Annotated in this window: 202 protein-coding genes, 2 tRNA genes, 1 pseudogene and 1 riboswitch (1 of these 206 only partly in view); of the genes and pseudogenes, 100 read left to right on the top strand and 105 right to left on the bottom strand. The window is 39.1% G+C overall.

Translation table 11 applies throughout. From position 1 onward, the window contains the following. Positions 1-647, bottom strand: partial view of a sensor histidine kinase gene (locus ADHAQ_RS0116310; RefSeq protein WP_026463852.1) — the start only. 898 nt of this gene lie to the left of the window's left edge; 647 of the gene's 1,545 nt are visible here — the first part of the coding sequence; its start codon is at positions 645-647; its stop codon lies off the left edge, out of view. 855 nt (positions 648-1,502) lie between these two features. Between ADHAQ_RS0116310 and ADHAQ_RS0116300 the strand changes: the two genes are divergently transcribed. Continuing rightward, the gene (locus tag ADHAQ_RS0116300) at positions 1,503-1,898 is read left to right on the top strand and encodes a hypothetical protein (RefSeq protein ID WP_026463851.1); all 396 of its coding nucleotides are present in this window, start codon (positions 1,503-1,505) and stop codon (positions 1,896-1,898) included. A gap of 79 nt (positions 1,899-1,977) precedes the next feature. Here ADHAQ_RS0116300 and ADHAQ_RS0116295 read toward each other — a convergent pair whose 3' ends face one another. From ADHAQ_RS0116295 to ADHAQ_RS0116285, 3 genes are all read right to left on the bottom strand, one after another. After that, positions 1,978-2,862 carry a YitT family protein gene (locus ADHAQ_RS0116295; RefSeq protein WP_051359974.1) on the bottom strand — a complete coding sequence of 295 codons (885 nt, stop codon included), beginning with the start codon at positions 2,860-2,862 and terminating at the stop codon, positions 1,978-1,980. 100 nt (positions 2,863-2,962) lie between these two features. Beyond that, complete coding sequence (locus ADHAQ_RS0116290; RefSeq protein WP_026463849.1) at positions 2,963-3,472, bottom strand: hypothetical protein; 510 nt, start codon at positions 3,470-3,472, stop codon at positions 2,963-2,965. A 106-nt stretch (positions 3,473-3,578) separates the two neighbouring features. After that, positions 3,579-3,956, bottom strand: coding sequence for a hypothetical protein (locus ADHAQ_RS0116285; RefSeq protein ID WP_026463848.1), 378 nt, complete (start codon positions 3,954-3,956; stop codon positions 3,579-3,581). Positions 3,957-4,424: 468 nt separating this feature from the next. On the opposite strand from ADHAQ_RS0116285, the gene ADHAQ_RS0116280 reads away from it, so the two are divergent. The 4 genes from ADHAQ_RS0116280 (at position 4,425) to ADHAQ_RS0116265 (ending at position 6,725) form a co-directional block, all read left to right on the top strand. Next, positions 4,425-4,838, top strand: coding sequence for a hypothetical protein (locus ADHAQ_RS0116280; RefSeq protein ID WP_026463847.1), 414 nt, complete (start codon positions 4,425-4,427; stop codon positions 4,836-4,838). A gap of 710 nt (positions 4,839-5,548) precedes the next feature. Next, positions 5,549-5,932, top strand: coding sequence for a hypothetical protein (locus ADHAQ_RS0116275; RefSeq protein ID WP_026463846.1), 384 nt, complete (start codon positions 5,549-5,551; stop codon positions 5,930-5,932). A 157-nt stretch (positions 5,933-6,089) separates the two neighbouring features. Then, positions 6,090-6,485, top strand: coding sequence for a hypothetical protein (locus ADHAQ_RS0116270; protein WP_157433441.1), 396 nt, complete (start codon positions 6,090-6,092; stop codon positions 6,483-6,485). A 45-nt stretch (positions 6,486-6,530) separates the two neighbouring features. Next, the gene (locus tag ADHAQ_RS0116265) at positions 6,531-6,725 is read left to right on the top strand and encodes a hypothetical protein (protein WP_026463844.1); all 195 of its coding nucleotides are present in this window, start codon (positions 6,531-6,533) and stop codon (positions 6,723-6,725) included. Positions 6,726-6,727: 2 nt separating this feature from the next. On the opposite strand, the gene ADHAQ_RS0116260 is transcribed toward ADHAQ_RS0116265, so the two are convergent. Continuing rightward, a complete protein-coding gene (locus ADHAQ_RS0116260) occupies positions 6,728-6,994 on the bottom strand; it encodes a hypothetical protein (protein ID WP_026463843.1) in 267 nt (88 codons plus the stop codon). 419 nt (positions 6,995-7,413) lie between these two features. Between ADHAQ_RS0116260 and ADHAQ_RS0116255 the strand changes: the two genes are divergently transcribed. Then, positions 7,414-9,126 (top strand): ATP-binding protein, encoded by a 1,713-nt coding sequence (locus ADHAQ_RS0116255; RefSeq protein WP_169728007.1) that lies wholly within the window; start codon positions 7,414-7,416, stop codon positions 9,124-9,126. Between the two features lie 167 nt (positions 9,127-9,293). On the opposite strand, the gene ADHAQ_RS0116250 is transcribed toward ADHAQ_RS0116255, so the two are convergent. The 6 genes from ADHAQ_RS0116250 to ADHAQ_RS0116225 form a co-directional block, all read right to left on the bottom strand. Continuing rightward, on the bottom strand, positions 9,294-11,531 hold the full coding sequence (locus tag ADHAQ_RS0116250; RefSeq protein ID WP_026463841.1) for an ATP-binding protein: 2,238 nt from the start codon (positions 11,529-11,531) through the stop codon (positions 9,294-9,296). Between the two features lie 172 nt (positions 11,532-11,703). Beyond that, positions 11,704-12,084 (bottom strand): response regulator, encoded by a 381-nt coding sequence (locus ADHAQ_RS0116245; protein ID WP_026463840.1) that lies wholly within the window; start codon positions 12,082-12,084, stop codon positions 11,704-11,706. A gap of 6 nt (positions 12,085-12,090) precedes the next feature. Beyond that, complete coding sequence (locus tag ADHAQ_RS0116240) at positions 12,091-12,408, bottom strand: sensor histidine kinase (protein ID WP_071781124.1); 318 nt, start codon at positions 12,406-12,408, stop codon at positions 12,091-12,093. 15 nt (positions 12,409-12,423) lie between these two features. Beyond that, complete coding sequence (locus tag ADHAQ_RS0116235; RefSeq protein ID WP_026463838.1) at positions 12,424-12,681, bottom strand: hypothetical protein; 258 nt, start codon at positions 12,679-12,681, stop codon at positions 12,424-12,426. A 433-nt stretch (positions 12,682-13,114) separates the two neighbouring features. Next, positions 13,115-13,489 (bottom strand): hypothetical protein, encoded by a 375-nt coding sequence (locus tag ADHAQ_RS0116230; protein ID WP_026463837.1) that lies wholly within the window; start codon positions 13,487-13,489, stop codon positions 13,115-13,117. A 409-nt stretch (positions 13,490-13,898) separates the two neighbouring features. Beyond that, positions 13,899-18,935: a PAS domain S-box protein gene (locus ADHAQ_RS0116225; RefSeq protein WP_026463836.1), complete on the bottom strand. Its 5,037-nt coding sequence runs from the start codon at positions 18,933-18,935 to the stop codon at positions 13,899-13,901. Between the two features lie 239 nt (positions 18,936-19,174). Here ADHAQ_RS0116225 and ADHAQ_RS0116220 point away from each other — a divergent pair, with 239 nt between their 5' ends. Together ADHAQ_RS0116220 and ADHAQ_RS29040 are read left to right on the top strand one after the other, a co-directional pair. Further along, positions 19,175-19,417 carry a LexA family protein gene (locus ADHAQ_RS0116220; RefSeq protein WP_281172389.1) on the top strand — a complete coding sequence of 81 codons (243 nt, stop codon included), beginning with the start codon at positions 19,175-19,177 and terminating at the stop codon, positions 19,415-19,417. Between the two features lie 15 nt (positions 19,418-19,432). Beyond that, positions 19,433-19,567 carry a JAB domain-containing protein gene (locus ADHAQ_RS29040; protein ID WP_084523871.1) on the top strand — a complete coding sequence of 45 codons (135 nt, stop codon included), beginning with the start codon at positions 19,433-19,435 and terminating at the stop codon, positions 19,565-19,567. A 91-nt stretch (positions 19,568-19,658) separates the two neighbouring features. Here ADHAQ_RS29040 and ADHAQ_RS0116215 read toward each other — a convergent pair whose 3' ends face one another. The 9 genes from ADHAQ_RS0116215 to ADHAQ_RS0116175 all read right to left on the bottom strand — a co-directional run bounded on the left by ADHAQ_RS0116215 (position 19,659) and on the right by ADHAQ_RS0116175 (position 29,668). Continuing rightward, entirely contained in the window at positions 19,659-20,078 is a 420-nt protein-coding gene (locus ADHAQ_RS0116215) for a DUF1453 family protein (protein ID WP_026463834.1), read from the bottom strand. A 564-nt stretch (positions 20,079-20,642) separates the two neighbouring features. Beyond that, positions 20,643-21,824, bottom strand: coding sequence for a BamA/TamA family outer membrane protein (locus ADHAQ_RS0116210; RefSeq protein ID WP_051359973.1), 1,182 nt, complete (start codon positions 21,822-21,824; stop codon positions 20,643-20,645). Positions 21,825-21,907: 83 nt separating this feature from the next. Beyond that, the gene (locus ADHAQ_RS0116205) at positions 21,908-22,159 is read right to left on the bottom strand and encodes an acyl carrier protein (protein WP_026463832.1); all 252 of its coding nucleotides are present in this window, start codon (positions 22,157-22,159) and stop codon (positions 21,908-21,910) included. Between the two features lie 23 nt (positions 22,160-22,182). Then, the gene (locus ADHAQ_RS0116200) at positions 22,183-22,788 is read right to left on the bottom strand and encodes a TetR/AcrR family transcriptional regulator (protein WP_157433440.1); all 606 of its coding nucleotides are present in this window, start codon (positions 22,786-22,788) and stop codon (positions 22,183-22,185) included. 182 nt (positions 22,789-22,970) lie between these two features. Next, positions 22,971-23,387 (bottom strand): hypothetical protein, encoded by a 417-nt coding sequence (locus ADHAQ_RS0116195; RefSeq protein ID WP_026463830.1) that lies wholly within the window; start codon positions 23,385-23,387, stop codon positions 22,971-22,973. A 120-nt stretch (positions 23,388-23,507) separates the two neighbouring features. Further along, positions 23,508-26,681, bottom strand: a complete 3,174-nt coding sequence (locus ADHAQ_RS0116190; RefSeq protein WP_026463829.1) for an efflux RND transporter permease subunit — start codon at positions 26,679-26,681, stop codon at positions 23,508-23,510. Between the two features lie 38 nt (positions 26,682-26,719). Then, a complete protein-coding gene (locus ADHAQ_RS0116185) occupies positions 26,720-27,772 on the bottom strand; it encodes an efflux RND transporter periplasmic adaptor subunit (protein WP_026463828.1) in 1,053 nt (350 codons plus the stop codon). Between the two features lie 13 nt (positions 27,773-27,785). Further along, complete coding sequence (locus tag ADHAQ_RS0116180) at positions 27,786-29,138, bottom strand: TolC family protein (protein WP_245590624.1); 1,353 nt, start codon at positions 29,136-29,138, stop codon at positions 27,786-27,788. 68 nt (positions 29,139-29,206) lie between these two features. Beyond that, a complete protein-coding gene (locus ADHAQ_RS0116175) occupies positions 29,207-29,668 on the bottom strand; it encodes a GbsR/MarR family transcriptional regulator (protein WP_026463826.1) in 462 nt (153 codons plus the stop codon). 629 nt (positions 29,669-30,297) lie between these two features. On the opposite strand from ADHAQ_RS0116175, the gene ADHAQ_RS26000 reads away from it, so the two are divergent. The 8 genes from ADHAQ_RS26000 to ADHAQ_RS0116125 all read left to right on the top strand — a co-directional run bounded on the left by ADHAQ_RS26000 (position 30,298) and on the right by ADHAQ_RS0116125 (position 36,082). Continuing rightward, positions 30,298-30,717: a tyrosine-type recombinase/integrase gene (locus tag ADHAQ_RS26000; protein WP_051359972.1), complete on the top strand. Its 420-nt coding sequence runs from the start codon at positions 30,298-30,300 to the stop codon at positions 30,715-30,717. 165 nt (positions 30,718-30,882) lie between these two features. Beyond that, positions 30,883-31,485 carry a hypothetical protein gene (locus ADHAQ_RS0116155; protein WP_026463825.1) on the top strand — a complete coding sequence of 201 codons (603 nt, stop codon included), beginning with the start codon at positions 30,883-30,885 and terminating at the stop codon, positions 31,483-31,485. Positions 31,486-31,618: 133 nt separating this feature from the next. Then, positions 31,619-32,098 (top strand): GNAT family N-acetyltransferase, encoded by a 480-nt coding sequence (locus tag ADHAQ_RS0116150; protein WP_211240591.1) that lies wholly within the window; start codon positions 31,619-31,621, stop codon positions 32,096-32,098. Positions 32,099-32,300: 202 nt separating this feature from the next. Beyond that, complete coding sequence (locus ADHAQ_RS0116145; protein ID WP_026463823.1) at positions 32,301-32,927, top strand: FMN-binding negative transcriptional regulator; 627 nt, start codon at positions 32,301-32,303, stop codon at positions 32,925-32,927. Between the two features lie 72 nt (positions 32,928-32,999). Beyond that, positions 33,000-33,476, top strand: coding sequence for a hypothetical protein (locus ADHAQ_RS0116140; protein ID WP_026463822.1), 477 nt, complete (start codon positions 33,000-33,002; stop codon positions 33,474-33,476). Positions 33,477-33,559: 83 nt separating this feature from the next. Further along, complete coding sequence (locus ADHAQ_RS0116135) at positions 33,560-34,150, top strand: hypothetical protein (RefSeq protein WP_026463821.1); 591 nt, start codon at positions 33,560-33,562, stop codon at positions 34,148-34,150. A 160-nt stretch (positions 34,151-34,310) separates the two neighbouring features. After that, positions 34,311-35,324 (top strand): zinc-binding alcohol dehydrogenase family protein, encoded by a 1,014-nt coding sequence (locus ADHAQ_RS0116130; RefSeq protein WP_026463820.1) that lies wholly within the window; start codon positions 34,311-34,313, stop codon positions 35,322-35,324. A 230-nt stretch (positions 35,325-35,554) separates the two neighbouring features. Then, positions 35,555-36,082 carry a flavodoxin family protein gene (locus ADHAQ_RS0116125; protein WP_026463819.1) on the top strand — a complete coding sequence of 176 codons (528 nt, stop codon included), beginning with the start codon at positions 35,555-35,557 and terminating at the stop codon, positions 36,080-36,082. 138 nt (positions 36,083-36,220) lie between these two features. On the opposite strand, the gene ADHAQ_RS0116120 is transcribed toward ADHAQ_RS0116125, so the two are convergent. After that, positions 36,221-36,294: transfer RNA gene (locus tag ADHAQ_RS0116120), tRNA-Ile, on the bottom strand. A 109-nt stretch (positions 36,295-36,403) separates the two neighbouring features. Here ADHAQ_RS0116120 and ADHAQ_RS0116115 point away from each other — a divergent pair. Together ADHAQ_RS0116115 and ADHAQ_RS0116110 are read left to right on the top strand one after the other, a co-directional pair. After that, positions 36,404-37,033: an HAD family hydrolase gene (locus ADHAQ_RS0116115; protein ID WP_026463818.1), complete on the top strand. Its 630-nt coding sequence runs from the start codon at positions 36,404-36,406 to the stop codon at positions 37,031-37,033. Next, entirely contained in the window at positions 37,023-38,165 is a 1,143-nt protein-coding gene (locus ADHAQ_RS0116110; RefSeq protein WP_034256873.1) for a site-2 protease family protein, read from the top strand. Before ADHAQ_RS0116115 ends, ADHAQ_RS0116110 begins: the two co-directional genes overlap by 11 nt. 37 nt (positions 38,166-38,202) lie before the next feature. Here the strand turns inward: ADHAQ_RS0116110 and ADHAQ_RS0116105 are convergent, their stop codons facing one another. From ADHAQ_RS0116105 to ADHAQ_RS0116090, 4 genes are all read right to left on the bottom strand, one after another. Next, positions 38,203-40,068 (bottom strand): T9SS type A sorting domain-containing protein, encoded by a 1,866-nt coding sequence (locus ADHAQ_RS0116105; RefSeq protein WP_026463816.1) that lies wholly within the window; start codon positions 40,066-40,068, stop codon positions 38,203-38,205. Positions 40,069-40,165: 97 nt separating this feature from the next. Further along, a complete protein-coding gene (locus ADHAQ_RS0116100; protein ID WP_026463815.1) occupies positions 40,166-40,948 on the bottom strand; it encodes a PASTA domain-containing protein in 783 nt (260 codons plus the stop codon). A 71-nt stretch (positions 40,949-41,019) separates the two neighbouring features. Then, on the bottom strand, positions 41,020-43,743 hold the full coding sequence (locus ADHAQ_RS0116095; RefSeq protein WP_026463814.1) for a D-alanine--D-alanine ligase family protein: 2,724 nt from the start codon (positions 43,741-43,743) through the stop codon (positions 41,020-41,022). A 547-nt stretch (positions 43,744-44,290) separates the two neighbouring features. Beyond that, the gene (locus ADHAQ_RS0116090) at positions 44,291-44,776 is read right to left on the bottom strand and encodes a hypothetical protein (RefSeq protein ID WP_169728005.1); all 486 of its coding nucleotides are present in this window, start codon (positions 44,774-44,776) and stop codon (positions 44,291-44,293) included. A gap of 586 nt (positions 44,777-45,362) precedes the next feature. Here ADHAQ_RS0116090 and ADHAQ_RS0116080 point away from each other — a divergent pair. Then, entirely contained in the window at positions 45,363-46,553 is a 1,191-nt protein-coding gene (locus ADHAQ_RS0116080; protein WP_026463812.1) for a phosphoglycerate kinase, read from the top strand. 158 nt (positions 46,554-46,711) lie between these two features. On the opposite strand, the gene ADHAQ_RS28385 is transcribed toward ADHAQ_RS0116080, so the two are convergent. Both ADHAQ_RS28385 and ADHAQ_RS25995 read right to left on the bottom strand, forming a co-directional pair. Continuing rightward, positions 46,712-46,900 (bottom strand): hypothetical protein, encoded by a 189-nt coding sequence (locus ADHAQ_RS28385; protein ID WP_026463811.1) that lies wholly within the window; start codon positions 46,898-46,900, stop codon positions 46,712-46,714. 19 nt (positions 46,901-46,919) lie between these two features. Beyond that, the gene (locus ADHAQ_RS25995; protein WP_034256872.1) at positions 46,920-48,830 is read right to left on the bottom strand and encodes a RecQ family ATP-dependent DNA helicase; all 1,911 of its coding nucleotides are present in this window, start codon (positions 48,828-48,830) and stop codon (positions 46,920-46,922) included. A gap of 221 nt (positions 48,831-49,051) precedes the next feature. On the opposite strand from ADHAQ_RS25995, the gene ADHAQ_RS0116065 reads away from it, so the two are divergent. After that, on the top strand, positions 49,052-49,321 hold the full coding sequence (locus ADHAQ_RS0116065; RefSeq protein WP_026463810.1) for a hypothetical protein: 270 nt from the start codon (positions 49,052-49,054) through the stop codon (positions 49,319-49,321). A 65-nt stretch (positions 49,322-49,386) separates the two neighbouring features. Here the strand turns inward: ADHAQ_RS0116065 and ADHAQ_RS0116060 are convergent, their stop codons facing one another. Together ADHAQ_RS0116060 and ADHAQ_RS27335 are read right to left on the bottom strand one after the other, a co-directional pair. Continuing rightward, positions 49,387-50,172: a hypothetical protein gene (locus ADHAQ_RS0116060; RefSeq protein WP_026463809.1), complete on the bottom strand. Its 786-nt coding sequence runs from the start codon at positions 50,170-50,172 to the stop codon at positions 49,387-49,389. A 189-nt stretch (positions 50,173-50,361) separates the two neighbouring features. Further along, positions 50,362-51,015, bottom strand: coding sequence for an ABC transporter ATP-binding protein (locus ADHAQ_RS27335; RefSeq protein WP_026463808.1), 654 nt, complete (start codon positions 51,013-51,015; stop codon positions 50,362-50,364). A 106-nt stretch (positions 51,016-51,121) separates the two neighbouring features. Here ADHAQ_RS27335 and ADHAQ_RS25985 point away from each other — a divergent pair, with 106 nt between their 5' ends. Then, positions 51,122-52,210 carry a glycoside hydrolase family 113 gene (locus ADHAQ_RS25985; RefSeq protein ID WP_245590622.1) on the top strand — a complete coding sequence of 363 codons (1,089 nt, stop codon included), beginning with the start codon at positions 51,122-51,124 and terminating at the stop codon, positions 52,208-52,210. Between the two features lie 196 nt (positions 52,211-52,406). Next, positions 52,407-53,597, top strand: coding sequence for an ADP-forming succinate--CoA ligase subunit beta (gene sucC, locus ADHAQ_RS0116045; protein ID WP_026463807.1), 1,191 nt, complete (start codon positions 52,407-52,409; stop codon positions 53,595-53,597). A 93-nt stretch (positions 53,598-53,690) separates the two neighbouring features. Here the strand turns inward: sucC and ADHAQ_RS0116040 are convergent, their stop codons facing one another. Continuing rightward, positions 53,691-54,107, bottom strand: a complete 417-nt coding sequence (locus ADHAQ_RS0116040) for an organic hydroperoxide resistance protein (RefSeq protein WP_026463806.1) — start codon at positions 54,105-54,107, stop codon at positions 53,691-53,693. A 673-nt stretch (positions 54,108-54,780) separates the two neighbouring features. Here ADHAQ_RS0116040 and ADHAQ_RS0116035 point away from each other — a divergent pair. The 4 genes from ADHAQ_RS0116035 (at position 54,781) to ADHAQ_RS0116020 (ending at position 63,420) form a co-directional block, all read left to right on the top strand. Beyond that, on the top strand, positions 54,781-55,731 hold the full coding sequence (locus ADHAQ_RS0116035) for a UTP--glucose-1-phosphate uridylyltransferase (protein ID WP_026463805.1): 951 nt from the start codon (positions 54,781-54,783) through the stop codon (positions 55,729-55,731). 34 nt (positions 55,732-55,765) lie between these two features. Beyond that, complete coding sequence (locus ADHAQ_RS0116030) at positions 55,766-59,095, top strand: UTP--glucose-1-phosphate uridylyltransferase (protein ID WP_026463804.1); 3,330 nt, start codon at positions 55,766-55,768, stop codon at positions 59,093-59,095. 440 nt (positions 59,096-59,535) lie between these two features. Continuing rightward, positions 59,536-59,838, top strand: coding sequence for a sll1863 family stress response protein (locus ADHAQ_RS0116025; protein ID WP_026463803.1), 303 nt, complete (start codon positions 59,536-59,538; stop codon positions 59,836-59,838). 285 nt (positions 59,839-60,123) lie between these two features. Continuing rightward, positions 60,124-63,420, top strand: coding sequence for a S8 family serine peptidase (locus tag ADHAQ_RS0116020; RefSeq protein WP_051359971.1), 3,297 nt, complete (start codon positions 60,124-60,126; stop codon positions 63,418-63,420). Between the two features lie 62 nt (positions 63,421-63,482). Here the strand turns inward: ADHAQ_RS0116020 and ADHAQ_RS25980 are convergent, their stop codons facing one another. Both ADHAQ_RS25980 and ADHAQ_RS0116010 read right to left on the bottom strand, forming a co-directional pair. After that, positions 63,483-65,783 carry an aconitate hydratase gene (locus ADHAQ_RS25980; RefSeq protein WP_034256869.1) on the bottom strand — a complete coding sequence of 767 codons (2,301 nt, stop codon included), beginning with the start codon at positions 65,781-65,783 and terminating at the stop codon, positions 63,483-63,485. Between the two features lie 178 nt (positions 65,784-65,961). Beyond that, on the bottom strand, positions 65,962-66,189 hold the full coding sequence (locus ADHAQ_RS0116010) for a hypothetical protein (protein ID WP_051359970.1): 228 nt from the start codon (positions 66,187-66,189) through the stop codon (positions 65,962-65,964). 125 nt (positions 66,190-66,314) lie between these two features. On the opposite strand from ADHAQ_RS0116010, the gene ADHAQ_RS0116005 reads away from it, so the two are divergent. Then, entirely contained in the window at positions 66,315-67,562 is a 1,248-nt protein-coding gene (locus tag ADHAQ_RS0116005; RefSeq protein WP_034256868.1) for a TlpA disulfide reductase family protein, read from the top strand. A gap of 3 nt (positions 67,563-67,565) precedes the next feature. On the opposite strand, the gene ADHAQ_RS0116000 is transcribed toward ADHAQ_RS0116005, so the two are convergent. After that, positions 67,566-67,760, bottom strand: coding sequence for a hypothetical protein (locus ADHAQ_RS0116000; protein WP_026463799.1), 195 nt, complete (start codon positions 67,758-67,760; stop codon positions 67,566-67,568). 306 nt (positions 67,761-68,066) lie between these two features. Continuing rightward, positions 68,067-69,044, bottom strand: coding sequence for a polyprenyl synthetase family protein (locus tag ADHAQ_RS0115995; protein WP_026463798.1), 978 nt, complete (start codon positions 69,042-69,044; stop codon positions 68,067-68,069). Positions 69,045-69,224: 180 nt separating this feature from the next. On the opposite strand from ADHAQ_RS0115995, the gene ADHAQ_RS0115990 reads away from it, so the two are divergent. Further along, positions 69,225-70,076: an alpha/beta hydrolase family protein gene (locus ADHAQ_RS0115990; RefSeq protein ID WP_026463797.1), complete on the top strand. Its 852-nt coding sequence runs from the start codon at positions 69,225-69,227 to the stop codon at positions 70,074-70,076. Then, positions 70,076-70,573: a 2-amino-4-hydroxy-6-hydroxymethyldihydropteridine diphosphokinase gene (gene folK, locus ADHAQ_RS0115985; protein WP_026463796.1), complete on the top strand. Its 498-nt coding sequence runs from the start codon at positions 70,076-70,078 to the stop codon at positions 70,571-70,573. The genes ADHAQ_RS0115990 and folK overlap by 1 nt, the downstream gene beginning before the upstream one ends. Positions 70,574-70,610: 37 nt before the next feature. On the opposite strand, the gene fabD is transcribed toward folK, so the two are convergent. Then, positions 70,611-71,492 carry an ACP S-malonyltransferase gene (gene fabD, locus ADHAQ_RS0115980; protein WP_026463795.1) on the bottom strand — a complete coding sequence of 294 codons (882 nt, stop codon included), beginning with the start codon at positions 71,490-71,492 and terminating at the stop codon, positions 70,611-70,613. A gap of 136 nt (positions 71,493-71,628) precedes the next feature. Continuing rightward, positions 71,629-74,385, bottom strand: coding sequence for a T9SS type B sorting domain-containing protein (locus ADHAQ_RS0115975; protein ID WP_051359969.1), 2,757 nt, complete (start codon positions 74,383-74,385; stop codon positions 71,629-71,631). Between the two features lie 229 nt (positions 74,386-74,614). Here ADHAQ_RS0115975 and ADHAQ_RS0115970 point away from each other — a divergent pair, with 229 nt between their 5' ends. From ADHAQ_RS0115970 to ADHAQ_RS0115955, 4 genes are all read left to right on the top strand, one after another. Then, complete coding sequence (locus ADHAQ_RS0115970) at positions 74,615-75,286, top strand: succinate dehydrogenase cytochrome b subunit (RefSeq protein ID WP_026463793.1); 672 nt, start codon at positions 74,615-74,617, stop codon at positions 75,284-75,286. Between the two features lie 18 nt (positions 75,287-75,304). After that, positions 75,305-77,218: a fumarate reductase/succinate dehydrogenase flavoprotein subunit gene (locus ADHAQ_RS0115965; RefSeq protein WP_026463792.1), complete on the top strand. Its 1,914-nt coding sequence runs from the start codon at positions 75,305-75,307 to the stop codon at positions 77,216-77,218. A gap of 148 nt (positions 77,219-77,366) precedes the next feature. Beyond that, entirely contained in the window at positions 77,367-78,119 is a 753-nt protein-coding gene (locus ADHAQ_RS0115960) for a succinate dehydrogenase/fumarate reductase iron-sulfur subunit (RefSeq protein WP_026463791.1), read from the top strand. A 129-nt stretch (positions 78,120-78,248) separates the two neighbouring features. Then, positions 78,249-78,773, top strand: a complete 525-nt coding sequence (locus tag ADHAQ_RS0115955) for an NADPH-dependent FMN reductase (protein ID WP_026463790.1) — start codon at positions 78,249-78,251, stop codon at positions 78,771-78,773. A 73-nt stretch (positions 78,774-78,846) separates the two neighbouring features. On the opposite strand, the gene ftsZ is transcribed toward ADHAQ_RS0115955, so the two are convergent. The 25 genes from ftsZ to ADHAQ_RS25975 form a co-directional block, all read right to left on the bottom strand. Continuing rightward, complete coding sequence (ftsZ, locus tag ADHAQ_RS0115950; RefSeq protein WP_026463789.1) at positions 78,847-80,376, bottom strand: cell division protein FtsZ; 1,530 nt, start codon at positions 80,374-80,376, stop codon at positions 78,847-78,849. Between the two features lie 22 nt (positions 80,377-80,398). Continuing rightward, positions 80,399-81,724, bottom strand: a complete 1,326-nt coding sequence (gene ftsA / locus ADHAQ_RS0115945; protein WP_026463788.1) for a cell division protein FtsA — start codon at positions 81,722-81,724, stop codon at positions 80,399-80,401. A gap of 10 nt (positions 81,725-81,734) precedes the next feature. Further along, positions 81,735-82,502, bottom strand: a complete 768-nt coding sequence (locus ADHAQ_RS0115940) for a cell division protein FtsQ/DivIB (RefSeq protein WP_026463787.1) — start codon at positions 82,500-82,502, stop codon at positions 81,735-81,737. Continuing rightward, positions 82,486-83,901, bottom strand: coding sequence for a UDP-N-acetylmuramate--L-alanine ligase (gene murC, locus ADHAQ_RS0115935; protein ID WP_026463786.1), 1,416 nt, complete (start codon positions 83,899-83,901; stop codon positions 82,486-82,488). The genes ADHAQ_RS0115940 and murC overlap by 17 nt, the downstream gene beginning before the upstream one ends. Beyond that, the gene (gene murG / locus ADHAQ_RS0115930; RefSeq protein ID WP_026463785.1) at positions 83,898-85,013 is read right to left on the bottom strand and encodes an undecaprenyldiphospho-muramoylpentapeptide beta-N-acetylglucosaminyltransferase; all 1,116 of its coding nucleotides are present in this window, start codon (positions 85,011-85,013) and stop codon (positions 83,898-83,900) included. The genes murC and murG overlap by 4 nt, the downstream gene beginning before the upstream one ends. After that, positions 84,997-86,190 carry an FtsW/RodA/SpoVE family cell cycle protein gene (locus ADHAQ_RS0115925; protein ID WP_026463784.1) on the bottom strand — a complete coding sequence of 398 codons (1,194 nt, stop codon included), beginning with the start codon at positions 86,188-86,190 and terminating at the stop codon, positions 84,997-84,999. Before ADHAQ_RS0115925 ends, murG begins: the two co-directional genes overlap by 17 nt. Positions 86,191-86,304: 114 nt before the next feature. After that, the gene (gene murD, locus ADHAQ_RS0115920; protein ID WP_026463783.1) at positions 86,305-87,648 is read right to left on the bottom strand and encodes a UDP-N-acetylmuramoyl-L-alanine--D-glutamate ligase; all 1,344 of its coding nucleotides are present in this window, start codon (positions 87,646-87,648) and stop codon (positions 86,305-86,307) included. Position 87,649: 1 nt separating this feature from the next. Then, entirely contained in the window at positions 87,650-88,873 is a 1,224-nt protein-coding gene (mraY, locus tag ADHAQ_RS0115915) for a phospho-N-acetylmuramoyl-pentapeptide-transferase (protein ID WP_026463782.1), read from the bottom strand. A gap of 59 nt (positions 88,874-88,932) precedes the next feature. Further along, entirely contained in the window at positions 88,933-90,396 is a 1,464-nt protein-coding gene (locus tag ADHAQ_RS0115910; RefSeq protein ID WP_026463781.1) for a UDP-N-acetylmuramoyl-L-alanyl-D-glutamate--2,6-diaminopimelate ligase, read from the bottom strand. Beyond that, entirely contained in the window at positions 90,396-92,498 is a 2,103-nt protein-coding gene (locus ADHAQ_RS0115905) for a penicillin-binding protein (RefSeq protein WP_026463780.1), read from the bottom strand. The genes ADHAQ_RS0115910 and ADHAQ_RS0115905 overlap by 1 nt, the downstream gene beginning before the upstream one ends. Beyond that, a complete protein-coding gene (locus ADHAQ_RS0115900) occupies positions 92,482-92,913 on the bottom strand; it encodes an FtsL-like putative cell division protein (protein ID WP_026463779.1) in 432 nt (143 codons plus the stop codon). Before ADHAQ_RS0115900 ends, ADHAQ_RS0115905 begins: the two co-directional genes overlap by 17 nt. Before the next feature lie 103 nt (positions 92,914-93,016). After that, positions 93,017-93,919, bottom strand: coding sequence for a 16S rRNA (cytosine(1402)-N(4))-methyltransferase RsmH (gene rsmH, locus ADHAQ_RS0115895; RefSeq protein ID WP_026463778.1), 903 nt, complete (start codon positions 93,917-93,919; stop codon positions 93,017-93,019). Next, positions 93,919-94,386, bottom strand: coding sequence for a division/cell wall cluster transcriptional repressor MraZ (gene mraZ, locus ADHAQ_RS0115890; RefSeq protein WP_026463777.1), 468 nt, complete (start codon positions 94,384-94,386; stop codon positions 93,919-93,921). Before mraZ ends, rsmH begins: the two co-directional genes overlap by 1 nt. Before the next feature lie 433 nt (positions 94,387-94,819). Then, positions 94,820-95,503, bottom strand: a complete 684-nt coding sequence (locus ADHAQ_RS0115885) for a fatty acid desaturase (RefSeq protein WP_034256867.1) — start codon at positions 95,501-95,503, stop codon at positions 94,820-94,822. Positions 95,504-95,621: 118 nt separating this feature from the next. Next, positions 95,622-96,467: a 4-hydroxy-3-methylbut-2-enyl diphosphate reductase gene (locus ADHAQ_RS0115880; protein WP_026463775.1), complete on the bottom strand. Its 846-nt coding sequence runs from the start codon at positions 96,465-96,467 to the stop codon at positions 95,622-95,624. A 5-nt stretch (positions 96,468-96,472) separates the two neighbouring features. Further along, positions 96,473-97,168: a lycopene cyclase domain-containing protein gene (locus tag ADHAQ_RS0115875; RefSeq protein ID WP_034256865.1), complete on the bottom strand. Its 696-nt coding sequence runs from the start codon at positions 97,166-97,168 to the stop codon at positions 96,473-96,475. Beyond that, positions 97,168-97,701 (bottom strand): hypothetical protein, encoded by a 534-nt coding sequence (locus ADHAQ_RS0115870; protein ID WP_026463773.1) that lies wholly within the window; start codon positions 97,699-97,701, stop codon positions 97,168-97,170. The genes ADHAQ_RS0115875 and ADHAQ_RS0115870 overlap by 1 nt, the downstream gene beginning before the upstream one ends. Positions 97,702-97,703: 2 nt before the next feature. Continuing rightward, positions 97,704-98,540 carry a phytoene/squalene synthase family protein gene (locus tag ADHAQ_RS0115865; RefSeq protein ID WP_026463772.1) on the bottom strand — a complete coding sequence of 279 codons (837 nt, stop codon included), beginning with the start codon at positions 98,538-98,540 and terminating at the stop codon, positions 97,704-97,706. A gap of 124 nt (positions 98,541-98,664) precedes the next feature. After that, entirely contained in the window at positions 98,665-100,140 is a 1,476-nt protein-coding gene (locus ADHAQ_RS0115860) for a phytoene desaturase family protein (protein ID WP_084523869.1), read from the bottom strand. A 76-nt stretch (positions 100,141-100,216) separates the two neighbouring features. Beyond that, the gene (locus tag ADHAQ_RS0115855; RefSeq protein WP_026463770.1) at positions 100,217-100,732 is read right to left on the bottom strand and encodes a sigma-70 family RNA polymerase sigma factor; all 516 of its coding nucleotides are present in this window, start codon (positions 100,730-100,732) and stop codon (positions 100,217-100,219) included. Positions 100,733-100,954: 222 nt separating this feature from the next. Continuing rightward, positions 100,955-101,842 carry a MerR family transcriptional regulator gene (locus ADHAQ_RS0115850; protein ID WP_026463769.1) on the bottom strand — a complete coding sequence of 296 codons (888 nt, stop codon included), beginning with the start codon at positions 101,840-101,842 and terminating at the stop codon, positions 100,955-100,957. A 5-nt stretch (positions 101,843-101,847) separates the two neighbouring features. Next, the gene (locus tag ADHAQ_RS0115845) at positions 101,848-102,315 is read right to left on the bottom strand and encodes a sterol desaturase family protein (protein WP_026463768.1); all 468 of its coding nucleotides are present in this window, start codon (positions 102,313-102,315) and stop codon (positions 101,848-101,850) included. A gap of 230 nt (positions 102,316-102,545) precedes the next feature. Next, a complete protein-coding gene (locus tag ADHAQ_RS0115840) occupies positions 102,546-104,663 on the bottom strand; it encodes a ComEC/Rec2 family competence protein (protein WP_051359967.1) in 2,118 nt (705 codons plus the stop codon). Further along, the gene (locus tag ADHAQ_RS0115835) at positions 104,656-105,084 is read right to left on the bottom strand and encodes a GNAT family N-acetyltransferase (RefSeq protein ID WP_026463766.1); all 429 of its coding nucleotides are present in this window, start codon (positions 105,082-105,084) and stop codon (positions 104,656-104,658) included. The genes ADHAQ_RS0115840 and ADHAQ_RS0115835 overlap by 8 nt, the downstream gene beginning before the upstream one ends. Positions 105,085-105,207: 123 nt before the next feature. Next, the gene (locus ADHAQ_RS25975; RefSeq protein WP_034256862.1) at positions 105,208-106,197 is read right to left on the bottom strand and encodes a PhoH family protein; all 990 of its coding nucleotides are present in this window, start codon (positions 106,195-106,197) and stop codon (positions 105,208-105,210) included. 98 nt (positions 106,198-106,295) lie between these two features. On the opposite strand from ADHAQ_RS25975, the gene ADHAQ_RS0115825 reads away from it, so the two are divergent. The 3 genes from ADHAQ_RS0115825 (at position 106,296) to ADHAQ_RS0115815 (ending at position 108,147) form a co-directional block, all read left to right on the top strand. Then, positions 106,296-107,069, top strand: coding sequence for an SAM hydrolase/SAM-dependent halogenase family protein (locus tag ADHAQ_RS0115825; protein ID WP_026463765.1), 774 nt, complete (start codon positions 106,296-106,298; stop codon positions 107,067-107,069). A gap of 448 nt (positions 107,070-107,517) precedes the next feature. Then, positions 107,518-108,054 carry an iron-sulfur cluster co-chaperone HscB C-terminal domain-containing protein gene (locus tag ADHAQ_RS0115820; RefSeq protein ID WP_034256860.1) on the top strand — a complete coding sequence of 179 codons (537 nt, stop codon included), beginning with the start codon at positions 107,518-107,520 and terminating at the stop codon, positions 108,052-108,054. A gap of 9 nt (positions 108,055-108,063) precedes the next feature. Next, positions 108,064-108,147, top strand: a tRNA-Leu gene (locus ADHAQ_RS0115815). Between the two features lie 721 nt (positions 108,148-108,868). Here ADHAQ_RS0115815 and ADHAQ_RS0115810 read toward each other — a convergent pair. Next, positions 108,869-111,226 carry an ABC transporter permease gene (locus tag ADHAQ_RS0115810; RefSeq protein ID WP_026463763.1) on the bottom strand — a complete coding sequence of 786 codons (2,358 nt, stop codon included), beginning with the start codon at positions 111,224-111,226 and terminating at the stop codon, positions 108,869-108,871. A 742-nt stretch (positions 111,227-111,968) separates the two neighbouring features. On the opposite strand from ADHAQ_RS0115810, the gene ADHAQ_RS0115800 reads away from it, so the two are divergent. Together ADHAQ_RS0115800 and ADHAQ_RS0115795 are read left to right on the top strand one after the other, a co-directional pair. Beyond that, positions 111,969-113,111, top strand: a complete 1,143-nt coding sequence (locus ADHAQ_RS0115800) for an aldo/keto reductase (protein ID WP_026463762.1) — start codon at positions 111,969-111,971, stop codon at positions 113,109-113,111. Between the two features lie 82 nt (positions 113,112-113,193). Continuing rightward, positions 113,194-114,321 carry an MBL fold metallo-hydrolase gene (locus tag ADHAQ_RS0115795; RefSeq protein WP_051359966.1) on the top strand — a complete coding sequence of 376 codons (1,128 nt, stop codon included), beginning with the start codon at positions 113,194-113,196 and terminating at the stop codon, positions 114,319-114,321. Positions 114,322-115,071: 750 nt separating this feature from the next. Here ADHAQ_RS0115795 and ADHAQ_RS0115790 read toward each other — a convergent pair. After that, positions 115,072-115,512, bottom strand: coding sequence for a hypothetical protein (locus ADHAQ_RS0115790; protein WP_157433439.1), 441 nt, complete (start codon positions 115,510-115,512; stop codon positions 115,072-115,074). A gap of 686 nt (positions 115,513-116,198) precedes the next feature. Between ADHAQ_RS0115790 and ADHAQ_RS0115785 the strand changes: the two genes are divergently transcribed. The 34 genes from ADHAQ_RS0115785 to ADHAQ_RS0115620 all read left to right on the top strand — a co-directional run bounded on the left by ADHAQ_RS0115785 (position 116,199) and on the right by ADHAQ_RS0115620 (position 159,288). After that, positions 116,199-119,357 carry a TonB-dependent receptor gene (locus tag ADHAQ_RS0115785; RefSeq protein ID WP_026463759.1) on the top strand — a complete coding sequence of 1,053 codons (3,159 nt, stop codon included), beginning with the start codon at positions 116,199-116,201 and terminating at the stop codon, positions 119,355-119,357. A gap of 304 nt (positions 119,358-119,661) precedes the next feature. Then, positions 119,662-121,857: a TonB-dependent receptor gene (locus ADHAQ_RS0115780; RefSeq protein ID WP_051360201.1), complete on the top strand. Its 2,196-nt coding sequence runs from the start codon at positions 119,662-119,664 to the stop codon at positions 121,855-121,857. A 109-nt stretch (positions 121,858-121,966) separates the two neighbouring features. Next, positions 121,967-124,414, top strand: a complete 2,448-nt coding sequence (locus tag ADHAQ_RS0115775; RefSeq protein ID WP_026463757.1) for a bifunctional YncE family protein/alkaline phosphatase family protein — start codon at positions 121,967-121,969, stop codon at positions 124,412-124,414. Positions 124,415-125,197: 783 nt separating this feature from the next. Next, positions 125,198-125,842, top strand: a complete 645-nt coding sequence (locus ADHAQ_RS25970; RefSeq protein WP_051359965.1) for a trimeric intracellular cation channel family protein — start codon at positions 125,198-125,200, stop codon at positions 125,840-125,842. 1,074 nt (positions 125,843-126,916) lie between these two features. After that, positions 126,917-127,699 (top strand): polysaccharide biosynthesis/export family protein, encoded by a 783-nt coding sequence (locus ADHAQ_RS0115765; RefSeq protein ID WP_026463756.1) that lies wholly within the window; start codon positions 126,917-126,919, stop codon positions 127,697-127,699. Positions 127,700-127,710: 11 nt separating this feature from the next. Next, positions 127,711-130,143, top strand: a complete 2,433-nt coding sequence (locus ADHAQ_RS0115760; protein ID WP_026463755.1) for a GumC family protein — start codon at positions 127,711-127,713, stop codon at positions 130,141-130,143. A 283-nt stretch (positions 130,144-130,426) separates the two neighbouring features. Further along, entirely contained in the window at positions 130,427-131,740 is a 1,314-nt protein-coding gene (locus ADHAQ_RS0115755) for a lipopolysaccharide biosynthesis protein (RefSeq protein WP_026463754.1), read from the top strand. A 45-nt stretch (positions 131,741-131,785) separates the two neighbouring features. Further along, on the top strand, positions 131,786-132,682 hold the full coding sequence (locus ADHAQ_RS0115750; protein ID WP_026463753.1) for a glycosyltransferase family 2 protein: 897 nt from the start codon (positions 131,786-131,788) through the stop codon (positions 132,680-132,682). A 74-nt stretch (positions 132,683-132,756) separates the two neighbouring features. Then, positions 132,757-133,317 (top strand): acyltransferase, encoded by a 561-nt coding sequence (locus ADHAQ_RS25965; protein WP_071781123.1) that lies wholly within the window; start codon positions 132,757-132,759, stop codon positions 133,315-133,317. Positions 133,318-133,330: 13 nt separating this feature from the next. Continuing rightward, positions 133,331-134,386, top strand: a complete 1,056-nt coding sequence (locus ADHAQ_RS0115740; protein WP_026463752.1) for an acyltransferase family protein — start codon at positions 133,331-133,333, stop codon at positions 134,384-134,386. An 88-nt stretch (positions 134,387-134,474) separates the two neighbouring features. After that, entirely contained in the window at positions 134,475-135,392 is a 918-nt protein-coding gene (locus ADHAQ_RS0115735) for a hypothetical protein (RefSeq protein WP_026463751.1), read from the top strand. Between the two features lie 10 nt (positions 135,393-135,402). Further along, positions 135,403-136,317, top strand: coding sequence for an alpha-mannosyltransferase (locus ADHAQ_RS0115730; RefSeq protein ID WP_026463750.1), 915 nt, complete (start codon positions 135,403-135,405; stop codon positions 136,315-136,317). A 39-nt stretch (positions 136,318-136,356) separates the two neighbouring features. Continuing rightward, on the top strand, positions 136,357-137,325 hold the full coding sequence (locus ADHAQ_RS0115725) for a hypothetical protein (protein WP_026463749.1): 969 nt from the start codon (positions 136,357-136,359) through the stop codon (positions 137,323-137,325). 287 nt (positions 137,326-137,612) lie between these two features. Next, entirely contained in the window at positions 137,613-138,479 is an 867-nt protein-coding gene (locus ADHAQ_RS25960; protein ID WP_051359964.1) for a glycosyltransferase, read from the top strand. Between the two features lie 25 nt (positions 138,480-138,504). Beyond that, a complete protein-coding gene (locus tag ADHAQ_RS0115715; protein ID WP_026463748.1) occupies positions 138,505-139,638 on the top strand; it encodes a glycosyltransferase in 1,134 nt (377 codons plus the stop codon). 99 nt (positions 139,639-139,737) lie between these two features. Next, the gene (locus tag ADHAQ_RS28895) at positions 139,738-140,238 is read left to right on the top strand and encodes an acyltransferase (RefSeq protein ID WP_281172360.1); all 501 of its coding nucleotides are present in this window, start codon (positions 139,738-139,740) and stop codon (positions 140,236-140,238) included. A gap of 30 nt (positions 140,239-140,268) precedes the next feature. Then, positions 140,269-141,507: a glycosyltransferase family 4 protein gene (locus tag ADHAQ_RS0115705; protein ID WP_026463746.1), complete on the top strand. Its 1,239-nt coding sequence runs from the start codon at positions 140,269-140,271 to the stop codon at positions 141,505-141,507. 24 nt (positions 141,508-141,531) lie between these two features. Further along, positions 141,532-142,932, top strand: a complete 1,401-nt coding sequence (locus tag ADHAQ_RS25955; RefSeq protein ID WP_071781122.1) for a hypothetical protein — start codon at positions 141,532-141,534, stop codon at positions 142,930-142,932. A 16-nt stretch (positions 142,933-142,948) separates the two neighbouring features. Further along, a complete protein-coding gene (locus ADHAQ_RS0115695) occupies positions 142,949-144,124 on the top strand; it encodes a glycosyltransferase (protein WP_026463745.1) in 1,176 nt (391 codons plus the stop codon). 33 nt (positions 144,125-144,157) lie between these two features. Then, positions 144,158-145,186, top strand: a complete 1,029-nt coding sequence (locus ADHAQ_RS0115690; protein ID WP_026463744.1) for an acyltransferase family protein — start codon at positions 144,158-144,160, stop codon at positions 145,184-145,186. Then, the gene (locus ADHAQ_RS0115685; RefSeq protein WP_051359963.1) at positions 145,183-146,448 is read left to right on the top strand and encodes a glycosyltransferase; all 1,266 of its coding nucleotides are present in this window, start codon (positions 145,183-145,185) and stop codon (positions 146,446-146,448) included. Before ADHAQ_RS0115690 ends, ADHAQ_RS0115685 begins: the two co-directional genes overlap by 4 nt. Before the next feature lie 76 nt (positions 146,449-146,524). Further along, positions 146,525-146,989 (top strand): VanZ family protein, encoded by a 465-nt coding sequence (locus tag ADHAQ_RS27330; protein WP_051359962.1) that lies wholly within the window; start codon positions 146,525-146,527, stop codon positions 146,987-146,989. A 276-nt stretch (positions 146,990-147,265) separates the two neighbouring features. Further along, positions 147,266-148,213, top strand: a complete 948-nt coding sequence (locus tag ADHAQ_RS0115675; RefSeq protein ID WP_026463742.1) for a glycosyltransferase family 2 protein — start codon at positions 147,266-147,268, stop codon at positions 148,211-148,213. A 299-nt stretch (positions 148,214-148,512) separates the two neighbouring features. Next, the gene (locus ADHAQ_RS0115670; protein WP_026463741.1) at positions 148,513-149,400 is read left to right on the top strand and encodes a glycosyltransferase family 8 protein; all 888 of its coding nucleotides are present in this window, start codon (positions 148,513-148,515) and stop codon (positions 149,398-149,400) included. Between the two features lie 41 nt (positions 149,401-149,441). Next, positions 149,442-150,011 (top strand): LbetaH domain-containing protein, encoded by a 570-nt coding sequence (locus ADHAQ_RS0115665; RefSeq protein ID WP_026463740.1) that lies wholly within the window; start codon positions 149,442-149,444, stop codon positions 150,009-150,011. A gap of 220 nt (positions 150,012-150,231) precedes the next feature. After that, the gene (locus ADHAQ_RS0115660; protein ID WP_026463739.1) at positions 150,232-151,065 is read left to right on the top strand and encodes a glycosyltransferase family 2 protein; all 834 of its coding nucleotides are present in this window, start codon (positions 150,232-150,234) and stop codon (positions 151,063-151,065) included. A gap of 350 nt (positions 151,066-151,415) precedes the next feature. Continuing rightward, a complete protein-coding gene (locus ADHAQ_RS25945; protein ID WP_071781121.1) occupies positions 151,416-152,735 on the top strand; it encodes a WcaI family glycosyltransferase in 1,320 nt (439 codons plus the stop codon). 120 nt (positions 152,736-152,855) lie between these two features. Beyond that, positions 152,856-153,626 carry a dienelactone hydrolase family protein gene (locus tag ADHAQ_RS0115650; RefSeq protein ID WP_026463738.1) on the top strand — a complete coding sequence of 257 codons (771 nt, stop codon included), beginning with the start codon at positions 152,856-152,858 and terminating at the stop codon, positions 153,624-153,626. A 56-nt stretch (positions 153,627-153,682) separates the two neighbouring features. Then, positions 153,683-154,423 carry a hypothetical protein gene (locus ADHAQ_RS0115645; RefSeq protein ID WP_026463737.1) on the top strand — a complete coding sequence of 247 codons (741 nt, stop codon included), beginning with the start codon at positions 153,683-153,685 and terminating at the stop codon, positions 154,421-154,423. 124 nt (positions 154,424-154,547) lie between these two features. Continuing rightward, positions 154,548-155,828, top strand: a complete 1,281-nt coding sequence (locus tag ADHAQ_RS0115640) for an MFS transporter (RefSeq protein WP_026463736.1) — start codon at positions 154,548-154,550, stop codon at positions 155,826-155,828. Positions 155,829-156,039: 211 nt separating this feature from the next. Further along, on the top strand, positions 156,040-156,228 hold the full coding sequence (locus ADHAQ_RS0115635; RefSeq protein WP_026463735.1) for a hypothetical protein: 189 nt from the start codon (positions 156,040-156,042) through the stop codon (positions 156,226-156,228). A 409-nt stretch (positions 156,229-156,637) separates the two neighbouring features. Continuing rightward, positions 156,638-157,516: a cyanophycinase gene (locus ADHAQ_RS0115630; protein WP_026463734.1), complete on the top strand. Its 879-nt coding sequence runs from the start codon at positions 156,638-156,640 to the stop codon at positions 157,514-157,516. A 405-nt stretch (positions 157,517-157,921) separates the two neighbouring features. Beyond that, a complete protein-coding gene (locus tag ADHAQ_RS0115625; RefSeq protein WP_026463733.1) occupies positions 157,922-158,806 on the top strand; it encodes a cyanophycinase in 885 nt (294 codons plus the stop codon). A gap of 233 nt (positions 158,807-159,039) precedes the next feature. Continuing rightward, positions 159,040-159,288 (top strand): hypothetical protein, encoded by a 249-nt coding sequence (locus tag ADHAQ_RS0115620; RefSeq protein ID WP_026463732.1) that lies wholly within the window; start codon positions 159,040-159,042, stop codon positions 159,286-159,288. Between the two features lie 73 nt (positions 159,289-159,361). On the opposite strand, the gene ADHAQ_RS0115615 is transcribed toward ADHAQ_RS0115620, so the two are convergent. After that, positions 159,362-160,303 (bottom strand): LEA/WHy family protein, encoded by a 942-nt coding sequence (locus ADHAQ_RS0115615; protein WP_026463731.1) that lies wholly within the window; start codon positions 160,301-160,303, stop codon positions 159,362-159,364. Between the two features lie 404 nt (positions 160,304-160,707). On the opposite strand from ADHAQ_RS0115615, the gene ADHAQ_RS0115610 reads away from it, so the two are divergent. After that, positions 160,708-161,022 (top strand): putative quinol monooxygenase, encoded by a 315-nt coding sequence (locus tag ADHAQ_RS0115610; RefSeq protein ID WP_051359960.1) that lies wholly within the window; start codon positions 160,708-160,710, stop codon positions 161,020-161,022. A 156-nt stretch (positions 161,023-161,178) separates the two neighbouring features. Further along, positions 161,179-161,418, top strand: coding sequence for a heavy-metal-associated domain-containing protein (locus ADHAQ_RS0115605; protein WP_026463729.1), 240 nt, complete (start codon positions 161,179-161,181; stop codon positions 161,416-161,418). 267 nt (positions 161,419-161,685) lie between these two features. Here the strand turns inward: ADHAQ_RS0115605 and ADHAQ_RS0115600 are convergent, their stop codons facing one another. Further along, positions 161,686-162,618 (bottom strand): D-2-hydroxyacid dehydrogenase, encoded by a 933-nt coding sequence (locus ADHAQ_RS0115600; RefSeq protein WP_026463728.1) that lies wholly within the window; start codon positions 162,616-162,618, stop codon positions 161,686-161,688. Positions 162,619-162,656: 38 nt separating this feature from the next. Then, positions 162,657-162,950 (bottom strand): YciI family protein, encoded by a 294-nt coding sequence (locus ADHAQ_RS0115595; protein WP_026463727.1) that lies wholly within the window; start codon positions 162,948-162,950, stop codon positions 162,657-162,659. 620 nt (positions 162,951-163,570) lie between these two features. On the opposite strand from ADHAQ_RS0115595, the gene ADHAQ_RS0115590 reads away from it, so the two are divergent. Then, positions 163,571-165,748 carry a TonB-dependent receptor gene (locus ADHAQ_RS0115590; protein ID WP_026463726.1) on the top strand — a complete coding sequence of 726 codons (2,178 nt, stop codon included), beginning with the start codon at positions 163,571-163,573 and terminating at the stop codon, positions 165,746-165,748. 113 nt (positions 165,749-165,861) lie between these two features. Here ADHAQ_RS0115590 and ADHAQ_RS0115585 read toward each other — a convergent pair whose 3' ends face one another. Next, a complete protein-coding gene (locus ADHAQ_RS0115585) occupies positions 165,862-166,107 on the bottom strand; it encodes a hypothetical protein (protein WP_026463725.1) in 246 nt (81 codons plus the stop codon). 358 nt (positions 166,108-166,465) lie between these two features. On the opposite strand from ADHAQ_RS0115585, the gene ADHAQ_RS0115580 reads away from it, so the two are divergent. Continuing rightward, positions 166,466-166,996, top strand: a complete 531-nt coding sequence (locus tag ADHAQ_RS0115580) for a CopD family protein (protein ID WP_026463724.1) — start codon at positions 166,466-166,468, stop codon at positions 166,994-166,996. A 68-nt stretch (positions 166,997-167,064) separates the two neighbouring features. On the opposite strand, the gene metG is transcribed toward ADHAQ_RS0115580, so the two are convergent. The 4 genes from metG to msrB all read right to left on the bottom strand — a co-directional run bounded on the left by metG (position 167,065) and on the right by msrB (position 170,846). Beyond that, entirely contained in the window at positions 167,065-169,101 is a 2,037-nt protein-coding gene (gene metG, locus ADHAQ_RS0115575) for a methionine--tRNA ligase (RefSeq protein WP_026463723.1), read from the bottom strand. 448 nt (positions 169,102-169,549) lie between these two features. After that, positions 169,550-169,897 carry a hypothetical protein gene (locus ADHAQ_RS0115570; protein WP_157433438.1) on the bottom strand — a complete coding sequence of 116 codons (348 nt, stop codon included), beginning with the start codon at positions 169,895-169,897 and terminating at the stop codon, positions 169,550-169,552. Between the two features lie 46 nt (positions 169,898-169,943). Beyond that, positions 169,944-170,219: a hypothetical protein gene (locus ADHAQ_RS0115565; protein WP_051359959.1), complete on the bottom strand. Its 276-nt coding sequence runs from the start codon at positions 170,217-170,219 to the stop codon at positions 169,944-169,946. Positions 170,220-170,309: 90 nt separating this feature from the next. Continuing rightward, positions 170,310-170,846, bottom strand: a complete 537-nt coding sequence (gene msrB / locus ADHAQ_RS25940) for a peptide-methionine (R)-S-oxide reductase MsrB (RefSeq protein WP_026463720.1) — start codon at positions 170,844-170,846, stop codon at positions 170,310-170,312. A gap of 208 nt (positions 170,847-171,054) precedes the next feature. On the opposite strand from msrB, the gene typA reads away from it, so the two are divergent. The 8 genes from typA to moeB all read left to right on the top strand — a co-directional run bounded on the left by typA (position 171,055) and on the right by moeB (position 179,937). Further along, positions 171,055-172,869 carry a translational GTPase TypA gene (gene typA, locus ADHAQ_RS0115555; RefSeq protein WP_026463719.1) on the top strand — a complete coding sequence of 605 codons (1,815 nt, stop codon included), beginning with the start codon at positions 171,055-171,057 and terminating at the stop codon, positions 172,867-172,869. Between the two features lie 165 nt (positions 172,870-173,034). Further along, positions 173,035-173,124: riboswitch (TPP riboswitch) on the top strand. An 86-nt stretch (positions 173,125-173,210) separates the two neighbouring features. Then, positions 173,211-173,417: a sulfur carrier protein ThiS gene (gene thiS, locus ADHAQ_RS0115550; protein ID WP_026463718.1), complete on the top strand. Its 207-nt coding sequence runs from the start codon at positions 173,211-173,213 to the stop codon at positions 173,415-173,417. Positions 173,418-173,427: 10 nt separating this feature from the next. Then, entirely contained in the window at positions 173,428-175,299 is a 1,872-nt protein-coding gene (gene thiC, locus ADHAQ_RS0115545; protein WP_026463717.1) for a phosphomethylpyrimidine synthase ThiC, read from the top strand. A 183-nt stretch (positions 175,300-175,482) separates the two neighbouring features. Beyond that, a complete protein-coding gene (locus tag ADHAQ_RS0115540; RefSeq protein ID WP_026463716.1) occupies positions 175,483-176,238 on the top strand; it encodes a hydroxymethylpyrimidine/phosphomethylpyrimidine kinase in 756 nt (251 codons plus the stop codon). 1 nt (position 176,239) lies between these two features. Then, positions 176,240-176,887, top strand: a complete 648-nt coding sequence (locus ADHAQ_RS0115535; protein WP_051359957.1) for a thiamine phosphate synthase — start codon at positions 176,240-176,242, stop codon at positions 176,885-176,887. A gap of 4 nt (positions 176,888-176,891) precedes the next feature. Next, positions 176,892-177,671 (top strand): thiazole synthase, encoded by a 780-nt coding sequence (locus tag ADHAQ_RS0115530; protein WP_034256859.1) that lies wholly within the window; start codon positions 176,892-176,894, stop codon positions 177,669-177,671. Between the two features lies 1 nt (position 177,672). Next, positions 177,673-178,815 (top strand): 2-iminoacetate synthase ThiH, encoded by a 1,143-nt coding sequence (gene thiH / locus ADHAQ_RS0115525; RefSeq protein ID WP_034256857.1) that lies wholly within the window; start codon positions 177,673-177,675, stop codon positions 178,813-178,815. A gap of 51 nt (positions 178,816-178,866) precedes the next feature. Beyond that, positions 178,867-179,937, top strand: a complete 1,071-nt coding sequence (gene moeB / locus ADHAQ_RS0115520; protein ID WP_026463712.1) for a molybdopterin-synthase adenylyltransferase MoeB — start codon at positions 178,867-178,869, stop codon at positions 179,935-179,937. 13 nt (positions 179,938-179,950) lie between these two features. Here the strand turns inward: moeB and ADHAQ_RS25935 are convergent, their stop codons facing one another. Further along, on the bottom strand, positions 179,951-180,577 hold the full coding sequence (locus tag ADHAQ_RS25935) for a thiamine phosphate synthase (protein ID WP_051359956.1): 627 nt from the start codon (positions 180,575-180,577) through the stop codon (positions 179,951-179,953). 354 nt (positions 180,578-180,931) lie between these two features. Here ADHAQ_RS25935 and ADHAQ_RS0115510 point away from each other — a divergent pair, with 354 nt between their 5' ends. After that, complete coding sequence (locus ADHAQ_RS0115510; protein ID WP_026463711.1) at positions 180,932-184,057, top strand: PAS domain-containing sensor histidine kinase; 3,126 nt, start codon at positions 180,932-180,934, stop codon at positions 184,055-184,057. A gap of 115 nt (positions 184,058-184,172) precedes the next feature. Here ADHAQ_RS0115510 and ADHAQ_RS0115505 read toward each other — a convergent pair whose 3' ends face one another. Together ADHAQ_RS0115505 and ADHAQ_RS0115500 are read right to left on the bottom strand one after the other, a co-directional pair. Further along, positions 184,173-185,357, bottom strand: a complete 1,185-nt coding sequence (locus tag ADHAQ_RS0115505; RefSeq protein WP_026463710.1) for a class I SAM-dependent rRNA methyltransferase — start codon at positions 185,355-185,357, stop codon at positions 184,173-184,175. Between the two features lie 66 nt (positions 185,358-185,423). Continuing rightward, the gene (locus tag ADHAQ_RS0115500; RefSeq protein WP_026463709.1) at positions 185,424-186,218 is read right to left on the bottom strand and encodes an alpha/beta hydrolase; all 795 of its coding nucleotides are present in this window, start codon (positions 186,216-186,218) and stop codon (positions 185,424-185,426) included. 157 nt (positions 186,219-186,375) lie between these two features. Between ADHAQ_RS0115500 and ADHAQ_RS0115495 the strand changes: the two genes are divergently transcribed. Continuing rightward, positions 186,376-187,149 (top strand): DUF3050 domain-containing protein, encoded by a 774-nt coding sequence (locus tag ADHAQ_RS0115495; protein ID WP_051360199.1) that lies wholly within the window; start codon positions 186,376-186,378, stop codon positions 187,147-187,149. 117 nt (positions 187,150-187,266) lie between these two features. Here the strand turns inward: ADHAQ_RS0115495 and ADHAQ_RS0115490 are convergent, their stop codons facing one another. Together ADHAQ_RS0115490 and ADHAQ_RS0115485 are read right to left on the bottom strand one after the other, a co-directional pair. Continuing rightward, entirely contained in the window at positions 187,267-188,049 is a 783-nt protein-coding gene (locus tag ADHAQ_RS0115490; RefSeq protein WP_026463707.1) for a TIGR03915 family putative DNA repair protein, read from the bottom strand. 253 nt (positions 188,050-188,302) lie between these two features. Beyond that, positions 188,303-189,559, bottom strand: coding sequence for a putative DNA modification/repair radical SAM protein (locus ADHAQ_RS0115485; RefSeq protein WP_026463706.1), 1,257 nt, complete (start codon positions 189,557-189,559; stop codon positions 188,303-188,305). A gap of 246 nt (positions 189,560-189,805) precedes the next feature. On the opposite strand from ADHAQ_RS0115485, the gene ADHAQ_RS0115480 reads away from it, so the two are divergent. The 3 genes from ADHAQ_RS0115480 to ADHAQ_RS25930 all read left to right on the top strand — a co-directional run bounded on the left by ADHAQ_RS0115480 (position 189,806) and on the right by ADHAQ_RS25930 (position 193,550). Further along, positions 189,806-191,668, top strand: a complete 1,863-nt coding sequence (locus ADHAQ_RS0115480; RefSeq protein ID WP_026463705.1) for a BamA/TamA family outer membrane protein — start codon at positions 189,806-189,808, stop codon at positions 191,666-191,668. Positions 191,669-191,738: 70 nt separating this feature from the next. Next, the gene (locus ADHAQ_RS0115475; protein ID WP_342667290.1) at positions 191,739-192,590 is read left to right on the top strand and encodes a CvfB family protein; all 852 of its coding nucleotides are present in this window, start codon (positions 191,739-191,741) and stop codon (positions 192,588-192,590) included. A 180-nt stretch (positions 192,591-192,770) separates the two neighbouring features. Then, on the top strand, positions 192,771-193,550 hold the full coding sequence (locus ADHAQ_RS25930) for an SAM-dependent methyltransferase (protein WP_051359955.1): 780 nt from the start codon (positions 192,771-192,773) through the stop codon (positions 193,548-193,550). Positions 193,551-193,583: 33 nt separating this feature from the next. Here the strand turns inward: ADHAQ_RS25930 and ADHAQ_RS0115465 are convergent, their stop codons facing one another. Genes ADHAQ_RS0115465 through ADHAQ_RS0115455 form a run of 3 tightly spaced genes read right to left on the bottom strand, consistent with a single transcriptional unit; the run spans position 193,584 to position 195,925 of the window. Then, positions 193,584-194,540, bottom strand: a complete 957-nt coding sequence (locus ADHAQ_RS0115465) for a succinylglutamate desuccinylase/aspartoacylase family protein (RefSeq protein WP_026463703.1) — start codon at positions 194,538-194,540, stop codon at positions 193,584-193,586. Further along, positions 194,541-195,449, bottom strand: a complete 909-nt coding sequence (gene rimK, locus ADHAQ_RS0115460; protein WP_026463702.1) for a 30S ribosomal protein S6--L-glutamate ligase — start codon at positions 195,447-195,449, stop codon at positions 194,541-194,543. After that, positions 195,446-195,925, bottom strand: coding sequence for an ATP-dependent zinc protease family protein (locus ADHAQ_RS0115455; protein ID WP_026463701.1), 480 nt, complete (start codon positions 195,923-195,925; stop codon positions 195,446-195,448). Before ADHAQ_RS0115455 ends, rimK begins: the two co-directional genes overlap by 4 nt. A gap of 137 nt (positions 195,926-196,062) precedes the next feature. Here ADHAQ_RS0115455 and ADHAQ_RS0115450 point away from each other — a divergent pair, with 137 nt between their 5' ends. Further along, entirely contained in the window at positions 196,063-196,581 is a 519-nt protein-coding gene (locus tag ADHAQ_RS0115450) for a hypothetical protein (protein ID WP_157433437.1), read from the top strand. 9 nt (positions 196,582-196,590) lie between these two features. Here ADHAQ_RS0115450 and ADHAQ_RS0115445 read toward each other — a convergent pair whose 3' ends face one another. The 5 genes from ADHAQ_RS0115445 to ADHAQ_RS28160 form a co-directional block, all read right to left on the bottom strand. Then, positions 196,591-197,400 (bottom strand): alpha/beta fold hydrolase, encoded by an 810-nt coding sequence (locus ADHAQ_RS0115445; protein ID WP_026463699.1) that lies wholly within the window; start codon positions 197,398-197,400, stop codon positions 196,591-196,593. A 116-nt stretch (positions 197,401-197,516) separates the two neighbouring features. After that, entirely contained in the window at positions 197,517-198,059 is a 543-nt protein-coding gene (locus tag ADHAQ_RS0115440) for a DUF502 domain-containing protein (RefSeq protein WP_026463698.1), read from the bottom strand. Between the two features lie 59 nt (positions 198,060-198,118). Next, complete coding sequence (locus ADHAQ_RS0115435; RefSeq protein WP_026463697.1) at positions 198,119-199,003, bottom strand: 4-hydroxy-3-methylbut-2-enyl diphosphate reductase; 885 nt, start codon at positions 199,001-199,003, stop codon at positions 198,119-198,121. Positions 199,004-199,113: 110 nt separating this feature from the next. Beyond that, positions 199,114-199,815: a (d)CMP kinase gene (gene cmk / locus ADHAQ_RS25925; protein ID WP_034256855.1), complete on the bottom strand. Its 702-nt coding sequence runs from the start codon at positions 199,813-199,815 to the stop codon at positions 199,114-199,116. Between the two features lie 28 nt (positions 199,816-199,843). After that, positions 199,844-200,005, bottom strand: coding sequence for a hypothetical protein (locus ADHAQ_RS28160; protein WP_157433436.1), 162 nt, complete (start codon positions 200,003-200,005; stop codon positions 199,844-199,846). An 85-nt stretch (positions 200,006-200,090) separates the two neighbouring features. On the opposite strand from ADHAQ_RS28160, the gene ade reads away from it, so the two are divergent. Then, a complete protein-coding gene (ade, locus tag ADHAQ_RS0115420) occupies positions 200,091-201,743 on the top strand; it encodes an adenine deaminase (protein ID WP_026463696.1) in 1,653 nt (550 codons plus the stop codon). Between the two features lie 42 nt (positions 201,744-201,785). Here the strand turns inward: ade and ADHAQ_RS0115415 are convergent, their stop codons facing one another. The 3 genes and pseudogenes from ADHAQ_RS0115415 to ADHAQ_RS0115405 all read right to left on the bottom strand — a co-directional run. Beyond that, positions 201,786-202,202: a response regulator gene (locus tag ADHAQ_RS0115415; RefSeq protein ID WP_026463695.1), complete on the bottom strand. Its 417-nt coding sequence runs from the start codon at positions 202,200-202,202 to the stop codon at positions 201,786-201,788. 9 nt (positions 202,203-202,211) lie between these two features. After that, the gene (locus ADHAQ_RS27325; protein ID WP_051359954.1) at positions 202,212-203,489 is read right to left on the bottom strand and encodes a sensor histidine kinase; all 1,278 of its coding nucleotides are present in this window, start codon (positions 203,487-203,489) and stop codon (positions 202,212-202,214) included. 201 nt (positions 203,490-203,690) lie between these two features. Beyond that, positions 203,691-204,668: pseudogene (locus ADHAQ_RS0115405) on the bottom strand (PLP-dependent cysteine synthase family protein); the annotation flags it as partial. A 242-nt stretch (positions 204,669-204,910) separates the two neighbouring features. Here ADHAQ_RS0115405 and sucD point away from each other — a divergent pair. Together sucD and ADHAQ_RS0115390 are read left to right on the top strand one after the other, a co-directional pair. Then, a complete protein-coding gene (sucD, locus tag ADHAQ_RS0115395; RefSeq protein ID WP_026463692.1) occupies positions 204,911-205,801 on the top strand; it encodes a succinate--CoA ligase subunit alpha in 891 nt (296 codons plus the stop codon). A gap of 130 nt (positions 205,802-205,931) precedes the next feature. Continuing rightward, on the top strand, positions 205,932-206,405 hold the full coding sequence (locus ADHAQ_RS0115390; protein ID WP_026463691.1) for a Dps family protein: 474 nt from the start codon (positions 205,932-205,934) through the stop codon (positions 206,403-206,405). Positions 206,406-206,735: 330 nt separating this feature from the next. Here ADHAQ_RS0115390 and ADHAQ_RS0115385 read toward each other — a convergent pair whose 3' ends face one another. The 7 genes from ADHAQ_RS0115385 to radC form a co-directional block, all read right to left on the bottom strand. After that, the gene (locus tag ADHAQ_RS0115385) at positions 206,736-207,413 is read right to left on the bottom strand and encodes a hypothetical protein (protein ID WP_245590621.1); all 678 of its coding nucleotides are present in this window, start codon (positions 207,411-207,413) and stop codon (positions 206,736-206,738) included. 300 nt (positions 207,414-207,713) lie between these two features. Beyond that, entirely contained in the window at positions 207,714-209,279 is a 1,566-nt protein-coding gene (gene rny / locus ADHAQ_RS0115380; protein ID WP_026463689.1) for a ribonuclease Y, read from the bottom strand. Positions 209,280-209,382: 103 nt separating this feature from the next. After that, positions 209,383-209,673 (bottom strand): cell division protein ZapA, encoded by a 291-nt coding sequence (locus ADHAQ_RS0115375; protein ID WP_026463688.1) that lies wholly within the window; start codon positions 209,671-209,673, stop codon positions 209,383-209,385. 122 nt (positions 209,674-209,795) lie between these two features. Continuing rightward, complete coding sequence (locus ADHAQ_RS0115370) at positions 209,796-210,092, bottom strand: hypothetical protein (RefSeq protein ID WP_026463687.1); 297 nt, start codon at positions 210,090-210,092, stop codon at positions 209,796-209,798. A gap of 2 nt (positions 210,093-210,094) precedes the next feature. Then, a complete protein-coding gene (gene pheT, locus ADHAQ_RS0115365) occupies positions 210,095-212,509 on the bottom strand; it encodes a phenylalanine--tRNA ligase subunit beta (protein ID WP_026463686.1) in 2,415 nt (804 codons plus the stop codon). A gap of 155 nt (positions 212,510-212,664) precedes the next feature. Next, a complete protein-coding gene (locus ADHAQ_RS0115360) occupies positions 212,665-213,285 on the bottom strand; it encodes a DUF1684 domain-containing protein (protein ID WP_026463685.1) in 621 nt (206 codons plus the stop codon). An 87-nt stretch (positions 213,286-213,372) separates the two neighbouring features. Further along, positions 213,373-214,089, bottom strand: a complete 717-nt coding sequence (radC, locus tag ADHAQ_RS0115355) for a RadC family protein (RefSeq protein ID WP_034256854.1) — start codon at positions 214,087-214,089, stop codon at positions 213,373-213,375. Between the two features lie 136 nt (positions 214,090-214,225). Between radC and ADHAQ_RS0115350 the strand changes: the two genes are divergently transcribed. From ADHAQ_RS0115350 to uvsE, 5 genes are all read left to right on the top strand, one after another. Continuing rightward, the gene (locus tag ADHAQ_RS0115350) at positions 214,226-215,485 is read left to right on the top strand and encodes a metallophosphoesterase (RefSeq protein ID WP_026463683.1); all 1,260 of its coding nucleotides are present in this window, start codon (positions 214,226-214,228) and stop codon (positions 215,483-215,485) included. Positions 215,486-215,673: 188 nt separating this feature from the next. Next, positions 215,674-216,129, top strand: a complete 456-nt coding sequence (locus ADHAQ_RS0115345; protein WP_071781120.1) for a hypothetical protein — start codon at positions 215,674-215,676, stop codon at positions 216,127-216,129. Between the two features lie 212 nt (positions 216,130-216,341). Next, positions 216,342-217,058 carry a hypothetical protein gene (locus tag ADHAQ_RS0115340; RefSeq protein ID WP_026463681.1) on the top strand — a complete coding sequence of 239 codons (717 nt, stop codon included), beginning with the start codon at positions 216,342-216,344 and terminating at the stop codon, positions 217,056-217,058. 147 nt (positions 217,059-217,205) lie between these two features. After that, a complete protein-coding gene (locus ADHAQ_RS0115335) occupies positions 217,206-217,850 on the top strand; it encodes a carboxypeptidase-like regulatory domain-containing protein (protein WP_026463680.1) in 645 nt (214 codons plus the stop codon). Positions 217,851-217,920: 70 nt separating this feature from the next. Further along, positions 217,921-218,808, top strand: a complete 888-nt coding sequence (uvsE, locus tag ADHAQ_RS0115330; RefSeq protein ID WP_026463679.1) for a UV DNA damage repair endonuclease UvsE — start codon at positions 217,921-217,923, stop codon at positions 218,806-218,808. A 25-nt stretch (positions 218,809-218,833) separates the two neighbouring features. Here uvsE and ADHAQ_RS0115325 read toward each other — a convergent pair whose 3' ends face one another. The 3 genes from ADHAQ_RS0115325 to ADHAQ_RS27320 form a co-directional block, all read right to left on the bottom strand. Next, positions 218,834-219,418: a YdeI/OmpD-associated family protein gene (locus ADHAQ_RS0115325; protein ID WP_026463678.1), complete on the bottom strand. Its 585-nt coding sequence runs from the start codon at positions 219,416-219,418 to the stop codon at positions 218,834-218,836. A gap of 9 nt (positions 219,419-219,427) precedes the next feature. Beyond that, positions 219,428-220,705 carry a dicarboxylate/amino acid:cation symporter gene (locus ADHAQ_RS0115320; protein ID WP_026463677.1) on the bottom strand — a complete coding sequence of 426 codons (1,278 nt, stop codon included), beginning with the start codon at positions 220,703-220,705 and terminating at the stop codon, positions 219,428-219,430. Positions 220,706-220,840: 135 nt separating this feature from the next. After that, the gene (locus ADHAQ_RS27320) at positions 220,841-221,413 is read right to left on the bottom strand and encodes an exonuclease domain-containing protein (protein ID WP_026463676.1); all 573 of its coding nucleotides are present in this window, start codon (positions 221,411-221,413) and stop codon (positions 220,841-220,843) included. Positions 221,414-221,500: 87 nt separating this feature from the next. Between ADHAQ_RS27320 and ADHAQ_RS0115310 the strand changes: the two genes are divergently transcribed. Further along, complete coding sequence (locus tag ADHAQ_RS0115310; RefSeq protein WP_157433435.1) at positions 221,501-221,737, top strand: hypothetical protein; 237 nt, start codon at positions 221,501-221,503, stop codon at positions 221,735-221,737. A 401-nt stretch (positions 221,738-222,138) separates the two neighbouring features. Here ADHAQ_RS0115310 and ADHAQ_RS0115305 read toward each other — a convergent pair whose 3' ends face one another. Next, a complete protein-coding gene (locus ADHAQ_RS0115305; RefSeq protein WP_026463674.1) occupies positions 222,139-222,984 on the bottom strand; it encodes a hypothetical protein in 846 nt (281 codons plus the stop codon). A 916-nt stretch (positions 222,985-223,900) separates the two neighbouring features. Here ADHAQ_RS0115305 and ADHAQ_RS0115295 point away from each other — a divergent pair. Then, a complete protein-coding gene (locus tag ADHAQ_RS0115295; protein ID WP_026463673.1) occupies positions 223,901-224,308 on the top strand; it encodes a hypothetical protein in 408 nt (135 codons plus the stop codon). Positions 224,309-224,502: 194 nt separating this feature from the next. Here the strand turns inward: ADHAQ_RS0115295 and ADHAQ_RS0115290 are convergent, their stop codons facing one another. The 7 genes from ADHAQ_RS0115290 to ADHAQ_RS25910 all read right to left on the bottom strand — a co-directional run. After that, on the bottom strand, positions 224,503-225,348 hold the full coding sequence (locus ADHAQ_RS0115290) for an outer membrane beta-barrel protein (RefSeq protein WP_026463672.1): 846 nt from the start codon (positions 225,346-225,348) through the stop codon (positions 224,503-224,505). A gap of 1,486 nt (positions 225,349-226,834) precedes the next feature. Further along, positions 226,835-226,996 carry a hypothetical protein gene (locus ADHAQ_RS28155; protein WP_157433434.1) on the bottom strand — a complete coding sequence of 54 codons (162 nt, stop codon included), beginning with the start codon at positions 226,994-226,996 and terminating at the stop codon, positions 226,835-226,837. 720 nt (positions 226,997-227,716) lie between these two features. After that, positions 227,717-228,253 carry a hypothetical protein gene (locus ADHAQ_RS0115280; RefSeq protein ID WP_026463671.1) on the bottom strand — a complete coding sequence of 179 codons (537 nt, stop codon included), beginning with the start codon at positions 228,251-228,253 and terminating at the stop codon, positions 227,717-227,719. Continuing rightward, positions 228,246-228,815 carry a glycoside hydrolase family 108 protein gene (locus tag ADHAQ_RS0115275; protein WP_026463670.1) on the bottom strand — a complete coding sequence of 190 codons (570 nt, stop codon included), beginning with the start codon at positions 228,813-228,815 and terminating at the stop codon, positions 228,246-228,248. Before ADHAQ_RS0115275 ends, ADHAQ_RS0115280 begins: the two co-directional genes overlap by 8 nt. A 10-nt stretch (positions 228,816-228,825) precedes the next feature. Then, the gene (locus ADHAQ_RS0115270; RefSeq protein ID WP_026463669.1) at positions 228,826-229,149 is read right to left on the bottom strand and encodes a hypothetical protein; all 324 of its coding nucleotides are present in this window, start codon (positions 229,147-229,149) and stop codon (positions 228,826-228,828) included. A 3-nt stretch (positions 229,150-229,152) separates the two neighbouring features. Continuing rightward, positions 229,153-229,428: a hypothetical protein gene (locus ADHAQ_RS0115265; protein WP_026463668.1), complete on the bottom strand. Its 276-nt coding sequence runs from the start codon at positions 229,426-229,428 to the stop codon at positions 229,153-229,155. A gap of 62 nt (positions 229,429-229,490) precedes the next feature. Continuing rightward, a partial coding sequence (locus ADHAQ_RS25910; protein ID WP_034256852.1) for an SGNH/GDSL hydrolase family protein occupies positions 229,491-230,686 on the bottom strand: 1,196 nt, incomplete at its 5' end.

Genomic DNA, 230,686 nt, shown 5'->3' with positions numbered 1-230,686 from the left:
ATCCGTTTCTTACCGGTAGTTTGGTAATTATCCATGTAGGTATCATGTCGGCTATGATCAGGTTCTGGCATCAACATGTTTATACTCTTACCTATTAAGTCATTAGCATGATACCCGAACAATTTGGCAGCAGACGGATTTACCATTTCTATAACTCCCCGGGTATCAATTGTAATAATACCATCTACGGCAGCCTGGATTATGGAATTTATCTTGTTTTCACTTTCCCGTAAGGCTGCTTCGGCTTTCTTTAAATTGGTAATATCGTGGATAATGCCCGTAAATAATTTTTTATTGGGCAAATTCACTTCGCTGATGCTTAATAAAAATGGGAAAACGGTACCATCCTTTTTCTTTCCTAGAACTTCACGCCCCTTCCCTATTATTTGTCCAATCCCGGTTTGGTGGTAGTTTTCAATATATTGATCATGCAAGCTATGATCAGGCTCTGGCATTAAAATACTTATATTTTGCCCAATAACTTCCTCAGATTTATACCCAAAAATACGGGCCGCAGCCGGATTTACAGTTTCTATTATTCCGCTCCGGTCAATGGTAATAATACCATCAATAGCCGTATCTATAATGGCCTGCAAACGGGTTCTATCTTCTAAGCTTGAGTTCGGCTCCTTTGATGATTCTTCCAACAATATGGTGGTTTTAAGAACTTATTTATGAATATGCAAAAATACTTTTTTCAGAAATATAAATAATGACAAAAATCACCTTGCAACGTGGGCCTCGTCATAAAATAAAGTCTAGAGCATACTTATTTTTTAAAGCTCCAAATTATTTTAGATGGCTCCAGCTATAAATTACTAAAACTACCAGCTTTAATTAGATTTGGTTACTAAAAATGATACAAGCTCGATAATTATAATATACCTCTACATTTTTTAAGGAGTACTTATCGTTCTTACTCTAGTGCTCGTAGTTATTCAGCTTATATAATCTTCTCCGGTAGTATAACTATAACCTGCCAGATTTGCTTAAATACAGTTAATCTACCCTGAACTATGGTTTCGGCACTACCATTTCTGCCTGTTCCACCTTTACCATAACTACCCATTGTTACATCTAGCTTCAACTACCCATAATGACATACACTTCATTTTGGGCGCTACCTAACCAACCCTTGTTTACAGGCAGCTTACCCAGTTAGGAGTGCCCCGGTCTTTGCTGTAAGATAAAGCGTATTTGAGCTTTTTAAAAGGACAGTTATTACTGTTGTTAATTTCCGTGGTGGCATTGCTGGGATTACCTAAGGCAAGGGTGAGTATTAAGCGTTAGATTATTCGTGTTCTACGATGCCATACCCTCCTTCTTACAGGCACCTAGACCAATTAGCACCGCAAGATAGAATAGCTTTTTTACCATAAGCTTGTTCCTGTAAGTTCTACTTCAAAATTGTATAAAATGGGCTACAACCATAACTAAAAAACACTAAGTTTGCACTCCATAGTTGCAAAATGGTTTTGTTATCTGGAGATTAGCTACATCACATGATTGTTTACGAAAACCCCTTTATTAAGATGGACTATGATCCTGCAACTGATATTCTTGTGACTCAGATGCCGGACGTAGATACGCTGATATTACCAGAGATCAACCGTTTTTTAGGGATTATTGTAGAGCAGGTTAGAAACTATGATGTAAAAAAGCTGCTTGTGGATGCAAGAAAAACTCAGGTCGAAGTAAATGAAGAAACTTATTCAGCTATGATGTCAGATTTCCTGCATGCATTACTATCTACCCATCTACAAAAATTAGCTCGGATTGTCTCCTCAAGCACCGTAAGGGAATCAGCTGTGAAAAATGTGTATACCGGACCGAAGCTTCCCATCCAGCTCCAGAGCTTTACGGATATTACCTCTGCAATAGATTGGCTGAAGGAGTGATCCAGTTTCCTTCACCCCTTACAATTCAGGCATTATTGAGATTTCCACCTGCATTACACGATACTTCTCAACGTGGCTCTTAATGCAGCACTCTTTTCTTTATCATGCCGCCTTCTGTATCATCAATACTGTGTTGGATAATAAAGGCTTGCGCATCCAGGAGCTTTATTTCTCTTCGGAGCTGGGGAATTTCTAGCCGAGTGACTACTGTAAAGATAATATCAATGTCTACGTTGCGTTCACCCCGTTTACCATAACCTCGTTTGCCCTGATAAATAGTGGCCCCCCGACCTAATTTTTCAGTAATGACTTGCCGGATGCGTTCACTCTGTTCTGAAATAATAGTTACTCCAGTATATTGTTCTATACCGTGTAATAAAAAATCAATCATTTTAGCGGCGGCAAAATAAGTCAAGATAGAATATAAGGCTACTTCCATGCTTAAGAAAAAGGCAGCAGTAGCAAAAATGACAATATTCAGGATTAAGATAACATCACTAACTTTTAAAATCTGAGTACTTTTGCTGACCAGCATAGCCGCAATTTCAGTTCCATCCAAAACAGCCCCTCCCCGCATAGCCAAGCCAATTCCTACGCCAATGAATACGCCTCCAAAGATTGCTGTTAAAAGCTTATCCGGAGTAATGTCAGGGAAAGTTATACCAGCCAGGCATACAGATAAGCCTATAATGGCAAAAGCGCTTTTAAATGCAAATACCTTTCCCATGAATTTGTAACCTATAAGAATGAAAGGCAGGTTAATAATTATTAGTAGGTAAGGCAAAGGGATCCCGAAAATATGGGTAAGTAACATGGAGATGCCGGTAACACCGCCATCAATAAAATGACTGGATAATAAAAATCCTTTCAGCCCCATACTAGCTGATAGTATTCCTAAAAGAATCAGTACTGCGTTTTTGATTTCACCAACGATATTAATTGGCGTATTGAGTTTAGGGTTCATAAATAAATTTCATTAGATAAATACTGGTATTCAATCTGAAAATTTTTATTAAAAATAACAGCAGAGTTTTTACATAGCTCTACTGTTACTTTCTTATTATTTAAATTACTTGTTTTTGATAAGAAGCGATGGAATCATTAATTATTCTGGACCACTTATCTGCCAGTTGAAGCTCTCCTTTTAACATTAGCCCATCAAAATTTGAATTATAGAAAGTTAGTACTTCTTCCTTTTGGCGTTGGCCTTTATAGGAAAGTAGTAAGCCTATCTCATCTGATATTTTAGAGCTTCCTTCTTTATTATTTATTTCTCGGGAGTTATTTAACACACTTGCAGTTTGTATTTCAGATAATTCTATCTGTTTAGAAGTCTCCTTATTTTCCTCCTGACGGATAAAAAAGATTTGGCAAGTATTATTATCAATTCCGATCAATAACGTATTGCTCCACAAATCATAGTGGGTAATAGAGCCGTTGGTCTTTTCTGCCAAAAGTCTTAAGCGTTGCAGGAGCTTTGTGTCCTTTTTTTTATTGTTTATTCCCATTACTAGGAATGGGATTATGAACAGGAGCATAACTCCCGTTATTTTAACTATGTTTTCTAAAGTCATGTTCTTAATAAAATTTTTACAATAGCCATTAAGGATAGTTATAGCTCCAAATAGAGATAACCACCAAAATAAATTTCCTGAATAGACCAGGCAGTGCAAAAACTTATTACCAGAAGTAGTGGAAAGGAAAAATAAGGTTAGGGCTCAAAAAGCCTAACCAGCCATTATATGAGTAAAAATGGTATTGGATAAAAGCACAGTAAAATACATTTTCAATGGCATTTGCAAAAGGAGCATACACCTTCCCCGGATGTATCCGAAGAGTAAGCGAAAAGCCATTATTGACAGCAATAGAAACTTCCGATGGAATTGTATAGCAACTGGAGTTGGGAGCCTCTATTAATTTGAATTGCTGCTTTTGAGAAGCGGTATAGTTTACGGGGGTGGATGGTACTCGGCAGGAAACGGTATTGTTTAACCCTATGAGGGAGGTAAACAATACTGAAACAATTAATAAAAGAAAAATCTTTAATTCCCTTGCCACATTGCAAAGTTAGGTTTTATCATGAAGTATAACATTATAAATAATAAATAAGTTGTTTTACCTTAGATGTAATTTTAAGGCTAAAATATTGATTAGCCACATTAAAGCCTAATCAATTTTATCACAGCTATTTGCTCATAAGAGGCTATTTGTCGGGTTGCCTTTTCTGTTTGCCAGCATTATAGGTTTTAGCTCGTATCCAAACCTAACCTCCCTGGGCTAGTCCAAAGCGTTTAAATTTGAGCCCCACCCTATCCATATAAGTTGTATTAATGCACTTTTCAACTTTATTGAGGGCTTTATAAATTTGCCGCTCCCCCTTAGTGGAAGGAAATTTTTCTAAACAAGCTCAATAATAGGCTCCTAAAAATTAGGTAAGAAAAGTTTATATTACAGTTAAAATTGAAACAACAAAGAACTTATCTTTGTTAGCTTTAAAATTGCACTATTCATATTTTCCTATTCCAGGTGATATTATTTGACAACTCATTAATTAAATTAAATTATAGTGCGGCTACAGATATACTAGAAGTAGCTTATCCGGACCTACACGGCTACCTCTTAACCGAAATCAAGAACAGTATTGATGCTTTGGTAGAAAATGTAAGGAATTACGATGTAAAGAAACTTTTATTAGATTCTTCCAATACTATTATTTCTGTTAGTGAACAGGAAAGCAGGGAAATAGCTTCTTATTTAGCCGCTGGTTTAATACAAACGAGGTTACGGAAGCTTGCCAGGATTCAATCGCCCAGGAGTGCTGTTGAAAACACGGCTCAAAATAATATAAAGCATATAAAGAATACCGGACTACTCCCTTTTGAATTACTAAACTTTTCTAATAAAGCTGAAGCTATCGAATGGCTAAAGAACCAAAATTAAGGATAAAGCAGTTATTCTTCTTTCAGTAAGCTTTTGGTATTAATAAAGATTACTACAACACAAGAAAATAACAACATGAGCTTAACGAACAAGTCAATCATTTTTTTTGGATTTAATTTATACCTGAAATATTTTCTTAAGCGGCAAATCAAATATGGTTGGCATCACCCCAGTGCAGTAACAGCACCAACCATGCAATAAGTAAAACCACTGCCATACGATTTCTTTTAATCCGTTTTTAATAGCAAGATTCGATAAAAGCAAGTAAGCTAACAAGTAAGGCCTGATCCGGGCTTTAATTTTACCAACCTCTTACTCTATTATCTATCAAGGCGTTCAACTTGGCCAGATTATAGCCTCTTGACAACATATCTGCTGTCGGAAGGCCCGCAAATATTGCCGAGATAAACTGGGTAATTAAACAAATGAAAAAAATATAACGAAGTGATTTACCAATAGTCACAATTTATTCCAATTCCTTTTACTAATTGCCTTGCAACTAATAAGAAGATTACAAAAAAGGCAGCTAATAATCAGCTGCCTTTTTTGCACCATTACTTTTGATACAGCTTACTTGTTATACTTTTCCATGAAAATAAAAAGTATAAATTCTTAACCTGATGGGCTATTTAAGTATTGCAGATTTAGTTACCATACAATAAGGCACTGTTTTTGTTTTCAGGATACCAGGTGAATAATTTGCAGGAAAAATGAAGGAATATCAGATAGATAATAAATTGGCTGAGGTATTATCGGGAAATGGGTTAGTGGAATTAGCGCCTAAAAATGGGCACAGAAGATTTATGAATGCCTTGAATCCTTCTGATTTCGTTACTTTTCAAGATGGCTTACTGTTGTGCAATCAGCTTGGTGCAGAACCAGGACCTATTCCGGAGGAAAGATTAAAAGTAATAATTGCTTTTCACAAGCTGCACCCAAAAACACAAAAAGAACTAGTCGCTTTCGCTGGGAACAGGTTAGATGATATTATTAAATTTTTAAACCAGGCACATAAGCCCGATACTGTTCCTGCCATATTTAAGAAAGACCTGGCTGATGAAATAGACAAGATTTATAATTCGGTATTTTTGTAAAACTACTTTAATTATTTGTGCCTTCTGCTCACAATCTTTTTTGCCTCTGCAAGGTCTATTTATTTTAAAAGAGTTCAAGGATTTGAGCAACAAAATTCTATAAGGTTAAAGTATAACCTAACTATTTTTGTCCCTATTTAAAGAAAACACTTATTCTATGGTTTTATATGAAAATGGATTTATGAAATTGGATTTTGATCCAACAACCGATATCCTTACGGTTGATTTACCACCGGTTGACAATATCCTGCTACCCGAAATTGAAATGTCTTTTGGTTTAGTAATAGAATATGCCAGAAATTATGACGTAAAAAGGTTATTATTTAACGCTAAGGAAACAAAAGTGGAAGTGGAAGAAACTACCTTTTCACCTATCGTGACTAATTTTATTCAGGGTTTACAAACTACCCGGGTACAGAAAATTGCACGCATTACCTCGGCTAGTTATGCTAAGGAAAATATGATTAGCAACCTCTTCAAAGAAAATGTAATGCCTATTCAGTTCAGAATTTTTACAGAACTACACGACGCATTGGAATGGTTAATAGAGTAATGGTTAAAACCTTAAAAATCTTTAAAGCCTCCTTACACTAGATACATGTTAGAAGAAATCAAAAAAAGGTTAATGCTGCGGCAAATCCATCGGTTTACCATAGAGGAATGTGAAGACCGGTTAATGCTTATTCGGTATTTGCAACGGAGGGAGGAATTACATGCGTATCAACAGGAATTTCAGGATTATATAATAAAAATAGAGTACCGACTGGCTAATTTAAAAAAGGAGCTGGAGTAAAATTAAATTAACTTAGGTTCATTATCTTCTAAAGAAGCATTACTACCAGCAGGATCATTATTCAATTCTGGTTGATTTAGTAAAGTTTCAAAACCCTCTAACTCAGCTAACCTGGCTTCCAATAAGATTTTATAATTTTCCAACTCTTCTTTTTCAGCCTGATTTTGTACCCGAGCGAGTAAATACCTCACGTAGATGAGGATTTCTGAGGCTTTACTTTTACTTACCTGTTTTATATCTATATTAGCAAAATCTTTATTTAATCCCATCTTAGCAACCTCCTTTCTTTAGTCATAGCCTGGAATGTCTTTTTAATTCACTTAATTTAGGTGTAAAAAGACTAATATAATTAATCCTAAAAAAGCACAACACCTTCAGGGAAATCTACATTAAAGTTTTTGTTTTGTTTGTTAAAAAAACAACGCACTTAATACTGATTTGTTATCCTTTATTTGGCATTTTTAATGAATTAGTTATTTTTTAAATACAAAGTTCAATTGATATTTTATTGCCCTTTAAATTTTGGTTTTAACTGTAAAACGTAAAAATAAATTTAGTACTATATTATTTTATATATGTGCTGCTTATAAAGAACTAAAATTATAATTTTAATGTAGTTTATTTATCAGATAGTTTTCCTGTTTTAATACAAAAAGTACAAACATAGGATTTTACTTAATTATCAGTTGTGGACATAGATAACCTTAAGTCTTTTATGAATACCAGTGCTCAACCTGACCTGCTTGTTCAGTTAAAAGAAACACAGCAGAAATTAGAAGATAAAAACAAGCAATTAGAGCTGATAAACCAGGTTGGCATGATGTTAACTTCGGAATTGGCTCTAGAAAAACTGGTACAGAAAGTAACTGATCTGGCCACCCAAATCAGCAAGGCCCAATTCGGAGCCTTATTTTATAAAAAGGAGAATTCGCAAGGGGAAGAAATTACTCTTTTTACTCTTTCCGGCGCTGATAAAGAGGCTTTTTCCGGCATGCATTCGCTTCGGAATACGCCCTTACTTTCTCCCACTTTTAATGGAGAAGGCGTTATTCGTTCCGATGACATTACCCTGGATCCCAGGTATGGTCATAACAAACCACATCATGGCATGCCGAAAGGCCATCTCTTTTTAAGAAGCTACTTAGCTCTTCCTGTTATTTCCAGAACGGGGAAGGTTTTGGGTGGTTTGTTTTTCGGTCACCCAGAGGCGGGCATTTTCACGCAGTACGAAGAAGATTTAGTACAAGGAATAGCGGCCCAGGCAGCCGTAGCTATTGATAATGCCCGTTTGTTTGAGGCCAATGTAGAAGCTGAACAAAAGGCAAAAACCATCCTGGAGTCTATGCCTCACATTGCTTGGACTTCTCATGCTGACGGTAGTATCAATTACTTCAACCAACGATGGTATGAGTACACCGGGCTTTTACCTGAACAAAGTTTAGCTTCTGATTACTGGAAAACCATAGTCCATCCTGATGATTTGGAAATAACGACTCAGAAGTGGGAACAAGCCGTAAAAACAGGAGTAACTTTTGAACATGAATATCGGTTGAAACAGGCCATAGATAACAGCTACCGCTGGCATTTAGGGCGGGCAACACCAATTAAGGACAGCAGAGGCATTATTAATATGTGGATAGGGACCTGTACGGATGTACAGGAAGTAAAACAGGTGCAGCAAGGTCTATTTCAAAAGAATATGGAGCTAATGAAAAGCAATTCTGATTTAGATAGCTTTGTTTACACCGCTTCTCATGACTTGAAAGGGCCTGTTATCAATATCCGGCAAATTATTCAGGAACTACATGCGGAAGCAAATTTTAGGGCAGAAGATGCGGAACTCTTGCAAGTTTTACTTCATGATTCCTTAAATCAGCTACAGCAAACTATTCAGGATTTATCAGAGGTAGTAAAAGTACAGAAAAGTCAACAGGAAGCTGACGAAGAAATAAATTTAGAAAGGTTGTTGGAAGAAGTTAAAATCAGCTTGAAAATGCTGATTTTAGAATCGAATGCACAGATAGAAACTGATTTTAACGAAGCTCCGGTCATTGCTTTTAACCGGGGACATTTGAAAAGTATTTTATATAATTTGGTTAATAACGGCCTTAAATACCGTTCTGCGGCTCGAAATGCCAAGATAAAGATTAAGAGTAGTTTAGAGTCCGGGTACGTCAAAATAAGTGTTGCGGATAATGGCATAGGGATGAATCTGGAGAACAGACAAGAAAAGCTATTTCAAATGTTTTCTCGTTTTCATGATCATGTACCCGGTTCTGGAATAGGTTTATATTTAGTTAACCGGATTATCAAAAATAATGGAGGATATATCGAGGTACAAACAAAGCCAGAAGAAGGAAGTACTTTCCATCTTTTCTTTAAACAAGATCCAAAAGTTTAATTGTTAAGTTACCTAAGCAGTTGTTGAGCATGCAAAAAATGAAACCTGTTTTTCAGAGCGATTGGTCCCTAGGTCCAGGCAGGTACATTAAAATTACTGATATTCAGTTAAATTTTGAAGTGCACTAGTTTAGGTATTACAACTTAAATAAAATTTCAGCACCAAAGTTATGTGGTCATTGGAAAGGTAATCGTAAACGTTGTACCAACATTTAATTCACTTTGCACTGATACCTGTCCCCCCAGCGATTCTATTTGTATTTTGGTTAAGTACAACCCCAAGCCTTTAGCTTGTTTATGTTCATGAAAAGTTCGATATAACCCAAATAGCTTATCGCCAGCTTTTTCTAAATTTATGCCTAATCCGTTGTCGGTAATGGAAAGGTAAACCTTGCCTGGTTCTTTCCAGGTTTTAATTAAAATTTGGAGTTTCCGATCAGGAGAACGGTATTTGAAAGCGTTGAAAATAAAGTTGTGCAGAATACTTTCCAAATAAATTTTGGGTAAGGTAAAGGTTGGTACATCCAACTCTGTTTTTACGTCTCCTCCTGATTCTTCTAAAATAGTGCCCTGGTTTTGTATTTCCTTTTGAATCATTTGGTTCAGGTCCACTTCCTCAAAACGCAGTTGCTCATCTAACCGGCTATTTACAATAGATTCTAAATCAGTAATGGTGCCCCGCATGTTATCGGCTACTTCTTTCAAATTGTCTATTACCCAATTGGCCATAGTTTCACTGGGAGAATCTTTATAAATACTATGAAGGCCCTCTATGTTAGCTATTGGTGCTCGCAGGTTATGCGACATAATAAGCGCAATATCTTTTAACTGGCTATTCTTTACAGCCAGAAGTTTAGCCGTAGTATTCAATTGTGCATTTACCTGCTCCATACTGTTAGCCTGGTTGCGTAGCTGAATGGCTGTTAAATCTTTTACAAAAATCTGAGCGATCTCAATTTCATTTATATTCCAGGGCTGCGATTTCCCTTTTACAACTTCCTGCCATTTTTCAAATGATTTCCGGGGATGTATGCGCATATCGGAGCTAACGGTTGGCTTTTCCGGATTACCGGCCCAAATGCGGGTCTCTTTTATTTCTTGCTTGAAAAATAATAGGTACTCGCGGTCAAACTTTGAAATTTCCAAAGCTAAAAAGCCACTGGCAATTTCGGGATAAGCTGCGGCTTCCGGGAAATGCAAGGAAAGGGTACGCGTACTAAATACCTTTTCATCGGTGAATTGAGCTAACCAGCTGGTTAAATTGTTTATCTGAGAAGAGCTAGGCGTTTTTCCACACGTAAAAACTTCTTTGTTTAACACCAAGGCAACTCCTGTGCTTTGGGTAAAGTTCAGCAGACTTTGTTTTGTTTGGGTAAGTCCAAGAATTAATTCCGGGTATTGGCTTAAATCCGAGATAAGGGCTTGTTCATTTTTCTTAAACACCTCAAACTGCTTTATATCCCGTGTCTCTTGAACGGCAGCAATAACATCTGCAAAAATTTGAGTGATGAGTTCGCACAGCTGTCTTTTCCAAACGTCCAGAAAAGCAGGTTTAATATTATGACAGGAAAGTGTTCCCCAAAGCTGGCCTTTTACCACAATAGAAAATGAAATAGTTGCCGATACACCCGCATTTCTCAGGTATTCGAGGTGGATTTCGGAAGGGTTACGTAGTTCCGATTTAAGAATATTAGAAGGCTGACCGGTAGCAGGGTTGTAGTAAGGTACTATTTCAATTGCTTCGGCATTTACATCTGGAATATGGCGGATCGGCTTTTGCACGAGCAGGTTCCTGGCAGGTTCAGGTATATCTGTGGCCGGAAAATGATGCCTCAGGTAAGAATCTAAATTTTCATTGCAACGCTCGGCTATTACTTCGGTGTGCCAGTCGGTATCAAATTGCATGATATCTACCCGGTCGTAATTTATAATATTCCTTACTGCTTCGCACACGGTTGTACCCAGACTTTCAATTGTTTGTAAGGGTGCTAATTGCTTGTGTAGTTGCGATAATAGGTGGTTATGTTTTATTTTTTCTTCTTCGGGATAAGGAGTATAAGGTTCACATTCAAGTATAATATGGTTGCCTGATATATGGCTAAAACCAAAGAACTTTTTTCCGCCAAAAAATAGAATATCCGGATTTGCATGATCTGGCTCCAATAAAGAATTTAGGTTGAAAGCAGGTTCATGATCAGATAAAAGATCATGTATTTTTTTTTGCAGTAGATCTTCGGCAGAAGAAAAAGGTAGAAAATCAGGAGTGTTTCGGCTTACCTGTTCTACCACAAAGGTGTGCTTATTGATGATAAGTAAAAAACCGTGTGGCTGAATGCGGCCAATAATATGTATAGGTTCCTTATCACAATTAGAAAGGTCTACCTGAATGTTTTTATAATTTAGCATGTTCTTTTTTATCTCCGGAACCTGATTAACCCACCTATTTAAGAAACTGTTTTAAAATTAAAAAGCAGGTTGTTTCACCTCATCCCCAGCTTATGTTTAAATGCTCGCTGTTTTAACTGCATACTGCTTCTACGGTAACAAAATGATTTTTCTCCTTTTGATTCTTGTGCCCTTATAAATGCGATAGAATTTCCTGTACATCAGTTGCATCCAATGGTTTATGTTTAAACCCGCTAATCAAATCGTTAGTAGAGGCTTTATCCGTATCATCCAAACTCAAGGAAGAAGTCAGAATAAAAATTTTACAGCTGGCTTTAACTTGCGGTTTATAAGGCTCCAGCTCCTCCAGGAATTCCCAGCCGTCCATACCAGGCATATCAAGGTCTAATAAAATTAGTTCCGGCAGCTTTGTTTCATTTTCCAATACCATCATCTCCAAAGCTTCTTCGGCAGAAAGAAAAGATGAAACTGTTCCGGTAAATCCTTCTGCTTGCAGTTTATTTTTAACCAGGAATAGGCTGACTTCATTATCATCAATAATAAAAGCTTGCATGCGTTCTTACTTTAAAATAATAGTAAAACTGGTTCCACTATTTACCTGGCTATTTACCTGAATTTGCCCACCCATAGCTTCTATGTGCATCTTTACCAGAAATAAACCAATACCTTTTCCTTCTTTTGTGGCATGAAACCTTTTATAAGGTTTAAAAACATTATCCTTGGCTTTTTTCATGTCGAAACCCAATCCGTTATCCGAGAAGCTAATTGTTTTTGTTCCTGCCGCGTTTGTATGAGCCTGAATGGTAATCTGAAGCGGGCGCTCGGACGAACGGTATTTAATGGCGTTAGACAATAGGTTATTAAAGATGCTATACAAATAAGCCCGGTTTGCCTAAACCTGCAGTTCTTCTTCTATATGTAAACTAACTTCTCCCTGGCAATAATCTAAAGTAGCCTTGAAATCATATATAGTTTGCTCAATTACATCCACCAGCTTTATACTTTCCTTTTCCAGCACATGGATCTTATCCCGGATAGATAAAATGGAGTTTATATCTTTCAATATTTCATCCAGCCGAACAATGCTATTCTTTAAATAAGTTAAAGCCTGATCAAAGTTAGCGGAGTCCTTACTAACACTTTCCAACATGCTGATAAGACCTAATGCATTGGCAACGGGAGAACGAAAGTTATGAGAAATAATATAGCTCCTATTTCCTCATTTCAACTTAAACTGTTGAAGTAATAATTTTAATCATTTTATAAACAAAAAGAAAGACCCCTAAATGAAATAATATCCGAATTGGGATATATTAAATTTTTAGATATTAACAACCTTTGGACTTTTACATCTTGTCTCAGACCTAATTTTACACTTTGGATAGGCTGCAGTAATTTCTTTATACTTATGGCCATTCATAAATCCGTTGCACCTGCGTAACTTGGAATTTGCCGCTAAATTAAGTCTCCAAACCAGCTGGATTTAAATTTTCCGCTATCTTCAAACAAACTAAACCAAGCCTAAAAACAAAAGCCAGCAAAAAGCTGGCTTCAGGTAAAATAGTGGTAGGTATAGTAACAGCTTATTGAATAGCTAATAAGTTAGCTTGTGTAGCCGCTAAATAAGCAGAAAAGGCTTTCTTTTGCGAGTCGTTTAATAAAGCACTTACTTTGGCAGTATAAGCATCTCTAATTTGTTGTAATTGGATATGAAGCTCAGCAGCATCTGTATATGTTTGTTTAGCGGCTTGTAAATCTGCTAACTCAGCTGCGGTTAATTTCTTGATCTGGATGTATTCAAATTCGTTGAAACGAAGCAGCTCCTGTAACTGGCGAACTTCTACTCTTACCTGCTGATCTAAAGTAGCATCAAATCTTTTCTGATCCACAGTTCCATTAGCAAATCCTACCGTTGAAAGTACTAATGTGAAGGCTAGTAGTAGTAAGTGCTTTTTCATATCCTTTATGCTTTTTATCTCTGTTGTGCTCTTTTGATATTCAAATGTACTTTATAGAATATAGCCTGTTCTTATATTTCGTTTAACCTATATGCCCTCTAGGTAAACTCCCCTTTTTGCCCGGTAAAGCAAGTTATAAAAGGAGCGGAAATTAATTGAATAAGAAATGAATATAAAAGGAAGCCAAATGAAAGCGGTTTACTACAAGTAATAAGGATAGAAAAAGTAGTTTGTGTTTCAAGTTAACTTAATTAAAGAGGTCTTTATTACGAAAGCCAAATTTTGTGTTTGTATTAGCTATAAATAAAAATGCCTGTTTTTAAAGGACACAAATTCCCTCTCTATTTTTCTAAACTAGCTTGCCCTTTGTATCCGTTGTTAAATCCAGTATATTCTTTAACTAAAAGGTTTATTTACCCGGAATTGGAATCCTAATTGTAACCATTGTCCCTTTACCCGAAGGCGGTGTATTCATGATAAAAGTACCGTTCAACAATTTTATCCGGTCCGCAATGGAGCGCAAGCCTATTCCTTTAATTATGCCTGGTTCTACCGGAATGCCTTGGCCATTGTCGCGTACGCGTAAAATAACCTTTTCATTTTCTTGCACCAGTAACAAATTTGCTTTTGAGGCATGCGCATGTTTAATTACATTATTGAGTAACTCCTGGCTAATGCGGTAAATGGCGAGTTCTAAATAAGGTTCCAGCCGGCTTTCTATTTCTATTTCACACTTTACCCGAATCAAACTATTGGCGAACTTCTCACACATTTCTTCCACTGCTTTGGTCAGGCCGAAATCCCTGAGTACAATCGGCACCAGTTCATGGGATACTCTTCTGGTTTCCTGAATGGCCGCATCCAATAATTTGTTAGCCTTTTCTAAAGGGACAAGTGGCAAGCTATGGGTGGCTTGTTCGAGATTCAATTTAGTAGCGTATAACATCTGGCCTACGCCATTGTGCAACGATTCTGATATACGGCGGCGTTCTTCTTCCTGCGCTTCCAGAATTGCCAGTAACAAGGCTTTTTGCTGGTTTAACCGTATTTGCAGGTTTTCTTCTTCCAACCGTTTTACAGCCGAAATATCTAAATCAATGCCTAAAATCTTGGTCGGAGAACCTTGTTCGTTGCGTTGCACCACGGCCTTAATCCGGCAGGTAAGAATCTGGCCGTCTACCCGCAGGCGTAAGGTTTCTTCTATGGGCTGGGGATGATGCCGGATTACGTCTACTAGCTTCTCAGCGATTGGCCGGTCTTCTTCTATTACATATTCCAGGTACGTTTCCGGCTGGACGGGACTGCCGGCGGGCAAACCAAACAGGCGGTACATGCCCGCACTCCAGCTCATTTCGCCGCTGGCAATATCGTATTCCCAGCTGCCCATCTGCGCTACTTCTTCGGCCCGCTGCAGTTTGGCCAGGTTCTTTTGCAGTTCTTCGGTGGTTTTTATTAACTCAGAAGTTCGTTCCTGCACTTGCTGTTCCAGCAACTCATTAAATTGCTGCAACTTCTCTTCCGCCTCTTTTAATTCGGTAATATCCAATATAAACTCTACGTATTCGTTTTCGCTGAGGCGTTTTCCGGCACACAACCCCCACCAGCGGGTACCATCCGGACGGAGGTATTGCTTCTCATAAGGGGTATATTGACCTTGGGTGAGAAGCTCCTCTCTCGAATAAAGAGCAGCTTCCATGAATTCCGGTGGAATAAGTTTTGTCCAGTGGACACGGCCGCTCACAAAATTTTGTCTGGAATAGCCGCTCATGCGTTCAAAGGCGACGTTGCAGTCGTCAATACCGCCTTCCAGGTCGAAGTAAAGGACACCCACCGTTTCGATGGAAAGTGCTTTTTGCATCCGCTCTTTGCTTTCACGAAGCGCTTCTTCTGCTTTTTTACGAGGGGTAATATCGCTGGCTGCACCGAGCCACTCAACTATTTCTCCTTTTTCATCCAGTATCGGAACGGCACGTGAAAGTGCCCAGCTTAAGTTTTTATTCGCGTCAAGTATATGGTGCTCGAGTTCAAAAATGCTTTTGTTTTTGATGGCTTCTTCAATGGCCTTACTTACCCGTAATTGCTCATGGTCCGGTATGTAATTGTTCAGCCACGAATTGTTGGCAATACTTGTATTGGCAAGAAAAGTCTTTCCTTCAAGGTTATATATCACCTGCCAGTCTGCACTCATCCTATATACCGAATCAGAACTGGCTAAAACAAAAGAACGAAAACGCGTTTCGGATTCGCGCAGAGCTTCATTCATTAGGTGCAATTCGTGAATATCCGTTGCTGCGCCATACACCTTTATGGGCTGACCACTTTCATCTCTAAGCATAAATACATTAACGACAAACCAGCGATATTCTCCGTCATAACGCCGAATACGGTGTTCCTGGTGAAGTACCTCTCCATTTTCTACCGTTTCATGATAGCGCCGTGTTGATGCTTCGTAATCGTCAGGATGAATAGCGTCTACCCAGCCCCTGTCAATTGCTTCTTCCAAAGATTGTCCCGTGTATTCCAGCCACCGTTGATTATACCAGTAGGTTGACCCATCGGACTCGCTTTCCCAGAGAAGGTCGGGGACGAGGTTGGCGATAGACTGCAAGCGTTCTTCCGATTCGCGCAGGGCTTCCCCGGCACGGGCACGTTCCATCGCCAACCACGTCCGTTCGGTTACCTCTTCTATCAGGGCAATCTCGCCTTTCGTCCACTGCCGTAGGGTGGCTGAGGCAGCGACAATCACAAAGTTTGGCATGTGCTCGCTCCTTCGCAAGATGGCAGCAACGAGCGCCCGCAGGCCGAGGGCATTGATGTTGCGCCGGTCCGTGTCAGACAACCCTTCTATCTCCTCGAAGTCGTCAATCAGCAGCGTCCGGTCAGATACGACCCGAAAGGCTTCGGGAAAGTTGGAGAGGTGAATGCCGCCTTCAGGCAGCGGCGGCACCCGGTCGTTTCCTACCTGATGCGTGAAGTCAACATGGCCAGCCTCCTGCCGGTACACGGCAATGTAGCAGCGGTCGAGCCTTAACTGCTCGACGAGCATTTGGAGCGCACGGTTCGCCACGGCATCCGCGTTTAGCTCCGTCCGCAAGGCATCGGAAAATTCCAAAAGAAATTCCTGCTGTTGCTCCCGTTCTTTGCGTTCGGTGATGTCTCTAAATATCACCGCCACCTGGTTGCTTCCTTCGCCGCCAACCCGTGACGCCCGGGTTTGAAACCAGCGGTTATCCAATTCCTTTACCTGGTATTCCTGTTGCGCTGTTTCACCGGTCTTTGCCACCCGGTCATAGGTATTCAGTATAGACGGTTCGATGTGCGTAAAAAATTCGCTTCGCTTTCTGCCTTCCATTTGCAGACCGGTCTGCCTGACGAACGACGGATTGGTATCGTGATAAATAAAATCAACAGCACGGCCATTTTCATGGTGGAGTAACTCAATCACGCAAAAACCATCATCAACGGCATTAAAAATGGTTTTGTACTTATCCGTTGCTTTTTGGGCTATCTCTTCTTTCAGGTGCAGGATTTCCACTTCTGCCTTCTTGCGTTCGGTAACGTCTTCCCAGGTATGTACCAGCCGGTCGGCATCCAAGGGGGTATTGGTAATGGCAAACCAAACCTTCCGGCCCCGGAAATCTGCTTCTCTTAGGTAGCTATTTCTCTGACCAGTTTCAATTACTTCAATCAATTGTGGCAGTTGTAACCGGCCGTTTGCCCCGTGGTCAGTAAACAGTTTGCCGGTAAAATCGTCACCCAGCATCTCTACACTGGCCCGGTTGATATACTCATGCACAAAGTCCATGATTTCGCCTTTATCATTCCGAAGGGCTTTGTATACCGCCATACCGATGTTAGGCGCATCGATAACATGCTGCAGTAAGTTTTTGCTCTGCTGCAATTCCTGCTCAATTTTTTTGCGGCTGGTGATGTCTTCGGTATTAATAACAAATCCATCATCCATTTTCACCACTATTTGATGAAACCACTGCTGGTGAAACTGTTCGTGGGAGTAGTAATGTTCGTAATCCAGGGCGACGCCTGTTTCCGTTACCTGCACAAATTGGGTAAACAAGCCGGTTTCGACAACAGCCGGATTTTGCTGCAAAAGGCTTTTACCGGTTACATCCCCAAATTGCTCGTTCCAGACGTGATTGGTAAATATCCAGGTAAAGTCAATAATTTTTCCGGTTTCGTCCCGAACGGCTTTGAACGCCTGAATAAAATACAAGGAGCTATCCAGGGTGGCCTGTAAACTTTCTTTGGTGGTTTTTATTTGCTCCTCGGCTTCTTTCCGTTGGGTAATGTTGGAGGTGATGGTAGCTACGCCGTCCTGCAGCTTTACCACTGATTGATGAAACCAGCCATTAAACTGCTCGTGGACATAATACTTTTCGTATTGCTGCGGCATGCCGGTTTCGGTTACCGCTTTAAAGGCATCGAAAATTCCTTCTTTCACAACGCCGGGTTGCAATTGCAGCAAACTTTTGCCAATCGCATCACCATAAGCTTTTTCAGATTCGTGGTTGTTTAAAACCCAAATAAAGTCAATAATATTGCCTCTATCATCCCGTACCGCTTCAAACACCTGGATCATGTCCGGTAAACTGTTCAGGGTAGCCTGCTGCAACTCCTGTTTTTGCTTAAACGCCAGCTCGGCTTTTGTGCGTTCGGTAATATCCTGCACCAAACCAATAAATTTGATGGCATGTCCCGCTGCATCAACTATCACCTTGCCGTGAGCTTCCAACAAGCGCAGTTCTCTGTCTTTCCGGTAGATGCGGCGGGTATAGTAATAAGGCTTATTGTTTGCTGCTGCTTCCTCTAAAACCTGCCTGACCGGTATAATATCATCCGGATGCGAACGGCTGTCGATCCATTCCAAAGAAGGCACCAGGCTACCAGGTTCTTCCCCAAATAACCGGTACATACCGTCGGAAAAGCGGAATTGATTCGTTGTTAAATTCACTTCGTAACTGCCAACGTTGGCTGCTGCTTCGGTAGCACGCAGCAAGGCTTCATTGCTGGCCAGTCTTTGTTCCGTGGTTACCTGCTTCGTAATATCTTCTACTTTCTGAATAAGGTAAAGAATAGTTCCTTCTTCTTCTATTGGTGTATTGGATATATGCCAATAACGCTCTCCCTGGCCTTCCTTCGAATGAACCAGGTCGTAGCGGTGCCGGTGTAGGTGGTGTGGCTTTTTGGTTTTTAGTACCTGTTGCAGGGAGGCCAACAAGGCATCCGGCCCGTTTGCAGCCGAAGATGTCATAGGGAAAGCATCAAATATATACTTTCCCATCAGGGCCACTCGTTGCGTATGCGTAGCCTCCAGATAAGAATCCGAAGCCGTGAGAATAACCAGTTCCGGTGAAAGTATCAGGTAACAATCCGGTACTTTTTCATAGGCTTTCAGCACTTGTTCCAACAGCGTACCAAGATTATTCATAAGATGGGGTTAATTACAACTATAATGTTGTAATTATAAATTAAGTTACAAGGTATACATTTTATTAACGGAAATTACAACATGAGTCTAATCAAACAATTAGATTACAATAGTGATGGCTTACAGTTTCCGCTTCTGCTCGACAGCCACTGTAAAGTAAATAAGTACCTGACTTTTGGGTTGGCTCTATTTTTTTTCTTTTTTTCCTTTTTTGAGCCACTGCCGTTCAGGTTTAACCGATTCCTACCAGGACCTTCTTCGTGCGTGTACACCGCGATAGCATGCAGGATGCCCATATTGTAGACGGCCCTAATCTGGCAGTGGATCGTTCTCTAAAACCTAACTCAGGAGATATTATTGTGGCAGTGGTCAACAACGAGTTTACCGAATTTCCTACCTATCCGGGAAGAATACTGGTGCTGTACCTGAACAATGCCAACCAGGTATTAAGAGTTTACAAGGGATTAAGCGGAGGAATATAGGCAGCTGTAGTAGGCATCCGATTAATTCTGGCTGTTAGTTTGAAAGGCTTAAGTACCGGCATCATTATTTCCCATAATCATCCCTCTGGAACACTTACTCCTTCAGAAGCTGATAAGAAGCTAACAGAACAATTTAGAAGTGGTAAGTAAAGGAGTTTTAATATTCTTAAACCTATTTTTTCTTATTGAATTTCAACTTTTAAATGTTTTTATTCCCATCATCTTATTAAAGCAAATGAAACTATAATCCCTGTTCAATTAATACTTTTAACACCATTTTTCTTAATGTTACTAATCGTCCTAACATAATACCAGAACAAAGGAACAATATAAATCCAGATAACTCGTCCCCTGCCAACCATTGTCCTAATATTTTTCTTCTAACCATCACAAATAAGAGATAAGAAGCCATTATGATTAAGCCAAATACATCAAATTTGGCAAATACTTTCTTGTCCTTCTCCTGCCATTTAATATTATTTGTCCTACCTACCAGGAATCCGATTATAAGACCTGCTCCTAAAGCTAAAAAAGCCTGCATAAAGGTTATATGTCCTTCAATAAAATAATATATACCCAAGGTTGTCATACCAGTACAGGCCAATGTAAACATCCTAAATCTAGCCAGTACTAACCTATCTAAGTATCTTTTTCTTTTCATCAAATCAATGCTAAACACTCGAGTGCTACAAATAATCAACTAATTTTTAAAAATTTAATGTATATTATTATACATGGATTTATTTGGTGAAAAATTATTATTTACAAAATTGTGTTAATACGTTGGAAGATATATGCAGCTATACAACCTCCTTCTCTCCATACTTTTTACTAAAACATCAGAAGACTTAATTTCTCTTACTATTAAACTCTTAGCTACTTTTTCACTAATAAAGGATAGCGGCCCGCGGTTATTATTCCTTAATTTAAAGTACTTTGTCTCACCCGAGCCCATTTAAGTATTTAAGCCCTGATTTTCTGTTTTTATAGCGGTACTGGTGCATCAATGGCAAACTTTAAGGATTATTTTCTAATATAAAGGCTTGAATAAGAATAACATAAATTCAAGCTCAGACTCCCTAATTGAAATGGTGTTTTGATGACTTGCTGAAGGGAAGTGTTCATGGTAATTTTTTAATAATTACCCAAAATAGCTTTTGTTCGTTGATGCCAAGTTCCAAGGTGGTAATCTTTTTTTGTAAAATTTATATGGAATAAAAGAACCTTAAAAAGCCTCTCCAATAAAAATATAGAATCCAGGCTTTTCCTTTGTAAAGGCAACATCTAGCCGGGTAAAAATATCCTTCTTGGGGAATAACAAATATCTAATCCCCCCTCCTCCTGCGACTACAAAGTCTTTATAATTGAAGGATGTAAAAGTGTTAAAAACAGTGCCCGTACTGACAAAAAAAGTGGCTCCCCATCTTTTACTAAAAGGCAATGGTAATAAACGATATTCGGCTTGTGCTGCCACCTGGTTTTTATCGCGGTAACGACCCGCATAATACCCACGCATCATATTTTCGCCGCCCATGAGAGCCAGCATATTAAAAGGAGTATTTCCGGTGGTAAACTGACCTAAAACCTGGGCCGCCAAAACGTGTTTTTTATTCAGGCTCCGGTAGAACCGGTTATCCGAAATGATGGTCGAAAAATTATAATCGCCACCCCAACGGGTGTTATATTTTAAAAAAGCAAGTTCAGAAAATTGGCCATTCCGGACATTTAAAACATTGTGACGGGTATCATACAAAATTCCCAGGCCAAAGGCCAAATTTTTAGAGCCATTACCCCCAAGCGGCAGCGCAAATGGTTCGTCCGAATTAAAATCAAAATTAACCGAACTTAACCTTTGATAATCCACTTCCAAACCAAAATAAAGGTTTTTGATTGTTTGCCTTAAGGCACGTTCCCGAATTTGCAATTGCCTGGAATTAACTTCGGCCAATTGTTCGGGCGGAGATTCCGGACCAATTCCATGATATAAAACAGGAAAGCTCTGGTACCGAATCCGTCCCGGGAAGGCCCATTTGTTGTGATTAGAATACAGGTTATGATCTGCAATCAAGCCATATTGTTCTTGTAGGGTATAAAAACCAAACCCATTCATTTCACTGAGACGGTTGGTAGTATCGCCATTGGCATAATAGACATACAGTCCACTTATACCCATTTCCAGACTAGTTTCCGGTGAATAGCCCAGAGTAGGATAAAACAGGAACTGGGGCCGGGCAGTATGGGTGGTGTCGTTTACTATTTTCTTAATATACCGGGAAATAAAATTAGGACTCTGCCCCTGGGCCTCAGAAAAACTAATTTGAAGAACCAGCAGCAAAAACAAAACCCTGGGAATAATCTTAACCAATTGGTTAACCAAATATTTCCTGTTTGGTATACTTATGATCATGTTAATATTAGTAGGTAAAATAACGCTCTCTCGGGCGCTAAGTAGTTTTAATTAGATTACAAACGGATTCTATCAGACGTTATTTAAGCCTGAATTTCTAAACTTTGAGAGGCGATAAACTGGACAAAATCATCCACTTTGTGTAAAGGAACCTCATCCGGGATAAAAATTTGGTATGCTTTCTCAACTTCTAAAATGATATCTACCAGGTCAACTGAATCGAAACCAATCTGTTCAAAATTTTGAGACAGCAATCGGGAGGGTTCTATATTTTTGCGCACTTTTATTATTTGCACTAATTCGTGCCTTAGTGCCTGATGATGAACAAGTGTCATATAAGATGAGCTTTAAATTAAGTTTAAAAAATTAAATTTTCAGATCCGGGTTGTAAAAGATTAAAATATTTTAGGCCTTCCGGAGAAACCAGTCCGTTAAATAAATGGAGCAGGTTTTGATCATAAATTTCTTTAATATTAAATTTATCCTCCGGGAATAATTCCCGGTTTAATATGGTTTGCATTTGGCTGGCATATAACTGAGCCATAATTTCAGGATTAATCTCAGACCGGTAAAGCCCTTTTTTAATTCCGTTCTCCAGATTGCTTTTAAAGAAATTAACAACGGACCGCTGCCAATATCCACACCACAACTGGTAAGCCCGGAAATAATATTTTCTTAAATCATAAAAGAAAGAAGTATGAAAAGATAACAGTTCCTGCAGGATTCTATTCGAAGTATGGTACAGGGCTTCTACTTCATTTTGGGGAAGATTAAGGCAGTCAGGATCCATTTGCATCAGGTAAGCGCCTAGTGTTTCTTCTACCAATTGCTCTTTATTTTCAAACCATTTGTACAACGTTTTTTTTGAGGTTCCCAAGTCCTGAGCTAAATTATCCATGGAGATACTTCTTATGCTGTATTGTTTAAAAAGAGCCAGTGAACGGGCCATTATCCTTTCTCTCACGCTACTCAACCGTTAGAATTTTTGTCCTGGGTTCATATAGCATTAACAAAAAAGAATTCATGTAAAGAATCATGGAATTTTCAATACCTAAATTTAAAAAATAGCATTTTGTTTAGCTGGAGGAAAGCAACATTAGTAAGTATGATTTCCTATTGTTAGGACAAAACCCAAATCACAACCCGCTATTCTAAAAGCCACGCCATGGCCATTTCGTTTTCCAAAAATGTTCTATACTGTATGGTTATAGTAGCATCAGCGTTAATTTCAGCCGATAATTTTTGTTCCTCTTTATCCTGTTCTATTTCAAATGCTAATATCCTGGCTATTTTTTGTAATCGGGTGCCGCGTAAGCCTTTCAAAACCTGCCTGATATAAATTGAATTATCTTTAGTGTTATCCAAAACAGGAATAACAGATTCAGCAGTGGTCTTTATTAATAGTTGTTTTATATCATAATTCCGCACTGTTTCAATTAAGGTCAGAAATGTTTGTTTTAGGTCCGGCAGCAAAAATAACTCAGCATTAGGCCATTCAACAGTCAAAATATCAGAACTGGGTTCGTAATTTAAAACCATAAGGGAATTTTGGTATAGTATCATGCAACAATTGGGCTTAAACTGTAAAGGATATGTTTTATTCCGCTGCCAAGAAGTAAAATTCAGGAGCTGGGTATTAACAAATAAGTAAACCCAGCTCCTGAAAGTAAGAGAAAAGGGGAATTAATAAGTATGAGCCATTTTGTGTTCTTCCAAGAGCGCGGTTTCGTGCTCTAACTCTTCTAATGATTTTTCTTCCAGTTCAATTTTTGTGCTTTTATCTAAACCAAACTTGGCCAGAACGCGATCGAAGAGGTAATAAATAATCGGCACCACAATCAGGGTCAGGAACATGGAACTGCTCAAGCCACCAATCAGGGCCCAGGCCAAGCCGTTTTTAGAAGCCGCTACAGCCCCGCCGGCCAAAGCTATCGGCAACATACCAATTACCATCGCCAGGGTAGTCATCAGAATAGGACGGAAACGAATTCGAACGGCTTCTATTAGGGCGTCTTTTACCGGTACCCCTTCTGATTTAAGTTTGTTCGTAAAGTCGACCACCATAATGGCGTTCTTCGCTACCAGACCAATCATCATGATAATACCCAGAATAGAGAAGATACTCAAGGTTTCGGAAGATAAAGCCAAAGCCAGTAAGGCACCAATAATTGCCAACGGAATAGAGAACAATACCACAAATGGATACACGTAGCTGTCGTACAAGCCCACCATAATCAGGTACATAAATACAATGGAGGCTAATAAAGCAACCCCTAAGGTACCAAAACCTTCGGATTGGTTTTTCATATTCCCTTCGTAGCCAATGGTTACGCCGGTTGGCATTTTTATTTTACCCAACCGCTCCTGAATTTCGGCACCTACCGAACCGGAAGGGCGGCCTACCACAAAGGAATTTACATTCACTGAAGTAACCCGGTCGGTACGTTCCAATTTAGACGGACCCGATGATTGCCTGATGTCGGCAAACTGTCCTAACCGGATAAGCTGGCCCTTATTATTGACAAATGACAAGTTTGCAATATCAGTTACGTTCTGGCGGTTGAAAACATCCAGCCGAATATTAATATTGTAATTGTTTATTCCGTCCCGGTATTCAGCATCGGTGTTGCCGCTAAAAGCTACCTGCATACCGGCTCCCACGTTTTCAAGCGTAAGACCCAGACTTGCCATTTTATCGCGATCCACAGCTACTTCAATTTCCGGGTTACCCCCTTCTACCGAGGTTTCCACATCCGAAGTACCTTGTACCGCGATTACCTGGTCCATTACCCGCTGCGAAAAAGATAGCAGCGTATCTAGGTTGGGGCCTGATAAAACTATCTGAATAGGCGCCTGCGCACTACCCACCATCCCTACGGGTACAGGCGTTACTTTTACTCCGGGTATCAAATTTTCTACATCGGCTTTTACTATCCGGCTGAATTTTTCAGTACTGAAATCCCGTTTTTCTACGTCAACCAAAGCCACAAATACTTCCGATTCGTAGGCATTGCCCTGGCCTTGCTGCGAAGTAGAGGTTGAACCAACCGTGGTAAATATATTTTTCACCTCCGGATATTTCTGCAAATACCGTTCTACCTGCCGCGTAACCTGGTTGGTTTGTTCTACTGTGGAATTTTTAGGTAATTCTAACTGAATATTTACCTCACCCCGGTCGCCGTTGCCAATAAATTCACTACCAATAAAACCACCAGGTATTAGCATAACCGAACCAATAAAGGCTCCTATGGTAAGCAAAATAACAATGATTTTATGGTTAAAAGACCATTTCAAAGCCGTAGTAAACCCATCAATCACCCCGTCCAGGAAGCGCTCGAAGGCCATAATGAAACGGCCGAACATATTTTTATCTGAAACATGTTCCAGGCGGGAAAACCGGCTAGCCAGTAATGGAATCAAGGTAAAGGCCACGAACAAGCTTATTAAAGTAGCTACCGCTACCACCACCGCAAATTGCCGCAGAATATCCGATACCAGACCAGTAGACAAGGCCAGTGGCACAAATACGACTACAATTACCAGGGTAATAGAAGTTACGGTGGCACTGATTTCCCGAATACCATCGTAAGCCGCCTGCGCGGGCTTTTTGCCCATTTCCATGTGGCGGTGAATATTTTCAATTACCACAATCGCGTCATCTACCAGGATACCTACTACCAGCGATAAGGCCATTAACGACATTAAATTCAGAGAGAAACCGAATAACCAGATAGCGATAAACGTGGCTACCAAAGAGGCCGGAATGGAAACCATTACAATAATAGCATTCCGGATACTGTGCAAAAACAACAGCATTACCACGGCCACCAGAATAACGGCCAGCATTAAATCATGCAGCACCGAATCGGCCGCTTCTAAAGTAAAGGTAGAACTGTCGTTGGCAATATTAAATTTCAGGCCGACATTAGCATACGTTTTTTCTAACCCTGCCAGAGCGGCCCGGGCTTGTTCACTAACTTCCACGGCGTTGGCATCTGATTGCTTCTGAATGGTAATACCAACCGAAGGATTCGCATTTATCCGGCTCAGAATATCAATATCTTTCTGGGAATCCTGCACCTCGGCTAAATCGCTTAACCGCACCGCCCCATTCATATCCTGCCGGATAACCAAGTTTCTAAGCTGGTCCAAGGACTGGAATTTACCAGCCAGACGAATCTGGGTTTGTCCATTGGCATCTTTAATTTCGCCGGTAGGGAAATCGAGGTTGGAATTCCGGATTGTCTGCAATACTTGTAGAATAGGAATGCCGTAGCTCTCCAATTTATTCGCATTAATATTTACTTTGATTTCCCGCTCCTGGCCACCTAATACTTTTAAGGAAGCCACGCCCTGCACCCGGGCCAGCTGCGGCTTAATTTCCTTATCAATCAAATCGAAAAACTGGGTAGCCGGCATGTTGGCGGTTGCCCCCATTTTTATAATAGGTAAATCATCAAAGTCGAATTTACCCAGGGTTGGCGCATCAACATCGTCCGGCAGGCGCGATAATATGGCATTCACTTTTCGCTGGGCATCCTGTAAACTTAAATCTACATTGGTGCCTTGCTTTAAATTTATAACAATTACCGAAAAGCTTTCCTGCGAGGTACTTTTAATATTGTCCACGTTCTCCAGCGAAGAAATCGCATCTTCAATTTCTTTCGTAACCGAGTTTTCTACTTCTGAAGGCGAAGCTCCAGGATAAATGGTAGAAATGGTAAGTACCGGCGGACTGAACTTAGGTAAAAGCTCGTAGTTGAGCGAATTATAGGAAACAACGCCGAGTAAGGTAAGGATGGTAAATACCACCACCACAATAGTTGAGCGTTGTATGGATATTTTTGTAATATTCATTTTCTTTTTTGTTTAAATCTGAACCAGAAATTAAAAACTTACAGAGCCGTTACTTTTGAGCCTTCACGTAAGTTAATCTGCCCGCTTTGCACCACTTTCTGACCCGTTGCCAGCCCTTCGGCCACTTCAACCTGGCCTTGGGTAATGGTGCCAATTTTAATTTTCTTTAACCGGGCAATATTATTTTCTACTACATACACCGCCGGATCTTGTAAACTTCCCACAATGGCTTCGCGCGGTAACAACAAAGCATCGCGTTCTTCGGCTAATTCAAAAGCGGCCGTACCATACATACCGGCCCGTAAGCTGTTATTGCCCGGGTTTTTAAGTTCAATTTCCACGTCGTATTTCAAAGCAGCATCGGCCTGGGCCGCAATCGCTTTCACGGTTCCCTGGTATTCCTGCGTGGCATTTACATCGGCCCGCACGTCAACCTTGTCACCTTTCTTAATCAGCAATACCTGGGCTTCGTCTACTTTCACATTCAATTTCAAGCGGTCCACATTCACGATATCGTACAGTTTGGTAGCCATGCCCAAATAAGAACCTACTTCAATGTACATCTCATTTATCTCACCGTTAATAGGGGAAGTAATGCGGGTTTTGTTAACGCGTTGCCGGGCGGCTATTAATTGGGCCTGGCTGGTTTTTACAGCTAAGCGGGCTTCTTCCAACTGACGTTTGGTAATGGCTTCGCCGGCGGCCAGGTTTTCGTAACGGCCTAAATCCCGCTGGGCGCGCTCGTAATTGGCCTGGGCCGTGGCCAGGTCGGCGTTCATGGTATTGGCTTCTACTACCAGTAATAAATCTCCGGCCCGTACCCGGTCGCCTTTGCGTTTTAAGACCTGCTTTATCTGACCAGAGGTTTCCGACATTAAAGCTAAAGTTTGCACGGGTTTGAAGTTACCCTGGGCGGTAAAGGATTTATCAATTTTGCCCAATTTTGGCTCCGTTATCTGTACAGCAATAGCTTCGCTTTTTATTTCGGCTACGGCAGCTTCGGTAGCCATTTCCTTTTTGTTATCTACTAATTTATAAGCAACTAAACCAACCAGGGCAAATGCCACGATGATATAAATAATCTTTTTCATTTTAAGTTTTATGCTATTTGGTTAATGTGTTTAATTCTCCTTTGGCTTGTAAGAAGGTTAATTGGGCCAGTTGGTATTTTAATCTTTCGTTATTTAAATTGGTTTGGGCTTCCCGCAGGCTTACCTCGGTATCCAAAACATCGGTCAAAGGGGATAAACCTTCTTTGTAAAGCTCGTTGGTGTTGCGGTAAACTTCCTGCGCCAGGCTCACATTGCGTTCCTGGGCCTGAATGGAAGAAAGGCTGGTTTGCATTTGGGTAATGGCATTATCTAAGGCCATTTGGGTTTGGCGGGTTAATAAACTTAAATCCTGTTCTACTTTAGCTACCTCTACCTCGGCCTGGCGGATTTGATTTTTTCTTTGAAAACCATCGAAAATAGGTATATTCAATCTAACGCCTATACTCACGGCATTAAACCAAGGCTGGCTGGTATCCAGAAAATTAAATTCTTTTCGCATAGCATTATAGCCATAATTACCAAACCCATTTAAAGTTGGGAAATACCCGGCCTTGATATTTTTCACGTTTAGTTTATTAAGCTCCTTTTGAGTAGTTAAGACTTTAAATTCCAGCCGGGAAGCAATAATATCCGCTGCATTTTCATTTGTCGGAACCTGCGTATTTAAAACAACTACCGAATCAGTCAGCGCAATAGGTTGTTCCAGAGGCATGCCCATAAAAAACTTTAAGGCATTTTCCTGCTGCTTAAGCCCTGCGTTTAAAGAAGTCCGCTGATTTTCCAGATTAATTTTATTAACCGTTACCCGGTTTAGCTGTACTTTAGTAGCTACATCGTTTTTATATTGCAGCGTTAATATTTTTTCTAATTGTTCGAGGCGGTTAAAGTTCGCATCGATGATATTAAACTGCTGCTTGGTTTGCAATACCTGTAAATAAGCTGAGCTGACATTGTAAATAATTTCTTCCTGGCTCATTTTCGTGCGTAAACTATACAACTCACGGGTAGTACTAGCAGCTTCCAGGCCCACAAAAAATGATTTCCGGAAGAGCATTTGCTGTAACTCTAATCCTCCTTGAGCAGCATACTTAGTACCAAACTGTACCGGAATCAGCCTTCCAGGTTGCCCGGCTATTTCCCCTGGTAACAACTGGGTAGGCAGTGCCGGATTCACGGTAAGTTGTCCGCTACCGGCTACCTGAGGCAAGCCAGAACCTTTCGTTTCCCGGATTCTATACTCGGCAGTTTTTTCATCTAATAATGCCTTTCTGATGCTTTCATTATTGGCGAGCGCATATTGAAGGGTCTGAGACAGCGATAATTTGGCTTCTGGTACTGGGGATTGGGAAAAAGCCGTTCCAAACAAGGATAATCCCAGGCCTAGCATTAATATTTTCTTTTTCACGTTTAAGTTTTAATTGTTTTGATATTATTATTTAGTTCTGAAAACAAAGAACTAATTGGGCAAAAAAATTATTTGCGTTTATTCTCCCATTCTCGGAATAAGATGGGCATCTGCTCGGATACATAGTCCATGAAGTCGATGACTTCTTCTATATTTTTATTGTATTCCGGCGTTTCTTTCGTACGGATTTCTAACACCTCCCGTAAAACCACATTAAATTTGGTCATACTTTCAATTCTCCGGGTAAATGCATTCCGCCAATCAGATATTTTTAAGCGGAAATAGCGCCGTCGATCACCGGAAAAAGTAATATATTCAATGCGTTCGGTTTGCAGCAATAAGTTTACGCCGTTGCTGGTAGCGCTTTTACTGATGCGCAGGAAAGCGGTTATTTCATCAAAGGTTAATTCTGGTTTATCAGAAACATAAAGCAATCCTATAATCCGGGCTGCCACTGGCTGCAAGCCTTCGTGTTCGATGGCAATCCCGATTTTTTCGATTAAGGTTTTTTGCTTCTCAGTTAATACCATTTTAATTTTTTTGCTTTTCCAATTAACAAATTTATTTATTTTTTATTCTTTAACAAGTCAAAGGTAATAACAAGTTCCGTTAGTTCATAATTTACAGAACTAAAATTTTATTATTTTTTACTCCCTGAAAAAAGGTATCTTGATTATTTAATAATGGAAATAAATACCAATACAAAGATCTAAGCTGATTAAACCATTGCATCAGATCCTTAAAAAGATTTTAAAGTTCAAATGGGCAAAGCAAAAGATGGCTAAGAAAATGATAGCCTCTAATAGGCTTATTTAATATGTTTAAAATGGCAACCCCTGATTAAAGATTCAACTTCTCATCTCATGGCAAAACTCCAGCTAACAAGAGTAATAAAATTTCCCTTCAGGTAGAATTCCTATCTACCCAGTCTAGTTTAGGCTGTTCCAATTCAGTTTAACACCCCCACCTATATTACAGTTACTCCATACATTGGTACACCTATTGCCAAAATCCTGTAGGCATAACTTCAGTGCAATGTATTCTTATATTGGAGGAAATGCCGAAAGTGCAATGCATGTACTAGTGCGTTTTTCTATGGTTAAATTCAGGAGAAACAATCTGCATCCTGTTTAGGCATCTAACTTATTAATCTAAGGATTTGGTTAACCTAAGGATTTGGGATAGTGATCCGGACAGGAAAGTCTTAAACATCCGGAGTGGTAAGGGTAAAAAAGATCGAATCACCTTGCTTTCGGAGAAAATCCATACTTATTTAAGGCAGTATTATCGGGAGTATAGACCAAAGGTATGGCTCTTTGAAGGTCAGCAGGGAGAAGCTTACAGTTATGAGAGCGCTAGGAAGATTTTTCAACGGGCTTGTATGGCAGCGGGAATCAGAAAGCAGGTATCGCTGCAAACCCTAAGACATAGCTCTGCGACGCATTTACTGGAACAAGGAGCCGACTTAAGGTATATACAGGCTTTGTTAGGCCATTACTCCAGTAAAACAACTGAGATTTACAACCACATTATCCGGAAAGGCCTGGAAAATATTAAGAGTCCTTTTGATAATTTATAATTCGGATTATTCTAATTCGTGATTTTTACACCAATTTACAAATAGCTGAAAATTAAAGAGATTAACCTTGTAAACACCGAAATATCTGAATCTCTCAAAAACTACACTTGTATGAAAAATATCAGTACCGGTACAGGTATCTTGGCGTTCTCATTAATTTAAAAAATGATACTTATCCAAAATCAGGTGTTCAATCTAAAGAATTTTGAGGTTCCTGCATTTGCTTTAAGTAAAGGAGAAATGATTAGGTTCTGGGTTGAGGTTGTTCCACAATCCGAAACCGTCACCGATGGTTATTGGGCGCCAAGCAAATTGATAGAAAGCCTCCAATCTACTCACCCTGGTAAAGAAATAAAAAGGGTATGCCCAGCTAGGGTGAAAAGAAATTTCTTCGACTTTATCCAACCGATAACATTAGATGATTATCTGAGAACCAGATTTAACCTTAACACAAAAGCAATTAACGAGAAACTTTCCTTCTTTAGCTTAAAGCCTGAGTGGAAGGTCAAAAACTTAGGCTACGCTCACCAAAAGATATTTGCAATCATTTGTGAGTTTCCAAAAGAAAGAATCGTCAGCTTCGACTACTATGGATTTGCACCAGATAGTGAAGAACAATTGACAAAATATGTGAAGGCAGAATTAGAGAAGGGAAAATCAGCGATAAGTTTTGATAACCTTTACTATAAGCCAGAGAATCCTGATTCAGAGAGAATAAAGAATCTTGACATTAGGCAAAGAAGAAAAACTAATGAGAACAACAGCTAAACAGCAGCATCGGCCTACGGCCTCCGCCGCCGTTTAGCCCAACCGTTATCTGCCATTTTAAGACAGATCAAAAGCCGACAACCTATAATGAGTTAAATAACAAATGACAATACAAAATAGTGCACCTGAGGACATGAGCGAAATTCTCAGGCTTTACGAAATCGCTAGAAGCTTTCAAAAGACTAAGGGAGTTGTTCTTTGGCCGGAGTTTGACAAGACACAAATCGAAACAGACATCTTTGAAAAAAGACAATGGAAAATCGTCATTGATAATCAAGTTGCTTGCATTTGGTCGACAACCTTCCATGACCCACAAATATGGGAAGAAAGAAATAAGGACCCTTCAGTTTATATTCATCGAATTGCAACTAATCCAATTTTTAGAGGACAAAATCTGGTTGGCCAAATTGTTAATTGGTCGAGAAATTACGCAGAAGAAAATGGTAAAAAGTTTATCCGTATGGACACTGTAGGTGAAAACAGAGGACTTATTAACTATTATCAAAAATGTGGTTTTGTATTTTTAGGACTTTTGAAGTTAAAAAATACAGATGGTTTACCAGCACATTATAACAATGCGACTGTAAGCTTATTTCAAATTACATTAGACTAAATAACAAAAGTGAAGAAAAAAACGGCAGGTAAAAGAATGTTTAAATTATGCTCGGCTGACGTGCTTCTCGACGTTTTATGCCTTTTGTTTACTTCAGTGCAGCTCAATATGGAAGTGCTTTTAAGCGGGCACAATATAAACGCTTAACGTTACCTGCCAATTTATAATTAAATAAAATAATACCATTTATAGGTATAAAATTATGTACATTCCAAATCAGTTTGCTGTGACAGATAAGGCAGAAATTGTTGAATTTATGAAGAGGTTTAGTTTTGCCACGATTATTACTGCAAAAGACGGATTGCCAATAGCAACACACTTACCTGTTATCGTAACCACCAAAGACGATAATATTATTCTTACTTCACATATGGCCAAGGCAAACGAACAATGGAAAGACTTTGAAAACAATAAAACATTGGTAATTTTCAGTGAACCTCACGCTTATATTTCGCCTAAGCATTACGACAAAGGATTAAATGTACCTACCTGGAATTACATTGCTGTGCATGCTTATGGACAAGGTACCCTCATCACGGATGCGGACAAGGTCATTGAAATAATTGAAAGAACCATTAATACCTACGACCTTTCCTATAAACAACAATGGGATAATTTCCCAAGCGACTATAAACTAAGACTTATACAAGGTCTTGTAGCTTTTGACATTATAATAACGGACTTACAAGGAAAGAAAAAGCTGAGTCAAAACAAGAATGATAATGAACAGCAAAAAATTATTAATGCCCTTTCAAAAAGTGAAGACACAAATGAGCAATTGATCGCAGATTATATGAAAAATAATGCACAAAATAAAAACAGCAGGTAACGGTTTTTATATGCAAAACCCTTGCTGCGCTACGGCCTTTGCATATAAAAACCGTTACCTGGTATTACAATAATGAAAGAAGAACCAAAAGGGATAAAAGAATACCTGGACTACTGCTTAGAAACTTATTACGAGAAAATTTTGGAGAAGCATGGTTTTAAATTAGAAAACCAACTTATGTCGGGTATGGCTGCTTTATACTCTTTCAAGAATGACAGATTAAGAATTGACTTAGTCAATGACAGGGGATTGATTGAAACAAGAATAGCATCAATCTACAGCAATGAGAGCTACTGCGATCTTGATTTACTAAATGTACTAATTATTTTGAAGAAGGAAGGTAAAGTGAGTTTAGATAAACAAACTTTGAGCACCATTCCAATAAAGAGATTGAGCCTAAGAGACATAGCTGAATTGTTAAATTTAAATATGGAGTTAATAAGAGAGCTTTTTAGTAAGGAAAACTTTCTTCAGACAAACAAGTTTTTAAACGTTATTGGTGAAAGGCGAGCGGAGATTCTTTTTAGGAAGTGGATAAAGAAAAAATAACACCATCTAACAAGACCTAAAAATCATTGCTGCCCTGCTGGGCAGCAATGCCTTTTAGCCAAACCATTGAGAGTAATTGAATTATGAAAAATATTTTGATATTTATTCTTTCTCTATCATTCACTTATTCCTTTGGTTGTAGTTGTGCTACACCTGATACAAAGGAAGGTATTGCTAAATTAATTAGCGATGCTGACATAGTTGTTGAAGGTACTCCTTATTCAATAATAAAAAGCAACAAATACTCTGGTGACAATCAGAAAAAAGAAGGGGTAAATCTTTTATTTGATGTTACTTCTATAATCAAAGGGAACCTAAATAATAAAGTGTTAGCCATAAATCAGGAGATATTTGGAGGTTGTGCAGAGTATTACAAAATAGGTAATCGCTACCTCCTATTTGGTTATGAAATAAAAGGATTCCAGAGTAAAAAAAAGGAAAGTAACAACTCTAAAAGACCTATTGACTTGCCGCCAGGTATGGGAGAAGGAATAGATAAGAATGGAATTTTTACAAGTTTTACTTACGACAAAATAGAAATTAATTATTGGGAGAAATTATTAATAAAATATCGGGTTTTTACAACAAGCTCTTGTTCGACATTCGAACCCAATTCAGATATTGCAATATCTGTTAAAATACAACAACTCTCAACCAAAGCTAAAAAGCATTAAAAAATGCTTTTTAGCCGGGCCGTTAGCCGTCACCTTTCCAACAAGTAGAACTGAAGAATTTAAGAAAAGAAGATTTTTGACAACAACTACAGGAATTTATTTGATACAGTTTTCAGAACTATTAGTTAAAATATAAAAGAAACAAAAAACAACAGTTATTATGAAAGCAATTGGATTTAAAACGTCATTGCCCATTGATGAAGCGGATAGCTTCATTGAGTTTGAAAAGGAAATACCAACTGCGAAAGGAAAAGACATTTTGGTAAAAGTTGAAGCCATATCGGTCAATCCTGTAGATTATAAAATAAGAAGAAACAGCCTCAAAGACAAGCGGCAGGATACTCCCAAAGTCATTGGTTGGGATGCTATAGGTACAGTAGAAGCTACCGGCGATGAAGTTACCCTCTTCCAAAAAGGTGACAGGGTATTTTATGCAGGAGACTTGACAAGAGAAGGCTCTAACCAACAATATCAGTTAGTAGATGAACGCATTGTAGGGTTAGCCCCTAAAAGTCTAAACATTGAACAAGCAGCCGCCATGCCGCTTACTTCCCTTACTGCCTGGGAAATGTTCTTTGACCATTTCCAATTGAGCAAAGAGAAAGATGCAGGCAAAACTCTTCTTATTATTGGCGGTGCAGGAGGTGTTGGCTCCATTGCCATCCAACTGGCTAAAAAGCTGCTGGGGTTAACCGTGATTGCCACCGCTTCAAGAGACGTTACCATTGATTGGTGCAAAAAAATGGGGGCAGATCATGTAGTCAACCACACCAACCTTGTGAGTGAGGTAAAAAACATTGGCTTTGAACAGGTAGACTATATTGTAGACTTTGTAGACTTGAATCAATATTGGGAAGCCATAGTAGAACTCATTAAGCCGTTGGGAAAGGTAGGTTGTATCAGCGACCCGACAGAACCTGTAAAGTTACAGCAGCTAAAGAGAAAGAGTGTCAGCTTTTATTGGGAGCTGATGTTTACACGTTCTATGTATCAAACAGAAGACATGATAGACCAGCACCATATTTTAAACAAAATTGCTCAACTGCTGGATGATGGCATATTACAACCAACACTTCATACCACCATGCATGGCTTGACTGCCGAAAACATGAAGGAAGCACACCGTTTATTGGAAAGCGGCAAAACAGTTGGAAAAGTTGTCGTGAAATTTTGAAAGACAATACCGCATATTAACCATTCAGGCTGGTTCAACCAATAACGATGCTGAACAAAAGGCGAACGGCTAACATCAGTTTTGTGCAATAGCGGCTTGAAGTTCTTAATCCAAGCAGTTGAATGAAGATTTATCTATAGTAATCGTTTCGACTGAAGGTACGCTAATGCCGCTACTGCACAAAGCAGTTCAACGTTAGCAACAACCTAAATACAAGAATTTAAATCTAAATGAAGAAAGGAATCATAATCGTCGGCAGTTCTAACAGTAGTGGTACTACTCACAAAATAGCTTCTTTTATTGGTGCAAGAACTAATTTCCAAATCACAGATCTAAAAACCAAAACTATAGGAGAATTCGATTATGAATTTAAAAATAGGAATGATGATTTCCTCCCTTTGATCAGGCAGATAGTAGAAGGCTATCAGACCATCGTTTTTGCAACCCCGGTATACTGTTATGCCATGAGCGGTACTATGAAAACCTTTTTCGACCGACTTTCAGATTGCCTGAAAACAGAAAAAGAAACCGGCAGGAAATTAAGAGGAATGGAGATGGCCGTTATTTGTTGCGGTTGTGATCAGAAGTTAAAAGATGGGTTTTATATGCCCTTTATTGAAACAGCAAAGTATTTAGGCATGACGTATCTGGCAGATATCTATTGTGTGGAGGAGAATGGTCTCCCTTTGATCAATGAAGCCGAGGTGAATGTATTCTTAAAGGTCATAGAAGATGGACACTCAGTTATATCTCAATAGGATAAATTATAAAAACCAAGTTTCAGTAAGCAAGAAGAACCTTTTGAGCTACAAGCAGACATACACCAAAGCTTAATTAATGTGTCCAAATAAAAAAGCCACTTACAAGTTTTACCTCGTAAGTGGCTGATTATAAAGTGGGCCCACTTGGAATCGAACCAAGCACCTACTGATTATGAGTCAGTTGCTCTAACCGAATGAGCTATAGGCCCGTCAAAAAGAATCAAGATTCTCTTTGATTTTGGAGGTGCAATTCTACATATTTGCAGCGCATTTTCCAAACAAAATGCTAACCTTTTTATAAAAAAATTTGATTTCTATATGGATCTAACTGGTATTAAAAACATTATCTTCGATTTAGGGGGTGTTATTATTAATATAAAAATTCAGCAATCGCTGGACGCTTTTCAGAAATTAAGTAAATCCGGAAAAATAATTGAGTTTACCCAGGCAAAGCAATCCAAGTTATTTGACGACTACGAAACCGGCCGCATCGGTGACGACGAATTCCGGGCTGGCCTACGCCAATTGTACGACATTGAAGCAACCGACGAACAAATTGATGAAGCCTGGAATGCCCTGCTTTTAGATATTCCGCAAGAACGGATAGCGTTACTCCAGGAATTAGGAAAAAAATACCGGTTGTTCTTACTTAGTAATACCAATGCTATTCACCTGGTAGCCTTCTCCAAAATAGTAACCGATAATTTTACCATTCCGAGTTTAGATTCTTTGTTTGAAAAAGCGTATTATTCGCACTTAATTGGGCAACGCAAGCCAGATGCCATCGTATTTGAGCAGATACTGGCGCAACATAACCTGGAACGTTCTGAGACTTTATTTATTGATGATAGCATTCAACATATTGAAAGTGCTAACAAAGTAGGACTTAAAACAATTTTCCTGGAGCCGCCCCTCACCATCAACCAAGTTTTTAAGAATGCTTTCTAACAAAGCAAAAAATTACGCACTGCATTTATTTCTTTTTGTACTAACCCTGATTACCACTACCCTGGCCGGTGCCGAATGGATATACGGCCGGCCTTTTCTTGGTCTATCAGAAAGTTACGATTTTAAGTTTTGGCTTAACTGGGCCCAGGTAAAAAACGGATTGCAATTTTCTTTACCTTTTTTATTTGTATTAACCTGCCACGAATTTGGGCATTATTTTACAGCAAAACTGTACCGCATTCGGGTTACCTTGCCTTATTATATACCTATTTGGTTGGGGTTTACCTCTACTATTGGTACTATGGGGGCTTTTATAAAAATAAAAGATCGCATCTTCTCTAAAAAGGAGTTTTTTGATGTGGGCATTGCCGGACCAATTGCCGGATTTATAGCAGCCCTACCCTTGTTATATTATGGCTTTACCCATTTACCCCCACCCGAATATATTTTTCAAATTCATCCGGAGTACCAACTCTTTGGCTCTAATTATGCTCAGTACGTGTACCAGGACCAAGGTGGCTCTTTTGCGTTGGGCCAGAATTTATTGTTTTTATTTTTTGAAAAGTTTGTTGCTCCCGATCCAGGCCTCATTCCAAACCGGTACGAAATTATTCATTATCCTTTTCTTTTTGCCGGTTATTTATCGCTTTTCTTTACTGCCTTAAATTTATTACCTATCGGGCAGCTAGATGGAGGACATATCTTATATGGACTTATTGGCTTCCGGAACTTTAACCGCATTTCGCCAATACTTTTTGCAATTTTTATCGGCTATTCTGGTTTAGGTATTTTAACCCCGGGCTTACCTTTTGAGGTAGCACAATGGGTGTACCCCATATATGCTCTTTACCTTTATATTATATTTCGAAAGGCTGTACCTAAAGCCCTACATGCTCTCTATATAGCCGTGGGTATAATGGTTCTACAGTATGTATTGGTTTTAATTTTTCCTACCCTAAGAGGCTATCACGGCTGGCTTGTATTTGGATTGATTCTAGGCAAGTTTTTGGGCGTTTTTCACCCCCCGGCCCCTGACGAGCGTCCGCTATCTGCAGGCAGAAAGCTTTTAGGTATTTTAGCCCTTATTATATTTATTTTATGCTTTTCTCCTACTCCATTTATTATTGAATAAATGGAGTAGCCTGGACCAAGGATTAATCTTTTATTATTTAAGGGGTTATAACTACTTTTTTAGTAATAACCTTATCTTTTAAAGTAAACTGCATTAAATAAATACCACTAGCTACCCCCCTTACATTTAATACCGCACCTACCTCTTTTGCTGATTTACAAAAGAATATTTTTCCAGTCAGGTCTGATAAGCAAAGTTGCTGATAGTCGCCCTTTATAGTAAATACGCCATTACTAGGGTTTGGATAAACTAATAAAGTGGTATTAGGCTCTTTCTCTGGAGCATCTGCTGGATTGCCCGGTTCATTATGTTCGTCCTCAATACCGGTAACATTGGCCATTAGCGGTCTCATCATTAAAGCACCTTTTGCTTCTTCAAAAGTTAACCACCCGGTATTGTTGTTGTACTGGATGCGGTTATCAGCTCGTTCATTTAAATCAAATCCCATATTTACAAAATCACTGATGCCGGCATTTAAAAAGTATCCGATATAAAATTTATCCCGAACCGGCACCGGAGAGGTAAATAACACATCAAAGAACCGGTTTAAAGTATCTATTTGAGGAATGGTAAATGTTCGCTGGGACTTTACAGTAGCTGAGGGTCTGCCATTATCGTCGTCCCAAATCCTAAAAGATATGTTATTGCCCTGCCGGTTGGTTTTAGTGATATATACCCGGATCCCCCGCACAAAATCAGGAGCATTTAAATCAAACCGATAAGCTAATTGCCGGACGCCGGAAGGATTTAAAGAGAAATTTACCTCGGCGGTACCATCATCATAAGCAAAATAATCAGCTAATTCTGTTACCCTGCTTACCGTATCGTTTAACCGGGTTTGGGTATTTTTCTCTAAGGTGCTGAGAAAGATGGAATGTTTTATTAATAACTGATTACTGTTATTGGGAATAGCAGCGGCATTAAGCTGGCCAATAATTAAATATTGGGTTGCCAGCGGCGGAATAGCGGCATTCCCTCTCAGAAAAGTATCGGCGGGAGATGCCGGAGTAGTAGTTTTTACATACCCCCGCCAGGTAATAGGGGTAAATAGGTTATTCAGGTTATTTAATTTGGTATAAGCCGAATCATTAACTTCAGCAGCCGGATTAGCTAAAAACTGATTTACCGGCATGGCCGTGTAATTTTGCAAAAAAGAATTTAGCCGATGACTTATTGCTACATCTGGTAAATCAGGATTAGCAGGATTCCGGCTCTTATCTAAATAAATGTAATCCAGATTCCAGCTATCTTCCGTCCCTTTCCGAACACCCGAACTTCTGAACCGAAACTGAAAACCATTATATAAATATTCGGCCTTGGCTACCTCAATAATTTCCCGTTTAAAAGCCGTTACCTTATTTTCACCGGGCTGTTGCCATACCGGTACCCAATTACCACTTTGGTCTTTAAACTCCAACTGAAGAAAAATAGGCCTGGTATCGCTGTTGTTATCCGGAGCTCCCCCTAGGCCGCCTGCCTGCCAATAAAAACTTAAATAAACGCCCGCCGCGGCAGGATTCAGGTTCTGCAGGTTTATCGGTTTAGAGGTAAGTGAATCAGTGTAGCCATAAGCCGTAAACTCGCTATAAGGGGTGCCAGAAGCTGTAACCCCTTCAAAGGTGGCCACATTAATAGAAGGGGGATTTATGCCAAATTGATTATTTACATATACGCCTCCTCCTTTTTGCCAATGGCTGTTACTGGGAGTGCCGGTATAACCTGCAAAATCTTCAAAAAAAGGCAAGCTTAAAGTATCGCCGATAGCCATTGTTTTAGCATTACGCTTCGTAGTTTCCTTTTTACTTTGCCGAATAGGATAGGAATCCAGAGGCGAAAGCACCTGGGCAGGACTTACACTATAGAAAATCAGCAAAAAGATATAAGCGAGTAAATATTTTAGCATTCGTTCTATTAAAATATAAAACCAGAAGAATTGCTTCTTCTGGTTTTACCATTACGATTAAGTCGAAGAAAATATTGCTTTCCCGGGCGGTAAAGTTTTACTCCAACTGCGAGGCTGGCTCCGTTCCAGCCACCCAGATATCTACCAACTCCCCTACCCGAATCATAGCCCCCGGACTGGCAGTAGGTCTTTGCCGGATTACAGTACCATCGGCTTCACCATTTGGCGCTGCCATGTATCCCACGGTTCCAACTTGCAAACCGGCACCTACTAATAAAGTGGTTGCCTCATCTACCGGCATGCCTACTACATTGGGTATCTGAAACTCGGTATTACCTAACCCGTTGCCTACTTCCAAATCTACCACGGAGCCTTTAGCAACCGGAGCACCAGGCGCTATTTCTTTGCCATTTACCAATTGTTTTAAAACCGCATTCTGAGCTAAATCCGGCACAAACTTTATTTGTCCAATCTGCAGGTCGTAGCTCTTTAATATCATCTGTGCATTTTTCACGGAGCCATCTACCAATTTTGGCATTTTTATCATGGGCGCCGTTTTCATATTATAGGTAATGTAAATCTTCCGGTCTTTTTTTACTTTGGAGCCCGGAGCCGGATCTTGTTTCATTACGATGAACGGTTCCAGGTTAGAATTATAACTAGAGTCACTGATGTAATACTGCAACGAATGCTCATCCAGAAAATCTTCAATTTCCGACATTTTCATACCAGTAACTTTGGGCACCTCTATGGTTTGGCCATGATTAGTAGTGGTAGGCAAATAAACAAAGAAGAAGAAAAACAGCATTAATGCCCCAATCACTAAAATAATGATAATATGCTTTATAACGTCGGCCAGCGAATTAGCTTTCAAAAACACGCTTTTTATATTTAAGAATTTTAAAAATTTAAATGGCTAAATTTATTTACCAGCACGCGTGCTGCGAATAACTATTGCCCAACCCCCATTACCGTACCCGTTCCTTTCTTCTTCGTACGCTCCATTCCAAATTGCAAAATACGATCAATAAAATCGTAAGGCTTATACCCATTTATAGCTGTCTGGTGAAAGATACAAGTGGCCGGAGTCATACCGGGCAACGAATTTACCTCAATAATAATGGTTTCTACCTCGTCCTTCCCTTTTACCCGCACAAAAGCATCGATCCGGGCATAGCCTTCAATATTCAACGTTTGGGCTACCTTTTTCAAATCAGCTTTTACCTTATCAGAAATTGCCTGACGGGCTTCCGGATCGGTGGCATAACGAGCTGGTGTTATATTTTGTCCTTCGCCGGCTAGAAACTTCTCTTCCAAAGATAGAACTTCGCCTACGGCCAATGCTTCGGATGCTTCAAATACTTCGTAATCAACGCGGCCATCAGGTAAATACTTGGTCAGCAAACCACCTGTTACCTCCAGGAAGTGAGAAGCCTCTTCTTTTGAAATCAGGTTTTCTACCAGAAATACTTCTTTATTCGGAAATTCTTCCTTAAAGCCCAAAGACAACACTTGGGCAACTTGCGGATCTAAATCTTCGCCTTCCCGGAAAATTAAGGAGGAGAAAGCTTCTAATTCTGCCCTTGATTTTATCTTTTTCACAGCTGAGCTACAGCCATCGTCTGAAGGTTTGGCAATTAATGGGTAAGCAAAATTACTTTCTATTTTCTGATAAAAACCTTCAGCATCCGTTACCCAATCTTGCTTATACGCCAGCATGTGGTTAGCTACGTGCATGCCGTTTTGCCGCAGAATCTCGTTTGTTTCGTATTTATTAATAGTAACCTGTGAGGAGGCAATGCCCGAGCCGTTGTACGGAATATGGTACTTTTCTAGCTCGGCTTGTAGAGCCCCATCTTCTCCCGGGCGGCCATGTAAGGCAATAAATACGACATCTACCAGATTATGTAATTGCTCGAAATTTAATTGCTGTGGCTCCCGTAACATAGAACCTGCATAAGTAGCCGTAATGCCTTCGGCCTCATTCATGATCTGTTCCAGCACCGGATGATGCCCGTGGCCTTGCTCAAAATGCGTAACCTTCTCTTTAATATCATCCGCATTATCTTTCAACATAATATTTATCGGCATGATATATAATTTATGTTGCTCGGCTGAACCTGTTAAGAAAATAGGAATAGGCTGATACTTAATAGAAGATGATAATTTTTCATAAATGTTGCGGCCACTCTCCACCGAAATATGACGCTCCGAAGAATAGCCCCCCATAATTACGCCTACTTTTATTTTATCGTGGCGGGCGGCATTTTTATTCTTTATAGCAGCGTCTAACTGGTGCAATTGGTGCAGCATTTTGGTTGTATCCTTACCAGTTTTCAGGCGTTCTGCTAAAGAAGTTCTGATAATATAGGTCAGAAACTGGGATGGATTTAAACCTATTTCGGCTGCCTGGTGAAAGAAGAACGAAGACGGCAACATACCAGAAGTGGTATTCGGGTCGTTCAGGAATATTTCTCCAGCATCGGAGATGAAGCCATCTAAACGGGCATAAACATTAAACCCAATGGCCAAAAATAATCGCTGGCATTCCTGCCGGATTTGCTGAATCTTTTCCTGCGGTAAATTAATAGGTGTTATTTTCCGGCTTAAGCCTGGCAAATATTTAGACCGGTAGTCAAATACTTCGCCACCTTTAATAATTTCGGTTGGTGGTAAAGCTAATGGGTTTCCTTGCGGATCCTGAATAACGATACACGAGAATTCTCTGCCTCTAATAAAAGACTCAATTAAAACATAAGCCTCGCTTTCAATATTGGTAAGGGTAAGTTTATCGCGGCCTGTTTCACTAAACAGGCGTTTTATAACTTCCAGTAACTGCTCGGGGTGATGAATAACGGTGCCATTTTCGGTGCGCACCGGCATCCCAATCCCTTCCCGGATATCCGTTAATTGTTTAATTAAAAACAACCGCTGGTCTTCGCTCATTTGCTGCCATTTTTCTTTAGAAATGGTTTTTACAAATAAGCTTCGTTCTATGGCTTCGGAAAAAGCAGCAAAATTATCTTCTTTAATAATAGAAACCCCTATAGACGAACCCTGATGCGGTGCTTTTAAAACTAACGGCAAGCCAAGTTCTTGCTTTAACTGATTAAAAATTTCATGCCTTTTGGTTTCGTCCGCCCAACTATCGGCAGAGATAATTTGATATTGTGGCGTCGGGAAATTGTGGCTGGCCATAAACTGCTTTTGCACAATTTTATCGATACCAATAGCCGAAGGTAATATACCAGAACCGGAATATGGTATATGATACCACTCCAATAACCCCTGAATGCTGCCATCTTCGCCGTAAGGTCCGTGTAATGCCAGAAAGGCAAAATCAAAATATTGCTTAAACGCGTGGGGCTGGATTCGTTTTCCTACTTTGCCAATTACAGCATCTAATTCTTCATCTGTTAAATCACCAAGTGATTCCAGGTAGATTTGCAGTTGGTGTACCGATTCCGGAACGGCTTCTACCGGCGGGTAAAAATCCCGGATAGTACCTTTATATATATATTGCCAATCGAGCAGGATAAAATTGCCAAGGCTATCAGCAAAAACAGGTACTGCTTCAAATAAAGACTTATCTAAATTGTCGTAAACTGTTCTTCCGCCCGCAAAAGAAATCTCGCGTTCGCGCGAAGGTCCGCCAAATATGATTCCAATTTTCATTGTTGCAAAGATATTCTAAAATAATGAGGATATGAAAACAAGAAATTAATGGCTAAACTGAAATCTAAATTTGATTTCAGTTTTACCCAAAACCATTCTCCTTTTGTATTTATAAGAGGATGTTAACCCTAAAAGCCCCCTGCTCTTACACCTTAAATTTGAATTTTTATTAAAAACCAACAAAGGTGATGGTTATTTCCTATGTTACTTGAACATATGTAGCCACTACAATCGTTTCCAACTTTTAGATTTTAGCTTTTTTTAAACTTGTTTCCGGAAGATAGGTAACACCCAGCCTAACTAATAGATTATTAACTAGTAATTCTTAAAAGCGCCTGTTATTGCTGGAAGTTAAAGTGGCATCACCATTTATTCACTTATTTTATAAATGTAAATAGCTAAGTCAAAAACACTTTAATAGCATTAGCTAGAATTATAAGAAATGGAACAAGGTTAAGAAAACCCATTGGGTTGGATTGGATATTACAGCTCATCCAGATAGCTACTACTCAATCGGGAACCCCATCAAATTTAAGGATATTTAGAATTAAGATTCAAATGCCCTATTTTCAAAATAAGGCTTATTATTTTGTCGTTGCATTATTTTTTTAACTAGTAACACTAAAGCCAGGAAAACGGTTAATCCAATGGAGAAAAACAATATTCCATGTTTCATTCTGGTCATCAATTCTCCCCATGCTACATCCTGCGCAGAAAGGTGCGGATAAGTGTTTAATAATTTTATGGTATTTAGGTTTTCCAGGTAATCAAAAGCTACTCCAAAAGCAGGAATCAGGGAAAACAGAATATACTTGGAGTGGGTATTAAACAAATTCTTTAGCAAAAATGCCAATACCAAAATAAAAAACAAACCATACATTACAGGGTAGATCAAATCTATTTGAACTACCATGTATTTGTACAACTTTCTTCCTTCAAGTCCTAACTTATCAAATTCATCAAGAACTTCTTTCAGGGAATAGGAAAGTCTGATATCCAGCGGTATCACCTTCTGACCAGCAATTTCCACCATTAGGTGGTGATAATTAGGTAATATAAAAAATGTAAATTCACATAATAAAAGGAAAAGTGGCAAAATAAACCCCCACGTTGAACCTTTTGTTAAAACCTTAATCATCTTTGGTTATTGGTTTAAACTCTTATTACTTATCTGGCTAAGATATATACTAAATCAGTATATTAATATAAAATTAAAATTTTATTTTGGACTTTATTAATTTTGGTACTTGTATAAACTGCACTGAATGTATTCTTTAACTACCGTGGCCAAATCTTTAGTAGCAAAATAGCCTACCTCTACAAGCTTTGTACTAGTAACTTTGAATAGGGTTTGTTTAGTTGTTCAAAAGGCGCAATAAATTTATTGGCAGTGGTATTTAATATTTTATTTTTTCAGCTTTTACAAGGGTAGCTTTTTGATTTATATAGCAAGCCACACACGTTTTTTTTATTTCAGCAGGTTTTGCATTACTTTTATCGCTCAAACAAGTATAACCAGAATAGCTGTAAATTTTAAGACTATAGCAGCTTTAAACTTATACTTGATTTAAATAAATATAAATTAAAATAAACCCTGTTTTTCAGGTATTTATTAAACTATGAAAACCGTTGACCAGTATAATTTTTCCGGCAAACGCGCGCTCGTTCGTGTAGACTTTAACGTTCCTTTAAACGAACGGTTCGAAATTACAGACGATACCCGTATTCGGGCAGCTGTACCAACTATTAAGAAAATCTTATCAGATGGAGGTTCTGCCATTCTGATGTCGCACCTTGGCCGCCCCAAAGACGGGCCAACTGATAAATATTCTTTAAAACACATTGTTTCGCATTTAACAACCGCTTTTGGCACTGAAGTAAAATTTGCTACTGATTGCATTGGAGCAGATGCTACAGAACTAGCTCAAAGCTTAGCACCAGGCCAAATTTTATTATTGGAGAATCTTCGCTTTTATAAAGAGGAAGAGAAAGGGGACGTAGCATTTGCTGAAAAATTAAGCAAATTAGGAAATGTATATGTAAACGATGCTTTTGGTACAGCTCACCGTGCGCATGCCTCAACAGCTATTATAGCTCAGTTTTTCCCAACTGATAAAATGACAGGCTATGTAATGCAGGCTGAGATTGAAAATGCTAAAAAAGTTTTAGACAATGTGGATCGGCCTTATACAGCCATCATGGGTGGCTCTAAAATTTCGGATAAAATTTTAATAATTGAGCGCCTGTTGGATAAAGTAGACAACTTAATTATTGGAGGTGGTATGTCGCATACTTTCTCTAAAGCCCAAGGTGGTTCTATTGGAAACTCTTTGCTGGAAGCTGACAAGCAAGATTTAGCTTTAGAGCTTATTCAGAAAGCAAAAGACAAAGGAGTGAAATTATACTTGCCAATTGATAACGTAATTGCCGATAAATTTAGCCCCGATGCCAATACCGATGTAGTAACCACTGGTCAGATTCCGGATGGCTGGGAAGGCTTAGATGTAGGTCCAAAAACGATTGAATTGTTCGTTGATGTAGTAAAGAATTCCAAAACAATTTTATGGAATGGTCCATTGGGCGTATTTGAATTTGAGAAATTTGCCGGTGGTTCCAAAGCCATTGCCGAGGCCATTGTAGAAGCAACCCAGAACGGCGCCTTCTCCTTAATTGGCGGCGGCGACTCTGCTGCTGCCGTAAACCAGTTTGGCTTTGGAGAGCAGGTATCGTATGTATCTACCGGTGGTGGTGCCTTATTGGAGTACATGGAAGGCAAAACTTTGCCTGGCGTAGCTGCATTGGAGGGTTAATTTTCAAGCCTCTGGACTAGCTATAACTAGATATAAGTTTTTAAATATATAAATAATAGCTGCTACTTTTGAAATCCCTGGTCTGTAAGGACTGGGGATTTTTGTTTACTTTAAGTTACTAAACCACCGTAAAATTGCTCCCGTGCATTTAGGTAGATTTATTCTTTTAACTTTTTCAGCCCCCAACGCATGAATAAAAACCAAAATATCCCTTGTACTATTGCGAACAGAACTTTTGCCCAAATTGGAACATGTGGCTTATGGTCATAAAATAGGTTATAAAGGAGTAATAAAAAAGTAAATCCAACACTGCTTATCAAAAGCCTTTTGTCTGCTTTTTTTTTCATCACCTTACAATTAATTTAATTATTTAACCCACTTCAGCTTCCCATCCGGCTCATATTGTACTTGCCCAGCGTCCAGTAATTGCGTCAAAACAGAATAAATAATTTCAGCATCTTTGGTTGCCAATTGCAAGGCTAATTCTTTGGGATGCAAATTACCTGATTTCAGGGTTTCCCGAATCTGGTGCTGCAGATTCTCCTGAATTTCTTGGTGCCGCTGAGCTTTTCTTTTTTTTAAACAATAATCACAAATGCGGCATGGTTCATCTGAAAGTTCTCCAAAGTATTCCAGCAGTAATTGCGTACGACACCGGTTCGTTGAATTTACATAATGCAAAACCGCTTCCATTTTCTGAAAACCATTTTGCCGGAGCATATTGTAACGCTTAGTATTTATGGGCAGTTGGGCGGCATCATAACGTTGGGTAGTAAAAACAATCTGAGGCACATCGTGTTGCGGTTCGTACAGTAAAATTCCCCGCTGGTGTAAATAAGCGAAGTACTTTTTAACCATAGCCTCAGTAGCCTTTAAATTCTGGGCTAATTCTTTTTCTGAAATTTTTACAAAATTGCTGTATACGCTTCCGCCGTACAACCTTAATAGCATTTTCAGTAAAGGGTCCAGCTCTGGATTTGCCACCTGAAACTTGTAAAGTTCTTCGTGGTCGGTGGTTACTAATATTTTGGAAGGTGAAAAATAGGCCTCATTTAGTTGCAAGAACCCTTCAGTTTGAAGTTTTTGCAAAGCAAAATGCACTTGCAGTGGTTTTAGTTTATACGTGCGGGTAAAATCATCCAGATTAAAATCAAAAGATTGCAAAACACCACTACCAACTGCCACCTGATAATAATTAGCTAAGCATTGGTAAACTTTGCGTAGGCTTTCAATAGGTGGATGCGCTTCTTCAACTTTCTTGCGTAAATCAGCGGCATCATTGGGTCCTAGTAATAAAGCAGCATAAGCGTACTTTTCATCCCGACCGGCCCGGCCTGCTTCCTGGTAGTACGCTTCCAGCGTTTCCGGCATATCCAGGTGCACCACCAATCGCACATCCGGCTTATCAATTCCCATTCCAAAAGCATTGGTGGCTACCATTACCCTGGTTTTATTTTGCACCCAATCCATTTGCGCCTTATGTCTGTCGCCGTGAGTTAACCCGGCATGGTAGGCCACTGCCGGAACCTGGTAGTGCCGAAGGTACTTAGCAATCTCAACCGTCAATCTTCGGCTAGCTACATAAACGATTGCTGAACCGGCCACATTTTGCAGCATAGTAAGCAGCCGATCAAGCTTATTTTCAGCTTCTAGACAGGAATAGGAAAGGTTTTTACGGGCAAAGCTCTTCTGAAAGAGATTTGTCTTTTTAAAATGCAGCTTTTCCTGAATATCATTTTTTACTTCGGGCGTAGCAGAAGCCGTCAGGGCAATAACGGGTACCCCTGGTAACAATTCGCGCAGGTTCGCTATTTCTAAATACGAGGGGCGAAATTCATAACCCCACTGTGAAATACAATGAGCTTCGTCCACGGCAATTAAGCTAACCGGCATTCGCTTTATCCGTTCTTGCACAATGTCGCTCTGCAACCGTTCCGGAGATAGGTACAAAAACTTTATATTGCCATAAATGCAATTATCCAGGGCAATGTCTATTTCTCGCTTATGCATACCCGAATAAATAGCAACCGCCGAAATTTGGCGCTGCTGCAACTGTGCTACCTGGTCTTTCATTAAGGCAATCAAGGGCGATATAACAATGCATATTCCCTCCTTTGCTAATGCCGGTACCTGAAAACAAACTGATTTACCTCCACCTGTTGGCAAAATAGCCAGCGTATCCTGGCCCAACAGTACAGATTGAATTATTTCTGCCTGTAAAGGCCTAAACTGATCGTAGCCCCAATATTTTTTTAGTATGTGCTGAATACTTACCAAGATCTTTTGCTGATTTGAAAACGAAGTTAAGTTAGAAAAAACAGATATTTTATTTTTAAATATGCCATTACTTGTTACCTATAAATCCCCACCTTTTCGTAATTCATTACTCGCCTATGTAGCCGGCATTCCATGCTTAGTGATTTGAACTGGAACCACACAATAAAAAATTAAGCAAAGGATTATAAAACCTTAAATAGGAAGGCCATACCTTATCCTCTATGCTCAAAACAGAAAGTTTTAAGCTATTGACATCTACCACCGCTTTTAACCGGTTAAATCAAAGCTTTATTCCCAACTTTTTAAATGCCTCAACTATGAAAGAAACCTTATATGTTTGGCAAAGTTGGCCTGCTGTACAATGCTATATTAGGCAGCAACATTTTAAAGCGGAGGAAGAAAATTTTTCTGTAAAAAGTATTGTTGGCCAGCCGGAGTTTGGTGTCCGAAATAAACTTTTAATGTGCGAAAACACTTATGACTTGGAGTAAAGTAAAAACAAAAACCCGGCCGCTGACGGACCGGGTTTTACGCAATACACTTTAATTATTATAAATTAAGCAGCAGCAGCTTGCTCACCACGCTCCTCAATTACCTTTCTTAACTTAACTATAACCTGATTTGCTCTTTCTTCATCTAATTTATTAATGTTTAGGAGCATCTTGGTTTTTTCCTGCCTGGTTATTACCGGGTTATTCAATAACCGGATAATCTCCTCCTTTTGTTTGGCAGAGGCATATTTTACAGCATTTTCAACCGGTGCTGCTGCTACAGATTCAACTACTTTCACAGGTTCTGCTTTTATAGCAGGTTTTGCCGGCGCAGCTACAGGTTGCTGCTCCACCTTCACCTCCGGTGCATTACCGGTATAATCCATTTCTTCGGCAGGAGTTGGTTCGTAACCAGCAGCCCGAATAATCCAGGCCAGAATATTACGGTAAGCCTTACCTATTGCCCGAGTTTGGGCCATAGAGGCAATAGCAAATTCCTGGTAAAACTTTTTCCCTTGCTCTTTATTAGAACAAATAGCAAAACCGGCACCCACTATTTGTTCTGTTCGGAGGTTTAATAAATTAACTTTAGCCTGATATTTTAACTCTGTTTCAGAACTCATATTAACTACCTCTGCCACCACTGGTAAAATACCTAAACGGGAACCTGCATATTGCCAACCTTCTACGTTCACATATTCTTTACCCTGGATATTCTGGTACAGTTTGTTCTCTTTGATGAATTTGGCAAGGTCAATAGCTAAGTGCATTGTCTCATCAGATTTGGCAATATCATAGCTCTCAATCTTGTTCTTTCTCACCAACTTATTATCCTTATTTTCCTCGTTCATTTCTCTTTTTCTTGTTTAAATAATAAACAGAAAGGAGTAATAATAAGTGCAAAAACAAGGCTTTTTTTACTAAATTAAACCTATTGATTATCAGTCAGTTAAAACAATATTTGAAAAATAAATTTTATCTATAATTGCCTTAAAGCCAGGCAATTAGAAAAGGATAAAAATACATTAATATAAAAGTACCTAATTTACTAGATAACCATCTTTCATAACCACTTTTCTATCAGCCATATCGGCCAACTGATTGTTGTGCGTTACAATTACAAAAGTCTGATTTAGTTCATCGCGGAGGCGAAAAAATATTTCGTGCAGTTCCTGGGCGTTAGCTGAATCCAGGTTACCGCTAGGCTCATCAGCAAATATAATTTCAGGGGAATTTATTAAAGCTCGAGCCACGGCAGTCCGTTGTTGTTCGCCGCCTGACATTTCGGAAGGTTTATGATCCAGTCGATGCCCCAGATTAAGCATGGTTAATAATTCAGCTGCCCGCTGTTTTACTTGCTCTTCAGGAGTATTGGCCAGAAAGCCTGGTAAGCAAACATTTTCCAGGGCAGTAAATTCTGGTAATAAATTATGGAATTGAAAAATAAAGCCAATGTACTTGTTCCGGAAACGAGCCAGCTCACTACTCTTAAAAGTTTTTATTGTTTGCTGGTTAAAAACCACCTCCCCCTGATCAGCTGTATCGAGCGTACCTAAAATATGTAATAAAGTACTTTTACCTGCACCCGAGGCGCCTACAATGGAGACTACTTCCCCTTTTTGAATCGTCAGATCTATGCCTTTGAGTACTTGTAATGATCCGTAAGCTTTATGAATATTATTGGCCTGTAACAAGACTTATGTGGTTTATTTATCTCTTCAAAACTACGAAACTAACGGGAAATATATTTTTTGGATGAATATTTTTATAACTTTCTCCATAAAATATTTTCATACTCCTATGCCTAAACGTTTTGTAGTTGTTGTTTGCTTATTAGGAGTAGGATTATTATCCAGTATGCTGATCCGTTTTGTCCGGGAAAATGCAGAAAAAGAGAAAGCCTTGACTACTACCTTTAGGAATAGTTTACCTAAAATGAAAGGCGTTAACTGGGTAGCCGGCGACTCCATTACCGAAAACCAGCTGACTTATTTAAAAACCAATAATATTGAATGGATTGCACAAACTCCTTTTGGCTGGCAAGCAGCTTATAATTTACCGGAAATAAAAATGAATACCAAGGCTTCTCGAGCCTACTGGGGAGAAAGTGACCGGGGAATAGTTTATACGACCCGATTAGCTAAAAAATTTGGTATTAAAACCCTGTTAAAGCCCCACCTCTGGCTACGGGACAGGTCAGGCAAATGGTTGGGCGATATTGACATGCAAAATGAAAGCCAATGGCAGGAATGGTTTAAATACTACCGTACTTTTATTTTACATTATGCCAAATTAGCCCAAGCTGAAGAGATAGAAGCATTTTGCATAGGAACCGAATTACATAAAACGGCTGTAACGCATGAGGCGGATTGGCGGAAGTTGATTAAAGAAATTCGTCAGGTTTATCCCGGTAAACTAACCTATGCCGCTAATTGGTACCTGGAGTATGAACAAATAAAATTTTGGGATGCCTTAGATTTTATAGGAATACAAGCCTATTTCCCCTTAACAAAAAAGCATAACCCTTCCTTGCAAGAACTTAAAAAGGGCTGGCAAAACCATTTACCGGCCATTGAAAAAATAGCTAAAAAATATAATAAACCCATTGTATTTACGGAAGCCGGTTATAAAAATACCACAGATGCTGCCATTGAACCCTGGGCCTGGCCTAAACGAGGAGAAACCAATTTAGAAAATGAATCTGCCGAAACCCAGGCTTCATGTTATGAAGCACTATTTCAATCAGTCTGGCAAAAATCCTGGTTTAGCGGAATGTTTATCTGGAAATGGTATCCTAAAGTTCGGGATAACAATCGGGACCACCGGGATTTTACGCCTCAGCACAAACCAGCAGAGAAGACACTAGCCACCTGGTACGGAAAAGATTAAAATTTATTTTCTTACCAGCTATATTAGTAATTATACCAGTTACCAGAGCTAGGGAAAAAGGATTAAAAAATGTGCCTATAAATAAACTTTTTAATACTTTTTTTAAATGGATACGCAATTCAGGATAACCCGCTGTTAAAAAGTTTGAATTTAATAGGAATATCGTTTACTTTCGTGCCGAATAAAACTTGCACCTATGAACATACACGAATATCAAGGTAAAGAAATATTAAAAAGCTATGGCGTACGGATTCAGGAAGGTATAGTAGCCGAAACCCCTGAGCAAGCCGTGGAAGCGGCTAAACGCTTAACAGAAGAAACTGGTACCGGCTGGCATGTTATTAAAGCCCAAATTCACGCGGGTGGTCGCGGTAAAGGCGGCGGGGTAAAACTGGCTAAAAACCTGGAGCAGGTAAAAGAAGTAGCCTCTCAGATTTTAGGCATGACCCTGGTTACACACCAAACCGGGCCAGAAGGTAAATTGGTACAAAAAGTATTAATTGCCCAGGATGTTTATTATCCAGGTCCTTCTGAAACAAAAGAATTTTATTTATCTATCCTGTTAGATCGGGCCAAAGGTCGCAATGTTATTATGGCCAGCACCGAAGGCGGTATGGACATTGAGGAAGTAGCTGAACACTCTCCTGAAAAAATATTAAAAGAGTGGATTGATCCACGTGTAGGTTTACAACCTTTCCAGGCGCGTAAAGTAGCTTTTGCTTTAGGTTTAGAAGGTGATGCCTTTAAAGAAATGGTGAAGTTTATTCATGCTCTATACCGTGCTTACGAAGACACTGATGCCTCTCAGTTTGAAATAAACCCAGTTTTAAAAACTTCTGATAATAAAATATTAGCTGTTGACGCTAAAGTTAATTTAGACGACAACGCTTTATTCCGTCATAAAACTTTTGCTGATCTGCGTGATACTGCAGAAGAGGATCCGTTAGAAGTAGAAGCTTCTGAATCTAACCTAAACTATGTTAAATTAGATGGTAACGTAGGCTGTATGGTTAACGGTGCCGGTTTAGCTATGGCTACTATGGATATCATTAAGCTTTCCGGTGGTGAGCCTGCTAACTTCTTAGACGTAGGAGGTGGAGCAAATGCTCAAACGGTTGAAGCTGGTTTCCGCATCATCTTAAAAGATCCAAACGTTAAAGCTATCCTGATTAACATATTTGGTGGTATCGTACGTTGCGACCGTGTTGCAAATGGTGTTGTAGAAGCTTACAAAAACATTGGTGATATTCAGGTACCAATTATTGTACGCTTACAAGGAACTAACGCAGAAGAAGGTGCTCGCATCATTGACGAGTCAGGCCTAAAAGTATTTTCAGCTGTTTTATTAAAAGATGCAGCCGATAAAGTAAAAGAAGTTTTAGCTTAAGCTATCCTCCTTTAGTTTAAACAAAATAAAAAGCCTTTGCGGATAACTCCGCAAAGGCTTTTTATTTTAACCAATCTTCTGGATGAAGAATTTTTATATTACATTAATTTCTACGTCTATATTACCCCGGGTACCTACAGAATAAGGACATATTTCATGCGCTTCTTTCACCAGCTTATCCCCCGTTTCCTTATCAACACCCTTTAAATCAACATCCAACTTTACACTTAAGCCATATCCACCATTATCAATTTGATTTAAACTAACATGAGCGGTCACAGTAGACTCTTTATCTAACTGAATTTTTTGTTTACCAGCAACTACCAACAAAGCACTTTGGAAACACGCAGAATAACCAGCCGCAAATAATTGCTCCGGATTACTGGCTCCCCCCTTACCTCCCAGTCCTTCCGGCATAGTTACATCAATATCCAATACACCATCGGATGATTTTACATGACCACTACGGCCACCAGTGGCAGTAACTTCTGCCGTATACAATGTTTTCATAGCTCTAAAATTTAAATGTTCTTAAGCTTTACAATTTTAAACTGATTTTGTTTAATTTATTAAGTTAAGCTTATTTTAAAACTGATTAGGAACAGTAACTGAACATTAAAAAGCAGTGCGGTTTATCTAATACAAACACTTATGTTATAAGCAAAAGCTTTTTCGTATAGCTTTTATGATAAGAATCAGGCACCATTGGTGGAATTATCGTCGGCCATAATAAAGCTTTTGGTTAACCACCTACTGATGAAAGGAAGCAACAAGAATAATGTATTATCCTTTTTAAATTAAACGAAACAGTTGCACACTCACATAAAGCTTAAGTGAATAATAATGACAAAATAGCTCCTGTATTATAAAATCATCCTTAGTAACAGCTTTTATTCTATTTCAAATACAATTATTTGTAGTAAAACGCTACCAATAGGATTAGAGATTTTACCAATTAGATTTCTATATTAAAAACTGTCACTCCTAAAAAATTCTATCTTGTTCTATTCGAGAACATTAATTTATAATTATTAAAATAACCAAAATATTTATCGATATTCTCGTATAAGCCGGAATAAAACCTCCTAATCAAGTGAAGTGACAGTCTTTTATTTATATTTGTTTCCTTATTTTAAAGTTTATAAAACTCTAAAAACGCTTCTCGATCTCAGAACACTTTATTATGAAAGTAAAAAAAGCAGTAATTACAGCAGCTGCCCGTGGTGAAAGACTATACCCGGTTGCAGATACTGTCCAGAAAGCAATGCTTCCCGTTGTAGATATAGACGGCTTATCTAAACCAGTAATTCAAATTATAGCAGAAGAGGCTTTTGCCAGTGGAATAGAAGAAATTTGTATTGTCTGTGCCCCCGGTGATGGTCCCCGGTACAAAGAAGCATTTTCTTCTTTACGTAATAACTTAATTGAATCTTTTAAGAATACAGATTGGGCCCGGGAAGAAGCTGATAAAGTAGACCATTTACGAAATCAAATCCAGTTTATTGAGCAAACAGAGCCTCTGGGTTATGGCCATGCGGTTTTTTGTGCCAGGGAATTTATAAACGATGAGCCTTTTTTACTTTTATTAGGTGATCACTTATACGTATCGAATTTAACCGATAGAAGATGTGCTTCCCAATTAATAAATTTAGCCTTACAGGAGGAATGTGCCGTATCGGCTGTAAATCCAACCATTGAACACCAGATTCACCGGTATGGCACCCTGACTGGCAAACATGCTCCTAACCAAACTGGCGTATACCAGATTGACAAGATCATTGAAAAGCCATCCTTAAGCTTAGCTGAGTTAGAACTACAGACCCCAGGTTTACGGATTGGTTATTATTTGTGCTTTTTTGGAATGCACGTACTTACTCCTGCTATCTTTGGAATCTTAGAAAAACAAATAGCGGAAGGAAGTCAGAATATTCAGTTAACTACAGCCTTACAGGAATTGGCTTCTACCGAAAAATATTTAGCCTTGGAAGTAAAAGGCAACCGGTACGACTTGAGTAAAAGGCAAGGCTTAATGCAAGCTCAAATTGCACTTGGTTTAGCCGGACAAGCCCATGACGAAACCCTGACATCTCTGGTAGAATTATTGGCTGAAGCCAACCAACGTAAACAAAAATAAGCTTAAGCTTTATTAAACAGAAAGAAAAGGCTGCATGAATATATTCATACAAACCATTACCTCTACTGATCCTGCTATCCGAAACCGCTCTTTTTATGAAATGAGCCAACAATTTTCTTCCAAAGAATTGTTTAAGGCATTGCGGGAACTGGATTCTTTTCGAAAAACAACGCCCAACTTGTACGACAAGGTTCGGGCTATTTTATTTTTATTTGCTGGTTATAGGTTCTTTCTGATGGAAGCAAAGGATGTTCCGGATACCGGTAAAATTCCTTATGCTGGATTTGAAGATTTACTAAGCCGCCGGTTTGAACAGGCTATTGCTACTTTTTTAAAGGAAATAGATCTTCATGGTCCAAACGCCAGTTTATTTAGTGGTTTAGCCGATGCTTACCACCATTTATCTTTTCAGATTTTAGCCGACCAAGTACGGAAAAGTGTACGTTCCAGCAAAGGGAATCAATGGATGTTTCGGGTAGGACACCAGGAAGAGCACCCGATTAAAATACATCCTAAATTATTGCAGCGTCAGGAAAATTCCTTGTTCTACCCGCTTCTGGAAGAACAAACCGCTGTACGGATGGATTTAACCCATAGTGGCTGGTCCGATATTTTCTTTCTGGGCATGGATTATCCGGAAGGCGCCCGGGTACTAAATATTTCTATTGACTTAGGCGTATTTGGTCGGGATAAAGACATCAAACCTCCTTTACAGTCTTACGTGCGGGTTATTCCGGAGCCAGTTCTGCGTGTAACCAGTATTGATTTAAATACCACCAAAGATATTCATGATTTAGATGACTTGTTTAACTTTGGGAACGACTACCTAAGCTTAATAAAAGCAGGTATTATTGCTTCTGGTCTTATTCCGCCTTCGTTTGAGGGTACCAACCAACCTTTAGCCAGCATTTTAGCACGGATTGTAGCTCCGGGTATGGGTATTGAATTAGTTACTAAAGTAAACGATATCCCAAAAGGCTCCCGTTTTGCTGTTTCTACCAACTTACTTGGTTCCATTATAAGTTTATTAATGCGCGCGACTTGCCAGACCAAAAATTTAATTGGTGGCCTGGAGGAAAGTGAACGCCGTTTGGTTGCTTCCCGAGCCATTCTGGGTGAATGGATTGGGGGTTCAGGTGGTGGCTGGCAAGACTCAGGTGGCGTATGGCCAGGTATAAAAGCCATTCAGGGTACTTTTGCCCAGGCAGGCGACCCGGAATACGGCATTAGCCGGGGAACGCTATTACCCAAACACCGGGTATTGCAGGGCGAAGATATTCATCCTGAAACAGCCGAAAGAATCATGAACTCGCTTGTATTAATGCATGGCGGTATGGCTTCTAATGTTGGACCTATTCTGGAAATGGTAACCGAAAAATACCTGCTCCGTGGCGAAAAAGAATGGGATGCCCGCAAACAGACAAACCAGATCTTTGATAACATTCTAGGTGCCCTAAAAGAAGGTGATGTTAAAAAACTGGCAGCAAATACGGCCCGCAACTGGGAATACCCAATTAAAACTATTATTCCTTGGGCTTCCACCCATTTTACCGAACAAATTATAGCCAAAGCCAAAAAAGAATTTAAAGAAAATTATTACGGTTTCCTGATGCTTGGCGGTATGTCGGGAGGTGGTATGGGTATGTTTGTTAACCCGGATCAGTATGAAGATTATAAGATGCGGGTGCTGGAAATCTTACGATCAACGAAATCAGAGTTATCCGATTCGCTCCCTTTTGCCATGGAACCGGTAGTTTACAACTGGCGCATTAACAACAAAGGCAGTTGGGGATCTTTACATGAGGGTACAGAAGCCCTGATGCCAGAGTCTTATTACGCCATTCATGTACCGGTGTTGGTTAAACAGGATTTCCAGGGAATTTCGTATGTACGGCGGGCTGAAATAGATTTCTTCTCTACCCACTGCGACCAGAATAACCTGGCTTATCCTTTGCTACGCTCTATTATTAGTAATTTATTTAAGGTTTCGGATCCTTCTACTTCCGGCAACCAAAACAATGAAAATGAAAAAGCAGAACGGATTAAGAAAGAGAATGGTTTTGATTATATCCAGCACGAAGAAATCCGGGTACAACTCCAGAAAGGTTATATTGGATTATCTCGGAATCGGTTACCTAATGAAACTACCATTGAGGATGTACAACCATCGGATATTGTTCAGCTAGATAACCTTGAAAATAATCTTAAAACTGGTGAAGAGGCTATAAGAGCAGGACAAATAGCCGTACTTAGCCTGGCAGCTGGGGTTGGTAGCCGCTGGACGAAAGGTGCCGGGGTCATAAAAGCCTTGAACCCTTTTGTAGAAATTAATGGCACCCACCGGAGCTTTCTGGAAATACACTTAGCTAAAACCAAATCCGTTTCCGAAAAATATAAAACCTTACTGCCTCATATTATTGCTACCAGTTATCTAACTCATGAGCCAATCAGAAAGAAACTGGAACTAACTCAAAAGTATGGCTATGCCGGATCAGTTTACTTATCGCCTGGTCGGTCTATAGGCCAACGGTTTGTTCCCATGGAACGTGACTTACGCTTCCTGTGGGAAGAAATGCCCCAGGAAACCTTAGACGAGAATAAGCAAAAAGTACGGGAAGCATCCAGGCAGGCTTTAATTAACTGGGCAAAAAGCAAAGGAGAAGGTTCAGACTATTCAGATAATATAGCTGCACAACGTTTCTCCCCTCTTGGCCATTGGTATGAGGTATCGAATTTATTACGGAATGGGGTTTTAGCTCAGATTTTAGAGGAGCATCCGCAGCTGCAAACTATCATGTTGCATAACATTGATACCTTAGGCGCTGATGTGAATCCGGCTGCTTTGGGATATCACTTAGAGTCTGGTAATGTTTTGACGTTTGAAGTGGTACCCCGTCGTATTGAAGATCGCGGGGGCGGATTAGCGCGCGTAAACAATAAGGTTCGGCTCCTGGAAGGATTGGCCCAACCGCGCGAGGAAGATGAGCTTAACCTTAGTTACTACAATACCATGACCACCTGGATTCAGGTAGATGCATTACTGGCCGTGTTTGGATTAACCCGAGCTGACCTCAAAGGCGATGAAGCCCATTTAGCTAAAGCGGTCCGGAATGTAGCCCACCGCATGCCAACGTACGTTACTATAAAGGATGTAAAATATCGTTGGGGCCATGGCCAGGAGGATATTTATCCGGTTGCTCAGATAGAAAAATTATGGAGCGATATGTCTGGTTTAGGTGACATTAAATGCGGATACATCGCTGTTCCGCGGCACCGGGGGCAACAGTTAAAAGATCCTGCTCAGTTAGATTCTTGGGTAACAGATGGCAGTAAAGAATATATTGTTTCTTTAGGAGCTTTTTAAAATAAATATAATATTCAATTAAAAAGGGTAGCTCAATAGCTACCCTTTTTTCATACCTGAAGGTTTAGATTTAATCTTAATATTTAATAACTACCAACTTCTAATTACAACCCATCCTTTACGTTGATACCCTATTTAACCAATTGAATGGCAACTTTTAATTTTGGCAGCATTAATATACTTGGATAATAGTTAGAAAGGAAAGTCTTTATGTATGAATTCAGAATTTCCAATTCCTCAATAGTTACTTCCTTTTTGGAAAATTGAACATAAAAATAAAAAATCTTAAACTTAAATTATTCCCAAATTTAGATTTGTATTTAAAGTAGTTATTGGTACATTTTACTCATAAGCCAAAACTTTTATTTTAAATAATAGTAATAAAAATCAATCCTGTATTTAGCTACTGAATAGATCTTTTAAACATAAAATTTCGCTTTATGAATTCTTACCCACCAAAACCTGAAAGTGTACGGGCACCCGAACACTTAAGTCCAAATGAAATCCGGCAAAGTCTGGAGGAACTAGATGGCAAAATTAAGATATTACAAGGCCGGGCTCATGCGACTGCTGCCGATTCCAATCATACCTATCATCAGCATATTGCTGCATTGGAACGAAAAAGAGCCTTAATTTCAGAGAAGCTAAATCAATCTGGCAACGACACCAGTAATTCTGCCTGGACTGAAATCAAGAGTGGTATAGATGGACTGGCTAACGATATAAAAAAAATCTGGGAGTAAAAATATTTTTAAAAAAGAGCCAGAGGCAAGTTGAATTTCAAGTTGCCTCTGGCTCTTTTTTATATAAATTAAGCAATAGGCAATTCAATTAAAATACTTAAACTAAGTGCAAAATTACCGCAATTTAGTAGATAAAGAAACCACCTGAATTAACATTAACAATGCCAAATTACTTTTCGATTAAAATTAGCTACTACATTCTTGTAAATATCAGATAAGTTAAGGTTTTCCTTTAGGTTAATTTCCAAATAAAAGAGTAAATTAAAGCAAATTCCTATAGGTAAAATGTTTCTTAGCTTACATATTAAAAATATTGCTTTTCTGGCTTTTATTTTCCTTTTCTTCTCTTTCTTAAGTGTTGCACAACAACTACAACCTCCAGCTTCGGGAACCGAAGTAAAACGGTTTACCTTGATATATAAATTAAAACCCCATAACTCAGTATCAGAAACTAATAAACAGCAGTTACAACAACTTCTGAATCTGGTTCAGAATAAAAATCCCATCCAGAAATTCCCGCATGCCCGGCTTAACATCCATAAAGCCGGAGCTGTAGATATCTCTCAGATTTATGAATTGGAGTTTAAACCTGCTTATTCTTTTGATAAGCTCCGGAAAGACTTATTAGCAACACAAGCAGTAGCATATGTAGAGCCAATTTACATTCCTACTATATTATACCAACCCAATGACCCCTTGGCTGATTCCATTAATGGTTCTCAATATTATTTAAAAAAGATTCAGGCCTATAAAGGCTGGGATATTCAAAAAGGCGATTCAACCATAGTAATAGGTATTTTGGATACGGGTATAATCTTTAGCCATGAGGATATAAAGAATAAAATAAAATATAATTATGCTGATAAGATTGATGGTATAGATAATGACCAGGACGGCTTTATTGATAACTTTCGAGGGTGGGACTTAGCTGACAAAGATAATGACCCCAATGCCGATGCGAACGATCACGGCGTAGCAGTAAGTGGAATTGCAGCAGCAGAAGTTAACAATAACAAAGGAATGGCAGGTGTGGCCTTTAACTGTAAAATACTGCCTGTTAAAGTATTTCCCAGTACAGCAAGGGGCACTTTTGCAGGTTATGAAGGCATTGTTTATGCTGCCGATCATGGTTGTCAGGTTATTAATTTATCTTGGGGTGGTGCGAATCCTTATTCGTCATATGAACAGGATATTATTAATTATGCAGCTATCAATAAAAACGTAGTTATAGTAGCAGCTGCCGGAAACGAAAGCAGGGATGTCAACTATTATCCGGCCTCTTATAATAATGTTATTTCGGTTACATCCTCCAATAGGTTAGACGAAAGAGTAGCAAGTCATACTTTTAATAACCAGGTGGATTTAATGGCTCCGGGAGCTCAAATCCTGACTACCAGCTATTCAAATGGGTCTACTTATGCATTTGGACAAGGCACCTCCATGGCCTCGCCTATTTTAGCAGGTTGTGCCGCCTTGGTCAGAAAGCATTTTCCTGCTTATTCAGCCTTACAAATAGCTGAACAACTTCGCATGACAACAGATAATATTTACAGTATTCCTGAAAACTCAGCTTATCTGGAAAAACTTGGTAGAGGGCGAGTTAATTTGTACCGTGCTCTTACCGAAACAAACGTTAAATCAGTTAGAAATACAGAGAATTTAATAGATAAAGGTATCTTCATCTTTTCCGGTGATTCTATCAAGATCACCAGTTCATTTATTAATGTTTTAGCCCCAACAAATAATTTAAAAATTCAGCTTACCAGTTCTTCTCCGTATGTTACTATAATTAATGACGACCTGACAATTGGTGCTTTAAACACACTGTCATCCATTTCTAATAAAGAACAACCATTTAATATTTATATTAGGCCAGATGCCCCGCCAAACACAACCGTAAGTTTTCGGTATGGATTTGAAGATGGTTCGTATTCGGATTTTCAATATTTCATGATTACTGTAAATCCTGACTTTGTTACTATAAATACTAATGACTTACAGGTAACAGCTACCAGCAGTGGAAACTTACATAAAAATGGATATAGGTTTAAGGCTAGTATTTCCTATAAGAATGGGGATCTGCTATTACACGAGGGTGGCTTAATGGTAGGTACACCTAAGGGTGTTTCTGATAATATTCGTAATGAAAAAAACTTTCCTGATAATGATTTTGGTACAATTGTTCCTATTCGGTATCAAACAAATCCCAAACTGGCAGATGTTGTAGCCCGAGGAGTCATGCAAGATTCATTCCCTAAATCGGGTTTTGCCGGTGTAAAGGTATTTCATCGGGCATATGCCTGGAACGACTTGCCCAGCAGTAAGTTTGTAATAGTAGATTATAAAATAACAAATGCTACTCCAAATGTACTGACAGATTTATATGCCGGGTTATTTGCCGACTGGGATATTGGGAACTACAATAAAAATATTGCAGCTTATGATTCATTGAATACTTTGAGTTATACTTATGATGTAAACAACCCTACCGTTTTTGCTGGTTTAAAATTGTTAACGAACACAGTCCCTACCCATTATGCACTGGAAAAATCTTCTAATTTGCCGGACGATATTAACCTGGCCGATGGCTTTTCGGATGCTGAAAAATATAAAGCCCTTTCAAATCCATACCGGTCGCACTTAAAGGCTGGTTTAAATGGTACCGGAAATGATGTATCTGATGTATTGGGTGGGAAAATTCCAGATTTAATACCCGGAGAAAGTTACACCATAGCCTTTGCTGTTATAGCTGGTGATAACTTGGAGGATTTACAGAACAGTGCAAAAGCAGCTCAAAAACGATATTTGGACATCAATACCAGCCCTTTACCAGTAGTTAAAACAGATAGCATTTGTTCTGGTGTTGCAGGTACTATAAAACCTGCTGGTGGCAAGTTATTTAACTTTTATGCTGATAGAGAAGGAAAAAATATTTTGGCAACCGGCTCCACTTTTACTACGCCTAAATTGACTACAACTACGGAATATTACGTCAGCAATATTGATTCGATGTATGCCAGTCCATTAGTTCCCGCCAAGATTGTTGTTTATAGCCCCAAAGCTGATTTTACCTATACCCCTAATCCTTATAGCCCTGCCACTAATGGTAAAATTTCCTTTACTGCCCAAACTCCTAATAGTGTAAAATGGCAGTGGCATTTTGGGAATGGCCAAAGCAGTGAATTACCAAACCCAAATATTCAATACCAGCAACCGGGCAGCTATGAGGTAAAATTAGTTGTTATTGATAAAAGGGGATGTACTGATTCGATTACCAAAAAACTAGAAATCAAGCATTTAAATTATACTAAAACCTGGACCAGTCAGCAATTTACTATTTACCCAAATCCAACTCCAGGCAAGAATGTCTATTTAGCTATTGCGGAAGACGTTAATACTACTTCTGTTATTACCATTGAAATAATTAATATTATTGGGGAAGTTATTCAAAGAAAAATAGTAAATACATCTGATCTAGTTAGTTTTGATACCGCTTCTCTGGCGCGAGGAATGTATCTTATGAGAATCAGCGGAAAGGATGGCACCATAACTAAAAAGTTTCAGGTGATGCGGGCATATTAATAACCATAAAAAAAGAGGCCCTTAAATTAAGGGCCTCTTTTTTATAAAAAGGTATTATAAAATTACATTTGAGTAAAACCTTCAGAAGCAGCAGCCGCACTTTTTAAACGAATTAAGTTTAATGCTGAACCAGCTTTGAACCACTCAATTTGTCCTTGGTTATAAGTATGATTTGCTTCAAAAGAATCTTCCGTGCCATCAACATGGTGTAAAACAACCTGCAATGGTTTACCAGGAGTAAATGAAGTTAATCCAATTACATCGATCAAATCGCTTTCCTGAACTTTATCGTAATCTTCTTTATTAGCAAAAGTAAGCGCTAACATTCCTTGTTTCTTCAGGTTTGTTTCGTGAATACGGGCAAAAGATTTTACTAATACCACCTTCACACCTAAATGACGAGGCTCCATAGCAGCATGCTCACGGGAAGAACCTTCACCGTAGTTTTCATCACCCACTACAATAGAACCAATACCGGCAGCTTTGTAAGCACGCGCTACAGTTGGAACTTCCTGATGTGGATTGTCATGTAACATGAAGTTTCTAACGCTATTTGCTTCACCATTATAAGCATTAATAGCACCAATCAGCATGTTATTAGAAATATTATCTAAGTGACCACGGTATTTTAACCATGGACCAGCCATAGAAATATGGTCAGTAGTACACTTACCCTGTGCTTTAATTAATAACCGTAATCCTTTATAGTCAGCACCATTCCAGGTCGGGAAACCTTCTAATAATTGCAGACGATCAGATTTAGGATCTACTGCTACTTCTACGTGGCTACCATCTTCTGCCGGCGCTACATAACCTGCATCCTCTACATCAAAACCGTTTGCTGGAAACTGGATACCTGTTGGCTCATCTAGTTTTACCTGCTCACCATTTTTGTTTGTTAAGGTATCAGTTAAAGGGTTGAAAGTTAAATCACCAGCAATAGCAAAAGCAGTTACAATTTCAGGAGAAGCTACAAACGCGTGGGTATTTGGGTTACCATCATTCCGTTTCGCGAAGTTACGGTTAAAAGAGGTAATAATAGAATTTCTGCGTTTTGGATCATCGGTATGACGTGCCCACTGACCAATACAAGGTCCGCAAGCATTTGCCAGTACTACGCCACCAATTTCAGCAAAAGTATCTAAAATACCATCACGCTCAGCCGTGTAACGCACTACTTCAGAACCTGGAGTAATCGTGTATTCAGCATTTACTGCTAAGCCTTTTTCTACTGCTTGTCTGGCTAAAGAGGCGGCACGGGTAAGATCTTCGTAAGAAGAGTTGGTACAAGAACCAATTAAACCTACTTCTAACTTAGCTGGCCAGCCATGTTCTTTAACGGCAGCAGCAAAGGCAGAGATTGGCCAGGCAGCATCCGGCGTAAACGGTCCGTTTACGTGCGGCTCAAGCTCGCTCAGGTTAATTTCAATTACCTGATCATAATAAGCTTCTGGATTAGCATACACTTCATCATCACCACGTAAATGCTCGGCTACCTGCTCCGCTAAATCAGCAATGTCTCCGCGTTCAGTTTGTCTCAGGTAATCTGCCATGGTCTCATCATAGGCAAATAAGGAAGTAGTAGCTCCTATTTCAGCTCCCATGTTACAGATGGTAGATTTACCAGAGCAAGAAATTGTTTTAGCACCTTCGCCAAAATATTCTACAATAGCACCGGTACCACCTTTTACGGTTAATATACCCGCCACTTTCAGGATAACATCTTTTGGCGCTGTCCAGCCGCTCATTTTACCGGTTAATTTAACCCCGATAACTTTAGGGAACTTAAGCTCCCATGCCATACCCGCCATAACGTCAACGGCATCAGCCCCACCAACACCAATAGCAATCATACCCAGACCACCCGCGTTTGGCGTGTGGGAGTCAGTACCTATCATCATACCACCTGGGAAGGCGTAGTTTTCAAATATAACTGTGTGGATAATACCCGCACCTGGTTTCCAGAAACCAATGCCATATTTATTAGAAACTGATGCTAAGAAATCGTATACTTCTTTATTTTCTTTTGTAGCTACTTCTAAATCTTCATTAGCTCCATCACGCGCCTGAATTAAATGGTCGCAATGTACAGATGAAGGAACGGCGGCCTGTGGTTTACCCGCTTGCATAAATTGCAATAAAGCCATCTGGGCAGTTGCATCCTGCATAGCAACTCTATCGGGAGCAAAATCCACATAAGATTTACCCCGCTCGAAAGCTCCTGTTATCGGATTCTCATATAAGTGAGCGTAAAGAATTTTCTCAGTTTGAGTTAACGGTCGGCCTACAGTTTGGCGAGCAGCTGTTACGCGCTCTCCTAACCGTGCATAAACCGCCTTAATCATATCAATATCAAATGCCATAATTGTGGGGTTGTAATGATGTTTAAACTTTTTCTTTTACCGGAAAGCGTTATTTTTTAACACTTCCAGAAAAAAATTTGCGCAAATATATATAAATGACGATAAAAGTGCTATTACAAACCCGTCATTTTTGCTATTTAAAATTAAAACAAATAAAAAAATACCCTTTGACCTTCTGTTATTTAGTTCGAAGGTTATTAGCATTGGAACCATCCAACGCATCCGTCCCTGTTTCGTCTTCGGCAGCTACATTTCCACCTTCTCTTACACCTTCATAAGACTTATCTAATTCGTCTGTTTCCTGCGGTGATTTTATCTCTGCATTTGTACCCGGCAATTTTTTACTTTCGTCGGCATTCGTAATTTTATCCGGCGAAATCGGATTAGGTGTTGGTTGGTTTTCCATTACTTTATTAATTTTGAATAAGTCTTTATCAAAGATTTAACACAATACTACGTATATGCAATCCTAGTAATGTACTCACTCCAAGCGGTTTTGTTTAGTTTGTTGCCAAAGCTTTTCCTTCTTTTATGAAATACATAAAATTTTGTTCCTTTATTCCTGTTTTTTTTACCCTCCTGTTTTGCTTAACAAATTGTCAGAAAAAAGATAAACAATTAAAGCCGGGCACCTGGAGATTTACGCTGAATATTTCTAACCAGGAAATACCTTTTCTGATGGAGGTAGAACAAACAAAAGCCGGGAAAACCATTGGCTACCTGGTTAATGGGGAAGAGAGAATATTGCTGGAGGAAATAACTATTGCCGGCGATTCAGTTACAATTCCGTTACACATATTTGATGCTGACCTTAAGGGCCATATTAATGACCAGGAAAATGGAATCAAAGGTAAATGGACCCGTTATAATTTAGATAAACCATTTACCATAAATTTCACGGCCAAGCACGATCAAAAATTTCGGTTCTCACAAAATCCTAAACCGGCAACTAAAGACTTTAACGGGAAATGGCAGGTTCTTTTTAAATATAGTGACGGAACCACAGAAAAAGCCATTGGGCTGTTCGAACAAAAGAACAACTACCTGAAAGGCACTTTTTTAAGTGCTACCGGCGATTACCGGTTCCTGGATGGCGAAGTGGACGGAGATGAAATGAAGCTTTCCACTTTTGATGGCTATCATGCTTATTTGTTCAAGGCCAAGCATAACTCGGCTGGCGAACTTGATGGTAAATTTTATTTTGGGCGGGACGAAATAAGCCTCTGGAAAGGAATTAAAAATGCTAATGCCCAATTGCCATCAGCGGATACTTTAACCTTTTTTAGAAAAGGGTATAACAAAATAAACTTCAAGTTTCCTGATTTAAATGGTAACAAAGTATCATTAACAGATGCAAAGTACCAGGGTAAAGTAATAGTGCTTCAATTAATGGGTTCTTGGTGTCCTAATTGCATGGATGAAACGGCCTATTTAGCTCCTTTTTATGCAAAGCATAAAAATAGAGGCTTAGAAATAATTGGGTTGGCTTATGAACAAAACGATGACTTTGAAAAAGCTAAAGTGCGTCTCGGAAAATTAAAATCCCGTTATAATATCCAATATGATATTTTAGTTGCTGGTACCCGGGATAAAGAAGCGGCTTCAAAAACGTTACCTATGCTGAATAAAGTAGTGGCTTTCCCGACAACTATACTTATTGATAAAAAAGGTAATGTTATGAAAATTCATACCGGTTTTTCTGGTCCGGGCACCGGTAAACTTTATGAAGAATTTAAACAAGATTTTGAAAGTACGGTAAACCAGCTTCTGGCGGAGTAAGTTTTATTTCATCGGTGAATTATCTTCAGGAGAATTAGCAACAGCAACCTCCTGGAATTTGCCTATAAACAATTCTTGCTTTAAAATTTCAGCTGCATATAGCCTGTCTCCATTTTCACTAATACTCGTTGAAAATGAGAAAGAAAAAGCAAAAACTAAAAAGGTATATTTCTTTAATTTCATTAGCTCTTTTTGCATTCATACCCTTCTTCTACCATTGGAAGGCAGAAATTTTAATTAAGCTACTTTATTAACAGAAAATAAGAAAGGAGAGAATACAGCTGTATGTAACAAGGCTTTTAGCACCTCAACCTGCGGCCAATTAAACACAACCTCCTCTTAAACAAGAGGTTTCCTTTATAAAATACTCATATTTATCTTCAGTTTATAACAAAAAAAGCAAGAAACACTTTTTTGCATTGACTGAATTAAAGAGGAAAGAAGGGCTTTGCCACCTTTATTAGTAGTTAGAATGCTTCCTCGCAGCATTTAAAGAAAAGAGTTTTATTTTTCCCTATCAATAGTATAGGAAATGAGTTGCTCCAGGGAGGTACGGGATGGCGATGGACTAAAACTATTTAGAATCTGAAGGGCTTCATCGGCATATTTATGCATTTGGTCAATAGCGTAATCCAGACCTCCAGACTTTTTAACAAAATCAATTACTTTATTGATTATTTCGTTTTTGCCTTTATTGTTTTTCACATTATAGATCATCTGACGTTTTGTAAACCAATCGGCTTGCTGCAGAGCATAAATTAAAGGTAAAGTCATTTTCTTTTCCTTTATATCTATACCTACCGGTTTACCGATTTCAGCAGTACCATAATCAAATAAATCATCTTTAATCTGAAAAGCTATACCTACCTTTTCGCCAAAAAGTCGGGCCTTTTCAATTGTCTCGGCATCGGCACCAGCAGAAGAGGCCCCTACAGCACAGCAAGAAGCTATAAGGGACGCTGTTTTTTGCCGGATAATATCAAAATAAACTTCTTCGGTAATATCTAGGCGGCGGGCTTTTTCCATTTGCAACAACTCTCCTTCGCTCATTTCTTTAACCGAGTTAGACACAATCTTGAGTAACTCAAAATCATCATGCTGCAACGAGAGCAATAAGCCTCTTGATAATAAATAATCGCCTACCAACACGGCAATTTTATTTTTCCAAAGAGCATTAACTGAGAAAAAGCCGCGTCGGTAATTGGCATCATCTACTACATCATCATGAACCAAAGTGGCGGTATGCAGGAGCTCTATTAAGGCAGCTCCCCGGTAGGTAGCTTCTGTTATGCCTCCTCCAAAAAGTTTGGCAGAAAAGAAAACAAACATGGGCCGCATCTGCTTGCCTTTGCGTTTCACGATGTAACTCATGATTTTATCTAACAGCAATACCCTCGACTGCATAGATGTCCGGAATTTCTTTTCAAATTCCGCCATTTCCGCAGCAATCGGCCCCTGAATATCGTTTAACGTTACGCGCATGTCTGAATCACAATATTACTACCTCCGCTCCTCGAATCCAAAATTATTAATAAATACCCGCGGGAGATAATAATTTTAAATTCCTAAAAAACTATTTTACCTATACTCTATAGTTATTTAAAGTTTATGCTTCTGTATTTGCGTAGTACATTTGCGAACTTAATTTAAACAAGGTTATTTATGGGGCTCATTCATCAAATTGATTTTACGCTTACCCCACCCCACGGCCGGGCTACAAAAGCGGATGCCAGATTAATTCCGAACGGACAACCTAAACCTATAGTGATATTTGTGCATGGGTTTAAAGGATTTAAAGAGTGGGGCTACTTTAATGTTTTAGCCAATTATTTTGCCGAAAAAAATTTCGCTTTTATTAAGCTCAATTTGTCTCACAACGGCAGTACCCTGAAAGAAGATGATGTATTAGACCTGGAAGCATTTGGTCGTAATAATTTTTCTATTGAATTAGATGATGTAAAAGCTTTACTTGATCTTTTACATTCTGACAAAAGCCCTGTTCCTGAAGTAGAAATTGATGTACAAAAAATATCTTTGATAGGGCATAGCCGGGGAGGCGGATTGACTATTTTAGCCTCAGCAGAAGATTCCCGGATTAAGGCAACCGCTACCTGGGCAGCTGTAAGCCATTTGGGTCGCTGGTCCGAAGAAGTTTTAACGAAATGGCAAAAAGAAGGTGTGAACTATGTTGCAAACACACGCACCAAACAACAAATGCCCTTATACTATCAATTAGCTGAAGATTATTTTGCTAATAAAGCCCGATTTGATGTGCTCGCTGCTGCCAAACAAATGCCTCAACCTTTATTAATTATTCATGGGAATAAAGATGAAACTGTTCCGGTACAAATGGCTTTTGAGCTAAAGGAGGTGAAACCAGCTGCAGCCCTTGAAATTATTGAGGAGGCCAACCATACATTTGGCGGTACCCACCCTTTTACAGCCAGCACCTTACCAGAACAGGCAAAATTAGCCGCAGATAAAACAATCCAATTTTTTCAAAAATTTAAATAATGCCTACTTCTTATCTTTTATTAGGCGGCAACCAGGGTAATCGTGAATATTATTTATCAGAAGCCATCAATAGAATAAGTTTGCTGCCAGGTACAATCGGGAAATGTTCAGCATTATATGAAACAGCAGCCTGGGGGGTAGAAGATCAGCCGGCTTTCCTGAACCAGGCCGTAAAACTTAACACTTCTCTTACACCTCCCGAACTATTACTAGGCATCAATAAAATTGAAAAGGATTTAGGCCGGATAAGGGAGATTAAATGGGCAGCCAGAATAATAGATATTGATATAATTTATTATGGCAACACTTTTTACCAAACTGAAAGCTTAACCATCCCGCACCCCCACTTACAGGAGAGACGGTTTGTTTTAATGCCTTTAGTTGAAATAGCGCCTGATTTTGTACATCCTGTGTTACTAAAAACCAATTTAGAATTATTAGCAGCTTGCTCCGACCAACTGGAGGTAAGACCTTACAAAACAACAGAGCCTTTGTAACTATAGTTAAAAAGGCTCTGTTGTAAAAGAAGCTTAATTAAACAGCCACACTACTTACAACTGCTTCTTTATTTATTTTTTTAACTAATCCTTGTAAAACTTTTCCTGGTCCACACTCAATAAACTCGGCAGCTCCATCCTGAATCATATTCTGAACAGTCTGGGTCCAGCGTACCGGTGCGGTTAATTGCTTTAACAGATTTTCTTTTATTTGTTCCGGATCAGAATAAGGTTTGGCATCTACATTCTGGTAAACCGGGCAAATACCTTTTTGGAAAGTAGTTGCTTTTATAGCCTGCGCTAATTCTTCTTCAGCTGGTTTCATAAGAGGCGAATGGAATGCTCCTCCTACTGGTAATACCAAAGCCCGTTTGGCACCTGCTGCTTTCATTTTTTCACAAGCCAACTCCACTCCTTTTATACTACCAGATATAACCAACTGACCCGGGCAATTATAATTAGCCGGTACCACTATTTCGTCCGATATCTCAGCACAAATTCTGGCAACTATTTCATCATCCAAGCCTAAAACGGCGGCCATGGTAGAAGGTTCTTTTTCGCAGGCAGCTTGCATAGCCAAAGCTCTTTTAGAAACCAATTGTAATGCATCCTCAAACCGCAAAACTTTATTAGCTACTAAAGCCGAAAACTCTCCTAACGAGTGTCCGGCTACCATATCTGGTCTAAAATCAGGAATAATAGCTGCCTGCGCAACGGAATGCAGGAATATAGCTGGTTGGGTTACCTTAGTTTCTTTTAAATCTACCTCTGTACCCGCAAACATGATCTCCGTAAGCGAAAAACCTAGGATTTCATTTGCCAGGTCAAAAATCCGCTTTGCTTCCGGATATTGCGCATACAAATCTTGCCCCATACCAGGAAACTGGGAACCTTGTCCCGGGAAAATATAGGCTTTCATAGTCTCTACTTTAAATTTTTTCTAACAATTAAGGCAACAAAATAACGGATTATCTGGCGCTCCTCCAATTAAATAACAAAAGAAAAAGCCGGCAAAATACCGGCTTTTTCAATTATGGTTAAGTTTAAGCTATACCTTATTTAGCAATTTCAACCCATCCTTTAAATGTTTGTTTAGAATTTTTAGGAGAAAGAGTTATAAATTCAACTTCGGCTACATAATAATAAGTACCATCGGAGACTTGCTTACCAGCATTGTTAACCCCACGCCAGTTTATAGCCGGATCACCATTGCCATCATATACCTTATCTCCCCAACGGCTATACACGGTAAATTTCACAGACTTCACAAAAGTAGAACGCCTATCCGGGGTAAATACATCATTCCGGCCATCACCGTTAGGTGTAATAATGTTTGGCAATTGGAAGAAGAAGCAATTATCCTTACAAACCGTATTGCTATGTACACTTTCATTGCCAGAGAAGTCAGTAGCCGTTACCACATAACAACCGGCAAACGATTGTAAATTGCCATGGGTGTAGGTAGTAATATCACCGTTAACAGTAGCTAACTTAGTAAAGTCGCCTTCGTCCCCAGGTCGGAAATATATGGTATACAACTGAATATCCTGGTCACAACCCGGGCCCTGTCCCGGTACCCACGTCAACACATTCTGATACGGAGGCATAGTTGGATTCTTAATAAAGTTCTCGCAATCCAGTTGGTCAATGCTTAATTCAGGTGGACATGGAGCCGTTATATCTTTGTGAGCTATACAGGCCACTTGACTCTTATTTAATAATAAACGTGGTAATTTAGGGTTGTCATACCCCCCACGGGTTAAAATGTAATAGCAGTAGGTAACGTTTTGCTGAAGTCCTAAGTTCTGGAAGGTACCTCTATCTACGTACTGTCCGGAGGTTGCACCGGCCGCCACACTATCTATTAGGGTGAATACATTATTTATTTGCCGGTAGATATAATGCTTATATTTCGTATTGTTCCATGGTACGTTATAGGTCCAGTTAAGGGTGATATTAGTGCCATCCGAGGTTCCTTTTAATTGAACACTGGTACCGGGAGTAGCATTATCTACCAATGTACCAGTGCCTGGTCCCTGGTATAGCTCAATTTTGTAAATCCATTTTACATCAATATTATTGGCGGTTGTACTTATGTTCCTATCCAGGAAGGAAGTTTCATCCAGGTTATTAGTTCTGAAAATTTCAGTAAAGTTTGCAGGCGTTTCGCCTGGCGCCCGGAATAAACGGTATTGCAGTGGCTGGGCTAAATCTTGTAAGCTGGCGGTTGGTTTTACCCATCTAACTAATATTTCACCGTTCGCTTCATCTGTTCTTTCAACGGAAACATTCGTTAAAATAGGAATATTACTTTCAATTATAGCACATACCGGCTTGGTTGCTATACCTGCTACAACACGACTGCCATTCGGACCCGGGAATACTGCATAAATAGAATAGCAATAATCTACTCCTTTTTTCAAACCATCCGGTCCACCATTATCAGTAAATGTTGTTTGGTTGATGCCAACATCACCTACTTGCACAAAACCTGCTGAGGCCGGAATACCTGTTTCACAATAATCCGGAGAGAAATTAGAAATTCCTTCGTGTCTGAAAATCAAGATTCTGGTTGCATTAGGACAAACGTAATTATCCCAGTCTAATACAAAAGAGCTACCCTCCTGCCTTACTTTAAAATTTTCAGGGGCAGGACCAATTACCTTTATATTCCAGGGCTGAATATCAGTTAGAGGAACTGTTCCGGCTGGAGGCGTATCAGTTACCTTAAAAATAACCTGATAAGGCTGTTCTCTTACATCGGTACAGGTTGTATTCCATCTAAATGTGCCATTATTACCGCTTTGGGTAAACGTTGCAGGCGGAATAATACCACTAAAAGCCTCTAAAAACACAGGTAAATTCTCCGGATCAGTAGCGCTTACCCGCCCTATCACTGTGGTACCGGCGACCACGCACGTATCTCGCGGTATTTTAAGAACCGGTCGTTTATTATTAACGCACCTCACGCGTATTTGCATGTCTCGCAAAACTTCGCCTATCTTCCGGCCATTGCGGTATTCTTCTACCACAAAAGCTACGTTATAGTCGCCGGCCAAACAAGGAGACTCCCACACGAGCTGCCCCGTTAAGCGGTCCATACTTAATTTAGGTGGTGGGCAATTATTGCCCGGATCAGCCAAAGAAGGATCGTTAAGCGGGCGGTAACCTAATACATCACCGGCGCGCAAATTATTATTATCGCCGGAGGTATTCCGTTGCGGGGTTTGTAATCTAAAAACCAAGCTATCTCCATCTCTGTCAACGGCGCCCGGATTATGCACGAAAACCTGTCCGCAGGCAGCATAATCAAGCGGAGTAGGTAATAATCTTGGTGAATTATTTATCCCAATAAAGGGGTCTAGGGTAATGGTAGTTCTTAATAAAAAAGTCTGGGATTCGGAATTGGCAATATTGGCTACACCAATGGCGCGGTTAGACTCTGCATAGGTTATGGTATAGGTGCCACCAGCCGGATAACAATGATAAGAATAATACACACTGCGGTAGGTATCTTCAGCCCGGGCAACGGTTCTTCTCCATCTATCTACTTTCTGGCTACTACCATCTCCAAAAAAGAAAGTGGCATCCGGGTTATCGGCATTTGTCTGACTAAAATCAGTATAGGTAATCAACTTAACCACTACACACCGGAAACGCTGATCCCCCGTTTTACTGGAGTCTGGCAAAACAATAATTTCACCAGCCCTGATGTGGGTAGCATTAGCCTTGAAAACGGAAAGAAAACTTAGAAAAAAACCTAAAAGTATTATTAAATAATAAGCCTTTTTAAAGGGTATATGTTTATTCATACAAGAAGTTTACCTCATGAACGAAATTTGTTATTCTATTAGTATTTCAATAGAACAAAATTAGGTACTCAACATACGAGTTTTGTCACAAAGAAGATAAAAATATTTACATACATCTATATAATTTAGATTGATTAAAAATAGGATATAATCTATTGTTTTATAAAAGGTCGGAATGTACCTTTGGCATTAGTAAAATGTAAATTTTTAGAACTATTCCCAAATACAGATGAGTTGGTTTACTAAAACATTCTCCAGCACTATTGGCCGAAAACTGGTAGTTGCACTCACCGGTCTCTTTCTTTGCTCATTTTTAGTTGTTCACCTGATAGGTAACCTGCAATTATTTTCTGCGGATGAAGGTATAGCATTTAACGCCTATACTTATTTCATGACTCATAATCCTGTTATCAGGGCTATGGAAATTATCCTGCTTTTGGGATTTGTTTTCCATATTTACGAAGCCTATGCTTTATCCCGCCGAAATCAGGGTGCCCGTTCCGTAAAATATGCAGTCAACCACCTAGACCAGAACAGTAGCTGGTCATCCCGTAACATGGGGTTATTAGGAACTGTAATTTTTATCTTCTTATTAGTTCACCTTTACAATTTTTACTTCAAACTTAAGTTTGGAGAAATAGGATTGGATGCCCAGGGAAATAAAAACCTGTATGCAATAACCGAAGAAGCTTTTAGCCAGTGGTGGTATGTTGCATTGTATGTAATTTCAATGGTGGCCTTAGCATTTCACTTAATTCATGGATTTCAAAGTGCTTTCCAAACCTTAGGTTTAAATCATAAAAAATACACCCCGGCTATTAAAGCTGTTGGTTATGTATTTTCTATTGTGGTTTGCGCAGGTTTTGCTGCTATGCCACTGTATTTTTTCTTTTTCAAATAATCCAATCGGTTACAGTATATGATATTAGATTCCAAAATTCCTGATGGCCCTTTAGCCGAAAAATGGGAAAAACATAAATTTAATGTAAAGCTGGTAAACCCGGCAAACAAACGTAAATACGATATTATTATAGTAGGCTCTGGTTTGGCAGGAGCCTCTGCAGCAGCTACCCTGGCCGAGTTGGGGTACAATGTTAAAGTTTTCAGCTTTCATGACAGTGCTCGCCGGGCTCACAGTATAGCCGCACAAGGTGGTATCAATGCTGCTAAAAACTACCAGAACGATGGTGACAGTGTTCACCGTTTATTTTACGATACTATTAAAGGCGGTGACTACCGGGCCAGAGAAGCCAACGTTTACCGTTTAGCACAAGTATCTGTTAATATTATTGACCAATGCGTGGCGCAGGGGGTACCTTTTGCCCGTGAGTATGGCGGATTACTAGCTAACCGTTCTTTTGGTGGTGCTCAGGTATCACGTACTTTTTATGCCCGGGGTCAAACCGGTCAGCAGTTATTATTAGGTGCTTACAGTGCTCTTAACCGTCAGATTGCTTATGGCAAAGTTAAGATGTACCCACGCACCGAAATGTTGGATTTAGTTTTAGTTGATGGCAAGGCTCGTGGTATTGTTACCCGTAATTTAATTACAGGTCATATTGAGTCGCACAGTGCCCATGCCGTTATTTTGGCAACCGGTGGTTATGGTAACGTATTTTACCTTTCTACCAACGCTATGGGTTCTAACACTACTGCTATCTGGCGGGCGCATAAAAAAGGAGCTTTATTTGGCAATCCTTGCTTTACCCAAATACACCCTACCTGTATTCCTGTTTCCGGCGACTATCAGTCAAAATTAACCTTGATGTCGGAATCGCTACGGAATGATGGCCGTGTATGGGTACCAAAAGCTAAAGGAGATAAAAGACCTCCTCAAAATATCCCGGAAGATGAACGTGATTATTTCTTAGAGCGGAAATACCCGGCTTTCGGTAACTTAGTACCACGCGACGTTGCTTCTCGTAATGCCAAACAAGCTTGTGATGAAGGTCGCGGTGTAGGATCTACTGGTTTAGCCGTATACTTGGACTTTGCTGATGCAATTAAACGTGATGGATTAGATAAGGTAAGCCAGAAATACGGTAACTTATTTGATATGTATGCGAAGATTACTGGTGAAAACCCTTACGAATCGCCAATGCGTATTTATCCGGCCGTTCACTATACTATGGGTGGTTTGTGGGTTGATTATAACTTAATGACCTCTATTCCTGGTTTATATGCGGCAGGTGAGGCTAATTTCTCCGATCATGGTGCTAACCGTTTAGGGGCATCGGCACTGATGCAAGGATTAGCGGATGGTTACTTTGTATTACCATATACTATCGGTGATTATTTAGCTAATATGCCTGCTGCTAAAGTAAGTGTAGATCATCCTGCTTTCAAAGAAGCTGAAGGAGCTGTTCGGGCGGATATTCAAAAATTATTATCTATTAACGGCACTAAAACTGTTGATGATTTCCATAAAGAGCTTGGCCACTTAATGTGGGATTACTGCGGTATGGCTCGTAATGCAGAAGGTTTAACATACGCAAAAGGTAAAATTCGTGAATTACGCGAAGAATACTGGAAAAATGTAAAACTGGTAGGTGTAAACGAAGAATTTAACCAAACGCTGGAAAAAGCAGGACGTGTTGCAGACTTCCTGGAATTAGGCGAACTAATGGTTACTGATGCGTTAAACCGTAATGAATCCTGCGGTGGTCACTTCCGGGAAGAGTATCAAACACCGGAAAACGAAGCCTTACGGGATGATGAAAATTATACGTATGTAGCAGCCTGGGAATATACAGGATCTAACAGCGAACCAATTTTACATAAAGAGGAACTTCAGTTCGAGAATGTAAAATTAACGCAACGTAGTTATAAATAATTTAAGGAAATTAGTCGTTAAAAAATAAAAGAATCAGGAACCGGGTAAACGGAGATAACTGCTTCAGAAAAGCACCTAATACTTAACCGGTTCTTGATTCTACCTAATATTAAAAGAAATGGCAGGTAATAACCCAAACAGCAAGCCCATGAATCTGACTCTGAAAGTTTGGAGACAGAAAAACACCAATGCCAGTGGCCAGCTTGTAACATATAATGTAAAAGATATTTCTCCTGAAATGTCTTTCCTGGAAATGATGGACGTTCTTAATGAAGATTTACTTCGTCAAGGACAGGACCCAATTGCTTTCGACCACGATTGCCGGGAAGGTATTTGCGGGATGTGTAGCTTGTACATCAATGGCCGCGCACACGGACCTGAAAGTGGCACAACCACATGTCAGTTACACATGCGTAAATTCAGCGATGGCGATACTATTGTAATTGAGCCATGGCGGGCAAATGCATTTCCAATTCACAAAGATCTAAGCGTAGACCGGTCCGCCTTAGACCGTATTCAGCAGGCAGGCGGATACGTATCTGTTAATACAGGTGGTGTTCCGGATGCAAACGAAATTCCAATTCCTAAGTCAATTGCTGATAAAGCTTTTGATGCAGCAACCTGTATCCAATGCGGAGCCTGCGTAGCAGCTTGTAAAAACGCATCGGCTATGTTGTTCTTAAGTGCTAAAGTATCGCAGCTGGCTTTATTACCGCAAGGGCAGGTAGAACGCAAAACAAGGGTAGAAAATATGTTAGCGCAACACGATGAAGAAGGTTTTGGCTCTTGTACTAACATTGGTTCTTGTGCAGCAGAGTGCCCGGTTGGTATATCATTAGAAAACATTGCGATTCTAAATCGTGAATATATTGTGGCTAAAGCAACATCAGAGAACGTTTAATTTAATTTTAGTAAAAAAAGAAAAAGCGAGCCCTTGTGACTCGCTTTTTTTATAGCTGTATATTTAATAACCTTTATTACTTCATTTGGTTTACAGAAAAGCAGCTTAAAAATCTAATTTTTCGTTAAAATGATAACCATAATTGCAGGAACCAACCGCCCCAACTCCAATGCAAGAGTAATTTCTGACATATATGCGGACCTACTTCGGCAGCGGGGGGAAACTTGTCAGATTTTAGATTTAATTAATTTACCAGTTGATTTTACATCAACTGCTCTTTATGACAATTGCGGAAAGAGTGAAGGGTTTAATGCTTTAAATGACCTGATAAACAATTCTGATAAGTTTGTTTTTATAGTTCCGGAATATAATGGTTCCTATCCTGGCGTGTTAAAAGCTTTTATCGATGGTCTTAGTTTTCCCAATAGCTTAAAAAATAAAAAAGCAGCATTAGTAGGCATTTCAACGGGTACCCAGGGAGGCGCCATAGCATTAAGTCATCTTACTGATGTATTACATTACATTGGCACTCATGTTTTGGCTGCCAAACCTCGTTTAATGTTTATCCATAAAAACTTAAATGAAGGCAAACTAACTAATGCCTTATACCTCACTTTACTGCAAGAACAAATTGAAACATTTGTGTCTTTTTAAACTGGTACTTTAAGCATAAAAAAAGAGCCCGATTAAATTTAATCGGGCTCTTTTTTTATGCTTAAAGGTATAATTAATCTACATTATCGTGTAAAAACTTATTATCACCTAATATATCATTATCATCATTCAAATTGAACCGGGAAATACTACGGGCAGAAGATGGTGCTACATTTTCCAGCGCAACATTACGACGTAAGTAAGCCGGTACTTCTAATTTTTCTTTGATAGCATCACTGGTTATTTCAGTGCTTAATCTGCGTAAACGTTCCCGTCTTTCATCCGCCTGCTTCTGTAAGTTTGGCCGCTCCTCTTCATACGGGCTTGGTGCAATAGCCGGTTCCATAAACTCAGGAGCATACACTTCTGGTTGAGGCGCGGTTTCCAGGCGTTGTTGTTTAGAAGACGATTCTAAGTCAATAATAACTTTTACCTGTTCCTGTTGCGCCACATAAGTAGTTTCTGGCTGAGGAACTGCCATTACTGGTCTTTGTGCATAAACAGGTTCTGCAACAACTGGAGCAGCAGGAGCTGTTTCAAAGATTGGCGTATTAATAACCACTTGTGGCTCAGGCTCAAATGCTGCTGCTACCCTTCTGGCCCCTTGTGGCTCAATAATAGACCGTCCTTCTTTAGCAAAACCGGTAGCAATTACTGTAACCCGGATGCTCTGACCTAAAGAAGAATCGATACCATGTCCAAAAATTACTTCTGCCTCTTCTCCGGCTTTTTCCTGAATATACTCTGTTATCTCAGTTAATTCATCCATTTCCAGTTCCGCCTGATCGCCGGACATAATGGATAATAATATTTTCTGAGCACCATGTATATCGGTGTTATTTAATAAAGGTGAAGATAAGGCTTCTTCGGCGGCGCGTAAGGCCCGGTTTTCTCCTTCGGTAGTAGCAGATCCCATTACAGCGGCACCAGAATCTTTCATTACCGTTTTAACATCTTCAAAGTCAACGTTAACTTCGGAGGTAACCGTAATAATTTCGGCTATACTTTTAGCGGCAGTACTTAAAACATTATCGGCTTTGGCAAAGGCCTGGCGAATAGGCAAATTACCAAACATCTCACGCAGCTTGTCGTTCAGGATAACCAGTACGGTATCACAGCTTTCGCTTAATTCCAGAATTCCATTATCAGCCTGGGCGCGTTTTTTGCGGCCTTCAAACATGAAAGGCGCTGTAACAATCCCTACGGTTAGGATATCTAAATCTTTAGCTACTTTCGCAATTACCGGAGCGGCTCCTGTACCGGTTCCTCCACCCATACCAGCGGTTATAAAAACCATTTTGGTATCATTGCCTAATAATTCCCGGATTTGCTCTTTGCTTTCTAAAGCGGCTTGTTTGCCACGTTCAGGATTAGCACCTGCACCTAAACCTTCTGTTAAATCAACCCCGATTTGTAATTTGTTTGGTACGCTGCTACTTTTTAGTGCCTGTACGTCCGTATTACAAACAACAAACTCCACATCTTTAATGCCCTGGTTGTACATGTGGTTTACCGCATTACTGCCGCCTCCGCCCACACCTATCACCTTAATGATGGATTTTGTTTGGGAAGGAATATCAAACTTGTAAGATGAAAAAGCCATTTTAAACTCGCCGCTTTAAATATTAATAATTTTGTTTGTCATCAAAGTCATCGATCAACAACCCTTTGGTCCGATCTATAATTTTCTTAAAGAAGTCGCTGCCTCCCCCTGTATTTTGCTTGGTAGTAACTACCCGCTCATTTACCCGGTGCGTTTCAGCATTCTTTACTTCTGCGTAACGGGTTAATCGATCATCGAAGGATTTATAGCCGGAAAGTACTAAACCTACAGAGGTTGCATACATCGGACTTTTTACCGCATCAATTTTACTTTTGCCTAAATGTTCGTTCGGGTACCCGATACGTGCATCTAAACCCGTTAAATATTCCACTAATTGCACCAGATTTTGTAACTGAGAGCCACCGCCTGTAATTACAATACCTGCTGCCAAACTGTTGGCATATCCGCTTCTAACAATTTCTGAGTATACAAGTTCAACAATTTCTTCCATTCTTGCTTCAATTATATAAGCAAGATTTTTTAAAGAAATTTCCTTAGGCGTGCGATCCCGCAAGCCAGGAATTGAAACAATCTCATTTTCAGAGGCTTCGTCAGCAATTGCCTTACCAAACTTCACTTTTAACTGCTCAGCCTGGTTTTGCATGACCATGCAACCTTGTTTAATGTCGGAAGTTACAATATTCCCGCCAAAAGGTAAAACAGCAGCGTGTCTAATTATGTTATCTTTAAAGATAGCTAAATCAGTAGTTCCTCCTCCAATGTCAATTAAAGCTACCCCAGCTTCTTTCTCTTCATCACTTAGAACCGACATACTAGATGCCAAAGGCTCTAATATAAGGGTTTCTATTTCCAATCCCGCCCTGGTAACGCATTTATTTATATTATTTATCGCATTTGACTGCGCTGTAATAATATGGAAGTTTCCTTCTAAACGCACCCCCGACATGCCTACCGGATCGATAATACCTTCTTCGTAATCTACTTTATAGTCCTGAGGCATTACGTGGATGATTTCACTCCCTGGAGGAGTAACCAACCGGTACATATCGTTGGTCAGCCGGTTTACATCATCAATGGTAATTTCATTGTCTGTAGTTGCCCGGGTAATGCTTCCGTTATGTTGCAAGCTTTTAATGTGTTGCCCGGCAATACCCACATTTACCACCCCAATATTAATACCAGATTGCTCTTCGGCCATTTTAATGGCTTTCTTAATAGCATCCACGGTTTTATCAATATTACTTACAATACCACGTACAACCCCTTCCGAAATGGCCTTTCCCATGCCTAGGATTTCAAGCTTGCCAAACTCGTTCTTCCGGCCCACCAAAGCACAAATTTTGGTGGTCCCGATATCTAGGCCTACTACAATTTTGTCATTTTGCATATTTTATATCTTATTCACAGATAATCTGATTGTTAAACTCCACGTTTACTCTTTTATATTTATCATAACCCATAGCCGGCAACACCCTTTTATAAAAGATCAATATTTTTTTAAACTTTTGCTCGATGTCAGCCGGCCTGCCAAATTCTATCGTTTCGTTTCCCACTTGCGGCAAAAAAGAAATTTTCCCTTTTGCATCGATCTGCATCTGTGAAAGCTGGGCTTTCCAAAATGCATCCTTTTCTATGAATTGTAAAAGTCTTAAGTAATTTCTTCCGGTTGAATCCTGAAAAAAATCCTTTGTAAGCGAAGGTGCTCTTTCCTCCCGAAGGATTGGGATCACTTTTGCAGTAAATCGGTCAGATAAAGGCAAAGTATTACCTTGCTCGTCTATGTACACATCTCTTTCAGAATCAGCGTGTACAATCCGGGCAATGGGTCTGTTTTGCTTTATTTTGATGTTGATGTTACCGGCCAGATCACGAAATACCTGCGCATCCTGTACAAATTTATGCGATTTTATTCGCAATTCAAGGTTTTTGAGGTCAATCTCACTAATTTTTAAACCCTCCAATTTGGTGGTCCCATAGTGGGTTAAAATCTCCTTTACTTCCCGGTCACTAATAAAGTAATTATTATATTCATTATCAATAGTAATATAGACTTTATTGCATATTTTTTTCTCTTGCCGCAAATTTACAAAGTACCCCAGCCCGCCAATGACTCCTAAACATATTACAGAAAAAAGTAAATAAATTATTTTACGCTTCCGCAACATGCTTTTTATCCTCCAAAATTAACTTAATAGGCTTCACTAAAGTGTCAATGTCGCCAGCTCCAACCGTAGCAAGAATTTGAAGATCGGTATTATTTTCCAGACTAGCGAGAACTTCTTCTTTAGTGTTGATAACTTTTTTCGGTGACGTTACTTTATCTAAAATCATCTGCGCCGTTACTCCTGGAATTGGCTTTTCCCGGGCAGGATAGATCTCCAATAATACCAATTCATCGGCCTGGCTTAAGCTTTCGGCAAAATCATCGGCAAAATCTCTGGTTCGGGTAAATAAGTGTGGCTGAAAAATTACTTTAAGTTTCTTTTCCGGATACAGCGCCTTTAGCGAACGCATAAAAGCATTTATTTCACTGGGATGGTGAGCGTAATCATCTATGTAAATAACCTCCTTTTTATCAACTATATATTCAAACCGGCGGTGTACCCCTTTATATGTTTTTACACCTTCAACCAATTTCGCTGCATCTACTTTTAAAAGTTGAGCTGCTGAAACAGCAGCAATCATATTCTCTACATTGTGATGCCCCGGAACAACCAGTTCTAAATCAGGCAAATTTCCTAAGGTACTATTTAAGAAAAATCCAAATTTGCGTCCGGAAATAGTTACATCTGATGCGTGAATATTTTGCCCCTCAAAAGAGTACCAAAGAATCGTTACTGATGGATCAATTTTAGCCGTTACCCTTCTATCCACTTGCTCATTCAGGATTAGAAATCCATTAGGTTTAATCTGGCTTATAAAGTCCTGAAAGGTTTTGATAAGTTCCTCTTTATCCCCATAAATATCTAAATGGTCTGCATCTGTGGAAGTTAAAATAGCTATATTGGGATAAAGGTGCAGAAAAGACCGATCGTATTCATCTGCCTCTACCACTACTGTCTCCGGAGTTGTACTATTTGCCGCCAGTAATAAATTGGAATTTAAGTTTACAGATATACCACCTAAAAAAGCAGAGCAGTTTACTTCAGCCTGATTAAGCAAATGCGCCACCATCGATGAGGTTGTAGTTTTTCCGTGCGTACCTGCAACAGCTACCGTTGTAGCAGCACTCCGGGTAATCAACCCCAACACTTCCGCTCTTTTTTTAATTGTATATCCCTGCTCCTGCAGGTAATTCCACTCAGCATGTTCCTTAGGAATGGCTGGGGTTAAAATAATTAATGTTTCCTTTTTCCCGGTTAATACCTGTTGCGGAATATGATTTACACTATCGTCGTAATGTATAGTTATACCTTCTGCCACTAATGCCTGGGTAAGTGGGGTCTCGGTACGGTCGTACCCCCAAACCGGAAACCCTTTGGTATTAAACCAACGGGCAATGGCGCTCATGCCAATTCCACCAATTCCTAAAAAGTAGATATATTTATAATCTTCGAGTTTCAAGGCATTAATTTTATAAGTTCGTCTACAATAGTTGCTGCTGCATTAGGCTTACCTAACTTCAAAATGTTTTGTCCTAATTGCTTTTGCTTTTCCAGGTTTTGCATCAAACTAAAAGTAGTTGCATACAATTTGTCATCGGCTTCGGCATCTTTTACAAATAATGCAGCCTCTCGCTGTACCAAAGCCATTGCATTTTTTGTTTGATGGTCTTCTGCTACATTAGGGGAAGGCACTAATACAACTGGTTTTCCAACCAGGCATAATTCAGAAATAGAAAGGGCCCCGGCACGGGAAATCACTACATCTGCGGCGGCATAGGCTAAATCCATGCGCCTGATAAAATCAAAAGCTTTGAGGCCACTGGCGGTATATGAATTTACTGCTGTCTGAGCCTGAGCAAAAAATGTTTTACCAGTTTGCCAAATTAATTGGTACCCTGAATCCTGAATCTGGGACAGGTATTTTTCGGTACTTTGATTAATAGTACGGGCCCCTAAGCTACCCCCTATTACTAAAATTGTTTTTTTACTTGGTTGTAAATTAAAAAAGGCCAAAGCCTCCTCCTGCGCAGTATTAACCTGTACAATATCCTGGCGCACGGGATTTCCGGTAACTACGATTTTGGAAGCCGGGAAGAAATTATTCATTCCTTCGTAGGCTACACAAATTTTATTTACCCGTTTTGCTAATAATTTATTTGTAATACCTGCGTAAGAATTTTGCTCCTGAATAAGACTTGGAATCTTTAAGGAAGTACCCGCAAATAATACCGGCGCACTGGCATAACCACCCACCCCCACTACAGCATCTGGTTTGAATTCTTTTATAATTTTTCGGGCAGCGCGGATACTGGAAAAAACCTTGAATGGAAATGAAAGATTTTCCAACGTTATGCGCCTTTGTAACCCAGCTATGGTTAATCCAATAATATTATATCCTGCTTCCGGTACCCGGGTCATTTCCATACGGCCTTTAGCACCCACGAATAATATTTCAGAATTCGGGTAAAGCAACTTTATTTGGTTAGCAATAGCCACTGCCGGATAGATATGTCCGCCGGTACCGCCACCACTTATTATTACCCGGTAACTTTTGCTAGTTTCTCGCGACATTGGCTACTAAATTAGATGGAACATTAGCATTAGGAGCAATATTGCCTTTTTTTGATGAGGAATCAGAAGCTGATTCGGTACGGCTTACGCTTAAAATAATACCAATAGAAATTCCGGTAAATATTAAAGAAGTTCCCCCCATACTTAGCAGCGGCAATGGCAAACCAGTAATAGGTCCTAACCCGACTGTCACGCCCATATTTACCATAGCCTGTATTACCAGGCTAAAACTTAAACCGGCCGACAAAAGTCCACCAAAAGCTCCCAGGCTTTTACTCACTGCCATCATGCCCCGGTACAAAAAGGCTAAGTATAAAAACACAATAAATATTCCTCCAATGATTCCGTACTCTTCTATAATTATGGCATAAATAAAATCAGAATAAGGCAAAGGCAGGAAATTCCGCTGATCACTTTTACCCGGACCTTTTCCAAAAATATCACCGGTAGCAATTGCTATGTATGATTGTTCTAACTGGAAAGGGGTTTCGCTTTCGTCCATGAAATTTTCAATCCGGCTGATTGCAGTACCCATCCGCTGACCTACCGCCAAAGCAATAGAGCCACAAAGCGCACCAACCAGAATTTGCATCATGATGTATTTCATAGGTATTCGCCCAATAAACATTAATAACATGCTGGTTAAGAAAAGCAGCAGGCCAGTAGAAATATTCATTAGCGCAATTAAACCACATATTGTTCCTACCCATAACAGCATAGGAATTATGGTTCCTTTCATGTTATCTAAACTAAGCTGCCGCTTAGATAGCATACTGGCCAGGTAAGTAATAAGCGAAAGTTTAGCTAAATCGGATGGTTGGAAAGTCTGGTTTATAACCGGAATAACAATCCAACGGGAGGCATCATTATAAGTGGTTCCAAATTTCCAGGCAAACAGGAGTAGAGGCACCGATAGTATAAGCCCCAGCAAAGATAAACGGGAATAATAGCGGTAGTTAACTTTATGAGCAAACCACATAAAGGCCAGGCCTACAAAAATAAGGCTGGTGTGTTTAAAGAGAAAATACTCTGTATTGCCCCCACCTTTGCGGTAGGCTAAGGTGCCGGTAGCCGAATACACCACCAGAATACTGATTAATGAAAAAGTAATTACAATACCCCACAAAATAGGATCCCCTTTTAAGTTTTCCTGCAACCAAGCTTTTACTTTATTCATGATACCAACTGTATTATTCAGATATTCCTAATTCTTCATCTACTTATTACTTTCTTAATCTTGCTGTTTCCATGGAAGGAATTCAGGGATTATTATTTATTGTTGCTGCTTGTATCAGGATGGATTTAAAACCAACCGCTGAACGGCTTCGGCGAAGCTTCTGCCGCGGTGTTCATAGTTCTGGAAAAGATCAAAACTGGCACAAGCCGGAGATAGTAACACCACATCTCCTGCTACTGCCCCTGCTTTTGCTTTCTGCACAGCTTCATCCACTGATTGTGTTTCCTCAATTATTGGAATTACATCCTTGAAAGCCTGCAATAGCTTTGCATTCTCCTTGCCTAAACATATTAAAGCTTTGATTTTTTCTTTTGCTAAAGGCACCAACGTTTCGTAATTATTGCCCTTATCCACACCTCCGGCAATCCAGATAATTGGCTTTTTAATACCTTCCAATGCATACCAAACGGCTTCCACATTAGTAGCTTTGGAATCATTTATATAAGTAACACCGGCTGAAGTACCTACCGGCTGTAACCGGTGATCAGCATTTTGGAAAGTAGCTAAGGCTTTTTCTATCTGGGGCGGTTTTATACCCATTAACAAGGCAGCAGTTACGGCTGCAAGGGTATTATATTGGTTATGCTTACCAATTAAAGGAGAAGTAGAAACATTAACAATATCCCGAATACCGGCTATCTCAGTTACAATTACCTCTTCCTGAAAGTAAGCACGGATACCATGTTGTTGGTTTAGCCCAAACGGTACAGCCGTTCCGGTAAAATCTTCCTGGCTAAAATGCTTTTTTATAACCTCGTCCTCAGAATTATAAATAAAATAATCAGAGGGAGTCATGTTTTGGGTAATACGTAATTTTGATTTTGCATAATTGTCCATGCAATAATCGTAGCGGTCTAAATGATCAGGCGTGATATTAAGCAGAATGCTAATATGTGCTTTAAACTGGTACATATTATCTAACTGAAAACTGCTTAATTCTACCACATAATAGTCGGTAGTATCGGTTATTACTTTTTGAGCCAGACTCTCGCCAATATTACCTGCCAATGCCACATTTAAACCAGCCGATTTTAACAAGTGATAGGTTAAAAGGGTGGTAGTGGTTTTACCATTAGTACCGGTTATACAAATAAATTTGGCCTGCGTATACCGCCCGGCAAATTCTATTTCTGAAATAATGGGTATATTTTTAGCTTTAGCCTGTTTTATAATTTCGGCTTTATCCGGAATGCCCGGGCTTTTAATTATTTCATTAGCCGATAAAATTTTATCATAATCATGTTTTCCTTCTTCAAAAGGAATATGATTTTGCTCAAGTGTTTCTTTATAAGCCTCCCTGATGCTGCTCATATCTGATACAAACACCTCCAGCCCTTTAGCTTTAGCCAACAGGGCTGCTCCTACTCCACTTTCACCGGCTCCTAATATTGCTATCATGTTATCTCAGTTTTAATGTTGCCAGGGTTAAAAGCGCCAGCATAATGCCTACAATCCAGAATCTGGAAACAATTTTGGATTCGTGGTAACCTAATTTCTGGTAATGGTGGTGCAACGGTGACATTTTAAATATCCGGCGGCCCTCGCCATATCTTTTTTTGGTGTATTTAAAATAACCAACCTGCAGCATCACGGATAAATTCTCGATCATAAAGATGCCGCATAAAATTGGCACCAGTAATTCTTTCCGAACGATCAAAGCCAGAACCGCTATGATACCACCAATTGAAAGACTACCGGTGTCTCCCATAAACACTTGGGCAGGAAAAGAGTTGTACCACAAGAAACCGATACACGCTCCCACAAAGGCCGTACAAAAAATCGTTAATTCCCCGGAATTGGGAATAAACATAATGTTCAGGTAGTCCGCTAAAATAGAGTTACCCGATACCCATGCAAAAATAGCCAGGGTTATACCTATTATAGCAGAAGTACCGGCAGCTAAACCATCTAAACCATCGGTTAGGTTAGCACCATTCGAGAAAAATGTAATAAACAAAATTACGAATGGGATATACAGATAGCAGGCCCATTGGCCCATAACTGGCTCTGCAAAAGCAAATAATGAGCAATAATCTAACTCGTTATTTTTGAAAAAGGGAATGGTGGTAATCATGGATTTTACATCCAGATAAGTGGGAGAAGCATCCACTGCTGACAAGGCTCCCGAAGGATTCGTTACATACTGCCGAACAACTACTTCATCACTAATAAATAATATATACCCTACAATCAGTCCGATGCCTACCTGGCCAATAATTTTAAACTTGCCGGCTAAACCTTCCTTATTTTTACGGAAAACTTTAATATAATCATCCAGGAAACCAATTAAACCTAACCAAACAGTAGTTATCAGCATCAGGATAATATAAATATTATCAAGGCGGGCAAATAAAAGTGTAGGAGCTAGAATGGCCAGCAAAATAATCAGACCTCCCATAGTAGGAGTTCCTTTTTTATCAACCTGGCCGGCCAGACCTAAATCCCGGATGGTTTCGCCTACTTGTTTACGTTGCAGCATCCGCACCAGACGCCCACCAAAAATCATAGCAATAAGCAAAGAAACCAAGGCGGCCATCCCTGCCCGGAAGGAAATGTATTGAAATACACCAGCTCCTACAAGATCAAATTCTTGTTTGAGGTAGTTAAAAAGGTAGTATAGCATTAAATAAGTATAAAGTCTTCTCTATAAAATCTTCTATTGGTTTGGCAAAAAATGCAGTATTATTTATTTAAAAGCTGAAACATTTCCGCCAATATTTTTTTATCATCAAAATCAGTCTTCACGCCATTTATTTCCTGGTAGGTTTCGTGCCCTTTACCAGCAACCAAAATAATGTCCTGAGAATTGGCTAGAATACAAGCTGTTTTTATAGCTTCCCTGCGATCTGCAATGGTTAGTGTTTTCTTTAAATCCGTTGCTTTTACACCAGCCTGCATCTGATTTAATATTTCCTGGGGATCTTCAAAGCGGGGATTATCAGAAGTCAAAATTACCCGATCGCTGTACTGGCAAGCAATGTCAGCCATAATAGGTCGCTTAGCGGCATCCCGGTTTCCACCACAACCTACCAGCGTAATTACCTGCTGTTCAGGTCGGCGTATCTGCTTGATAGTATTCAATACATTCTGCAAGGCATCAGGTGTGTGGGCATAATCCACGATAGCTGTTACCTGACTATCAGAAACGATATAATCAAAACGGCCTACGGCTGACGAGAGACTGGATAAAACAGTTAATACTTCATCTTCATCTTCGCCTAATAAAACCGCTGCTCCATATACCGCTAATAGATTATAAGCATTAAAAGCCCCAATCAGCTTGCACCAAACTTCTTTCCCGTTAATTTCGAGTTGTAACCCTTGGATGGAGTTATCTATAATTTTGGCTTTAAAATCTGTGACAGACCGCAACGAGTAGGAATAGGTTTTAGCTTTGGTATTTTGCACCATTACCTGCCCTCTTTTATCATCGCCGTTCACTAAGGCAAATGCATTCTTAGTCAAAAAGTCAAAGAATAATTTTTTGGCGCGAATGTACTCGTCAAAGGTTTTATGGTAATCAAGATGATCGTGGGTAATATTGGTAAAAATAGCCCCAGCAAATTTTAACCCGCTTACCCGATGTTGGACCAAAGCATGAGAACTTACCTCCATAAAACAGAACCGACAACCCTCCTTTACCATCCGGGCCAATAAGGCATTTAATGAAATAGCATCTGGAGTAGTATGGGTAGCCGGAATAACGGATTCATTAATCTGATTTTGCACTGTGGAGAGCAAACCAACCTGGTAGCCTAACTCCCGAAAGAGCTTATGTAAAAGAGTTACACAAGTAGTTTTTCCGTTAGTACCCGTTACGCCTACTAATTTTAATTTCTTGGATGGATGACCATAAAAGGCCGCTGCCATATGCCCCATGGCTTCGGCACTATCCTTTACCTGGATATAAGTTACCCTGGAATTTATTTGCTCGGGTAAGGTTTCGCAAACAATGGCCGTACTACCGGCTTCCTCCGCTTTTGCTATAAAGGCGTGCCCATCTGTCTGGACTCCCTTAATAGCAAAAAAAAGCATACCCGGACCTGCCTGACGGGAATCAAAAGTTAGCCCTTGTACTTCTACGGTTTCAGCACCCAGAATTTGTACCGGTTTAATATCAGAAAGCAGGGAATTTAGTTGCGGCATTAACTTAATGTTATAGTAATGGTACTTCCTTTTTTAGCTGGCTGCCCAGCCTCTATTGATTGATCCTTCACTCGCCCCACTCCTACGATACGTACTTTCAATCCTTGGTTACCTAAAATATATAAAGCATCCCGCAAGGTCATGCCAGATACATCTGGCACCATTCCAGCTTTTAAAGGATTAGGTTTCCAAACCAAAGCTTTATTTTGGGAGTCCGCTTTAATCCATTCTTCTTCAGCGAGCGAATGGGTGCTTATTCCTAACTTATTACAGATTAAGGTTAATTCTTCCTGATAGCCGGCCTGTACGAAAGGTAGTTTAGCCCGATCAGCGGGCATCTTAGCAACTAGAGGCTCATGTAAAGCCAGGTCACGGGCATAAGCCTTATCCGCTAATTCCCGGAAAACCGGGGCTGCTACATCCCCACCATAAATTCGCCCTCCTTTAGGAGTATCTATAATTACAATACAAGAATATTTAGGATTATCAGCCGGGAAATACCCGCAGAAAGACGTGGAATAATCACGGATATATTTTCCATCTTTAATTTTCCAGGAAGTTCCCGATTTGCCAGCCACTTTATAATAAGGACTTTTAACACGTTTTCCTGTACCTCTTTCTACTACGCCTTCCATTAATACCCGCAGTTTACGCACAGTTTCTTCCGAGCAAATACGGGTAGAGCTAAAGTTAGCCTGAGAAAAGCGCTCGATAACAACATCTGCTTTCCGAATTTCTTTAACTATTATAGGAGTAACTTTTATACCATTATTAGCCACCGCATTGTAGAAAGCAAGCGTTTGAATAGGCGAAATTTGTAAGCCATACCCTATAGCCATCCGGGATAAAGTTGTGCGGCTCCAGCCACGCTCAGAAGGCGTCCGAATATATGGCTTTGCTTCGCCATGCATCTGGAAACCAAGTGGCTTAGACAGACCAAATTTATGCAGGTAATCAACATACTTCTGAGGTTTATTCCCAAAGCTTTCTTCAATAAGCTTGGCCGTTCCTACGTTAGAAGATTTTTCAAAAACATTTGATATAGTAATTTTACCAAAGCCATCGCCATGGGCCTCACCCATGGTTTTACCTCCAATTAACTGTCGGCCATGGCCGGTATCAATAGAATCTTCAGGGGATAACTTTGTTTCCTCAAACAAAGCCATCATAGAGGCTAGTTTGAAAGTTGAGCCCGGTTCGGTTCGGCCGTGGTTACCTACGGCATAATTATAATTTTCAACATAAACACCTTCCCGCTCTCTACCCAAATTGGCAATTGCTTTAATTTCTCCGGTTTGTACCTCCATTAAAATTACACAACCATATTGGGCGTTATTAGATACTAAGGCTTTATAAAGGGCATTTTCAGCAACATCCTGCAGGTTTATATCAATGGTAGTTTTAATATCATAGCCTGGCAGGGGTTTTACTTCCGTTCCATTATATATAGGCTTATTACCTCCGGCCATCCGCTCAAACAAAGCTTCTCCATCTTTTCCGGCTAACTGGCCATTAAATGTATATTCCAGTCCAGAACCTTTTTTATCCTCCGTTATACGACCAATAGTCCGCTGAGCCAGCGAACCAAACGGGCGGAAACGTTTATCTACCCTTTCGAAAATAACGCCACCTTTATTTTTACCTTCCCGGAATATAGGCCAATTGGCCATCATTTTCTTTTCCTGGTAATTAATCTGGTGGCTGTGTAAGCGTAGATACCTCCTTTTTGCTAAGCGGGCATTTTTAATTTTACGGTAATATTCTTTAGCCGGCTTATCCTGGTAAAACCGGGACAAAAGCATCGCCAAAGAATCTATTTTTTGGTTAAAAAGCTTTTCATCACAAATAGTTGCATCAAACGCTACCCGGTAAAATGGCAGTGAAGTAGCCATTATGCTTTCATTATCAGATAAAATATTACCCCGCGTTGCATAAACCGGCTGGTAAACAATGCGGCTCTCCTTCGCAATCTGAGCCCATTTTTCACCTTCAAATAATTGGATACGAATTACTTTGGCTACAATGGCGCAGGCGAATAAACAAATAACCAGGAAAGCTACCCGCACCCGGGTGACAATTGATTTTTTAATATTCTTCGCCATTAACTACAATCTGATAAGGGGGTGAAGAACTTTCTATTAAACCTGAGGATGCAACATTACGAGCTACTTCCGATTGCTTACTCGCTTCCATGTAGTCTGACTTAAGCGTGGTATAGTCGGCGCGTAAGTCGTCGGTTTCGGATTTAATTCGATCTATTTTACGGATAGTTTTTTCAGCATAGTGGGTGTTCCCAATATAAAACAACGCCACCACCATTAAATATAAAATGTAAGGCAAATATTTAACCGGTAGTCCGTCGTGGAAAAGACTATCCATTCTGGTTAACCGGTCGAGAATATGGAAAATACTAATTCCTTTTGGCCGTTCTGGCCGTTCTTCAACCACTTGGGGCACTTCTCGCAAAGTATTGGCTTTCCGTTTTACGGGCCTTTCTTTTACTGTATTAAATGCCATATTCTTAAAGTTTTACGTTGTAAGTATCAAGTCTTAAGCTCTCCATAATCGCCACCATAAATTTCTTATTCTATTACTTATTACTCTTTACCTATAACTTTTACTATAATTTCTCTGCTACCCGAAGCTTAGCACTTCTGGAACGGTTATTTTCCTGTAATTCAACTGCAGATGGGGTAATTGGCTTCCGGTTAACAGCTTCTAAAGGCTTTTTTTCATTCCCAAAAAAATCTTTCTCTACGTCACCGAAAAATTTACCCGTCCGGATAAAGTTTTTCACCAGTCTATCTTCCAGCGAATGGTACGAAATAACCACTAACCTGCCTCCCGGCTTCAGCACTTCTGCCGATTGAACCAGCATTTCTTCCAGGGCTTTCATTTCGTCGTTTACTTCCAACCGTAATGCTTGGAAGACCTGAGCTAAATACTTGTTCTCTTTCCCCTTAGGCAAACAGCTGGCAATAGCTTCTTTAAACTGGCCTATTGTTTCCAACTCCTGTGATGCTCTTTTCAGCACTACTGTTCTGGCCAGTGTTTTGGCATTTTTTACTTCTCCGTATATACCAAACAGTTTATGCAAATCTTCCTCTGCATAAGTATTTAGTATATCCTTTGCCGTCTTTTGCCCGTCTTTATCCATCCGCATATCCAATGGACCATCAAAACGAGTAGAAAAGCCCCTTTCGGAGGTATTAAACTGGTGAGACGAAACCCCTAAATCAGCCAGGATGCCATCCACTTGCTTCACCCCATATAGGCGAAGGTATTTTTTAAGGTAACGGAAATTACTTTTTACAAAAGTAAAAGTAGAGCCCTCCAGCTTTTCAGCCTGCTTCTCGGCATCCGTATCCTGATCAAAACCATAAAGACGGCCGGTTGTTAACTTACTTGCAATCACTGCCGAATGGCCGCCACCGCCAAAGGTTACATCTATGTAAATTCCTTTTGGCTTTATTGCCAATGCCTCCACTGACTCCTGCAGCAATACCGGCCTATGATACTCCATTATATATTATTTTCCGTTACAGGTCCATCGCCTAAAAACTTCTGAGCCAACTGCGAGAAATTTTGATGGTCTTTAATCAGGTAATCTTCATACTTATCCGGATTCCAAATCTCTACCCGGTTACCTAACCCTACAATTATAACCTCTTTATCAATTTCTGCATACCGCACCATTGTTCGCGGCAAAACAAACCTTCCGGTACTATCTAATTCTATTTCTGTATTACCCCGAAAAAAATTACGCTGAAAGTTGCGGTACTCTTCATTAAACTCATTCAAACTAGCAACCTTATCATAAATAGTTTTCCATTCCAGCTGCGGATACAAAACCAAGCATGGCTCGAACCCCCTTGTCAGGACGACGTTGTTGCCGGAAGCCACAGGCAAGTTGGCTTTTATCTTTGCAGGTAAAACCAACCTTCCTTTGGGATCTAGCTTACATTCATATTCGCCGGATAGAAAGTTCATAAAGTGCGCTTGCATCCGAAAAATATCGGACTAAACAAAAATACGGAATTGAAAAATTAAGTCAACCACAATCCCCCACTTTTTACCACTTTGTGGATAAATTATGGTTATCTACACCACTTATCCACTTTATCCACATTTTACAGGAGTATTAACAGCATTTATTTTGATAAAAATTACTTGTCAACTATTATATAAACTAGTCATTATTTACATAAATTACTTGTATACAACATGTTAACTATTAAAAACATCGAAAAATATAAGATTTAAGGCTATATCAGCAAAAAAGTGGGAAAAAGTGGCTCAAATTACCATGTTGAAAGTGTTGATAGTTGAGAAGACGGGTATAATTTGTGGATTATGCTGTTAGTTTATTCTATTTTAACAGGTTACAGAAAACATAAAAAAAGGAGCTTTCAAGCTCCTTTTTTTATGTTTTCTGTTTGTATAGCTGCCACCACGGTACATAAGGCTTATCGTGGTGTTCATAATGATACCCAAAGAAGTAGCAACTCAGGAAAGCCCATAGGTGATTTTTTTCTTGTGTATGGGATTTATGGCGGTTATCAAGAGCATGCTCACCTCGGTGCGGCAGGTAAGTACCAAAGTAAAATAATTGAAAGGTCGCCAGTAAGGAAGGCACAACCCAAAACATAATTACATTCTGAACCGGATAAATCAGTTTTAGGCCATTAAAAGTTATGGCCATTAATACTATTTGCCACCAGGTTATATATTGTTTCAAAAAGCTATAATACCAGGCAAAAAAATTTCCACCATGGTAATCTGGGTCTTGCTGGGTACCCACAAACCGATGATGCTCATGATGTTTGGGATATAACCGATTATACGAGTTATAAGCAAATAAGCCAGCAGTAAGTACCCCAATTATTTTGTTTAACTTTTTATTTCTGGAAACCACCCCATGCATAGCATCATGCGCCGTTATAAATAGCCCGGTGTATAAATGCGTTTGCACCAATACCATTACATAAGGCACTGGTGAAGCAAAATTAATGTTCAGGTGCAGCAAAAACCAAAGACATCCAACCCAACTAATTATTATTATAGCTGCAATTAAGATCCCGCGGTTTATGTACAAAAAGTTATTCACTTTTATTTTATCTATAGCTAAAACTCTAATTTCCAGTCTTTCTATTTACCATTCCAGTATAAGAAAAAGAAAGAATAGTTGCTAGTTTTCTTAGAGGCCAGGCTACCCTAAAATTATTTTAAAAGGCAAGTAAGGCATCTCGTACGTTTTCCATTAACCACATAGGCGTGGAAGTTGCCCCACAAATTCCCACTGAATCATTGGGAGCAAACATATCAGGTTTCAGTTCTTCTACTTTAGAAATAAAATAAGTACTAGGATTGGTTTCTTTACAAATCTGATAAAGCACCTTTCCATTAGAAGATTTCGTACCGGAAACAAAAACTACTTTATCATACTTGGCTGCAAACTTTCGCAAATCCCTATCGCGATTAGAAACCTGGCGGCAGATGGTATCATTTGCCTCCACCGTATGTCCTTTTTCTTCTAAAACCTGCTTTATGCGGTAAAAATTATCTGTTCCTTTAGTAGTCTGACTGTAGAGTGTAATATTAGGAGGCAGTTCCTGCTGTAACAATTCATCTAAAGATTCAAAAACAACTGCCTCGTTATTAGTTTGACCTAATAAACCAACCACTTCTGCATGGCCATGCTTGCCGTAAATATAAAGTGGTTCTTTTTTATCAAAAGAGGATTTAATCCGGTTTTGCAGCTTTAATACTACCGGACAAGAAGCATCTATTAAATTTAAATTATTTCTTAAAGCTATTTCATATGTTTTGGGGGGTTCACCGTGAGCTCTGATTAATACCTGCTCATTTTTTAGCTCCTTGTATACCTCGTAACTAATAATCCGCAAACCCTTTCTTTCCAGGCGCTCTACTTCTTCATCATTATGCACTATATCACCTAAACAATATAAATATCCCTGTTCATCCAGAATATCTTCTGCCATTTGAATAGCATAGATTACGCCAAAACAAAAACCAGAACTTGGATCGATATGTACCTGAAGGTTATACATAGTTTTTAAACCATTACAACTGCTTTTTGTTTTACTTTCCTTTCATTCAACACTTCATATACGGTAATAGTAATCAAAAGCATAAGCATGGAATACATGGTATCTTCTATTGGAATGGTACTAATCCTAAGACCAAGATTATAAAAATCATTATACCACACTATAGGTAAAGCAGTTAATACCCCATTAACGAGCAAAAAAGGCACCAAATGCACCAAATAAGCTAAGTAAAACCGGCCTAAAACTTTATCTTGTAAGGTAAATAAATGAATTACCTGAACCAGAACCAGAAATAAAAAGGTAACAGAGGTATAAAATTTATTTAGAAAAATAAAGGCCAATGGTGTTAGGACCAAAATCAAGAAAACTGAAATAAATTTAGCATAGGGTTGCAAAAAGTCTTTGGCTATATAAGTATTAAGAGTTTCATAAATAAATACACAGGCATAGGGCACCGTAAAAAAGAAAAGCAATTCTTCTAAGGGTAATTCAAATAAATAAATTCCTAGTAAATAATCAGGATTAAAGCCCCACACCCCAATGGAAGTAAAAAAGCTATCCCAAATAACAAAAATCAAGGCATTAAGAGCAATGGCCGGAAAAAGGCTGGACCAATGAGTATAAAAATGAACACGTTTATCAAAGGAAAGTACAAAGGGAAAAAAAATAGTAAACAGGTTCAGGTATAAATAAATATACATCAGGCTTTAATATTATTTAGTTGTTTCTTTTCCTGCTCCGTCAGGTTATCTGGATGTTTTAATAAGAAACGGCGCATGTTCTGAATTATTTCTCCGTCCAAATCAGAGTTAGGATACCGCAGCAAACTCATCAGGAATACTTTCTTGTCTTCATCCATGTGTTCACTCATATTCAGGTACCGGGGTATAAAATACTCCAGCGTATACCTGAGAAAACGAATTTCAGCTACCTGAGGATGTTCTTTAATAACTTCTTCAAACATTTTAGCAGAGGTCCGGAGGTAGCGCATTTTATAATACGGGCTCCAGGCGTGCTTCGCCATTATGCCATGAGCGGCCGCTTCAAACCCCAAAACAACCGGATCTTTGCCATTATACCCATCAAGGTGCTTTATCAGCTTTTCGCAGGCTTCTTTATTTTTTGCCGCTATTTCCAGCATGGTACGCAAGTCATGAACTTTATACGTTTCATTCCTCTCCTCAAACAAAAACCCGGTAATAAGTAGACTTATAGATAGTAGCAGTATATGCACGTTTAAATTGTATTTAACCTGTAACGAAAGTAAGACCCAACCAGCAAGGCTAACTTGGTATTATTAGGTACTCTTACGCGTTCTGTTAAGATTCGTGCTGCCGGAAGCCCCTGAATTTTTTTAAAAAGTTTTAAATAGTAAATATAGGCCAGGTAAACCCCCATTTTAGCTGATTTAGGCAATTGCAATATTCCTGCATAGGCAGCATTAAAATCCTTTAAAATATCTTGCTCAATAGCTGCTTTGCAATCATTATCAAAGGTTCGGAAATCTACTTTCGGAAAATAAACCCTTCCGCGCTCCTGGTAATCGCTCTGCATATCGCGCAGGAAATTTACTTTCTGAAAGGCCGCCCCTAAACTTCTGGCTGGTTCTTTTAGCTGATGAAACAATTCTAAATCGCCTTCGCAAAATACCTGCAGACACATTAACCCAACTACCTCTGCCGAACCATAAATATATTGATCGTACAAATCTTTATTGTAGCGTTGCCCATAAAGATCCATCTCCATGCTCGCCAAAAAAGCTTCTATGTATTCTCCGGAAATGTCGTATTGGTGTACTACCTGCTGAAAAGAATGTAATACCGGGTTTAAACTAATCTTTTTATTGATGGCTTCGTAGGTACACTTTTTAAAATCCTGAAATAGTTCCTCCTTGTCATAATCATGAAAGGTATCTACAATTTCGTCGGCAAAGCGCACAAAACCATAAATGGCATAAATAGGAAAATGAAACTTTTTATCCAGGGTTTTTATACCCAGCGTAAAAGAGGTACTATACTGATGCGTAATTAATTTACTGCACTTATAGCTAGTCAGGTTAAATAATTCCATCATAGAACCATACTATTTAATATTGTAAATCAGAAATTACTTCTCCCCTTCTTTCGCCAGCGTGCTTTTCAGAAAATTTTAGTAAACCATCCAAGCACTATTATCATGGTATACCCAAGTACCCCTATTAAAATTCTTTACAAACCTCCTGAGCCACCACTTGGCCGGAAATTAGCGATGGAGGCACACCAGGCCCAGGTACCGTAAGCTGCCCGGTATAAAAAAGGTTTTTAACTTTCTTACTTTTAAGACTAGGTTTTAAGATAGCTGTTTGCATAAGCGTATTAGCTAACCCATAAGCATTTCCTTTAAAAGCATGATAATCCTTTATAAAATCTTGATGCGCATAGCTTCTTTTGAATATTACGTGCTCCCGAATATTTTGCTGCGTTAATTGTTCGAGCCGTTGCATCACCATGTCATAATATTTTTCTCTGGTTGCCTCGGTATCCTGTAAATCTGGAGCAACCGGTATAAGAATAAACAAATTTTCACAATTAGCCGGTGCTACCTCCGGATCTGTTTTAGACGGGGCCGACACATAAAATAAAGGTTTTGTCGGCCATTTTGGCGTTTGATAAATTTCCTTTGCGTGCGGCTCAAAATCTTCATCAAAAAATAGATTATGGTGCTGCAGCTTGTCCAGTTTCTTATTTATCCCTAAATAAAATATAAGTGAAGAAGGCGCCATTTCCCGCTTTGCCCAATAACTATCCGAGTAAGTTTGCAAGCCAGGTGGCAACAAATTTTTCTCTACGTGGTGGTAATCTGCTCCGGCTACCACTACATCCGCTTCAAAAATATCCTGCGAAGTATGCACCCGTTTAATAACGGCTTTCTCTGTTTCGAGCCAGGTTACTTCCTGGTTGTATAAAAACTCAACTCCTTCCGATTCTGCCAATTTAACCATGGCCTCCACAATTTTATACATCCCACCTTTCGGATACCAGGTTCCTAAGGCTATATCGGCATAGTTCATCAGGCTATACAGGGCCGGGGTATTTTGAGGCAGAGCTCCCAAAAACAAAATCGGAAACTCCATCAGTTTTATAATCTTTTCGTTCCGGAAAAACTTACGAACGTGCTGATGCATGCTTTGGAAAACATCCATCCGGAAAACGTCTAACAGCAGCTTTAAATCCAGAAATTCAAATAAGGAACGGCCAGGTTTATATACCAGCTGGTTTATGCCTACCTCATATTTGTATGCTGCCTGTTCCAGAAATTCAGTAAGCTTTTTACTGCTGCCTGGCTCAAGGCTTTCAAAAAGACTATGCAATTCCGGTAATTTGGCCGGTATTGGCATAAAATCATTTTGGCCAAACACAATGGTATAAGACGGGTCCAGGCGCAGGAGCTGGTAATAATCTGCAGTACTTTTGCCAAACTTCTGAAAATACTTCTCAAAAACGTCGGGCATCCAATACCAACTGGGCCCCATATCAAAAGTAAAGCCTTGTGTTGAAAAGGAACGGGCCCGGCCGCCAGGACGATCATGCTTTTCTAATACTTTTACGGTATAACCTTGCCTGGCCAAACTGGTAGCCGCCGCCATTCCGGCAAATCCGGCACCAATTACAACAACTTTTTTTGTTATGCTCATGCAAGGGTTAATACGATAAATATTTAAAAAAGGCTATGCTTTTAGTGAAGGCTTTAAAATAGAATTTTGTTTAATGTTAAGCAACCGGATTATAAACATGCAATAACTGCTTTAGCTCTTTACGCGCAATGTGAATCCGGTTTTTTACCGTTCCAATTGGAATCTGAAGCTTATCTGCTATTTCCAGATACTTATATCCGGTAAAATACATCATAAAAGGCTCCCGGAAATCTTCGTGCAAATAGGCAATAGCATGATTAATGTCATTCAACACAAAGTTGCTAACTGCCCCGTTATGCGCAATAAAGCTTTGATCATCATTAATATATAAAAAATAATCATCACTATCCAGGTTACTGCTCCGTTTCGTAACTTTATTATAATTGTTAATAAAAGAATTACGCATAATAGTATAAAGCCAGGCCTTCAGGTTGGTACCAGCTTTAAATTTATCTTTATTAGACAAGGCTTTTAATAATGTTTCCTGTACCAAATCCTTCGCATCATCTAAATCTCGGGTAAGATGCATGGCAATTGGTTTTAAAGAAAAAGAAAGCTTCTGGACCTGGTTTGTAAATTCTAGAGCAGTCATAGTGTTTAATATGTGATTTGCCTTACTTAAACAACCTTACGGCAAATATACCAAAAGGATTTAATCTTGTTTAATGTTTATACTAAATTATTAAACAAAAAAATATGTTATCAAACAATGTTTAAGGTAATAAGCAGACCTACGGCACAGACAATCCTGCTGGATTTCCAGATTTTACTTTTTTTTGTTTAAGCTTTGGAAAGATTTTTATAGCAGGCAGAATTACCGCTCAATGCTGGCTACCTGCTCTACAAACTGGTGAAGTGTGGAAATAGGAACTATATTTTGGGGGAATACAATAGGAGAAGTTTGCAAATGGCCCCCACCAATATAAACAATTATATTCTGAGCCAACTGAGATAGCCGGTTAATATAATCCTGCATAGTTTCCTGGCCAGCCATTATGGTAAAGGCCGTACAGATAAAATGAGGCTGGTAAGTTTGGACGGCAGAAGTCAGATCTACAAATGGAAGATTTTGCCCCAGGTACATAACATGGTAACCACGGTTGCGCAAAATAAAATTACAAAACAATAACCCAATTTCATGTAATTCACCTTCGGGCAGGTATAACAAAAACCGCAAAGTCCCACCTTTATTAACCGGAATTTGTCCATCTATGGCTACAAATAATTTTTGACGGATAATATTACTAATAAAATGCTCCTGAGCTGGCGTAATATTACCTGTTTGCCACAGGATACCGGTTTTCCTCAGAAGTGGCAAAACTATATCCAACATAGTTTTTTCTACCCCACGTTGCACAATGGCTGTAGTCAAAACCCGATCAAATTTCTCCTCATCCATTTCAATCATGGAGACCAGTAAGGCATTTAACTGTTGCGAGGAAGGAGCTGTTTTGGAGGTAAGCAACATTACTTCTTCGGCTACTTGCTTATCCGACATTTGTGCCAGGCGTGATATTTTATAGCCTTGCCCATTTAGCAGTGATATATTCAGAATATTTTTTAAATCGGCATCGTCGTAATAGCGAATATTAGTGTTGGTACGTTTTGGGTTTAATATTCCATAGCGTTGCTCCCATATCCGAATGGTATGGGCCTTTATGCCTGATAATTGCTCCAACTCTTTTATAGAATATTCTGCCACGTTATTTATGTATTTCGAACCGATTTTTTACGACCAGCCAGTCTAAAATATTTTACCGGTACCCATAACATACCAAATGACTCTGATCCGTCCCGCACAGAGGTTTTGTGGTGCACTTTATGCGCCATGTCCAGAGCCTTTAAATAATTATTAGAAGTCTTATTGAAAATTTTTATCCGCCGGTGAATAAAAACATCGTGCACTAAAAAATAAGTAAAGCCATAAAGGGTAATGCCAGTTGCTATCCAGAAACGATAATCCATGTTTTCGCTTCCGTAAATAAAAAACAAGGTGGCTAAGGTACCATAAAAAGTAAAAAACAAATCGTTGCGCTCAAAGGCATGGTCATGTTTAACGTGGTGCGATCGATGCAAAAACCAAAGAAAGCCGTGCAACACGTATTTATGCGTAAACCAAGCCACCCCTTCCATCAGTACAAAAGTAAGCAGAACAATTCCGATATTGGTTAGCATATCCGTAAAACTATTAAGTGTTTCAGATGTTTTAAAATTTAATAAATAGCCCGGAAGTATTCAGTAATCTTTCCTTCCTTATTAACCACCTTTATTAATATTTACTTTAAATTTATTTTCTTATCTAAAGCATGAGATAAAGGCTTTTATTCTACGAAACATATTTAGTTTTTGAATAAAGCGATAAAAGCTTATTTTGTGGTTAGATCAACCACAAAAATCTGCTACTCTTATTCCTTTCGCAAAATAAATGCGCCTTCTTCTTTGATATCATATACAGCAATATGAGCGTGCATGAAACGCTCTTTCATTTTTTGGTTATACCAGTTGTTATTAGAACCATCCAGAATTACCTGACTATTTTGTAAAACTGCAAATGCGTTTGCTGGCACATAGGCATTCTGAGATAAAATTAAGTAATCGGGCTTACTTTGGTTTAATACAGTTTCTTCTACTCGCTTCCGGCAAAGCATAATTTTGTGCTGGTGCCATTTTAAGAGCAAACTACTAGCCGAAACAGAAACAGCGGGATTACCTTTAAATAACCGCTGCCCTTGAGTTAAAGTATCCGCAAAAGACTCCTTAACGTTAAGTTTCCACCAATGCGTCTGAACATTATAAATGAAGTTATTTGATTTACTATAGAAAGCACTATCGGCTAATAAAATAGCCTGGCTGCCACTTATAACACTTATGGCAGTGGCTTTAGGTATCTGGTAAATGACAAGAAGTTGATTTTTACGCTGTTCATTTGCCTCGGCAAGTTGTATTCCGGAAAACACCACCAGAATAAAGGTAAACAGGGCAAAATAAAACAGCCGTTTACTTGCCAGGAACAGCAGAAGCAGCAACAACAACCCATACAGCAACCAGGCTTGCGCAGGCGAAATATCTACCCCGCTAATCACCGCCAATGGCCAATTTAACAACCAATTACCCAGCAAGCTCATCAGGCTCAGGAGGTTTTCTAACAAATAGCCAAGGCTCTGAGAAACCCAGGGCAGCCAACAAAAACCCAGCACACCAAAGCCAAGCAGCAAGCCCACATTTGCCAGCGGTACGATCATTATATTAGCAATCAAAAAATAAACCGGAAATTGGTGAAAGTAAAACAAGCTTAAGGGTAGCACCGCTATTTGCGCCGCCAGGGAGGTACTGATCAGTTTCCAGATTTTATTCAGCAACCAATTATCAGGTTCCAGCCAGGAAGAAATTTTAGGTTCTAAATAAACAATGCCAAATACAGCCAAAAATGACAACTGAAAGCCTACCTGCAACAAATAGTATGGGTTGTAGAGCAGCAACAAAAAGCCCGCAACGGATAAAGTATTGTAAATATTGGTTTGCCTCCTGAAAGTATTGCCTACTAAAATAAAACTAAACATAATCACTGCCCTGAGGACCGAAGCCGATAAAGCAGTAATAAACGCATATACCCAGATAAAACTAAATAATATAATAAAACCTAACCACTTATAACCTCTCCGCTGACTCCAAGAACCAATTAATAAATTAAGGATATAAAACAAGGAGGCCACATGCAATCCCGATACGGCCAAAACGTGCATGGTTCCGGTACTGGCATAAGTTGTTTTGATATCATCGGGTAAATAATCTCTTATACCCAGCACCAGGGCAGCAGCAATGGCATATTCTCTTTGGGACTTGATATTTTGGTGCAATTGCTCATCCAGGTAATTTCTGATTTTTAGGCTAGCTGCGATAAAAGTATTACTACGAACCTGATCAATTATGGCGTATTGTTCTGGATTAAGGTATTGCTGATGATAAATTTGTTGGGTTGCCAAATACTTTTGGTAATTAAATTGCGCCGGATTAGCAGGCGGCTTCACCAGATCAGGTACTCCTTGCACTAGCAAAACATCACTATATCTTAAAGCGGTGGCAGACTTACTCTTTTTAAAGTTAACTTTTATGTTGCCTGAAGCAGCTTGCCAGGAATTACCGGTTTTTACCTTTAAAATTCGCAGGGTGGAATTAATACTTTTTGGCTTTTGAACCAGGTAATCATCTAGTACCCCAACATAATGAGTTACCGGTGCTTTTAGATGAAGTAGATTATGAGGATTTGTTTTAGCCGTGCGGTAATGAGTTAGTAGAAATCCGGTTGCGAATAAAGCTAACAGCGCAAAAATGCCTGCTATATTATTTAAATCCTGGGATTTATACTGGCGAGCGAGCAGCAATAATAAAACAAAAGCTCCTACAAAAAAGGCCAAAAGCGGCAGCACAAACTCCGGCTTTTGGCCAACATACAGGTAAGTTAAAATACCTGCGCCTAAGAAAAACGCATATCGGATAAATGGGTATGGAGCCCATTTAAGCATGCAGTATCATTTTATAATGATCAATATCGCACTCACTAAACATAGGTCCTTCTGCCACAAAACCCTGACGTCCATAAAAAGGAACGGCTGGCACTTGTGCATGCAAATAAACCACCTCATTGGGGTAGGCTGCTTTTACATCTTGCAGCACTTGCTCCAGAATGCGACTTCCTATTGCTTTATTACGGTAATCAGCCAAAACAGCAAAACGCTCCAGTTTTATGCCCTTATTTGTTTTACGCCAGCGGGCAGCTCCGCAAGGAATAGTATTGTACCTGGCTAAATAATGTTGGGCGATCTCCTCAAATTCATCGTACTCTTCTTCGCGGGGCACTTGCTGTTCTTCTACAAAAACTTTTTCCCGCACAGCATAAGCGGCCTCCAAATCCGATTTATCCGTAATTTTGGTAATGGTAATCATGAAATCTACTAAAGGTTTTAAAAATAAAAAAATCTTTTGATTGCAGTTTATACAACCAAAAGATTCTTTAGGATACGGCAAAGCTGCCGCAAAAATACTACTGATTACAATAAATAGTTAAAACTACCCTTGAACAGGATTGCGGTCGGCGGCTCTATCTTTGGATTGCTCATCAGCTTTGCTGTAAGCCTCAATAATAGATTTTACCAAGCGGTGACGAACAACATCTTCGGCTGACATTTCTACCATGGCAATGCCTTGCACGTTTTTCAGCACCTGGATTGCTTCTATTAAGCCAGATTTAACTTTGCTAGGTAAATCAATCTGAGACCGGTCGCCGTTAATCATTACTTTTGAGCTTGGCCCCATCCGGGTCATAAACATTTTAATCTGCATTGGGGTGGTATTCTGGGCTTCATCTAATAACACAAATGCATTATTTAGAGTACGGCCCCGCATATAAGCCAGCGGCGCAATTTCGATTATTTTGTTCTCATAGTAATATTTCAGCTTCTCAACCGGAATCATGTCTTCTAGCGCATCATATATCGGGCGCAGATAAGGATCAACTTTTTCTTTCATGTCGCCAGGTAAGAAACCAAGACTTTCGCCTGCCTCCACCACCGGACGTGAAATAATAATTTTTTTAACCTCCTTATTTTTTAGTGCCCGTACGGCTAATGCTACTGATATATAAGTCTTACCAGTACCGGCCGGACCTAAAGCAAATACTAAATCGTGTTTTTCAACCGCATCTACCAGGCGCTGCTGGTTAGCGGTTTTAGCTTTTATAAGGCCGCCTTTGCTGCCGTACAACAATACGTCCGGCGAAGTAGCAATTACATCCTCATCCACGTCGCCATCCGGCGCTATATATTTATTCACACTTTTCTGGTTTATCTGACCAAACTTATGATAATGATCTATCAGCGAAGTCAGGATCTCATTGATCTTGGTGATTTCAGGCGTTTTACCCTGAATTTTTATTTCATTGCCCCTGGAGGTAATCTTGCTGCTTGGAAATGCAGCTGCCAGTTGCTTTATATTCTGATTTTCAACCCCTAGGAAATCTATTAGCGAGATGTTTTCTAAGGTTATAACTTTTTCTACCAAATGCTTATTTACTATATATGGTGAACTATATTAATTTCTATTTAAAAATATTCCTATTTTTGTAATTAACAAAAAGCGTGCTAATAAAATTCTATCTTATGCCACTGATTACGTTTTTATCTGACTTTGGATACACCGACCATTACGTGGCCGCGGTAAAAGCCAGTCTATTGAAAAACGCGCCGCAAGTGCAGGTTATAGACATATCGCACGCCATAGAGCCTTTTAACATTGTCCACGGCGTACACGTCCTGCAATCCGTTTTCCGAGACTTTCCGGAAGGCACCGTACACCTAGTAGCTGTTGACTCTCAAGGCACCCGCGAAGGCCGGTTTCATGCCATTAAATTTCAGGGTCATTACTTCCTGGCTGCCGACAATGGCATTTTGTCATTACTCACTGAGTCGCGACCCGACTATATGGTAGAACTTCCAGCGCAAGATCTCTTAGCTCATCCGGCCAAGGATATTCTGGCTCCGGCGGCTGCTTTTCTGGCGCAAGGCGGCGACCTTAAGGAATTAGGTCCGGAAAGCCACGTGATGCGCGAACTACTAAACCGCCAACTCCGTCTGAGCGACCACCAGATTACCGGACATGTTATTCACGTAGACCATTATGGCAATTTAATAACAGATATTTCCCGCGACAGCATTGATGCCATCGGCCATGGCCGCCAGTTTAAAATCCGTTTTGGCCGTGAAACTGTAGACCAAATCTCGGCTAACTTTAATGCCGTAGACGAAGGTGACTGCGTTTGCGTATTTACCAGCCAAAACTACCTGAGTATTGGCATCAACAAAGGCCATGCCTCGGAACTACTGGGTCTATACTTTGATGCCCGCGTGGATATTAGTTTTTTTCCTGTTGCCTAGGTCTTGTCTGTATTATAATTAAGGATCAGGCAACACGAATTAGCTTTAACTAAATGTAGTTAAATAATCCGATTTTGCAAGCAGCTTTTGGTGCCAACACAAAATAAAAATGGTCAGGGAGTATTAAATTCAGGAACACCCACCTGGTTTTAGAAGTACCTGTTTATAACCTTCAGAAGCGCAAATATTTATATTTGCAAAAGCTATTCCTAGTAACTCTTGGTCAGCAGAAAAATTTACCAAACCCAGTAAAATTTTATACCTGCACCAGTTAAATTTTAACTACAAGCAGTTGTAAACTTTTTGAGGAAGCCATTAACCCCAGGAGCATGGTTAACAAAAAAGTAATTAGCCAACGTATAAAGCAAAACAACTTAGAAAGGAATAACTAATACTATACCCCCTTATAAAGTTGCCAATTGCATAAACCCGAAACCCAGATATAACTGTGAATTACTTTGAATTTTATGGCCTGCAGGAAGGCTTCCTTTTGGATGAAAAGCAGGTGAAAAATAAATATGACGAACTTACCCGTCAATACCACCTAGATTCTTATGTGACCGAAAGCCCGGAGAAGCAACAGGAAATACAGGCCCTTTCTACGCAAAACACCAATGCATACCACACGCTCAGCAATCCTGATTTACGCACGCAATACATTTTGCAACATTATGGTTTGCTGGAAGAAGGCGAAAATCAGGACCTGCCTGAGGACTTCCTGAAGCAAATGAAGGAACTGAATGAGCAGATTAAGGAACTGGAATCCAGTTTTGACAAAGCCTCCTTCGAGAAAGTTAGTCAGCAAGTCATTGGGAATAGCGCCGCCTTGGAAGCCGATATTCAGCCAGTTTTTCAGCAATATCCTATATTAGAAGGATTTACCAAAGATGAGGCCCTACAGCAGGTAGAAACCTATTATTTAAAGAAAAAATACTTGTTGCGAATTCAGGAAAGTTTATCTAAGTTTGCAACCCAATCCAGTTAAGGATTGCCTGCCCAGATGGCGGAATCGGTAGACGCGTTGGTCTCAAACACCAATATCTTCACGGATGTGCCGGTTCGACCCCGGCTCTGGGTACTTCAGCGGCCTTTTCACTAAATGCAGTGAAAAGGCCGCTTTTTTATTGCAACAACAGCGTAAAAGTATTAATCATAGCCAATAACGTTTGCTTTTATGGTTATGAGGCAAGTATAACCATAATTCCATAAATCAAAACTGGAGTGCTTATAAGGAGGTTGATAAGTTAAATTATATATAGTTTTACATACCTTCTACGACCGTTGTTTATCTGTAAGATTTTTACATTTAGTAATTTATAGATAATACTTTTTTCAAGGCCCACCTTTGCTATTTCTCCAATAATAATATTGAAATCCGGCAATTGCATTTCTGTTTTATATTTTTAATTTACAAGGCATAACATTCCTGAATTTAAGGGAATCGTAGAAGTATAATTTATGGGGCTTCTAAAAAGAATATTTTTCGACTACTTGTAGGGGTGGTGTATTGAAAAGTATAACTGATTGCTTACTAGCCGCTGGTATTCCTTTGTTACTATAACAACTTCCGGCCAACAATAAAATTAAATACCCCATTCCCTCTTTTATTTTACATACATAAATTTACTGGGCTAACTTTTGGGGCTATAAAAAGTTCGAATTAAATATATTATCATTTTAATCCATTATAGCATTCGCCCTTCATCTTGTTTAGCGTAGGCTGGTTAAACCAACTAAGACATTATATAATTACAACACTTCTTAATTCCGGAATAAGCTTATGCAAATATATATTTAGATTATTCATTCCGTAAGGAGTTTACCGGATTGACAATGGCGGCTTTTACCGCCTGGAAACTGATGGTTAGAAACGCAATTAGCAAGGCTGCCAATCCTGCTATAGCAAACACCCACAGGCTGATATTAATACGGTAAGCAAAATCCCGGAGCCACTGGTGCATAACCCAACCTGCTAGCGGCCAGGCAACCAGGTTTGCAATCAGAACCAATTTAAGTAAGTCTTTGGAAAGCAGTCCCACAATTTGAGCTACCGAGGCCCCCACTACTTTACGAATACCTATTTCTTTGCGGCGCTGCTGCACCGTGAAGGTTACTAGGCCAAATAGGCCCAGGCAGGAAATAAAAATAGTAATAAAAGAAAAACCAGTAGCCAGTGTACTCACTAGCATATCACGCCGGTAAATCTGGTCGAAACTTTGGTCCAGGAAATGGTATTCAAACGGGGCTGCGGGTTCAAACTGGGTATGCATTTTCTGAAGGCTGGCAATAGCTACCTGAGCTTGATTGGGCTTGGTACGTGCATAAACCATCTGGACATCTATCGGGCGGAGGGTAATAATAACGGGCATAATGGGTTCATGCAGGGTGCTGGTATGAAAATCTTTTACCAGACCAATGATCTTTCCTTCCCGGCCCTGAAACCGAATTTTCTGGCCAATGGGCTGCTGCATACCCATTACTTTTCCGGCACTTTCATTAACCAGATAGTGCAGGCTATCGGTTGCAAAATCAGGGGAAAAATTTCGGCCCTCTTTCAGCTTGGCGCCAATTGTTGTTAGAAATTCGTGGTTAGCGTAAATCACCTGGAAAGAAACGATATCGGCTGGATTCTTACCTTCCCAATCCAGGCTTTGGGAGGTATTCCCACCGCCTAGCAAATCCTGACTGGAGAGGGCTACCTGGCTAATACCCGGCTGTTTAAGAAGTTCTGTCTCGTAAGCCTCAAAATGATTTAAGATACCTGCTCCACCCTTGAAATAAATTAGATTCTCCTGCACCAAGCCTAAATCTTTATTTTTCATGTACTGTATTTGCTGATATACCACTACTGTTGCTACAATTAGGCCTGTGGAGAGTATAAACTGAAAAATAACCAACCCTTGCCGCAGATAAGACTGCCGGGTGCCTGTATTGATTGTACCTTTTATAATTTGCCCGGAATGAAAGGAGGATAAGAAAAAAGCCGGATAGCTGCCGGATACCAAGCTGGTAAGCAAAATAATGCCAATTAAGCCTAAGATGAAAATTGGGTTACCAAAAGGTATACTTATTTGCTTCTGGGTTAACTGATTGAAAAATGGTAACACATAGATTACCACCAACAAGGCAATACTCATGGCTATAACCGCCAGAAAAAAGGATTCAATTAAAAACTGACTTATCAGGGAAGCCCGGTTGGCACCAATTACTTTCCGCACACCTACTTCTTTGGCTCGTTGCGAGGCGCGGGCAGTAGCCAGGTTCATGAAATTAATGCAAGCAATTAACAAAATAAAGGCTGCTACTACCGAGAACAAGCGCACATAAACAATCCGGCCTCCCGTTGGCCTCCCATTTTCAAATTTATCATATAAATAAAACTGTTTTAAGGGCTGCAGCATTAAAGTAGAAATAGAACCGTTGAATTTAGATTGTATAAAGTTCTTAATTTTCTTATCTACTACTTCTGCCTCCGCGGTTTCTTGGAGCAAAACAAAAGTCTGGATAGAACTGGCTCCCCAATCACTTAACCAATGATTATGCTGGAACAGCACCTCGAAAGGAAGTACATAATCAAATTGTAAAGAAGAGTTTTCCGGAACATCTTTAAATACACCCGATACCGTGAATTTATCTGTTCCATCCACCTGAATTACATTCCCTAGTGCTTGTTGCTCGTTTCCAAAATGCCTTCGTGCCAGCGATTGGGAGATAACAATAGAAGAAATATTTTGGAGAACTGTTTGGGAGTTTCCTGCCACCAAAGGAAAAGAAAACAACCGGAAAAAATTAGGATCAGCAAAATGACCTTGTTCTTTAAAACTTTTATTACCTACTTTTAAAATTCTTTCCTGAGCAAAAGATACCCGCGTGGCATCGGTTATTTCAGGAAAAGTTTCTTTCAGCGCCGGGGCCAGCAATCCCTGGGTATCGGGTCCGGTTCTCACCTCATTGTTCGAAAAATTCAAATTGTGTAATACCACGTAAAGCTTATCTATTTGCTTATGGAAGCCGTCATACCGAAGTTCATCTATCACCCAAAGCAGAATGAGTAAACTGGTGGCCAGACCTAAAGAAAGCCCTGCAATATTCAGGAAAGAATAACCTCTTTGCCGGGTTAGGTTACGGAAAGCAATTTTGAAGTAATTAAGTAACATAAGCTTATTTCAAATAATGAGCAATCTTCTTACATTCAAGGCTTTTATAAAGAACTACCATTAAACAAGGGCATAAAAAATATACCAACTATTTATATACATAGTAGTCAACAAGTTAAGATAGTTTTCTTTTTAATAACGTTCGCTTTTAGTACACCTTTCGTTCGCTTCCGGAGCAATTTACAACATTATATGGTGGAGAAATGATAGATTAATTTCCTTTTACAACCAGTTGCCTAAGCAATTCCGCAAAGCGATTTTACGGAGCAAATCAGCCGCATTAAACCAATCTTTTCCTTTTAATATTATTTATAGTTTTTCATTTTAAATGGCACCAGGAATAGGAGGCGGTTAAATATATCCTCAGGCTGATTGAAGCCACCTTAGCCCTTTAAACCATTGCCGCATTTGGGAAATCTGTTTACCATAAGCTGCAGCACCGTCTAGGAAAACTGGGTGGTTTAAATAAAGTGGCCGCCAGTACGATCCAAACGGGAAACTCTGGAACAGCTAATTAGGTGCAATGGTAAAAAAACACTTTACCTGCTATAATAAAGCGAATCAAGATTCAGCCTTGGGAGAGGCTGTAGCAGAAGTACTAAAACCAATTTCAGTATAATAAAGTACAAACCTATAGATTTTGAGCAACAAAAACGGTATTAGTTGCCGGAGGAAACGGCATTATGGGTAGTACCGTGGCTCAATACCTCACCTAAACAGGCAACCGGAATGCCCTAAAACTATGTTATCACGAAGAAACTTTATATCGAAGGCTGCCCTAACTACGGCAGCAGCCACCTTCGCTCCTGCCCTAACCTCAGCCATCGGCGCTGCGCAAAGAAGCAGTGATACAACCATACAGAACAGTCCTTTATCTGAAAAAACTTTGTTAGGCTACCGGCTTCCTGCCAAATTCGGCCTGGGAGGAGTAGCAGCCGGCAATGCTTTTCATATTAACAGCAACGAAGCAATAGAAAAGGCGATGGAAGCCGCCTGGAATGGTGGCGTTCGTTATTTCGATACTTCCCCTTTCTATGGCTACGGGTTAAGCGAACGCCGGATGGGTCTTTTTCTTTATGGCAAAAACAGGGAAGATTATATTCTTTCCACCAAAATAGGCCGTGTATTTGAGCCAGACCCTAACTTTAAGGTTAACCCTAACGACATCTGGAAAGGAAAGCTCAATGCTAAATTTAAGTACGATTACTCTGCCCAAGGTGTGCGGAAATCAGTAGAAGACAGCTTGCAACGCCTGGGCCTATCCAGTATCGACATCGTATTCATTCACGACCTGTCGCCGGATAATGGTAATATGGGAGAAAAGTGGACTGAGTACTTTGAGCAGGCCCGGAAAGGAGCCATGCCCGAATTGACGAAGATGCGGGAAGAAGGCATCATCAAGGCCTGGGGAATGGGTGTAAACCGGATTGAGCCTATATTAAAAGCGATGGAAGTGGCTGACCCTAACATTATGCTTTCTGCCACCCAATACTCCCTGATTGAGCACGAGGACGCCCTGAACCGGCTGTTCCCGGCCTGTGAGAAAAAGAATGTTACTATTGTATCGGGCGCCCCCCTCAATTCTGGCTTCCTGGCGGGTAAGGACCGCTACAACTACAGCAACAACATTCCGGAGAAACACCTGGCCAAACGCCAAAAGCTAATGGCCATTGCTACAAAGCATCAGGTAGATTTGCGCACCGCTGCCTTACAGTTTTGTGCAGCTCCTGCCATTGTCACCTCCGTTATCCCAGGAGCCAGCAGCGCACAACAGGCGGCAGCCAATGTAGCCTCCATGAAAACTGTTATTCCAAAAGCTTTCTGGCAGGAACTGAAAAAAGAAAAACTAATAGCAAACAATGCTCCTGAACCCAAAATAGCTTAATGCCTGCTCAAGAACAATCCTTGTTATCATCCAGAAAGCTGTTCAAACTTCATTGGACGGCTCCATTTCAAAAAAGCACAGAATGCGTATGAATTTCAGTATGAAAAGGAAATATAGTTTATCCTTTTTAGTTATAGCAATAATCCTGGCTTTAAGCGTAACCGGTTGCTATATAAATAACCAAATTGGTAAATTAAACTCCGGTGACGAGCGCAAAAAAGAATATGCCAAACTCTCCTATTATTCGCCCGGGAAAGATGAGTTTGTAAGCCCTAAAGAAATAGTTTCTTTTCCTGAAAAAACAACTGGCGGTAATCCTGGGTTTGGGAGGTTCTTTAAAAAATCGCCTAATGCCCCGAAATTCGAACTACCGAAACAGGTACTCACAAAAAAGGATTTTCCGGAGGTACCTTCTGCTTATGCTGCTTATTGGTTAGGACATTCTACCGCTATTATTGAGCTGGATGGATATCGTATTTTAATTGATCCGATATTCGAAAATGCAGGCCCCTTACCTATAATTGCCAGAAGAATGAGCCCATCCCCTTTGCGGCGGGAAGAACTCCCGGATATTGATATTGTCATAATTACCCATGATCACTATGACCATCTGGAAGCGGAAACCATTAAATTTTTGGCGGATAAGAACATACAGTTCATCGCACCATTAGCGGTAGGAGCTAGATTAAAAAGCTGGGGTGTTCCCCAAAATAAAGTTACAGAGCTTGGCTGGCACCAATCTGTAACCCACGGCCCAATACAAATAACCGCTTGCCCAACGGTACATTATTCGGGAAGAAGTTATAACGACAAAAATAAAACGTTGTGGGCCTCCTATGTTATTAAAGGAGAAAAGAAGAATCTTTATTGGAGTGGCGATACGGGGTATGACGACCATTTTAAGGAAATAGGCAGGAAGTACGGCCCATTTGACCTGGCTTTTATGGAGATAGATGCCTGGAACAATGGATGGCCAAATACGCACCTTTTCCCAGAACAGGCCATTAAAGCTACCCAGGAAATTGGTGCAAAGCTCCTATTCCCTATTCACTACTCGACCTTTGACCTAGCGTTACATCCTTGGGATGAATCCATTAACATGGTGGCCGATTTGGCCTCACAAAATAACATAGAAATTGTAACCCCCATTATGGGGGAGAAAGTGATACCGGGAATAACGCCAACAACGAAATGGTGGATAGCAAGATAAATACAGCAGAAGAATGAAAGTTAATTGTAGTTGCCAAGTTTTCTAAAACTAGGATAAGGGAACTGGCAAACTTGTAATGGGAAACAGCTATTCAAAGAATCAAAACTGCCTTGCGGTTAGTTACAGGCATTTTGGTGTCGCTGCTATGAATGAAAAGGAAGATAGCTAATCGAAACAGGAAATTCAAATACTTATTTGATAGAAACTAGCTTTTTTTACATTAAAAGGTATTCATTGTCATCCTAAAACAGAATAATATTTTCCAAATCTTCTACAAAAAAGTCCGATATAAGTCCGTCAGAGGGTACACTTAAACATATAAAGAAGCCTTGTAAATCAAATTTTTACAAGGCTTTTTGCTTTTCAGGGGACACCTGAGGGGATGATTCTATTTCTTTTTAAAATGTGTTTTTTTATTTCTCCTTCAGATTCTTCATTTTCTATAAAGTCGAAACTCTCATTATCAGATTTAAACTATAAATTCTCAGCTGCGGGGCTAATCTTAAAAATTCTTCACCCTTGCTCATTTGTGGTTCGATACACGAGGTATCGTTCAGAAAGTATTATCCCTCTTTTCCCAACTAATTGGTATGAGCAGTCTAACACTACTGCAATTTGGTTTGCGAACATTTCGAATCGCTTAAAATGTAAAGCTTTGAGCGAGGTAAGCAAATTATATAAATAACAAAGTTCTTTAACTAATCATATTGATTGGCTTTTGTAAGAATAAGCTGCTAAGCTTTATTAAGATTATGTAGTTTTATTATTGGATGAACTTTCTGAAAGTCCTTTTTCTGATTTAACTAATAAATCAAATAAACTCCTGAATCTATCAATCTCGTTCTCAAAACCAGTTAAAAAGCCTATCAAATAAGCAATAATACCCGCTAATAAAGTATTAGTATCCTTATTCATCCAATCATCCTTTTCTGGATCTAATTCCACTTGCACCCAGTATAATTTTGCTAAACTCTTAATTTTCTCTTCCCTTTTATTAATATCTAGTCTATGAGCAATATCATTCCTTAATGAGTTAAAACTTTCTATGATTTTCCAAACAGAATTATTTTCCTCCTTAATGGACATTGATTTAGCATTTTGGATTTTTTGATAAAAGGAAAGCCTTGCATTTTCTAAAAATCCTCCATGATGGACAAAGTTTTCAAGAATATAATTGAGTCTTTCCTCCAAAATAAGATGTCCCTTAAGTATAATCAAAGCCTCCTTATCAATATCTTCTAGATATACTTTTAATAGTTCTTCTCCTCAATTTTTATTTGACTTGTTTTCCATTGTTCATTGGGAACTTAGGTAACGAAGATGATAAATTGGGTATAAAAGCTAGTATGTTTTAATTAGTCAAGTTTACAATCCTAATTTAGTAAAACCATAGGTTTCACGAATATTAGAGTCTTACTTTTTGCTACCAACTATCTGAGGGTGAAAAACCTGCTATCCAAACCTCAGACTACAGAAGTAAATAATTTTACTTCTAAGCTACATCAGATACAATAATTCCTTCTACTCCCGCGCAGTCTAACCAGACAAAACGGCAACCCTGATTATTATTGTAAAAAGAAATAGTATGTTAATTTAGGCTTAATACCCCCTTAACATTGCCACCCTAGCTTTGCGAGCATAAAAACAGGTTTAATCGATTTAATAACATCTCTTACCTAAACTAATGCTTACCGGTACATTTCAAAACAGCGCCACTTTGTACTGTTAAAAGCATTCGGGCTTTACTATGAATTAACCCATTCTATCCTTTTAAAAACCACCACACCCGACCTGGTGGAAATGTTAAAAGAAAAATTAACCTGATTTTATTAAAACAAATACTCATTTATCCAACAAAATCATTTAACCAACAAAAAATGAAACAATTATTTACTGGATGTATTATGTTGCTTGCGCTCTTAATTACTTCCTGGTTGCCTTTATACGGACAAGGTAACGAAGCAACAATTATTGGAAAAGTGACCGAATTTAAAGCTGGCCCGATCATAGGTGCTACGGTTTTGGTTAGAAATGAATCAACCGGATTTCAGGCTGGCACTGCAACTGACGTTAATGGCGATTACATTATTAAACAGTTACCTTTAGGATCGCCTTATTCTATTACCGTTTCCTATATAGGCTATGCAACACAAAAGAAAACCGGTTATGCCCTAAATCAGGGCGACCTGCTGAGAGTAAATTTCGAAATTGTAAGCAGCGGCACCGAACTGCAAGCTGTTGAAATTACGGGCAATACCCTGAAGAACAGTGTTCCAAATTTAGGAGCCTCTACCCCCGTTACCGCTAAGGATATTGCCAAATTACCGGTAAATGGCCGAAATTTCACCTCCCTGATAGACCTTTCACCGCTGAGTAACGGCACGAGCCTGGGTGGCCAGCTTGCTTCCTCTACTAACTTTACTGTGGATGGTATGACCTCGCGCGGCACTATTGCTGGCGGTGGTACCTCAAGCGCTTACTCTATTTCCATGGAAGCGATTCGTGAATTTAAAGTAGTAACCAATGAATATGATGTAACAATGGGTCGCAGTGGCGGCGGTACCATTAGCACCGTTACTAAATCTGGCACGAACACGCTATCGGGAAGCGCCTTTAATTTCACGCGTACCGATTGGCTTTCAAGCCCTTATGATTTAAGAGGAAACAAAAGACTGCAGGATTTCTCCACTAACCAATATGGTTTTTCATTAGGTGGACCTATTATTAAAGATAAAGCCCATTTCTTCGTAGCCTGGGATCATCAAGCTGACTCCCGGCCGGTTTATATAGGCAATATTCAATCGCCTGCAGATGAAGCTGCCAACCGGGTAACGCAAGAAACGCTGGATAATTTCCTGGATATTGCCCGGGCAAAATACGGTGTTTCGAATAATCCACAGTTCGGTCAATTCGGCAAAAAGAAAGGAACCGACGCCTTTTTTGCAAAAATTGACTGGCAGTTAAACTCCAAGAATCTATTGACGGTACGGAACAACCTGGTTCGCGAAAACGATATGTTATCGGAAGGCGACAACTCGGGTATTAATGCCCTGGAATCGTACATCGACCGGAAGAAATTTGATAACAGTTTAATGATGTCATTACGGACTATCCTGAACCCTAAAATAACAAATGAACTAAAGGTACAGCATTTCCACCAATACGAAGCTGTTATTCCAAGCCCGGAACTTCCCGCTGCCGGTATTCCGCGTGCAATTATTGAAAACGTAGAATCGGTTTCAGGCTCAAATACTTACTTTAATTCTATTCAGATAGGTGGCCAACGTTTTTCTCCGGAATGGTTTAAGGGCGACGTATTACAGTTGGTAAACAATGTATACTACAATACTGGTAAATTCAATTTTACTTTTGGTTTAGATATGATGTATAACCGGATGCATTCGCTTTACGGCAGTGAAATGAACGGCCGTTTCTTCTTCACCGGTTTAGAAAACTTTAATAACCAGACACCCTACCGTTACGCCAGAGAGATTAACCTACTGGAAGACCCAAGCAATGTAGTAAATTCTTTAAGTTCAGGCATATATGGCCAAATGGACACCAAACTAGCGCGTGGTCTGGAAATGACTGCTGGTTTGCGGCTTGATGACACCCGTTACCTGAACAAAGCTAATTTCAGCCAGGTGGTTTTCGATGAGTTGGGTATCCGTACCGATAATGTAATTAAAACTACCCAGCTGCAACCACGCGTACAGTTTACCTGGGACGTGAGAGAAGAACGTAAAAATATCATTCGTTTCGGAGGTGGTGTATTTGGTTCTGCCTTAAACCCTTACTCCATGATCAACAACATGTTGTTTGACGGCACCCGGGTGGCTTCCGTTGAATTACAAGGAGCTTTGGTACCATCGCCAAATTTCCCTGGCTACCGCGAAAACCCAGCCACTGCACCTGGTGCCGAGTTATTTAACAATCCGGGTGTTGAAAGATTATTAACCATTAATACCAACCACAAAGACGCCAAGGTACCGGTTGTTTATAAAACAAACTTTTCCCTTAACCACTTTTTCAACGACAACCTGCGGGTAGGCGTAAGCGGGTTTGCAGCCTGGGCTCGTAATAACTATATGTACGTTGACCGCAATATGGTGGAAGATCCTTATTTCACAATTGAAGAAGAAGCAAATCGCGGTGTTTATGTACCGGCTTCAACCATTAACACCAGAAACGGAGCTACCAACTGGCTGAACAGCCGCAAAACGAATCAGGTAGGACGAGTGCTGGAGTTAAACAGTGAAGGTAGAAAAAACCAATATGCCATAGTAATAGATGGTACCTACCGGTATTTCAGAGACGGGCAAATTACAGCTTCTTATACCTGGAACGACTCCAGAGACAATACTTCTTATAATGGAAACGTAGCCAATACTGCCACTTTAGCTTTAATGGTAAAAGATGACCCAAGAGACCTGACTAAGATGAGTTATGCAGATAACCATTTCCGTAACAAGGTGGTAGTCTATGGTACAGCGCCAAGCTTTTGGGGCACCACAATCGGGTTACGCTATTCAGGTATTGGTGGAACGCGCTATTCTATGGCAGTAGGCGGCAACATGAATGGTGATTTTGTTAACTCTAATGACTTGGCTTACATCTATGATCCTAACGATCCTTCAGTACCAGAATACCTGCGTACTGGCATCCAGACCATTCTTGACAATCCAAATGCTGAGCAAAGCATTAAAGATTATATCAACCGTAACATGGGTCAAATTGCCGAGCGTAATGGCGGTATAAATGAGTTCTACGGAGCATTTGACCTTAGAATTGCTAAACGCATCAAAATGGTTCGTAATCATGGTCTAGAACTTTCAGTTGATGCTTTCAACGTAGGAAACCTGCTGAACAAGAACTGGGGTGTTGGCCACAATCTTGGCAAGCAAAACCTGTATACCATCAGAAGCTTTAATCCTACTGCTGAACAATTCATTTACAACGTGAACAGATCGGCTGGGGTATCTGGCTTAAACGGAAACCCTTACCAGATACAGATAGGAGCCCGTTATTCTTTCTAATTTGTTTTATTTAAAGGAAGAGCCTCCATCCAGAGGCTCTTCCTTTTTTATTTTCAGCTGGATGTAGCGTTGTTAAAGCTGTTGATTCAAATAGCCCGAAAGAGAAACTTAACTTTTTAGCCTGGTGAATAACGACAGAAATAATCCAAAGCATTAACTCTTTATGTTTCCCCTGGCATTGTACTTACAAAACACAAAATTCAAATCTTTAAAAGCCTTGCTTAACCTCCGATTTAATTTACAGCTTGCATTACCTTACCTACTAATTGGCATTATCATTTCTTTCCTTTGTGGTTTTACCGGAATGGCCTCAGCGCAATCTATACGGGGCAGAATACTGGATGCCGATACGAAAGCTCCTCTCCCTAGTGTAACCGTTGTTCTGTTACATACAACTTTGGGCACAGTAAGTAATCAGGAAGGATACTTTGAGATTTATACAAAAACGCCTGGTAACTATAAAATACGAATTACCCGGGTTGGTTATGAGCCACTTGATTTAAATACCACTACTGATCAAACCTTAATGGAGGTAGCATTAAAACCTACCTTTTTGCAACTAAACAAAGCAGTAGTTATTACGGCCCAGCGGTATGAAACAAATCAGTTTAACCGGCCGGAAGCAATATCTGTAATCACCCAAAAAGAGCTGGACCAAAGGGCTCCCCGTTCCACACCCGAAGCCCTGATGGGCACCACAGGTGTATGGATGCAAAAAACTAATCATGGCGGTGGCTCTCCTTTCATCCGGGGACTTACCGGCCAGCAGACTTTACTCTTAATTGATGGTATCCGGTTAAACAATGCCACCTTTCGTTCCGGACCCAACCAATATTTGAACACCATTGATCCACAAAATATAAGCCAAATAGAGATTCTGCGGGGATCAGGATCTGTACAGTACGGCAGCGATGCGATGGGAGGCGTAGCACAAATCCTTACCAAAAATCCTGTATTTACCGATAGCCTGAGCGTAAATGGCAGTGTATACGGCAAGTATATGAGTGCCGGCATGGAAAAAAGTGGCCGGGCAGAAGTTAGCGTGAGTAATACCAAAGTGGCCTTTTTAGGAGGATTAGCTTACCGGAGCTTTGGCGATTTAGTAGCCGGAGGTGATTTAGGCGTTCAGAAACCAACCGGCTACGATCAGATTTCCGGAGACTTGAAAGCCAAAATCCGCTTGAGCGAACGTTACTTATTTACAGCGGCCTGGCAAAAATTAGAGCAGAAGCAGGTGCCGGTATTTCATAAAGTACAGTTAGAAAACTTTGCTTATAATTACTTCGATCCGCAACGGCGGCAACTAACTTATGCTCGCTTGGAAGCTTTCCACAATAACCCATGGTTCAGGAAGGTAACATTAACGGGTTCCCTGCAGCAAACTTTAGAAGGCAGAAAAAGTCAGAAGAATGATTCTCCTATTTTAGTAAGTGAGCTGGATAAAGTAAATACCTGGGGAGCCGTCATGGCTATAGATTCGGAACCAACATCCTATTGGAAAGCCCATTCCGGAATAGAGTATTATTACGATCAGGTAAACAGTACCCGGGAAGATATAAACCTGAAAACAGATACTCGAATGGCCAAACGTGGTCTTTACCCGAATGGCTCTACTGCTTCTAACCTGGCTTTATTCTCTTTACATACCCTGGAGTTAGATAAGTTTGTTTTATCGGCGGGAGGCCGCTTTAATGCTTTCGACATTACGGTAAAGGAAAAGGAATTAGGAGCTTCCACTATCCGGCCCTCTGCCCTGGTAGGTAGTTTCTCCGCTTTATACAAATTGCATCCCCATCATCATCTGGTAAGTTCGGTTAATACCTCCTTTCGGGCCCCCAACATTGATGATTTAGGTACTTTAGGTATTGTTGATTTTCGGTACGAAGTACCAAATACAAGCCTGAAGCCCGAAAAAGCTTTGAATATGGAGCTAGGCTGGAAAGCCAGGACCAAGAGATTTTCCAGCCAGGTAGCTTTCTTCCGGAGCAATCTCTCCAATATTATAGGTCGGGTACGGTCTGGTAACGATTCCATTCAGGGCTACCAGGTTTATTTAAAAGAAAATGTAGCGGAGGCTTACTTAAAGGGGCTGGAAGCAGATGCTGAATGGCAGTTAGCTCCCACCCTGGCTGCTTATGGAAACTTAGTTTACACGTACGGCCAAAACATTACGGCTCAGGAGCCTTTACGTCGCATTCCACCCTTACATGGAAAATTGGGATTATCCTATCGGGCACGGCAAGGAATATGGATACAACCGCAATATATGTTTGCGGCCAAACAAAGCCGCTTAGCCCAGGGCGATATAGATGATAATCGCATTGCCAATACAGGTACCCCAGCCTGGTCATTGCTAAACTTAAATGCTGGTTATAGCTATCGGTGGTTCTCGGTAAGCATGGAACTTCATAACATCAGGAATAAAGCCTACCGTACCCACGGCTCAGGAGTAGATGGCTATGGCCGGAGTTTCTGGCTAGCTACCCAAATTAGGTTTTAATAGACTTTTCACCCGGCGTAAATTAAGTTATTGTTAAATATAATTCAAACCCCATACTGATTAGAAAGGATAATTTACCTTCACCTGTCAGTATTTTAAATCAATAAATATGAAATTTTGCTTTAGAGCTCTTGCTTTTAGTGTTGCGGTTGGGAGCGCCTTTCAGGCGGTTGCGCAGACGCCAACCAATAACCCCAAAGCCCAACAGATTTTATTGTCTAATGGGTGGTCGCTTAGCCCGGCCGGCCGCTCCCTGCCTTTAGGAGATTTGCCTTTAAATATTCAGCTAGCACCTTCTAAGAAATTGCTGGCCGTTACCAATAATGGGCAAAGCACCCAAAGCATCCAACTTATCGACCCGCTTTCCGAAAAATTGCTGGATGAAAAAGTAATTGCTAAATCCTGGTACGGATTGAAGTTTAGTGGGGATAGCAAAACCTTATACGCCTCCGGCGGAAACGACAATATTATTCTGGCTTACCACATTGCCAATAATAAATTTAGCACAACCGATACCTTACGATTAGGTAAGGGCTGGCCCAAAGAAAAAATTGGCCCAACTGGTATCGAATTAGATAATGCCGGCAACCGGTTATTTGTGGTTACAAAAGAAAATAATTCGTTGTATGTACTCAATCTTAAAACTAAGGCAATACTATCTAAAGTTGATTTAGGCCATGAAGCATATAGCTGCTTGCTTTCAGCGGATAAAAAAACGTTATATATAACTTTATGGGGCGGTGACAAAGTAGCTATATATGATATTGCTACCAAGAAAATTACCGGCGAAATAGCGACTGAAAGCCATCCGAATGAATTAATTCAAACCAAAAACGGCAGGTATTTATTTGTAGCCAATGCCAACGATAATTCCGTTTCGGTAATAGACACTAAGGCTAACAAAGTAATAGAAACCATTTCGGCAGCTCTCTACCCCACCAAATTAACCGGTTCTACCACCAATGCCCTTACCCTATCGCCGGATGAGAAAACCTTGTACATTGCCAATGCTGATAATAATTGCCTGGCAGTTTTTAATGTTGCGGTGCCGGGTAAAAGTTCATCCCTAGGTTTTATTCCGACGGGCTGGTACCCAACAAACGTAAAAACAATAGGTAAAAAAATATTGGTAGCTAACGGTAAAGGTTTTTCTTCGCTGGCCAATCCAGCCGGGCCGCAGCCGGTAAAAGCTACTGATAACAGCGGTTCGCATACAGGTGTAACCGAAAAAAAAGAAGTACAATATATTGGCGGTCTTTTTAAAGGTACGTTGTCCTTCATCGATCAACCCAACGAAGCAGCATTGAAAGCTTATTCGAAGCAGGTATATGCCAACAGCCCCTTTACAAAAGAAATGGAAACACAGGCCAAAGGTGAACCGGGGAATCCCGTACCTACCCGTTTAGGAGAAAAATCGCCCATTAAATATATATTTTATGTAGTAAAAGAAAACCGTACCTACGACCAGGTACTGGGCGATATGAAAGAAGGTAATGGCGATCCCTCTTTGTGTATTTTCCCGGAAAAAGTAACGCCTAACCACCATGCCCTGGCCCGCGAATTTGTGTTACTGGATAATTTTTACGTAGATGCCGAGGTAAGTGCAGACGGTCATAACTGGAGCATGGCTGCCTACGCCACAGATTACACTGAAAAAACCTGGCCTACCAGCTATGGGGGACGCGGCGGTACGTACGACTACGAAGGTACCCGGAAAATAGCCTACCCCAAAAATGGTTACATCTGGGATTACTGTAAGCGTGGTGGTATTAGTTACCGCAGTTACGGCGAATTTGCAGAAAATGGCAAAGCTACTCTTAAATCACTCGAAGGTCATATCAGCAAAAAATCACCTGGGTTTAATATGGATATCCAAGATATAGAACGCGTTCGTATTTGGAAACAAGACTTTGATTCCTTACTTGCTTTAAATGCCGTTCCACAGTTTAGCACCATCCGGTTGGGCAACGATCACACCAGCGGTCAAAGAAGAGGAAAATATACCCCTACTGCCGCCATGGCCGACAACGACCTGGCTTTAGGTCAATTAGTTGCCCACCTTTCTCAAAGTAAAATTTGGGCGCAAACGGCTATTTTCGTGCTGGAAGATGATGCCCAAAACGGCCCTGATCATATTGATGCGCACCGGTCGCCGGCTTTTGTAATTAGCCCGTATACCAAACGGAACTCCGTTAATCATACCATGTACTCTACCTCCGGCATGCTTCGTACCATGGAGTTGATTTTGGGATTACCTCCTATGAGCCAGTACGATGCTGCCGCGTTACCATTATTTGATATTTTTACTGCCCAGCCAAATTTAACTCCTTACCAGGTAAAAGTGGCTCAGGTAAGTCTAGAAGAACGTAACATTGCCTGGAACAAAAGCGCCGAGCGCTCAGAACATTGGAATTTTGCGAAAGAAGATGCGGCTCCTGATCTTGACCTAAACGAAGTAGTTTGGAAATCAGTGAAGGGAGAAGACTCCATAATGCCGGCTCCTAGACGTAGTGGTTTTGTGAAATTAGAGCAGAAGAAAGAAGATGATGATGATTAAAGCACCTTCCTAATTTTTATTTAATGGGCTTTAGGGGTGTATACTGTAATTGGTTTTAAAGTTCAGGTGTTAAATATTAGACCTATTAACTGCAAACAAATTAAGGAACATTAACCCTTTTCTATTACTCAACTTATTATAAGGACACAACACTATTCCCAAAAAATACATAGTTAATAGAAACAAAAAGACCTGGTGTTACCAGGTCTTTTTGTTTCTATTAACTATTTCGTCAAATTATATACAATATTTCCTATCTTCTCGAGGGTTAAGAAGATATTTATAAACTTTTAATGAGGTTTGAACAAGCCAAAGTTGTAAAAGCTCATACCTCACATTGAATTACTAGTTAACTGATTTCGCACATAACAATCCAATCTAAAAAAGAAGGCAACCTTAATATTTCTAGTACCTTCAGCAATTAGTACTCCTCCAAAGGCTAGCTAAGGCAGGTCTATTAATTAAAGCTGTATAAATTAGAGGTTTTTCCTGATCATCATAAAAGCATACATTCTTTTTAGATCACCTGGGAAAAGATCAGCATGAACTTTCAAAAGTACTCAAGCGGACTTTTATATAGGTTAAAAAAGTCCTCTTTTTTATTTTCATTACTTTTTTAATGTGTAAATTACATAAAATATTTGCACCTTAGGTTTGCTTTTAGCCATTATTGCATGCCTAACTGGTTAATGGCTTATGCATTCAGGCGGTTAAATAAGACTACATACAGCTAAACAATAGCAGTTATTAATTCACATAATTAAAAACATTACTAAAATCTTCTTGGAAATAGACTTTACAACGCTGATCGAGATAGTGGGAACTTTTGTATTTGCTATCAGTGGAATTCGGTCAGCATCAGGTAAACAAATTGATTGGTTTGGCGCTTATTTAATAGGTTTGGTGACAGCTATAGGAGGCGGAACTACCAGAGATTTGTTATTAGACGTAAAGCCATTCTGGATGCTGGATAGTAAATATCTTTTAACAACCGGAGCTGCTTTGCTAGCCACTCTGATCTTTAAAAACAAAGTAATAACTTGGGGTAAAACTTTGTTTTTATTTGATTCTATTGGCCTTGGGTTATTTACAATAGCTGGCATTACTAAAAGTATGGCGGCGGGTTGGTCGTTTTGGGTCTGTATTGCAATGGGCACCATTACAGGTTCAATCGGAGGAGTAATTAGAGATGTTTTATTAAATCGAGTGCCCTTGCTTTTACGAAAAGATATTTACGCCCTAGCCTGTGTAGCCGGAGGAGTGGTTTATTTTATATGTTATCATTTTCACCTGCCGGCAAGTTTAAGGGAAATGATTGCAGCCTTAACTATAATAGTAATTAGAATTATAGCCTTAAAATTTCATATCCATCTACCCGTATTGCCTTCAGCCCCTTCTCAATCTGGTGATGCTAGAAATAAAGAATAATAAACATTGTAAATACTTAATCCAAAGTTAGCTCGGCCTATAGGACTGTATCAGCAATTGCTTTACAACCTAAAGTGGGCTTAACCATCTAAAATAATTTCAGCAAAATCTTTTATAAATTGAAGAAAAGAGCCCAAAGATTTCTTAGCAGCAACAAACTGCTTTCTCTTCGGAAATATTTTATTTCTTTTTAATCTTAATTTTATCCCTGAAAAAACTGTAACAACTTCAATTTAGTGAAACCATTAAAACTATCATGATCGGGAAATAAAGGCCTTATGTTTTAAACTATACTACATAGTTGTTCAAATTTTTGAAAATATTTAAACTTTTTATTTAAATTTACATAACTTATTACTTCTCTAACCGTACATATCTTCCAAAGAATTTCTTAATAAAAGTTAAGCTTTAGAAAATGCTGTAAGTTAATCTATAAAGTGCTTCTGAATTTAGTAAACTAGTTATTCCTTTTAGCTATAAAAGCTTAAAAAGATTTTAAAAACCAGTAAATAATTGTGAAGTAAAATTGAACTTTATTTATGATAGTGTAAATTTTATGGCTAATTAATTTATATCCACTATTACCAGATTAGTATTAATTTATTCTTTATATTATTCTTATTTTACAAGTACCATTAAAAATGCTATCTTAAAATACACCTCACCAAAAATCTAATAAATAACTCATTACTTCACGTAGCTATTTTATGCCGTATTAGCGCAGCTTCGAAATTCTTAGAATTTTAATAACATCCCTGAATATAAAATCCAATTGCCGGGACGTACTATAGATCAAATAAGTTTAACATTATGAAACTTATTTATCAGCTAATTTTGTATTAAAAAAATATTTGTTTTTAATAAAATGAAATGAAGTTGAAAATTAAGGATATATAATATAATATATTGGTTATTCTTTTAAAAAAAATTTAGTTCTGTATTGTCTTTTTTATTAATATTGTATTGGGGTTTACAAGCCTTTATTTTTTATACAAGTAATTATAACTGTACCTATTACAAACTTATATATTTCAGTTTTAAATACTAAAAACATACGAATAACAAAACAAATTAATGAAAATCCGAATTATTTACTTCTTCATTTTAGTATTTTTATCTTCTTGCTCAAAAAGGAATTTAACCTATCTGAGTAACCTTCAAGACAATGAGAAAATCCAGGTTACAAATGCCATTGAACCCAAAATTCAGTCGGGCGATTTACTAGCAATAACAATTACCAGTTTAAGTCCTGAGTCAAATGCCATCTTCAATACGGGTGTTATTCCAACAGGTGGCGCTGATGGTAAATCTGAAAGTTCTTCTTCCTCAAAAGCAAAAGATGGTTACTTGGTAGACAAATTTGGCATGGTTACCTTTCCTCTTATTGGGCAAGTAAAGTTAGCCGGCTTAACTAAAGAAACTGCGGCAAAGCAACTAACAGATTTACTAACAAAATACGCAAAGGAGCCAATTGTAGATATTCGTTTTTTAAATTTCAAAATAACAGTTTTGGGTGAGGTTACCCGCCCTTCTACGTTTAATGCTCCTACCGAAAAAATAAACATTTTTGAGGCCTTAGGACAGGCTGGGGACATGACAACTTATGGTAAAAGAGAAAATGTTCTTATTATAAGAGAACAGGAAGGCCTAAGAACAACTCACAGATTAAATCTTTTAGATAAAAAAGTATTTAACTCTCCTTATTTTTATTTACAGCAAAATGATATTGTTTATGTAGAGGCTGACCAGGCTAAAGCATCTATGGCCAGTACAACCAGAGCAAACATTCAATTTGCCGTTACCATTGGTACTGCCCTAGTATCAATTGCAGGACTTTTACTTTCACAGTTATTATAATTTAAATGGGTATGAGCGATAAAGATTTATTTTCATTTGGTTCTGAGAAGAGCAGAACTAAAGATTTTAAAGAAATACTAGATAAATATCTCCGTTATTGGTATCTATTTTTGATTGGAGGAATTCTAGGATTAGGAGCAGCCTATTTCTATTTACATTATTATGCCGTTCCACTTTATACGGTAAATAGTAAACTTCTTATTAAAGACGATAAAGCTGGATCAGATTTATCAAATATAGAAGAAATGATTGGCAAAGGAGACATGACCCGGGCCAAAAACATTGATAACGAAATTGAAGTGTTCCGGTCTAAGCGGTTAATGGAAAGAGTAGTAAGTGAACTCTCATTATATACCACCTTCTTTGTAGAAGAGCCATTGAAAAAAGTAGAAATCTTTGGTAAGGATGTTCCCATAAAAGTTATTGTAAACAATTTCGATTCTACTGCTTATGGAAAAGAGGTAGTTATTAATTTTAAGCCTGATAATACTTTTACACTGGGAGAACCAGAAGAAAAATTTACGTTCAGTAAATTGGGCAGTTTATTCGGATCTAAACCAGAAAAGGAAACTGAAGATGAAGCAGCTGTAACCACCCATAAACTTGGACAGCAAGTGCATATGCCTTACGGTAAATTTACAGTAGTGGCAGGTTCAGGTATTGCTAACACCGATGTTCTGGATGGCAAAAGGATTATTGTTCGGTTTGAGAACATTAAGAACGTAGCCAAACATTATAACATGGCGCTGCAAATTGCTCCTATCAGTAAAAGTGCCAGTGTTTTAAACATTAGTTTAACCGATCCTCTACCGGATAAAGCAAAAATTATTATAAACAAAATTGTAGAAGTTTATAATATTGAAGCAATTGAAGACAAAAAGTTGATCACTTCCAACACTGTCGACTTTTTAGATGAGCGTTTAAAATTCTTATCTTCTGAGTTAACAGATGTGGAGAAGAATGTACAGCAATACAAAAGCCAAAACGAGTTAACAGATGTTAGTACACAGGCTTCTGATTTTGTTAGTCAGGCCAGTGATTACAACAAACAACTTTCTGAATGGGCTACCCAGATTGAAATTCTGGAGTCGATGGAAGGCTATATAAGAAACACGCGTAACCAATATAGAATGGTACCTAGTACCCTGAATATTGAAGAACCAACACTAGCTATTTTAGTAACAAAATTTAATGAGCTACAACTTGATCGGGAACGTGTTTTACGTACGGCCTCTGCCGACAACCCGGTGGTATTAAATATAAATGAACAGCTGGAAAATTTACGGAGTAACATTATCGAAACCCTGAGTAATGTTAAAAAAGGCCTTGTTATTACCAGCAACAATTTAAGAGCAAACTCTGGTCAATATAAATCTAAAATCAGAAGAGTACCTTTAATGGAACGTCAATTAACTGAAATTAATCGGACAGCCTCTATTAAACAAAACCTGTACTTATATTTATTACAAAAACGCGAAGAAACCGCATTATCTTTAGCAGCAACCGCTAATAACTCCCGGGTAATAGATCCTGCCATGGGTGGTGAATTCCCTGTATCTCCTAACACCTCAACTATCTATTTGATGAGTTTACTGTTAGGCATCAGCATTCCATTTGCCACTATATTCTTCAAAGAGTTATTAAATAATAAAGTTCAGACCAAACAAGATGTATTAGCTGCAACCCATACACCATTCTTAGGTGAACTTGCTCATAATAGTAATAAAGAGGAGCTTATTGTTGTAGCTAAAGGAAACCGTACGCCAAGTGCCGAAATGTTCCGTCATATCCGTGCTAAACTGCAATTTGCTGCTATAGATAAAGAAAATAAAGTTATCTTAATTACTTCCAGTATGAGTGGTGAAGGAAAAACTTTCTTTGGACTTAACTTAGCTACCAGCTTACTCCTTACTGGTAAAAAGGTACTCATAATGGACCTTGACCTTCGCAGACCTAGATTATCCGAGGAACTAGGATTAGCCGATGGATTAGGAACAAGTAATTATATAGTTTCAAATGATGTTCCTATTCATGAAATCATCAGATCAACACCAGTTGTACCAAACCTTTGTGTCATTAGCTCTGGTCCGGTTCCTCCAGATCCTTCTGAAATGATGATGGCTCCTAAACTAGCCAGTTTAATCACAGAGTTGAAAGAAAGTTTTGACTATATTATTATTGATACTGCTCCAATTGGTTTAGTGGCTGATGCATTAAGTTTAAGCCCATTAGTTGATTCGACCTTGTATATAATGCGTAGCAACTATACTTTCAAGAAACAAATTGAAATCATAGATGGCTTATACCAAAGTAAAACATTACGCCGTCCAATGGTTGTATTGAACGATGTAAATATTGAAAGATCAGGCTATGGCTATGGTTACGGTTATGGCTATGGTTATGGTAACGTTAAAGAAAAGAAAGAAAAGAAACCAGTAGCTTAAGGAGTATTTAGCTTCTTCCTTTTCATGCTCCTTAAGAGAATTGGTTAAATATGATCTATTTTCTTAAGGAGTATTTATTTCTGCCAGATAGTTTTTCAACAAGCCGTAAAAGGTAATTTTTAAGTAAATTTATACTTACAATTTGTTATTTACAGCTAATTGAAAAGTGCCTGACCAGATTTTTTAAATTATTTAGCTTAAGATAACATTTAGCCAAAAAAGCCTATTTAAGTCAATGTCCGAAATGGATAAAAACTGATGTAAAATAGCATGATTATAAGTAATGAAAACCCTTACAAAAAGTATAAATATTAATTGGAACAATACCAAAATCAATGAGTGGAGTAAATTAATATTTATAACTGGATCAGGGCAATTATTAGTTCAAGCTGTAGGTTTCATATGCGGCATTTTAATTATCCGACTTTTACCCACCCAAGAATACGCGTTATATACCATTGCTAATACCATGCTTGGCACTATGACTATGTTAGCTGATAGTGGTATCTCAAATGGTATAATGGCTGAGGGTGGTAAGGTTTGGCAGGATAAAAAGAAATTAGGGGTTGTATTGGCAACCGGACTTAGTCTGCGGAAAAGATTTGGAATTTATACCTTACTAGTAACCGTTCCGGTTTTAGCCTATTTGTTATTAGATCATGGAGCCAGTTGGCTTACCACTGGATTAATTATTTTAGCTTTAATTCCGGCTTTTTTTGCAGCATTATCCGATTCTTTCCTGGAAATGGCTCCAAAGCTTCACCAGGATATAAGGCCCCTACAAAAGAATGGGGTCGAAGTTAGTTTGGGAAGATTAGCTTTAAGTGCTTTATTCTTATTTATTTTTCCTTTTACATTTTTAGCTTTAATAGCTAATAGCCTTCCCAGGATATATGGCAATTATAAGCTTGGTAAGATATCAGCCCGTTTTGCCAGCAAAGAGGAAAAACCAGACCCAGTGGTAGAACAACAAGTTATTAGAGCTGTAAAACGCACTATGCCTGTTATTATTTACCATTGTATTTCTGGTCAGATAGCTATTTGGTTAATATCTTTTTTAGGTACCACAAACAGTATTTCTGAATTAGGAGCTTTAGGAAGATTATCAATGGTTTTTAATTTATTTGCCATATTATTTTCCACGATTGTAGTTCCTCGTTTTTCCAGAATGAATGGTTCTAAAAAGGCTTTATTAAGACCATATTTATTTGTACAAATTAGTACGTTGCTTATAAGTGGAGTCATTATATTTTTCATCTGGCTTTTGTCAAAGCAAATTTTATGGGTATTTGGTGATAAATATAGTGGACTAAGTTACGAACTTCTGTTAACCGGAATTGCTGGGTGCATCGGGTTGATGTCTGGTGTTTGTTCACAAATGGTTGTTAGCCGAGGCTGGTTTATGAATACTTATATCCTGATCGCCATTTATTTTTCATCTACTGTCATTAGTCTGGCCTTTTTCAACATTTCCTCTTTGATAGGGGTTTTATATTATAATATTGTCATTACATTAATTACTTACTTATTAGTTTTCTTTTATGGTCTTATTTCCATCAACAAAACAGCTAGGACCGCTCCTGTTCATCAGGAATAGACGAGAATTGAAAACATAAGAAAGTAGCAAGTAATTATAAATTTTATGAATAACCCATTAATAAGTATTTGTATCCCTGCCTATAATGCTTCTAAATATATTGGTGAAACACTTGCTTCTATAAAAAGGCAAACTTACCAAAACTGGGAAGTTATAGTGGTAGAGGATGCAACCCTGGATGGCACCAAAGAGCTGGTTGAAAAATTTAGTAAAGAGGTAAGTCAAAAAGTTATATACTTACGAAACGAAAAAACCAAAGGGCCCGCCGGTTCCCGTAACGCGGCTGCCAATGCCTCCGCAGGAGATTGGATTGCATTTTTGGATAGTGATGATATCTGGAAGGAAAACCATTTAGCTGAATTGATTCAATCAGCTCAAGACCATCCGGATTGTGACTTAATTCATAGTGCAGTTAATCTTTTTGAAAGTCATACCGGCAAGATTCTGACAGAAGAAATCCTGCCGCATGAAGAGGCTATAAAAAATTTTCCTGTTTCCCTTTTTGATAGAAGTTATACCATAATGCCTTCTCAGGCTATGATTTCACGTCGTTTATTTCAGACTACAGGAGGTTTTGATGAACAGGTTAAATTTGGGATTGAGGACATGGAAATGTGGTTTAGGAGTGCAAAAGCCAACTATAAATTTGGCTTCAACAAAAAAAATACATGTAATTACAGGAAGCATACCGGAGCACTTAGTACAAATGCCTTACAAATGGCACTAGGCAATGCGGAGGTTTACGATCGTTATTCAACTTGGGCTGCTATTCCCGAAGGTCTTCGGGTTAATTATGCTGCCGAAGCCTGGTTTGCAGTAACCAGAATCGCCCGTAAAACGGATAAAAAATTAGCTAAAGAATGCTTAAGAAAGGCCCTAAAATTTAAGTTTTCTTTGAAAATGTTTTTATTCTGGGTGCTACTGAGAGTTCCTGGTATCTGATAACTTAAATGACCTTGGCTAAAGGCATTAACTGTAAGTCTTTGAAAGACAAATAAAATATGTAAAGGTAAAATATGCTACCTACTTCACTAAATATACAAAGAATTAAAATAAATGCATTCCTAAGTAAAATAAGGATGCGCTATTTTAAAGCACTGGGATTAAGATTTGGGCAGGATTGCAAGATTGGAAAAATTGTTTGTGATTGGCCAAATAATGTAATTCTGGGGGACAAGTGTGTAATTTTAGACGGAGTTATTTTAGGAATTGGCTACGGCTTCAAAGAAAGTAATACTATCAGAATAGGTAACAGTGCATTTATAGGATACAATGTTGAATTTAATTGTACCAATTCAATAACGATAGGAAATAATGTATTGATTGCAACGGGCACTAAATTAGTAGATGTGGGGCACAATTATAAATTAGGACAATTAATTGACTCCCAACCATTAACTACCTTGCCTATTGTAATTGAAGATGATGTTTGGATAGCTGCCAATTGTGTAATAGTAGGAGGCGTAACCATTGGAAAAGGTAGTGTAATAGGTGCTGGGTCAGTTGTTACAAAGTCAGTTCCGCCCAATGAAGTATGGGGAGGAGTCCCAGCTAAATTTATTAAAAATCGAGAATAGAGCTAAAAGAACCATGAATAATAAGAGCTTCAACCTAACTATTTCTTCCTGGGCCGTCTTTGCATTTTTACGGTTTTTGCTGGCCTTTATTGTCATGGCGAGCCATATGCCTACGTTCGGCCCTATTCCTGCCATTTTACAAAACTTTGAAATGCTAGGCGGAAAAGCGGCCGTATTTGGTTTTTTACTAATTTCTGGTTTATCTATAGGTCACTCCTACTCCATTTCTAAATCAGGCTATTTTCAAAGACGTTTTATACGAATATACCCCCTTTATTTTATTGCAGTACTCTTTACTATTGGTTTACAATATTATCTAAAATCACCTTACACGTTGCCGGGTTTAGATTTAGTGGCTGCTGGCTTGATAACTAATTTTGCTAACTTTTTCTTTCTACAAGGATTTTTAGTAATTCCTATTACTTATAATGGCCCCTTGTGGTCGTTAAGCATAGAAATTTTCTTTTATCTGCTAATTCCGTTGTTTGCCAAACTGCCAGCCAAAGCGCTAGCATGTATTATATTATTGTCTATGGCATTCTATTTTGTAACGCCTACTTATGTGGCCGTGGGGCTTATGGGATATTCGGCTTTAATTTATGCCTGGCCTTGGCTTACGGGATATTTATTATCCAGGCAACAAGTTAAATCAGCTATTGCCTTAATAATGTTAGGGGCTTTTGTGGTTTATTCTAACAAGGTACTGGCGGTTGAAGCATTGGGGTGGATTACATATATAGTTGTAGCCTCTTTAGTTTTTATATCGTGTTTTGTTTCTATAAAATTAAATAAGGCTGTATTGAGTATATTCAACTTTTTAGGTGAAATATCGTATCCGCTATATCTATTCCATTTTCCTTTACTATTGCTCTTTTTCCATTTAGGGGTAAGCAATCCTTGGCAACTGGTTTTATTTGTTTTTATAGCAGTTATTCCAATTAATTACATTTTTGACAAATGGCTTAAGCATCAATTCTGGCGACCTTTGGTTAGGCTATTAGGAGAAATGGTCCGTACTCATATATTCCCTGCTAAAAAGAGGATAATAAACCTTCCAGTTACGAAATAAATTTTAAACCGTTCTTAAAACCTTTTGTGGGTATACTTATATCATACCAACACTATTTAGAAAATAAACTTATAGTAAAAGTTATAATATGGGCAAAATAAAGTACCAGGGTGGACTTACAAAATTAATTACTTCTAAAATAGGTAATAAAAATAAACTAAAATTCGCTGAATACATTGATAAAAATCTTCCCCATTTAGGAAAAAGTATAGGAAGTAAACCTGTACAAATGGAAGTAATAAGCTTCTCTTCTAATAAAGATTTTTATGACCAGATTCTTTCAATTTTATCTTATCTACGTTATTTAGGTAAACCAATATCCTGGACTATTTATTCAGATGGTTCTCATACTACCCAACAAATTAATTTGTTAAAATCGGGCTTCGATTTTGTAGAAATAAAAGGTCAAGAATGGGAAAATGTAAATAAACTACCAGATAACTGTAAGCCGGCTTTAAAACTATACGAACCACAATTACTACATTACGCTAAAAATGTACCTTTAGGTAAAAGATTATTTTACTACCTAAACCACGAAATAAAATATCCTACACTCTTCTTGGATGCGGACATTTTATTTTATGACAAAGCTACTGTTTTTGACTTAATTCTGCAGGAAGATGTAAATGGCTGGTTTTTACCAGATGATGGTTGGGGATGCTTAGATAGCCGTTATATAAAAACCACACCAAAACAAATGTATCAAGTGAATGGTGGGTTTTTCTTAATAAATAAAGAATTAGCTAATTTAACTGAAGGCTTGGAATTTTTAAAAAGCCTTAACTTTGAATACGAATATTTCAGTGACCAAAACGTTTTCCATATCCTGTTCAGAGAAAATGGATTTATGCCTTTAGATCCTAGAATATTTATTCTGAACTCGAATGACCAGTTTGATTTCTCTTACCTATACCCGAAAGATCAAATGGCTATACGCCATTATACTGGCCCCGTTCGGCATAAAATGTGGCAAAAAGATTGGAATTGGCAATTATCGCTTTCTTAACTGAATATAAATGAAAAGAGGCATATATTTAGTGGGCAACCTGAGAAGTCAGGAAATGTGCCAGAACTTAATTTATTCTATTCGGGAAAGTGGTTGTCAATTACCAATTCGGTTGATTCATTTTGGTGGCACCGAGATCAATTCCGCTTATATCCTGAACCAGGTAGAGTTGCTGCGGTACGAAGACTTTCCTGCTGATGCCAAACAACTTATTGCTAACCTGAGAACGGTTTTAACAGATTGCCCAATGGGATATCTTTATAGATATTTAGCTTGGTTTTCTGATTGGGATGAATTTATTTATTCAGATAACGATATAGTAGCGTTATGCAACTGGGAAAAATTATTTGAATACTTATCTGATAATGACTTGGTGCATGCAGACGAGGAATACACCACTGAAGGAAAATATAATTATAACAAACCCGAACTTGTAAAATCAATATTTGGTTCTTCGGCTCTTGAAACAGCCATTACTGCCGGGCATATTGTAGTTAAAAAAAATAGCAGAATGGTTGAGGATATAAATAATGCCGTGAATTGGTTTAAAGAAAATCCACATATACCTAAAAAACACGATCAATCTTTGATGCATATAGCTTCTTTATTAGGTAACTGGAAGATGATTAATCTTTGCAGAACGCACGGGTGGCTTAGTTCCTGGGCGGGTGACTATAAGAATGCTTTAGAAATCATTCATAAGATTCAGAACAAAGATACCCGAATCAGCCATATACATTATTCAGGTGGTTCTCCCCGAGGAGATTTTGCCATTCAGGAACTTCTATTTTCAAATAAAACAGATAAAGAACGGTTAAAAAAATTATTCTTTATCGGCACTGGCTCCTTATCCGGATTTTACCAAATTAAAAAGCAATATGTAAGGGTAAAAAACTTTGCTAAAAGAAATTTGATGAAAAAGTAGTTTTAGGTAAAAAACTCGTAGAAAATCTAAACATTATACATGACTTCTGTAGTTTGTACCCTCTTTGAAGGTAATTATCATTATGGATTAGCGGCTTTAACTAATTCTTTATTAATCAATGGTTTTAAAGGATCAATTTTTGCTGGTTTTAGAGGAAATTTACCAGAATGGGCAACATCCAATAAAGGAGATTATGCTGGTGTGTGGACAGGTAGTACTTCCTTGGAAATAGCTCCTGATATAAAGCTTCACTTTATACCTCTGACAACGGATTACCATTTAACCAATTATAAGCCAGATTTTCTATTGGAAGTGTGGGATAAGCTAGTTCCGGCGGCAGATGCTATGTACTATTTTGATCCGGACATAGTTGTTTCCGCAGAATGGTTTGCTTTTGGAGATTGGGTTAAATGTGGTGTTGCTTTATGTGAAGATATTAATTCACCTTTAGAAGAAAATCATCCACGACGGGTAGCCTGGCGTGAATATTACGGAGAAAAAAATATTAAATTAACCTTTAAGAGCACCACTTATATTAATGGCGGTTTTGTAGGATTAAGCAAGTATAATAAGCACTTTCTTCATATCTGGAAAAATTTACAGGAGGCAATGGCCCCTGTAATAGGCGGTTTAAACCGCTCCTCCCTAGCCGGAGCCGAATTCCCTGAAAAAATGAGAGGCCCGTTTGCTGCTTTCAATAAAACGGATCAGGATGCTTTGAATGCGGCAGTGGAAGCTTTTACGGGTAGCGTTAGTATTGTGGGTAAAGAAGCAATGGCCTTTAAAGGTGGGTATCCTATTATGCCTCATGCACTTGGCCAGCCCAAGCCATGGAATTGGAACCCTCTGTTACAGGCATTCTCAGGCCGCCCTCCCCGCACCGTGGACCGGCATTACTGGCAACATGTAAATAGTGCTATTGTTACTCATCCGGCATCAACGGTTCGATTCAGAAAAGCAAGTTTAGTTCTAGCGGGTTTTATTGGTCGATTTTATAGCAAAAACTAAAAATCTATTTGTTTTTCGCTGTCACTTATGAACTGTTAAATTAAAAGTAAAATAAGGCCTTAATAATCAAATTGTTAATATTTTAACAAAACTGCTTTTATTTAGAAATATTATTTAAATAAATGAGTTATTTATTAAAGCGTATTTAAAGTTTTTAACAATTTATTAAATATTACCATCACAAAACTTGTAAAGTTTCGTATAAGTGAGTTTGAACAGGTACTAGTATACTATTTTCATTATCTCAAGCTACTTAACTTTCTTACGTCTGTTATAAATTTAATAACATGAATAATATTCTGGTATCAATCATTATACCTACTTACAACAGATTAGAATATTTTAAAAAAGCGTTGCATTCAGCCTTGAATCAAACGTATAGAAATATAGAAGTTATAGTAACGGATGATAGTTCTATTAACGATATAGAAGAATATGTTAAAACAATACCTGATAACCGGATAAAATATTTCAGAAACAAGAAACAATTAGGAATAGCACTTAATACACAAAATGGGATTTTAAAATCCCAGGGGCAGTATTTTTCCTTTCTAAATGATGATGACTTTTGGTGTGAAAATTTTCTGGAAAAATTAGTAGCTCAACTTCATACTTTTAATGATGTAGCATGTGCTTTCAGTGACCACTGGTTAGTAGATGAAAATGATTCCGTATTAACTGAACAAAGTCATGCAAACTCTATACTTTATAAACGTAATGAATTAAAAACAGGCCTTGTTCCGGCAGAAAGAAGACAAGACCTATTTTTAACATTTACTGTGCCAGTGGCAATGGCCTGTTTACTTAGAAGAGATTCCATTGACATTAATAACTATCCGGTAGAAGTGGGTGGAGCATATGACCGGTGGTTATTATTGCAGATTGTTTCAAATGAAAACAGTAAATTTCTGTACGTAGATGAAAAACTCACCAACTATAGAGTCCACAGTCAAAGCGTTTCGGCTACTCAAGTTGTAAAAGTATCTAGTGCCGTTATTTATATTTTAGAACAATCACTAAAACTTTTAAAACTTAATAAAAAGCAAAAAAAGGATGTCCAGCGTGAAATCCGAATTTACATCCGCTCTTTAGTGAAACAAAAAAGTACAGCGAGTTTAAAATATATTCCGCTTTACCTAGAAACATTAATTTAGTTTACCAATTAAAACCAGATAATAAATGAAAGTAATCTTCCTGTGTGGCTGTTTGGAAATGGGTCGTGATGGCGTAGGAGATTATACCCGTAGGCTTGCCGGTGAATTAACGAGACAAGGCACTTTTGCTGCAATAATATCCCTAAATGATTATTTCATTACAGAGGAAAAGGAATATAACGGTGTGCAAAATGATGGAGACGTGGATTTACCTGTACTACGATTGCCTTCTGCCTGGTCTTATAAAAAAAGGTTTCGCCATGCCGAGAAATACATAAATACTTATAATCCAGAATGGCTTAGTTTGCAATACGTACCATTTTCTTTTCATTCTAAAGGATTACCTTTAAAGTTCCATAAAAGGCTAACGGCATTGGGCAATGGAAAGAACTGGCATATTATGTTTCATGAATTATGGGTAGGAATGGACACAAGTTCATCTCCGAAGATGGTGCTGTTAGGCTATTTACAGAAGCGGTTAATTCAAAATTTGCTGGATAAATTACAGCCTGCCATTATAAATACCCAAACAAAGCTTTACCAAATAAAGCTACATAAAATGGGTTGTAACGCTGAAATACTTCCATTATTTTCTAACATTCCAGTAGTTAACCATTATAAATCTGATAAAAATTTAAACTCAACCACCAGTGGAATAAATAAGATTATTTCATTTGTTTTATTTGGAGGAATCCATCATGGGGCTCCAATAGATCAATTTGCCGAAGAAGCTTATTATTATGCTAAAGAAAATGAAGTTATATTTAATTTAAGACTTTTAGGGCGCAGTGGTGCTGAGCAGGATAATTGGGTTTCTACCTGGAAGTCTTTTGGTCATGATGTTGAGATTTTCGGTGAGCAAACAGCCAATCGTATTTCAGAAATATTTCTAGAATCATCTTTTGGTATTGCTACTACCCCACTTGCCCTAACCGAAAAAAGTGGGGCTATTGCGGCTATGCAAGCTCACGGACTTGGTGTAATTTTAGTAGCCCGTTCATGGCAACCTAGGGGGTTCAGTAATATGGAAAATCCAAAAGGGATAATAGAATATAGAGCTGGAAACTTTAAGGACTGTATTATTAACAGAAATATTAACATTAAAAATAATATTTCCGATATTTCCCGTCAATTAGTTTCTACTTTAGGTAACAGCTAATATTTAATGGCAAGTTTAAACTATTTATGGGCACAGCGGGCTAAATTTCCATTAGGAACCAAGCAATTTTTTGCTGCATGGGCAAAACGGATATTAACTATGCCTGAGCTCTTTAAGCGCAACCAACGCCGAAATGAACTTTTAAGTAAGGGGTCTCAGATAGATGAAAGAGCAGAAATTGGCGAAGTAACAATTGAGGGCAACTGCCAATACCTTAGTATAGGGCAATTCTCTTTTCTTGGGAAAGTAAAAATTGCTCTTCACGAAAACGTAGAAATAGGCAATAGGGTTTGTATAAATGATGGTGTGGAAATACTAACCGGGTCGCATGATGTTTATGATCCGGAGTGGAAGCATACAATGGGAAAAATAGTTATAGAAGATTATGCTTGGATTGGAACGGGTGCGATGATTTTACCAGGAGTTAAGATTGGGACTGGCGCAGTGGTGGGGGCAAGAGCCGTTGTCAGCAAATCTGTTCCGGCGGGCGCTATAGTGGTGGGTAATCCGGCAAGAGCTACATCTAAAACCAGAGCTCAAAACCTAAACTATAACCCCTGTGAATTTTTAGCAGCTAACAGAGCTTGGTTATTAGGCTAAAAATTAAAATATAACCTCTTTTTAAGATACATGAAGTTAATATTTACTCATCCTACAGGTAATGCCAATGTTAGAGCAGCTGCTTGTGGGCTAAATGAAGCAGGTCTTTTACAAGAGTTTAGAACTTCCATTGCATCTTTTCCGGGTAGCATTTTAGATAGCTTGGGCTCATTAGGTCCGCTTTCAGAAATAAGAAGAAGAGGATTTGATGCAAGTTTAAAAGAAAAAACACGGTCTTGGCCCTGGCTTGAGGCTGGTAGATTGATTGCCTCAAAAGCGGGTTTTGCTAATTTAATTAAACACGAAACTGGTCCGCTTTCAGTTGATAAGGTTTACCAAAACTTTGATTATAAAACAGCCTCTGACTTAAAATCTTCTAAAAAGAAAGGTATCAATGCCGTTTACGCTTATGAAGATGGTGCTTATCAAACTTTTCAGGAAGCTAAACGCCTTCAATTAACCTGTTTATACGATTTACCAATTGGGTACTGGAGAGCAGCACAACGATTATTAAACGAAGAAAGCCTTCGGAAGCCTGAATGGGCTTCTACTATGACTGGATTACAAGATTCTGATGAAAAATTAACGCGTAAAGATGAAGAACTACGTCTGGCCGATCGGATTTTTGTAGCAAGCCAATTTACTGCCAAAACGCTAAAAGATTTTCCCAGCACCCTCGCTCCTATTCAAGTCATCCCTTATGGATTTCCGTCGGTTGCCCAAAACCGTGAATATTCTCTTTTCAGCCGGAGGCGTCTAAAACTACTTTTTGTTGGCGGATTGTCTCAGCGTAAAGGAATTGCGGACCTTTTTGCTGCAGTAGAAGCTTTAGGAAACTTTGTGGAGTTAACTGTAGTTGGTAGGAAAACAACAAATAACTGTGCTGCACTGGATGCAGCCTTAGCTAAACATAATTGGATCCCAAGTTTACCCCATGCTGATATATTAAAGCTTATGCAAAATCAGGATGTTTTTGTGTTTCCATCGCTTTTTGAAGGTTTTGGACTTGTTATTACCGAAGCCATGTCACAGGGCACTCCTGTTATCACCACAGAACGTACTGCCGGGCCCGATATCATTCATCATAACGAGAATGGTTGGCTTATAGAGGCAGGGTCACAAAATGCGCTACAAGAAACCATTGAAAAGCTTATTAGTCAACCTAAAGCAGTTGTAGAAGCCGGAAAAGCTGCCCTGGAAACTGCTAAAAAGAGGCCTTGGGAAGTATATGGGCAAGAACTTGCAGCAGCAATTTTAAAAAATAATTAATATTGAATTTTATTACCTTGTTACATGAGTACTTATTTAGCGAATGCCCCTGGGATTCAAAGTTTCAATAAAGAGACAATCGAAAAAAAGCCAGTTAAAAAATTCCAGGAAGCAGATCCTTACCGAGCCCTTAAACAAGGTATCTGGGCTTATTTCCTGCTTTTGATTTTCGAAGGCGCTTTACGAAAATGGTTTTTACCAGGATTGGCCACTCCCCTGCTTATTATTCGAGATCCCTTAGCCTTATGGTTATTAGTGAAAGTATGGCAACGGGATTTACTTCCGTCTAACATTTATATAGTAGGAACTATAACTATTGCCACATTAGGTATTTTTACAGCTACACTTATAGGACATGGCAGCCTTCCGGTAGCACTTTTTGGAGCAAGGATTTTATTACTACACTTTCCGCTAATGTTTGTCATCGGCAGGATTTTTACCCGGGAAGATGTTATAAAGATGGGGAAGGTTACCTTATGGATAGCCATTCCTATGACTATTCTTACCGCCCTGCAGTTTTATAGCCCTCAAACAGCTTGGGTAAACCGCGGAGTTGGTGGCGATACCGCTGGAGCAGGTTTCAGTGGTGCAAATGATTTTTTCAGACCTCCCGGAACTTTCTCTTTCACAAACGGTCTTACCGCTTTTTATGGATTTGTAGCTGCCTATATCTTTTTCTTTTGGTTTGATTCTAAAACAATCAATAAAGCCATGCTTATTGCTGCTACTATCGGATTATTAATAGCTATTCCTCTATCTATAAGCCGTGGTTTATTTTTTCAGGTGGGTGTATCATTAGCATTCTCCATCCTGGTCATTTCCCGAAAACCTCAATTCTTAGGAAAATTAATACTTGCCATTGCTGGTATGATAATTACATTAATTATTCTAAGCAAGACAAGCTTTTTTCAAACTGCGACCGGAGCTTTTACAGAACGCTTTGAGAGTGCCAATGATATAGAAGGCGGTTTAGAAGGGGTACTAATAGATCGGTACTTGGGCGGTATGTTCTACGCATTATTTGGTGAAACGCAAACACCTCTCTTTGGCTATGGAATTGGTATGGGTACCAATGTGGGTAGTATGCTGTTAACAGGCAGCACCGTATTCCTTATTTCAGAAGGCGAATGGGGTAGATTAATTGGAGAACTAGGTCCTTTATTAGGGATAGCAATGATAATTATCCGGGTGAGTTTTAGTGCCAAAGTTGCCATGGCTTCTTACAAAAAACTAACTAAAGGTGATTTATTACCATGGATGCTAGTAAGCTATGGCATTATGATGGTACCTCAAAGTCAGTGGGCGCAACCAACATCGCTTGGTTTCTCTACACTTATTGGAGGTTTAATGATTGCCTCTTTACGGGCGGCACCAAGTACAGAGCCTAACAATTTACAACCAGAAATAACCCCAACTAACATTTAGTTTAGAGAAAGATACTGTGAATATAGTTTTCTTTGCTCATCCCGACTTCCTTGGCTCTCAAAGTATGCCTCGATTTGCCCAAATGCTGGCCACCGGGATGAAGGAACGTGGGCACTCAACCAGCATTCTTATGCCTGCTCCACATTTTTATAAACTGCCTATACCTAAAGGCAAAAAAAAATGGATGGGGTATATTGATCAATACATCTTATTTCCCCAAAAGGTCCGCAAACTGCTAAAGAATTATTCTCCGGAAACCTTATTTGTTTTTACAGATCAAGCCTTGGGCCCTTGGGTGCCTTTGGTAGCAGATCGCCCACATGTAATCCACTGTCACGACTTTTTAGCTCAACTTTCTGCTATTGGTGAAATAGCTGAAAATCCAACCAGTTGGACGGGACGCCAATATCAGGGATATATCCGGAATGGCTACTCAAAAGGTAAAAATTTTATTTCTGTTTCTGAAAAAACCAGGAAAGATCTTCATCGCTTTCTTCCAACACAACCAAAAATTTCAGAAGTCGTATACAATGGCTTAAATCAAGCCATAACTGTTAGTGATCCCCAATTGGCTAGAAACAAATTAAGTAAAGCCTTTGGTTTAGATTTAATAAATGGTTATTTACTTCATGTTGGTGGCAACCAATGGTATAAAAACCGGACAGGTATAGTTGAGCTATATGATTCTTGGCGATTAAAAGGAGGACATAACCTTCCTTTATTATTAATAGGCGAAGCTCCACATGACGCTCTTTTACAAAAACGGCTATTATCTCCATTTAAAGATGATATTCATTTCCTGAGTGGAATTGAAGATAAAACAGTTCGTTTAGCTTATACTGGTGCAACCGTATTCTTATTTCCTTCTTTAGCAGAAGGGTTTGGGTGGCCAATAGCCGAGGCAATGGGTTCCGGGTGCCCGGTACTTACAACCAACGAACCACCCATGACAGAGGTAGCAGGGAAGGCAGGCTTTTTTGTTCCTCGTCGTCCTAAGGAAACAGCGGATGCCGTGCAGTGGGCAAATGAAAGTGCAAATGTTCTAAACAAGGTTATTAACCTTTCTACCACCGACCGATTAGCAACTATAGAAGCGAGTGTGGCCAACGCGAAAAGGTTCGATACTCATCTTGCGCTAGATAAAATTGAAGCTATTTATTATAAAGTTATTGATAATATAAAGCAAACATAACTAAAGGACTGGTTGTACTTAATCTGAAATATTATGTATTCATTAACGAACAATTTAGAAGCTACTACAGCTGTTTCTAAAAGAAATACCACTACTGATTTAATCAGAATTATTGCAGCCTTTGGAGTGGTCGCCATTCATGTTCCTTTTAGTACACCGGCAGCGAAAACGCTTCAGGATGTTTTTCACCCATTTTGTGTACCTTTCTTTTTGATTACTTCGCTTACCTTATTTGTTAATAAATTGAAGGTAGCCCCTGTTCGTGATTTATTAAAAAATGCTGTATTCAGAATTGCTTTACCTTATTTAGCCTGGACTATTATTTACGGAGGGTTATTGGCTTTTAAAAGTTTATTGATAGGGACTGCAACACCTCTTAATCCTTGGAAGGTTTTATTTTTTGGAGAAAGTGCTGTTCATCTTTATTTTTTACCTGAGCTTTTGGTTTTACAATTATTAGCTACTGGTATTTTTTTGATTGGAGGCCCCACTGGTAAAATAAAAGGTTTAGGATTATTATTTATACTGCTGGCCATTGGATATACGGTTATAGGTTACATTCATGATTCTTTCAGTGTTCCACAACCTTTCCAGGTAATTTCTTATTTATCCGCTGCCTTTCTTTTAGCTAAAAAAATTAATAATAATAACATTCATTGGAGGTATTTTGTTGGCGGTCTTTTGATGGTTATATTAACATTAATGATTTACTGGTCTAATATAAATATAAATATTTTAAATATAAGTATTGCTAATTTGTTGAATCATATTCCAATTGGTGGAATTGGTCTACTCTTATTAGCAATTGGGTTTCCATCTGTTACCATGCCCAATTGGTTACTGCACCTTTCTAGTATGACATTTGGGATCTATCTTATTCATATATTTTTTCTGGAGGCATTAGAATTCTTTTTTGAGAAACTTTTATTCATCGACCTTCATTATGATGTCACAATTAAATTACTTGTAGTTGCTACCATTTTTCTTTTATCCACTATTGCTGTTATTCTGCTGAGGAAAATATCAATCTTCAGGTTTGTTCTTTTAGGAGAAAAAAAATGAAAGAATTAAAAATTCTTCATGTAATTAATGATATGAATCCCAAATCGGGAGGAGTATGCCAGGCAGTAAGAACCATGATAAGTGGGCTTAAAGATTTAAAAGTTGAAAATGAAGTTGTAAGTTTAGATGCTCCGGATGTACTTTATTTAAAACAAGATTCATTTCCTGTTCATGCAATCGGTCCTGGTAAAGGGCCTTGGTCCTATAGCTCAGAGCTTATTCCTTGGCTTGAGCAAAACTTTTCACGTTTTGATGTAGTAATCCTACATGGTTTATGGCTATACAATGGCTTTGCTTTACACAAGGCTATTCGTCAATACAAAAAGAAAATCAACAAAAGTAAGGCTCCTAAAATATTAGTAATGCCACATGGCATGCTCGACCCCTATTTTCAGGAGGCATCTGGGAGAAAATTAAAAAAAATAAGAAACTGGATTTACTGGAAATTAATTGAGTCCAGATTAATAAATAAATCTGATGGATTATTGTTTACCTGTGAGGAAGAGCGACGGCTAGCCCATAAGCCTTTTAATCCATATAAGCCTAAAAAAGAATTAGTGATTGGATTAGGGGTAGAAAAACCACCCGTTTTTACAAAGGCAATGCAGGAAGCCTTTCTGGAAAAATGCCCGGAGTTGAGGAATCAACCCTATTTACTTTTCCTTAGCCGGATTCATGAAAAAAAAGGCGTTGACATATTAATTAAAGCTTATGCTGAAATAAGAAATGGATTAACCAAGATACCTCCTCCAATAGTAGGTGCATCGCTAAGCCAGGAAGAAAGCTTATCTCAACTTTTAGAAATCTTTTTACCTAAGCTGGTTATTGCCGGGCCAGGTTTAGAATCCTCCTATGGGGCAAGTATTCAGGAAATGGTTAAGATGCAGGAAGGACTTGAAAAATCAATAATTTTCCCGGGTATGTTATCAGGAGATGCAAAATGGGGAGCTTTTTATAATTGTGATGCATTTGTTCTTCCAAGCCATCAGGAAAATTTCGGAATTGCCGTAGTTGAGGCATTAGCTTGTAGTAAACCCGTACTTATTTCAAATCAGATAAATATATGGCGAGAGATAACAGAGGCTGGAGGAGGCTTGGTTGCTGATGATACATTAACAGGAGTAAAAGGTATGCTTCAAAATTGGTTTTCTTTACCTACTGAAGAGAAAAGTTGCATGGCAGATCAGGCACTAGCCACCTATAACCAATATTTTGCCATCAACCCGGCAGCAAAGAAATTAAAAGAGGCATTAGCTTCTTAGTGGGTTTAATAGTTAAATTATGATACATACTTTCATCATTTTACGAGTGAAAGTATGCACAAAAAGAGCATAGAGATTGAATATATTAAAGTGGTTTTTATTGGTGCTTTATCTTGCCGCACTCATTTATATTGTATTCTTTGTAGGAAGAAGACACGAATTAGAACTGATCTGGAGTAATGAATTAATAAATTATATCCCCTTAAAACAAACCATTCAATGGTTCCAATCTCTAGGTAATACCCCAAATAAAGAGTGGAAAGAATTTTATTCAAATTTAATAGGCAATATTCTATTGTTTATACCCTTTCCATTTTTCTTGCGAGAGTTGTTTAACATAACCAAAAAATCGTTAATTTTAAAATTGGGCATTGCGTCCAGTATTTTAATTGAAATATTACAGTTCCTATGGAAAATAGGAGTTCCGGATATTGATGATGTTTTACTAAATGTAAGTGGAGTTTTAATTGGAAATTTTCTTTGGAAAAGCATTATTAAATCCCGGTACAATAAAGATCAACTTTATAACAAACAAGTTTAGATTTTTTAAAATGAATAGTTAAAATGCAGTAAAAAGTTTAATTATAGGCTATATATAAATAAAAAATAGCTTTTACTTTAAAAATAATTTGGTTTTACAGAAGAAGCTAAGGTGGTATTTACCAAATCATTTTGTGGTTAATTATTTTACCAAACTCATAGGGAATACAACTCCTGATCAGGCAGCTAAATGATATTTTAACATATTGTTCCGCAAAACAACTTCTTTTCCATAACCTCTTATATTAAAAAGGATAGCACCATATAAAAAATAAATATGGACACATTATTAGTCTCAGTTATACTACCAGTATATAACCAGGAAAAGTTTTTAGCTGAAACAATCGAAAGCGTTCTTTCCCAGACTTACAAAGATTTTGAGTTACTTATTTTAGATGATGGATCAACAGATAAGTCACCCCAGATCATAAAGGAATATGCGGCGAAGGATAAAAGAATTGTTCCTTACTTTGAACAAAATGCCGGTAGAAGTCTTGCTACAAATAAAATAGTTGAACGTGCTAACGGAAAATTTTGCGCCTTATTGGATGCTGATGATTTGATGTTAAATGACCGGCTGGAAAAACAACTAAACTTTCATTTAGCTAATCCGGAGATTGATGCCACCAGTTGCCATAGTTATTACATTGACGAATGGGGAAAAACTATGGGAGTTCAGCAATATGCATTTTTGCAAACAGCAGAAGAATGCAGACGAGTAAAGGAAGAAAAAAGAAGCGTTATCTGCTCCATTACAGGTTTGATGATTACCAAAAAAGCATATTTAGAGACTGGAGGTTTCCGTCCTAAGTTTTGGCCGTGTGATGATTTTGACTTTATCAACCGCATCATTGAAAAAGGCTTTCTATTAGTTATCATTCAGGAAGTCCTAATGAAATATCGAATCCATTCGTCCTCAGTTACTGGTAAAAAACAATGGCAATTATTTAAAATTTATGATTATGCCAATCATTGTATGAACTTACGGTGGACTAATAAACCTGAGGTTTCTCTGGAAGAATACGAAAAAATAAGGAGCAAGGAACCTCTATTAGTTAAATGGAAAAGAATGAATCATAATTATTCTATTTTATTCCTGCAAAAAGCAAATTTTTCATTATACACTAAAAATTATTTTAAATTCCTATATTTTTTTTCTGTTGCTTCTTTTTTTGGACCTAAATATGTTTTTTATAGTGTACAAAAACGATTAAAACAGAATTGATACAGAATTGAAGTTTAAATTAAGACTTGAATTTTGCCTTTTATAATGCTACCCTGTTTGTAATTTTTAACCACAAGCAGTTATAAATTTGAGTTATAAAAGATCCTTTATATGTCTTAGCTTTAATGTAGCCAAGAAATTTTTGTAGAATATTAACTTTAAATTAGATTTTTTTTACTAAAATTACTGTTCTAAACAGCTAAACTAAGTAAATACACCCAAATTTTAAGGGAAAGTACTGAGTATATTAACTTTAGTAATTCCTATAATTGTATATGATAGGTGTGAAATAAATTTGTATGGATGTCGTATTCAATGTAAACCATCTTGGACTTATCGGGTTAGGGGCAACTCTTTCCTCCCTTATCCGGAACTGCTCCGATTCATCTGAACTGAAGCTTTGGTTTCTCTGTTCTGACTTCCGAAAAAATGATAAAATTAAAATTTACCAACTTCTACAAGAGGAAAATTTTACTGGTGCAGTAGAATATATTGATTTTGATGCTAAAGCCTTATTTGGTCACCTCAGGTCACTTCACGGTGACTGGACTGGCTACGGGAGACTTTTAATTGCCAATTACATTAAAAGTGACATAGCTTTATATCTTGATTCGGATCTTGTTATTCAATTAGATGTTTTGACTCTTAAAAATTTTGATTTTAAGGGAGAGGTATTAGCAGCTGTTTTTGGGAGCCAAGTTATATTAGCCTTAGAAAAAGCTTTTTTTATAGATAAATTAAAATGGAAAGAGGATACGGGATATTTTAATTCTGGAGTAGTTCTTTTTAATTTGAAAAAATGGCGGGAGTCAAATACTGAAGCAAAATGGAAGGGTATAGCTAAAAAATATCCTAAAGAGCTGTTAACCATTGATCAAACTTTGTTGAATGCTGTTTGTGAAGGTAAATTTGCCAAACTTCCCCCTGAATTTAATAATCCGTGGTACCCAGGTAAAGAAACACCAGAAAAGCCAGGAAAATCTATCATACATTTTGTGGGTTCTCCTAAGCCCTGGGACGTTTTTGGAAAATCTTTACACAAAGGTTATGATACTTGGCACTCCTACACTACCAAGTTTTGGGAGGAAGAATATTGTAGTCTTTCAGCAGACAAAGTAAAGCGGACCTGGAATATTAAAAGGTCGGTATGGAGACTTATTAAGAACGGCGTTTTAATACGCAATTAGCTTTAAGAAGGGCACTCCATCTTCTTATTCTTCCCTAATTTATGCATAATACAGATACAGTTACAGGTCCTTCCTTTTCGCTAGCAAATAGATTAGGAAGAGTTACCTGGGGATTAATTTCATTTTTCTTTTTCCGGTTTTCCCCTACCCCACTTCATGGATGGCGGTCTTTTTTGCTTAAATTATTTGGGGCCAAAGTGGGTAAAGGAGTACACGTTTACCCAAAAGTAAAAATCTGGGCTCCCTGGAATGTTGTATTTGCTGATCAATGCGGCATAGCTAATGGGGTAAATTTGTATTCGCAGGGTAAAATCTACATTGGCCGCCGGGTTGTAGTTTCGCAAGGCTCTTATATTTGCGCTGGTACCCATGATTACACTAACCCTGGCTTCCCCTTAATTACAAAGCCAATTATAATAAAAGATCATGCCTGGGTTGCCGCAGAAGCTTTTGTACACCCGGGAGTAACTATTAATGAGGGGTGCGTAATAGGAGCTCGCTCCGTGGTCACCAAAGACATGCCCGCCTGGATGCTATGTTCGGGTTTTCCGTGTAAGCCAATAAAGGAAAGGGTAGCTGAGAATGAAAGACTAAAGTTTTTAGAACTATAATAACTTTAAGGTGATAATTAATAATAGGGGAAACGAAATGTTTTATTAACTTTATTGTTAAATTTTCAAACTTACTCAAATAGAACTAAATAAAACACAAGAAATTTCTTTTTACGGTAAATTAAAAATAAATAAAACCTTAAGTATATAATAGCAGTATTCTGTAGTTTGTTTCATGATTACCATTACTGCATATACAATTAATACCCCAAAAATAATAATGGCCTCCAAGCTAGATTTAACTATAGCAATTCCCGTTAAAAATGAAGAAAGAAATTTACCAGGATGTTTAGAAGCAATTGGCAATGATTTAGCAAAGAGAATAGTTATAATTGACTCTGGCAGTACCGATAAAACCAAAGAAATTGCTCAGAATTACGGAGCAGATGTGGTAGATTTTTATTGGAATGGAAAGTTCCCCAAGAAACGAAATTGGTATTTGAGGAATTATACACCTGATACAAAATGGGTTTTATTTTTGGATGCAGATGAATTTCTCACAGCTGAATTTAAAGCTGAACTTCGCGAGGCATTACAAGACTCTGACCCAGTAGGTTTTTGGCTTAACTATACCATTTACTTCATGGGCAAACAATTGAAAGGTGGGTACCCCTTAAAAAAGCTAGCCCTTTTCCAAGTAGGAGCAGGAGAATACGAACGCATTGACGAAGAACAATGGAGCTCCCTGGATATGGAGGTACATGAACATCCGGTATTATCAGGTAAAATTGGGGTAATAAAAAGCAAGATAGACCACCAAGACTTTAGGGGCGTTTCGCATTATGTTGCTAAACATAGCGAATATGCGGCCTGGGAGGCCGAGCGTTTTGTAAAATCTACCGCCACGGCCAATACGTTAAAGGAGTGGACCTGGAAGCAGCGGTTAAAGTATAATTTAATGCGGAGTGTGTGGATTGGACCTGCTTATTTTTTTGGAAGCTTTTTTATATTGGGTGGTTTTAGAGACGGCGCTAGAGGACTAGCTTTTTCAATTCTAAAAATGTCTTATTTCATACAGATTTATTGCAAAATAAAAGAAAATAAGTACCGTTAAATTAATACCTTACATTCTAAGACAAAAAGAAATAAAGTAAAATTAGTTAATAAGTAAATACTGTTATTTGATATATTTTTTTTAGGATTAAATTAACAGAATTGATTTTATCATAGGAATTATCCAAGAATACACAACGTTTCCGCATTGCAAACGTATTTTTTGGAAAATATTATCCTGTTTGATATTATTTAGCTTGATTTTAGAAACTATTTATCTATCTTAGTTCTTTAATCTACAATCATTTAATAATCTGGTATAAAGCTTGTTAAATTATTAGTAGGACCAAAGACAACAAGTATGGAATTTAAATTGCCTCTAAGCTGGCTATCTATTTTCCGATTGCAATTATGAAAAAACGTGTACTTTTAATTGGCTACAATTTTTCCCCAGAATTAACCGGAATTGGTAAATATAGTGGAGAAATGATGACGTGGCTAGCGAAGCGGGGGTATGATTGTACTGTTATAACTGGCTATCCCTATTATCCATATTGGAAAGTACAGGAACCTTACTTTAAAAACAGATTTTGGTATAAAACTGAAAATCAGGATTTTGAATCCGGCGGGCATATGAAAGTTTACAGATGCCCTATGTACGTACCGGCAAAACCATCTGGCTTGAAACGAATTCTGCTCGATTTTTCATTCATGGTTTCTGCCTTCTTAATTTTATTTAAGCTGCTGTTTGTTAAAAAATATGACTACGTATTAACAGTAGCTCCGTCTTTTCAATTTGGTTTATTAGGAACCTTGTATAAAAAAATCCGCAAAGGTAAACTGATTTATCACATCCAAGACATGCAGATTGAGGCTGCCAGAGATTTGAATATGATAAATTCTCCCAAAGTCATAGATACGTTGTTCCGGATGGAAAATTATATTTTTCAGAAAGCCGATGTGGTAAGTAGTATTTCAGATGAAATGGTGCACCGGATCGAGAAAAAGGCTAATAAACCAGTTTACCTATTCCCAAACTGGGCCGATACTACTAAATTTTACCCTATTGAGGATTCTTCTGAATTAAAACGGGAGTTTGGTTTTGACCCTGCTGATAAAGTTATCCTTTATTCTGGTGCAATGGGCGAAAAACAAGGACTGGAAGCTATCTTATACGCGGCTAAAGAGCTGCAGCACATAAGTCAACTTAAATTTGTTTTATGTGGCAGCGGTCCTTATAAAGAGACATTACAAGCTCTGGCTGATAAATTAAAAATTTTTAATATAGTTTTTTTACCATTACAGCCAATTGATAAATTTAATCGATTCCTTAACATAGCAGATTTACACCTGATTATTCAGAAGGCCAATGCCAGTGATTTAGTGATGCCCTCCAAGCTTACAACCATATTAGCAGTAGGAGGTTTAGCACTTATTACTTCTAATAAAGAATCTGGCTTACATAAAATGGTAAGCAAACATAATTTAGGTATTTTGGTTGAAGCGGAGAATCCAGTAGCCCTTTATAAAGGGATATTAAAAGCTATATCTGAAGATAACACCCATAAAATAACAAACGCACGATTATACGCAGAAAAGTATCTTTCATTGGATAATGTAATGACATCTTTTGAGGAAAACGTTTTTGCTGCCGAGCCTAAAGTAGAGCGATTTGTAATGAGGGATTATATTAATGTAAACCCAGTACACCCAGTTAATAATTTTAACTAGTGCAAAAATATTTTTTATGTAAAAAAAGCCACTTTATAAAGTGGCTTTTTTTTTATCCCGTGTTCTCAAATAAACTCTGAAAAAATCTTAATTTTATTAAGCCCAATAATTTATTATTTAATGAAAAAACTGCTCCTTATTAGCTCCTTCTTTTTTCTATCTTTAAACCTATTTTCACAGGGTAAAGAAATATGGTACTCACAGGGAAATATTAAATTAAAAGGATACTTAGCTCAACCCAAGAATACTCCTGGTAAAATGCCAGGAATTGTGGTATTACATGCTTGGATGGGCATTACAGATTTTGAAAAAAAGTCTGCTGATGATTTAGCCAGCTTGGGATATTATGCTCTGGCTGCCGATAGCTACGGCGAAAATATACGACCAAAAGATGCAGCTGAAGCAGGGAAATTAGCAGGACAATATAAGAATGATCGGCAGACATACCGTAGCCGCATTAAAGCCGCCATTGACCAATTAATAAAAGCCGGGGCCGATCCCGATAGAATTGCGGTAATAGGTTATTGCTTTGGAGGTACAGGCGCCCTGGAAGCAGCTAGAGCCAATTTTCCGGTTAAAGGGGTGATATCTTTTCATGGAGGCCTGGATAAAGCCGCCAACCTGGAAACTCTTCAGATTAAACCTAAAGTTTTGGTTTTGCACGGCGCCGATGATCCATTTGTACCCAAAGAACAGGTTGATGCTTTCCAACAGGAAATGCGAAACAGCCACGCCATATGGGAAATGGTTTATTATGCCGATGCCGTCCACGCTTTTACAGAGCCACAAGCTGGTAACGATAAATCAAAAGGGGCAGCCTATAATGAATTAGCTGCCAAACGTTCCTGGGAGCACATGAAAATGTTTTTCCAGGAGATTTTTGGAGCTTAAACAGAAGATGCTCCGGATTATGAGAAAATGAATTTGACTTCTAAAAATAACAGTTTATGAAAAGACAATTATTTATCTACCGCTGTATTAGTCTTTCATTATTACTAATACTGTTGTCCTTCCATTGCATGGCCATCAGTACAAAAGATTTAGTAGGTGCCTGGCGTTTGGGTCCAGCCAATCAACGGACAGTTATGATTGCTACCGACAAAATTATTTCGGTGGCTACCTATGATATTCCTGGTAAAAAATTTATTAGTTCTTATGGCGGAACCTGGCGTCTGGACGGAAATAAACTGGTGATAAAACAGGAATGGAATTCGGCCGCTCCCGAACAAGTAGGTCAAGAAACAAGTCAGGAAGTACAGGTAAGCCAAAACAAACTACATATCAAAGGCAAGAACCAGACCTGGACCAGATTGGATGATGGGAAACCAGGAGCTTTAATGGGCGCCTGGATTATTACGGGCAATTATACGAACGATCAGGTAAGTAAACGACCGAGCCCTTTCTATCCCAGAAGAACCATGAAGATACTTTCGGGCACTCATTTTCATTGGATAGCTTACAATATAGAAACCAAACAATTTATGAATTCCGGAGGTGGTACGTATACAACCGACAATGGGAAGTACACCGAAGAAATTGAGTTTTTTACCAAAACTCCGGAAAGTGTAGGTAAAAAACTAACCTTTGAGTATGCTTTTGTAAACGGTGATTGGCGCCACAAAGGGGAAGAATCGACAGGCGGACCAATGGATGAATGCTGGACCCGGAGGGAAACGTTTGAAAAATAGAATCTACTATCTACCACAATCTTTTACAGGCTATTATTAGGATTTTTGACTTACTTCTTTTAATATGCTCCTTATCAAAAATTTAAGTGGCAGATAAGCACCGCCTACTAAGAAGTAATTCTAAATGGAAACAACAATTGCACAATCCAGGTGGTACCGCCTAATACCGGTAGCCTTTATTACGTATAGTCTTGCTTATTTAGATAGGGCAAATTTTGGGTTTGGAGCTGCCAGCGGTATGGCAAATGACCTGAATATTACTCCTGCCACCTCTTCCTTATTAGGTTCTTTATTCTTTCTGGGTTATTTCTTCTTTCAAATTCCCGGGGCACATTATGCGGCAAACAACAGTGCCAAAAAATTAATTTTCTGGTCTTTAATTGCCTGGGGCGGTTTAGCTACGGCAACCGGTATGGTAAGTAACATATCTGTTTTAATAGTTATCCGGTTTATGCTCGGCGTGGTAGAAAGCGCTGTGATGCCTTCCATGCTAATCTTGTTGAGTAATTGGTTTACTAAAACAGAACGATCCAGAGCCAATACTTTTTTAATTTTGGGCAATCCCGCTACGGTGCTGTGGATGTCTATTTTATCAGGTTACCTGATCAACTCTGTAGGCTGGCGCTGGATGTTTATCCTGGAAGGGTTACCCGCGGTTATATGGGCCTTCTTTTGGTGGCGCCTGGTAGATGACAAACCTCAAAATGCTAAATGGCTATCCAATGAAGAAAAAGAAGCTTTAGAAGAACGTTTTGCGCAGGAACAAGCAGGGATCAAACCTGTTAAAAACTATGCAGAGGCCTTTAAATCTAAAACGGTTATTTTACTTAGTCTCCAGTATGCCTTATGGAGTATTGGAGTATATGGTTTTGTTATGTGGTTGCCCTCTATTATTAATGCAGCCCCAAATATGGATATTGTTAAAACTGGATGGTTATCTGCAGTGCCTTATGTGCTGGCAATAATTGGCATGTTCAGTGCTTCCTATTTTTCTGATAAAACTCTAAACCGCAAAGCATTTGTATGGCCTTTTTTATTAATAGGGGCTATTGCATTTTATGGTTCTTATTTAGTAGGCTCCACAAACTTCTGGTTATCCTTCGTATTACTCATTATTGCAGGCGGAGCCATGTATGCACCTTACGGTCCTTTCTTTGCTATTATTCCGGAAATACTACCTCGAAATGTTTCTGGAGGCGCTATGGCCTTAATAAATAGTATGGGAGCACTAGGTTCTTTTATAGGTTCCTATTTAGTGGGGTATTTAAACGCAGCTACCGGAAACTTTTCAGCTTCTTATATTTTTATGTCTGGCTCCCTCCTGCTGGCGGCCATAATTACCATACTTGCTGTAAAGAATAATCAGGCTGTACCTAATCCAAAAATGGTGAAACAAGTGGTTTAAAGTGCTATCTTTTTCCTGAAAACAAAAACAAATTATTAATGTATATCAAAGAATAGTATTCACCTCAGGTTGGATGTAATATAATGTAGCTATTTTAACTTGAGTAACTTGAGGTAAATGCGGAGCTTAAATGGGCACTTTTACTTATAAAATTCAGTATTCCCCCTCTTCTTCTAAACCGTATAATAAGAGCTAAAAAATTAGCTTTTATATGAATGATCTATTAATTCTGACCAAAGAAGAATACGAAGAAGCTGCCAGGAAATTAGAAGAGTTAAAAAATGCACCTTTGGATAGTGACTGTGCGAAAGAATTAAAGGTTTTAACCAAGGCCATAGTAGAGTTCGAACGGCGGAACTTACCCATTCCGGATCCGGAAAAGGACAGCTTACATTATTAAACCGATTTTTATTGACCCGTTCATCTCGAACTATTTAGTCTTGACTTGTTTACTACAAAAGGCCATGATGAATTAGAGGTGCTCTATGTGAGCTGAACAAAACAATGCAGCGCCTCCTTAGCATAACTACATATTTTAGATTTTATTAGGGAAGTAGTATATTTCTTTACAAACGTTATACGCATCCTTGTGCTAATATATATTTAACATTTAATATATAGGTTCACTAGTAAAGTTCTGAAATAAGTAATTCAATTTAGCTTTCCCCCTTAAAAATGAGATAATCCTTGTTCTACATCTGACCAGCCATTTAGTTGTTAAGTTTACGTGACTCCAGAAGATTTTAAAATCCTTATTCTTAATTTTTAGATTTATATTCCTGGGGAAAGTAAATTAAAATACCTTCATCATGAAACAAATTCGGTTCATATTTCTATTGATTGGGGTATGCCTTTTATTATTCTCTTTCTCAGGATTAGCACAAAACATTACGAAAAAGAAAGAAGGAAAACTGTTTATAATGGGTGGCGGCACCCGGCCGGCAGCCTTGATAAACCGCATGATTGAGGAAGCAGGTCTTAGAAATAATGGGTATGCTTTTATATTACCCATGGCCAGTACCGAAGTAGATTCAGCAATTCAGTATAGTATAAAACAACTTCGGGACAATGGCATTACTAAGGTAAGCAGTATCCGGGTGGTTCCAGAAAAACCGTTACGACCTTCTTTACTTGATTCTTTAGAAAATGCCGCTCTTATTTATATTCCAGGCGGTGATCAGAACTTATTTATGCAAGCTATTGAAACCAGTGGAATAGCCGAATCTATTCGTAAAAGTTACAGAAATGGTAACTTAATAGCGGGCACTAGTGCCGGTGCAGCTCTAATGAGTGAGCACATGATAACCGGAGTTGAAAAGAAATATAATACGGAAACTTCGGCAAATAATCATTCTGAATTTTCAACCATTGAGGCCATGAATATAGAATTAAAGCCAGGTTTAGCCTTGCTTCGCAAAAGTATTATTGACCAGCATTTTATTGCCAGAAAGCGGTTAAACCGGCTAATAAGTTTAGCTATCGAAAATCCAGATTTATTTTGTGTGGGAATAGATGAAGCAACGGCTTTACTGGTAAAAGGCAACTCAGCTGAAGTATTGGGACTTTCGCAGGTAATTACTTTCCGAAATGCTGCTAAAACCAGTCGCAGCCAAACGGGCCGATTAGGAGCTAAAAGAATAAAGATGAGCATCTACCTACCCGGCCAGACTTTCAAATTACCCCATTAACCGATTATCTCCTGCTAAATGGCATGAACCGTAATTAACATTCCCGTCAGTCTTACCAAAAATAGCTAACCCCACTTTTAAGAAATATTTACCACATATCAAACCTAAACAAGGTTACTTTCAGATTGTCGGCCATTACGCCTATACCCAATAATCACCCACTTAATCAGGGATATAAAAATTAAAAGCAGCTCCTTATAAGAAAGAATACGTAATAGTAGTATTACCCAGAGCCATTAGGTAAGTTTATGAAAAGTAAATAGTTGCATTATTAATTTATATGCAAAGCTGGTTTTATTACTTTCTCGTAATCCTTACAGAAAGCTCTTACTAAAGCAGGATATCTTTTGAGGTAGCAGTTGCCAAGTTGTTCTGATAAATATTCTATTTTAAATTTTGATAGCTATGGCCCTTAAAGAAACTTCTAATAAAAGTAAAAGTACTCCCACCCTGCCCGTTCCTAATGGCAAGTTGCTTTCCATTGGCGGAAAAGAGGACAAAGGCAAAAATGAACAACCAAAATTAAATGAGAACTTCTATAATCTGGAAATTTTAACCCGGTTTGTAGAGGAACTGAAAGGCGATAATCCACTCATTGCCATTATTCCCACTGCTTCCAGTGTGCCGGAAGAAATAGCCAATGACTACCTGGAGGTTTTTAAGCACTTAAAACAGGAAAATGTTCGGGTGGTGGATATTAGAAACCGGGCCGACGCCAAAAACCCGGATTATTACGATATTATAGATAAAGCAGCCGGTGTATTCTTTACCGGGGGAGACCAGCTTAAAATTACTGCGATATTAGGCGGTACCCATCTGTTACACCGGCTTAAAGAGCGGTACACCTTCGACCACCTTATAGTAGCCGGAACCAGTGCCGGCGCGGCGGCCATGTCTACTCCCATGATTTATGAAGGGGAAGTAGAAGGCGGAATGATTAAAGGCAACGTCCGTATAACCACCGGACTGGAATTTTTAAAAGATGTTGCCATTGATACTCATTTTATAACCCGTGGCCGAATGGTAAGAATGTCGCAGGCTATTTCTACCAATCCAGGTTGCATTGGTATAGGTTTAGAAGAGGATACTGCCATTATGGTAACCAATGGCAGAAATATTGAAGTATTGGGAAGCGGCTTGGTAACAATTATTGATGGAATGGACAGTACCTATACCAATATATATGAAATTGGAAACGGCGAGCCTTTTAAAATTCATGGACTTAAATACCATTTACTCGGAAAAGGCGACACCTATACACTCCCGATTTTTGATCAATTACATATTTAAAAAAGCAAACAATAGTAAAGAGCGCTATCAAACTAGTTTATCTTCGGCACAAAAACCCAGTTTAAGCTAGCTTCTTTATATACTTTATTTTTCTGCTGCTCAGTTTAGCAACATATAATTAGTACCATATTATTCTGCCAAAAAAAAGTAAGGTTATTTATAACACCTCCCAAACCTGTAAACTAGCAACGCTTACAAATTTTAAGCGTTAAAGCCAGAAAAAATTGTTACGTATGAAAACAGCATATAAACTTTCCGGATATTTAGATGGCAATACCGAAAATACTATAGGCTATTACGAAACTTTGGAAGAAGCCCAGAAAGAACTTCCGAAGGATTATACCCACTATGGTACACTTAAACTGGAGGATAACCGACCTCATTTCCAGATAACAAAATTTACTTATCCTGATTTAATAGCAGATATGCCAATAGCCTGGGATAACCGGGAAGTTATTCAGGTACTTTTCTATTATAATTAATAGCTGGTTTAGTTAAGTTTGATTTTAGAAAATACAGAACTGGTATCTACCGATACCAGTTCTGTGATTACATTTACTTCTGTACCTCTTTTTCCTGGTCCTGCTCCGCTTCGTTTTTAGCTTTTTTAGTTTCTTTTACATTTTTTAATTGCTCTACCACATCGATTGAACCAGTTTTTACCGAACTTATATTAATATTACCAACTACCTCACTGCGCGGTTCTATTACCATATTAGAGGTTAGTTTATAAGGAAAATCTGATTTACCTGCCAATAGTTTAAAGGCGTTTTTGACAGGCTTTTTGGTATCAGAATTGGAGGTTAACTGGATAGGTGTTATGGAGCGGGCCTTTATTAATTTTTCTTCTGCCAGGCTACCATGCGCCACTATAAAGTCTTTCAGCACCAAATCGTAATCCATTTTGCGCACATAAAAGTCAAATTCATTTGGATTATCTATTGCCATAGTCATTATCATTCCCATGTTATCTAAACCAAAATCTGTAATTTTCATATCTTTCACCTCCATTCCGGGTAAGGCTGGCACCACCATGTCTACTTTCCTATCTATATCCAGGGTTCTTTTACCAAGTACCGGAATGTCGCAATAGGCTTTCAAAATAACCTGTACCGGCTCATCCTCGGCTACCTGCCTTCGTACCAATTCCCGGGTCTGGTTGTGGTTCATGGTCACAGGTAAATCCAAGGTTTGGACCTTTCCTCTTTTAGAACCTTCTGTTAACTTCTTATGCCCTTTGCTAACAGTTTGATCATAAAGGCGCATTTCGTATTGCAGGCTATCTATAAAAACTGGAATTACACCCGATTTCATGCCTACATTTACCAGCATAGTGGCTTCTTGTTCCCCAATAGTGGCATTTGTAATTTTCATTTTGTCGATTTCGGGCATAGCTGCAGCAATCAATTTTTCCTGGGGCACCAAAAAGGAGATTGCCACTCCAACCAACACTAAAATGCCAATTAAAATGGCTATTACTTTCAATGTTCTTTGCATACAAATAAAGCTTTTATATCAATTCAACTACAAATACCAATTTTTAAAGTTTTATTATCAGCCGGTATACGTCCTTATTAAATTATTGACCTACTGATTTTTAACCAAATTATTTTGTATAAATACCTATTTCCATCGCTATATAGGTTTGGGCAGTTTACCTACAAAAATTTAAAGTAAGTTTAATGCGCTACTAATCAGGAATACCTTTATATTTCAATGTTATCAGGCATATTTGAACGCTGGAGCAGTATTTTTAAGAGTTTATTTTTGAGGCAGCGGAAGTTTCTTTATACTAGCCAACTTAAATACTCAGAACTATTTATGAAAATTGTTCATCTTTATAAGGCTATTAGAAGCCTGCTATAAGACAAAAGACTTTAGTAATAAAAATAATACAACCTATGACGAACAAATATTTATTACATGGAAAATTAACCGCTATTGCCGGTGCCGGCGAAAAACTGGCTTCTATTCTTTTAGAGGCGGCCAATTTGGTTTCTACTGCTAAGGGCTGCCAGCTATATGCTATAAGCAAAGACCCAACCGATAAGGACGCTGTTTGGATTACTGAAATCTGGGATACCAAAGAGGATCATGATAATTCTTTACAAGTGGCAGGTGTCAAAGAATTAATAGGACAAGCTATGCCTTTGCTTCAGGGCCGACCAGAAAAAGGTCAGGAGCTGGTAGTAATAGGTGGAGTGGGTATGGCATAAAAACAGTTACAAGCTTAACTTATTGCCAATTATGATAAACTTTTTACTTAGCCCAATTCCTTCTGTTATAAGATTAGAACCCATCTGTTTACCCAATTGGGTTATTATTTAAACTTTATTTTTTAGCTCAAGTAAAAAATAATAAAAAGTTTGGATATGGAAATATTAAAATTTAAAACCAATATTGAAGACCAGGAAAGTGTAGCCAAGGTGGGCTCATTTCTAGATCATCAGGAAGGAATAAATAAATGGGATGTAGATACAAATAGTGAAGACAAAATATTAAGTATCTCTGGCAGCAATATTAATCCACAAAAAATTGAAAATACTATTCAACAAGCCGGGTATCAGGCAGAGATGATTCGGGTAACAGGCATAAGTGGAGAAGATCTTTAAAATAGAGCTGATTAATCAGTAACTAATATTAAAAAAGCCCCTTACATGATGGGGCTTTTTTTAATTTCTTTATGTAAAGTTTCTAATCTTTAGAAACCCTATTTACTATTTGCTCTCGTAATAAACTCATAACCAGCTAATAGCATACAAACTAATTCTACACCGAAATATTTACCAGTCTTAACTTGCAGAGTAGCAGGTAAACATTATACTACAAATAAAATTTACAAATGCAGCTTCTATCAGCGACAAAAATGCCTGATTTTATTAATAACCCTGGGCTAAATCAACCTGGTTTTGTAACGGATGCCCCGCCAGAAACAGATTTAGATTAGCTAAAAACTGAGCTATTTTCCCTTCATCCTCGGCCATTTGTCCCCCTCCGCTGTGCTGAGTTAAAATTACATTTTCCATTTCCCATAATGGACTTTCCGCTGGCAAAGGCTCTATTTCGGTAACATCCAGTACTGCGCCGGCCAGCTTACCAGCCTGTAAGGCGGCAATTAAAGCAACTTCATCAGTAGTACTACCACGGCCTACACTAGCATAAACACTGCCCTCTTTCATAGCATTGATGAAATCCTTAGAAACATATCTTTCTGCCCCTCCCGGCAAAGTATTTACCACCACATCAGTAGTGGGTAAGGCAGCTAAAACTTCTTCAAAGGAATGAAGCTCGGCTAAAGGGCTTTTGCGGGCGGTCATCTGCACCTGGCAGTTAAAGCCTGCCAACATTTGCTTAACCGCCTGCCCTATTGCTCCGGCCCCCAATATCACAACTTTTTTATTGCTTATTAAACCTAACCGGTATCTTAGCTCCTTTCCTACCCATTCTTTTTGCTCCTGCTTTTTGGCTAATACATCAATGCCCCGGTAAAAAGCTAATAAACCTCCTACCATGGTTTCAGCACACGGGCGGGCAAAAAAATCGCCCATATTAGCCACCTGAGCATTGGTAGCTACATTTTTATACTGATCGAAACCAGCAGAATCGAGCTGCCAATAAACTAAATTAGCCGAAGCATTCCGAAACCAATCCGCTGACGGGTTTCCCATTATGATATCGGCTGTCTGAAAAGCCTGCTGCGCAGCCTCTTCAGAAACTTCGCTTTTAAAAACGGGAGTAACAGAAGTTGGCAACAACGATCTTAGGTGAGCCCGTAACGACTCGTTTAAGGGCGTATTGATAAATATTTTCATAGTTGTATTTTAAGCTATCACAGTATAAACGGGCAATTCTAAACTTCTGCTACTTTGAAGGGTTTAACCTCAATCTTTTCCCACACTTGTTGAGTCGCATACGGATCCTCCCGCAGCCATTGCTGCAATTCTTTTTCCTGGTCAAACTGAACAATAACGGAGGAACCAACCATTTTTCCTTCCGAATTTAAAATAGCCCCTCCTATCAAAAAATTACCGGATTGTTTTAGCTTTTTTACTACTTCCAAATGAAAAGGCCTTGCCGCCATTCTTCGATCCAGGGCTTGCGCATCGGTAAAATCATAAGCAGTAATTATATATTGTTGAGCCATATCTTAAAACGTTTAAGGTAATTGCGAATTATAAATTTTAATAAATAACAGTTGTTTTACTTCATATATTTTTGTTCAAAGGTAAAAGTTATATTTACTAACTTTTTCAAAACCAGTAGTAAATTAATCACACCTTATAAATTTAATAATTAAGGAAAATGCAACTCCAAATAAACCATTTGGTAATAAATGCTTTAGCAGGATTACTTTTGAATGGTAGTTTAAACAAACTAATTGTCTTTCGTGAGGTGAAGTAATTTGACTTTGTTTTCCTATTTTTTACTTCTTTTAGCAACCGCACGGCCTTGAGCTCATAGCCCTATTGGAAAATCAGAAAAACTAAAACGCTTGGTGAACATCCAGCCTGCCATATGAACCATAATACCTTACCTCTCACCCCACATGCCCTTGTAATTCAAACCTTGCTAAAAAACTAAACCGGCAAAACTTCGCTTTATTTGTTACGCCTATGCCTTAACAAGTTTCCTTAGATCAGGATAAGACCATTAGAGAGTGTTATGTAATTGTTTGGCAAAGACCTACCTTTGGGAAAGCTTACCTTTCTTGATTTTATTCCTGTATTCAAGGTTAGTTTGGCTTTCTTTTGTACAAGATTTAACATGAAAAAACTCCTCTTTATACTTATCTCTTTTTTTACCTATAGTGGGGTATTGGGACAAAACTCTTTAAACGTTTATGTAAAAGATACTGAAACAAAAGCGCCTTTAGCTGGTGCAACAGTTATGTTAGCTGGTACCACCAATGGTGCCACCGCTGATTCCAAAGGCTTCGTATCCCTATCAGATTTACCAATTGGCCGGCATACTTTCCGGGTTTCCTTCCTGGGCTATCAGGAAAAGAATTTGGTCATCAGCTTCCCCAGAACAGCCATGGACACTTTACTTATTCTGCTGGAGCCAAGTGGAGAAGAACTGGATGAAGTAGTTATTTCTTCTACTCGCAGCAGCCGTACCATTCGGGATATTCCCACCAGAGTTGAATTTATTGCCGGAGAAGAACTGGAAGAAAAAGCAAACATGAAGCCGGGAGATATCCGAATGATATTAAACGAAAGTACCGGTATCCAAACGCAACAAACTTCTGCCACCTCGGCCAATGCCAGTATCCGGATTCAGGGCCTGGATGGTCGCTATACCCAAATCTTAAAAGACGGATTTCCGCTTTACGCTGGTTATGCAGGTGGTTTAGGGTTACTGCAAACCCCGCCCTTAGACTTGAAACAGGTGGAAGTAATAAAAGGCTCTACCTCTACCTTATATGGAGGCGGAGCTATTGCCGGACTGGTAAATTTAATTTCTAAAACTCCCGGGCCGGAACAAGAACTTCAATTCCTGATAAACGGCACTTCGGCGGGTGGTCTAGACCTGAATAGCTTTTATGCCAAACGTTTTGGCAAACTGGGTTTAACGTTATATGCGGCCCGTAACAGCAATGCACCTTATGATCCGGCCAATATAGGTTTCAGCGCCATTCCCCAATTTACCCGGTACACGTTTAACCCCAAATTCTTTGTGTACTTATCAGAAAAAACGAAAATTAACGTTGGCTTAAATTCAGTAATAGAGAACCGTTTAGGCGGCGACATCCAATATATCAGGGGCACCCGTGATAACACACATTCTTATTTTGAACAAAATAAAACCGGCCGGTTTTCGACGCAGTTCACATTAGATCATGCTTTTTCAGAGTCGCATCGGTTTACCCTTAAAAACAGTATTAATAATTTTAACCGCGATTTAAGTTTGCCCAATTATAAGTTTAGTGGCAAACAAATAAGCTCATTTACGGAAGCAAATTATTCTAACAGTTCGGCTGAAAACCTGGAATGGATTGCTGGTGTAAATGTCTGGACAGATGCGTTTAAAGAAAAAGAAATTGCTTTGGCATCAGCCCGGGATTACACCCAGACAACATTAGGTGCTTTTGCCCAAAATACCTGGAAAACCACTTCTAAACTAAACATAGAAACTGGCTTTCGCACAGATTATGTAGTAAATTATGGATTTGCCTTTTTACCTCGTATTTCAGCTCTTTATAAAATCCGGCCCAATATTACGTCGCGTTTAGGAGGAGGCTTTGGTTATAAAGCTCCAACCATTTTTACCGAAGAAAGTGAGCGGCTCCAGTTCCGGAACATTTTACCGATTAATGAACAGGCAAATACCCTGGAGCGGAGTTATGGCGCCAACTGGGATATTTCTTACCGGACTTCTTTATTTCAGGAAAGCATTAGTTTAAGTATAAATCATTTATTCTTTTATACTTTTTTAAATAATCCTTTACTGCTAAAGCCCAGAGCTAATAGCCTATATCAATTCCAGAATATTACCGGACACATAGCTAGTCGTGGAACTGAAACTAATATAAAAATTGGCTACCAAGATTTTAATCTGTTTCTGGGTTATACTTTTACCAACACCAAAATTCGGGAAGATGATATCGACAGACTTAACCCACTCACCCCTAGGCACCGGATAAATGCAGTATTAATGTATGAAGTTGAAGACAAATGGAAGTTAGGTGCTGAATCGTATTACTACGGGAAACAAGTTTTAAGTGATGGCGGAACCGGAACAAACTATCTTTTAGCCGGCTTTATGGCCGAAAAGCTTTTCCCCAAATTCTCTCTTTTCATAAACTTTGAAAATTTTCTGGATGTTCGCCAGACTAGGTTCGACAGTATATACACCGGCCCAATTTCTAACCCGGTTTTTAGAGATATTTATGCTCCTCTGGATGGCTTTGTGATAAATGGAGGTTTAAAGATCAAGCTTTAGCTCAGGCATCAGGTAACGTTCATCTCCTGATCTCTCTTAAACTGCGGATTATGTAAATTAAATCAACATTAGAAGTTATTAACTACAACTGGATAATTAACTTCTGATGCTATCTAATTGCTGGTTATACCGTCAAAGGGGAAATTTTCTCCAAAACCACTAATCTTCCTATCTATTTCTTCAATATAAATAGTAGTCAGGTAATTTTCCAGTTTATCCAGAAATTCCAAATAAACAGCTTTCTGTTCATACGACTTTTCTTTGTTCAAAAAATACCTGACCAATACCAATGCCTCCTCTGCTTCCTCACGTGTAAATAAGGCAATATCTTGATTTAATAATGTACTGCCTATATCCATAAAAATAAATAAAACTCAGGACTTTAGCTGAGCTAAGAAATAAACTTCATTAAAGTTAAAGGAATAAAATTGGTAACCAATAGATAAAACTGGCAGCCAATAAAAATACGCTTTTAAACCTAGGTGTTTTACGACTTTTCATACCTCTACATTTTACGAATAATCTTATGATTTAATTTTTACCTCCTAAACCTCATCTGGCTGCGGCATTATTAATAGCATTGAAAAGTAAAATAAACCTTCCAGTTAAATAGAGATAACCTAATCATCTTTCTCGTTAATATTAATATGAAGAACCAGTTTCTTTCCTCTTAAAAGAGTTATTACCTTTACCGGAATAGCGTTATTGTTTCAGCCGATGTCCTTTTTATACATAAAAGCCTTACATATTATTTTTGTAGTGACGTGGTTTGCCGGTTTGTTTTACATGCCCCGGCTCCTCATTTATTTTGCCGAGGCAAATGAAAAACCTGAGCCTGAAAAATCTATTCTGCAAAACCAGTTCAAACTGATGCAACGTCGGTTGTGGTATGGTATTACTTGGCCGTCCGCAGTTATAACCTTAGTATTAGGCCTTAGTACCTGGTATTTGTACGGCGGTTTTCCGGGTTGGCTCCACCTTAAATTATTGTTTGTATTGGGTTTATACGGTTATCATTTCTATTGCCACCGCCTCTTTAAACAACAACAAAACAATATCATTACCTGGAACTCAACAAAACTTAGAATCTGGAATGAGGTAGCAACCATATTTCTTTTTGCCATTGTATTTTTAGTTATTTTAAAAAATGGGTTGGGAATGGCTTATGGCTTAGCTGGTCTGGCTGTACTGATAGCTATTTTATTACTGGCAATCCGGATATATAAACAACTAAGAGAAAAACCGTAATGTAGGGTAGAAGAATAAAAAAGGGCTACTTTATATAAAGCAGCCCTTTTTTATATCAAAAGTAAAATCTAAGAAATACCACTGCCATTTTTTACAGCACTAGATGGCTGCACGAAAGCTAAACTACCATCGGCATTTTCAGCCATTAAAATCATACCCTGGCTTTCAATCCCTTTAATTTCACGCGGAGCTAAGTTTACCAGTACCGAAACCTGCTGACCAATAATCTGAGCCGGATCAAAGAACTCTGCAATCCCACTCACAATGGTTCGTTGGTCTAGGCCGGTATCAATTTTCAGCTTTAGAAGTTTTTTGGTTTTAGCAACTTTCTCTGCTTCCAGAATGGTACCAACCCGGATATCCATCCGCGAGAAGTCATCGAAGGTAATATTTTCTTTAGCTGGAGCTACTGTTGAATTGGCTAACTGATTGGCCTTTTTCGTATCCAAAAGCTTTTGCACTTGTGCTTGAACAGTTGCATCTTCTATCTTCTCGAAAAGTAAGGCCGCCTCGCCCAACTGATGATCGGCTACCAGGTAATCCTGCCCACCGGCAGCTGCCCAGGTATCTGGCTTAATTTTTAACATTTGAGCTAATCTTTTAGCCGTATCTGGTAAAAAAGGCTCCGCCACAATAGTTAAGCTAGCTGCAATCTGTAAAGCAATATTTAAAATGGTTTTTACCCGGTCCTCATCTGTTTTTATCAGCTTCCAGGGCTCCGTTTCGGCCAGGTATTTATTGCCTAACCGAGCCAGGTTCATTAACTCACTCAGCGCCTCCCGGAATCGGTATCTTTCAATCAAATCTCCAATTTTAGCCGGGAATGCCTTTAACTCATCCAGTACTACCAGGTCAGCAGGTTGCAGTTCGGTTTTAGCTGGCACTTTACCGCCATAATATTTATGGGTAAGTACCACAGCCCGGTTAATGAAATTCCCGAAAATTGCCAATAGCTCATTGTTGTTGCGGGCCTGAAAATCTTTCCAGGTAAAATCATTATCTTTTGTTTCGGGCGCATTGGCGGCTAAAACATACCGTAAAACATCGGCCTTGCCCGGGAAATCCTCTAAATACTCGTGCAACCAAACTGCCCAATTCCGGGAAGTAGAAATTTTATCGCCTTCCAGATTTAAAAATTCATTTGCAGGCACATTATCAGGTACTACATAATCGCCGTGCGCCTTCAGCATTACCGGGAAAATAATACAATGAAATACAATGTTATCTTTTCCAATAAAATGGACTAGTTTAGTTTCTTCGTCTTTCCAGTATTTCTCCCAATCCGGCGTCAGGTCTTTAGTCGCGGAGATATAACCAATAGGTGCATCAAACCAAACATATAATACTTTCCCTTTGGCTTCTTCTAATGGCACGGGTACACCCCAGTCCAAATCACGGGTAACAGCCCGGGGTTGTAGGCCCCCGTCAATCCAGGATTTACATTGTCCATAAACATTGGTTTTCCAGTCTTTATGGCCATCTATTATCCACTCCCGTAACCAACTTTCGTATTTATCAAGAGGCAAATACCAGTGTTTGGTTTCTTTTAAAACTGGCTTTTCGCCGCTTAGCATACTTTTCGGATTTATTAAATCCGTGGCATTTAAACTGGATCCGCAGCTTTCACACTGGTCGCCATAAGCGTTTTCGTTTCCGCAGCGTGGGCAGGTTCCAACTATATAACGATCGGCCAGAAACTGGTTGGCTTTTTCATCATAATACTGCTCTGTTGTTTTTTCTTCAAAAATGCCTTTCCCGTGTAAATTTGTAAAGAAACCAGCTGCTGTTTCGGCATGAATTTCAGAAGAAGTCCGGGAATAAATGTCGAAGGAAATATTAAACTCCTGAAATGAGTTTTTAATAATTTCGTGGTACTTATCTACTACTTGTTGCGGTGTAACGCCTTCTTTCTGAGCCCGAATAGTAATTGGAACTCCGTGTTCATCTGAACCACAGATAAATTTCACATCTTCCCCTTTAGAGCGCAGGTATCGCACATAAATATCGGCAGGAATGTATACCCCAGCCAAATGTCCTATGTGCACAGGTCCGTTGGCATAGGGTAATGCCGAAGTAACTGTATAGCGTTTATAATTTTTGCTCATATTTTATCTTTAATGGTGCAAATATAGAAAATTGCTAATTGTACCTAGCTTTTAAACTTACACCTCATTAAAAGTTTATAAAACATTAAGATTAGCTTAGCCAAAAAATTGCACTAACTAATAATAAACGAATTATTTACCAATTATCATTGGAGTACTTACCCAAAAAATTAAATACGTGTTAAGTTACAAGACGATACCCTTATTGAATGTTATGAATTTAGAAGGCAGGAAATGAAAAGATTATAATTAATCAAGTTGTTATCAGGGAATATCTCAGACAAAGCTCTTCTTTGGGTAACTTTTATTAGATAGAAGTAAGCTATAAATAAATAAATAATCATCAAAACTATCTGATTGCTAATTAGGCTTACTTGAGCCAAACAGATATTTAGTTTACTGCTAAAAAGCGGTTGCCAGGAATTAAAATAAAATAGGTAAGATAATTCTACCTAATAGAACGCCGTAAGGTATCTGTTGTTGGACGACCAATCTCTTCTGTGCGAACTTCTAGTGGACGATTACTGGATCGTTCCGACCCACGGTTTTCTATATTTTTTTGCCGGTTTATTTCACTGGCCTGGTCGTCTAAATTACGCGGAATGGAGGATGGAGCTGTACTGATGGTACCGTTATTATAAATGGCGCGGCGGTCCGCATCACTATTTATAGTGTTAGGGACTGCCGCATTAAACTCACTATTTTCTTTGGCGGAGGTACAGGCTCCCATCCACAAACCAACTCCAACTAGTAATCCAAGCCTGACCTGTTCCATCCAATTGCTAAGCCTTTTCATATTCCTCCCTACTCCTCCTTTTCATGAGCTCCCATTTATTATTGTCTTAAGCTTCTTTTCCCTGCTGTATGGCTCCGTAACCCACCTCCGTTAAGCGTAAACCCGTAACATCAGGAGTAGCATACGCTTCTTTACTTAAATGGTACTCAGCTTCTTTCAAAGAATCCTTATAGTGCTGGGGATGTTCGCTTTGCTTTTCCAGGAAAGGTAAAAGCTCATCGTACGATAAAACCTCATTTGCCTGGGTGCCAAAATGCCGAAAAGCGTCCAGAATTAATTGGGCAGTATGCTGTATATTATTGCTGCTTGATACTAAATCCATAACTTTCAAATAAGTTGTTTAGACTGAAAATACGGACGGTACCCTACAAAAGATATATAAATTATATACCGTACCTTTTAGCTCCAGCGGCTATTTCTTCACAAAATTTAGCGAAGCAGAATTTAAACAATAGCGAAGGCCGGTTGGCCGGGGTCCATCATCAAAAACGTGTCCTAAATGCGAGCCACATCTACCACAAACCACTTCAGTCCGGACCATGCCGTGGCTTACATCCTGCAGCTCCTTTACATTTTTATTGCTGATAGGTTTGTAAAAACTTGGCCAGCCGGTACCAGATTCGAATTTAGTTTCTGAACTAAACAATTCCTGGTTACACCCAATGCAATGGTAAACTCCTTTAGCATGATTATTGGCGTATTTATTAGTAAAGGGACGTTCCGTTCCTTTCTTTCGGGTTACATTATATTGCTCTTCAGTTAGTTGTTTTCGCCACTCAGCATCTGTTTTTACTACCGCATAACTGTCATCTCCATTATTCAAATTATTTACCTGCTGGCCAGATAATGGACTATCGCCACTAGCAGCAGTAGATTCCTGTTTCTTTTGCTGCGCACAGGCAGTTAGCGCAACTAAGCAAACTAATATATAGGAAAGGTAATTCTTCATGTTATTTAATTGATAAGCTGAAAACACTCTAATTCATTACACATACGCATTAGCTTACTAACTCAGATTGCCGGCTCAGCTAATTTTACAACTCACCGGAAACTTTTTTATGTCAAATTACCTTTATATTAACTATAGCCCAAAGAGTTAACCGAATGTTCTTATTCTGGTTAACATTTTGTACCTTTGCGGCTGAAATTAAAAACTAATGAGTCAGAATATCAGAAACATTGCGATTATCGCGCACGTTGACCACGGTAAAACTACGCTGGTTGATAAAATTATTCACGCTTCCAAACTTTTTGCCGAACACCAACACTTCGACGATTTAATCCTGGATAACAACGATCTGGAACGCGAACGCGGTATTACCATCGTTTCCAAAAACGTATCTGTTCGTTACAAAGGTGTAAAAATAAATGTAATTGATACTCCTGGTCACGCCGACTTTGGCGGTGAAGTAGAGCGGGTATTAAAAATGGCTGACGGTGTATTATTGTTGGTAGATGCCTTTGAAGGGGCTATGCCACAAACCCGTTTCGTTTTAGGCAAAGCTATCTCCTTAGGTTTAAAACCAATTGTGGTTGTAAACAAAGTAGATAAAGAAAACTGCCGCCCTGATGAGGTACACGAACAGGTTTTTGACCTGATGTTCAACTTAGGTGCTACTGAAGACCAATTAGACTTTGTTACCCTTTACGGTTCCAGCAAACAAGGCTGGATGAGCACCGACTGGAAACAAAAAACTGAAGATATTACGCCTCTATTAGATGCTATCATTGATGTAATTCCGGCGGCTCCTACCTTAGATGGTACGCCCCAGATGCAGATTACGTCTTTAGATTATTCTGCTTTTGTTGGCCGTATTGCTATTGGCCGTGTTCATCGGGGAACCTTAACTGAAGGCGAAGCCATGAGCTTAATGAAACGTGATGGCACCGTTAAAAAAGTACGGATTAAAGAATTACACGTATTTGAAGGTTTAGGTAAAGTTAAAGTTACTAGTGTAAGCTCTGGTGAAATTTGTGCGATAACTGGTATCGAAGGTTTTGATATTGGTGATACCATAGCGGATGCTGAAATGCCAGAGGCATTGGCGCGTATCTCTATTGATGAGCCTACCATGAACATGATGTTTACAATTAACAACTCACCTTTCTATGGTCGGGAAGGTAAATTTGTAACATCACGTCACTTACGCGAGCGCTTATACAAAGAAACTGAAAAAAACCTGGCTCTACGGGTAGAAGAAACTGATAAAGAAGATACTTTCCTTGTTTATGGACGGGGTATTCTACACTTATCAGTATTAATAGAAACCATGCGTCGCGAGGGTTACGAATTACAGGTAGGCCAGCCGCAGGTTATTTTTAAAGAAATTGATGGTGTTAAATGCGAGCCAATTGAGCATTTAGTAGTAGATGTGCCAGAAGAAAGTGCCGGTAAAGTTATTGAATTAGTAACGGCCCGTAAAGGTGAATTAACCATTATGGAACCAAAAGGCGATTTACAACACATCGAATTCAACATTCCGGCTCGGGGCTTAATTGGTTTACGTAATAACGTATTAACAGCTACAGCTGGTGAAGCAATTATGAACCACCGGTTTATGAGCTATGAACCACATAAAGGTCCTATCCCTGGCCGGATCAATGGTTCTTTAATCTCATTGGAAACAGGTCCTGGTACAGCATATTCTATTGATAAATTACAGGATCGGGGCGAATTCTTCGTGGATCCGGGAGAAGAAGTGTATGCCGGTATGGTAATTGGTGAGCATAGCCGCGGTAATGACATTACTGTAAATATTCAAAAAGGCAAGCAGTTAACCAACATGCGGGCATCTGGTTCTGATAACAACGTAAAGATTGTTCCAAAGCGTCAGTTTTCACTGGAAGAAGCAATGGAATATATCCAGAAAGATGAGTTACTGGAAATCACGCCAAAAAGCATCCGGATGCGTAAAATCTATTTAGAAGAAAACGACCGGAAACGTTACGAAAAACGCGAGGAGACTGTATAACCCAATTATAACATATTCCCTTATAAACAAAAAAAGGTGCCCCTATAGGGGCACCTTTTTTTGTTTATAATAGGTAACTTACTGTATCTTTTTATATTAGCTAGTCTTCTAAATAAAATATTTTTAAATCAATTTGTTTATCTAGTTATAAATTAATTACATTTGGTTCGACTTTAGGGGTGCTGAAAGGCTGAGATAATACCCTTGGAACCTGAACAGGATAATGCCTGCGAAGGGAAAAGTGAGCTAACTTTATTATTTGTCCGGTATTTTCGGCCGGCGTCCAGCCATTTCCTCCTCCTAAAGCTTTACCTATTTTTTTATGATTAAGGTATTGCGTTATGCTTATTATTGTTAATAATCAATCGGTAGATTTAACTGCTGATACCCCTACGTTAGGCAATTTGCTGCAGCAACTCCAATTTGGAGACAAAAAAGGCTTTGCTATTGCCATTCAGGATCAGATTGTGCCCAAAAGCACCTGGCCAACCTATACCCTTCAGGAAAACGATAAAGTAACCATAATTCAGGCCACCCAAGGTGGTTAATGTTAAGCTTATGAAAGAGGAAAAAACACCCAATCAGCAAGTTATTACCCGCGCGCCGTTGCCTAACTCCCGTAAAATTTATGTACCGGGAAAACTGCACAACATCCAGGTAGCCATGCGTGAAATCACCTTGAGTGATACTGTAAGTAAAGTTATTGGTGGTGAAAAACGGGAATTAAATGCGCCTGTTACCGTATATGATACCAGCGGACCCTACACCGATCCGAATTTTGAAATTGACCTGAGGAAGGGGTTGCCGCGTTTGCGTGAAGCCTGGGTTACGAATCGTGGCGATGTAGAACAATTATCGGATTTAACCTCGGAGTACGGACAGATGCGGGCCGCTGATACCAAGCTAGATAGCCTGCGCTTTGAACATATCCGGCCACCTTACCGGGCCAAAACCGGCCAGAATGTAACGCAGTTACATTACGCCCGCAAAGGCATCATCACCGCTGAAATGGAATATATTGCCATTCGGGAAAATCAGCGCATCGATGAGATGCAGCAGGACCCAACCATGTGGCAGCAACACGCCGGCAACAGTTTCGGCGCTAACACGCCTAAAAATCACATTACGCCGGAATTTGTGCGGCAGGAAATAGCTGCCGGTAGAGCCATTATTCCGGCTAATATCAACCATCCGGAAAGTGAACCCATGATTATTGGCCGTAACTTCCTGGTAAAAATCAATACCAATATTGGTAATTCGGCGGTTTCTTCCAGTATTGAAGAAGAAGTAGAAAAGGCTGTATGGAGTTGCCGTTGGGGTGGAGACACCCTGATGGATTTATCTACTGGTAAAAACATTCACGAAACCCGCGAGTGGATTATCCGCAACTGTCCTGTTCCGGTAGGAACGGTACCTATTTACCAGGCGCTGGAAAAAGTAAACGGAAAAGCTGAGGACCTTACCTGGGAATTATTCCGTGATACCTTAATAGAGCAAGCCGAGCAAGGCGTTGATTATTTCACCATTCACGCCGGTGTTTTATTACGTTACATTCCGCTTACCGCTAAACGGGTTACCGGTATTGTTTCGCGCGGGGGTAGCATCATGGCCAAATGGTGTTTAGCCCACCACAAAGAAAACTTCCTGTACACCCACTTCGAAGAAATCTGCGAAATCATGAAAGCCTACGATGTATCGTTCTCTTTGGGCGATGGTTTACGTCCGGGTTCTATTGCCGATGCCAACGATGTTGCTCAGTTTGGTGAACTGGAAACCCTAGGTGAGCTAACTAAAATAGCCTGGAAACACGATGTACAGGTGATGATTGAAGGCCCGGGTCACGTACCAATGCACCTGATCAAAGAAAATATGGAAAAGCAATTGGAGCATTGCGACGAAGCACCTTTCTATACTTTAGGCCCCCTAACTACCGATATTGCTCCGGGTTACGACCACATAACATCAGCCATTGGTGCCGCTATGATTGGCTGGTACGGAACAGCGATGCTGTGTTACGTTACCCCAAAAGAGCACTTGGGCTTACCCAACAAGAAAGACGTAAAGGATGGCGTAATCACTTATAAAATTGCTGCCCACGCTGCCGATTTAGCTAAAGGCCATCCGGGTGCCCAGCATCGTGATAATGCTTTAAGCAAAGCCCGATTCGAATTCCGCTGGGAAGATCAGTTTAACCTGGCTCTGGATCCGGATACCGCGCGTGAATTCCACGACGAAACCTTACCGGCCGAAGGCGCTAAAATTGCCCACTTCTGCTCCATGTGCGGTCCACATTTCTGCTCCATGAAAATAACCCAGGATGTACGCGAATACGCTGAAAAACTAGGTATGGAAGAAGATGCAGCCCTGGAAAAAGGCATGGTAGAAAAAGCTAATGAATTTAAAGAAAAAGGCAGCGAGGTTTATTTGTAGAAATTGAGTGGTGATGTCTGAATAGTAAGTTACTCCTCTCTTTACAATAAGTTTAAATTCAACAGGTCATTTCGAGCCTGTCGAGAAATCTAATTCATACCGCTATAACAAATAGACTTTACGGTAAGATTTAGATGTTTCGGCAAGCTCAACATGACGGTATTTTTACCAATAAAAATTAACATGGCTAAACCCAGACCATATGTGTTAAGCATCGCTGGCTCCGACCCCAGCGCCGGAGCCGGTGTGTTTGCCGACCTGAAAACCTTTGAAGCACATAAGGTATATGGGTTAGGAGTGGTTTCAGCCATTACTTACCAGAACGACGACACATTTACGGGAGTAGATTGGGTACCAGTGGAAAGTATAATCCGGCAAGTCGAATTAATACTAATGAAGTTTCCGGTGAAAGTGGTAAAAATAGGTTTGATCCAAAGTTTACCCACTCTAAAAACTTTACTGGATTATTTACTCCAGGTAAACCCGGAAATGAAAATAATCTGGGACCCGATTCTGAAAGCCAGTGCCGGTTTTACTTTTCACGCGGAGGTAAACCAGTTAACCTTACAGAATATTTTAACCAAACTGTACCTGCTTACACCTAATGCCGAGGAAGCCCGGAAATTAGCATTAGCAAATAGTACAGAAGAAAGTGCGGAACATTTAAGCCAATATTGCCCTGTACTTTTAAAGGGTGGCCATAGGGAAGATAAATTGGGATGGGATATGCTGCACCTGGCAACTGGTGAAAAATATTCTTATCGGCCAAAGGTGCAAAATGCAACGCCAAAACATGGTTCCGGCTGTGTTTTGTCAGCGGCTGTAGTAAGTAATTTAGCGCTGGACTATAAACTTTCCCGGGCATGCCTTCGGGCAAAGGCTTATACAGCCCGTTTTTTAAGCAGTAATTCAACCTTATTGGGTTACCACAAAATTTAATATGATTTCGAAACTACATTATATTACCCAGGATATTCCCGGCTTTAGCCATGCCCAACTAGCCGAAGCCGCTTGCGCAGGCGGGGTAAACTGGGTGCAGCTACGCCTGAAAAATAAACCAGCAGCTGATTGGAAAAAGGAAGCTTTCGCGATCCAAGTTATTTGCCGCCAATACAATGCGAAATTAATTATAAATGATAATGTAGCCCTGGCCCAGGAAATTGGAGCGGATGGGGTGCATCTGGGAAAACAGGACATGTCCACAACCCAGGCACGGGAAATATTAGGTCCGGATTTTATTATTGGCGGAACAGCTAACACATTTGAAGATATTCAGATGCACGTAGCCGCTGGGGTTAATTATATTGGGTTAGGCCCATTCCGATTCACCGCTACGAAAGAAAATCTAAGTTCAATATTGGGATTGGAAGGCTACGCCTCTATTTTAAAGCAATGTCAAAAAGCTAATATAACGATTCCTATTATTGCCATTGGCGGACTGATTCTTGCGGATATTCGGGCTCTTTTGGGAACCGGAGTGTATGGCATAGCAGTATCATCCGCGATTGCTAAAAACGAAAATATTTCAGCGGCAGCTAAGGCTTTTATAAAAGCTCTGGCTCCTGCCCCATTACCTTTAGAAAGCTAAAATTATGTTGGAAACATCTGCTTTAACCCTAGCTGGCAAAACGTTTACCTCGCGTTTATTCACCGGCACCGGTAAATTTAACTCCGCCGGTCTTATGGAAGATGCGCTATTGGCATCCGGTTCCGAATTAGTAACGGTAGCGTTAAAACGGGTTGATTTAGGAGGACAACAAGATGATATTCTAAGCCACCTGAACCATCCGCAATTTAATTTATTGCCAAATACTTCCGGTGTAAGGACGGCCAAAGAAGCCATTTTTGCCGCCCAATTAGCCCGCGAAGCATTGGAAACCAATTGGCTTAAACTGGAAATCCATCCCGATCCCAAATATTTATTACCAGACCCAATAGAAACCTTAAAAGCCGCCGAAGAACTGGTGAAATTAGGTTTTATTGTGTTGCCTTACATACACGCCGATCCGGTTTTGTGCAAGCACCTGGAGGAAGTTGGTACTGCTGCCGTGATGCCTTTGGGGGCACCTATAGGCTCCAATAAAGGCTTACGTACCCGCGATTTTCTGGAAATTATTATTGAGCAAAGCAAAGTACCTGTGGTAGTTGATGCCGGTATTGGGTCACCTTCGCACGCCGCCGAAGCGATGGAAATGGGGGCCGATGCCGTACTGGTAAATACAGCTATTGCCGTGTCCGAAAATCCTGTACAAATGGCGCAAGCCTTTAAGTTAGCCGTAGAAGCCGGCCGGATGGCTTTTGAAGCCAAACTGGCCCCCGCAAAAAACTTTGCCGAAGCCAGTAGTCCTTTAACTGCCTTTTTAGAAGATTAATATGTTTGGGGAAGTATTTAATCAGCATAATTGGGAGGCGGTAAAAAGCAGCATCTACGGAAAAACTGCTGTGGATGTAGAACGGGCTCTGGCTAAAGAAAAACGAAATTTAGAAGATTTTAAAGCCTTGATTTCGCCGGCGGCTATGCCGTATTTAGAGCAAATGGCTCGTTTAAGCCAGGCAGCAACTTTGAAGCGTTTTGGCAAAACTATTCAGATGTACGTGCCGCTTTACCTCTCCAACGAATGTCAGAATATCTGTACTTATTGCGCTTTTAGCCTCGATAATAAAATTCGCCGTCGTACCCTAACCGATGACGAAATACTAAAAGAGGTAGCGGTATTGAAAGAAATGGGCTACGATCACGTGTTACTGGTAACCGGCGAAGCCAATCATACGGTTGGGGTTCCTTATCTGAAAAATGCCATTGAATTACTGCGTCCGTACTTTTCACATATTGCCATGGAAGTTCAGCCCCTGGACCAGGACGAATACGAAACCTTGATTGCTGCTGGATTAAATACGGTATTGGTGTACCAGGAAACGTACCACGAAGGCAATTACAAAATCCATCATCCGAAAGGCAATAAGTCTAATTTCAATTACCGACTGGCCACCCCGGATAGATTGGGGAGAGCAGGCGTTCATAAAATGGGCTTAGGCGTTTTAATTGGCCTGGAAGACTGGCGGTCCGACTGCTTCTACACCGCTCTGCACCTGAATTACCTGGAGAAAACCTATTGGCAAACCAAATACAGCATTTCTTTCCCCCGGCTGCGCCCGATTGAAGTAGGCACCAATGAGAATACCTCCCATAAGAGCTTCGATACTTATATGAGTGACAAAGAACTGGTACAGTTAATTTGTGCATACCGGTTGTTTAACGAAGAAGTAGAGCTTTCTATGTCTACGCGCGAAAGTGAGAAATTCCGTAACAACGTTATAAAATTAGGAATTACCAGCATCAGCGCCGGTTCCAAAACCAACCCGGGCGGCTATGTAGTAGAGCCGCAATCGCTGGAGCAATTTGAAATTTCCGACGAACGTAGTCCGCAGGAAATTGCCCGGATGATTCGCCTGCAAGGTTACGAACCAGTTTGGAAAGACTGGGACCATGCGCTGGAATTTAGTAATAAGTCATAAGCTTAGGTATTCTTTATTCTCATCAACTTGACCTAAAACAATTTTCAAAAAATGAGCCAGCAGGTAACCTTAACACCTTCCGAACAAACCCGCTATTCCCGGCATATTTTATTACCGGAAATTGGAGAGGCCGGTGTTCAGAAGCTAAAAGCTGCTAAAGTATTAGTTATTGGAGCTGGTGGTTTAGGATGCCCGGTATTGCAATATTTAACGGCAGCTGGCGTAGGCACCATTGGTATTGTTGATTTTGATAAAGTAGAAGAAAGTAACCTGCAGCGCCAAATACTTTTCGCCATGGCTGATATTGGCTACCTTAAAGCCGACGTTGCCCGGGAAAAACTTAAACAGCAAAATCCATTTATAAAAATCATTAGTTATCCGGTTCGACTAACAAGCGATAACGCTTTAGCTATTCTTACTGATTTTGATTTGGTTATTGATGGTTCGGATAATTTTAGCACTCGTTATCTGGTAAACGACGCCTGTGTTATTTCAAATAAACCCCTGATCTTTGGTTCTATATTTAAATTTGAAGGTCAGGTAAGTGTTTTCAATTATAAGAATGGGCCCACCTACCGCTGCTTGTATCCCGAACCGAGCGAGTTAGCTTCCTGCTCCGAAGTAGGCGTATTAGGCGTTTTACCAGGGCTAATTGGTATGTATATGGCTAATGAGGTCATTAAAGTCATTTTAGATTTAGGAGAAATTCTGTCTGGGAAGCTACTGGTGCTTAATGCGCTATCGCTAACCCACCATATTTTCTCTTTTACCGCTAACCCCAGCAATAAGCAAATAAATAGTTTGCCAGAAACAGACGAATATTGCTTGGCCCCAATTCCTGAAATTACTTACTCCGAATTTCAGGAAAGATTAATAGAAGGAGAAGAATTTACCATTCTGGATGTACGTGAAACACATGAACATGCCAGACAAAATATTGGAGGAATATTAATTCCGTTGGGTCAATTAGAAAAAAGTCTGCAAAAGATCCCCCAAACCTTACCTATTTTGGTTCATTGCCAAAGCGGCGCCAGAAGCCAAAAAGCGGCCCAGATATTAATTACTAATGGGATATCCAATGTACTAAACTTAAAAGGCGGATTAGGGGCAATTAAAGAATAAAATTGAAGGTAAATTATTGTAGCTTGTTTTTTATTGCCAGAAAAGCCTTCACCGGATCTTCCGATTGCCATAGTGCTCCCATTAAAGCTGCTCCATCAAAACCTGATTTCTTTACTTCATTTATATTCTCTACTTTAACTCCTCCCAACCCAATAACAAGAGGTAAATTTTTCTGCCTCTGACGTATTTTTTTTAATTCTTCTTTTACCTCGTCTAAACGCTGCTTTGGTAAATACCCAGGCTTACTTATACTCTCAAATAGCGGACTATAATAAACGTAATTAAAATAATCCGGCAAGTTATCAATATCGGGTAAGGAATGTATAGAGGTAGAGTATTTCCTTCCGGACAAGTTAGGGGTAAGCATATTTGCTTTTCTTTCCGCCTCCTTCAGGTGTCTTACAAAATCACCTTCAACTTTAAAGCTTGTAACCGAAAAAGGTAAAATTACCCTCGAATGAAATATAGGCTGAACCTTTTTTAAAATCTCTTCCGCAGAAACCTCAGTAAATAGGATTCCTCGTACATAAAATAAATCTAACCCCTTAAGAAATAAATTATTTATTACGGCACCATCAAATTCATTTATTGAATTGATGTCTTTGATGGCTGCTATAACGAATTTTGAATTGTCGTACATTTTAAATCCTGGTAAAAAGCAGCAATTCTTTCTATTATCTGCTTTACATTTCAGAAATACCAGGTCAAATTAATAAAACCAAAAGCTTTAACACCAGGAATATTTTAATATTTAAAGCTAGTAAATTATTCCTACCTAAATCTGTCAATAGAAAAAGTTCTTTTTTCAGCTAGCAGGAACAACAAAATAATAATTTTTGTATTATTACTTGCCATCGTTTAGGCAGAAAAACTTAAATTCATATGCTTAAACCAAAACAACTTTACAATAAAGGTTCTAATGAGATATACTAGCCGGTGGTGATTGATATCTCAATGTTGTTTTATTTAAGTATTAAAAAAATTTCTACTAATAGTGGATATAGAAAGCTCAGAAAATCTTCTTAAAAAGTTATATAATCATTCGCCTGATCTAATTTGTGCCTTTGGAAGTAGCGGAGATATTATTCAGGTTAACGATGCAAGTTTAGGAATTCTGGGTTACAAACCAGAAGAATTAATTGGGCGTAATTTTTTAGAATATGTCCATCCTGAGGAGAGGCTAAAAACAAATATTATTTCACAGCAAGTACTGGAAGGCCTGACAACAACCTGTTTCGAAAATAATTGGGTCCATAAAAACGGTACACCCGTTCCGCTAATTTGGTCAGCTACCTGGTCTGAAGAAGATACACTTTGCTTTTGTATTGGTCGCAAAGCATCTGAAATCAACCAATTAAAGAAAGATATTCAGCAAAGAGATGCTTTTTTTCAGGCTCTATTAGAAAAAGGCTCCGATATTTTTTCTGTACTGGATGCGGAAGGTAATTTTATATTTCCGGCTTACCAATTTAGTGATCCCAACTTCTGGCAAGCCTCGCTTAAAGTATTAGGTTACGAGCCAGAATCATTAATCAACCGCAATGCTTTTGAGTTTATTCATCCGGATGATCTAGAACATGTACAAGCTTCTTTTGAAAAACTGGTAACCCAACATTATAGTGAAAATATTGAATATAGGGTAAGGGCCGCTAATGGCGAATGGAAATGGCTGGAAACTCTTGGAAGCAATCACCTCCAAAACCCCAATATCAAAGCTATTATTTTAAGCTCCAGAGATATTACCGAACGGAAGCATTATCAGCTGCAGCTGCAAGAAAGTGAAGAAAGTCTAAAATTTTTGTTCGATAATAATCCTGATATTATTTTCTATGAAACAACGGAAGGTTTAGTCACTAATGCCAATCAGGCTTTTCTGGCCTTAACTCAAAAAGAAAAGCCGGATGTAATAAATCAACCTTTGTCTTGTCTTTTACCAAAAGAAACCATAGAATTATGTAATAAACATCTGGAAGAAGTTTTACCAGGTAAACCGGCCCGTTTTAATTTAGAAGTAAAAATGCCCGAAGGTAACTCCTTGGTTTTTGACACAAACAAATTACCTGTAGTAATTGACCAAAAGGTTACCGGTGTTTATACCATTGCAAAAAATATTACCCCCATTGTTAGTTCTTTTAAAACCATTCAAGAACAGGCCAATAAGCTTAACTCCATTTTAAACAGCATAAAAGATGCTTTTTATACCCTGGATAAGGATTGGAGATTTGACTTTGTAAACAATGAATTTGAGGGCCTAACAGGTGTTACAAGACACCAAGTAGTTGGCAAAAATATTTGGGAAGAATTCCCGAATTTAAAGGAAACCATTTATTACCACCGCTTTCACCAGGCTGTAAATACAGGCCAGGTAGACTATTTTGAAACCTTTGATGAAATATTAGGAAAGTGGATAGAACTTAAAATTTATCCTTCCCAAGAAGGATTATCGGTTTACTTCAGTGACATTACGCGGCAAAAACAACTGGAGGCGATAGATGATCTGGAAAAGGAAGTATTAGAAATAAATACCATACCCGATAGCTCCCTGGAAGCAACTGTTGCTCATTACCTGAAAGGACTGGAACGTATTATTCCGGGAATGCTTTGCTCCGTTCTCCGGCTTGAAAACAACAAATTATATAACCTTGCCTCCCCCAATTTACCAAGTGCCTATCTTAAAGCAATCCATGGCTTACCTGTGGGACCTCAACAAGGCTCTTGTGGCACTGCTGCTTATTTTTTAGAAAAGGTTATTGTTAAGAATATTGCTACAAATCCTAATTGGGAAAACTTTAAACAAATTGCTTTAAGTAATAATTTACGTGCCTGTTGGTCTATTCCTATAATCAGTGCTAACCGACAGGTATTAGGAACCTTTGCTTTTTATTACTCCAAAGCCAAAGAACCCACTCCAGAAGAAGAAAATTTAATAGATAAAGCTTATAACTTTTTACAGCCCATTTTAGAAGGTAAACTTTTTGAAAAAGCTTTAAAAGAAAGCAATGAACGGTTTAATTTGGCAACAGCTGCTACGAATGATGCTATTTGGGATTGGGACTTGCAAACAGATACTATCTTTTGGGGGATTGGCTTTGAGAAATTATTTGGTTATAACACCAAGAAATTAGGAACATCCTCGGATACCTGGATAGAAAACATTCATCCCGAAGACAGAGATCGGGTCATAAAGTCTACTCTGAATGCTATTTCAGACCCTACGCAGTATCATTGGAAAGACGAATACCAATATTTCCATGTTACCCAATCCAGTTATGTTCATGTCATAAATAAAGGCCAGATTTTACGCAATAAAGAAGGAAAAGCTATCAGAATGACTGGCGCCGTACATGATATTACTGCGCAAAAGAAATTTGAGTCAGAAAGAGAAACTTTAATAAAAGAATTACAGGCACACAACAGCTCTTTACAACAATTTGCCCATATTGTTTCCCATAACCTAAGAGCACCGGTTGCCAATATTTTGGGCTTAAGCGACCTATTACAACATGCCGGCGAAGATCAGGGCCTAAAACGAATGGCTTTGGAAAACATGGTTTCATCTGCCGGTAGCCTGGATACGGTTATCAAAGATCTTAATACAATATTAACCACCAGGGGAAACTTAGGTGCTGTAAAAGAAAAGATACAATTTGAGGAAATATTTAATGATGTAACCTGCTCGCTAACTAACCAACTTTTACAGGAAAAGGCAACCTTAGAAGTTAATTTTAAGGAAGCTCCATCTATATACTCCGTAAAAGGTTATTTACATAGCATTCTGTTAAACCTGCTAAGTAATGCTGTAAAATATAAATTACCTGATCGCCCCTTAAACATATTCATCTCTACCAGTAAGGTTGATGGAAACATTGTGCTCTATATAAAAGACAATGGCTTGGGAATGAATCTGGAAAAAAACAAAAATTATATTTTCGGTTTATATAAAAGATTGCATAAACACATTGATGGGAAAGGATTAGGGTTGTTTTTAGTAAAAACCCAATTAGATGCATTAGGTGGTAGCATAAAAGTAGAAAGTAAATTAAATGAAGGCAGCGCTTTTTATGTCTGTTTTCCAGACACGGAAATTAAAGGGTTAAATCCAAAGCATGAAATCCTATAAACCTAATCCTCTTTAAGTTTATAATTATCCCAAATAAAAAAGAACCAACTTTTCAGGCTGGTTCTTTTTTATTTGCTTTCGCTCAAAGATTTGGTAATTATTCTGTTGCTGTTTACTATTCAACAAATAAAACCAGGCCTTTTAAATATTCTCCTTCGGGATGAAAAATACTTACGGGATGATCGGCCGGTTGATTTAACTGGTGCATGATCCGGATATTTCGGCCAGCCTCAATAGCAGCTGCCATAATGGTATTATTAAATAAATATTTATCGACTACCTGGGAACAAGAGAAAGTAAACAAAATACCGCCAGGCTTAATTCTTTTGATAGCTTCCACATTTAAACGTTTATAACCCATAACGGCATTATGGCGGGCACTTTGGTGTTTGGCAAAGGCCGGTGGGTCCAGAATAATAATATCGTACGTATCCGGGTTATCTTTTAAAAAGGTAAAGGTATCTATAGCAAAAGATTGGTGCCGGTCAGCAACCTTATTTAGCTCCGCGTTCTGATCAGTCAGTTCAATTGCTTTTTTGGAGCTATCTACCGAATGCACTAAAGTAGCACCGGCATTTAAAGCATAAATGGAAAAACCACCGGTATAACAAAAAGTATTTAATACGCTTTTGCCCTTCGAGTAATGTGCCAGAAGGGCTCGATTTTCCCGCTGGTCAATAAAAAAGCCGGTTTTCTGTCCGTTTACCCAGTCTACTAAAAACTTATTTTTATTTTCTGCTACTACCTGACTTCCTTGACCTTCTCCAATCAGGTAACCATTGGTAGCCTCTACACCCGAATTTTTAGGTAAAGACTCGGCACTTTTATCATAAACAGCTTTTATTACCGGGCTCCCTACTTCTATGATGGCCTTAGCCAATTGCTCCCGCAAACGATATACACCGGTGGTATGGCATTGCAAAACAGCTGTATCACCATAAACATCTACTACCAAACCAGCTAAACCGTCCCCTTCGGCAAAGAACAGGCGGTACACATTCGTATTTTCATCAAACTCTAAGGTTTGCCGGAAATCGAAAGCTTTTTGTATTTTGCTTTTCCAAAATTCGTAATCCGGATTTACCTGTTCAAAAGAAAATATCCGAACAGCAATTGATCCGCCCGGTTGGTAATAACCCGTACCCAAGAAATCGCCACCAAAGCTAAATACCTCCACAAAATCACCTTCTGTTACCTCTCCATCAATGCGTTTTATGGCTCCGGAAAATACCCAGGGATGGCGTCGCAATAAAGAATTTTCTTTCCCTTTGTTTAGGGTTACGCGGGCAAATGCTTTCATGTAATAATTTTCTCCTTAATTATCCGGCAAAGGTACGTCTATTTGCTAAAAAAAAGCTGTTCTGTTTTATTCCAGAATTCTTTTTAATGCTTGCTGGTACACAGCAAAACCTTCTAAGTTATTATGTCCACCTCCTTCTACGGTAATTAAGCCCCCAGGCTGATTCAACAAATTTGCCAATTTAAGCCCGGAAGCATAGGGTACAATTTCATCGGCCGTACCATGAAATATATAAACGGGGCAACTTACCTGTGGCAAATATTTATCGGACCGAAAAGGATATCTCAACAGAAGAGAGATGGGTAAAAATGAATAATGCGCTTTTGCTACATCGGCAAAATTGTAAAAAGGCGTTTCCAGTAGTAGTAAACCAGGCTTGTTATCCGCCGCTACTTTTACAGCTATGCCCGTACCCAACGACCGTCCGAAAACTACCAGCTTTTGCTCCGGAAAATAGTTTAAAAGGTACTTGTACATGAGTTCAGCATCCTCAAATAAAGCTTTTTGGCTAAGTTTACCAGTACTTTTTCCAAAGCCCTGATAATCCATTATTAAAACATTATACCCATAACGCATTAAATCTTCTGCTACATAACCCCAACTTCGCAAACTGCCGGCATTGCCATGAAAATATAAAATAGCTCCCTTGGGATTGTCCTGGATGAAATATAAAGCATGGAGCCGGGCCTTATCCGGGGACGTCAGGTATACTTCTTTAAAAGGTTGACTAAAAGAATATTGGTAGTTTTCCGGCACCTTCTCCGGAAAGAAGATTAATTTTTCCTGCAGCAGATACACTATTACCAGAAAAACTACTATCAACCCAAAAAAAATACTTATAAGCCAAATCCACATTTTCATAGTTTACTTACGTCTTTAAAAGAGGTTTAAGCAAAAAGACTAAATCATGTTCCTGCTTTTACCTGGTTTATTTTCAAACATTATATAAGCTTGCCTGTTCTGTGACCAAAACTATAATTTATCTTTGCGCTTTTTTATTAGAAGCATTTTTACTTTTATGAATTTAATTGCCCAAATTAAAACTGATATTGAGCCGTTAAGGCAAGCATTATTAAACCACCCGATTTATAGCCAAATAAAAACTGTTCCGGATCTGAATATTTTTCTGGAGCACCACATATTTGCGGTATGGGATTTTATGTCTTTATTAAAAGCCCTGCAACGCGACCTTACCTGTGTGGAAGTACCCTGGGTACCTAAAGGTAATCCGGTTACCAGAAGGCTGGTTAATGAAATTGTAATGGGGGAAGAAACAGATGTGGACGCCAATGGTAAACCTGCCAGCCATTATGAACTTTACCTGGAAGCCATGGCTGCCACCCAAGCCAATACCGAAAAAATAAATCAGTTGCTCAGCTTAATTTCTTCAGGAAGTAGCGTAAAAGAAGCGCTTGCTCAGCTTCCTGTTGCTGAAGCAGTACGTGATTTTGTTCAATTTTCTTTTGATACAATTGCCAATGGAAAAACACACGAGATTGCCTCTATTTTTACTTTTGGCCGGGAAGATCTGATTCCTGATATGTTTAGTGCATTAGTGCAAGACCTGCACCAACATTTTCCCAAAAAGCTTGAAAAGCTGGTTTATTACCTGGACCGTCACATAGAGTTGGATGCCGACGAGCATGGACCAATGGCTATGCTAATGATTTCTGAACTTTGCCAAGCGGATGAAACCAAATGGGAAGAGTGCAGAGTGGTGGCCATTACAGCATTGCAGAAGCGAATAGCTTTATGGGATAGCATTGCCACATCTATTCAAGCTAAAAAATAATCAGGTTTAATCTAATAGTAGATCCGAAGTAACATTGAAGGAGCAATTTTTATTTAACTAGCACAAATAATATCTTCCTGCTGGTACTTCATAAAAATTGCTCCTTTATAAACTTTATTACCTTATATCCTCCGGCTTTATCTGTTTTTCGGTTAAGTACTTCCAGTAACGGATAGGCATGTGCCGCAAATGCAGCTTTTTATTTTTCCGTTCCTGAATATTTACTGATTTAAAGTAAAGTTTCCAAAGGTCTTGATAAAGGGTTTCATGCTGTTGCAAAACAGCGTTTTGTAAAGCACCGGCTTTACCGTCATTTGAATTATCCAAAGTAACTTCCGTTACCCTTATCAGGTCGTAATAAATACCATAATTCCGTTTTACATCATATATCAGCCATTGCTGATCAGCATAACGCTTTTGGAAATGATTTATCAGCAATGGCACCACATTAAAATCTGGCTCTATGCTGGCAAAATATAAATTGTCAGCTGTTTTCTGAAACCGGATGAAGGCTTCCATACGATGCTTTTCCCGGAAAATCTGCCTGGCTGTAGATGCTATCTCCCGCACGCAATCTTCGGCAAAATTGTCCTCAATATTTACTGCATTGGCAAAAGCCAGCCGCATAAACTGATATATAAGCATTTCGGCATTTGGCTTTTCCGACAAATAAGTATGATAGAGGTTCGTTTGAAACAAAACCGATACTTTTTTGCCAATCCCCATCCATACCCGATTAGCCTTTTGCTCATCTGTTGTTACCAAAACTTGTTGACCAAACAAACATGGCTGTTTTGCTGATTCTTTTACAATAGAATCAGGCCAGTTTTTGCGGTCGTAAATTTCAAAAATAGTAGAAAGCAGCCCAGCGAAGGAGCCATCGTAAATGTATTGGTACAACTAATTACTAAACGTAACGCGTAAATAAAAATTGGCTTAACCCAGCAGATTCAGCGCTCTGTTTAGCAGCAGAAGCAACTGATTTGCCAGCAGATAAGCTCTTAAGATGTGGAATCAACACACTAAGCTTGCAATGGCAAGAAATAGGTGCGAGCTTAAAATTAGACTTCATGATCCTGTACAATTAATAAATTAAATATTATGACTTTATACTTTAAAACTTTTTAAAAGGATACAAATAGCTATTTATCAGCTACTGAAACAAAGAGAGTTGCTGTTTAACCAGGTCATTTCGGCGGCTACCCTCCCCAAATAAAATTATACGCCTGATTAGTTGGTCGGAATAATCTTTATGCTCTAAACTTTTGCCCCGGCACGTAATAAAAAACTTTGCCCGTTTCAGCACCACCCCTATTTTCTGTAAATGATCAAAAGACAAAGAAGCAAAACGACGGGCCGATACAATTTTTTTGGCTGATTTCACCCCTATTCCTGGTACGCGTAAAATCATTTCATAATCGGCAGTATTTATCTCCACTGGGAAAAAGGCTCTGTTGCGCAAAGCCCAGGCTAGTTTCGGATCTATTTCCAGATCCAGGTTAGGAAACGTATCGTTTACTATTTCATTTACGCCAAACCCATAAAACCGCATTAACCAATCGGCCTGGTAAATTCTATTTTCTCTGATTACCGGCGTTTGGGTTGTTACCAGCATCCGTTTGTCTGTAGAAACGGGTACATACCCCGAATAATAAACCCGCTTTAACTTAAATTGCTGGTAAAGCTGATCAGAGAGCTGTAATATTTCCTGATCATTTTCAGCCGTGGCCCCCACAATAAGTTGAGAACTTTGTCCGGCCGGCGCGAAATTTGGAGCCAGTTTAAACAGCTTTTTTTCTTCTTTACTTTGAATTAGCTTTTGGCTGATAGTACCCATAGGTAAAAGTATCTGCTCATAATTCTTTTCGGGTGCCAATTTTTGCAGGCTTACCTCAGTGGGCAGTTCAATGTTTACACTTAATCTATCAGCATACAGACCTGCTTCCTGAATTAATTCGTCGCTTGCACCCGGTATAGTTTTTAAATGAATGTAGCCGTTAAAATTATGCTCCAGCCTTAGCTTTTTAGCAATCCGTACCAGGCGCTCCATGGTATAATCAGCGTCTTTAAAAATTCCAGAGCTTAGGAATAAGCCTTCTATGTAATTGCGGCGGTAAAAATTAAGCGTTAAATCTACTACCTCTTCCACAGTAAAAGCAGCCCTTTTAATATCGTTACTGCGTCGGGTTACGCAATAGGCACAATCGAAAATACAATAGTTGGTAAGCAAAATTTTCAGAAGCGAAAAGCAACGGCCATCTTCGGTATAACTATGGCAAATGCCCATTCCTTCAGCATTGCCAATCCCTTTATTTACGTTCTTGCGTTTACCTCCGCTTGAAGAGCAAGAAACATCATATTTGGCGGCATCAGCTAAAATTTTTAGCTTTCCCTGAATTTTATCGTTCATATGGTTCAATATTACTAGGATTATCTTTCATATCCAAGCTTAAAACTAAAATATTTAGCCAAAGTTTTTAGTAGATATTCCTCCATACCTATAGTGGTTCTGGCATAGGAGGCCTCCTTAACCAACCTTATTGAAAAGAAGCAAATAGCCGAAAAAAGTAGGTATTAGGTAAAGTATACTGAAATAACGATATTTGTTTTGGGGCAGACCTTGGGTAGCAAGTGCAGGTGGCATGCTTAAAATTTTATGATTTTTATTAAAGGTTGGGCAGTAATTTCACTCTTTTTAGTTTTAGGCATCTGCACGTCTGCCTTTAGCCAAGTCACTACCACACCTGTAGACACCAGCCAGCTAGTACCGGTACCTAAGCCTGCTCGACCTGACTTTTCGGAACGCGTTCTGGAAAGACTTAAAACGTTATCAAAACGAAAGAATTTAATAGGCCGGGGATTAGATTTGTTATTTGATTTTGACAGGAAAGCTCCGTTACGCGGCATTGATCCGGAATTATTGCGGCCGGCTTATGCCCAACACAATTATAAGGTGGTTCGCCACATAGAAATTAGGCGTTTAAGCCCATTTGGCTACTCCATAAACGATACCACCCGAACGCCGCGCAATTTTTTTGAAAAAGCCGGAAATTCTTTTCACATTAAAACACATAACAGGCGCATTCGCGGTCAATTATTATTCAGAAGAGGTGAGCTTCTAGAGCCAGGAGATTTACAGGAATCGGAGCGTTTGTTGCGGCAAACCGAACATATCCTGGACGCCCGAATTTTTGTGAATGAAAAATCCACTACCAAAGACAGCGTAGATGTTATTATTGTATCCAAAGACGTGTTTAATTTAAGTGGTTCCGGCTCTTTTAACACTAACACCGCAGCTGGCCGAGTTAGGCTAAATGATGTAAATTTTTTAGGGTTAGGACATCAGTTCCGGAACGTTTACCAGTTTGGGCTAGACTCTATACGCCGGTCATGGACTTACACAGGTAGTTATACCGTACAAAACATTTATAACACCTTTATTACCGGCCATCTCTTATACCGGAACGAAATTCATTACCAGCAACGGGGCATCAATTTTTATCGCGATTTTTATACTGCTAATACCCGATATGCCGGTGCGTTGAATGTAAATTACTATTCATATCCTATTCATGTCCAAGGCATAGACGATAGACGTGTTCGTCAGAATATTACCTTCACCAAACAAGATTACTGGTTGGGTAGGTCATTTAAGCTAAAGTCTTACGATTTAGGTTTTGAAAACCCTGGACGGATTATAACGGCTGGGCGTATCATAGCCACCAACTATGCCAATTCGCCTAATCCCGATTATCAGAATAATATCTTATTTATTGGCGGCTTTGGTTTTAGCTACCGGAAATATTACAAAGACCGGTTTTTATTTGGTTTTGGCCGAACAGAAGACATTCCTTCCGGAAATTTAATTGCTGTTTCGGCCGGTTATGAAAAAGGGGATTTTTATAACCGCCGGTACATAGGCGGCAAAATGGCTTTTGGTAAATATGCCACCAATTTTGGTTATTTATACATGGACGCCCAGTTTGACTCCTATATTCGCGGTAAAAATTGGGAACAAGGCGAATTTTCAAGTGAAATACTTTATTTTACCAAACTCCTGAAAGTGGGTACCTGGCAGTGGCGCCATCTAATCTGGAACCGCACCACCTGGGGATTTAACCGGAAATTTGCCGAAGACATTCTGAACATTAACCGTAACAATGGTATCCGGGGGTTTAGTATCGGCGAACGAGGTACCCGGCGGTTTGTGGTAAACTATGAGAGTAGTTTATTCACGCCATTTTCCTTTCTGGGTTTCCGGTTAGCGCTAGTAAACTTTGCCGATTTCGCCTGGCTTTCTGATGGCAATCATACTAACCCTTTTGACTACAAACCCTACCAAGGCTACGGCATAGGTTTTCGGTTCCGTAACGAATACATGGCTATTAATACCATTCAGGTACTACTGGGTTATTATCCACAAGGCAGAACACCAATCAAATCATTTAACAGTACCCGCCCCTATTACGATTTTAACGATTTCCGCTTCTCCCAACCCATTATTTCGGATTTTAGATAACCTTCCTGGTACTCCTTTTTCAGGATTTATCCGGCTAATTGTAATCACCCATCTTATCTTTTTCGTAGGTTTGGGAAATAATAAGTTTACAACTATGGTAGCTATTGGCGATTACAATGATCTTGAAATTATAAAAGAAGTAGATTTTGGTGTTTACCTAGATTCTGACGACGGCGAAATTTTGTTACCCACCAAATATGTGCCTGAAGATTTCCGGGTAGGCCAAACCATACGTGTATTTATCTACCGCGATTCAGAAGACCGTATTATTGCCACCACCTTACAACCAAAAGCCAAAGTTGGCGATTTTGCAGTTTTAGAAGTTAAACAAACCAACAATTATGGAGCTTTCCTGGATTGGGGCCTGGAAAAAGATTTATTTGTTCCTTTCCAAAACCAGCGGGTAAAAATGGAGCCTGGCCGGAAATACCTAGTTTACATTTACATGGATGAAACCTCTGACAGGATTGTTGCTACAGCTAAATATGAGAAATATCAAAAACCAGTACCAGAAAGCTTAAGCGAAGGAGACGCGGTGGAGGTATTGGTAGCCGGCTTTACAGAATTAGGTATAAAAGTAATTGTTAATAATGCCTACAGCGGTTTACTTTATAAAAATGAGGTATTTCGGGATTTAAAATTAGGTGATAAGATTACCGGCTATGTTCGTAAAATCAGGGAAGACGACAAAATAGACGTCAGCCTGCAGAAACCTGGTTACCAGGAAGTACCCGATGCGGCTCAGATTATATTAAATAAATTAGCAGAAAACAACGGCCGCCTGAACTTATCGGATACCAGCTCTCCGGAAGCTATTTACGAAGCTTTGGGCATGAGCAAAAAAGTATTTAAAAAGGCATTAGGCAGCTTGTACAAAGCTGGCAAAATTGAGTTAGCTTCAGATTCTATAACGTTAAAGTAGAAGCCATTTATCATATACTAAATAAAACTAACTCTTCTATTTTTATACAGAAGGAAAGTTTTCACCTTTCCTTCTTCCCTTTTTAGCAGCACTCAAGATCGCACACTTCCGGATTTTAATTTAAAAATATAACCAGCCCAATAGCTCCCCGTATGGGACAAAAAACTAAATCTAGGTTTCATGGCAAGTAATGCTCCGGTTCGTTTAAAATCTGTTTTTCCCAAGGCCACCAAATACGACCAGGAATGGGTGCGTCAGCATTCATTAGGCGAAAATGTATTGTTTAATCTGGAGAGTTTAACAAGTATTATTCCGCTCAAGGCAGGAATGCGCGTTTTGGATTTAGGCTGTGGTAAAGCTATCAGCTCCATTTTTCTAGCAAAAGAATATAATGTTCAGGTTTGGGCCATCGATGAGGCTGTTTCGGCAACTGAAAACTATGAACGTATTTGTGAGGCTGATTGCGAAGAAAAAGTGTTCCCGTTACAACTAGATGCCCGTAACCTGCCTTTTTCCGAAGCTTTTTTTGATGCCGTACTGGTAGTAGATTCTTACACCTATTTTGGTACTGATGAAAAATATTTACCTTACATCTGCCAGTTTATTAAACCAGGTGGTTACATGGCCATTGTAGATGTTTGCTTTAACCAGGAGATAGAAAGCTTGGAAGAAGTACCAGCTTTTTTACGAAAAGATTATCAGAACTACTGGTATTTTATTCATTCTATTACCTGGTGGAAAAAGCTTTGGGAAAAAACCGGGTTAGTTTCTATAGTTACTGCCGAACCTGTACCCGCCGCAGATTTAATCAGAACACAGTACATTAAAGATTTTGAAGGTACTAATAAGAAAGATCCTTTTGCGGTGGCCCTGCAAAAGGATGATAAGAACTTTATTTCTTTTTTCCGGCTGGTAGGTCAAAGAACTAATAAAGATGCCTACCTGCAATCTTACCAATAATCGTATTATTAAACTAAACATTCATATTACTATTTAGTTTGCTTCCTTTTCTATACCAATATTAGCAATAGCATCTCCTTGGTTTACAACCGGCATATTGTTTAGCCCAATAACGTATCCGGTGTACTGCGACTTTATCCGGACCGACATATCACCATAGGGGTCGGCAATACTACCTATGGCTTGTCCTTTCCTTATAAACTGGCCGGGTGTTACTTTACTCCGAAACAACCCCGCAACTTTGGCCCTGACCCAATTTGTTTTTAAACAAACAATTGGTTCTTTGGCTGTAGCTACATTACTCTTCTGGATATCCAAAACATCTAATACCCGCAGCGTACCTTCCAGTGCTATCTGAATTCCTTTTTCATCGAAACGCAATGATTCTCCGCTTTCATAAACTATTATGGACTTTTGATATCTAGATGCTTCTTTTCGTAAAGATTTAGCCCGAAACGAGGCATTAATAATAAAGGGGGCGCCAAAAGCATAAGCTAATTTTTCATTATCTGGGATATCTAAAATACATCTAATCTGGGGAAAATTAGTCCGGCTGGCTCCTCCCGTATGAAAATCTATTCCGTAATCAATCCAGGGCAAAATTTCGCTAACAAAGGCATTGGCCACCCGGCTGGCTAAAGACCCCCGGTTATCACCGGGAAAACTTCTGTTTACATCTTTCCCATCCGGAACCTCACGGGAAAAATTTAAGAACCCATAAATATTTAAAATAGGAATAGCAATCACAGTTCCTCGTTCAGGCTTTATCATTTTCCGGCGAATCAACCTCCTGATTACTTCAACGCCATTTACCTCATCTCCGTGCATACCAGCCATTAATAATAAAACTGGTCCATCTTCCTGCCCCCGATAAACGTGTACGGGTATATCTATAATAGTACCGCTGGGCAACCGCGAAATATTTAAACGGGTGAGCACATGCTCCCCTAATCCGATTGATTGCTTATTTATAATAATTTCCTGAGGCATTTACTCCTGGGTTTTGCTTTTGCGATTTTTCTTTTTCTGCACCAATAACTCTGTATATTCAATTATTTTAGCTGCAATGTCTTGTTTTGTAGCGTTCTCAATTCCTTCCAGACCCGGGGAAGAATTTACTTCCAGAATCAGAGGTCCTCGTTTAGATTGTAGCATATCCACCCCGGCTACCGATAAATCCAGCACTTCAGCAGCTTTTAGGGCGGCAGCCTTTTCTGCCCGAGATAATTTGATGAGGGTACCCGTACCACCCCGGTGCAAGTTAGACCGGAACTCTCCTTCTTTCCCCTGGCGTTTCATAGCTCCTACCACTTCGCCATTCACCACAAATGCCCGGATGTCAGCTCCTTTAGATTCCGCAATAAACTCCTGTACTATAATTCTGGCTTTTAAATTATGGAAAGCCTCAATAACAGATTCAGCAGCTTTTTCGGTTTCGGCCAGCACAACGCCCAAGCCCTGGGTCCCTTCTAGTAATTTTATAACCAAAGGAGCACCTCCTACCTGGCTAACTAACTGCTTACTACCTTTAGAATAATTGGTGAAAGCAGTTTTGGGTAAGCCCAAACCAGCCCGGGACAAGATTTGCATGCACCGCAATTTATCTCGAGAACGCACAATTGCCTGAGAACCTACCGCACTTTTTACCTTCATCATCTCAAACTGACGGACCACAGCCGTACCATAAAAAGTTACCGAAGCTCCGATACGCGGTATAACAGCATCAATACCCGATATTACTGTTCCTTTGTACATAATTGAAGGTTGGCCAGCTTCTATTATCAAATCGCATTGTAAGTGGTCCAGCACCACAACCTCGTGCCCACGCGCTTGGGCTACCTCCACTAATCGTCGGGTAGAATATAATCTAGGGTTGCGTGATAAGATGGCTATTTTCATAATTGATTTCTTTGTTTTTTTGCTTTCTTTCTTTTCTGTTTAAAGGCAACATTCTTTTTGGCCACATCTACTACAAAATGCTTACTTAACAAGGACCGGCCAATTAATACGGGATATTTTAAATCGCTGCGGTCAGATAAGGAAAATTCAGTTTCTATGTTTTCTTCATAAATTTGAATCTGCGTTTTAATTACATACCGCTCCTGAACGTCTCCGAAAGAACTTTTAATATTTCGCCTGGCATATTCTTTAAACTCAAAAACCCGGTTATCATACTTTGATAGAGACGGATGCAATAATCGAAAGCGGATAACAGAACTGCCATCTTCTAAAATCTCTTCCCGGATATTGCTACAATGAATAGCTGAAGTAAAAGCGCCGGTATCTATCTTGGCTTCTACCTCATATATATCTAATAATGGGAAATTTACCCGCTCCCGGCGGCCAACAGTCTTTTTCTCGGGTTTATCTTCCATAGTGAATTACCTGTAACATAACTTGAATGAATGGAAACTGCCTTATACTTTTTAAAATGTTACCTCTTTAAGCTACCTAACGTAATACCAATATTAAAAGAAAAGAATAAGAACACGTATTTATAAAGAAAACTAAAATGAAAAAATTAAGCCTAATGTTATGGCTTTTCCTGTTAGGTATCCCAATGGTACCTACTCTCATGGCCAGAACTTATTATCCGGTAGTAAATACCAAGGCCAATGGCGCTACTTCCATTGCCGAATTAGCTAATGGTATTGTGCAGGCTATCCAAAGCCATGATTTTGATCAACTATCTGCTTACCTGATTACAGATGCAGAATTAGCTGCTTTGAAGCGGCAGCCTTCAGCTGATTTGCAAGCTGTTATTACTAATACAACGGCTGCGGACCTTAAAAATCATTTAAAATCAGATTATGATGCGTTACTGCAGGAGGGCGTAAACCGGACGGTCAATTGGTCGGCTTTGACTTTAGCTGAAAGCAAGGCGGGTAAAGGAAGTCCTAAGACCAAATTATTACAGCCTGTGCTCATTACCCTCACCAATAAAGAAAACCAGGCCGTTCAGGTAGCATTTGAAACAATTAAAATAAATGGAAGGTATTTTTTGTTTCGGCAAATGAAGCTGCAAGCATAAGTTTGGTTGTTACCTAAAAATCTCCTGGTGCCTGCGCAGGTAATAAGCCACATCGTGCAGCAGTAAAGCGTGGCCAGTTTTTAACACAATTACCCGACATTTCTGAACGGCTTTGATAAAAACCTGTAAACTTCGTTGTGGAATTACCTGATCAAATTCTCCTAAGAACATGGTAAGTTCTATCTGGTGTTCGTTTAAAATCCGAACAATTTTACGGATATCAAAATTTAACTTACTAAAGCCTACCCAGCTTCGGTAAACCCGCAGGCGCTTGGGCGTACTTTCCATGTGCCAGTTGGCAAACCTTACCAGCCCTCGGTCCACAATTTTTTTCCGCTCCAGAAAATTTACAAATTTAAAAAAAGGAGTAGGCTTCAAAACTGTTCGCTTAAACAACCCCGACAAAAAGCCCGGGTAGGTGGCCATGCTGTACCAAAAGTTGGTTCTAATACCATCCGGAGCAACTAACAACACCCGATCTATTTGAGTTGGGAAACCTTCTATTAAACTTAGCGCAAATTTACCGCCCATGCTAAAGGCCAATACAGAGAATGAAGAGATTTTCTTTTCTTCCAGGAATTGTTTGATCAGGGTTTGGAGGAACCGCTTCTGCAGCGGCATTTTGGATTTGGGCAGTTTACTTTTGCCGTGAAAAAATAAATCAAAGGCGTAAATGGTACTGGTTGGCCGTAATGCTTCGGCTATTACCTGAAAATGCCCGCTATCCTGTCCATAACCATGAAAGGCCAGTATCACATGCGGTCCCTGGCCAAATGATTGGTAATGAAATCTAGCTCGTTCCAGTTCTACAAATGGCAATTTCTATTACTTTAATAAATTAAATAACCCTTATCGGATTTTATACCAATTCCCAAAAAAAGAGTTTAAAAACTATTATTATTTAAAATAAGAGAATAACAACCAATGGTTTAAAACTAAAGCTTGGAAACACCTCCCGATACAATAAATTTCATAACTTCACTACTTGGTAGCTCCAGATAAGTGACTTGATCCTTCGAAACCAAGAAAAGCTCACCAGAAAAATTATAAGAATCTGGAAAATAAACGGCCATTTTATCTTCCATATTTATAGCAGCCATACTGTCCTGGGTTACAAAACCTACCCGAAAAACATCCGGATCTTTATAAAAATGGACTATAACAGGCTTATTGAACTTTTGATTATCACCCACAAAAGCATTAAACAAATCTTTAATAGAAGAATAGATAATGCTAACAATCGGGACTTTATTAAATATCCGCTCGGTTATTACTAAAAAAGGACGTACAAGAAAAGAGGAGCCAATAAAGCCAACCAAGGTAAGCAGAATTAACATTACCAGAATACCCAGGCCTGGGAAACCTAGGTCAAAAATAGTATTTAGCCAGTCAATAATGGCCACAATAATATAAATGGTAAGAGTAATGGGTGCCATAATCAGGAACCCATTCAGGAAATAACGGAAGAGACGTTTCATGGTAGATATAAATCCAAAACAAGGAAACATACATATTCCTTGCCAGTTTTAGCCAAAGCTTAGATGGCTTGCAGCTCCAAGGCCTGAATGCTGTCTGCCACTTGCTGCATCAGCCACATAGGCGTAGAAGTTGCCCCACAAATACCTACCGATTGCGCCTGATCAAACCAGCTAGCCTCCAATTCCTGCTCGCTCTCAATAAAATAACTATTAGGGTTGATAGATTTGCAAACACTGTAAAGTGCTTTGCCATTAGAGCTTTTCTTGCCGCTTACAAATACTACTACATCGTGCTCGGTAGAAAACCTTGCTAGTTGTGGTTCCCGGTTAGAGACCTGCCGGCAAATACTATCGTTTGCATCAAAATCTACCAATTCCCCTTTGGCCTCCCTAATGCGCTCTTCTATTAAGGCTTTAATGTGGTAAAAGCCTTTGGTACTTTTAGTTGTTTGGCTAAAAAGGGTTACTGGTTTAGTAAAGTCAATTTTATCTAAATCTGCTTCGGTGGTAACAATAATAGCTTTGTCGTGGGTTTGCCCGGCAATACCAATTACTTCGGCATGTCCTTGCTGCCCGTAAATAACAATCTGCCCTTCCACTTCTTCCATATTATCAAAGGCATGCTTAACCCGGTTTTGCAGCTTTAATACCACGGGGCAGGAAGCATCTATTAATTCAATATTATTTTGGAGCGCTAACTGGTACGTTTCCGGTGGCTCTCCATGAGCCCGAATGAGTACTTTGCAATCATGTAATTCTTTTAATTGCTCCCGATCGATAATACGGAGCCCTTTTTGGTATAAGCGCTGCACTTCCATACCATTATGAACAATATCACCAAGGCAATATAATTCCGGAACATTTTCCATCTCGTCTTCTGCCATCTGAATGGCAAATTCAACTCCAAAACAATATCCTGAATTTTTATCTATGGTTATGGTCATTTCTTAAATTGGCAGTTTATGTGGTTATAAGGTTGCTGGCATCTTTAGTTTATCCATTATCCAACAATCAGGCCATTCTTGGCCAGCTTATAAGCCTACACTAAAAAACATTATTTGCGCTTAGCTAGTTCTTGTTCTAATAATTTCGCAGAAACCTGGTGTAACACAAAATCAACTTGCTCATCTATGGTAATATGCGAAGTATCTAAAATTTCGGCATCCTCGGCTCTTACCAACGGGCTTTCTTTGCGGGTAGAATCTATTAAATCCCGTTTCTGAAGATTTGCTATTATATCATCCAATGGCACCAGCTCCCCCTTATCCAGAAGTTCCTGCTGCCGGCGGCGAGCCCGGGTATCCACATCAGCAGTCATAAAAACTTTAACCTCGGCATCCGGAAAAACGGTGGTTCCAATATCCCGGCCATCCATTACTACCCCGCGTTTACGTCCCATCTTTTGCTGCTGACTCACCATAGCATGTCTTACAGCCGGAATACAGCTCACCTCGCTTACTTTGTTGGAGATATACATTTTCCGGATTTCATCTTCCACATTTAAGCCATTCAAAAACACCTCATTCCGGTTCGATTTAGTATTTCGCTCAAATGTGATGTGAATTTCCTGCAGGGCCTGATCTATTTTTTTCGGGTTGGTGAAATCAATATAATGTTCCAGAAAGTACAAGGTAACGGCCCGGTACATGGCCCCGGTATCAATGTAAGCGTAGCCAAGGTCTTTTGCTACTAATTTTGCTGTAGTACTCTTTCCGCAGGATGAATGACCGTCTATGGCTACTACAAGTTTTTTCATATAAGTTACGTTCGGGCTGGCTTTTGCTTTATTTACTTTCGCACGGGCAAGGCATTGGTTTGCCCTTCTTTGCTTTTTTCTTATAAGCCATTGTTTTCTTTTGCAGGCTTGTTTTCCGGGTACAAGCTAACTCCGCAGCACTGCTTCCCAGAAATACAGCTAATAAAATAACCCAGATAAACTTTTTCAAAACCATTTATATTTATTGCAAATATAGGGTAATTTACCCTTTCGAAACCTATGTACGGAAATTAATATCCTTTAGACCAACGAACATGCACCCTAAAGATTTTAAAATCAGCGGCCAAATTATAGATGTTTTAAATGAACAACTAATTGAGGGCACTATCTATATTGTCAATGGTAAAATTGAGAAAATTGTTCCGGAGAAAACCGAACATAAACAATATATTTTACCAGGCTTTGTAGATGCTCATGTGCACATTGAGAGCTCGATGCTGGTGCCCGCTGAGTTTGCTCGTTTAGCAACAGTGCATGGTACAGTAGCCACGGTTTCCGATCCGCACGAAATCGGGAATGTACTTGGCTTAAAAGGTGTAGAATACATGATAGAGAATGGGAAAAAGGTGCCCTTTAAATTTTATTTTGGAGCCCCTTCCTGTGTACCCGCTACCCCATTTGAAACAGCCGGCGCCGAAATTACAGCAGAAGACATTGAAGAATTATTTAGTCGGAATGAAATTAAGTATTTAGCGGAAATGATGAATTGGCCGGGTGTTCTTAACCAGGACCCAACGGTTGTTCAGAAAATTACCCTGGCCCAAAAATACGGCAAACAGGTAGATGGACACGCTCCCGGCCTACGTGGCGAACAAGCCCAACAGTACATTGCCGCCGGCATGACCACCGACCACGAATGTTTTACGCAGGAAGAAGCTTTAGATAAACTTAAATACGGCATGAAAATCCTGATTCGGGAAGGCAGCGCCGCCCGCAATTTTGATGCCCTCATTGATTTATTACCAGAACATTATAATTCTATAATGTTATGTTCAGACGATAAACACCCCGATAATCTGGTAGAAGGGCATATAAACTTATTGGTTAAAAGAGCTCTGGCAAAACAAATTGATTTGTTTAAAATATTAACAGCTGCTTGCGTTAACCCGGTAAAGCATTACGATTTGGAGGTGGGTTTATTACAAATAAATGACCCCGCCGATTTTATAATAGTGGATAACCTGGAGAGTTTCCATGTTTTGAAAACCTATATAAACGGCCAATTAGTGGCCGAAAATGGTAAAACTAATATTCCTTCTTCGGAAAACGAGGTTATCAATAATTTTAATACCAATCTTAAAACCCCAAATCAATTTAAAGTACCTGCTGCTTCTCCCAATACTAAAATAAAAGTAATAGAAGCTTATGATGGGCAGTTAATAACGGGAAGTCTGGAAGTACCGGCTAAGATAGAAGAAGGTCATATTGTTTCAGATTTAACCCAGGACGTTTTAAAAATTGTCGTAGTAAACCGTTACCAGGATTCTGAACCAGCTATTGCCTTTATCCGCAACTTTGGTTTAAAAGAAGGAGCTATTGCTTCATCCGTAGGGCACGATTCCCACAATATAATTGCCGTGGGCACCGAAGATGAAAGTTTATGCCAGGCTATAAACTTAATTATAAAAGAGAAAGGTGGTATTGCTGCTGTTGGCTCGGTTGGTGAGCAAGTCTTACCACTACCGGTAGCAGGCATTATGTCGCCGGAAGATGGGTATAAGGTTGCCAATGCTTACTCTGCCCTGGATGCCGCTGCCAAAAGCTTGGGCAGCACCCTTGCTTCCCCGTTTATGACGTTATCTTTCATGGGCTTATTGGTAATTCCGGCTTTAAAACTTAGCGATAAAGGCTTATTTAATGGTGAAATTTTTACTTTTACTCCCGTACAACAGCCTTCACCAGCTTAGCGTCTGGTGAATTATGAATAAGCTTGCCTCTATTTGTTTTGATTATCCATTATGCTCGTCATACATAGAGAGAAGGGTTTCTATTTTCTCAATGGTCAACGGTTTGGTAATATAATATGCCCTGAAATCGCTTGCTTTACTTGTATCCTGCGGATGGTTAGAAGTAGACAAAATAGCCACAATAATATCGCTTCGGAAGCTTTCGTCCAGGGTTTGGTAAAGTTCCAAAAATTCAAATCCATCCAGTACCGGCATATTAATGTCTAATAATATCAACTCGGGTTTTACCTCTTCGGGAGTTTTTCCTAAGCTCAGAGCTTCCAGGTAATCAAAGGCATTTTTGCCATTAGGCATCAATTTAATGCTGTTGGTTAAATTCATACGGCGCAAAAGCCGCTCATTTAAAAAATTACTGGTTTCGTTATCGTCAACTAATAATATGCTACGTAATGTTCTCATGTTTTCTTATTAGGAAATTCTTTTAGGAAAAAATATTTTGAAGGTCGTTCCTTCTCCTGGTTTGCTTTCGACTTCTACCCTGCCCTGGTTATACTCCATAATGCGTTTTACAATAAACAATCCAACCCCACTGCCCTCTATGTTATCGTGCAGACGTTTAAACAAAGAAAATATTTTCTTTTCATGCTTGATCAAATCCATTCCAATACCATTATCTGCTACGGCCAGCATTACATAATCACCAGCATCTTGCGACGATACCTGAATTACTGGAGCCCTATCGGGCGAGCGGTATTTAATAGCATTACTCACCAGGTTAAAAATAATACTGGTTAAGTTCTTATGCGTAAACCGTACTTCATCCACCTGACTAAAATCACCGGTAATGGTAACCCCTGCTTTGCCAATCTTATCTGCCAGACTTATTTTTACTTCATCCAGCACTTTACTGAAGTTAAGAATCTCAAAATCCGACTTATCTGTATTTTTTTGCAAGGTACTTACTTCAGTCAGGTCTTGGATAGTACGGTGCATTTGCCGGATAGAAAGATCCAAACGACCTAATAAGTCCTGCACGCCCTGAATATCACTTGGCAACTCTTCCCGCAGAGCTGTTACTAAACCTTCGGCATTTACCACCGGTGATTTTAAATCATGGGAAGCACAGTATACAAAGTTATCCAGATCTCCATTTATCCGGATAAGTTCGCCGTTTTTGGCAATTAAATCTCTTTCGGCTCGTTTCCGGTTTTCTATTTGTTGCTCCAGGTCACGGTTAGCCCGAATTAACTGTGCAGTTCGCTGTTGTACCCGAATTTCTAATTCATCGTTTATCTGGCGCAGCGAAGTCTGAGCTTTTTCGCGTTCTTCTATCTGAGCTCTTAACTCGGCATTTGTAGCGTCCTGTTGGATAGGGCTGGGTAAGGCCAGGATAGCCGGAATGGTTCTAAAAAGAGTTACTGCCGCTGCAACGGAAACCAGGCCAGTAAACATGGTTACTACACTTGCCAGGCGATAGGTCGGATTCCAGATGGTCCATATATCTACAAAATGGGTGGCACCACAAGCCATTATAAATATCCCGAACATCATAAACAGGTTGCGGTGTATCAGGTCCTGGCGCTTTTTAACTATGTAAAAAAGCATTAAAGGCAAAGTAAAATAAGCTAACCCTGTCAGGCCATCACCAATAACTGTTAACCATAAAATATCTGATCGCCATAAATAACAATGGCCATGAGGCATAAATTCAGACGACTCTAAAAGCTTTTGTAAGAAATTAAACATGTTTATGTTTACTCTAAACCTGGTATAAGATTATTATTAGGTAGTGCTTTAAATTTAATTATCCCTATTACGCAAAATCAGTAATCTTGGTCTTTCCTATTTATTACTGGGCAATAAGGCAAAAACGGCTAAAGATATAAAATAAAATAGCCAGTTATGATAACTGGCTATTTTTATAGTAGGAAAAGGCAATATTCCTTAGTCTATATACCCTTCGCTACGCATCCAATCGTCATTATAAATTTTGCCTAAGTAACGGGTACCATGATCGGGCAATAGCACCACCAGCACGTCCTGCTCCGTTAAATGTTCCCGGGCAAATTCCAGGGCGCCATGTACTGCCGTCCCGGACGACCAACCCACAAATAAGCCTTCTTCTTTGGCTAAACGACGGGTCATAAGCGCACCGTCTTTATCGGTTACTTTTATAAATTGATCTATTAAATCAAAATCAACATTTTTAGGCAATATATCCTCGCCAATGCCTTCGGTTTTATAAGGATATATTTCATTTTCATCAAAAATGCCGGTCTCTTTATATTTTTTAAAAACTGAACCATAGGTATCTAAACCAACAGTTTTGATAGCCGGATTTTTATCTTTTAGGTATTTTGCAATACCACATATAGTGCCGCCTGTTCCTACTCCCGCAGCAAAGTAAGTAATTTTACCTTCGGTTTGCTCCCACAATTCCGGGCCAGACGTTTCGTAATGAGCTGCCGTGTTAGATAAGTTATCATACTGATTTGGATAAAAGGAGTTTGGTATTTCCTGATTTAACCGCTTTGCTACAGAATAATAAGAAGCCGGATCTTCTGGAGCCACATTAGTAGGGCAAACAATTACGTCGGCACCAACAGCTCTTAGAATATTCATTTTTTCCGGGCTTTGCTTATCTGTAAGCGTAAAAATGCACTTATACCCTTTTGCCGAAGCCGCCAGCGCCAAGCCCATACCAGTATTACCGGAAGTACCTTCAATAATAGTTCCGCCTGGTTTTAATAAGCCCGCTTTTTCGGCATCCTCAATCATTTTAAGTGCCATCCGGTCTTTAACAGAGTTACCCGGATTAAAGTATTCTACTTTAGCCAGAATGGTAGCTTTAATACCATCGGTTACTTTATTTAGTTTTACCAGTGGAGTTTTACCAATGGCTTCAGTAATATGATTTAAATACATTATCAAGATTTTAAATTAAGGTTGCGCCCAAAATAATTGGCTCCCTTTACCCTAACAAAATGAAATGCAAAAGTATCCTTTTTCCAGAAATATTTTTGTATTTATACCTAAAACTGGAGCAATAAGATCAAAAATGAAAATCTATTTAGGAATACTGCAAGTAATTTTTGCAGGGGCCGCAAAAAAATCTATTTTTGCACCACTTACTGTTCTGACTTTCATTCATCTTAAAAAAAGTACACATGAGTGTTTTGGTTAATAAAGATTCTAAAGTGATTGTGCAGGGATTTACCGGTTCAGAAGGTTCTTTCCATGCCCAACAAATGATTGAATATGGCACCAACGTGGTAGGTGGTGTAACCCCTGGCAAAGGAGGTTCTACTCACCTGGACAAGCCGGTATTTAATACCGTTGCTGATGCCGTTGTTCAAACTGGTGCTAATGTATCCATTATTTTTGTACCACCAGCCTTTGCTGCTGATGCTATTATGGAAGCGGCTGATGCTGGTATTAAAGTAATAGTGGCTATTACCGAAGGTATTCCGGTAAAAGACATGATTTACGCAAAAGAGTACATCCAAGACAAAGATGTTACTTTAATCGGGCCAAACTGTCCGGGTGTAATTACCCCAGGTGAAGCGAAAGTTGGTATCATGCCAGGCTTCGTTTTCAAACCAGGTCGTATTGGTATTGTTTCTAAATCTGGTACTTTAACTTACGAAGCTGCCGACCAGATTGTAAAAGCTGGTTTAGGTATTTCTACTGCTATTGGTATTGGTGGTGACCCAATTATTGGTACTCCTACAAAAAATGCAGTAGAACTGTTAATGGAAGATCCAGAGACCGATGCTATTGTAATGATTGGTGAAATTGGCGGTAATTACGAAGCTGTTGCAGCTGAGTACATCCGTTCTACCGGAAACAAAAAACCAGTTGTAGGTTTTATTGCAGGTCAAACTGCTCCAGCTGGTCGTAGAATGGGCCACGCAGGTGCTATCATTGGTGGTGCTGATGATACTGCTGCTGCTAAAATGAAAATTATGCGTGAAAACGGAATCTTTGTAGTAGATTCTCCGGCTAACATTGGTGAAACCATGTTACAGGCGTTAAAAGGAGAAGCTGTTTCTTCTTAATTTTACTAAAGACTATAAGTTTGAAAGGTGCAGAAATTCTGCACCTTTTTTTATAACCTTTATCCAATAATCCCTGTTTTTAAGTTATACCTTAAGATTAACCAATAAACTAAAAGTATAAATATAAACTATGGAAAATTTAACTGACTTAGGTCTGGAACAAGCACCCAATAAAGAACTGGTTGAAAAACTAAATGAATTATTAGCCAACTACCACATCTATTACCAGAATGTGCGGGGCTTTCATTGGAATATCAAAGGGGTAAACTTTTTCCAGTTACATGCTAAGTTCGAAGAATTATATACCAATGCCTTAACCAAAATTGATGAAATAGCAGAACGTATTTTAACACTTGGGTATACGCCCCTACATACTTTTTCTGATTTTGTTCGCGTATCCAGCATAAAAGAAACTGCCAATGTTTCCAGCGACCGGGAAACCGTGGGAGCTACTATTGACAATATAAGTACCCTAATTAAGCTGGAGCGGGAAATTTTAAGATTAGCCGGAGAAAGCGAAGATGAAGGCACCAATGGCTTAATTAGTGAAGACTTAAATGAGCATGAGAAAAATCACTGGATGCTGAGGGCTTTCCTTAAATAAGACCTTTGCGACAGCAGAACAGAGTAAAAGCGGCCGTAAGCCGCTTTTTTTTTTAAACAAAAAAAAGGCTTGATTCCTCAAGCCTCTTTCCCCCTAATAAAAAAACACCATTTAATAATTGTTATCAGGTAAACGGCATCCTGATTTATATCTTTTTAGCAGTAATTCTTTTGGTAAAGCAGCATTCTTAACTGGAAAGTAATCTGCTTACGTCTTTTATTACCTGCTTAATTTAAAGGCTTCTACGGCAAAATTTGGCAGGGGTTTAACAAATTTATCAACAGCGACTAAAATAAAGTAAACTATTTACTAGAAGTGGTCTTACACTTTTTATTTTTTATTAGTTAATCCGCCCACATTTATTACAAAACCGACGCTAAAAACGGAGTTGCCAGCAGTAAGAAATTTGCGATTCTTTAAACCGAAATTACTACCACTGGTGTATTGCAACTGTACCGATGGACTTAATGCCATCCTGGTATAAAAAACCGGTTCCAGGAAAATATTATCTTCGGTAGGCTGAGCTACATCGTTTCGAAAGAATTCGTCCATATTTATATAACTAAGGCGCAAAGCAGTTCCATAATTAAGCGGATAATCCCGGCCTAGTAACCGCAAAGATTCCTTCCGCTTGGAACTGTAGTTTACCTGCATAAAATATTTATTAAAAGTTGTTTCCTGCCGATCAAACGTTTGGGCTCCGGCTGAGGTTTTTTCTTTAAAAGTTCGGTCACTGCTTCCGCGGCCAAGCCCCGTATAAATTTCCAGAATTCGATTATGGTTAGGACCAAACGCAGTAAAATAACCGCCCCCGGCTTCTAATAAATTATGCCGGAAATCTTGTTTAACCCGATTTCTGCTCATCATGGCTCCACTCACAATCAATCCAAAATGGTCAGAAACGGCATATCCGGAATTGAAACTTGCATTACCTTTCATTGTAATATGCCCCCCGGTACTTAGTTCTCCCTTTGCACTTAACATGGGCGTATTGGGGGTATTGGGCATGTAAACTGATGAACAACTAGCTAAATTTAAAATAATTGCAGAGGCAACAACTAGTTTAAAACTTCTTAACATAAATAGTTTGATAGATCTAAGCAGTATTGGGTGATGGTAAAAACAGAATTACAAACTGGAAGCTTTGTTTAAAGCCTTTCAGGCTCTTACGGTTTTTTAGTACAGAATATAACAACTGTGGAAAACTAAAAGTACCCGTAAATTTACGATAAAACCCAGGGTTGTTTTACTTCCCATAAAAAAAGCCTTGCTTTTTAGTAGCAAGGCTTTTTTTAGAATCATATAAAATTACTTGGCATAAGCCACCGAACGCATTTCCCGAATAACCGTAATTTTAATTTGGCCCGGATACTGCATTTCCTTTTCTATTTTCTGAGAAATATCAAAAGATAATTGCTGAGCCCGGTCATCCGAAACGTTATCAGCATCTACCATAACGCGTAATTCCCGGCCGGCCTGAATGGCATAGCACTGGTTTACGCCATCAAAACCAATAGCAGTTTCTTCTAATTCCTTCAGGCGCTTTATGTAAGATTCCATTATTTCACGACGGGCACCCGGACGAGAACCTGAAATAGCATCGCAGGCCTGCACCAGCGGCGAAACCATGGCGGTCATTTCTATTTCATCGTGGTGAGCACCTATCGCGTTGCAAACATCCGGATGTTCTTTATACTTTTTAGCCAGCTCCATACCCAATATAGCGTGTGGTAACTCCGGCTCTTCCGGCGAAACCTTTCCAATATCATGTAACAAACCGGCACGTTTCGCATGCTTTACATTTAAACCTAATTCGGCTGCCATGGTAGCACACAAATTCGCTACTTCGCGGGAGTGTTGTAATAAATTCTGGCCATAAGAAGACCGGAAACGCATACGGCCTACCATTTTAATTAATTCAGGATGTAAACCATGGATACCTAAATCAATGATGGTACGCTCTCCAATTTCTATAATTTCGTCTTCAATGTTTTTCTTAGTTTTCGCTACCACTTCCTCAATACGAGCCGGGTGAATACGACCATCTGCCACTAAACGGTGTAAAGATAAACGGGCAATCTCGCGTCGTACCGGATCAAAACCAGATATAATAATGGCTTCCGGCGTATCATCCACAATAATTTCTACCCCTGTAGCGGCCTCTAAAGCCCGGATATTACGCCCTTCCCGACCAATTACTTTACCTTTAATATCGTCACTTTCGATGTTAAATACGGAAACGCAGTTTTCAATGGCATGTTCAGCAGCAGTACGTTGAATGGTTTCCAGCACTACTTTTTTAGCTTCCTTGGTTGCCGTTAATTTTGCCTGGGCTACAATATCTTTAATATGAGAGGAAGCCTGAATCTGGGCTTCGTTTTTAAGGCTTTCAATCAGTTGTTCCCGAGCTTCTGAAGCCGATAGATTGGCAATTTTCTCAAGTTGATGCACGACTGAAAGACGGGCTTTTTCTACCTGTTCTTTTTGCTTAGTAATGCCATCTAACTGGGCCGTTAATTGCTCTTTTTGAGTAGCTAATTCAGCTTCTTTTTTCTTGATCTGCTCAAACTGGTTAGTTACTTGTTGCTCGCGTTGTTTTACTTTGTTCTCGTTCTGAATAATGATGTTTTTCTTTTTATTTACATCTTCTTCAAATTCAGTTTTTAAACGGAAGTACTTTTCTTTTGCCTCTAAAATTCGATCTTTCTTTAGGCTTTCAGCATTTAATTCAGCCTCGCGGATAATTAATTTAGCTTTTTCATGAGCTTCTTCCTCTTCTTTTTTGAAGACTTGTTTTAACAGAAAGCGCCCAACTACTATCCCAATGCCTAAAGCTATCAGGGCAGTAATTATTATATAAGCAGTAATGGACATAACTATAATTTTTTTGGTGTTTAAATTATAGCATCGATGGCAAAGGCAGGCATTAAGCTACAACTTCCGGCGTTGCCGAAAACCTCTATAACAAGTTAATAAACTAATCCAATTTAAGAGATGAAAGAAGATCGTTTAGATGCGAAAGCTTTCCGGCAAAAGAACTTAAATCTTCTGCTTTATTTTTGGCAGTTTTAAGGCTATCGGCTGCTATTTCCAGCGCCACCATGGCTAATAAATCCTGCTTTTCGGTTATCCCAAACTGGTCGCGAAACAACTTTATACGTTCGTTTATCACGCGTCCGGCTATTCGTAGCCTTTCCTCTTCATCCTCGGTAACGCGCATTGGATAATCACGGTCAGCTATGCGTATTTTTATAGATAACTCACTCATCGTATGCGCTATTTGTTAATTATTATCAGTTGTTTAAGTAAAAGTGTATTATAAACAGTCAAAATAAAGTAATATGATACTATAAAATTTAAACAACACTTAATAACTACCAATATACCTGTCTAATCTCTTAAATAAGCGATACACTTATCAATCTCTCTGATATATTCGTTTATTTTCAGCTTTAACTCTGTCGCGTTTGCAGCATCGGCTGCTATCGTGTTTACAATTTTAGCAATATTATCTTGATTTTGAAAATTTTTTATTTCCTCATCTTTCTGATGAATGACCGTCTGAAGTTCCCGAATTTCCTGGTGGGCTTTTTCCAGCGCCTCCTGGGCCTGGTGATAGCGCGTAATCAGTTTAGAAACTTTGCTTTCTATCCGATTCAGTTGTTCTAACTCTTTGCCGGTATCCATACTTATTTTCTGATAACTGCTCCTAATTGCTTTTCAAATTGTTGCATCAACCGGTTCATGGTGGCATCAATTACTTTATCGGTTAGTGTTTGCTGTTTATCCAGCAAAGTAAAACTGATGGCATAGGCTTTTTTACCAGCTTCAATTTTATCGCCTTCGTACACATCAAACACATTTATATCCTGCAACAGTTTCCGTTCGGTACGCTGTGCTATGGTTTTTATCTGATCAAAAGTTATGCCCTTATCAATTACCAAAGATAAATCACGGCGCACTTCCGGGAATTTGGCCAACTCCTCAAACACCAGTTGGCTTTTAGAATTTTTAACCAGGTAATCCCAGTTTAATTCGGCGTACCAAACTTGTTCTTTTACATCAATGCGTTTACATACCTGAGCATCTAACAAACCAACCTGCGCCAGTACCACATCATTTTTCTGGTAGTTAACGCCACCACTTAAATAGGGGTGTTGTAAAGGCTGCAAGGTAAAATCGGTTCTGGCCAGTTTAGTCAATACATTTTGCACCACTCCTGCCAAATAATGGAAAGTAGTTTTCTCGGATTTCTGCGACCAGGTTTCGGCAGCGGTATTACCCGTAACAAACAAGGCTAATTTCTGTTGCTCTTTGTATTTTTCACCGGCTTTTGCATAAACCTTACCTAATTCGTAAAGTTTAAGGTCTTTCTGCTTCCGGTTTACGTTTCGCCGAATTACTTCTAATCCCGAAAACACCAGGGTTTTCCGCATTACATCCAACTCTTCGCTGTTGTAATTTACAATGCGGGCCAATGTTTCATCTTTATCCTCCGCACCTTTTTCATAGTAAGCCGAATCAGTAAGGGAGTTGGTAATTATTTCACTAAAGCCACTACCCGTTAACAAATTACTGATCTTTTGCTTTAACTCTTCCGGATTTGGTTGCGGGAATTTAGCTAAGAAACTAGTGGCGATATTTTCTTTTAAAGCAATATTGTTGTAGCCGTAAATACGTAAAACCTCCTCTATTACATCTGCCTCCCGGGTAACATCTACTTTGTGCGGAGGTACTAATAACACCAAATGTGTTTCTGTTTCTTCCTTAATTTCAATATTTAGGTCCGTCAAAATTTCTATAATCCGCTCTCGGCCTATGGCTTGGCCTATTAATTTATCTACCCGGGATAAACTCAGGCTTATCTGGAAAGGCTGAACCGGTTCTGGATAAACATCGGTGATTTCCGATGAAATTTCGCCTCCGGCTACTTCTTGTATTAACAATGCTGCCCGCTTCAAAGCATAAGGTACTATATTCGGATCTGTTCCTCTTTCAAAACGGAAAGAAGAATCAGTCTTTAGGCCGTGTACCTGGGAAGATTTCCGGATGGAGGTTGGATTAAAATAAGCGCTCTCCAGGAATATATTTACTGTTTCTTCTGAAACACCCGATTTTTTACCTCCAAATACTCCGGCAATTACCATGGGTTCGTCGGCATTACAAATCATCAGGTCTGTACTGCGTAATTTCCGTTCTACCCCATCTAAGGTTACAAAAGCAGCGCCTTCATCTGCCCGCTTTACCACAATTTTATTTCCAGCAATTTTATCGGCATCAAAAGCATGCAAGGGTTGGCCTAATTCATGTAGCACGTAATTAGTTACATCTACCACATTATTGATAGGTGATAGACCAATGGCACGTAGCCGGTTACGCAACCATTCCGGCGACTCCCCTACTTTTACCCCGCTGATGGTTAATCCCGCGTATCTGGGGCAACCTGCTGCATCCTGAATTTCAATGGCAATATTCCGGTTTGTATTGCTTAGGTTGAATACGGAAACATCCGGTAAAGCAACTTTAGCATCGGTAAGAGCCTGTAACTCCCGGGCTACCCCGTAATGCGAGGCAGCATCTGCTCGGTTAGGAGTTAAACCAATTTCAAAGACGGTGTCAGAACTTAAACCAAAATATTCGGCTGCGGGTGTACCATTTGGCAGATCAGTGTCCAACACTATAATACCTGCGTGGGAAGTACCTATCCCTATTTCGTCCTCGGCACAAATCATTCCTTCTGAAACAGCCCCGCGGATTTTGGATTTTTTAATTTGAAAAGACTCACCGCCGGAAGGATATAAAACAGCATTTTCAGTAGCTACAACTACTTTTTGACCGGCAGCTACATTTGCCGCCCCACAAACAATTTGTTTAGGTTGCTCTAATCCAATATTTACAGTAGTAATTCTTAGTTTATCAGCGTCCGGATGCTTTTCACAAGTAAGCACCTCGCCAATAACAATACCTTGCAACCCTCCCTTTATTACTTCAAAAGTTTCCAACCCTTCTACCTCTAACCCGGAGTCTGTAAGTAAGGCGGCCACTTCGGTGGCTGGTTTATTTATAGCAATAAGTTGTTTTAACCAATCAAATGATATCAGCATAAATTATTTTAATCTTAAATCAGCCATGAGCATTAAAACCATGGTTTAATTGTAGGTCGCCAAAAGGTCAGGTTTATAATAACACCTGAATTTTAGGGCTGGCGCTTCCTAATCGGGCAAAGTTATTAATTAAAGTGGATACTAAATATACCCGCCTATTTTTTTGTATAGGCTTTTTCTCCGGCCCGTAATGGAACATCTAAGCGATTTACGCGGGGCGGAATAGGGCAGCTATAACTGTAATTATAAACACAAAAGGGGTTATAGGCTTTGTTAAAATCAAGGGTTATGGTATTGGCATCCGGCTCCGGTTTGGGCACATCCAGAAAGCGCCCCCCTGCATACGTTTCGGTGCCATTGGTTTTGTCTGTAAAGGGCACAAACAAAGAGCTGTCAGCGGTACTGGCTTGTAAATATAGAATCAAGGTATTGGACCGGCCTTCTAAATTAAAAGTTGCTTTACCAAAACGCAGGTATACCTCCGTTTCTCCGGTAGTCATGGGCATTTGTACCGTATCCGGGTTGCTGAATTTTTCAAAATCAGCCTCTACCCGATAACGTATATCGGGTGTGTAATACGTTAAACTATCAAATGTATTCCGATCCCGATCCTCCAGCGGAGAAGAGGTTGCACTTCGGAAAGAAAGGTTTTTATCTATCCTTTCTTTTTTAATAGTAGCTACATAAGAGGTATCACTGAAAACAGATTCTTTCAGGAAATAAAATAAAACCAGCAGTACACCAACCAGCAAAACAAAACGGATGGGTTTGGACATATATCTTCTATTTGCTTAATATTTGCAAAATAAACAAACTTATGCGAAAGAACCACCCTTGGGATTGTAAATGAAATAGTCTGGCTCCTACAGCATGCCTTCGTCGGCAAAACTGTAATACGAATGTTCAGTAAAAATAATGTGATCCAGAATAGGTAAATCTAGCAAAGTACCTGCCTCCTTCATTTTCTTAGTTAATGATATATCGGCGGCACTTGGTTTTAAATTACCAGACGGATGGTTGTGCACCAGAATTATAGCACTGGCTAGATTTTCTATGGCTTGTTTAAAAATTATTTTGGGGTCTGCGACTGTTCCGGCTATTCCGCCACTGCTCACCGGTATTTTTTTCATCACAACATTTGCCCGGTTTAATAAAATTATCCAGAACTCTTCGTGGGGCAAATCTAAGAGTTGGGGTTTTATGTAATTGTAAATATCAGTAGAACAGGTTATTTTAGTTTTAGCCGAAGCTGCTGTTTCTTTCCGGCGCCTCCCTAACTCCAAAGCACTTACAATAGAAATAGCCTTGGCCTCGCCAATTCCCTTGTGTTTCTTCAGATCATTTACCGTAAGCTTAGCCAGTTCATTTAAATCGTTATTAATGGCCGTTAGTATAAGTTTGGCCACATCAACGGCTGTTAGTTTGGCCGTACCCGACCCAATTAGAATACCTATTAACTCGGCATCGCTTAACGCAGCTTTGCCTTTTAATAAAAGCTTTTCCCTCGGACGGTCTTCTTCCGCCCAACTTTTAATAACCAAGGATTGGTTGTAGGTTTGTTCTAAAATGGGTGCAGCCATAATAATATTTTATTTCTATTAGGCCTTTGTCCCTGAATTTAGTTCAACATTACCAAAAAAAATTAAAATACACCCGGCTACCCAAACCACCACGATTTGCGTATCAGGCTGGCAATCCCTTTTGGATTATTTATATATGCTTTCAAGATTTATTACCATATCAATCATTATTCTGCTGGTATTCCTGGTAGAATGGTACGTTTTTCAGGCAATCCGGACGGTAACGCAAAGTTTATCCCTGCGGTACCAACGCCTTATATTTTGGCTATTTTGGGGAGTTTTCGTAATAACAGCCATAACAACATTTGTAGCCATTCTCACTCCCCGGTCGTCGCATAGCCACTACCAGACCTACTTAATCAATACCTTGTTTGCCATTTTTGCCGGCAAATTGGTAATAGTAGTATTTTTATTACTGGATGATGGAATCCGGCTACTGAAGTTTATTGTAAACTATATTTTCGCCACAGCCCCTAACATGCCTGATGCCGGGAAAATAAAAATATCGCGAAATGAGTTTCTTAATAAAATTGCCTTGGGGGTGGGAGCTATACCTACAGTAGCCCTTCTTTATGGCATGGTAAAAGGGGCGTATCAGTATCAGGTAAAAAAAGTAACTCTTCAATTTCCGAATCTGCCGCAGGCTTTCGATGGTTACAAAATTTTACAAATTACCGACTTGCACGCAGGCAGCTTTACCAGCATTAATCCTTTAAAAAAAGCTGTTGCGATTATTAACAAACAAAATCCAGATCTTTTCTTATTTACCGGCGATTTAGTTAACAACCGGGCTAATGAAGTTTTTCCGCATATAGCTACTTTAAAACAAATTAAAGCCAAAGACGGCTGTTATTCCATTCTGGGCAATCACGATTATGGGGATTATGTTAGCTGGGAAAGCCAGGAAGCAAAGGTTAAAAATTTAAACCGGTTAAAACAGGCCCATCAGGAAATTGGTTGGCGGCTATTATTAAACGAGCATATACTTTTAGAAAAAGAAGGTGTTCAAATAGCCGTTTTGGGTGTAGAAAACTGGAGCACCCGCATGAATTTTCCTAAATATGGTAACTTGGCTAAAGCTTATGCCGGTTCTGAAACCATTCCTTTTAAATTACTTCTTTCCCACGACCCTTCGCATTGGGACGGAGAGATCAACACTAAATTCCAGAACATTGACCTAACCCTTTCGGGGCATACCCACGGCATGCAGTTTGGCATTAATATACCCGGGTTGCGATGGAGTCCGGTACAATATGTATACAAGCAATGGGCCGGGCTTTACCAAAAAAACAAACAATTTTTATATGTAAATGTTGGCCTTGGTTTTCTGGGTTATCCGGGTCGGGTGGGCTTTTTACCCGAGATAACTTTAATTGAATTAAGGAGTAAAAAGTAAATTTAAAAGGTTTAACAGCGGTTTTTATTCATAAGGAATAAATTTTTTTTATATTTTTAATCAAATACATATACAATTAAAAAATTATCTACAAATACCGAAAACTTAATTAAAGCTTACTCGTTTAAAATGCTGATTTAAAAAGTTTTGAATAAAATTTATTATTTATTAACAATTATAAAAAAGCTATGAAAAAGGTATTAATGATTTTAAGTTGCGTAGGCGCATTCACTTTTGCTTCCTGCGGCGGCAGCAACCAAGAAGGCCACAATGAAGAAACTACCACTACAGAAACTGAAATGGGTAGTGATGCAGGAATGAGCTCTGACACAACTGGTATGGGCGGTACTGGCACAACTGCCGGTGACATGGGCACTACTGCTGGCGGAACTGGAACAACAGCTGGTGGTACAGGCACTACAGCCGGAACTACCGCTGGTGGCATGGGTACTACTGCTGGCGGAACTGGAACAACAGCTGGTGGTACAGGCACTACAGCCGGAACTACAGCTGGTGGTACAGGTACTACTGCTGGAGGAACGGGTACAACAGCTGGTGGTACAGGCACCACAGCCGGAACTACTGCTGGTGGAACAGGTACTACTGCTGGCGGTGCTGGTGGAGGCGCAACTACTGGCAGATAATTCAAAGGAACCTATTCGGGTTAAGCCGAATATATAATAAATAAAAAAGCTCAAGTTCCTTAGGGAGGTTGAGCTTTTTTATTTATTTTCACTCCACGCCACCCCTTACCAAAATACAATTCTCAACCAAATAAAAGTGTATTCGTAAAAGGCATTATATCTTTATAAAAGATAAAGTACAAATAAGATATAGTTAACTTTAGAAATATACTATGAAAAAATTATTGATGCTGGTGTGCGCTGGTAGTTTAACCTTCACCGCCTGCGAAAGAATGAAAAAAACTGATAATACCTCAGAAACTGCCGTTTCGGGTAAAGCAAATAATGGTGGTGTAGCCGCTACTGAAGAAAGCGCCTATGAAGCAGAATACCGCGACCGGGCCAAACGCTTCTCCTCTCGTCTGGCTGCAGATGTACATTACGACCCGGCCATGGAATCGCGGGTACAGGATGTATATTCTCAACGCGAAAAACGAGTTACTGAAATCAGAAATAAATATCAGGCCAACAGCCGCAATGGTGGCACCATGGATACTACCGGTATGTATCAGGAACTACAGGCTGTAGATGTGGAAATTGATAATGAATTTCGTTCCATTTTGCCATCTGATCAATTCCGTACCTACGAAACAAACCGCAATATGTATTGGACGGAAGGCGCTGATGAACCAGCTCCATCTTTAGATATAGATAACACTAACGCACACGCGAATCTTAAAGTAGATGATGACGAACTGAAGGTAAAAACCCAGGATATAAAAGTAAAAGCAGAACCGGGTAAATCTAAAGTAGAAACCGAAAACTACGAGTCGAAGATAAAAGGCGAGGAACGTAAGTACAAAGACAGTAATACAAAAATTAAGAGCGAGCCGGGCAAAATGAAATATGAAACCCCAACGCATAAAATTAAAATCAAAGAAAGAGATTAAGGTTCCTTAATCTGAGTTACCAGAAAAAGCTTGCCTCCAGTAAAGGCAAGCTTTTTTATTACATCCTGTAGCTACTACAATCAAAATTTTCATAATTTTAAGTTTATTTAGCCGTTATGGCTAATACTAAATATTTGCTTTTAATTTATGGTTGGCTGGTTTCTGCGCCTGGTATTCTGGATATTTTTAATTGGTTATGGCACCAGTGGCCTGGCTCAGAATACCCGTATTGTACTAAGTGGCACCATATTGCACAGCAAAACCCGTCAGCCTTTACCTAGTATTACCATACTTAAACCAAGCATCAACCGGGGCACCATTTCAGATGAAGCCGGCAAATTTAAAATACTGGTACAACCCGGCGACACCTTATTAATTAGGGCGCTGGGATTCAAATCTTTACACTACGTAGTACATTCTCAAGTACAGGCCGATGTGAATGTAGATATATTACTGGAGGAAGGATCTTATGAACTACCGGAAGTAAAAGTAGTGGGCGGCCTGGATTATGAAAAAGTAAACCGGGTACTTCGCAATATGAAAAAACCAGCGCAGCCCCGGGTGGTGGTTAAACCACCAGAGCCAAAACCCTTATATCCGGAAAAGAAATTTGAACCTACTGCCCCAACCATTGAAAATCCGGCCAGTCTGCTTTACGACATGCTCTCAAAGGAAGGAAAAGAAAAACGAATACTTCAGGAAATGGCTGAGGAGAAGAGAATGCTGGAAGAACGAAAAAAACAACAGGCCTACGACAGCTTATTTAAAGACCGGAATGTAGGTTTCCGTTAATTTTAGATTCAGTAACAAAACCAATTTTATTTTATACAGTTTTAATGTCTGTACCTTAGCATTAACAACTATGAAAATTGGTTATCCCTGCATCAACGAAACCCTTCCCTGCTCCTCGGCTACTACTTTTAGGTTAGCCTCCTATTCCGAAGAGCGCTTGATCCAGACGGTGACTACTAATTTTGATTGCTTGCAGAAAATTCTGGAATTTAATGTTCAGAACGGGCTCCTGTTTTTTCGGATGAGCTCAGACATGGTTCCATTTGGCTCACATCCCATAAATTCTTATAATTGGAAAGATCATTTTAAAGATACTTTAGTGAGCATAGGCAACTACATAAAAGCGCACCAGCTCCGTATTTCCATGCACCCCGATCAGTTTGTAGTGCTAAACTCTCCTACAGAACGCATTGTACAAAGCAGCTTTGCCGAACTGGCTTATCAATGTGCGATTATGGATTTAATGGAACTGGATAAATCAGCTAAATTACAAATACATGGCGGGGGGGTTTACGGCGATAAACCAAGTGCTATCCGTCGCTTTGTAGATGCTTACCACGTGTTACCTGATAATATAAAGGCCCGCCTGGTAATTGAGAACGACGACCGCTTATACAGTTTACAGGATTGTCTGGAAATTCATGAACAAACTGGCATTCCGATACTTTTTGATAACTTCCACCACGAATGCCTGAATAACGGCGAAAGCATGCAGGAAGCATTAAGATTGGCTTCCCAGACCTGGCCCCCCGAAGATGGCATTTTAATGATGGATTACAGCTCCCAAGCCCCTGGTGAACGTAAAGGCAAACATACAGCTTCCATTGAACTGGATATGTTCCGGGAATTTCTAACGCACCTGAATGGCCTGGATATAGATATTATGCTGGAAATTAAAGATAAAGAAGCCAGCGCTTTACTGGCTAAGGAATTATTGCAGGAGTTAAATTTTATCTAAGACTTAAAATAAATACAAAAGCAAACTATAACCTGGACTTACCATCAGGGCCAACTGGTTTTAGATTGAGCTCGCACAATGCCACTACCTTCTTAACTTTTTCGGCTCGAAGCTCTTTTCCCTTTATTTTACCGACCCGCCTGATAAAAACAAATTGTACCGAATTGCTAAAATTATGGAAGTTTTCCCAGGCCTGCGGGTTGGACAGAAGCGCTTGTTTTAAATCTTCAGGAAGTTCCTGCGGTCCTTTCATGGAATAAGCCTCCTCCCATTTACCTGTCTTTTTTGCATCTTCCACCGTCATTAATCCTTCGGCTGTTAGCCGGCCTTCCTGCATTAGCTTTTCAACTCTTTCTTTATTGGCTAAGGACCACATACTACCCCGCTTCCGGGGAGTAAACCGTAACGTATAGCTTTCTGCATCCAAACCTTTTCTTATGCCATCAATCCATCCAAAACACAGCGCCTCTTCTACCGATGCTTCATAAGTTATACAGGGTTTACCGGTACCCTTTTTTAAAAAAACCAAATAAATTTCCGGGGCTAATTTGTGATTTTGTTCTAACCAGGCTCGCCATTCTTCCCGATCCTGCGCGTACACTTGTGTCATACAGGCTGATTATTTATTTACTTCCACCTCGTAAGCAGCCACTTTTTGACCTTTTAAAGCCAACTCATGCTGTATCGGATCAAACTCATTTTCACTTTTTGCCACTACTATGGTAGCAACGCCATTACCAATTAAGTTGGTTATAGCGCGAGCCTCCGACATAAAACGATCTACGCCCAACAGCAACGCCATACCTTCTACCGGAATAACTTTTAAGGCTCCTAAAGTAGACGCCAGCACAATAAAACCTCCGCCCGTTACAGCAGCGGCTCCTTTAGACGTAACCATCAGAATACCCACAATGGTTAATTGCTGGGTCAGGCTTAAATCAACCTGGAATACTTGGGCAAGAAATATAACCGCCATAGATAAATAAATACTGGTGCCATCGAGGTTAAAGGAATAACCGGTAGGAATAACCAGGCCCACTACGGATCGGGAGCACCCAAAAGTCTCCAGCTTTTGCATGATCTGGGGCAATACCGACTCCGAGGAAGAAGTACCTAACACAATTAATATTTCTTCCTTGATAAATTTTAGGTACTTCCAGAGGCTAAAGCCATATAAGCGGCATATTAAATTAAGCACAACGAAAATAAACAGGAACATGGTGGCATAAACACTAAGCATGAGCTTCCCCAACGGAATAAGCGTAGCCAGGCCAAATTTACCTACACTGTAGGCCATCCCCCCAAACGCTCCAATAGGAGCCAGTTTCATGACCAGAGCCAGTATATTAAAAAATACTTTTGAAAGCTTCTCAAATGTGCTAATAACGGAATGACCAGTTGTTTCCAGCTTAGTCAACCCAACACCAAACAGAATAGCAAAAAAGAGAACTTGTAAAATATCGCCTTCGGCAAAAGCTTTAATAGCATTAGAGGGAACTATATGCGTAAAAAATTCAGCCCAATCTATCCCCTCGGCTCCTTTCTGATACGCCGAAATATCTCCTTTTGCTAAATTAGCAGTTGGCAAACCGGCCCCTGGCTTTACCCAGTTTGCAATCACCAGTCCAATTAATAAAGCAAAAGTGGTAACAATCTCAAAATACAGCAGCGCCTTACCGCCTACCCGACCTACTTTTTTAAGGTTGCCCATGTTACTAATTCCCAACACAATAGTCAGAAAAATAACCGGCGCAATTACCATTTTTATCATATTGATAAAAATATCGCCCAAGGGTTTTAGTTTAGCTCCGGTAGCCGGGTAAAATGCACCGACTAATACTCCTAAAATAATAGCAACTAAAACCCGAAAAGTAAGATTTTTAAAAAGCCGATTCATAGAATCTGATTAATATTTAAGCTTCCCAATATAGGAATATTAATCAGGAATGAATGGCGGCAGATTGGAAAATATTGCCAGGAAGCAGCTACTTTAGCTAGCTTTAAATTGAAGTCACTTCTGTCTCTGGCTTTTTTATTGATATTGCTGGCGGAGCAGGCGCACCACATCTAAAGCATCATCCAGGGCATCATGGGTAACAGTAGCATCCTCAAAACCAGCTCGCTTTTTACATTCTTCCAGGGATGGTAGTGCTTCATCCTCCTGGTAATTTATGTAATACATAGTAGGATCTAAAATCTTATGACTAATCCGGATATGATCCAGCCAATTAGTTAATTTATTAAGGAATTGCAGATCAAACGTGCCAAAGTTTTTACCGGCAGCGGTAATACGGACATATCCTTTTTCTTCGGCATCAAAGCCATTGTTCACTAAAAAATCCTTAAATTGTTCGGCAAGCTCATTAGCCGCACAAACCTGGGTACTACCTGTAGGCTGAACTAACTCCTGAAAAATCCGGGCATTCATATTTAAGGCAAAAGCCATTCCGATATATTCCGGGTGTTTTACTACACGTTTAAACCGGGGCAAATTTTCCAGTTCCAGGTTTTTATGGGTATTTTCTATTACAGCCCCAAATTCAATTATTTGGTGACGATCAGGATCGGTCCCAGTAGTTTCTAAGTCGATGGAAACATAGCGCATAGTACTTATACCTCAGGCGCGGGTATTTAGATGTAAAATAACTATAACAAAATTAGTTATTACCGGCAATCAAAAACTAATGAAGTTATGATGTTATTTGTAGTGCTACTTGCAGAAGTATTCATTAACTTTATACCACAAAATTTATATTTAACTAAATACAGGATGGCTAAAAGTTCTACTCCTTCTGGAAACAACAACCTAAAGAATTATTCTGTGCATTTACCAGAAAATGTTTTAAACAAAAAACAGGATGAACTGCGATTAAAAAAGCTTAAAGATTTACTGGCTAAAGCTAAAAGCGCGTCTGGCCAAAAATCTTAAGTTAAATTTAAGCAACGGTTATTCCAATTAAACAGCAGAAAAACCGGTTAACCAAGTAGTAATATAACTTATAAACGGAAACACCGTATAAATACAATACCTGTTTTTGATAAAAAGGAAGGGCCGCATTAATGCAGCCCTTCCTTTTTATATTTAATGTAATTTTGATTTCCTAATAAAGTCGTTCCGGCTCAATCCAATTACCACCTGATTGTAAGCCGAAAAATTATAAAGAAATAAAATCCCCTTAGAGGGCCGGTTACCAGATTCCATTTATATAACTTAGTATCAACTCTCCGCCTCGTTTGTTTAATTATATAAAAATACCCTGTATACTTTTGTGGCACACAGGGTATAAATTACATTAACTTTACTATTTAAACTAATTTGAGCAACTGAAATTATAATTGTCTGATCTTTTTCTTTGGACCAGCTGGTGTATAGAATATTTTTATGGCACCGCTTACAAAATTATCATTTGGCCCCAGATACCCACCTTTCATTTTTGTATTATCCAGGTAATCGGAAAAGGTTAAGTTGTAGGTAAATTCAGGAGCAATACTTATATTATCGGAATATCGGAGCCGGATACCACCACCTACCGGGAGACTAGCTGAGAAAAGAGGTGTTTTACCATTTGCTACTTCCAAATCGTTACCCGTAAGCGTAGCCGCTTTAACTTGAATTATAGAAACACCTGCTTTAACATAAGGCAATGCGACACAATGTTTCTGAATAATATGAATAAAGTTTTCGAAAGGAGAATCTGAAAACCGTACGTGTCCGGTAGGTTTATTAAATTTAGCAATCGTGTTTTTGGGCGCTAGATTTATAACAACAGAAGAGGAAGCCGCTATTACATTGGATTGAAAGGTAAAACTACCTGTTCTCTTCTCTACCGGTGCTTCCTGGTCTTGCAAGCCTTTAAACTGATTATATTCCAAACTTCCGGAAACTCCTATATTTGGCACCACTTGATAAAGTGCTCCCACACTTGCATTGACACCGTACCCATTGCCTTTAATTAAACCTATGCCTTTGCTTTGGTATCCACGGGCCCGGTTATCACTATTCATAACAGACATACCTAATGCTCCTGTAAGCGCGAGCTTTTCATTATCAAAAATAGCATTTCTAAGAAGGCTGTTCTTTAGGCTTAATTTAGGAGTGTATTGAGCTTTAACCGGAGCTATGACAACAAAAAAGTGGAGCCAAAAAACTCCTAAAAAAGTAAAGGTTGTTTTCATAAAGAAAATTCAAAAGGAAAAATATTATTCATTAATCTGGTTTCTAAATAAGTAAGCTACACCAGCTTGCTTAAAGGAAGAATTTCAATGAAAAGGTAAAATATATTGAAGCACACCTCTATTTGTACTTAACACAGAAGCAGTCATTACTAAATGTATACACTTTGGTGCTCCGTTTTCTTTAAGAGCTAAAATACCTACCAGGTAATAGACTAAATATTAATCAGCTGCACACCCTGTAATTTTAACCTGTAAATGTTTTTCATTGAAATAAAACCTTTAACAACTATTAGAATTTTAATAATTTATGCGAATGTAAAAAGCTTTTTTTTAACATCCATATTTTTCACTTCGAATATTAAAAATACCTTAAAAGTTCAAATTAATTCTTCTAAAAACCCTATTAAAGGCGTTATATATTAATTTATTACTATATCTACAATAGTTTAATTCTCTTCACTACAGGATTCACCCAAATTTTTTACTATAAAACAAATACAATTATAACTTTTTAAAAACAGAAAATTTTGCGAGGTGCTTTTTTTCAGATGAAAATACAAACTTGATAAATAATAAAGAAAGGGAACGGGAAAAACCAAAAGGACCATCAGAACTTTATGGCATCCATTAGAATATTAGAAGGCTTAACAACAATTAATAAAATATAATAAAAGCAATTTAACATGCCTTATTTTTCTTGATACCTTGACCAACCTTAAAATTCAGCTAAAGTTTGTTTATTAATAATAGCCAAGAGAACAAGTAGAAACATTTACCTAAACCACCCACCTAAAACCATTAATACACCTGCCAATAAATAACTAACTTTCAATCAGAAAACCTTATTTACTTAATGAAACTTTAAGGAGCTATATTTTGTACTATTTTTATAGATATCATTTCTTAATTTTTGCATATGAAAAGAGCTTCTAATCAAGATGGCTCCCGTTTAATAAACCTGGAAATAAACGAAACCTTACTTCTTGCCTCTTGCCAATCCTTAACAAATAATGAACCTATTAATACAAAAGCAGCTATCATACCCCTTCTGGAAGCACTTGGGAATAAAGAAATAGAACTACTTTTATTGGACTTACAAATACCTTTGCAGGATGGCATTCCAGAAGAAGTACTAATACATACCTCTGAAATATTACCGCAATCTAACTTGAGAAAAATAGCCATTATAGAATCTACCGATTACTATTGGGATCAAAATATACTGCAAACTATCCTTCTTTTGAAAGCCAACTTTAACTTACCACTTAAAGCCCAATTATTTGAAACTCGAGAAACTGCCTTAGACTGGCTATACACGAAGTGATTAATTTTATAAATTCAAAACATTGCCATACTAACACACTTTTCTCGACCTCCCTTTGCTTCATTTCAACACCTCTTATGCAACAACTAATTTAATAAAACTAAAAAGCCCCCCATAAAACTTATGAGAGGCTTTCTAACTTTATCAGACCCGGATATTCAATCGCTAAAACATTTACGCCTTACTTCACATAACTAACTATGAAAAGTTTTAGTCTTTTTAATCTTCTTCTTAACCGAGGGTGTATAAAATAATTTCACAGCCCCACTCACAAAAATATCTTGTTTCCCCAAAACACCATCGGGTGCTTTTCTATTATCAAAATAATCGGAAACAGTTATATTATAAGTAACCTCAGGAGCCACACTTACCTGATTTGAGAATCTGAATCGCAATCCCCCTCCTACTGGCACCATAGCTGCCATAACCGGAAATTTTGTACCAGAAACTTCTCTCACACCATCAACAAAAGAAGAAGCATTCATGTGCATTAAACCTACACCCGCCTTCAAATAAGGCAATACCACCGTATTTTTACCAATAACCCGAAGAAAATCCGATAAATTATTTAAAGGAAGTGATTGCTCATCTGGCTGCTCATAGAATCGGGCAATAGCTTTCTTACTACCAAGATTAACCAACAAAGAAGCAGAAACAGAAGCCACATCAGACTTATAAGAAAAACTACTTATATCTATGCGCTCTCCACTATCTTGTAAGCCTTTAAATCTATTATACTCTAAATTACCGGAAAGACCTAAGTAGGGCGAAAACTGGTATAAGGCACCCACACCCAGATTTACACCATAACCATTTCCTTCCATTAAACCAATAGTATTGCTTTGGTAACCTTGGGTACGGTTGTCACTATTCATCACTGATAATCCAGCAGCCCCGCTAAATACCAACTTACCAGGAACTGATTTTGCAGTTGACAGGTTGCCAGACTCAACTTTTGAATCTTCTTGTGCTTTAACAGGCACAAATGCAGTAAAAGACAGGAGAAGGAACGCTCCCCAAAAAGTAAAATTTGTTTTCATAAAAGTAATTATTGTTTCATATGTATTATTAAAAATTAATTATTAGTTAAAACCTTTATAATCATTTTCCTTCTTGTTATTAGCAGAATTAGAAATGTATTGCTTTTAAAAACCACTAAAGCTTCATCTGCCAAGTTATTAGCATCCCAAGGATGCACTTCCTAACTGAACCCACTGAATTAAACTTTCAGTTTGACTCTCTACCAACTACCATAATATTCAGGAACACCACAAACCTTCCACTTCTACTCATTCCTGCCAACCCACTATTCCATTAATTCATATTATTAGATCAGCCTCAGTCTTACCTCCAATTTTCTCCTAATTACACTAACCCTAATTTGTTAAATAGCCAAACTTCACGCCTCATTAAGTGATAGATTAAAACTAAACCCAAAGCAGCACACTATCATCAAATAATTAAATTACCACACAAACATAAAAACCTTTTTTGAACTTTATCGTACAATTTTATCTTTTCCTTTAAATAGTTAAAAAATTATAATTTTTCCTCAGTTAAAATCTATTTTTATATTTAAAATCCATTTTACACCAGCAACCAACATATATAATTAATTCATTTATTTATATTTATAAATAAAACACAAAACTGGTAAACTACATTTTAAAATTAAAGAAAGAATTAAATAGCAAAAAAGTAGCTTAATACAAGCGAATTGACAGGAGATCAACAGATTTATTTTGATAAACTTTGTAAAAGACACGCTGGCGTATGCTTAAGAAACCGAGCCTCGGAATAAGAGCCCATCACAGGGAATGTTTAATACTTCTATATAGGGGATATTAAAATTAGAAAAATTGGCATGCAGGAGGAAATACCAAGCAACTATTAAGAATGAAAACAACAGAGAAAGCAAACAGGCTGAAGTTTAAAAAACACATTCCTAGTCCGCATTAATAAAACACTCTTATTTATTTTATTATAAGCCTTTTTGGATTCACTACATTAAAGTATCACACTTTCCTGCCAATTAATTCTTGTTCATCAACAGCACGAAAGCACTATAAAGCCCTGTTATAAGCAATGATTTGACCTGCTCTATTCCATTCTGCTAGGCCTAGCTACAACCCATTGCTGTGCCATACTTCGAATTATTTAGCAGGAAATTTCAAACTCTTAGGATTTTAAGCCCCCATAAATAAACTCCTCAGGTCATTCATCCTTTGGGTTGGACCACTTGGCAAATAGCTGGAAAACTGGCAATTAACTTAAAGCTTATGTAATAAACAAACTATACAACCGCTGTTAATCCTTTGCGCTTTTCACAACTCTATTTTTTTTACAACCGGCTTGACCTCAAACTGCGGAATCAATCAGCTCAATTCTAGAAAGCACTGTTTTGTTACACCAGGCTATGCAACCAATAAACTGAAAAAGTAATATTTACCAGGATAAAAAAGTTTTTGCTTATTATTCCAGTGATACAATGGCCCTAATTTAAGGTACCTATAAGCCAGTAAACAATTATTCTACAGTTTTTTGCCCCTCGTCAGGCTCATCATCATTCTTACCCGTATCACGTTTAGCTTTTTTTGCAGCTGCTCTGAGGCTCTCCTGGTGTTCTTTTCTTTCTTTAAATTCCTTTTGGCGCTGCTTCCTTTGTTGGTCTTCTGATCTGGTTCCCATTGCCTAATTTGCTTTTTAGTGACGTGAAATATTACGTAGTTTTGACAACAAATAATAATACAGTGATCTTGTATACCGTAAATTAACCCAAAAGGCTGAAAAACAAAACACCTGACTACTTTTAGTAATCAGGTGTTTCTGTAATTGTGGAGCTGCAGGGAGTCAGACAGCACTATTTAATCCGTTGACTATCAGTATTAATGCAAAACACTACTGATATAACTACTGATATATCTGGAAATTTTGCTGCTAATAAATGAAAAGCGCCCCCAATGGGAGCGCCCTTCTCTTTCAATTTGCATTGCAAAGATACGAAAACTAATTACATTAGTATTAAATAAAAAAAGCCTATCATTTAGATAGGCTTTGCTTTTTACGAGAACGGGCAAATAGATATAAAGCATAGTCTCCGTTCTTTGGTATCATATTCAGGATACCTCCCATCTTTTAAAATTCAGTAGCTACTTCTAAACTTTAAAAGCTTCGTCAGCGGGGAAACAACCTTCCGGTTTACATATCTATCCCAAGGGTAGCTAATCCTTAAAATAAATACTTGTGCTTTCGCGCTTCCCCTTTCGGGTTAGTTATGTGGAGTGCTTGGTTCGAACCTAGAAGCCAGACTGATTACTGCTACTCACCCCATTTTTTATACTGCTAATATACGTTAAATCAGTAAAACAGACAAATAAATCAACGAAAACTAATCACATTAGTAAAGCCCTATACATTATTCCTTTTCATGAAGTATGCGGCTGCTATGGTTGCTATCACTACTACCACTACCACCCAAAGCAAGCTCTTATCTGATTTGTTTGCTGTGGAAGTATTGCCATCTCCTTTGACAGCGTTCTGGCCTTTGAGCTTTTCTTTGGTATCCTGGTTGCCGGTTTGCATAGCTGGTGCAATGGAGCTACCTCCTTGTGCTACCTGGTAGTTAATGTTAATAGCTGAATTCTTGAGCTTAGTTTTTTTAGATCCAAATAGCCGGCTTATAAATCCTGTTTTTTTAGGATTGTCTAAACCTGTCGAATTCGACACCTTTTGATTTTTGGCCTCCTCCATTGCTTGCTGAATACCTGGGTACATGAAAGCAAGGCTATCCAATGGTGAGCCATTCTCATAAGGAGGCAAGGAATTAGCCTGATTAATTGTAGGCTCTTTGGTAACGACATTGGTGTCGTTACCATGCTTACCAGTTTTGCAGCTCAATGGTAGCAACAGCAGTAACAGCAATAGTTTGTAGAAGTGCTTATACATAACTCACCCGTTGTTCGATCCAACCATTTGCAAAAACCTCCTGTGTAGGGTCTTTCTCTACAATCTCCACATACCTAGCAACCTGTAAACCATTCAGGGTTTTAAGCAACCGGGTAGGGTAAGGATATTGATTGATAGCCGCTACGGTAGCAGGACCACAAACACCATCCACTTTCAGGTTTGGAGCTAACTGGCCTCCCTTGTTGAGGAAGTTAATAGCCCGTTGTACAAATCTCACTGGCACACCTGGTCCCATGTTAACACCGGTATCAAAGATTTCATTAGCCACTTCCTGATTCTGTACCTGGTCTAATAGGTTAACATCCCAGAAATGGATTTTATAAAACTTCAGCACCAGCTTCTGCAGGTCTACCAGTTTGTAAAGCGAGGTAGGAAAGCCGGGTTTCTTTTTAGCATTATCAACTAGCTCCCAGCCTTTCCATTTCGGGTGCATGTTCCGGGCAACTCCTTTCCAGGTCTGTCCGCCTCTGTCTTTTGGGTTGTCGCTCCAACCACCTTCTGCTTTTTTTGTGATGTTGTAAGCAAGTAAAAAATTAGCCATATGTTTTTAATTAATGGTTTGTTGTGTGTTCAGGATAAGCAGGTGACAATGGCACTCCATTCTCATCTCCTCTTTTCCGGTTCTGGAATTTCCCCAGAATAGTCAGGTAAGAACTACCCAAAGCAATACCCAGGAATATCAGGATCAACTCAATCGGCGGCTTGATAATCTTGATAGGGCTTTTGGCTGGCAAGTCCACCTCAATCAAATAAGGCAAGCTAAAAACCACCGAGAGCCACGTAAACAGGAACACCTGCAGCCGCTTCATGGAGTACTCACCCGTAAGGGTGTTTTTAGTGGTATCACACCACATCTTTTTGATCACTTCTAACATAGGTTAAGGCCCATCGTCTCCTTTATGTTTTCTTATAAAGCTGTAAATCACTTTATCCATTTCAGTAAAGGACCTCCTCAGTGATGCACATTCCCTTTTAAGCTCATTGACTTCATTTTTCAGGAAGTCCACAATGTTTAATTGGCTTTTTAAGTCCATCATTTCGGTAGCCATGTAATCAATCTTATCCAGCACCCTTTTCAGGAAATGAGCCACCACACCCAGCAGCGTAATGATTATAAAACCGGCAATACTAATGAGGACTTCTTCTAATTTCATCGAACAGGTTATGGCTTAAACTGGTAGGGTGCAGGAGGTGTAAATGGCTTTATTCATATTAATTAACAAATAGCGTGAATAAACTGGTAAAGCGGTTCGGCAAATAAGTGCCGCCCTATTGGGTTAATTGGATGCGTCCCATCATTTAGAGATTGTTCGATTAACCCGGTTTGACTATCCGTTGAAACAGTGTTCATGGGATAAATAAACTGGTCAGTCAGGTAAGCATGAGCGCCAATCACATAAATGTTGTTATTTTGCTGGTTACCGTATAATTCGCAAAGCTTTAAGAATGTCTTGACATAGCCATCGTACCAGAGCGGGTTAAAGTAAGAATTATTGCCATTCATCGGCATGGCAATTCCTATCTTGGCATTTGGACAAGCTGACCGGATAGAAGCAATAATAATCCGGTAAGCTTCTAAGGCGTTGGCTACCCCGATATTAGTCCCATCATTGTTAATGTCGTTGGTCATAAAGTTTAAAACCACCACATCCGGATCGGCAAAACTGAACCGATTCAGGTAGAACCGAAAATCAAAGATGTAACCGTTTTTAATATCTTCTGCCGCGTCTGAACCCGTGGCTACTCGAATAAAAGGGTTCCGGGTGTCATTCCCTAAACTTAAAGCAGTAGCCTCCGAACCTGTTGGTAAAGGTGCATGGTTATTGGTCGTTTGGATATAGACAAAATCAGCTCCTTTCCAACCGCCCCGACCTTCGGAATAAACCGTACCATTTAAGCGGGTGCCTAATGAGGTAGGCGTAACAGAACCAGAGGAAAACTTCTCAAATAGAGGCGTAGTAGACTGTGCCACCAAGCTATCCCCCAGGTGAAGGTAACTTACGGCCTTGCTCTTATTAGCGGCGCTTTTATAAACGGTCAGGGGTAATTGCATTTCCCGGTCAGCTAAACCGGCATTACGAAGAGTTAAAGTAGCTGTACTTCCTAGTCTATCTGGATTAACTTCTAAAGTGTTAGTAAATAAAATATTGTAAGGTAACTTAGCATTATTAATAGATTGAAAAGCAGCAACTCTACTAGCTACAGTTTTATTACGATCTGGCAACATAGAGGAAAGGTAAAGTTGAAAAGGTCTACCTTCCACTACAAATAACTTATTAGGGAAAATAAGTTTGGTATCCGCTGTACTTAAATCACTGGTATTAGGAGTCGTAGCTGTAACACCAGTGGTTTCCAAGGTAACCACCCGGCTTTGCAAGGATGCTAAAGTAGGCTCTATTGGTATCGGGGCTT

The sequence above is a fragment of the Adhaeribacter aquaticus DSM 16391 genome (assembly GCF_000473365.1).
GTDB lineage: Bacteria > Bacteroidota > Bacteroidia > Cytophagales > Hymenobacteraceae > Adhaeribacter > Adhaeribacter aquaticus.
This window is presented reverse-complemented; position numbering and strand designations above follow the sequence as displayed.

Coding starts and splice junctions, on each gene's coding strand:
- ADHAQ_RS0116300 (WP_026463851.1), top strand. CDS start 1,503: ATGATTGTTTACGAAAACCCCTTTATTAAGATGGACTATGATCCTGCA.
- ADHAQ_RS0116295 (WP_051359974.1), bottom strand. CDS start 2,862: ATGAACCCTAAACTCAATACGCCAATTAATATCGTTGGTGAAATCAAA.
- ADHAQ_RS0116290 (WP_026463849.1), bottom strand. CDS start 3,472: ATGACTTTAGAAAACATAGTTAAAATAACGGGAGTTATGCTCCTGTTC.
- ADHAQ_RS0116275 (WP_026463846.1), top strand. CDS start 5,549: ATGAAGGAATATCAGATAGATAATAAATTGGCTGAGGTATTATCGGGA.
- ADHAQ_RS0116270 (WP_157433441.1), top strand. CDS start 6,090: ATGGTTTTATATGAAAATGGATTTATGAAATTGGATTTTGATCCAACA.
- ADHAQ_RS0116265 (WP_026463844.1), top strand. CDS start 6,531: ATGTTAGAAGAAATCAAAAAAAGGTTAATGCTGCGGCAAATCCATCGG.
- ADHAQ_RS0116260 (WP_026463843.1), bottom strand. CDS start 6,994: ATGGGATTAAATAAAGATTTTGCTAATATAGATATAAAACAGGTAAGT.
- ADHAQ_RS0116250 (WP_026463841.1), bottom strand. CDS start 11,531: ATGCTAAATTATAAAAACATTCAGGTAGACCTTTCTAATTGTGATAAG.
- ADHAQ_RS0116245 (WP_026463840.1), bottom strand. CDS start 12,084: ATGCAAGCTTTTATTATTGATGATAATGAAGTCAGCCTATTCCTGGTT.
- ADHAQ_RS0116235 (WP_026463838.1), bottom strand. CDS start 12,681: ATGTTGGAAAGTGTTAGTAAGGACTCCGCTAACTTTGATCAGGCTTTA.
- ADHAQ_RS0116230 (WP_026463837.1), bottom strand. CDS start 13,489: ATGAAAAAGCACTTACTACTACTAGCCTTCACATTAGTACTTTCAACG.
- ADHAQ_RS0116225 (WP_026463836.1), bottom strand. CDS start 18,935: ATGAATAATCTTGGTACGCTGTTGGAACAAGTGCTGAAAGCCTATGAA.
- ADHAQ_RS0116215 (WP_026463834.1), bottom strand. CDS start 20,078: ATGAAAAGAAAAAGATACTTAGATAGGTTAGTACTGGCTAGATTTAGG.
- ADHAQ_RS0116210 (WP_051359973.1), bottom strand. CDS start 21,824: ATGATCATAAGTATACCAAACAGGAAATATTTGGTTAACCAATTGGTT.
- ADHAQ_RS0116205 (WP_026463832.1), bottom strand. CDS start 22,159: ATGACACTTGTTCATCATCAGGCACTAAGGCACGAATTAGTGCAAATA.
- ADHAQ_RS0116195 (WP_026463830.1), bottom strand. CDS start 23,387: ATGATACTATACCAAAATTCCCTTATGGTTTTAAATTACGAACCCAGT.
- ADHAQ_RS0116190 (WP_026463829.1), bottom strand. CDS start 26,681: ATGAATATTACAAAAATATCCATACAACGCTCAACTATTGTGGTGGTG.
- ADHAQ_RS0116185 (WP_026463828.1), bottom strand. CDS start 27,772: ATGAAAAAGATTATTTATATCATCGTGGCATTTGCCCTGGTTGGTTTA.
- ADHAQ_RS0116175 (WP_026463826.1), bottom strand. CDS start 29,668: ATGGTATTAACTGAGAAGCAAAAAACCTTAATCGAAAAAATCGGGATT.
- ADHAQ_RS0116155 (WP_026463825.1), top strand. CDS start 30,883: ATGATACTTATCCAAAATCAGGTGTTCAATCTAAAGAATTTTGAGGTT.
- ADHAQ_RS0116150 (WP_211240591.1), top strand. CDS start 31,619: ATGAGCGAAATTCTCAGGCTTTACGAAATCGCTAGAAGCTTTCAAAAG.
- ADHAQ_RS0116145 (WP_026463823.1), top strand. CDS start 32,301: ATGTACATTCCAAATCAGTTTGCTGTGACAGATAAGGCAGAAATTGTT.
- ADHAQ_RS0116140 (WP_026463822.1), top strand. CDS start 33,000: ATGAAAGAAGAACCAAAAGGGATAAAAGAATACCTGGACTACTGCTTA.
- ADHAQ_RS0116135 (WP_026463821.1), top strand. CDS start 33,560: ATGAAAAATATTTTGATATTTATTCTTTCTCTATCATTCACTTATTCC.
- ADHAQ_RS0116130 (WP_026463820.1), top strand. CDS start 34,311: ATGAAAGCAATTGGATTTAAAACGTCATTGCCCATTGATGAAGCGGAT.
- ADHAQ_RS0116125 (WP_026463819.1), top strand. CDS start 35,555: ATGAAGAAAGGAATCATAATCGTCGGCAGTTCTAACAGTAGTGGTACT.
- ADHAQ_RS0116115 (WP_026463818.1), top strand. CDS start 36,404: ATGGATCTAACTGGTATTAAAAACATTATCTTCGATTTAGGGGGTGTT.
- ADHAQ_RS0116110 (WP_034256873.1), top strand. CDS start 37,023: ATGCTTTCTAACAAAGCAAAAAATTACGCACTGCATTTATTTCTTTTT.
- ADHAQ_RS0116105 (WP_026463816.1), bottom strand. CDS start 40,068: ATGCTAAAATATTTACTCGCTTATATCTTTTTGCTGATTTTCTATAGT.
- ADHAQ_RS0116095 (WP_026463814.1), bottom strand. CDS start 43,743: ATGAAAATTGGAATCATATTTGGCGGACCTTCGCGCGAACGCGAGATT.
- ADHAQ_RS0116090 (WP_169728005.1), bottom strand. CDS start 44,776: ATGGTGGAAATTGCTGGTCAGAAGGTGATACCGCTGGATATCAGACTT.
- ADHAQ_RS0116080 (WP_026463812.1), top strand. CDS start 45,363: ATGAAAACCGTTGACCAGTATAATTTTTCCGGCAAACGCGCGCTCGTT.
- ADHAQ_RS28385 (WP_026463811.1), bottom strand. CDS start 46,900: ATGAAAAAAAAAGCAGACAAAAGGCTTTTGATAAGCAGTGTTGGATTT.
- ADHAQ_RS0116065 (WP_026463810.1), top strand. CDS start 49,052: ATGCTCAAAACAGAAAGTTTTAAGCTATTGACATCTACCACCGCTTTT.
- ADHAQ_RS0116060 (WP_026463809.1), bottom strand. CDS start 50,172: ATGAACGAGGAAAATAAGGATAATAAGTTGGTGAGAAAGAACAAGATT.
- ADHAQ_RS25985 (WP_245590622.1), top strand. CDS start 51,122: ATGCCTAAACGTTTTGTAGTTGTTGTTTGCTTATTAGGAGTAGGATTA.
- sucC (WP_026463807.1), top strand. CDS start 52,407: ATGAACATACACGAATATCAAGGTAAAGAAATATTAAAAAGCTATGGC.
- ADHAQ_RS0116040 (WP_026463806.1), bottom strand. CDS start 54,107: ATGAAAACATTGTATACGGCAGAAGTTACTGCCACTGGTGGCCGTAGT.
- ADHAQ_RS0116035 (WP_026463805.1), top strand. CDS start 54,781: ATGAAAGTAAAAAAAGCAGTAATTACAGCAGCTGCCCGTGGTGAAAGA.
- ADHAQ_RS0116030 (WP_026463804.1), top strand. CDS start 55,766: ATGAATATATTCATACAAACCATTACCTCTACTGATCCTGCTATCCGA.
- ADHAQ_RS0116025 (WP_026463803.1), top strand. CDS start 59,536: ATGAATTCTTACCCACCAAAACCTGAAAGTGTACGGGCACCCGAACAC.
- ADHAQ_RS0116020 (WP_051359971.1), top strand. CDS start 60,124: ATGTTTCTTAGCTTACATATTAAAAATATTGCTTTTCTGGCTTTTATT.
- ADHAQ_RS25980 (WP_034256869.1), bottom strand. CDS start 65,783: ATGGCATTTGATATTGATATGATTAAGGCGGTTTATGCACGGTTAGGA.
- ADHAQ_RS0116010 (WP_051359970.1), bottom strand. CDS start 66,189: ATGGAAAACCAACCAACACCTAATCCGATTTCGCCGGATAAAATTACG.
- ADHAQ_RS0116005 (WP_034256868.1), top strand. CDS start 66,315: ATGAAATACATAAAATTTTGTTCCTTTATTCCTGTTTTTTTTACCCTC.
- ADHAQ_RS0116000 (WP_026463799.1), bottom strand. CDS start 67,760: ATGCAAAAAGAGCTAATGAAATTAAAGAAATATACCTTTTTAGTTTTT.
- ADHAQ_RS0115995 (WP_026463798.1), bottom strand. CDS start 69,044: ATGCGCGTAACGTTAAACGATATTCAGGGGCCGATTGCTGCGGAAATG.
- ADHAQ_RS0115990 (WP_026463797.1), top strand. CDS start 69,225: ATGGGGCTCATTCATCAAATTGATTTTACGCTTACCCCACCCCACGGC.
- folK (WP_026463796.1), top strand. CDS start 70,076: ATGCCTACTTCTTATCTTTTATTAGGCGGCAACCAGGGTAATCGTGAA.
- fabD (WP_026463795.1), bottom strand. CDS start 71,492: ATGAAAGCCTATATTTTCCCGGGACAAGGTTCCCAGTTTCCTGGTATG.
- ADHAQ_RS0115975 (WP_051359969.1), bottom strand. CDS start 74,385: ATGAATAAACATATACCCTTTAAAAAGGCTTATTATTTAATAATACTT.
- ADHAQ_RS0115970 (WP_026463793.1), top strand. CDS start 74,615: ATGAGTTGGTTTACTAAAACATTCTCCAGCACTATTGGCCGAAAACTG.
- ADHAQ_RS0115965 (WP_026463792.1), top strand. CDS start 75,305: ATGATATTAGATTCCAAAATTCCTGATGGCCCTTTAGCCGAAAAATGG.
- ADHAQ_RS0115960 (WP_026463791.1), top strand. CDS start 77,367: ATGAATCTGACTCTGAAAGTTTGGAGACAGAAAAACACCAATGCCAGT.
- ADHAQ_RS0115955 (WP_026463790.1), top strand. CDS start 78,249: ATGATAACCATAATTGCAGGAACCAACCGCCCCAACTCCAATGCAAGA.
- ftsZ (WP_026463789.1), bottom strand. CDS start 80,376: ATGGCTTTTTCATCTTACAAGTTTGATATTCCTTCCCAAACAAAATCC.
- ftsA (WP_026463788.1), bottom strand. CDS start 81,724: ATGCAAAATGACAAAATTGTAGTAGGCCTAGATATCGGGACCACCAAA.
- ADHAQ_RS0115940 (WP_026463787.1), bottom strand. CDS start 82,502: ATGTTGCGGAAGCGTAAAATAATTTATTTACTTTTTTCTGTAATATGT.
- murG (WP_026463785.1), bottom strand. CDS start 85,013: ATGTCGCGAGAAACTAGCAAAAGTTACCGGGTAATAATAAGTGGTGGC.
- ADHAQ_RS0115925 (WP_026463784.1), bottom strand. CDS start 86,190: ATGAATAAAGTAAAAGCTTGGTTGCAGGAAAACTTAAAAGGGGATCCT.
- murD (WP_026463783.1), bottom strand. CDS start 87,648: ATGATAGCAATATTAGGAGCCGGTGAAAGTGGAGTAGGAGCAGCCCTG.
- mraY (WP_026463782.1), bottom strand. CDS start 88,873: ATGCTATACTACCTTTTTAACTACCTCAAACAAGAATTTGATCTTGTA.
- ADHAQ_RS0115910 (WP_026463781.1), bottom strand. CDS start 90,396: ATGCCGCAACTAAATTCCCTGCTTTCTGATATTAAACCGGTACAAATT.
- ADHAQ_RS0115905 (WP_026463780.1), bottom strand. CDS start 92,498: ATGGCGAAGAATATTAAAAAATCAATTGTCACCCGGGTGCGGGTAGCT.
- ADHAQ_RS0115900 (WP_026463779.1), bottom strand. CDS start 92,913: ATGGCATTTAATACAGTAAAAGAAAGGCCCGTAAAACGGAAAGCCAAT.
- rsmH (WP_026463778.1), bottom strand. CDS start 93,919: ATGGAGTATCATAGGCCGGTATTGCTGCAGGAGTCAGTGGAGGCATTG.
- mraZ (WP_026463777.1), bottom strand. CDS start 94,386: ATGAACTTTCTATCCGGCGAATATGAATGTAAGCTAGATCCCAAAGGA.
- ADHAQ_RS0115880 (WP_026463775.1), bottom strand. CDS start 96,467: ATGTATAACCTTCAGGTACATATCGATCCAAGTTCTGGTTTTTGTTTT.
- ADHAQ_RS0115875 (WP_034256865.1), bottom strand. CDS start 97,168: ATGTATATTTATTTATACCTGAACCTGTTTACTATTTTTTTTCCCTTT.
- ADHAQ_RS0115865 (WP_026463772.1), bottom strand. CDS start 98,540: ATGATGGAATTATTTAACCTGACTAGCTATAAGTGCAGTAAATTAATT.
- ADHAQ_RS0115860 (WP_084523869.1), bottom strand. CDS start 100,140: ATGAGCATAACAAAAAAAGTTGTTGTAATTGGTGCCGGATTTGCCGGA.
- ADHAQ_RS0115855 (WP_026463770.1), bottom strand. CDS start 100,732: ATGACTGCTCTAGAATTTACAAACCAGGTCCAGAAGCTTTCTTTTTCT.
- ADHAQ_RS0115845 (WP_026463768.1), bottom strand. CDS start 102,315: ATGCTAACCAATATCGGAATTGTTCTGCTTACTTTTGTACTGATGGAA.
- ADHAQ_RS0115840 (WP_051359967.1), bottom strand. CDS start 104,663: ATGCTTAAATGGGCTCCATACCCATTTATCCGATATGCGTTTTTCTTA.
- ADHAQ_RS0115835 (WP_026463766.1), bottom strand. CDS start 105,084: ATGATTACCATTACCAAAATTACGGATAAATCGGATTTGGAGGCCGCT.
- ADHAQ_RS0115825 (WP_026463765.1), top strand. CDS start 106,296: ATGCCACTGATTACGTTTTTATCTGACTTTGGATACACCGACCATTAC.
- ADHAQ_RS0115810 (WP_026463763.1), bottom strand. CDS start 111,226: ATGTTACTTAATTACTTCAAAATTGCTTTCCGTAACCTAACCCGGCAA.
- ADHAQ_RS0115800 (WP_026463762.1), top strand. CDS start 111,969: ATGTTATCACGAAGAAACTTTATATCGAAGGCTGCCCTAACTACGGCA.
- ADHAQ_RS0115795 (WP_051359966.1), top strand. CDS start 113,194: ATGCGTATGAATTTCAGTATGAAAAGGAAATATAGTTTATCCTTTTTA.
- ADHAQ_RS0115785 (WP_026463759.1), top strand. CDS start 116,199: ATGAAACAATTATTTACTGGATGTATTATGTTGCTTGCGCTCTTAATT.
- ADHAQ_RS0115780 (WP_051360201.1), top strand. CDS start 119,662: ATGGCCTCAGCGCAATCTATACGGGGCAGAATACTGGATGCCGATACG.
- ADHAQ_RS0115775 (WP_026463757.1), top strand. CDS start 121,967: ATGAAATTTTGCTTTAGAGCTCTTGCTTTTAGTGTTGCGGTTGGGAGC.
- ADHAQ_RS0115765 (WP_026463756.1), top strand. CDS start 126,917: ATGAAAATCCGAATTATTTACTTCTTCATTTTAGTATTTTTATCTTCT.
- ADHAQ_RS0115760 (WP_026463755.1), top strand. CDS start 127,711: ATGAGCGATAAAGATTTATTTTCATTTGGTTCTGAGAAGAGCAGAACT.
- ADHAQ_RS0115755 (WP_026463754.1), top strand. CDS start 130,427: ATGAAAACCCTTACAAAAAGTATAAATATTAATTGGAACAATACCAAA.
- ADHAQ_RS0115750 (WP_026463753.1), top strand. CDS start 131,786: ATGAATAACCCATTAATAAGTATTTGTATCCCTGCCTATAATGCTTCT.
- ADHAQ_RS25965 (WP_071781123.1), top strand. CDS start 132,757: ATGCTACCTACTTCACTAAATATACAAAGAATTAAAATAAATGCATTC.
- ADHAQ_RS0115740 (WP_026463752.1), top strand. CDS start 133,331: ATGAATAATAAGAGCTTCAACCTAACTATTTCTTCCTGGGCCGTCTTT.
- ADHAQ_RS0115735 (WP_026463751.1), top strand. CDS start 134,475: ATGGGCAAAATAAAGTACCAGGGTGGACTTACAAAATTAATTACTTCT.
- ADHAQ_RS0115730 (WP_026463750.1), top strand. CDS start 135,403: ATGAAAAGAGGCATATATTTAGTGGGCAACCTGAGAAGTCAGGAAATG.
- ADHAQ_RS0115725 (WP_026463749.1), top strand. CDS start 136,357: ATGACTTCTGTAGTTTGTACCCTCTTTGAAGGTAATTATCATTATGGA.
- ADHAQ_RS25960 (WP_051359964.1), top strand. CDS start 137,613: ATGAATAATATTCTGGTATCAATCATTATACCTACTTACAACAGATTA.
- ADHAQ_RS0115715 (WP_026463748.1), top strand. CDS start 138,505: ATGAAAGTAATCTTCCTGTGTGGCTGTTTGGAAATGGGTCGTGATGGC.
- ADHAQ_RS28895 (WP_281172360.1), top strand. CDS start 139,738: ATGCCTGAGCTCTTTAAGCGCAACCAACGCCGAAATGAACTTTTAAGT.
- ADHAQ_RS0115705 (WP_026463746.1), top strand. CDS start 140,269: ATGAAGTTAATATTTACTCATCCTACAGGTAATGCCAATGTTAGAGCA.
- ADHAQ_RS25955 (WP_071781122.1), top strand. CDS start 141,532: ATGAGTACTTATTTAGCGAATGCCCCTGGGATTCAAAGTTTCAATAAA.
- ADHAQ_RS0115690 (WP_026463744.1), top strand. CDS start 144,158: ATGTATTCATTAACGAACAATTTAGAAGCTACTACAGCTGTTTCTAAA.
- ADHAQ_RS0115685 (WP_051359963.1), top strand. CDS start 145,183: ATGAAAGAATTAAAAATTCTTCATGTAATTAATGATATGAATCCCAAA.
- ADHAQ_RS0115675 (WP_026463742.1), top strand. CDS start 147,266: ATGGACACATTATTAGTCTCAGTTATACTACCAGTATATAACCAGGAA.
- ADHAQ_RS0115670 (WP_026463741.1), top strand. CDS start 148,513: ATGGATGTCGTATTCAATGTAAACCATCTTGGACTTATCGGGTTAGGG.
- ADHAQ_RS0115665 (WP_026463740.1), top strand. CDS start 149,442: ATGCATAATACAGATACAGTTACAGGTCCTTCCTTTTCGCTAGCAAAT.
- ADHAQ_RS0115660 (WP_026463739.1), top strand. CDS start 150,232: ATGGCCTCCAAGCTAGATTTAACTATAGCAATTCCCGTTAAAAATGAA.
- ADHAQ_RS25945 (WP_071781121.1), top strand. CDS start 151,416: ATGAAAAAACGTGTACTTTTAATTGGCTACAATTTTTCCCCAGAATTA.
- ADHAQ_RS0115650 (WP_026463738.1), top strand. CDS start 152,856: ATGAAAAAACTGCTCCTTATTAGCTCCTTCTTTTTTCTATCTTTAAAC.
- ADHAQ_RS0115645 (WP_026463737.1), top strand. CDS start 153,683: ATGAAAAGACAATTATTTATCTACCGCTGTATTAGTCTTTCATTATTA.
- ADHAQ_RS0115640 (WP_026463736.1), top strand. CDS start 154,548: ATGGAAACAACAATTGCACAATCCAGGTGGTACCGCCTAATACCGGTA.
- ADHAQ_RS0115635 (WP_026463735.1), top strand. CDS start 156,040: ATGAATGATCTATTAATTCTGACCAAAGAAGAATACGAAGAAGCTGCC.
- ADHAQ_RS0115630 (WP_026463734.1), top strand. CDS start 156,638: ATGAAACAAATTCGGTTCATATTTCTATTGATTGGGGTATGCCTTTTA.
- ADHAQ_RS0115625 (WP_026463733.1), top strand. CDS start 157,922: ATGGCCCTTAAAGAAACTTCTAATAAAAGTAAAAGTACTCCCACCCTG.
- ADHAQ_RS0115620 (WP_026463732.1), top strand. CDS start 159,040: ATGAAAACAGCATATAAACTTTCCGGATATTTAGATGGCAATACCGAA.
- ADHAQ_RS0115615 (WP_026463731.1), bottom strand. CDS start 160,303: ATGCAAAGAACATTGAAAGTAATAGCCATTTTAATTGGCATTTTAGTG.
- ADHAQ_RS0115610 (WP_051359960.1), top strand. CDS start 160,708: ATGACGAACAAATATTTATTACATGGAAAATTAACCGCTATTGCCGGT.
- ADHAQ_RS0115605 (WP_026463729.1), top strand. CDS start 161,179: ATGGAAATATTAAAATTTAAAACCAATATTGAAGACCAGGAAAGTGTA.
- ADHAQ_RS0115600 (WP_026463728.1), bottom strand. CDS start 162,618: ATGAAAATATTTATCAATACGCCCTTAAACGAGTCGTTACGGGCTCAC.
- ADHAQ_RS0115595 (WP_026463727.1), bottom strand. CDS start 162,950: ATGGCTCAACAATATATAATTACTGCTTATGATTTTACCGATGCGCAA.
- ADHAQ_RS0115590 (WP_026463726.1), top strand. CDS start 163,571: ATGAAAAAACTCCTCTTTATACTTATCTCTTTTTTTACCTATAGTGGG.
- ADHAQ_RS0115585 (WP_026463725.1), bottom strand. CDS start 166,107: ATGGATATAGGCAGTACATTATTAAATCAAGATATTGCCTTATTTACA.
- ADHAQ_RS0115580 (WP_026463724.1), top strand. CDS start 166,466: ATGTCCTTTTTATACATAAAAGCCTTACATATTATTTTTGTAGTGACG.
- metG (WP_026463723.1), bottom strand. CDS start 169,101: ATGAGCAAAAATTATAAACGCTATACAGTTACTTCGGCATTACCCTAT.
- ADHAQ_RS0115570 (WP_157433438.1), bottom strand. CDS start 169,897: ATGAAAAGGCTTAGCAATTGGATGGAACAGGTCAGGCTTGGATTACTA.
- ADHAQ_RS0115565 (WP_051359959.1), bottom strand. CDS start 170,219: ATGGATTTAGTATCAAGCAGCAATAATATACAGCATACTGCCCAATTA.
- msrB (WP_026463720.1), bottom strand. CDS start 170,846: ATGAAGAATTACCTTTCCTATATATTAGTTTGCTTAGTTGCGCTAACT.
- typA (WP_026463719.1), top strand. CDS start 171,055: ATGAGTCAGAATATCAGAAACATTGCGATTATCGCGCACGTTGACCAC.
- thiS (WP_026463718.1), top strand. CDS start 173,211: ATGCTTATTATTGTTAATAATCAATCGGTAGATTTAACTGCTGATACC.
- thiC (WP_026463717.1), top strand. CDS start 173,428: ATGAAAGAGGAAAAAACACCCAATCAGCAAGTTATTACCCGCGCGCCG.
- ADHAQ_RS0115540 (WP_026463716.1), top strand. CDS start 175,483: ATGGCTAAACCCAGACCATATGTGTTAAGCATCGCTGGCTCCGACCCC.
- ADHAQ_RS0115535 (WP_051359957.1), top strand. CDS start 176,240: ATGATTTCGAAACTACATTATATTACCCAGGATATTCCCGGCTTTAGC.
- ADHAQ_RS0115530 (WP_034256859.1), top strand. CDS start 176,892: ATGTTGGAAACATCTGCTTTAACCCTAGCTGGCAAAACGTTTACCTCG.
- thiH (WP_034256857.1), top strand. CDS start 177,673: ATGTTTGGGGAAGTATTTAATCAGCATAATTGGGAGGCGGTAAAAAGC.
- moeB (WP_026463712.1), top strand. CDS start 178,867: ATGAGCCAGCAGGTAACCTTAACACCTTCCGAACAAACCCGCTATTCC.
- ADHAQ_RS25935 (WP_051359956.1), bottom strand. CDS start 180,577: ATGTACGACAATTCAAAATTCGTTATAGCAGCCATCAAAGACATCAAT.
- ADHAQ_RS0115505 (WP_026463710.1), bottom strand. CDS start 185,357: ATGAAAGCATTTGCCCGCGTAACCCTAAACAAAGGGAAAGAAAATTCT.
- ADHAQ_RS0115500 (WP_026463709.1), bottom strand. CDS start 186,218: ATGAAAATGTGGATTTGGCTTATAAGTATTTTTTTTGGGTTGATAGTA.
- ADHAQ_RS0115495 (WP_051360199.1), top strand. CDS start 186,376: ATGAATTTAATTGCCCAAATTAAAACTGATATTGAGCCGTTAAGGCAA.
- ADHAQ_RS0115485 (WP_026463706.1), bottom strand. CDS start 189,559: ATGAACGATAAAATTCAGGGAAAGCTAAAAATTTTAGCTGATGCCGCC.
- ADHAQ_RS0115480 (WP_026463705.1), top strand. CDS start 189,806: ATGATTTTTATTAAAGGTTGGGCAGTAATTTCACTCTTTTTAGTTTTA.
- ADHAQ_RS25930 (WP_051359955.1), top strand. CDS start 192,771: ATGGCAAGTAATGCTCCGGTTCGTTTAAAATCTGTTTTTCCCAAGGCC.
- ADHAQ_RS0115465 (WP_026463703.1), bottom strand. CDS start 194,540: ATGCCTCAGGAAATTATTATAAATAAGCAATCAATCGGATTAGGGGAG.
- rimK (WP_026463702.1), bottom strand. CDS start 195,449: ATGAAAATAGCCATCTTATCACGCAACCCTAGATTATATTCTACCCGA.
- ADHAQ_RS0115455 (WP_026463701.1), bottom strand. CDS start 195,925: ATGGAAGATAAACCCGAGAAAAAGACTGTTGGCCGCCGGGAGCGGGTA.
- ADHAQ_RS0115450 (WP_157433437.1), top strand. CDS start 196,063: ATGAAAAAATTAAGCCTAATGTTATGGCTTTTCCTGTTAGGTATCCCA.
- ADHAQ_RS0115440 (WP_026463698.1), bottom strand. CDS start 198,059: ATGAAACGTCTCTTCCGTTATTTCCTGAATGGGTTCCTGATTATGGCA.
- ADHAQ_RS0115435 (WP_026463697.1), bottom strand. CDS start 199,003: ATGACCATAACCATAGATAAAAATTCAGGATATTGTTTTGGAGTTGAA.
- cmk (WP_034256855.1), bottom strand. CDS start 199,815: ATGAAAAAACTTGTAGTAGCCATAGACGGTCATTCATCCTGCGGAAAG.
- ade (WP_026463696.1), top strand. CDS start 200,091: ATGCACCCTAAAGATTTTAAAATCAGCGGCCAAATTATAGATGTTTTA.
- ADHAQ_RS0115415 (WP_026463695.1), bottom strand. CDS start 202,202: ATGAGAACATTACGTAGCATATTATTAGTTGACGATAACGAAACCAGT.
- ADHAQ_RS27325 (WP_051359954.1), bottom strand. CDS start 203,489: ATGTTTAATTTCTTACAAAAGCTTTTAGAGTCGTCTGAATTTATGCCT.
- sucD (WP_026463692.1), top strand. CDS start 204,911: ATGAGTGTTTTGGTTAATAAAGATTCTAAAGTGATTGTGCAGGGATTT.
- ADHAQ_RS0115390 (WP_026463691.1), top strand. CDS start 205,932: ATGGAAAATTTAACTGACTTAGGTCTGGAACAAGCACCCAATAAAGAA.
- ADHAQ_RS0115385 (WP_245590621.1), bottom strand. CDS start 207,413: ATGCCCAATACCCCCAATACGCCCATGTTAAGTGCAAAGGGAGAACTA.
- rny (WP_026463689.1), bottom strand. CDS start 209,279: ATGTCCATTACTGCTTATATAATAATTACTGCCCTGATAGCTTTAGGC.
- ADHAQ_RS0115375 (WP_026463688.1), bottom strand. CDS start 209,673: ATGAGTGAGTTATCTATAAAAATACGCATAGCTGACCGTGATTATCCA.
- ADHAQ_RS0115370 (WP_026463687.1), bottom strand. CDS start 210,092: ATGGATACCGGCAAAGAGTTAGAACAACTGAATCGGATAGAAAGCAAA.
- pheT (WP_026463686.1), bottom strand. CDS start 212,509: ATGCTGATATCATTTGATTGGTTAAAACAACTTATTGCTATAAATAAA.
- ADHAQ_RS0115360 (WP_026463685.1), bottom strand. CDS start 213,285: ATGTCCAAACCCATCCGTTTTGTTTTGCTGGTTGGTGTACTGCTGGTT.
- radC (WP_034256854.1), bottom strand. CDS start 214,089: ATGGCTGCACCCATTTTAGAACAAACCTACAACCAATCCTTGGTTATT.
- ADHAQ_RS0115350 (WP_026463683.1), top strand. CDS start 214,226: ATGCTTTCAAGATTTATTACCATATCAATCATTATTCTGCTGGTATTC.
- ADHAQ_RS0115345 (WP_071781120.1), top strand. CDS start 215,674: ATGAAAAAGGTATTAATGATTTTAAGTTGCGTAGGCGCATTCACTTTT.
- ADHAQ_RS0115340 (WP_026463681.1), top strand. CDS start 216,342: ATGAAAAAATTATTGATGCTGGTGTGCGCTGGTAGTTTAACCTTCACC.
- ADHAQ_RS0115335 (WP_026463680.1), top strand. CDS start 217,206: ATGGTTGGCTGGTTTCTGCGCCTGGTATTCTGGATATTTTTAATTGGT.
- uvsE (WP_026463679.1), top strand. CDS start 217,921: ATGAAAATTGGTTATCCCTGCATCAACGAAACCCTTCCCTGCTCCTCG.
- ADHAQ_RS0115325 (WP_026463678.1), bottom strand. CDS start 219,418: ATGACACAAGTGTACGCGCAGGATCGGGAAGAATGGCGAGCCTGGTTA.
- ADHAQ_RS0115320 (WP_026463677.1), bottom strand. CDS start 220,705: ATGAATCGGCTTTTTAAAAATCTTACTTTTCGGGTTTTAGTTGCTATT.
- ADHAQ_RS27320 (WP_026463676.1), bottom strand. CDS start 221,413: ATGCGCTATGTTTCCATCGACTTAGAAACTACTGGGACCGATCCTGAT.
- ADHAQ_RS0115310 (WP_157433435.1), top strand. CDS start 221,501: ATGATGTTATTTGTAGTGCTACTTGCAGAAGTATTCATTAACTTTATA.
- ADHAQ_RS0115305 (WP_026463674.1), bottom strand. CDS start 222,984: ATGAAAACAACCTTTACTTTTTTAGGAGTTTTTTGGCTCCACTTTTTT.
- ADHAQ_RS0115295 (WP_026463673.1), top strand. CDS start 223,901: ATGAAAAGAGCTTCTAATCAAGATGGCTCCCGTTTAATAAACCTGGAA.
- ADHAQ_RS0115290 (WP_026463672.1), bottom strand. CDS start 225,348: ATGAAAACAAATTTTACTTTTTGGGGAGCGTTCCTTCTCCTGTCTTTT.
- ADHAQ_RS28155 (WP_157433434.1), bottom strand. CDS start 226,996: ATGGGAACCAGATCAGAAGACCAACAAAGGAAGCAGCGCCAAAAGGAA.
- ADHAQ_RS0115280 (WP_026463671.1), bottom strand. CDS start 228,253: ATGTATAAGCACTTCTACAAACTATTGCTGTTACTGCTGTTGCTACCA.
- ADHAQ_RS0115275 (WP_026463670.1), bottom strand. CDS start 228,815: ATGGCTAATTTTTTACTTGCTTACAACATCACAAAAAAAGCAGAAGGT.
- ADHAQ_RS0115270 (WP_026463669.1), bottom strand. CDS start 229,149: ATGTTAGAAGTGATCAAAAAGATGTGGTGTGATACCACTAAAAACACC.
- ADHAQ_RS0115265 (WP_026463668.1), bottom strand. CDS start 229,428: ATGAAATTAGAAGAAGTCCTCATTAGTATTGCCGGTTTTATAATCATT.